Genomic DNA, 224,849 nt, shown 5'->3' with positions numbered 1-224,849 from the left:
CGGCGCACTTCATGTTATAACGCAGGTTATACAGATCGGGAGCAATGACATGCAGCAGTTGAAGATCACCGCCATCGGCAACAGCGCCGGCATCATCCTGCCCAAGGAACTGCTGGCCCGGCTGGGTGTGGAGAAGGGTGACAGTGTCGAGCTGCACGATGATGGCCAAGGCGGCCTGCGCATCGTCAAGTCCGACAATGAATATGCAGCGGCCATGGCAGCCGGGTTGGATTGTTTTGAGCGCTATCCGCAGACCATGGCCGATCTGGCGAAGTGACCGGTCATGACCAATATCGTCCTGCCACCCTTGCAGGCGCTGCTCGATCTGCAGCGCCAGTCGATCGATCGTTTCGGCGGCAGCCACGGCGTCCGGGATCCGGGCGGCGTTGAAGCTGCGCTGGCTCGCGCCGGGCAATTGATCGCCTATGGCGGCGATGCCGTGACCTTGTTCGACGTCGCCGCTGCAATTGGCCATTCGATCTGCAAGAATCGCCACCCGTTTGTGGACGGCAACAAGCGTGCTGCCTGGTTCACCATGTTCGTGACCTTGCGCCTGAATGAATTTTACCTCGACGCGCGCGAAGCGGATGCCACCGATATTGTGCGTGCCATCGCAGAAGGCTCGCGCAGCGAAGCTGATCTGGCGACATTTTTGGCAGTCAACGCCCGGCAACTGTGACTATGGCGCAGTATCATTGCGCCGCGTCGCTCATATCCGCACTTGAGCGCAGGGGCCGGGACGCTTAGGCTTGGCGACATGTTCATCCGCATCACCGACAGCGTCTCCGTCGCGCCGCAGATCTCGCCCGAAGCGGTTGCCGATGCGGCGGCGCAGGGCTTTCGCACCATCGTCAACAACCGTCCCGATGGCGAAAGCCATGATCAGCCGGCCGGTGCCGAAATTGCCGCGGCCTGTGCGGCGGCCGGCCTGGCCTATGTTGCCATCCCCATCGATCACACCGGGTTCAGCCTGGAACAGGTGACGGCCATGACCGACGCACTGCAGCATGGCCCGGTGTTGGCCTATTGCCGGTCGGGCACGCGCAGCTGCAATTTGTGGGCACTGGCGGCGGCTGCCCAGGGCGAGGCGCCGGATGCGATCATCGCCGCGGCGCAGGCTGGCGGCTATGATGTCGCCGGCCTGGCGCCGCTGTTCCGGCAGTTGGCGGGAAATCGGTGAACCAGATCGACATGCTGCTGTTCTCGGTGATCGGCGTCGCGCTGCTGATCGGGCTGGCGCGGCTGCTCGGCTTTGCCCGCCGCGCGGGCCTGGTCGATGCCGGGCTGGCCGAGCGGCTGGTGGCCGATGCGCTGCCGGGCTTTCGCGCCTGCGACGTGGCGGTCAGCCGCGATGGCGCCGGGGCGCTGGTGGCCGGGCATGATGGCCGCGTCGCGCTGGTGCGCCCGCTGGGCGATCGCTTTGTTGTCAGGCCGCTTTCCCACCCCCTGGTGGCGCGGGCGGGCACGGTGCTGCGCGTGCGGCCGGTTGAGCCGATGTTCCCCGAAACCGCGCTCGATCTGGGTGAAGGCGCGGCCAGCGCTTGGGCGGCGCGCCTGTGATCGAACAATGGGTGTCCGTCGATCCGGTGGCCTTCGCCATCCCGGTGTTCGTCGCGCTGATCATCATCGAACTGATCGGCGTGCGGCTGGGCTGGAACGGCGATTATGATTGGCGCGATACCGGCACCAGCCTGGCGATGGGGCTGGGCAGCACCATCGCCGGCGCGGTTCTGGGCGGCGCCGTGGCCGGCATCGCCATCTGGGTATGGCAGCATCGCCTGATCGACGTGCCGATTGCCTGGTGGAGCCTGGCGCTGTGTTTTGTGCTCGATGATCTGGGCTATTATGTCTTCCACCGTTCGGCGCACCGGGTGCGCTGGTTCTGGGCAAGCCACGTCATCCACCATTCGTCGCAGCATTATAATCTGTCCACGGCGCTGCGGCAGACCTGGACCGGGGTGTTCAGCCTGGGCTTCATCTTCCGGCTGCCGTTGCTGCTGATCGGCTTCCCGCCGGCGCTGGTGATCTTTTGCGGCGGGGTGAACCTGATCTATCAGTTCTGGATTCACACCGAACTGGTCGGCCGCATGCCGCGCTGGTTCGAAGCGGTGATGAACACGCCGTCCCACCACCGCGCCCACCATGGCACCAATCCGCGCTATCTCGATCGCAATTTTGCCGGGGTGTTCATCATCTGGGATCGGATGTTCGGCACGTTCGAAGCCGAACGCGCCGATGATCCGCCGCGTTATGGCATCATCCGCAATCTCGCCACCTTCAATCCGCTGTGGGTGGCGGTGCACGAATGGCTGGGCATTGCCCGCGATCTGGCCGGCGCACGCAGCCTGAAAACCGCGTGGACGGCGATCGCGGCACCGCCGGGCAGCTTGTCGGGTGAAACCGCCGACATGCTGCGGGCAAGCTGGCAGGCCGGCGGTGCAGCGGCAGCGCCGCAGGAACAGGCCGGCGCTGCCGTTCCGGCCGAATGATCAGCCGCCGCCAGATCGTCGCCGGCGCTGGCGCGCTCGCCGTGGCGGGCGTGACCGGCCGGGCCTGGCAGCAGGGGCTGCTCGGTGGCAGTCAACCGGCGCTGGCGGCATGGGATGATTGGCGCAGCCAGCGCCAGGCCGGCGCGCTGCGGCTGGTCGGCGGCGCCGTGCTCGCTGCCAGCCCGCACAATACGCAGCCCTGGGCATTCGCGGTCGGACGGCTGGGCGTCGATATCTTCGAAGTGCCGCGCCGCGCGCTCGGCACCATGGACCCGTTCGGGCGGGAACGCCTCGCCGGGCTGGGCGGGGCCATCCACAATATGGCGCTGGCCTCCACCGCCATTGGCCGCGCGGCACGGGTGCGGTTGTTGCCCGATCCGCAAAACCCGTTGCATGTGGCGCGGGTGCTGCTGGGGCCGGATAACAGCGGGCCGGCACCGCACCGGCTGGTGCCGTTCATCGGCCGCCGCCATACGCATCGCGGGGCCTGGCACGGCAGCGTGCTGGAAACGGCCAAGGTGCGGGCCTTGCTGGATTTCCCGGCCTTCCCGGATGTGCGGGTGCTGTTGTTCGAAGCCGGGTCCCCCCGCGGGCAACGCTTTGCGAAATTGACCATCGACGCCACCGGGGCGATTGCCGGCGATGCCGCGATGATGGCCGACAGCCACCGCTGGTTTCGCCATGAACGCAGCGTGGCGGATGAGGCGATGGATGGGCTGACGCTGGCGACATCGGGGGTGTCGCCGTGGCTGGCCGCCGCCGGGGCATTGCTGCCGGCGCAATCGGCGGAAAGCGAAGGGCGTTACTGGCTGGCCGCTACGCGCGACACGCATTTGCCCACCGCATCGCTGTTCGGCCTGATCCTCACGCCCGATCCACACGATCGCCGCGCCGCATTGCTGGTGGGCGGCGCGTGGCAGCGGCTGCATCTGAATGCAACCGCGGCCGGCCTGGTGGCGCAACCGCTCAACCAGTTGCCGGAAATGATCGACCGCCAGGTGCAATTGCGCCAGCCGCCAGCCTTTGCCCGCGCGGTCGATGCGCTGCTTGATGATCCGGCCTGGCGCCCCAGTTTCGCGTTTCGTATCGGCACCGCCGATGCCCCGGCCGGGCCAGCGCTGCGCCGTCCGGTCAGCGCTGTGCTTGGCCCGCCGGCACGGCTGGCTTGGGAAGTGGAGCAATGGCGGGCGGCCGGCGGCGCGTTCTGATCGCGCTGCGCCGGATCAACCGGCGGGGTTGGGCTTGATCGGGCGCGACAGGAAATCCGGTACGCCTTCGGGGCCGAAGCCGACGAAGCGCTCCCCACCATCATCATCGCGGTGCCGCGACTGGCCGGAACTGGCGATGGCGCGGTAATTGGCCAGGGGATCGCGCGCCGTCGGCCGCGGCGCATGGCGGGCCGGCGCTTCGGCGCGGGGCGGGCGCGGCGGCGCGGCGTCGCGGACGGGTGGAGGCTCGGCGCGGGTTGCAGCGGCCTGCGGGCGTTGCTCGCGGCGTGCGTCAGGGCGTTCATCCGGCCGGCGGTCACCGCGGCCCTTGCCACCGGCGCGGCGGCGGTCGCCACGGCCGGATTCGGCCTTCGGCTCGGGGGCTTCGGTTGCCGGCGCTTCGGGCGCGCGGTGCGGTTCGTCGGCCTGGCTGGCTTCGGCGGGTGGTGCCTTGCCCCGGCCACGACCACCGCGGCTGCGGCGTTCGCGCGCCGGCGCTGGTGTGTCGTCTGCGGGCGAATCGATCAGGGCCACCGGGGCGGCGATAGCGGCCACTGGCCCGTCACCCTGCCAGCGCGGGATCTTGAATTGGGTCAGCTTCTCAATCTCGATCAGATGCTCGGCATCATCCGGCGTCGCCAGCGAAAAGGCGATGCCGGTGCGCCCGGCGCGACCGGTGCGCCCGATGCGGTGCACATAATCATCCGGGTGCCACGGCACATCATAGTTGATGACATGGCTGACCCCTGGAATGTCGAGCCCTCGTGCGGCCACATCGCTGGCGACCAGGATGGTGACGGCGCCGGATTTGAAGCGTTCCAGTTCGCGGATGCGATCGGATTGTTCCATGTCGCCATGGATCTGCCCCACCGGCAGGCGCGCGCGCTTCAGGGTTTCGGCCAGTTCGCGCACCATCGTCTTCTTGTTGCAGAAGATGATCGCGGTCTTCAGGGCTTCGCTGTCGATGATGTCGCGCAGCACGTCGCGCTTGGCCCGCGATGTGGTTTCCACCACCCATTGGGTGATGTTGGTATTGGTGCTGGCGGCGCGCGCCACCGAAATGCTCTTTGGATGGTCAAGAAACTGGTCCGACAATTTCTTGATCGGCGGCGGCATCGTGGCCGAAAACAGCAGGGTCTGCCGGCCCTTGGGCAGTTTGGAGCAGATGGTTTCGATATCCGGGATGAAGCCCATGTCGAGCATGCGATCGGCTTCGTCGATCACCAGCAGCGCACACCCCGACAGCAAGATCTTGCCGCGGGCAAACAGGTCCATCAAGCGGCCCGGCGTGGCGATCAGCACATCGACGCCCTTTTCCAGCGCCGCCAGTTGATCGCCCATCGAAACGCCGCCAATCAGCAACGCCATCGAAAGCTTGTGATATTTGCCATATTTGTCGAAATTCTCGGCGACCTGCTGCGCCAGTTCGCGCGTCGGTTCCAGGATCAGGCTGCGCGGCATCAGGGCGCGGCTGCGGCCTTCGGCCAGGATGTCGATCATCGGCAGCACGAAGCTGGCGGTCTTGCCGGTGCCCGTCTGGGCGATGCCGATGATGTCCTTGCCCATCAATACCGACGGGATGGCCTGGGCCTGGATGGGCGTGGGCGTGTCGTAACCGCTGTCCGCAATGGCGCGCAGCAGGGCATCGGACAGGCCGAGATCGGCAAAACTCATTCAGGCGGGCTCATCAAAACGGGGGGTGGGCTGAAATACGGCCTGTACCGGCCATGGGCGGCAAGGCGGCAAAAGTCAATTGAATGTGCAAAGGGGCGGCTGTCGCCAGCCGCCCCCTCACGAACCGAAGCGAAGTCGATCAGAAGCGGAAGCCAGCCGCCACACCATAACGCCGGGGTTCCAGCGTGAAGATGTTGGTGAACAGGCCCGACGACTGGTCGGTGACATACAGGCCGGTCACGGCGCTGTTGTTGGTCAGGTTCTGCACGAAGCCGCGCAGATACCATTTGTCGTCCTTGCCGTTGAACTGCACCTGGGTGTTGATGACCGTGTAGGACGGCACGCGGTTGATGAAGCCATTGAAAATATTGCCATAGCTGGAACCAGTATGGGCAATGTCGACACGCGGCACCAGGCTGGCGCTGTCGCCGATCTCGATGGTGTATTGCGCACCAGCCGAGAATTTATACTGCGGCGCCTGCGGCAGTTCGTTGCCGCGCAGGTTGGACAGCACGCCTTCGGGCAACATCTGGAACGAGGTGTTGGTGCTGAGGGCCTGCAGCACGGCGCAGATACCGAACGCACCGCCCACACCGGTCGGCAGACCGCTGTCTGCCGGGAAATCGGTGGGGGCGCGCAGGCCGGCCCCGGCCTGCAGGCCCGGGATCAAACCAGCATTGATGGCACCGTTGGCGTTGGCCACGAAGGCGCGGGTGCCGGCTTGGCCGCCAGCGCCGTTGTTGACGACGGCGCAGTTGGAACCGTTGGTGATGTCCTTGACGATCACCGCATCGCTGCGGTTGCCGGCCGGATTGCGCGGGTTGGCGAGGAACTTGTCGGTCGACACCCGGGTCTTCAGGTAGGACGCATTCATGTTGACGACGAAATTGCGCGTCGGCTGGATGATGAATTCGCCTTCCAGACCATAGACGATCGCATCGACATTGTCGTTGACCGAGGTGCGGGCCGTGATGCGCGACAGCTGCAAGCCCTTGTATTTGTAGAAGAAGGCTGTGAGGTTGGCGCGCAGCGTGCCATCGAGGAAGCTGTTCTTCGAACCGATTTCAAACGCATCGACGAATTCCGGCGTGAACGTGTCCGGCACCGCGAAGATCGGCTGCAGCGGCGGGTTGACACCGCCGGATTTGTAGCCGCGCGAGTAGGAGGCATAGATCAGATTGTCTTCGCTGATCTTCCAATCGAGCACGGCGCGGCCGGTGACTTCCGAGAAGCTGACCGACCTGACGGAGAAGGGCTGCACCCCGGCGCGGCCGGGATCGCCGTCAAAACCCGCTGCGGCTGGCGAATTGAAGGCGCTGCCCGTCGTGCCGAACGGCACGAAGAAACTGGCCAGCGTCGAGCGGGCGCGGACATATTTCTCGTCGTTGTTGTACCGCAAGCCGACGGTCAGTTTCACGGTGTCGGTGAAGTTGAAATAGCCTTCGCCGAACACGCCATAGCTTCTCAGCGTGTAGCGCGCCGTGTTGTTGCGGAAGAACGGCGTGCCGAGGAAGCCGCGGTTGGCCGCGCCAAGCACACCGGTCACATAATCGATGCCCCAACTGTTCACATAATAGCTGTTTTCCGGCAGCACGGTATCCACATAGATGCCGCCGACCAGGAAGTTGAACTTGCCTTCGAATTGCGAGCTGATGATGCCTTCCAACGTCTTGGCGCGGACGATCTGGTTGGAACGGTCAAAATCCTGCGGCGTGGAGAAGCAATCCCGGAGCCCGCCATAGGCACCAAGGCCGGACTCTTCGGGCTGCGAGGTGCAGAACTGGCTGCCGGAGCTGATAGCGTTGCGGACGTTGGCCAAGCCGCCAAGGCCGGGTGCTGCCGACAACGCGCCGAGCGTTGCAATGGCCGAACTGGCCACTGCTGGGTTGAACACGCTCTGGTTGTAATCGACCGAGCTGTCCACCGCGTTGCGCTGGTACATGCCGGTCAGCTGCGCCTTGATGCCGCCGAAGTCATGCTGGATGCGCAGCATATATTGTTCTTCTTCGGCAAAATATTTCGGCGTGTAATCGGTGCGGATCTGGCGCACGTCGGTCGGCTGGGTGTGGCCGGCATAATTGTACGGATCGCGGTCATACAGGCTGCCCAGGGCGAGTGCACCGAAGCCGGCGCCGCCCTGCGTGGTCAGGAATTCACGGCTGGACAGCGTACCGACGAACGTCGAGTTGGCGTTGATGAAGCCGTTGTCCAGCCGGCCGGGCAAGCAGCCCAGCACGCCGGTCGGGTCCGTCTGGCACAGCTGCTTCTGGTTGCGGTTGCGATCGTCCTTTTCGCGGAAATAATAGGCCATGGCATCGACGGTGGTGTCGGGCGTCGGCTGCCAGCGGATGCTGCCGCGGATGGCATAAAGATCACGCCCGTCGATGCGGCTGTTGTTGAACACGTTGGTCGTAAAACCGTCGCGCTTCAGATAGGTGCCCGCCACGCGCACGGCCAGCGTATCGGTGACCGGCAGGTTGAACATGCCCTTCACACGCAGCGAATCGAAATTGCCATATTCGACTTCGCCAGCGGCATGGATGGCATCCATCTTGGGCTTGGCGTTGATGAAGTTGACCACACCGCCGGTGGCATTGCGGCCGAACAGCGTGCCCTGCGGGCCGCGCAGCACTTCCACGCGCTCCAGATCGAAGAATTCGGTTTCGAACAGGCGGGTAGCGAACAGCGGCATGCCTTCGGCGTGGATGGCGGTGGCGCTGTCGCAGGTCACGCCGACGCACAGATCGCCGATGCCGCGGATGGTGAAGCTGGCGCCGGTGAAATTGCCCTTGGTGAAGGTGACATTGGGCAGGGTCAGCTGGATATCCAGCGGGTTGTTGATCTGCTGGCGCTGCAGCGCTTCCGCGGAAAACGCCGTCACGGCAATCGGCACGTCTTGCAGGCTTTGTGCCGTGCGCTGCGCGGTGACGACGATTTCCTCGATCCCGTTGTCCTCGGCTTGGGCCGCGGCTTGCGCCCAGGCCGGCATGGCCCACAACCCGATGACAGATGCGCTGCCGACCAGCGCCAAACGGAATCCAGATACGCTCTTCATGTGCTTCCTCCCCACTAACCCAGATGGATAGACCCTTGTGATCGGCTCTGACGGCCGGGTCCTGTTCCATTGCATGAGGCCGCTTTCCGGCCCTTTGTTGCAACAATCAGTTTGGACAGGCATTCAATCGCTTGTCCAGAAGGGGAAAGCCGCAAGCGGGCGTAATGTCGTTGTAGAGCGGCGCTGTGGCCTTGCTGCAACAGTTTCGCCCAGCTCGCCCAGCCTCAGCGCCGGCGCGGCTTGCGCACCGGCCGCACCGGCACGATGGCCGCGATGCCGCATTCGCCGCCCGATCGTGCCCCGATGGCATCGCGCCCGGCACACAACAGGCCGGCCTGTTTCTGCTGGTAATAAAACCCCTGATAGAAGGACAGCGCCGGGCAGTCCTGAGCCAGGTGCATGCGCCAGCGCCGCCCGCCCTTCATGGTCAATTCGATGGCGCGATCGCCATAAAGTTGGGCGCCGGCAACCGTGCCGATGGCGATGCAGCGGTGATGGCCGGCGCGCGGCGGTGCGGGCCGTGGCGGCGCGGCCGGATCCAGCATGCCGCCCGGCCGCACCGGCACCCGCCGCCAGGCCTGGCCATCAAAGCTTTGCAGCGCTGTCCGTGAAGTCGCGGGCTGGGCCAGCAGCGGCGCCGGCAGCAGGGCCACAGCCAGCAGCGCCGCAGCGAGCCCGCCAAGTGCCCGCGCTGCCTGCTCCGTTCTGCTCATCCAAATCGCCAATCACGCCACCTGTGCCAGCTTGCGCTGCTGCTCAGCCGCAAGCTGTCGCGCTGTTGCCGCGCGGGCGTTGAACCATGACTGAATGATGGCACGCAAGCGACTTTGATGTGGTTTCAGCCGGCTGCTCCCGTCCGCGGTCATGCCTGCGGTTCTGCCGGGGGTTCTGCCAGGGCGTAAATCGGGTAAAAGGTTGCGATGACCAGCCCACCCACCTTGCACCCGCCGCCCCCAGCCGCCCTGGCCGCGCTGAAAGCCGCAGCCGGCCCGGATTGGACCGAAGATACCGCGCTGATCGCCCCCAGCCTGACCGATTGGCGCGGCAACTATACCGGGGCGACGGCGCTGCTGCTGCTGCCGCGTGATGTCGCCACCGTTGCGGCCATCGTGCGGGTGGCAGCCGAATACCGCGTGGCGCTGGTGCCGCAAGGCGGCAACACCGGACTGGTGGGGGGCGGCATCCCGGCGGCCGACGGCTCGGCCGTGCTGCTGTCCACCCGTCGCATGAACCGGATCAGGCGGGTCGATGCCGCCGGCCAGTTGCTGGTGGCCGAATCCGGCGCGATTCTCAGCGATGTCCATGCCGCCGCCGCCGCCGCTGGCCTGGCGTTTCCGCTGTCGTTGGGCGCCAAGGGCTCTGCCACCATCGGCGGGCTGGCGGCCACCAACGCCGGCGGCGTGCAGGTGCTGCGCCATGGCACGATGCGGGCGCTGGTCGCCGGGCTGGAAGCGGTGCTGCCAGATGGGTCCGTGCTCAATCAACTGCACGGTCTGGTGAAGGACAACAGCGGCCTTGATCTCAAACAGATGCTGATCGGCGCCGAAGGCACGCTGGGCATCATCACGGCGCTGGCTTTGAAACTGGTGCCGGCGCCCAAGTATCGCGCCATCGGTTGGGCCGGAGTCGATCGGCCGCAACGCGCACTGGCGCTGCTGGCCCGTCTGCGCCAGCTCAGCGGTGGGCAGGTCGAAAGCTTTGAACTGATGCCCGCCGAGGGCGTGGCGCTGCTGGAACAGCAATTCGGCCTGCGTCCGCCGCTGGCCGGGGCGCATCGCTGGCAATGCCTGGTGGAACTGGCCGGGCCGATGCCGATGGATGAAATATTGGCCGAAGGGCTGGCGGATGCCGACGATGCGGTGATCGCGCAAAACGAGGCGCAGGGCCAGGCGCTGTGGCGGCTGCGCGAGGAATTGCCGCTGGCCGAACGCCGCGATGGCCCGGCTGTGCACCATGATATCGCCGTGCCGGTGGCCGACATGCCGGATTTTGCCGAAGCCGCCACCGCCCGTGTCGAAGCCGCCTTTCCCGGCGCGCGCGTGATGGCCTTCGGGCACCTGGGCGACGGCAATCTGCATTTCAACGTGCGCGCGCCTGCGCCCGATGCGCTGGCTGACGAAGCGCCGGCCGCGTGGATTGCGGCCCGCCACGGGGCGATCACCGCGCTGGTGCATGATCTGGTCGCGGCGGCCGGCGGTTCGATTTCGGCCGAACATGGCATCGGCGTGCTCAAGCGCGATGATCTCGCCCGGCTCGGCGACCCGGCGCGATTGGCGGCGATGCGGGCGATCAAACGGGCGCTGGACCCGCACAACATCATGAATCCGGGCAAGATTTACTGATCTGATGCCGGATTGGTCCCGTCTGGCCGGGCTTTGCGACAGCGGGTCGCACCTTGGTCTTGCACTGGTTTCATCAGCGCACTAGGAAGGCGCGTCCGAATTTTTCCCCTCCAGTCACGAAAGATCGTGTGCCCTCATGGCCAGCCAGCCTCCTGCCAATCAGCTTCCGCTTTTCTACAACAGCCTGGCGCCATTGTCGTCGCAGCTGCACCCGAATCATGGCCTGAAGCCGCTGGGCAATCTGGCGTTCACGCGCGGCACACACGCCATCCCGGTGACCGTGGATGAATTTCCGCTGGTGCAGCGCAATTATCCGATCGTGTTCGGCGTGGGCGAAAATCCCGCACCGCTGGCGCTGGTCGGCCTGCAGGAAGGCCAGAATCTGTACATTGGTGCCGATGACCAGTGGGAAGCCAATCACTATATCCCGGCCTTCGTCCGCCGCTATCCGTTCATGCTGGCGCGGTTGACCCCGGATGCGCAGGAATTGTCGCTGTGCTTTGACGATGCCTCCGGTATCGTGGTCGATAACGACGGCGAGAAGCTGTTCAACGGCACCGAGCCGACCGACACCACCAAGAACATCCTGGCCTTCTGCGAGCAGTTCGAACAGGCCGTGGCCCGCACCCGCGGCTTCATGGAAGAGCTCACCAAGCTCGATCTGCTGATGGACGGCGAAGTCACCATCCAGCGCGAGGGCCTGGCCCAGCCGGCGGTCTATCGTGGCTTCCGCATGGTCGATGAACAGAAATTGCAGAATCTGCGCGGCGACCAGACCCGCAAGATGGTGCAGTCGGGCCTGCTTGGCCTGATCTATGCCCATCTGTTCAGCCTGTCGCTGATCAGCCCGCTGTTCGAGCGCCAGTTTGCAGCGGCGACAGCGCCGGCGGCCTGATCGCCCAAAGATCCAACCGGAAATCGGGGGGCGATGGCGGGGCCGTCGCCCCTTTTTCATGGGCCGATCCGGTGCCAGCCGACATTGGCCCTTGACGTGATATATAGTATCATCTTATCGCCGGGCCAGGCTGGCGAAGGGGCCGCCGGGTCCGAACCTAAGAGGCGAAATTGATGATGGTGCGCGTGTCCTTTGCTGCCCTGTTGCTGCTGTCGGCAGCGACCCCCGCGCTGGCGCAAGATGAGCAGCAGCAGGGCGGGCAGCAAAACGATACCCAGCATGGCACGGCCGATCCCGAAATCATCGTCAGCGCGCCCTATGCGCGGGATCGCAAGCTGGTCGCGACCGCCGTCACCGTGTTGCAGGGCGATGCCTTGCAGCTGCAGATGCGCTCCACCATCGGCGAAACCCTGGCGCGCCAGCCGGGGGTGAGCGCCAGCTTCTTTGGCCCCAACGCCTCGCGCCCGATCCTGCGCGGCCTCGACAATGAACGGGTTCGGGTGCTCACCGATGGCATCGGCAGCTTCGATGTGTCCAACACCTCGGTTGATCACGCGGTGGCGGCCAACCCGCTGCTGGCCGATCGCATCGAGATATTGCGCGGCCCGGCGGCGCTGCTGTTCGGCTCCGGCGCCATCGGCGGCGTGGTCAACATGCGCGACCTGCGCATCCCGCGTGAGGTGCCTGGCGGCGGCCCGCATGTCGATGCCAGTGCCGGCATCGGTTCGGCGGCGCGGGAGCGCAACATCGCGGCGGCGGTGAATGTGCCGCTGGGGGCGGGGTTTGTCGCCCACGTCGATGGCAGCTTCTTTGAATCCGGCGACTATCGCACCGGCGGCTTTGTGTTCAGCGATGGTTTGCGCAAGGAAGCTGCCAAGGAAGGCGGCGACGTGGCCGAAGACGCCCAGGCGCGCGGCCGGGTGGATAACAGCGGAGGCCGCACCTGGGATGTGGCCGGCAGCATCGCCTGGATCGGCGAGAGCGGCGCGAATTTCGGTGTGGCCGTCAGCCATTTGAAAAACCGCTATGGCATTCCCAATGGCCTGGAACTGGGCCATGCGGAGGAACATGACCACGACGAAGAAGGTCACGCCGACATAACGCTCGACATGCGCCAGACCCGTGTGGACGTGCGCGGCGCGGTGCCCATGCCGGGCCCGTTCAAGGAACTGCGGGTGCGCGCCGGCTGGGCCGATTATCGCCACGACGAGATCGAATCCGATGGCGCGATCGGCACCAGCTTCTTCAACCGCAGCTGGGAAGCGCGGGCCGAACTGGTGCAGGCCGAACGCGGCGGCTGGCAGGGCGCAACCGGCATGCAATTTTTCAGCCGCAATTTCAACGCGGTTGGCGAAGAGGCCTATATCCCGGCCAACGAAACCCGCCAGTTCGGCCTGTTCACCCTGCAGGAATTCGATCTGGGCAAGGTGCGGCTGGAAGGTGGCGCGCGCTATGAACATGCCCAGGTGTCATCCGCGGTGGTCGCCCGTGATCGCAGCTTTGATGCGCTGTCCGTGTCGGTCGGTGGCTCGGTCGATCTGGGGAGCGGGTTCCGCTTTGCGCTGAGCGGCGCGCGCACCGAACGGGCGCCGGCGGCAGAGGAATTGTTCGCCAATGGCGCCCATGCCGCCACCCGCGCTTTTGAAATCGGCAATCCGGATTTCAACAAGGAACGCCAGCTCGGTGCCGAAGCGGTGCTGCGTGGCCGCGGCGATGGCTGGCGGATGGAATTGTCGGCCTTCATCAACCGGTTCGACAATTATGTCTTCCTCGATCCGACCGGCCTGGAGGAAGCTGGCCTGCCGGTGTTCCAGTATCTCCAGACCGATGCGCGCTTCTGGGGCATGGAAGTTGAAGGCGCCGTGAAGGTCGCGCAACTGGGTGCCACCCGGGTCGAGGCCACGGGCCTGCTCGATTTCACCCGCGCCACCGTGCTGAACGGCGGCGGCGCCGTGCCGCGCATCCCGCCGCTGCGCATGATCGGCGGCATCGAAGCCACCGGCGGCGTGGTCGGTGGCCGCGTCGAAATCGAACATGCCACGGCCCAGGATCGGTTGGCGGCGTTTGAAACCCACACGGCGGCCTACACGCTGGTCAATGCCAGCCTGTCGTGGAAGCCGTTCGGCGTCGATTCGCCGTCCACGCTGATCGTGCAGGCCAACAACATCTTCGATGTCGAAGCGCGGCGGCACAGCAGCTTCCTGAAGGATGTGGCACCGCTGTTCGGCCGCGATATCAGGGTATCGCTGCGCGTGGCCTTCTGAGCTTGAATCAAATCTGCCAACGCAGGCCTTGAAATCGTCGCGCCGCTTCCCAGATCATGGGAACGGCGGCACCGTTCCCCCCTTGCGGTGGCTGCCCGTGGCACATGCCTGCCACATCTCCCCGGGCGCTCGACCGCCTGATGTCGCGCCCGACCTGGCCGCGCCGGTTCTCCCCCAGCCGGCGCGGCCTTTGGTATTTCAAGGGGCTGCTATTCGGCTGCGTCCAGCCAGCCCGTGCCCAGCAGGCGCGGCCAATCGGCCAGCAGGCGCTGCGCCAGCCCGGTAAAGGCGGCGCGCACCCGGCCGGCGCCGCTGTGCAGGGTCAGGCGATGCTGATCCAGATACAGGGCGCGATCAATCTCGATCTGCACGGCATGGATGCCGCTGGCCGGCTGGCCGTGGCGGCGTGTGGTGTGGCCGCCGGCATAGGGGCTGTTGCGCGCCACCCGCCAGCCAAGGCGGCGGAAATGATCCTCGATGGCCACCATGATCGCGGGGTGGCTGCTGCGGCCATGGCAATCGCCCAGCACGATCTGCGGTGGCCGCGGCCCCGCCGGGGATGGCATCGAATGGCAATCAATCAGCAGCGCGGCGCCATGCCGGCGCCGGGTGGCGGCAAGAATGGCGGCAATCTGATCATGCCACGGGCGATGCAGCGTCGCCAGGCGGTCGGCGGCTTGCGCAGCGGGCAGGCGCGCGGCGTTGATCTCCAGGCCATGGCCGGCGAGGCGGGGGATGACGCCCAGCCCGGCCTGCACCCGCTCGCTGAACGTCACCGGCACAGCGAGCGCGCCATCGAACATCGCCGGATCAAGTTCGTCGGGCGCGCGGTTCAGATCGATCCAGCAGCGCGCGTGCGTGGCGCTGATCACCGGCACGCCCGAAATGCCATCGAGCAACGCATCGACAAACGCATCTTCGGCCCGGCGCAACTGCATCAGGCTGAGCCGCGAGCCCGCCAGCAGCGCCGTCGGGTAATGGCGGCCACTGTGCGGCGAGGCCAGCAGCAGCGGCCAGCGGCCATCCGCTTCGCCCGTCAGGTGCCAGGGCGGCAAATCAGTCGGGTGCGCAGCAGTCATTTCCCCTGCTAGGCCAGCGCCGCGCCGCCGCAAAGCTGCCATTTGACGCGTGCATCGCCGCCGGAGTCATCAGCGGGGCTTGCCAAGGCAGGGTGTTCCCACTAACAGCCTTCAACCCGTGGACGCGTAGCTCAGTGGTAGAGCACTGTGTTGACATCGCAGGGGTCGCAGGTTCAATCCCTGCCGCGTCCACCATTTTCCCAACATCACCCCATGGCACAGTCTGCGCGTCGTCAGGCCGCGTGGCTTCGGTCCACCACATCGGCATAGCCGGCAAACAGTTGCGCGAAATGCGCGTCGATGGTGCGTGCCGTCGGGGCCGCGGCAATCGCGGCCGCCCGCAGCGCCGGCAGTTGCGGAATCGCCTCGGCCACCACCCCGGCCAGGCTGGCGGCATCCAGCGATTTGAACGCGAGGCCCAGGCCGGGTGACAACTGGTCATAGGCGGCGCCTTCGTCCGGCACGATCAGCGGCAGGCCGCTGGCGCGCGCTTCGGCGCAGGCGATGCCAAAGGTTTCGGCCGGCGCGCCGTGCACCATCATGTCGGCGCTGGCCAGGATGCGGGCGAATTCGGCGCGGTCTCGCACCGGGGCAATCAACTGGATATGGGGATTTTCGCCCACCGCCCGCGCCACCGACGCCCGGGCATGGCCATCGCCCAGGATGATCAGGCCCAGCGGCCGGCCATAGCTGGCGGCAGTGACGCCGGCGATCACCATCGGCCATTGCTTTTCCGGGCTGTGCCGCCCCACGCCCACCAGCAATGTGGCGTCGGCCGGCAGGCTGCATTGCGCCAGCAGCTGCGCACGCAGCGCCTCGTCGCGATTGGCCGGCGAAAATACCCCCGGATCGACGCCCAGGGCATTGTCGACGATCTTGGTCAGCCCGCCATCGCGCAGACGTTTCGACAGGCTGGGCGCCGCCGAAATCACCTGATCATAGCGCGCATCAAGCCGGCGCAGATAGCGCCAGAACCAATCGAAGCCGCGATCGATGGCATGGCGCGGCAACAACCCGTCGAGATAGCGATAGACCCAGGCCGAAAGCGGCTCGGCGTGCATGAACAGGCTGCGCGGCGCTGCGCCCGGCCAGGCCGCCACCGCTGCGGCGCTGCCCCACGGCGAGGAACATTCGATGAAATCCGGCTGTTGTTCGTCCAGCACATCATGGATGATGCGATCATTGGCGAAATAGAAATAGTTGCGATCGAGCGGGAAGCGGGGGGACCGCAGGCTGATCAGGCGGGCGCGCCCGACCTGGCGCACATGATCGTCGGCACCCGGCACCACCACGGTCAATTGCACGCCGTGCTGCTGCGCCACCTCCAGCTTGCGATGGGTATAGGTGCGGATGCCGCCGCCATCGGGCGAATACAGGGCTGAAATATCAACGACGTGCATGCGGTTGACCCATGCTGATCATGATGGCTGGCGATCGGCTGCGCAAAGCTTTCCGCGCCTGCGCCGTCCGGGTCAAGCCCGCAAGCGTCAAGTTTCCCGATCAGTTCTTGTCGCGCAGCGGGCCGAAGCTGAGCAGGCCCTTGCGATAATTCATCCGGATGGTGATGTAGGTGATGCCCGGACCCGTGACAAAGCGCACCGCGGCGGCCTTGGGCTTGCCAAATCCCAGCTTTGGATTGCCCGGAAAGCCGACGCCATCGGACGACAGCCCGAATTTGCGATTGCCATCGCGATCATGCAGCAGGGACATGGTGTACGCCCCCGGCCCCGGCGTGCGGATGCACAATTGCACCACGCCTGATGTCGGCACCGGAATTTCCACCCGGCGAAACGTCTTGCCGGCGTTCACCAGCAGATTGTCATCCTGCAGGAAATCCTGATCATTGTCGGGATAAAGCTCGGCGCGCAGCACACCCTGGCGATCCTTCAGGCCGGCCGCCGTGATGATCACCGCATGGCCGGTCTCGTTCGGGCGGCACTGGCCTTCGGCCTTGCCCAGATTGGGGCTGGATTCCACCTGTGCCGCCGCTGGCGCGGTCAGCCCCAGCAACACGGCCATCAACATGCCATGCTTCATTTGCGGCGCCATCCCACTGCTTCGCCGCCGACCAGCAACAGCCCGAGGCCAAGATGCGTCACCAGGAACAGGCTGGCCATCATCGTCATCAGCGCGCCAACTTCGGCATCATGGCCGATCATGAACACCGCCAGCCCGGCGAATACCACATCCTTGTTGGGCAGGAAGGGCAGGCGCGACAACAGCATGCGCATCGCCGACAGCAGCACCCACAATTGCAGCGATTCCGCCGGCAGGGCCAGATGCCAGCACCAGCCGGTCAGCACCAGTGTGGCGACCACGCGCGTCGTCTGCACGGCCGTCACATGCCACAGGTCGGGCGTCGGCAGGCTGAACAATTTCTTGCGGAAAAACAATATGCCACTCGAAATCACCAGCATCAGCGCGACGGACGCGAAAAAGGCGGTGCTGTCGATGCCCAGATGCAGCGTATCGAGCAGCGGATAGGCCAGCACCATCAACACCAGGGTGACGGCATTGGCCGCCATCGCCGACAGGATCGCCACATCCTTCACCGCCCCGAACGGCGCCGAGGTCATCGTGGTGCGCTGCCGCGCCCAGGTGTAGAAATAAAGATCGCCGACATAGCCGGTGATGAGTTCGTTGCCGATCAGCTTGCGCAGCAGCGCCAGAAAGCCATCGGCCGGAATCTGCCACAGCCGGCGGAAAATGATGAAATCCCCCAGCGGCCCGGCGAAGTACGACAGCGCATAGACCAGCCAGAAGGCCGGCGCGCTTGGCACCACGGCGGCAACGCGCGCCAGATCGACCTGCGCCAATTGCATCAGCGCCGCACCCAGCACCGCGAGCGTGATCAGCGTGCCCAGCCACCAGGTCCAGCCGCGCTCACTGCGCGGCAGCGCGGGCAATTGCGCTGGCAACTGCGCCGCCAACGGCGCAGCCGACGGAGTTGCTGCCAGGCTGGCTGGGGCAGGGCTGGCGTCACTTGGGTACATGTCTGGCGCCAAACTCATTGTTCCTTCGCGCCCCCTAGAGGGCCAATATGGCAATTTCAGGACGTTCACCAGTCAAGCGTGCGGATCAGCTACGCGGCGGCGCCGGGGCCGGCTGCACCCTCACCCCAATCGCGCGACCGCCGCCAACAACTCGGCCTGCACGCTGGGGTGGCAGATCAGCACATCGGGCGTGATCGGCCGCGCCTGGTTGAACCGCAACGGCCGGCCATCGAGATGGCTGACCGCCAACCCGGCCGCCTGCGCCACCGCCGCCGGTGCGCCGCTGTCCCATTCATACATGTCGCCCTGGTGCAGATAGACATCGGCTTCGCCGCGCAGCACCGCCAGGGTTTTCACCCCGGCGCTGCCCATCGGCACCAGCACCGCGCCCATGGCGTCGGCCAGCTGTGTGGCGATGCTGGCCGGGCGGCTGCGGCTGACGGCGATGCGCAAAGGAGCTTGGGGGGGGCGCTGCGGCGCCAGCAGCGCCGGCGGATGGGCGGTGCAGAAACACTGGCCCAGCGCCGGCTGCGCCACCGCGCCATCGGCGATGCGGCCATCGATGCTGAGGGCAACATGTACCGCCCAATCATGACGGCGTTCGCCATATTCGCGGGTGCCATCCAGCGGATCGACCAGCCACACGCGCCGCGCGCCCAAGCGGCTGCGATCGTCGGCTTCTTCTTCGGACAAGATGGCATCATCCGGCCGTTCGCGGCGCAGGGCGTCCATCAACAGCTCATTGCTGGCCTTGTCGGCCGCATCGCCCAGCGCCTTGGCATCGGCGGGGCCGCTGCGGTGCAGCTCCATCAGCAACTGGCCGGCCTCGATGGACAGGCGGCGGGCAAGATCGGCATCGGTCATGAACGATGCCCTGCCACCGGACCGGGACGCCGGCAAGCGCTGCCGATGCCGGCCTATTACATGCAAGTGGCTTGCCAGCCGGCGGCGCGGCGGGCAGGTTGCCGGAAATCCGACAAAACGGCTGATCTGGGGAGACACCATGGCGTCATCTGGGGCTGCAACGGGACCGTCTGTGCTTGTGAAGCCGCGCCTGCTGCTGTGGATATTGCTGATCGGTTACATCTTCAATTTCATCGATCGGCAGATCGTTGCCATCCTGGCCGAGCCGATCTCCCGCGATCTGGGCCTCAGCGACACCCAGATCGGGCTGCTGACCGGCTTTGCCTTTGCGGTGTTCTACGCCACGCTGGGCGTACCGATTGCCCGGTATGCCGACAATGGCCGTTCCAATCGCATCGGCATGATCGCCACCTGCCTGGTGATCTGGTCGGGCATGACCGCGCTGTGCGGCCTGGCACAGAATTTCTGGCAGATGCTGCTTGCCCGCATCGGTGTCGGCGTGGGCGAGGCGGGCTTCACCCCTACGGCCCATGCGCTGATTGCCGACACCTTGCCGCCGGAAAAGCGCGCGAGCGGTATCGCCTTTTTCGGATTGGGCGTGCCGATCGGCGGCTTGTTGGGCACGTTGATCGGCGGCACTATCGCCGATGCCTATGGCTGGCGGCCGGCCTTTCTGGTGGTCGGCGTGCCCGGCGTGCTGCTGGCGCTGATGATGTGGCTGACCTTGAAGGATCCCCGCGCCGCCCGGCCGGTGGCGGCGCGCGATCCAGACCGGTTGTCGATGCTGGCCAGCCTGAAATTGCTGGCAAGCTCTCCGGCCTATTGCCTGATCCTGTCCGGCGCGTCGCTGGTCGCGTTCCTGTCTTACGGCAAGGGCGTGTGGGTGCTCAGCTATTTTCAGCGCACCCACAAGCTCTCGTCGCTGCAGACGGCCCTGTATGTCGGCGTAATCCTGGGCATCGCCGGCATCGTCGGCACTTGGTTGGGCGGTTGGGCGGCGGATCGCTGGGGCAAGCATGACAAGCGCCACATGCTCACTCTGCCGGCCTGGGCCATGGTGCTCGCGGCGCCGATCCTGTTTGCCGGCTATTGGGTGGATGACTGGCGGGTGGCGATTGCCTTGTTGATCCTGCCGACGGCCGCCAATGCCGCCTACTACGGCCCAGCCTATGGCGCGGCGCAGGTGCTGGCGCGGCCAGACACGCGGGCGATGGCCGCCGCGTGGATCGTATTTGCGCAAAACTTCATCGGATTGGGCCTGGGGCCGCTATTGTTTGGCGCGCTGTCCGACATGCTGAAGCCTGAATATGGCGCGCAGTCGGTGCGCATCGTGCTGTTTTTTGCCGCCTGGGCCGGCCTGGTGCCGGCATTGCTGTTCTGGCTGGGCGCCCGCGCGCTGGGCCGCGAGACCAAGGAAAGGGAATTGCTCGATGCACGTGTTGCGCACGCCTGAGGACGCCTTTGCCGGCATCGCCGATTATGCGTTCGCGCCGCATTATGCGGACATCACCGATCGCGCCACCGGTACGGCCATGCGCTTGCACTATATCGACGAAGGCCCGCGCGATGCCGCGCCGATCCTGCTGCTGCATGGTGAGCCGAGCTGGAGCTATCTCTACCGCAAATTCGTGGGACCGCTGGTTGCCGCCGGCCACCGCGTGGTGGCGCCCGATCTGATCGGTTTCGGCAAATCTGACAAGCCGGCGGACCGTAACGATTACACCTATGAACGCCATGTCGAGTGGATGAGTGACTGGCTGACCGGGCTCGATCTGAACGGCATCACCTTGTTCTGCCAGGATTGGGGCGGGCTGATCGGGCTGCGGCTGGTCGCAGCCTTTCCGGATCGTTTTGCCCGGCTGGTGATTGCCAACACCGGGCTGCCGATCGGCACCGGCTGGTCGGAAGGTTTCGCCGCCTGGCTGGCGTTCAGCCAGAAAGTGGAAACCTTCCCGGTTGGCTTCATCGTCAACGGCGGCACCACCCGCGATCTGACGCCGGCCGAGGTCGCCGCCTATGATGCGCCCTTCCCCGACGAAACCTTCAAGGAAGGCGCGCGCCAGTTCCCGACATTGGTGCCGATCACGCCGGAACACGCCAGCGTGGCGGAAAACAAGGCGGCATGGGCGGTGCTGGAACGCTTCGACAAGCCGGTGGTCACCTGTTTTTCCGACAAGGATGCGGTGACGCACGGCGGCGAGAAGATCTTCATCGATCGTGTGCCCGGCGCGCGTGACCAGCCGCACACGATCGTGCAGGGCGGCGGACATTTCTTGCAGGAAGACGCGCCTGATGAAGTGGTGCAGATTATCCTCGATCATATCAACCGGGGGTAGAATATGCAGGTCATCAACGAAACCAGTCCGCGCCCGGAGGTGATCGGCACCTTCTTCGGCGATGCCGATCATGGCCCGATGGTCATGGTCAATCTGCTGAAATTCAAGGCCACGGCGACCTATCCCGATGGCCGGGACCCCGAACTGACCGGGCGCGAGGCTTATGACCGCTATGGCGAGGCCGTGCGTGGCTGCCTGGAAGCGGTTGGCGGCCATGTCGTCTATCACGGGCCGGTCAGCGGCATGCTGCTGGGCCAGGTGGAAGACCAATGGGATGCGGTGGCGCTGGCCTGGTATCCCAGCCCGCAGGCGATGCTGCAGATGGTGGCGCTGCCCGAATATCAGGCCATCGAGATCCACCGCTATGCCGGGCTGGCCGGGCAGCTCAACATCCGCACGAAACCGCAAGCATGAGCCTGAATTTCGATCTGTTCTGGTCGTTCCGCTCGCCCTATTCCTATCTGCTGCTGCCACGCGTGGTCGAACTGGTGGCGACGCACGACGTGAGCTGCAATGTGCGCATCGTTTATCCAATCGCGGTGCGGCAGACGGATTTCTTCCAGAAGGTCGATCCCTTGTGGATGTTCTACCTGATGAAGGACACATATCGGGAATCGCAGTATCTGGGCATGCCCTATCGCTGGCCGCAGCCGGATCCGGTCTATATGGACCCGGCAACGCGGCTCTATCCGGCCGAACAGCCCCATATCCACCGCCTGTCGATGCTGGGCGTGGCGGCGACCGAAGCCGGGCGCGGTTTGCCGTTCATCCGCGAAGTGTCGCACACGATCTGGAGCGGCACGGTCGATCAATGGCACGAAGGCGATCATCTGGCCGAGGCGGCGGCGCGCGCCGGGCTTGATCTGGCGACGCTCGATGCCGCCATCGCGGCTGACCCAGGCCATTTCCGCGCCGCCATCGAAACCAATCAGGATGCCCAGCGCGCATCGGGCCATTATGGCGTGCCGCTGATGGCGCTGGAGGGCGAGCCGTTCTTTGGCCAGGACCGGTTCGATCAACTGGTGTGGCGGTTGAAGCAGAAGGGGTTGCAGGGGCGCTGACGCGTTCCCCACCAGCATCAACCTCAAGCATCAATCACCAGCGCCAGCCCCGCCGCCGCCAGCGCTGCCACCGCCAGATTGGCCAGGCCCAGCCACGGCCAGGCCAGCGCGCCGGCCACGGCGCCGCCGATCATTGCCAGCCACAGCAACAGCCACGGCACGAAGGCAAAGGCCGGCCCGCCGGCCAGCGCCAGGCCCAGCCGCTGGCCGATCTTGACGAGATTGCCGGTCATGAAAGTCAGGCTGATCTTCACGTCGCCGCCGGTTTCGAACACGCAATTTTCGGCGCCCATCGCCATCGCCGCCAGCAGCAGCCCCGGCCAGGTCTGCCCGTTCAGCGCCAGCGCCGCGCCGGCCGCCAGCAGGCTGGCGACCAGCAGCAATTGCCCGCGCCGCCGCTTGTTGTGCAACCGCCGGCCCACCAGCGTCGCCAGCGTCACCCCGGCGACGAACGAAGCCAGCAGGCTGCCGGCGAGCATCGCGAAGCGGGTCGCCTCTGCGAGGCCGATGCCCAGCCGCGTGCTGTTGCCGCTCATGAAGCTGATGAACAGCCCGCCGCTGGCGATGAAACCGACCGCATCGACAAACCCGGCGAGTGCCGCCAGCGCGGCGGCCATGATCTGATCGCGTCGCGAGTGATCCTGCATCAGTTGGCCAAGGCGCCCTGATTCCAGCGCCGGCCGACCCACAGCCCCACCAGCAGCAGCCACAGCGCGGCGGCCAGCGGCGCCAGCCGCGGGGCCAGCAGATCGTGCAGGGCATTGGCCTGGATCTGGGCCGGCGCGCTGTACCCGGCCGGCATCGGCAGCACCTTGTTGGCCTTGGCCCAGCGCTGCCATTGCGCCTGCATGGCCGCAAGCCGTTCCGGCTGCGCCGCCGCCAGATCATCTGTCTCGCCGGGATCGCGGTTGATGTCGAACAAATGCCAGCCGCCATCGCCATAGGGCGGCAAATTCTTCACCAGCTTCATCGTGCCTTGATAGAGCACGGCATTGCCCGACAATTCATAGCCGATGGCCTCCGCCTCCGTGTGGATGACAGCGGCGGGATCGGTGAGCGCCGGCAACAGTGACTGCCCCTCCAGCCCGGCGCGATCACTGACGCCAGCCACATCAAGCAGGGTGGGCGCCAGATCGACGGCATGGGCCGGTGCGCCGGCCACGCGCCCGCGCGCCTGTTGCAGGGCCGGCGGCAGCGACAGAATGAACGGCACCCGCACGCCGCCTTCCCAGGCGCTGAACTTGTAACCGCGCAGCGGGCTGGCCGCGGCGCTGGCCCAGGAGGCGCCGATATAGGTGAGGGTGCCCGGCTGGCCCTGGCGCTCAGGGGCCATGTCATATTGCAGATGGGTGTTGAAGCGGGTGAAGTCGGTGGCTTCGGGATTGGTCGCCTCCGCGCCATTGTCGGAAACGAACACGAACACCGTGTTGTCATACAGGCCACGCGCCTTCAGATGCGCCACCAGCCGGCCCAGTTCACGGTCCATCGCCGTGGCCATGCCGCCATAAACGGCCATCGCGCCGGACCAGCGCGCGCGTTCCTCGGCGCTCAGGGCCTGCCAGTTGCGCGTGCTCGGCATGGTCACCGGCGCAACCGGTGGCAGCAGCCCAGCCTGCACGACGCTGGCCGCCCGCGCGGCGCGCAGCGTGGTCCAGCCAGCGTCATAACGGCCCTTGTAGAGCGCAATATCGGCGGCGCTGGCCTGCACCGGAATGTGATTGGCCAGCATGCCCAACGTCGCAAAGAAGGGTTTGCCCTTCACGCTGTCGATCTGGCCGATGGCTTCATCGACAATCAGCGTGGAGGAATAGAAGCGCCGCGGCAGCTTTGCCGTCTTGCCGTCGCGGGTCCAGTCGGCGCGTTCATACAGCAGGCGGTTGGGCTTGTTCTCCCAATTGTCCGCCCCCGATTGCGACAGCGCCAGCGCCCGATCCCATCCGCGCGCGGTGGGCAGATCGGCAGCATCATGCCCCAGATGCCATTTGCCGGCATAGAGCGTGGCATAGCCGGCGCGTTGCAACCGCTGCGCCAGCGTGGTGACGCCGGGGGCCAGCACCGCATTGTATCCCGGCTGGCCGCGATGCTGTGGCGGGATGGTTTCCGGCATGTTGCCCAGCCCGGCGCGGTGCGCGTTCACCCCGGTCAGCAGCATGGCGCGGGTGGGGGAGCAACTGGCGGCCACATGGAAATTGGCAAAGCGCGTGCCCGCCCGCGCCAGCGCATCGATGTTGGGCGTGGCAATTTCGCTGCCATAGCTGCCGGGATCGGAAAAGCCCCAATCGTCAGCGATGATCAGCACGATATTCGGGCGGGCAGGGGCTGCGGGCTGCGCGGCGGCGGACAGGGCGGTGCCGGCCAGCAGCAAGGCAGCAGCCATATGTTTCACAAGCTGCTGTCCTCAATCGCCTTGCTGCCCACGGGCAGGTGCAACACCAGGCCATCATGCGCGATGCGGATCGGCCCACTGAACCGTTCGGCCGCGTCCCCCAGAAACGCCGCGTGCAGCAGGCGGGATGGCAGCGGCGGCGCGATGTGGGTGAGCAGCAGCATGCCGACCTTGGCCTGAGAGGCGATATCGGCTGCCTGTTCCGGCGTGGTGTGATAATTCAAAATGTCCCGCGTGATCTGCGCGGTGCGCGGCTGGCCGGCGCGCTCCAGCCCGCGCGTTATGCCGGCCACCAACCGCGGTTGCAGCGCTTCGTGCACCAGCAGATCGGCGCCCTTGGCCGCCGCAGCCACGGCCGGGCTGGCCGCGGTATCGCCGCTGATCACCACCGTGCGGCCCTTGTAAGCCAGGCGATAGCCAAAGGCCGGCGCAATCGGCGCATGATCGACGGCAAAGGCCGTCACCACCAGGCCATCGGCCTTCCACACCATGCCCGGGCCGACATCACGCCCGGAAAACACGCCGCCGCCGGGGGGGGTGATCGCCTGGCCATGATGCGCCGTGCGATAACCGGCATCGGCGTGGAGCATTTCATTATATCCCGCAGCCAGCCGCGCCGTGCCGGCCGGGCCGATCAGCGGCAGCGGTGTGCGCGCCGCGCTGCCGGTCCAGCGCATCAGCAGCGCCGGGCCCAGCCCTTCGACATGATCGCTGTGCAGATGCGTGATCATCACCGCATCAAGCCCACCCAGCGGCACGCCCCAGCCCGCCAGCTTGCGCACCCCGCCATCACCGGCATCGATCAGCAACAGATTGGCCCCCGCCTGCACCAGCAAGCACGATTCGGCGCGATCGGGATCAGGCAGCGGTGTGCCGGTGCCGCAGAAGATCAGGGTGATGCCATCGGACCGGCCCGCCAGTGCATTGCGGCCGGCGCGCTGTTCGGCAACGCGGGCATAAAAGGCGTCGCCCACCGGCGCGCGGCCCCACCACAGGCTCGCCGCCAGCACCACCAGTGCAATCAGAACCCCCCATCTGCGCATGGCCGAACCCTAGGCGGCCATGGGGCCAGGTGCAATGGCGGGCCCCTGTCCTACGGCGCTGCTTGCCGCTATACTCGCGCAGCGCGGGTCACATGCTGGTGGGGCGAGCGCTGCGGGGGAACGAAAAAACATATCTTCAGGGGTTCAGAAATCGCAAAAAGCGGAACCTTTGTAACCTTGTACATTGCAATTCGCGGCGACTTGAGGTCGTCAGTAGAATATTTTTCGAGGGGATCGGCATGGCTGGGGTGTTGCGCGTGTTGGTGGGGGTGATTGCGCTGTTCAACATCGCCATCGGCCTGGGATTCCTGTTCAACCCGGCAGGCGCCGCGGCGAATTTCTTCCTGATCCCCGATGGCGGCCAGGGCATGGCCACGTTGCGCGCGGATTTTCCGGGCTTCTTCATCACCGGCGGCACCTTTGCGATGATCGGCGCGCTGCGCAAGGATACCAGCGCGCTGCTGGTGCCGATGCTGCTGCTGGCCATTGCCATCACCGGCCGCTGCGTGTCGCTGGTCGCCGATGGCATCGGGCCTGAAGCCATTCCGCCGATGGTGGCCGAGGCGGTGATGATCACGGTGCTGGCGCTGGCCCGCCGCGCGATGGAGGCCGGCAAATGAAGCGCGCGATCAAGATCCTGCTGGGCGGCGTCGCGGTGATCGGCGGCGGGCTGTATCTGTCCGCCGATTATATCAAGCTCAACATGAACCGCTGGATCAGCACCCCCACCGAGGCCAACCGGCCAGTGACGTGGAACCAGGGCCCGGCGCAGGCACCGGCAGGTGCGCGCCCGCCCAACATCGTGCTGATCGTCGCCGATGATCTGGGCTATAATGACGTGACGATCACCGGCGAGGGTGCAGGCGGGATGCCCACGCCCAACATCGATGCCATCGGCCGCGAAGGCGTGGTGTTTGCGCAAGGCTATGCCGGCAACGCCACTTGCGCGCCGAGCCGGGCCGCGCTGATGACGGGTCGTTATGCGACGCGCTTCGGGTATGAATTCACGCCCACCGATGTGAAATTGCCGGGCTGGTTTCCCACGGGCATCATCCGCCCCGATGCGATGTTCGCCCGCAACATCGCCAATTTCCCCAGCGACTGGGCCGTGAAGACGGTGTTCGATGAGGAGGCGGCCAAAAATCTGCCACCGGCGGGCAACAAGGGCGTGCCGGCCGGCGAGATCACCATTGCCGAACAATTGCGCGCCCAGGGCTATCACAACATCCATCTCGGCAAATGGCATCTGGGCGAAGCTGCGGGCATGCGCCCCGAGGATCAGGGCTTTGATGAAAGCCTGGGCTTCATCATCGGCGGCCAGAAATATCTGCCCGACGATGATCCGAACGTGGTGAACAGCAAACAGGATTTCGATCCGATCGACCGTTTCCTGTGGGCCAATCTGCCCTATTCGGTGCAGTATAACAGCGGGCCACGCTTTGCGCCCGACAAATACATGACCGATTATCTCACCGGCCAAGCGCTTTCGGCCATTCGCGCCAACCGCAACCGGCCATTCTTCCTGTATCTGGCTTATAACGCGCCGCACACGCCGCTGCAGGCGCTGAAAAGCGATTATGATGCGCTGTCCGGCATCAAGGATCACCGCCGCCGCGTCTATGCCGCGATGGTGCGCGCCGTCGATCGCGGCGTCGGCCAGGTGATGGCCGAGCTGAAGCAACAGGGCCTGGATGACAACACGCTGGTGATCTTCACCTCCGACAATGGCGGCGCGCATTATGTCGGCCTGCCCGAACTCAACCGGCCGTATCGCGGCTGGAAGGCGACCTTTTATGAAGGCGGCACCCATGTGCCCTATCTGATGCGCTGGCCCGCGCGGATCCCGGCTGGCAGCCGATTCGCCAGCCCGGTCAGCCATTTCGACATCTTCGCCACCGCCGCCGCCGCTGCGGGCGCAGCGCCGCCAGCGGACCGGCAAGTGGACGGCGTCGATCTGGCGCCGTTCGTGGCCGGCGAAGCGACTGGGGTGCCGCACCGCACCTTGTTCTGGCGGTCGGGCGGCTATCGGGTGGTGCTGCACGATGGCTGGAAACTGCACAGCCTGGGGCAGCAGCGCGAAGAGCGGCTGTATAATCTGGCGTCTGACCCGCAGGAGCGCATTGATCTGGCGGCACAGCAACCCGCGCGCGTCGCAGAACTGAAGGCGATGCTGACGGCGCATGATGCCACACAGATGGCGCCGGCGTGGCCCAGCCTGATTCGCTCACCAATCCCGATTGACCGGCCGCTGGGGGTTAAATCGTCGCCGAACGATGCCTATATCTATTGGTGGAACTAACCCTAACCACTGGTGTAGTGACGAATTGCCATGAAAATGCCGGACTTTGATGAAACCGATGGTCGCAAACTGCGTTCGCTCGCCAGTCGCGAACGCATCATCGAAGCGTTGATCGCACTGATCGACGAAGATGAAGACCCGCCGAGTGCCGAGAATATTGCCATTCGTGCTGGTGTTGGCTTGCGCAGCCTGTTTCGTCATTTCGGCGATATGGATTCGCTTTACACGGCGGTACTCGATCGCATCGGCCGGCGCTATCTGCATTTGCTGGAACCCTATCGCAGCACGGGGTGGCCGGATCAGGTGCAGGAACTGCTGGAGCGCCGCATGGAGATGTTTCAGGGCGCGCTGGGTTATCGCCGGGCCGCCGATCTTTATCGTTCGGGGTCGGCCTCGGTTCAGATCGGGCGGCGCACCTTCGAACAGATGCTGCGTGCCCGGCTGGAATCGGTGGTGCCCGAACCGCTGCGTGGGGACAGCCTGTGGTTTGAACAACTGGATCAATGGCTCAGCCTTGATTGCTATGCCAGTCTGCGGGACCGGCGCGGGATGAGCCACGAAGCGGCGGTGGCGGTGATTGCCGCTGCGGTCACGGCGCTGGTCGCCGGTATGGCCGGCCCTCCCGCCGCCTGAATTTCTTTGCGAGTTGCCCTGCCGGCAGGTAGAGAATCTCGCTTTCGCGTCGAGGGGACCCGGGGCCATGGCAAGCGAAGCCGCCACCACTGCTGCAACTGCCACTGCTGCAATCAAGGTGGGGATCATCATGGGCAGCCAATCGGATTGGCAAACCATGCTGCATGCCGCCGAAACGCTCGGGGTACTGGAGGTGGGCCATGAAACCCGCATCGTTTCGGCTCACCGCACGCCGGATCGGCTGGTGGATTATGCCCGAACGGCTACGGGGCGCGGTTTGCAGGTCATCATTGCTGGCGCCGGCGGGGCCGCGCATCTGCCGGGCATGACAGCGGCGCTTACCGCATTGCCGGTGTTGGGGGTGCCGGTGGAATCGCGGCAGTTGAAGGGCATCGACAGCCTGTTGTCGATCGTCCAGATGCCGGCGGGCGTGCCGGTCGGCACCTTCGCCATCGGCAAGGCTGGTGCGGTCAATGCAGCCCTGCAAGCCGCCGCCATATTGGCGCTGCACGATCCGGCGCTGGCCGGGCGGCTGGCGGCATGGCGGCAGCGGCAAACCGATGCGGTGGCCGAAGTGCCGTCGGACAGCCTGCCCTGATGCTGGCACCCGGTTCGACGATCGGCATCCTGGGCGGTGGCCAATTGGGCCGCATGCTGGCCATGGCTGCGGCAGAGCTCGGCTATCGCTGCCATGTGTTTGCCCCGGAAGCCGAATTGCCGGCTGCAGATGTGTCGGCGGCGGTGACGCGCGCCGATTATGCCGATCGCGGCGCGCTGTCGGCCTTTGCCGCGGCGGTGGACGTGGTGACGTTCGAATGGGAAAATGTCGATCCGGCCGCCGTGCGCCACCTGGCGCAGGCGGTGCCCGTCCACCCCGGTGCGCACAGCCTGGAAGTGGCGCAGGATCGCATGGCCGAAAAGCAGTTCGTTGAATGGCTGGGCGGCCGCACCGCGCCCTGGCTGCAATTGGACAGCCGTGCCGGCCTCGATGACGCCATCGCCCGCATCGGCGTGCCTTCCATCCTGAAAACCCGCCGTTTTGGCTATGATGGCAAAGGCCAGGCGCGGATCATGGCCGCCGGTGATGCCGATGCTGCCTGGGACGCGATCGGCGGGCAGCCGGCTATCCTGGAAGCCATGGTGAATTTCGCCCACGAATACAGCGTGATCCTGTGCCGGGGGCAGGATGGCGCGATGGTGCACTGGCCGGTTTCGGTCAATCTGCATCGCGGCGGGATCTTGGCCACCGCCAGCCTGCCGGCACCGGCGCTGGTGCGGGCGCAAACCGCCAACGCTGTCGCGCTGGCCCGCACCGTGGCGGAAAAGCTCGGCCATGTTGGTGTGCTGACAGCCGAGTTTTTCGCCTGCACCGATGGCCTGCGCTTCAACGAAATGGCACCACGCGTCCACAACAGCGGCCACTGGACCATTGAGGGTAGCGCCACCAGCCAGTTCGAAAACCATATCCGCGCGGTCTGCGGCCTGCCGCTGCGGCCGACCACCCAGCTGTCACCGCAGATCGAGATGACCAATCTGATCGGCGCCGATGCCGAAGATTGGCCGCGCCTGCTGTCTGACCCTGGCTTGCACGTGCATCTCTACGGCAAGGGCGAAGGCCGGCCGGGCCGCAAGATGGGGCATGTGACCCGGCTGGGGAACTGACCTGATGATCCGGTCAGGGCTTGCGGGCCTTGGCGGCGGTGGGGGCAAAGGCGGTGCCGAAATAATCGCCGGCATACCATTGCGGTGCCGCCTTGGCGTTGGCGATCAGACGGATGATGTTGGTGTTGAGGCGTGACCATTTCGCGGCGGCCGCCCAATCGAACGGCAGGGTCAGCTGGTCGGAGACTTCGTGATAGTTGTTGAGGCGGAAATTGCGCTCGGCATCCTTGCAGGTCATGCCGCCCTTGCTGTCGGTCCAACCGGTTTTCAGGAACACCGACGGCACGCCCTTGCGCACGAAGGGATAATGGTCCGACCGGGTGAACACGGCTTCTTCGGGCTGCGGATCGGGTGACAGGCCAAGTTTTTCAGCCTTGGCGGCGGCGGCCACCACGGTGCCGATGGTCGAACGATCGCCGCCAAACGCCACGACATCGCCGAAATCACAGGTCAGGATCGGCATGTCGATGTTCACGTCGGCCACGATGCGCGAGGCTGCCACCGTGGGTTGGCGGGAAAAATAATCAGCGCCGAGCAGGCCGGATTCCTCGGCCGTGGCGGACAGGAACAGCACGCTGCGCTTCGGCGGCGCCTTGGCCAGCGCAGTGGCGGCTTCCAGCAACGTGGCGCTGCCGGTGGCGTTGTCCATGGCGCCGTTGTAGATCGCGTCCTCGCCCGGCTTGGCGCCGGCCTTGATGCCGACATGATCGAGATGCGCGGAAATCACCACGATTTCAGCGGCAAGCCTGGGATCGGTGCCGGGCAGCAGACCCAGCACATTCGGGCTGGTGATGCGCTCCACGCCGGTGGCGCGGCGCACGGTGAGATTGCCATTCAGCGCGAAGCCCTTCACCGCGCCGGCCTTGGCGGCCACGCGGATCGCGGCGAAATCCTGGCCGGCGGCGGCGAACAGCGCGGCGGCGGCGGCATCCTCGATGGTGGCGCGCACCTTCAGGCCGGCGCCATCCCCCAGCGGCTGGCCATCGGCCGTCAGCAGGATGCGCCGCGGCAGACGGGCACTGCGAACCGATTTGTCCCACGGCAGGCGGTCCGCCTCTTTCTGGGTGCGCACATTGATCAGGCCGATGGCCCCAGCCGCCTGCGCGGCGATGGCCTTGGAGGTGCGGGCGAGGTGCGCGGCGACTTCGCTGTTGAGATTGTCGGGCGCGCCCGAAAGCACGACGACATATTTGCCGCGCACATCCAGTCCGGCGAAATCATTGATGCCCTGCGACGGATCGACCAGGCCATAGCCGGCAAACACCAGCCCGCCGCTGATCTCCTCGATGCCGGCCACCGGGCCGGGGGCGAGGATCATGCTGACGCCGTTTTCAAGGGCGAGGCGCTGGCTGCCGAGGTCAAGCACCGCCGTCTCGCGTTCGCTGGCGAAACGGCTTTCGGCGAAGTTGACGCGTTGGAACCAGGTGCCGGCATCCCCGGCCGGTTGCAGGCCCAACCGCGCGAAATGCTGTGCGACATAATTGGCGGCGATCTCGTGGCCCCGGCTGCCGAGGCCGCGGCCTTCCAGCAGATCGTCGGACAGAAAGGCAACATGGGCGCGGAACGAGGCTGCCAACGGATCGGCCGGCGCTTGCGCGTATGCGGGAAGGGCTGCGGCGACGAGCGGCAGGGCGGCGAGGGTGACGATGCGCTTGTTCATTGGCGATATCTATCAGGCACGCTAGACCGGTGCAAACCCTCGCAAATCGGCAAGGACCGGGCATGTTGCAGAAATTGATCACGGCGGTTGTGGCGGGGCTGATGCTGGCAGGGCCGGTTGTGGCCCAACCTGCAGTCGCGCCCACCAGCATTGCCCGCCTCGTCGATCAGGTCAGCCTGCCTTATGAGCAATTCACCCTGCCCAACGGTCTGCGGGTGATCGTCCACACCGATCGCAAGGCGCCGATCGTCGCGTTGAGCGTGTGGTATCATATCGGGTCGCGCGACGAGCCGGTCGGCAAATCCGGCTTTGCGCATCTGTTCGAACATCTGATGTTTTATGGCAGTGAGAACAACGACGGCGTGTTCTTCAAGAAACTGGAGGATGTCGGCGCCACCGATGCCAACGGCACCACCTGGTTCGATCGCACCAATTATTACGAGAATGTGCCGACCCAGGCGCTCGATCTGGCACTGTATCTCGAAAGCGACCGCATGGGCTGGCTGCTCGGCGCGGTGACGCAAGCCAAGCTCGATGCGCAGCGCGGGGTGGTGCAGAACGAGAAGCGCGAAGGCGACAACCGTCCGTTCGGGCTGACGCAATATGCCACGCTGAAGGCGCTGTTCCCGGCCAGCCACCCTTACGCCCACGACACGATCGGATCGATGAGCGATCTGAATGCGGCCAAGCTGGCGGACGTGCAGGATTGGTTCCGCGCCCATTATGGCCCCAACAACGCCGTGCTGGTGCTGGCCGGCGACATCGATGTCGCCACGGCGCGCACCCTCGTGACCAAATATTTCGACGCCATCCCGCGCGGGCCGGAGGTGAAGCGGCTGCCGGCGCCGGTGCCGGAGTGGACTCAGGAGCGCCGCGAAACGCTGCAAGACCGCATCCCGTCCCCGCGCCTCAGCTTCAATTGGACGGTGCCGGGCCGGCTCGACGAGGCGTCGGTGCAGACCGATATCGCGCTCACCGTGCTGGCGGGCGGTGCCTCCTCGCGGCTGTTCAACGCGCTGGTGCGCGAATCGCGGCTGGCGGTGGCGGTCAGCGGCGGCGTGCAGGCCTTTGAACAGGTCGGCATGGCCGAAATCGAGGTGACCCTGGCCCCTGGCGCCAAGCTGGCCGATGTCGAAGCCAAGGTGAAGGCAATGCTGGCCGACTTCATCGCCAAGGGGCCGACTGCCGACGAGGTGGCCCGCGTGGCCACCCGCAATGTCGCCAGCACCATCCGCGGCCTCGAAGCCGTCGGCGGCTCCGGCGGCAAGGCGGTCGCGCTGGCGGAAGGCGCGGTCTATGCCAATAATCCCGATCAATATCGCACCGAACTGGGCTGGTACGCCAATGCCACGCCGGTGGCGGTGCAGGCCGCCGCCAAACGCTGGCTGGGGCAGGGGGCCTATGTGCAGACCGTGCTGCCCGGTGAGCGCCCGGCCGCCGAAGAGGTGCCGCCGCCACCGAAGGTTGCCGCCGGCGCCGCGCCCGCAAAAGGCCCACCCCGCATGGCCGAACCCGCCGTTGGCACACCGCCGCTGCTGCAATGGCCGGCCATCGAACGCTTCACGCTGGCCAATGGCCTGAAGGTCGAACTCGCCCGCCGCACCACCGTGCCGCTGGTGCGCATGCTGCTCAGCCTGGAAGGCGGCATGGCCGCCGATGAACGCAGCCAATTGGGCATTCAGCAACTGGCGCTGGCGCTGCTCGATGAAGGCCATGACGGGCTGACCGGCCCGGCCATTGCCGAACTGCGCGAGCGGCTGGGGGCCGGCATCGGTGCCGGCGCCGGGCTCGATCGCACCAAGCTCAGTCTGGATGCGCTCAAATCCAATCTGCCGCAGTCGCTGGCGCTGTTCGCGGCCATCGTGCAGCGCCCGGATTTCCCGCCGGCTGAAATCGAACGCGTGCGCGGCCAGATGTTGAGCGCGCTGGCGCAGGAAGCCAGCACCCCGGCCAGCATCGCCCAGCGCCTGCTCACCCCGACGCTTTATGGCCCCGCCCACCCCTATGGCGCGCCACCGAGCGGGCTGGGCACCCCGGCCAGCGTGAAGGCGCTCAGCCGCGATGCGCTGATCGCTTGGCACAAGCGCTGGATCCGCCCGGACAATGGCACCCTGTTCGTGGCGGGCGACATCACCGCCGAGGAACTGAAGCCGCTGCTGGAATCCGCATTCGGCCGCTGGCAGGCCGACCCGGCGGTGCCACGCGGCACGGTGGCTGCCGCAGCGCCCGCGCCCGCCAAACCGGCCCGCATCCTGTTCGTCGATCGCCCGAACAGCCCGCAAAGCCTGATCCTCGCCGGCAGCCTGCTGCCGATCACGGGAACCCAGGATCTGATCGCCCAGCGCGCCGCCGCCGATGTGCTGGGCGGGCTTTCGACCAGCCGCATCAACACCGATATCCGCGAGGAGAAGAACTGGGCCTATGGTGCCTTTGCCGGTATTTCCGATGGCAAGGGCCAGCTCTACAGCATCATCTATGCCCCGGTGCAGACCGACCGCACTGCCGACAGCATCAAGGCGATTCAAGCCGATATCGCGGCGATCAAGACGACCCGGCCGATCAGCGCCGAAGAACGCGGCCGCACCATTGCCAACAGCGTGCTCGCCCTGCCCGGTGAATTCGAACGCGGCAGCAGCTTCCTGTCGGCGATGGAGCGCAACCAGTTGTTCGGCCGGCCGGATGATTATTACGTCACCGCCGCGCGCCGGCTGGGCGCACTGACCGTCGAGGATCTCAACAAGGCAGTGCAACTGTTCGATACGGGCCAGCTCCTGTGGATTGTGGTCGGTGACCGCGCCAAGGTGGAACCGCAACTGAAGACGCTCGGCCTGCCGGTGGAGGTGGTGAAACCGGAGTGACCATAGTCACCTCTCCCCTTTGGGGAGAGGTCGAGAGACGCCGCGGGCGGCCCGGGAGAGGGGCGGGGCAAGCACCCAATTGGTTGATTGGGCGAGGGGCACCACCCCTCACCCCGCTTGGCTGGCGCCGAGTCGCGCTCTCCCGCAAGGAGAGAGGGGTCAGACCTCCCCCGCGACAATCCGCCGGATCACCTTTTCGAACGTCGCCGCCGGCTGGCCGCCCATGATGGCGTATTTGCCATTGAAGATGATGGCCGGCACGGCATGAATGTCCTGCTCCTCGCGCCAGAAGGCCTGATCGGCGCGCACCTCGTCGGCATAGCGGCCGGAGCTGAGGACATCGCGGGCGGCATCGGCATCGAGGCCAATGGCGCTTGCCGCAGCGATCAGGGTTTCGGGGTCGTTCAGCGGTTCACCGCGGGTGAAATGCGCTTCGAACAGTGCGGTCTTCAGCGCATGGGCGCGCCCGGCCAGTTCGGCCCAATGCAGCAGCCGGTGGCAATCATGGGTGTTCCAGATCATCGAATCAGGCCCGCCCTTGAAGGTGAAGCCGATCTGTTCGCCCATGGCCTTGATGTGCTCGCGGGCACCACTGCTTTCACCTGCGGAACGGCCATATTTGCGCGCGATATGCTCGGCACTGTTCTCGCCTTCGGGGGCCATGCCGGGATTGAGCTCGAACGGGTGGAAATGCCAATCCGCCGCCACCTCGCCATCCAGATTGGCCAGCGCCTGTTCCAGCGCCTTCATGCCGATCACGCACCACGGGCAGACGATGTCTGAAACGAAATCGATGCGCAGGGGGGCAGCTTGGGTCATCATGGGCCTTTCAGAAATCATGCCCGGCGGGCGTGTGGTGCGGCGGCGTGCTGGCCGCATCGCCGAGCAGGCGGCCGGCAACCCGCGTGCCATAGCGGCTCCAGGGCCGGTTGTGATGCGCGCTGCGCGTGGCGGCCAGGTCACCGACAAAGCGCGGGTCTTGCGGGCGGACCTGGCCGTCGATGAACCAGGCGATGTCCCAGGCTTGGCTGATGCTCAACGTGCCGCCGTTGCCCAGTGGCATGTTGGCGCGAATGAACGCCGCCGCCTTGTCCACCTGCGCCATGCCGGCCCCCCAGTTGAAGCTGCCCGGCCCCCACAGCGGCGGATTGACCACGGTGGCGCCCTCGATCAGCCCCTGGCCGGTTTCGCCGTGGCACGACGCGCAATGTTCGGCAAACAATGCCCGGCCGCGCACATCGTCGGGCGGCGTGGCCGGCGCCGCAATCGCCGGAAAGCTGCGCCCCGGCGGCGACACGCCGATGCGCTGGCCCTGCGCCAGCCAGCCGGCATAGGCAGACACCGCCAGCAGCACCTCCCCGCCCATGGGCGGCGGCGCGCCGTTCATCGAATAGATGAAGCAATCCTGCACCCGCTTTTCAAAGCTGTTCATGCGGCCGTTTTTCTCGCGAAAGGCCGGGAAATTGCCATAGGCCGCCCAGAGCGGTGCGGCACCTGCGGTGCGGCCGGCATCGAGATGGCAATTGGCGCAACGCAACTGGTTGCCGGCATGCTGCGGCGCGGCGGCGCGCGTGTCGGTGAAGATGGCCAGCCCGCGCCTTATGGCGTCGCCGGCCGGGCCAGCCGGAATGGCGGCTTCGTCCGGGATGGTTGGCGCAGGCGCCTGTGCGGCCAGCATGATGCCGGCGGCAAGGGCGATGAACAGTCGGGCCTTCATGTCCCTACGCTAGCATGACCAGCATGCCGTAGGAAAACCCTCTCAATCGTTGGCCGCACCAAAGCGTTCGGCATAGCGGCTGGTGATGCGATCGACCGGCATCACCACGAACACATCCACCGTGTTGAACTGGTGATCGACAAAGCCGCCGTCACCCACCATCGCCCCGACGCGCAAATAGCCCTTCACCAGCGGCGGCAGCGCGCGGGCAGCGGCGCGGGTGTCGATGGCGGCAGCGGGCAGCCGGTTCATGTCCACCCGATGCGGCGGCAGCGCGGTGGCGCGCAGCTCCGGCGGCGCCAGATGATGGTGATAAAGATAGGACAATTCGGCGGCATGCAGGTGCGGATCGGCACCGTGCAGCGACGCGCAGCCGAACAGATGGCCGATGCGGTGCTGCGCCAGATAGGAGGCGATGCCGCGCCACAGCAGGGAAATGGTGGCGGCGGTGCGCCATTCCGGGGCGACGCAGCTGCGGCCCAGTTCCAGCAATTGCCGGCCCGGCGCACTTTGCGCGATCAAGCGCGACAGATCATATTCGCCGGCCGAATAAAACCCACCATTCGCCTGCGCCACATCCTGGCGCAGCAGGCGATAGGTGCCCACCACGCGCGGCCGGGCACTGTCAGCATGATCGATCACCAGCAGATGATCGCACACCGCATCATAGGCATCGATGTCGCGGCGCTGGCGCGCCATGGCGGCGGAGGGCTGGGCGCCCATCTCGTCATAGAAAATCTCGTAGCGCAGCGCCTGGGCGGCGGCGATTTCCGCCTCGCTGGCGGCCAGCCGCACATCGAGCAGGCCGGCGCGGTGGATGGCCGGCGCCCGGGCGATGATGGCCGGGGCAACTTCAGTGGCGCGAGAAAGGGCAAGCATGCGGCTGCTCCAAAGCGGCGGGTGACCTGCCATAGCCCTGTCATATGACAGGGATGTGCATGGTTCATGACACCGACGTTGCAGTTGCGTTGCCGTCGCTGGCGGCATTGTCATCCGCCATCACCAGCCCAGCCCGCCACAACCACGCGAAGATCAACACCCCGGGCAAGGCCAGGGCCGTGGTCAGCCAATAGAAATCGACATAGCCCAGGCTCTCGATCAGCGCACCGGCGGTGCCCGAGGAGAAGGCCCGGCCCAAGATGGCGGCGGCTGATGACAACAGCGCAAACTGCGTCGCGGTGAAACGCCGATCGCAGAGCAGCGACAGCCACGCCCCCACCGTCACCCCGCCGATGCCGCTGGCGAGATTTTCAAAGCCCTGCACCGCTGCCAGCGCCCATACATCATGGCCGATGATGGCAAGCCCCGCATAGGCGGCGTTGGAAATGCCCATCAGCAAAAGGGAGAGAAACACCGATCCGGCCAGCCCCAGCCGTTTGTAAAGGATGCCGCCCAGGAACACCCCGCCCAGATAGCCGAACAGGCCCAGCGAGACGTCGTAATAGGCGACTTCGGCCTTGGTGAAGCCCAGATCATTGTAGAACAGCCGGATTGAAAGCTGGCATACGGTATCGCCGACTTTGTGCACCAGCACGAAGCCCAGCACCATCCACGCCCCCTTGCGGGTGAGGAAATCCGCCAAGGGCGCGACAATGCTGTCCCGCACCATCGCGGCAAAGCCCTTGCCGGACGGCACCACCGGCGGGCGTTTGGGTTCGCCCAGCAAGGCGGCGGCGACCAGCGAGGGCAGGAACAGGATGATCGCCGCCAGATAGGCCAGGCCCCAATTGCTTTCGCCGCCGCCATTGCTGGCCAGCAGCAGCGCGCCGGCGCCGGCGATATAGCTGCCCATGCGCCAGCCATATTGCGTCATCCCGGAACCCGCCCCCATCTGATCGGCGCGCAGCCATTCGATGCGGATGGCATCGATCACGATATCCAGCGTCGCCCCGGCAAAGCCCACCGCCACCGCCGCCACCGCGAACAGGCCGATATCGGCCGCCGGATCGAGCGCACCCAGCCAGGCAATGGCGGCGCTGGCCATCAGGATCGCGACCACCAGCCACGCCCGCCGCTGCCCGATCAGGCCCGCCAAGACCGGGATCCGCGCCCGATCGATCAGCGGCGCCCACAACGGCTTGAAGCTGTAGACCAGCAGCGCCAGGCCGAATGCCGTCACCGATTTCTTCTCGATGCCGCTTTCGGCCAGCCGCGTGGTGAGCGTCGAGGCGATCATCGTGTAGGGCGTGCCCGACGCCATCCCCAGCGCCAGCGCGCCGAGCGGCCCGGCCTCGAAATAGGGTTTGATGGCGGCAAGGAATGAGCTGCTGGCAGGCTGGGTCATGGCGGCACCTTGGCGTCGGCGTGGGGGCTGTCAATGGCAGCGAAATTTTTTCGGCTGGGTGGGGAGGCAGCGTCTGATTGTTATTTACAAGGTTACAAAGGTTCCGCTTTTTCGGTGTTTTGGGGCTGAACAAGATATATCTTGAAGCGTTCAGTTACCCAGCCTGCAACCCGTCCGGGCGTATAGTCTAACGCAATCCGGGGCCTGTAGGACAGGCCTGTCGGCGACATCGGCAAGGTTATGATCGTGTATCCGACAGCCCGCTTTACGGCGGCGCGCCGGGCGGATAGCGTTTTCTAATATAGACGGGGGACTGGCATGATCCGCAATTTGTTCACCACCTGCTTATTCGCGCTTGGCGCGGCTTTGATGGTGGCCGGCCTGCCAGCGGCAGCGCAGGCCCCGGAGGCGGCGCAGGCGCTGGCGGCCAGTGAGGATGCGCGCCTGACGGCGTTTCTGGACAGCGAATTTGCCGAATGGCTGAAAATGCAGCCAGAGACCGCCACGCGATTGGGCCTGCAGACTGGCGGCGACCGGTGGAACGACATCAGCGATTCCGCCGACAGAGCCCAGGTGGCGTGGCGCGAGGCCAGTGTGGCGCGCATGAAGGCGATGTTTGACCGCGCCCGCCTTTCTGCCGAAGGCCAGACGAATTATGATATCTGGGCGCTGGAAGCCGAAAATGCCGTGCTGAATAGCAGCATACGCATCTATCGCCCGCCCTTGAATGTCCGCATATTGTCGGCGCCGCACATCCAGTTGCCGAATTTCCTGATCAACACCCACAGGGTGGCAAGTGCGACCGATCTGAAAAACTATATCGCCCGCCTGCGCGGCATCCCGGCGGTGCTGGATGTGGCCATCGCCCGCACCACGGCGAGCCAGGCTGCCGGCATTCCTGTACCGAAATTTCATCTTGAAACCGTCATCACCGGTTCGACCAGCATGATCAGCGGCGCGCCCTTTGGCGACGCCGCCGGCATGGCCCGGGATTCGGCGTTGTGGGCCGATGTGAAGGCCAAGACGGAAAGGCTGGTCGCGGCCGGCACGCTGCCGCAGGCCGATGCCGATGCGCTGCTCGCCGAGGCACGCGCCGCGATTCTGACCTTGCAGCCGGCCTATGGCCGGGTGATCGACTGGGCCAAGGGTTCGCTGGCCACCGCGCCGTCGGGTAAGGTGGGCGCCATCACCTTGCCAGGTGGTGCCGCCTATTATGCCAATGCGCTGAAGATCAACACGACCACCGATCTGACCGCCGATCAGATCCACGCCATCGGCCGCAAGGAAGTAGCGCGGATCGAGGCGGAGCAGGATGCGCTGGCGCAAAAGGCCGGCGTGAAGGACCGCCAAGCCTTTTATGCGCTGCGCGCGCAGCAATATCCGCTCAAGCCCTATGATGATGCGGCGCGTGAGGCCTATCTGAAGGAAGCCAATCGCTTCGTCGGCCATGTCCGCAGCCTGCTGGGGCCGTATTTCGGCACGTTGCCGGCCTATGGCATCGAAGTGGTGCGTGAACCGGCGTTCAGCGAACTGGCTGGTGGTGCTGCCCACGCCAGCGCGCCCAGCCCGGATGGCAAGCGCCCGTCGCGCACCTTCGTCCACCTGGTTGGCATGCAGGAGGACCCGGCCTCGCTCTACACGCTGATGTGTCATGAATCGGTGCCGGGCCATAACATGCAGCAGGATGTCCAGGTGCGGCAGAAGGGCGGGCCGAAGTTCCGCGCCGTCATTTTCTATGTCGCGTTCGGCGAAGGTTGGGGGCTGTATGCGGAGCGCATGTGCTCGGAAATGAACGCCTTCCCCGATATCGCTGCCGATTTCATGCGACTGGAATTCGAATTGTTCCGCGCGGCCCGGCTGGTGGTGGATACCGGTATCCACGCGCTGGGCTGGAGTGAGGACGAGGCGGTGAAGTATATGAACGAAACCGGCCGCGCCTCTCCGGAAATGGCGCGTTCGGAAGTGCGCCGCTATATCACCTACCCAGGTCAGGCCACCGGCTACAAGATCGGCATGCTGAAGATCATGGAAGTGCGTGCCAAAGCCGAAAAGGCGCTGGGGGCGAAGTTCGACATCAAGGGCTTCCACGATCTGTTGATCGCGTCGGGGTCACAGCCGCTGTCGGTTATGGAGCGGCGGGTGGATGACTGGATTGCGGCCCGCAAAGGCTGATCCTGTCAGCTTGGGGCGGCTTGTGCCGGGAGGGGAAAGGAGTCAGTCTTTGCCCTATGGATATTGCCTTCACGCACCGTCACCCCACCCCCGGCCAGCGCGCGCTGGCGGCCGGGATTCCAGCGGCGGCGGGACGGCCGGCCAGCGGTGTAATGCGGGAGATTCCGGCCAGCGCCTACACCTGCCCTGATCATTTCGCCGCGGAATGGGCCCGCGTGTTCAAACGGCTCCCCGTGGTGATTGCGCCATCCGCCCTGCTGCCGCAGCCGAACATGGCGGTGCCGCATGACGGGTTTGGTTTGCCGCTGCTGATATCGCGCGATGGCAAGGGCGTGGTTCGGGTGTTCATGAATGTCTGCCGGCATCGCGGCACGCGGCTGGTGGAGGGGTGTGATCTGGTCAAGTCGCCCGCGCTGGTCTGCCCCTATCACGCCTGGAGCTATGGCACAGACGGCCGGCTGAAGGGTCTGCCGCGCGCCGAAAGCTTCGCCGGGCTGGACAAGGCCGAGCGCGGCCTGATCGAAATGCCGAGCCTGGAGGCTGGCGGGCTGATCTGGGTGGGGCTGGACCGCGAGCGCGCGCCGGATTTCAGCCTGGCCGCCGGGCCATTGGCGGCAGATTTCGATGCCATCGGCTTCCCGCAACAGCATCTTTATGCGCGGCGCACCCACAAGGTGGCAGCGAACTGGAAGCTGATCATGGATGCCTTCCTGGAAAGCTACCATGTGCTCCGGCTGCACGCGAACACCATCGCGCCCTATTTTCAGGATGGCGTGACCACGGGCGACCGTATCGGGCCGCACCAGCGCTCGGCCGTGGCCCGGCTGTCGGCGCTGGACGGCATGGACCTTGATGACATGCGCGACCTGCGGCGCACCATGACCTTCACCTACACGCTGACGCCGGGCACGGTGATCGTCGCCAGCCCGGATTATATCAACATCATGGTGGTGATGCCGCGCGGGGTGGGCGAGACCTGGGTGGAGGATTTCATGCTGATCCCCGAACCGCCGCGCGATGAAAAGGCCGAGCGGCACTGGGCGAAAAGCTGGGCGTTGCTCGATGGCGCGGTGTTCGGTTCCGAAGATTTCCGCGCTGCGGCGCTGGGCCAGGAAGGGCTGATGTCGGGCGCGGTCGACCATATCCTCATTGGCGGGATGGAGCAGGGCATCGGCACGCTGCATGACACGCTGGCGGGGCTCATGGGGCAGGGCTGATGGCCGATTGAACCGGGTAGTCCGGGCGATTTGTGCATGTTCGCCTCTTGCAAAACCGTGTCGCAATCCTAACACAGGTGTAGGTGCGCCGCGCCCATGCTAGGGTGGCGCGGCAGGAGTGAGAACAATGTCGGACGAAGTTGCCATCAAGCTGGAAGCCCCTGTTGCGGTGAGCGCCATCGCGCCGACCCGCGCCGCCGGGCTGGTGCCGTTGAAGGATCAGGAGCGCGCGGCGCTCGATGCCAAGGTGGACAGTTTCATCGATGATCTGATCGCCACTGACGCTTCCAGCCCGGAATTCGGCAAGAAGGTCGATGCGCTGGCCAATCTGGGCGCCACCGAAATCGCCCGCGCCGCGGCGCAATCCAACCGCTTTCTGGAACGGCCGACCCGGGCGATCAACAAGGAGACGGGGATCGGCGCCGATCTGGTGCAGCTCAGGAAGATCGTCGAGGATCTCGATCCCGGCAAATCCGGCAAGATGACCGGCCGCAAGAAACTTTTTGGCCTGATCCCGTTCGGCGGTGACAAGCTGCGCAGCTATTTCGACAGCTACAAGAGCGCGCAGGGCAATATCAACGCCATCCTGGGCGCGCTGAAAAGCGGCAAGGACGAATTGCTGAAGGACAATATCGCCGTCGAGGATGAGCGCGCCAAGCTGTGGGACGCGATGGGCAAGCTGGAACAGATGGTCCACATGTCCAAGGTGCTCGACAGCCGGCTGGAGGAAAAGGCTGCCGAACTGGATGTGAGCGACCCGGCCAAGGCCAAGGCGCTGCGCGAGAGCGCGCTGTTTTATGTGCGCCAGCGCACGCAGGATCTGCTGACGCAGCTCGCCGTGTCGGTGCAAGGCTATCTGGCGCTCGATCTGGTGAAGAAGAACAATGTCGAGCTGATGAAGGGCGTGGATCGCGCCAGCACGACGACGGTGAGCGCGCTGCGCACCGCGGTGACGGTGGCCGAAGCGATGACCAACCAGAAACTGGTGCTGGAACAGATCACGTCGCTGAACGCCACCACGGCCGGCATCATCGATTCGACCGGCGAGCTGTTGAAGAACAACACCGCCAGCATCCACGAACAGGCGGCCAGCAGCACCATTCCGGTGGAAACGCTGCAACGCGCCTTCCAGAATGTCTATCAGACGATGGACGCCATCGACACGTTCAAGCTGAAATCATTGGAAGCGATGAAGACCACGGTCGATACGCTGAGCATCGAGGTGGAGAAGAGCCGCGCCTATGTGGCGCGCGCGCAAGGCCAGGCCGAAGCCCAGAACGCGGGCCCGCAAAGCAGCCTGACGGCGCTGAGCTGAGATGGCCAGTGGCGCTCCGCTGAACGAGGCTGACGTGCGCCGGCGCCGGCTGGCGCGCGCCGAAGCCCAACAGATGGCGCGCAACCGCCGCTGGGAAAAGCGCAAGGCCAACATGGCCAAGCGAGTGACGCGCGGCATGGCAGCGTTCCTGGCCTCGCTGGTGGCCTTCATCGTCTATGGCTGGATGGCGGGCGGCGCCGGCATCGGGCTGTTCCTGCTGGCGCTGGTGCTGCTGCCGATGGCGGGGATCGCCGGCATGCTGCTGCCGATCGGCGGCCCGGATGTGGACAAGATCGACAAGGCGACTCCGGCGGAACTGCCCGGCATCACCGAGGCCTTGCTGGACAAACAGCGCCGGCAATTGCCGCGGCTGGCGGCGCCGCAACTCGATGGCATCGCCGTGCAACTGGCGGCGCTGGAAACCCAATTGGCGCGCGTACCGGCCGATCATCCGGTGGCGCAGGATATCGGCCGGCTGCTCGGCAGCCATCTGCCCGAACTGGTGGATCGTTATACGCGCATCCCAACGATCCAGCGCGCCAATGTGGTGGAGCATGATGGCCGCACGCCGGAAGCCACGGTGGTCGATGGCCTGAAGACGGTGGAGGCCGAACTGGCGCGCGCCTCGGCGTTGCTGGCCGAATCCGATCGCGACGGTTTGCGCGTGCAGGGCCGCTTTCTGGAAGCGCGCTATGGCGAGGGGCAGGGCGGCTGACCCTGCCGGGCTGCGGCTGCAATCGCCTGTGACAGGTGCGGGGCCGCCACCGCGCCAATGCCAAGGCACCGGCGCGGCGGCTGGCCCCGCCTGTTTTCAGGCGGCGACCGCCAAACGGCGCCGGCGCATGACCGCACCGGTCAAACCGAAGGCTGCGACCAGCATGATCCAGGTGGCCGGTTCCGGCACGGCGTTGTTGCTGATCGTGATGCTGTCGTAAACGGTATTGCTGTAGACCCCGGCTACGTGAGACTCGATCTGGCCATTGCTGAAGCCGAAGCCCCCATCGCTGAGATTGGGTGAATAGGCCGACAGCAGATAGCTGGCGCAGCAGCCCTGATTGCCGCCGACGGTGCCCCCATAAAAGCTGTTCGACACCGTATTGTAGCCGAAGTGACGATAATTGTCCCACGCTGTGACAGTGGAAAAATTATAATTGGCCACATTGCCCTGGCTAAAGACCCGAAGCGAGAAATCGGACAGGTTGTTGTAGCCCTGCACATTGCCGACAATGCTGTCGTCATAGCTGAAGGAGCCCTTGGCCGTTGTGACACCCAAATTCTGTAACAGGAAATATTTGGTGACGGTGGCGGCCTGCGCCATGGTGTTGGCACCGAATGCAAGGATTGCACCCAGCAGAAGCTTTTTGATCATTGCTTGTCTCCCCGGTTGATGACCGACGAATAATTAATGATAGATCAATAATCCTGTAAAGAACTTTGGTCCCCAAAATGAACCAGGCATGGAACGCTGCGGCAAGCCCACTGCAGGTCAGACCCAGACGCCTGTTCCGACGCAATGTCGTGCCGCCATTTGGCAGCCGCTGCGCCATGCCGGTCTGTCATGGCTTTGGCATCTTCACCGGCCACAGCCTGTCCAGCAAAGCTGATGAAGTCTGCCGATTGGATGGATGTTTTCAGGCTTGTCTTGAGTTGCTCAGTTAGGCGACGGGTCCCCGATCGCCCCTTCGCCTGCCGATCGCGACGGCCTGCGCGTGCAGGGCCGCTGCCTGGAAGCGCGCTATGGCGAGGGGCAAGGTCAGGCGGCTTCTCTCAGCGCTTTCAAGGTTTCGACTTCTTGCGGATTGCGGGCGAGAATTTCGATCAGACCAATAGCCGCGTCGCTGGGTGCCATCACCCCGCTTTCATATTTCTGAAAGGCGCGCCGGCCGCCGCCGATCAAACGACCCGCCTCTTCCTGGGTGAGTCCCAGTTGCTTGCGCACCCGCCGGACATGAGCGGCATAGGCCGTTTTCAATTCCTGATAGATACGATCACTTTCAGCCAGATCGGTGCCGCTGAACAGGGCATCGCTGTCATCGTCAGGATACCAGCCGGGCACATCGACGCTGCGGGCGAAGGCCCCGAACCTTATGGCCTGTGCCCGCACGCCGCGCCGCAGCGACTTGCCGGTTTGCGGATGGATGCGTTCTTCCGTCATTGGCCGCGTTCCTTGAAGGAGGTCAGCACCACGTCGATCAACGTTTCGCCGGCGAACTTCAGATAGAGTTGCCGACCGTCCCAGGGCAGGCTGTAGCTGTCGTGCCAGATTTTTGGGTTGGGCGGGCTGTGTGCTGTTTCCGATTTGATGAAATCGCCCGGTTCGAGGGCTTGCACAACATCCACGACGTCAGCCAACCCGAAGCCCAGGCCGCGGGCGGCCGAGACGGCAGTGCGGGTGATTTCCAGTGTCTCCATCTTGGCGAACTTCGCTTGCACCGCCTGCAAATCATGGTGCGGGCGGCGTTTGATCATGCGACCTGATACACCTTGAGGGTTAAAAAAGCAACGCCCGCGCCAGCACCGCTGCATATATTGCGGTCAGTTTCTCCAAGTCCCCCACCGCCGCCTGTTCGTCCACCTTGTGCATGCTCAGACCCGGCAGGCCGAATTCCACCACCGGGCACAGGCGGCGGATGAAGCGGGCGTCGCTGGTGCCGCCGGTGGTGGACTGGTCGGGCGTTTCGCCGGTGATGTCGTGGATGGCAGTGGCGATCATGGTCGAAAATGGGCCGGGTTCGGTGAGGAAGGCTTCGCCGGAGATGGCGATATCGACATGGGCGGACGCCGCGTGGGCGGCGACAGTGCGGCGAATCCAGTCGGAGAGGGATGCGCCCGTGTGTTCGTTGTTGAAGCGGATGTTCACCCGCGCGCGGGCCTGGGCGGGGATGACGTTGGTGGCCGGGTTGCCGACATTGATATCGGTGATTTCGAGGTTCGACGCCTGGAACCAGCTATTGCCGTCGTCCAGCACCCGCGCCTTCAGTTCGGCCAAGATCGCCACCAGCGGGGTGATCGGATTCGACGCGCGCTGCGGATAGGCGACATGGCCTTGCGCGCCATTGACCGTGATCCAGGCGTTCAGGCTGCCGCGCCGGCCGATCTTCATCATGTCGCCCAGGTGGCTCTGCGAAGTGGGTTCGCCGACCAGGCACAGATCGGGCACAAGATCATTGGCCTCCAGCCAATCCAGCATCTTGTTGGTGCCAAAGGTGGCGGGGCCTTCTTCATCGCCGGTGATGATCAGGCTGAGGCGGCCTTGCAATGGGCCGCGTGACAGATGCTGCGCGCAGGCGGCAACCATGGCGGCCAATGCGCCCTTCATATCGGCGGCGCCGCGCCCGACGATGAAGCCATTGCGGATTTCGGCGGCGAACGGGTCCTCGCTCCAACCGGCCAGATCGCCGGCTGGCACCACATCGCTGTGGCCGGCGAAGGCGAAGTGTGGGCCTGGCGATCCGGATATGGTGGCGAACAGATTGTCGATCGGGCCATCGGGCGGATGGCCGAACGGCAGCCGCGTGCAGGCAAAGCCCAGGCCGGACAAAGCGGCTTCCAGCACATCCAGCGCGCCGGCATCCGCGGGCGTCACGCTGGGGCAACGGATCAGGGCCTGGGTGAGCAAAATCGGATCGATCATGGTCCGGCCTTGCGCATCAACACCGCCAGCCGGTCAAGATAGGCGGCGATGCGCCGCGCATTGACGCCGAGATCGCCTTCCCCGACGCGGGATTTCGATCGCACATCGATGCGGGTGCCGGCCCCGTTTGCGGTCAGCCGGATCACCACATCGTCGCGAAAGCCCCACCAGGCGACGCGCGCCACCGCTTCGATACGGCCGGCGGCGCGATCCGCTGCGATGATCTGCCAATCTTGCTCGCACGCCGCCAGCGCCAGATCATAGGCTTGGGGACGCGGCAGCGGCAGATCGAGCGGGCGGATATCGGGATAGGCGCGGGCCTGTTGCGGGGCGAAGGCCGGGTTGTACCCGATCGGCGTCACATCGGGCCCGCGCACATCGCCATTGATGGCCACGAAGGCCGGCGGTTCAGCCATGTCGGTGCTGATGTCGTTGATCGGCGGCTTGTCACTGCCGGCCACCGCCAACGCAAGGGCGGCCGCAACCGCCGCAAAGCCGACGGCCGCGGCCACCACCGTCACCGTGCCGCCGCGCCGGCGCAGCAGCTGCACCAGGCACCAGATGGCACCGATGCCGGACAGCAACGCCGCCATGGCGAACAGGCCCAGCGCCGCCTGCCAGCCCAGCACATCATAGCGGTGCAGCGGCCCGGCCAGCAGCACCAGCAGCGCGGCGGCCAGCGTGGCGCGGGCGATCTTGGCTGAAAAACCCGATCTGGCGCCGGCCGTATCGGCCATCAGCGCCGCATCCCGCCCGGAATGTCATAGCGGGTGAAGCTGTAATCCTCGGTCATCGCGGCATCGCGCCATTCGATCACGAACGGGTGTTGCAGCACGCGGTCCACATAGGCGCGCGCCACATCGCCCACTGGTAGATGATAGCTGTCGATGCGCGTGCAGGTGGGCGCGAACATGATGTCGGCGGCGCTGAAGCGGCCGAACAGCCAGGGTTCGCCGGTTTCGGCGCCAAACCGCCCCAGCGCTTCTTCCCACAAGGTCTCCAGCCGGCGCACATCGGCTTGCACCTCGGCCGGGGCAACGAAATTGGGGAAATGATGTTGCAAGTCCATCGGGCACTTGCTGCGCAACGGGGCAAACCCGCTGTGCATTTCGGCGCACATGGCATAGGCCAGCGCCCGCGCCTTGGGCTCGCGCGGCCAGAAGCGGTCATGCCCGGCCTTGTCAGCCAGATAGAGGATGATCGCCAGCGAATCCCACACGGCTTCGCCATGATCCCACAGCACCGGCACCTTGCCCGATGGCATGTCGTGCTTGGCCTCGCCGGATATCCAGGCGGGCGAATCCATCACCCTCAGTTCGGTTTCGAACGGCAGCAGCGATTGCCGGGCGGCAAGCCAGCCGCGCATCGACCAGCTGGAATAGGTGCGATTGCCGATGATGATCTTCATGGAATGCCGGCCCCGGTTCTGGATGGCCGCAATCATCGCGCAATCGGCGCATGCCGGCAACCCGCCGCTCGGTTGCGCACGCGCCTTTGCCGGCCCTGTTGCAACTGAGAATGCGCTGGCGCTGGACGCGGCGGCGGCTTTGCGGCAAGGAACAGGGGATTTTGGGGCAACAGACGGGATCAACATGCCTGACAATACGGGAATCGTCGTGGACACCGGCCTGGTGCGCGAACTGGCCGAGCTGCTCGACGCCAACAACCTGACCGAGATCGAAGTGCAGGATGGTGAGCGGGTGATCCGTGTGGTGCGCGCCGCGGCGCCGGTTTCGGTGACCGCCGCGCCGCACTATGCGCCGGCCTATGCGCCCGCGCCGCCGGCTGGCGGCTGGCCGGCACCGCCGCCGCCGTCGTCCGCCGCCTCCACCCCGGCCTCCACCGCCGGTGACGATGTGCGCAATCATCCCGGCGTGGTGAAATCGCCGATCGTCGGCACCGCCTATCTGACGCCGGAACCGGGCGCGGCCGCGTTCGTCTCCGAAGGGGCGACCGTGAAGGTGGGCGACACGCTGCTGATCATCGAAGCCATGAAGGTGATGAACCCGATCACCGCGCCGCGCGCCGGCACCGTGCGTTCGATCATGGTGAAATCCGAACAGCCGGTGGAGTATGACCAGCCCCTGCTGATCATCGAGTGATGCCGGTGTTCAAGAAGGTCCTGATCGCCAACCGGGGCGAAATCGCGCTGCGCGTGCACCGCGCTTGCCGGGAAATGGGTATCCGCACCGTCGCCGTGCACAGCACCGCCGATGCCGATGCCATGCATGTGCGGTTGGCCGATGAAGCCATCTGCATCGGGCCGCCATCGGCCACCGATTCCTATCTGAACATCCCGGCGATCATTTCGGCCGCCGAGATTGCCCAGGCCGATGCCATCCATCCCGGTTACGGTTTCCTCAGCGAAAATGCGCGCTTTGCCGAGATCGTGCAGGAACATCGCATCACCTGGATCGGGCCCGATCCCGAACATATCCGCAAGATGGGCGACAAGGTGGAGGCCAAGCGCACCGCCGCACTGCTCGGCCTGCCGCTGGTGCCGGGCTCAGACGGCCCGGTGGAGAGCATGGAAGAGGCGCTCGCCGTGGCCGAGATCATCGGTTACCCGGTGCTGGTGAAGGCCGCATCCGGCGGCGGTGGCCGCGGCATGAAGGTGATCCCCGATGCCGCCAGCCTGCCCGGCCTGATTTCCCAAGCCAAGTCCGAAGCCAAGGCGGCCTTTGGCGACGACACCGTCTATATCGAAAAATATCTGTCGGAACCGCGCCATATCGAATTCCAGATCTTCGGCGACGGCCATGGCGGTGCCATCCATCTGGGCGAGCGCGATTGTTCGTTGCAGCGCCGCCACCAGAAGGTGCTGGAGGAAGCCCCGTCGCCGGCCTTGGGTGCGGCCGAACGCGCGCGCATGGGCGAAGTGGTGCGCAGCGCCATTTCCAAGCTGAAATATCGCGGCGCCGGCACCATCGAATTCCTGTGGGAAAATGGCGAGTTCTTCTTCATCGAGATGAACACCCGCCTGCAGGTCGAACATCCGGTGACCGAAGCCATCACCGGCATCGATCTGGTGCGCGAACAGATCCGCGTTGCATCGGGCCTGCCGCTGTCGGTAACGCAAGATCAGATCAATTTCGAAGGCCATGCCATCGAATGCCGCATCAATGCCGAAGATCCGGCGACCTTTGCGCCGTCACCCGGCCGCGTCACCGATTTCCACCAGCCCGGCGGTCTGCATGTGCGGGTCGATTCGGCGCTCTATGATGGCTATCGCATCCCGCCTTATTATGATTCGCTGATCGCCAAGCTGATCGTGTACGGCGCGAATCGCGATGAATGCCTGATGCGGCTGCGGCGCGCGCTGGAGGAATTCGTCATCCACGGCCCGAAAACCACCATCCCGCTGCACCAGGCGTTGATCAAGGACCCGGATTTCCAGGCCGGCGAATATTCGATCAAGTGGCTGGAGCGCTGGCTGGCGGCCAAGGCCGCAGCGGCGGCAGGATCGCCTGACGCCTGATCACATTGGCTGTGGCGTTGGCCGCGTACCCAAGGCAAATAGTTCATCGTGAGCCGGCCGATCGTCAACCGCCTCGATCCCGACATGCTGCTGCGCGCCTATGCCAGCGGCATCTTCCCGATGGCCGAGCGCGCCGATTCGACCGAAGTGTTCTGGGTGGAACCGCGGCGGCGCGGGGTTCTGCCGCTGGATGGCTTCCATCTGCCGCGCAGCCTGGCCAAGACGCTCAAGCAGCAGAATTTCCGCTTCACCGTCGATCACGCCTTCGCCGATGTGCTCGCTGGCTGTGCGAAGGCAGCGCCAGGGCGCAGTGAGACCTGGATCAACCCGATGATTGCCGAGGCCTATCTGGCGCTGCACCAGCGCGGCGATGCGCATTCGGTGGAGGCGTGGACCCCAACCGGCGAACTGGCCGGCGGCCTGTATGGCGTGCGGCTGGGCGCGGCATTCTTCGGCGAATCGATGTTCACCAACGTGCGCGATGCCAGCAAATGCTGCCTGGCGGCGCTGGTGGCGCGGCTGCGGCTGGGCGGGTTCACGCTGCTCGACACGCAATTTTTGACCAGCCACCTCGCCGGCTTTGGCGCCACCGAGATTTCGGCGCGCGATTATCGCAGTCAATTGGCGGCGGCGGTGGCCGGTTCGGCGGATTTCTTCGCCGGCGATGATTCCGGCGCCGGAGAGCGCGGCTTTGGTCCGTCGGGAAAGCGCATCGTGCAGCTTTTGAGCCAGACGTCGTAGCGCGGATGCTCCATCACGTTCAGGCTGGGCGTTTCGGCATAGAGCCAGCCGGAAAACACCCGCCGCGCCGGCTGACCGCGCAGCGTTTCATTCACCTGCAGGAACGCGCCTGACAAAGTGGGCGATTCCCACGGCGGCGTGGTTTCGCAGGTGCGTGCGATGATGCGGATGCCGGTGAAATCGACATATTGGCCGGGCTTCAGCGTGAAAAACTGTGTCTTGCCGGTGCGCTTGGCGAGCGCGCCGATCACCAGCACGCGATCCTTCACCGGGGTTGGCGCGGTGACACGCGGCGCTGGTTGCGGGGCAGGGGTGGCTGCGGCAGGAGCGGATGCCGCAGGCGGGGCCGGCTGGGCGATCACCGGGCTGGCTGCCAGCGCCGCCAGCAACAGCAATTCAGGGCTTGGGCGCATCGGCGCTGCCTTGCGCGGCTGGCGGCTCCCCGCCGGAGCGGTTCACCACGCTGCCGATCAGGCCCATCAGATCAGGCGCGCCTGATGTTTCGACGATTTCCTCGCCATCCTTCAACAGCGCCGAATCGCCGCCGGGCGTCAGGGCGATGAAATTGCCGCCGAGCAGCCCTTCGGAACTCACCGCGGCCGACGAATCGATCGGCAGTTTCAGGCCGCGATCCACCGTCAGCTTCAGCACTGCCTGATAGCTGGTGGGATCCAGCTCCAGCCCGGCGACCTTGCCGACCCGCACGCCCGCGACCTTCACATCGGTGCCGAGCGTGACGCCGCCGATGTTGGGAAAGCGCGCCAGCAGGGTGACGCCATCCTGGCCGCCACCCGCACTGGTGCGTGCCCAGGCGAAGCCGACGAAACCCACCGCCATCACCACGACCAATAGGCCGACAATGGCTTCGATCAGATTGTCTTTCAGGGTGCTGGCCATGGCCGCTGTCAGGCGTCCGGCGTCCAGGCGCGGTAATCTCCGGTGGTGGCGGCGCGCTTGGTGCCAGCGATCAGCGCGCCGGCGGGGCGGTGCGCCAACCTGGTGCCGGTGGCGTTGGGCGTCCAGCCGCGTTCCCAGGTGCGGGTGATCAGCGGCTTGGTGCTGGGCGGATCATTGACCGTGCGGTGCATCCACAAATGCCATTCCGGCGGGATGCGGCTGGCTTCGGGTTCGCCGTTGTAGATCACCCAGCGTTTCTCGGTGGGGCCGCTGCCCTTGCGGTAATAGGTATTGCCCTGATCATCGCGGCCGACCTCCGTGCCATGGCGCGCGGTGAAGATTCGCGTGGTCAGGCCGGGGCCGTTCCACCAGGTAAAAAGCATCGAGAGCAGCGACACGGGCAGGTTCCTTCGCGGCACTCCAAGCATATTTTGCCGCAGCCGCGCAACCCCGGCGACGTTCGGATAGGCGCGGCCGGAAAAAGCCGCTAACCAGCGCTCCCATGATCCAGCACCCATTGGCGCCTGCGGCGTGAACCGCGCCCTGGCCTTCATCTTCGTGACCGTGCTGATCGATGCGATCGGCTTTGGCATTGTCATCCCGGTGTTTCCGGAATTGATCATGAAATTGACCGGGCGTGATCTGGGCAGCGCCGCGCAGGTGTCGGGCTGGATCGCCTTCATGTATGCCAGTGTGCAGTTCGTGATGGGGCCGGTGATCGGCGGACTGTCGGACCGTTTTGGCCGGCGGCCGGTGCTGCTGGCCAGCCTGGCAGCGTTCAGCCTCGATTATCTGGTGATGGCCTATGCGCCCACGCTCGCCTGGCTGGTGGCGGCGCGGGTGGTGGCCGGCATCACCGGCGCGACCTTCCCCACCGCCTATGCCTATATCGCCGACGTGACGCCGCCGGAAAAGCGCGGCGCGAATTTCGGCGTGATCGGCATGGCGTTTGGCTTCGGCTTCATCATCGGGCCGGCGCTGGGCGGGCTGGTGGCCAAATTTGGCTCTGAAGTGCCGTTCCTGCTGTCGGCAGTGCTGGCGATGAGCAATTTTGTCTATGGCCTGTTCGTGCTACCCGAATTGCTGCCGCGCGAGCGCCGGCGGCCGTTTGACTGGCGGCGCGCCAACCCGGTCGGCGCGCTGATTTGGCTGAAGTCGGCGCATCCGGTGGTGCTGATGCTCGCCGCCACCGTGCTGGTGTGGACGATTTCCTACCAGTCGCTCTACTCGATCTGGTCGTATCACGGCCAGCTGCGTTACGGCTGGACGCCGGAACAGGTCGGCTGGAGCCTGGCCGCGGTCGGGGTGTCGGGCGCGCTGGTGCAGGGTGTGCTCAGCCGGCGTTTGATCCCGCGGTTCGGCCAGCGCCGCATCATCATCTTCGGGCTGATTTCGGCGGTGGCCGGCTACAGCACCTATGCAATGGCCGATGTGGGCTGGATGGTTTACCTGGGCATTGCGGTGTCGTGCTGCCAGGGGCTGGTGTTCCCCTGCCTGCAAGGCTTGATGTCGGCCGAGATTGGGCCGACCGAACAGGGCGAACTGCAAGGCGCGGTGGCGTCGATCCAGAGCCTGTCGGCGATCATCGGGCCACCGTTGATGACCAACACGTTCGGCTGGTTTTCCGGCGGCGGCGCGCCGGTCTATGCGCCGGGGGCACCGTTCGTGCTGTCACTGGTGTTTGTCGGGCTGACGGCGGTGCTGTTCTTCCGCGCCCACGCCGGGCGGCGGGTGGTGGCCGCGGAGTAACCTCTCCCCTGAGCCGAAGGCGAGCGAAGCGCAACGGGAGGGGCGTTATTGGCGTGCCTGGAACCAAGGCGTGATGCGCGCGATGGCGTCCTCGACGAGCGGCGTCGAAACCGCGAAGCTGAAGCGCAGATAGCGATGCCCATCCACCGGATCGAAATCGAAACCCGGCGCGCAAGCCACGCCGGTATCGCGCAACAATTGTTCCGCCAGCACCATGGCATCGTCGGTCAGATGGCCGACATCGGCCCAGATATAGAAGGCGCCATCGGGCGGCGCGATCTTGGTCAGCCCCATGGCCGGCAGTGCCGCCAGCATCAGGGCCCGATTGGCGGTGTAGCGGGCGACATGGGCTTCCAGTTCGTCCGTGCAGTCCATCGCCACCAGCCCGGCATGCTGCGACAGCGTCGGCGCGGTGAGGAACAGATTGCCCATGCGTGCCCGCGCCGCGCCGAGCAGATCATCCGGCGCCACCAGCCAACCCAGCCGCCAGCCGACCATGGAGAAATATTTGGAGAAGCTGTTCACCACCAGCGCATCCGGCGCATATTCCAGCGCGCTCGCCACCGGGCCGACGAAGGACAAGCCGTGGTAGATTTCATCGGACACGATGCGGATGCCGCGCGCCTTGCACACCGCGGCGATGGCGGCCATTTCGTCGGCAGGAATGATGGTGCCCGTGGGGTTGGCCGGGCTGGCGATGATGACACCCGCCGGCGCGGGATCGAGCGCCGCCAGATGCGCGGCGGTGATCTGGTAGCGGCTGTCGGCCCCGCAGGCCACTTCCAGCGGGCTCAAGCCCAGCGCGTGGCAATTGTTGCGATAGGCGACATAGCCGGGGCGGGCGACGGCAATCACATCGCCTGGGCGAAAGGCTGAACTCAACGCCAGCACCAGCGCCGGCGACGCGCCGCAGGTGAGGATGATGCGCTCCGGCGCCACGCTGACGCCGTGGCGATCCGCATAAAGCTGCGCGATGCGGGCCTTGAGCGGTTCGGATTCCCAATAGCTGCCGGGATCGGTGGCCAGCACTTGGCTCGCCCGCGCGATGGCGGCGGCCGGCGCGCCGGTGGAGGGCTGGCCGAATTCCATGTGGATGATGCTGCGGCCTTCGCCCTCCAGTTGGCGGGCGAGCCGCGACAGGGCGATGGCGTGGAACGGTTCGACGGGATCGGGACGGAGCATGGCCGCTGCCTTAGCCGCAATGGGCCTGCGTTGCACAGGGGGCCCGGCGCTGGCATGACGCCGCGATGATGCTGCGCTGGTTGCTCTTGGTGATGCTTGTCTGGCCGCTGGCGGTGCAGGCTACAACGGTCGCCGCAGCGGCCGATCTGCGCACGACGCTGCCGGTGCTGGCGCAGATACATGAGGCCGCCACCGGCCAGCGCCTGACCCTGGTGTTCGGATCGTCGGGCAATCTGGCGCAGCAGGCGATGAACGGCGCGCCTTATGATCTGCTGTTGATGGCCGATGCCGCCACGGCGCAGCGCGTGGTGGCGGCGTCGCCCGGCGCCGTGGCCCGCCCCTATGCGCTGGCGCGGCTGGCGCTGGTGCTGCGGCCGGGTGCCGGCGTGCGCGATCTGGCCGGGTTGAAGGCCGCGCTGATCGATGGCCGCGTGCGCCATCTGGCGATCGCCAATCCGGCCCATGCGCCCTATGGCCTTGCCGCGCAGGGCGTGCTGGCGAGTCTGCGGGCGGCCGAAGTCGCAAAGTCCAAGCTGGTGCTGGGCGACAATGTTGCCCAGGCGCTCAGCTTCGTGACCAGTGGCGCGGCCGAGGCCGGTCTGGTGGCATTGCCGCTGGCGCGGGAAGTGGGTGACGGCCTGATCGTCGTGCCGGTGCCGCCGGCGCTGCATGCGCCGCTGGTGCAGACTTTGGTGGTGATGCCGGGCGCCGATGCGGCGGCGCGCGCGTTCGCCAACCGGCTTACCGGGCCGCAGGGGCGCGCGGCGCTGCGCCGGGCTGGTTTTGGCTTGCCATGATCGCTGCGGATCTGACGGCGCTGCGCTTGTCGCTGGCGCTGGCCGGCGCGACGTCGTTGTTGCTGTTGCCGGTGGCCGTGTTGCTCGGGCATTGGCTGGCCACCACGCGCTGGCCCGGCAAGCCGCTGCTGGAGGCGTTGTTGCTGCTGCCGCTGCTGCTGCCGCCCACCGTGGTCGGGCTGGCGCTGCTGATCGCCATGGGGCCGGAAACGCCGGTCGGCCGGGCTTGGGCGGCGATGACGGGCGGCCGGCTGGTGTTCAGCTTTGCCGGCATCCTGCTGGCTTCGGTGCTGATCAACCTGCCGCTCGCCGTGCAGCCCGCGGTGCAGGCGTTTCGCGGTGTTGGCGATGATCTGCGCCGGGCGGCGGCCAGTTGCGGCCTGTCCCCGCTGCAATCCTTTGGCCGCGTGGAACTGCCGCTGGCCTGGCCGGGGCTGGCCACCGGCGCCGTGCTGGCGTTTGCGCACACGCTGGGCGAATTCGGCGTGGTGCTGATGGTCGGCGGCGCGATCCCCGGCGAAACGGCGACGCTCAGCCTCGCCATCTATGATCGGGTGCAGGCGTTCGACATGGCCGGCGCCGTGCGGCTGGCGCTGCTGCTGGCCGGGGTGAGCGTGACGGCGACAGCGCTGCTGTTCCTGCTGGGCCGGCAAAGGCAGGCTGGGCGTGGTTGACGGGCTGCGCGTGGCGCTGACCCGGGCCGGCCCACTGGCTGTGGACGCGCGCCTGCACGTGCCGCCGGGGCAGACGCTGGCGCTGGTCGGGCCATCGGGGGCGGGCAAGACCAGCCTGTTGCAGGCCATTGCCGGGCTGGTGCCGGCCGCGGGCCATGTGCAGGTGGGCGGTGATGTGTGGCAGGATGACCGGCAAGGCCTGCCGGCCTGGCGGCGGCGTGTGGGGCTGGTGATGCAGGGTGGCGGGCTGTTCCCGCATCTCGATGCGCTGGGCAATGTGATGATCGCACAAACGCGCCGCGATGCCGGTGCGGCGCTGGCGCTGCTCGCGGCCGTGCAACTGGATGGGGCTGTGGCCCGGCGGCGGCCGGCGCAATTGTCGGGCGGGGAACAGATGCGCGTTGCGCTGGCGCGCGCCCTGGCGCGTGAACCGGCGCTGCTGCTGCTCGATGAACCGTTCGCGGCGGTGGATCGCCCGGTGCGCCGCGCGCTGGTCGCCCTGGTGGCGCAGATGCGCGCGCTTGCCACTGGCCTTGGGACCGCCGCGCCGATGATCATCGTCACCCACGATCTGGACGATGCCGCCGGCATTGCCGATACAGCGGCATTCATGGTGGATGGCCGCATCGTCGAACAGGGGCCTGACCTGCTTGGCAACCCGTTGAGCCAACTGGGCCGCTGGCTGAACGGTTAGAACAAGGCCGCCATCACGGCATAGCGGCCGCCCTTGGCCAATGTGACCAGCGCCAGGAACAGCCACGGCGGCGTGCGCGCGGCGCCGGCGATCAGGGTGAAGCCATCGCCGATGATCGGCAGCCAGCTGAGCAGCAGCGTGCCCACGCCGTAGCGATTGAACAGGCGCGTGCTGCGCTGCCAGCCCGCATCGGTGATCGGAAACCAGCGTCGATGCCGAAAGCGCGCCGCCGAACGGCCGAGCAGATAGTTGAGACACGCGCCGAGCACATTGCCAGCGGTCGCCACCGCCACCAGCAACCAGGGCGACAGGCTGCCGGCGTGCAGCATGGCGGCCAGCACCAGTTCCGATTGCGCCGGCAGGATCGATCCGGCCAGCAGCGCGCTGGTGAACAGGCCGGCCAGTGCGGTGGCATCGGTGATCATCGACGGCGGCATAGCCGACCAGTGGCGGCCGACCAAGCCCGGCCGGCGCGCCCCGCACCAAAACCTTCAAGCGAGGGTTGCGGGCGCATAATAATTTTCAGTGGCGGAGTCGGAGGGATTCGAACCCTCGGATCCAGTTACCCAGATCGGCAGTTTAGCAAACTACTGGTTTCAGCCACTCACCCACGACTCCGGACGAGACGGCGGCTATAGCCACTTGGCTGCGCGCTTGGCAACAGCTTTGCAAGGGCAGCCGCCGCTAATCAGCGCCCGACCGCCAGATAGGCAAAGCCGTGCCTGGCCATCTCGCTCGGGCGGTAGATGTTGCGCAGGTCGGCAATTGCCGGGGTCTTCATCACCGATTTGACCCGCGCCAGATCAAGCGCGCGGAACGCTTCCCATTCCGTCACGATGGCCGCGACGTCGGCGCCTTCCAGCGCTTCGTAGGGCGTGTTGAAATAGGCGACATTCTCCAGCACGAGTTGCGCCTGTTCGGTGCCTTCTGGATCATGCGCGCGGATGATGGCGCCGGCCTTTTGCAGTTCCTCGATGATGGCGATCGACGGCGCATCGCGCATGTCGTCGGTGTTGGGCTTGAAGGTCAGGCCGATGATCGCCACCGTCTTGCCGGCGACGCTGCCGCCCGCCAGGCGAATCACCTTTTGCGCCATGCGGCGCTTGCGATCCTCGTTCACCGCCGCCACGGTTTCGACAATGCGCACCGGCGAGTTGTAATCATGCGCGGTCTTGATCAGCGCCAGCGTATCCTTGGGGAAACAGCTGCCGCCATAGCCGGGGCCGGCGTGCAGGAATTTGCTGCCGATACGGCCATCCATGCCGATGCCGCGCGCCACATCCTGCACATTGCTGCCCACCGCTTCGCACAGATCGGCCATTTCGTTGATGAAGGTGATCTTGGTGGCGAGGAAGGCGTTGGCGGCATATTTGGTCACTTCCGCCGATCGGCGGCCCATGAACAACAGCGGCGACTGGTTGATAAACAAGGGCCGGTAAAGTTCGGTCATCACGGCGCGGGCGCGATCATCCTCGGTGCCGACGACGATGCGGTCCGGGTGCTTGAAATCGCCGATGGCGGCGCCTTCGCGCAGGAATTCCGGATTGGAGGCGACGGCGAAATCGGCATCGGGCCGTTCTTCGCGGATGATGCGGTCCACCTCGTCGCCGGTGCCGACGGGCACAGTGGATTTGTTCACCACGACCACATAGCCCTTGATGGCATGGGCGATTTCGCGGGCCGCGGCATAGACATAGGACAGATCGGCATGGCCATCGCCGCGCCGCGACGGGGTACCCACGGCGATGAACACCGCTTCGGCGCCTTCGATGCCGGCGGCCAGATCGGTGGTGAAGCTGAGCCGCCCGGCCTTGACATTGCTGGCGACCAGCGTGTCCAGCCCCGGCTCATAGATCGGCATGATATTGTTGTTCAGCCGCTCGATCTTGGAGGGATCCTTGTCCACACACACAACGGTGTGGCCGAAATCCGCAAAGCAGGCCCCCGATACCAATCCGACATAGCCTGAGCCGATCATGGCAATACGCATCGCAGAAATTCCCGGGCTGGCGTGAGGGATCGTGTGCTGCGGGTGCGGCTAGCACAGGGCAACCCTGCGCGCTACAATGGCAATCGCGATTTCGGCGGCCGGCTGGCTCAGCTTTGGTTCACATCGGGGCGGCCATGGCGGCAGAGGTTTTCCGGGAGCACGGCATGACAAGCAGGGCATTTTCCACCGCAGCGCCGCTGTTGTTGATGGCCATGATCGGCCGGCCGGCTTTCGCGCAAGTGGCGCCGACCGCGCCGGCCCAAACCCAGCCGCCCGCCCCGCCATCTGCCCAGCCGGCCACGCTGCCGCCCGCCACCGGGCCGGCCTATGCCGAGGATGATGTGCTCGGCGCGGCCGAAGATGTGTTCGGCAAGGGCGCCGAAGGCCTTGCCGAAATCGTGCGCAAGACATTCAAGGATCGCGGCCAGCCCAACGCCTATATCGTCGGCCGCGAGGTGGGCGGCGCCTTCGTCATCGGCTTGCGCTATGGCAGCGGCACGCTGTATCACAAGGTGGAAGGCCAGCGGAAAGTCCATTGGACCGGGCCATCGGTGGGCTTTGATTTCGGCGGCGACGGATCGAAGGTGTTCGCGCTGGTCTATCATCTCGATGATACCGAGGATTTGTTTCAACGCTTCCCGGCGGCCGAGGGCAAGGCCTATCTGATCGGCGGCTTCACCGCCAATTACATGCAGCGCGGCCGAATCGTGGTGGTGCCGATCAAACTGGGTGTGGGTGCGCGGCTTGGTTTGAACGGCGGCTATCTGCGGTTCAGCAAGAAGGGCCGGGTGCTGCCGTTCTGATGGGTTCGGCGGGGAAAAGCCGCTTTAACCCATATTGAAATTGCTCTGCTCCCGAAGCCGTTGCAACCGCGCCTCTGCCTTGATCGCCGCCATATCCATTGGAGCGGACGGCCCGCTGTCGAGGCCGTGCTGGATCTCACGACGCAGCGCAGCCAGTTTCTGCTCCTGCTTCATCCCGCAATCGCCCCCAGCAACGCCTCACCCGCACCCAAACGCCGGATATTCTCCATCAGCCGCTCCATGATGCGGCGGTTGATGTCGGGGTTGCTCCACGACACATGCGGGGTGATGCGGCAGCGGGCGTGGCTGAGCAGGGGATGGCTGGCCGGCAGCGGTTCGGGATCGGTGACATCCAGGCTGGCCCACAGCCGGCCCTTGTCCAGCTCGCTGAGCAACGCATCCTGATCGATCAGGCCGCCGCGCCCGACATTGATGATGTGCGCATCGGCCTTCATCCGGCCCAGTCGATCGGCGTTCAGCAGATGCAGCGTCGCCGGCGTGATCGGTGCAGCCAGCACCAGATGATCGGCGCGCGCCACCACCTCGTCCAGCGGCGCCACGTTGATCCACGGCTGCGGCGCCGGTGCGTTGCTGCCGCGCGAGGCGAGGATGTTCATGCCGAAGGCGTGGGCATAATGCGCGACCTGGGTGGCGATATTGCCCAGCCCAACCAGGCCCAGCGTGCGGCCGTGCAAGGTGCCGAGCGGCTTTTCGACGAACTGCTGGCGTTCCGGCCACGTGTCGTCCGGTTTCAGGGTGATGCTGGCCAGTTGCTTGGCGTGGGCCAGCATCACGGCCAGGGCATATTCGGCAATCGGAATGGCGGTGGTGCCCGATGCGCTGGCCGCGGTCGCTTCGAACAGCCAGGGCGGATAATCGTCGGCGCCGGCGCTGGCCAGTTGCACCAGTTTCACCGCGCCCGGCCAGCCGGCGGGGCGCGGCGCCGCCAGCGCCTGGGCGCGATCTTCGCCTTCGCCGTGTAGCACGAACAGCACATCGACATCGGTGGGCAGCGCCCATCGATCCGCCTGCGGCACATGGGTCGCCGATGTGACACCGGGCAAGCCGGCCAGCATCGCCGACATCGGCGGCGCGAATTGATGAGCGATGCGCATGTTCATTCCCCTTTTTCTGAACCCTAGCGGCAAGCGCGGCGGCTCGCTACAGGAGCATGTCTCTCACTTTGCCAAGGAAGGCTGCCATGGCCAGCATCACGATCACCACCCGCAGCGGCGAAGAGCGCGTGCTGCCCGCGCAAGTCGGCCTGAGCGTCATGGAAATCATCAAGGACGCCGGCATCGATGAGCTGCTGGCGCTGTGCGGCGGCTGCTGTTCGTGCGCCACTTGCCACGTGCATGTGGATGCCGCCGATATGGCGCGCACCGGCCCGGCCAATGCCGATGAAGCCGATCTGCTCGATTCGTCGGATCACAACCAGCCGAACAGCCGCCTGTCGTGCCAGATCCCGTTCACTGCCGCCCTGGACGGCCTGCGCGTCACCATCGCGCCGGAAGATTGAGCCGAGGCGTGACGGCGCACATCGCGGCGGCGTTTCGCCAGCAGGCGCAGTTTTGTGATGCCTTGCGGGCGCCGTTCACCGCCGCTGTGTGCCGGGCTGTGGCGGCGGGGATCGATCCCGCCAGCCTGACTGGCAAACGCCTGGCAGCCTGGCCGGGCGAACCGATGACCGATGCGCTGCCGATGCGGATGACCGGCGCGCTGAACTGGCTGGTGCGCGCCGGCCGGGTGCCCGCTTTGGCGGCCCAGTATCCGCCGGCACCGATGCCGGACGATGCGGCCCTGGTCGCGGCGTTGGCGGCTGTCGTTACCGATCCGGCCTGCGATGCCGCCATCGCGGATTTTCTGGGCAGCGCGCCGCAAACCAACGAAGTCGGCCGGGCCGGGGCGCTGTTGCCCGGCCTGTTGGTGGTTGCCGCGCACACCGGCCTGCCCTTGTCGCTGGTGGAACTGGGGGCCAGCGCCGGCCTCAATCTCAACATGGACCGGTTTTGCAGCGATCTGGGCGGTGTCGTGATGGGCGATCCGGGCAGCGCGGTGCGCATTGCGCCGGCATGGACCGGGCCGCCGCCGCCGGCCACCCGGATCGAGATTGCCGCGCGCCACGGCGTCGATCTGGCGCCGCTCGATGTCGCGGATGCGGCGGTGGCAGAGCGCTTGCTGGCCTTCATCTGGCCCGATCAACCGGAACGACTGGCGCGCACCGCCGCCGCCATCGCGCTGGCCCGGCAGTGGCCGCCATGTTTGGCGGCAGCAGATGCGGCAGACTGGCTGGAACAGCAGCTGGCGTTGACCGCCGGCGTCACCACGGTGGTTTATCACAGCATCGCCTTCCAATATTTCCCACCCGCCGGCCAGCAGCGCGTCATTGATCGGCTGGAAGCGCTTGGCCGTACCGCCACGCCAGATGCGCCCCTGGCCTGGCTGCGGCTGGAAATGGACGATCCGGCCCAGCCCGCCACCCCCACCATTCGCCTGCGCCTGTGGCGTGGTGGTGTGGCCGAAGAACAGTTGCTCGGCCACGCGCATGCCCATGGCGCCTTTGTGCGGTGGGGCGCTTGATGGCGATCGTGCTGGCATCGGCCAGTCCGCGCCGGCTCGATCTGCTCGCTCGCCTGGGGCTGGTACCGGCGGCGGTGGACCCGGCCGAGATCGACGAAACCCCGGGCAAAACCGAACGCCCCGGCGACCACGCCCGCCGGCTGGCGCGGGAAAAGGCACTGGCGGTGGCGCCGCGCCATGCCGGCAAGATCGTGCTGGCTGCGGACACGGTGGTGGCCGTGGGCCGGCGCATCCTGCCCAAGGCCGAAGACGAAGCCACGGCGCGCGCCTGCCTGGCGCTGCTGTCCGGCCGGCGGCACCTTGTGTTGACCGCGGTGGCTGTGGTGGATGCGGGCGGGTGCTTGCGCGAACGGTTGAGCGAGACGGTGGTGACCTTTCAACGGTTGACGGACGCCGATATCGATTGGCTGATCGCGCGCGGCGATTGGCAGGGCAAGGCTGGTGGCTATGCCATCCAGGGCGCGGCGGAGGCCTTCGTGCGCAATCTTTCGGGCAGTTTTTCCGGCGTGGTCGGGCTGCCGCTGAACGACACGCGCCTGTTGCTGGCGGCGAGCGGCTGGACCCTGTGACGGCGCTGATCGAGCCGGCCCCCGGCGCGGCGCGGGCGCTGCTGCTGGAGGGCGATCGCGTGGTGGAGGCCCATCTGCGCCGCAGCGACGTGGCGCTGCCATTCGGGCTGGTCGCGCCGGCGCAGTTGCTGCGCCGCGATGCCGGCCACGCGGTGGTGCGAATCGCCGGCGAAGAGGCGCTGCTCATCCCGCGCCCGGCCGATTGGCATGAAGGCCAGACCAGGCTCGCCCAGGTGGTGCGCGAAACCCGAAGTGACGGCGCGCGCGACAAGCAGGCGCGGGTGGTGGCCCATGATGGCCCGGCGAACCCTGCGCCGGCGCTGGCCGATTCGTTCGAACAGCCGACTCTGATATCGCCCTTCGGCCCGGACCACTTAAGCGAATCCGGCTGGGATGCGGTGGTGGAACAGGCGGTGACCGGTGTGATCGATTTTCCCGGCGGCCGCCTGTTGATGGCGCCGACACCGGGCATGCTGGTGATCGATGTCGATGGCCCCGGCGATCCCGGCCGGCTGGCCGAGGCCGCTGGCATCGCGGTTGCCGCCGCGATTCGCCGCCATGGGATCGGCGGCCCGGTGGTGGTGGATTTCCCCTCGCTCGGCGGCCGGGCTGCCCGCGCAGGCGTGGATGCGCTGCTGGCCGCCCATCTGCCGACCCCGTTTGAAAAGACCGCCATGAACGGCTTTGGCCTGGTGCAGATCATCCGGCCGCGCGGGCGCCTGTCCTTGCTGGAGGAGGCACGGCGGCCCGGCTTTGCCGCGCTGGAGCTGCTGCGCCGCGCCATGCGCTTGACGGGCGCCGTCACCATCAGCGGGCCACCAGCGCTGCATGATTGGCTGGGCGCGCGGCCGGCGCTGATCGCCGATCTGGCGCGGATCACCGGTGGCCGTGTGGCCTTGCAACAGGGAGAGATGGCGCATGTCCAGCAAGGTTGATCCGCCCAAGGCATCTGCTCCGCGCGCTTGCGTCTATTGCCGCAAGCAGCCCGCAGTGGCGGCGTTCAAGCCCTTTTGTTCGGAAGGCTGCCGCAGCCGCGACCTGAATGCCTGGCTGTCCGACGTCTATGTCATCCCCGGCAAGACAGGCGAGGACGAACTTTCTGACGTCTCGGCGCTGGACAACGGCGAACAGGCTGGCTAATTGCCATCCTCCCACGCCGGCCACCCCGCCGCGCGCACCGTGGGCCCGGGTAGCTCAGGGGTAGAGCAGGGGATTGAAAATCCCCGTGTCGGTGGTTCAAATCCGCCCCCGGGCACCATTCCAGCCAAACTCTTTCAACTGGCTGGTTTTCAATGACAACTAGACGTTCACTGCATCACATGCCGAATCTATCGTCTTCAGATTGTCACGGCGCTCTGGGTCCGCGAATTGGCAAGATCGCCAGCGATGGCCGCTGGATGTGCCGTTGATCCTGCTTGGAGAACTCGCGGCATCAACGGACGAGGGGGGAGATGCTGACAGCAAGCTCTGGGTCCTGCGAGAGCATCGGCGGCCAACTTACTTCTATCTCTGGTGAAAATCACACCTTTTGCGCGGGTCAAGCAGTTCTATTGCGAGATTGGAGCGTCAAGGAGCGACTGAAAGTGTCAGTACGCGAAAATGCAGTTGCCCGATGCCGTCCCACGCGGCTATCGTGCCCTGAACCGGCGTTCTCTTTAGGGCTTTCTGGGAACTGTTGGATAATAGATTTTCGAATGTTTGCTTGAGGAGTGCGATGATCAAACTGTTGTTCATGTTTGCTGTGATGGCTGCCAATGCCGCCCGCGCAGAAGATTTCCGCTCTAGATCGACCGCTGTCGGAATCGCTGCAAGCTGTCCCGATGCGCCGCTGACTGGTCCTTGTCCCTCGGTTCCTAATACCATTCCGGTGGAGATTATTGGTGATTACCCTCATAGTCAGATTTTCCGATCGAACGATTCAGGACTCTATGCGAAAGTAGCACTTTTCGAAGACTTTGCTGACGGCGGTGGGGAGGTTCTCGGTGCCAATATTGGCGGCGTGCTATTGCCGGTGCTGCGTACGTACGCATGGACGGCGGCAGGCGAGGCCGGACGTTTCAGTGTTGGCTTTGGGTCAGCAAGTGCCCTCTACGCCTACACATTTTACGGCCCTGAAGCCGTGGCGTTTCCCCTGGTCGGCAACCTCGATTTCAATATACACTTCTTGCCGATCAATTTCGCGGATCCGTTTGGTCCGGGGTCTTTCCCTTACAGCGCCGGTGCCGTGGAAGTTCGGCTCGCCGTCTTCACACCCGAATTTTATTCGGGCCAGTTTCTTTTTCCTGAAGCGATTGCCTGCGGCGTCGGTGGTGTGGTTGCCTCCAATATGACGTCGATTACCCGCGGCGGCTTTGCGAGCGGCGGTTTACCCCAATTCGTGTCAGCAACAGTCGACGCATCGACTCGATGCGACGGCAGCCCGCTTATGCTCAACCCCGGTGACAGATTCTATCTGCACGCCTTTGTAAGCGCCTATTCGCAGCGCGGTGCTATCGTCGACGCAACAAACACTTTCCGTGTCGACCTTGCCACCGGCACGCCGGATACGCTGCGACAACAAATTTTGGGTGGGTTGGAGATCTCCAATGTGCCGGAGCCAGCCAGCTGGGCCATGATGATTATTGGCTTTGGCTTCGTCGGCACTACCGCGCGCCTCCAAGCGCGGCGGCATGCTTTCCAAGCTTGAACAGAGACGTGGCTAGCTTTCTGGGAGTGGGCAACACATGGTGCCAAAAGGCATCCTACAGCCGCACCTTGGGAAACCCCGCCCACACCGAGTCACAATGCGGCTGGGCTGCATCCATACCCGCATTGCTGACCCAGCACAGCCAGCAGCTTTCGATCATCAATGACACGGTGTCGGCTATCTGGTGCGGCTTGAGGTCGGCGGCGCTCGTCGCCTGCCAGTTCGCGACGTCGGTGCCGTGTGCGCTCACAATGTTGAGCAGCGAGACGCTGCTGGGAGCAAAGCCGAACATCTCTCTGATTCGGAGCCGAGATAGCGTCTGCATGGCGCGCAGTGCTCCCATCGTGCCACACAACTGTCCGCAAGGCGTTTTGTAATTTTTTGAAAATATACGCGAATCCGGAGCGATGTTCTTGTCCGCCTCCGGGCACCATTTTCCTTCCCATTGCCCGCAGCTTGCGCCATTGCGCTGGCCATGAACCTCGCTCGCTTCCCTCGCCGCCGCTACACCCCCGGTTTCACGCCGCTCGAACCGCTGCCGCGCTTGTCTGCCGCGCTGGGCGGGGCGGAATTGTGGATCAAGCGGGATGACCTGCTCGGCCTGGCTGGCGGCGGCAACAAGACGCGCAAGCTGGAATTTCTGGTCGCCGATGCGCTGGCCAAGGGCGCCGACACGCTGATCACGGTGGGCGCGCCGCAGAGCAATCACTGCCGGCTCACCCTGGCCGCCGCTGCCAAGGAAGGCTTGAAGTGCCGGCTGGTGATCGAAGAGCGGGTGCCGGGCAGCTATGCCGAAGATGCGCTGGGCAACAATCTGCTGTTCGATCTGATGGGCGCCGCCAATGTGCGCATGGTCAAGGCCGGTGCCGATCTGGCGGCCGAGATGGCAGCGGATGCGGCGGCCGTCACCGCGGCGGGCGGGCGGCCCTATGTGATCGTTGGCGGCGGGTCGTCACCGCTGGGCGCGCTCGGCTATGCCGCCTGCGCGCAGGAAATCATGGACCAGAGCTTCGAGATGGGCGTGGCCTTCGATCGCATCGTGGTGGCATCGGGCAGCGCCGGCACTCATTCGGGGCTGGTCGCCGGGCTGGTGGCGCTGAACGCCGGCATTCCGGTGACCGGCATCAACGTGCGCCGGCAACGCGCCGAACAGGAAGCCAATGTGCTGCGCCTGGCGCAGGCCACCGCCGATCTGCTGGGCACCCCGCAGCCAGTGGCGGCCGATATTGTCTGCCTGGATGAATGGGTTGGCCCCGGCTATTCGCTGCCCACCCGCGACATGGTGGCGGCGGTGCGGCAGTTGGCGGCGCAGGAAGGCATTTTGCTCGATCCGGTCTACAGCGGCAAGGCCATGGCCGGGTTGATCGATCTGGTGCGCGATGGCCGCATCGCGGCGGGTGAACGCGTGCTGTTCCTGCACACCGGCGGCTCGCCCAGCCTGTCGGCCTTTGCCAATGTGTTGCGCGATCCCGCACTGAACTGATGCCCGGCTGGCGCACCATCGGCGTCATCGGCGGCATGGGGCCGGCGGCAACAGCCGATTTTCTGGCCCGGTTGGTGGCGGGCGTGGCCGCCACCCACGACACGGATCATCCCCGCGTGCTGATCGACAGCAATCCGCATGTGCCGGATCGCAATGCCGCGGTGCGCGGCGCTGTCCCGTCGCCCGGCCCGACGCTGGCCGCCATGGCGCAGGCGTTGGTGGCGCAGGGCGCCCAGATTTTGGCAATGCCGTGCAATGCTGCCCATGGCTGGGCCGATGCGATTGATGCCGGCGTGCCGTTCGTGTCGATGATCGATGCCGCGCTGGCCGAAGCGCTTGGCCATCGCCCGCGCCGCATCGGCGTGCTGGCGGTGGGTGCAACGCTGGCGCTCGATCTTTATGGCCGCGCCAGCCTCGTGCCGGTGATCGACGGCGATCTGGCCGTGGTGCAGCGGTGCGTGAACGCCATCAAGGCCGGGGACCGCAGCGATGCGGTGCGCGCCGCGCTGGCCGGCGAAGCGGCCCGGTTGGCGCTGACCTGCGATGTGATCATTGCGGCCTGTACCGAAGTGCCGCTGCTGTTGCGCCAGGCCGATGTGGCCGTGCCGCTGATCGATTTCGACCGCAGCACTGGCCCGCGCGACATTGGCGGCTGCGGCATTGCCCGATATGGAGAGGCCATGACCCAGACCATCGCCGCCGTGCTCGACACCATGGGCGCTGCCCGCCCCTATGCCACCTCGCGGCCGCTCCGGCTGGTGACGCTCGATCTGGCGCCGCCCGGCCCCGGCGAGCTGCTGGTTCGCATCGAGGCCGCCGGCCTGTGCCACAGCGATCTTTCGGTGGTGAACGCCGATCGCCCGCGGCCGATGCCGATGGCGCTGGGCCATGAAGCGGTCGCGCGGGTCGAGGCCGCCGGGCCCGGCACGCGCTTGCCGCCGGGGGCGCGCGTCGTCATGGCGTTCCTGCCGGCGTGCGGCCATTGCACAGCCTGCCACAGCGGCGAATCCTGGCTGTGCCCCAATGGCGCGGCAGCAAACGGCAAGGGCGAATTGCTCGGCGGCGGCTTTCGCCTGTCGGAATGCGGACATGCCGTGCACCATCATCTCGGCCTGTCGGCCTTTGCCAGCCATGCGGTGATCGATGAGCGCAGCTGCGTGGCTATCGATGATGACATTCCCGCCGAGATCGCCGCATTGTTCGGCTGCGCCGTGCTCACCGGGGTGGGCGCGGTGTTCAATTCGGCGGTGGTGCGCCCCGGCGAAAGCGTCGCCATCTGGGGCCTGGGCGGGGTTGGCCTGGCCGCGTTGATGGGTGCGATTGCCGCCGGCGCCGAACCGGTGATCGCCATCGATCCGGTCGCGGAAAAACGCGCGCTGGCGCTGGCGCTGGGCGCGCGCGCCGCCGTTGCCCCCGAAGACGCTGCCGCGGCCTTTGCCACCCACGGGAGCCCGCGCGTCGCCATCGAAAGCGTCGGCAGCGGCAAGGTGCTGGCCGAGGCCTTCCGCACCGCGGCGCGCGGCGGGCGCATTGTTACCGTCGGACTGCCCAACCCGGCTGACCCCTTCACCATCCCCGCCGTGCAGCCGGTGGCGGAGGCCAAGACGCTGATCGGCAGCTACATGGGGTCGGCGGTGCCGGCGCGCGACATTCCGCGCTATATCGCGCTGTGGCGTGCTGGGCGCCTGCCGGTGGAGCGGCTGCTGACCGGGGTGCGGCCCATGAGCGAGATCAACGACGCGCTCGATGCGTTGGCCAGTGGCCAAGCGGTGCGCCAGATCTTGATCCCCTGATGCTGGCCCCCATGCTGGCCTTCTGGGTGGCGGCCGGGGCGGTGCTGGGGTTGATTGCCGGCAGTTTCCTGGCGCTGCTCACCTGGCGCTGGCCGCAGGGGCTGGCCATCACCGGGCGGTCGCACTGCGATGCATGCGGCACGGGTTTGGGGCCGTTGCAACTGGTGCCGGTGCTGTCCTTTCTGGCCCAGCGCGGCCGCTGTGCGCGCTGCGGCGCGGCCATTGCCCCGCGCCATCTCGCCATTGAACTGGCGGCGGCCGCCATTGGTGCGGTGCTGCTGTGGCGCTGGCCGGGGCTGGACGGCCTCGCGCTGGCCGGTGCCGGCTGGTGGCTTTTGACGCTGATCATCCTTGATGCCGAGCATCAGTGGTTGCCGGACGTGCTGACCTTGCCGTTGATCCCGGTGGCCTTCTTGCTTCCCGGCCCGCCGTTGGGCGAGCGGCTGTGGGGGGCCGGGCTGGGCTTTGCCGGGCTGTGGCTGATCGGTGCGGCCTATCGTTGGTGGCGCGGGCATGATGGCCTGGGCGGCGGCGATCCCAAGCTGCTGGCCGGGCTGGGGGCCATGCTGGGGGTGTGGGCCTTGCCGCTGCTGATCAGCGCGGCGGCCGGGGTTGGCTTGGGGCTGGCCGGCTGGGATGCGCTGCGTGGCCGCAACGTGACGGGCATGACGCGGCTGCCCTTCGGCGCACTGCTTGCTGGGGTGGCGTTGATCGGCCTGTGGATCGGGCCAGGCTGGAAGGAGCTGCTGCGATGAGCCATTTTGCCGGTGCCCAGCGCTTGCCCGACAAGCGCGTGGAGCTGTTGCAGAAGAAGAAGTTCCTCACGGCGGATGAATGTGCCGGGCTGGTCGCGTTGATCGATGTGCATCGCCGGCCTTCGACCATCACCGATGCCTATGGCGCGTCGCCCGATTTCCGCACCAGCGAGACGGCCGATCTGCCGCCCGATGATGCGCTGGTCGGCAGCGTCTTTCGCCGGCTGGCGGATTATGCCGGCCTGCCGCTGGCCCATGCGGAAGCTTTGCAGGGCCAGCGCTATGCCCCCGGCCAGCAGTTCCAGATGCACACCGACTATTTCGAGCCGACCGGCCTCGATTTTTACCCGCACACCGAAGACGGCGGCCAGCGCACCTGGACGATGATGGTCTATCTGAACCAGCCCGATGCCGGCGGTGCGACGCGGTTCCAGCATCTGAACAAATTGTTCCAGCCGGAAACCGGCAAGTTGCTGGCCTGGAACAATTGCTTGCCCGATGGCACGCCGAATCCGGCCACGCTGCACGCCGGCCTGCCGGTGCGCGCCGGCACCAAATATATCATCACCGCCTGGTTTCGCGACCGGCCGCGCCGGACGCCGCCGGTGGTTTGAACACAAAACCGCCGGCGCTGTTGCCAGTGCCGGCGGCTTGTACGTCAAAAGGCTCAGAACTTGGCCGAAACACTCGCCTGGAAGGTGCGACCCAGCACATAGGTGTTGGTGTCGATCCGGCTGGCATTCAGGGTCTGATATTCCTGATAACGCGTATTGGTCAGGTTGCGGCCTTCCAGCTTGGCTTCGATCTCGTGGCCGAAGACCTTGAAGCCCTGGCGGATGACCAGATCGAGCCGGATGCCGGGCTTTTCGATCAGATCGGGCTGACCGGCCGGGCCGCGGAAGGCGGCGCGGGTGCTGGCATAGTTGAACAGCAACGTCTGTTCCGACAGGCCGTCTTCATCCTGGAAGCCCAGTTGCAGGTTCACCAGATGATCGGACTGGCCAGTGAGCGGGCGGCCATCGAGGAAGATGTCCGTGGCCGGCACGACCGCGCCCGAGAGCGGGAAACGGGTCGTATCGCCGGCCTTCACCTGGATCTTCGAATCGGTGTAGGTGTAGTTGGCCGAGATGAAGAAGCGGCGGCTGTCGAAGAAATCGCCCCAACCGGCCAGATCGAAATATTTCACCGCTTCGATTTCGGCGCCATACAGCTGGGCCTTCGGCGCGTTGGCGAAGGTCGTCTGGAACGTGCCGCCCTGCACGAAGGCAATGGCATCGATCGGGTTCTTGATGTCCTTGTAGAAGGCACCCACCGACAATTTCTCGTCGCGGCCGAAATACCATTCATAGCGCGCTTCGGCGTTGATCAGTTCCGAATTGGTCAGGAACTGGTTGCCAAAGCTGAGACGGTCGCTTTCGGTATCGAAATAGGGCTGCGGCGCCAGTTCACGGAACTGCGGCCGGGCGATGGTTTTGGACACCGCAAAGCGCAGTTGCATGTCGGCCATGAAATTCCAGGTCAGGGTCGCCGCCGGCAGCCAATAACCGCGGTTGATGTTGGTCGGCGTGTTGAAGGCCGAACCCGGATTGCTGTTGAACACGTCAACCGGCGTCACATTCTGGCGGCCGCTTTCATAACGGATGCCACCAACGATCTGCACACCATCGGTCGGTTCCATCTCCACCTGGGCATAGCCGGCCTGGGTGGTCAGCGCCGCCTCATAGCGCGGCGACACGGTGGAGACCGACTGGAGAGCGATGCCGTAGGTGTAGACGTTGAAGTCTGACAGCAGGAAATCCGGCCGCTGCTGGGTCACGCCACCGGGCAGCGCCGCGTTGGTTTGATAGCGATAATCAAAGCGTTCGGAACTGCGATCGGATTTCGTATAGGCATAGCCGCCGGTGAAACGCACCGGGAAGGCACCATCGCGCACCCGGTAACCAAGATCGATCCCGCCAGCGAGGACGTTTTCATTGAGGCGGCTGAACGCCACCGTGCTGGCCTGACCCGGCGAACGCAGATCGTTGACGAAATCGTTGAACTGCGCCGAGAAGGCATAGTTGTTGTTGCGTTCATAAGGCGACAAACGCTTGGTGTTGGCATAGGTGCCGCGCAGTTCCAGCGTGAGATTGTCCCACTTGAACTCGCCAACCAGCTGCGTGTCGATCAACTGGCGGCGGAACAGCGCGGTGGCGTTGCGCTGCAGCAGGCGATCGCCGCCGACGTTGATATCGTCGGTGCCGGCCTGGATGCGGGCTTCCTTGATGGTGTCGTTCACATACAGGTTCGAAAAGCGGACCTTGTGATCACCAAATTCGGCGCCAACGCTGAACAGGCCGTTCAAGACGCTGCGGAATTCGGTGGAGGCGAAGTTGAAATCCTGATCGGCGTTCAGCTGGCGCTGGCCACCGGTGCCAACCGCGACACCGCCCGACAATTGCTGCTTGCCGGCCTTGGTCTGCCAATCGTTGGAGAAACCGGCGGCAAACACGAACCCGATGCGACCATCGCCAATATCCCAGGCGCGGCCACCCGACATGTTGGCGCCCCAGTTCACCGGGATATTGTCGTTGCGGAAAATCACATTGGTTTCGGCATTGGTCAGCGACGCGGTGATCGTCTGCAGCTGACTCAGCGTGTAATTGCTGCCGACTGCCAGCGCCTTGCCGCTGTCCTGGCTGGCGCGCAGGCCGGCCGGCAGATTGCGGACGCCGCTGTCAAAGCCGGTCCAATCGGTGGTGCCGCCGGCATAGACATAGCCGAGCTGCCCGGTGGTGGCGGTGTTGGCGCCGATGCTGCCGCCCACGGTGAAGAAGGCTTCCTTGGGCACGGCACGAGTGGTCAGGTTGATGACACCGCCGCCGAATTCACCGGGGAAGTTCACCGAATAGCTTTTCTGGACGATCGAGGAGGCCAGCACCGAGGTCGGGAACAGATCGAGCGGCACCACGCGGCGCAGCGGGTCCGGCGACGGGATCGGCAGGCCGTTCAGCAGCGCCAGCGAATAGCGTTCGCCCAGGCCGCGGACATAGACATAGCGACCACCCACCACCGACAGGCCGGTGACGCGCTTGAGGGCACCAGCGATGTCGCCTTCGCCGGTCCGGGCAATATCGGCCTGGCTCAGCACCGACACCACTTCACGGCTGAGCCGCACGGTGTTGGGGATACGGCGACCGATGACAACGATCTCGCTGCCACCGCCGCCAGGAATGGAAACGTCAACCGGCTCTTCTTCGGGCACGGCGGCGTCGGCAGCAGCGGGCGGTGCCGGCGGCGCGGCAGGCGGTGCCGCCTGCGCAAACGCTGGCGCGGCGATGCCGGCCAGCATGGTGGTGGAAAGCAGGATGTGCAGCGGCTTTGGCATGTTCATGGTCTAGACCCCCTGGGAATGCCACGTTGCGTGGCTTGGCGAACGGCCGGGGCGGATTGCCGCCCCGACCGTCAGGGTGATCACTGGATCGGCGACGGGGCTGCGGTGCAGGCCGTGGCACCCGTGCCGACGCCGCAGGTCCAGCCGGTGTACCAGGTGTCGGTGGCGTTGCGGAACGCGCCCACATAGGTGGTTTCGTCGAAGAAGGTGCCGGTGCCCGTGAACGCGGTGCGCGGGTTGGTGGCCACGGCGGCGGTTTCGAAGGTGCCGGGCAGGAACACGTTGGTCAGCGTCAGCGTCACCGGCGGCAGCAGGTTGTTGTTCCCGGTGATCAGCGGTGTGATGCCCGCCACCGGCACGTCGGTTTCGTCACGGGCGGCGGCCGGGCAGCCGAAGATCACCGAACGGAAGATCGGCCCGCCGGCTTCGTCAGTGGCGGTATCGGCCGTGGTCACCGCCGTCTGGTTGCCATCGATATCGAGGCAGAAGCCGGCCGCGCTGTTGGAAATGATGCCGTTCACGAGGCCGTAATCGGTGCCGCCGCGCAGCAGCACGGCGTCCGGCGTGCGGCGACCGATGAAGGTGAAGTTGGCAATGCGCGGATTGGAGCGCGGGGTGCGGGTTTCGCCGCCGGCGGTGTCGGCTTCGATCGTGCGGTCACCGCCATCGCTGCGCTGCACGACCAGCACATATTGCATCAGGCCCTTGAAACCGAGATCGGTGTCGATCGAGTCATCGTCGGCGCCGGTGATGACCAGGAACTTGTGGTTCAGGCGGCCACCGAACCATTCGATGCCATCGTCGGAGCTGTTATGGACCTGGATGTTCTGGGCGAAGGTGCCGGAACCGACGCCGCCAAAGCTGATGCCGTTGAGTTCGTTGCCGGGGCTGACTTCGAAACCCGGATAGCGGACCTGGATATATTGCAGGCGGCCCGAATTGTCGGACGGCGAGCCGCCACCGTAGAAGGCGCCGGTCAGCCCTTCGATGGCGGATTGGCACGATGCGGTGCCCGGCGTGGCGCCAGCGCCGACGCAGGTGTGGATCGGCGCGCGGCCCAGGACGACGATGCCGCCCCACTGGCCGATCGAGCTGTCATTCACGGCGCCTTCCATGTTGGAACGGCTGGTGAAGATGATCGGGCGGGTGGCGGTGCCTTCGGCGAAGATCTGCGAGCCGCGGTTGATCACCAGCGCATCGGCGCCGGACGAACCGAACACGACCACGCCCGGTTCAACGGTCAGGATGCCCTGGCTGCCACCAGCGGCCGGTGCGCCCGGATCGGAGCCGAGATCGACACCGACGTTGACGCGGCCGTTGAGCGAATAGACCACGCCGCGGATGTTGCGCAGGGTCAGGGCGCCGGTGATGGTGCCAGACAGCGAGCAGTTGCGCAGGTTGTTGATAACGCCGACGTTCGCGGTGCCGGCGGGGCAATCGGTGGCAGGGCCGGTGGGGGTCGGCGTCGGTGTCGGCGTGGGTGTCGGCGTCGGGGTGGGCGTCGGGGCCGGAACAACCAGCGTGCCTTCACCAGGCGAGGCAATGTTGCTGGCGCCATCGCAGGCGGCGAGCGCAACAGCCGAACCGATCAGCAGCAAGGCACGAAGACGAAGATTCATGGGACACCCCTTTGGCCGTGGGTTGGCAATGTCCGGGGTGCGACGATGGCCGATTGAGTCTGCCCCCGAATTAAGGCCGCAGATAGGCGCGATTCGTGGCGGTGGGATTACGTCTGCGTTGCAATGGCGTGACGACCATGTTGCAATATGAAGACAGTGGCAGCGGGCGGGCACCAGCTTCGATCAGGGTTTCACCATGATTTCCATCACTTGACCGCCACGGCGCACCCGCAGGGCCAATTGTCCGTTGGCGGCCAGCTCCTGCGGCAACTCCATGATCTTTTCTTCAGACAGGAGATCAGCGCCATTGGCCGCCAGCAATACGTCACCCGGGCGCAGTCCGGCGCGGGCGAGCAGGGGCAAGCCGGCGAGGCTGGTCAGCCGCCAGCCATCCAGGCCCTGCGCACTGCGCAGTGGGGCGGTGGCCAGCAGCCACGGTGTCGGGTCGCCACCGGGCGGCAGCGAGGGGCCGGTGGCGGCTGTTTTGGGCGCATCGGGAAAGGCCAGCATCTGCTCGCCGCCTGGCCCGGCGAGGACGGCGCGGCCAGGCTCCACCCGCAACAGCCGCAAGCCGCCGGGCAGGCTGCGGCCGGGGCGCAGCAGATATTGCCGGCCGCCGGTGACAACAATGGCCATGCCGCCATCGGGCCCAGTCCGCAAACCGGCCAGCGCGAGATCGGTGGGGGCCGAAGCCGCCGAAACAGCAGGCAGCGGCGGCGCAATCGGCGGCGGGGCGACTGTCGCCACCACCGTTGATTCCGTCGCCGAATCCGAACCCGCCCCGCGCAACACAAACACCAGCGCCGCGGCCATCGCCAGCCCGCCGCCAATCGCGATGGCCCATTCCTGGCGGGTGTTGCGCCGCGCCGCCATCACGGACAGCCGGCCAGCCCCGCCACCGGCAGCACCAGTGCGCTGCCATCGGCTTCGGTGATGGTCAGGCTGCCATCGCGCACCACCGCGCCGCCGGCGGTTGCAGGCAGGATGGTCAGCCGCACTTCATAGCTGCGGGTGGCGGAACGATAGCGGCTGACCGGCGCAAAGCCGAGCACGGCGCTGCCTTCGGCGGCGGTGACCGGCAGATCGTTGATCTGGCCATCGATCACCAGCCGCAGCAGCGCCGGATTGCGGCCGAGCATGGCGAAGCGCTTCGTTGAAGCGCGGTCCCACAGGAACAGCGCGCATTCGCCAGCCGGCAGCGGTTGTGGCGGCAGTTCGGACAGGCCGGGCGGCAGGCTGGCGGCGGCCAGCTGCGCGGCGATGAGGGCGGCGATCACCATGATGCCGCGCGGTTTAGCACAATCTCGCCGCCCGCGCGCCCGAAGCCGGCGGCGGCCAGCGCCAGGGCTTCGGCCGGGGCGGCGCCGGCGATGGCCAGCCGCGCCTGCCAGCCTTGCGCCGTGATCCGTACATCCAGCCGCACGCGGCCATCCGGGCTGGCCAGCGGCAGCAGCAGCACCGCACCGTCGCAACGCGGTGCACCGGCCAGGCTGGTCTGCCCGGCCAGCGCGACGGCCAGCGTGGCGGTGACTTGCCCCGTCGCGCTGCGGCAGCGGCCATCGACATCCAGCGTGATGCCGGTTTCGGCCAAAGTGATGCCGGCCAGCGGCAGGCCGGGCAGGGCGGTGCCGGCGAGCGTGCCGGTCAGGCCCTCGCCGCCGCCACCCGACGCGCCCTGGAACAGCCGTCCGGTGACAGCGCCGGCCGCTTGCCATTGCAGCCGGCCTTGCAGCAGCGCGCCGGGTTGCAGGCTGAGATCGACCTGGCCGAGGCGGGCGCTGCCGATGGCAGCATCATTCATGGTCGCGCGCCAGATGCTCCCAGATACGCTGGCAGCGGACAGCGGCGGCGCGGGCAGCAGCAGCCGCGCCGGCAGCAAGGCGAGTGCGCCGATGGCGAGGCCGACAGCCAAGGGCCAGATACGCATCATTGCGCGCGCCGCACGGTCAGGCGCACGCGCACCGATTGGTCGGGATTGCGCGTCGCCTCCAGTTGATCGATCACCAGGCCATCGCGCGCTTCCAGCCCGCTGGCCCAGCCGAGCAGCAGCCGGCCATTGACCGCAGCGATTTCCACCACCGCCTGGCCCGACCCTTGCGCGTCCAGCCGTGCGGCTTGCAGGCCGGCTTCGGCGAGGCGGCGGCTGATGATGTCCTGCACCGGGGCACCGGTGGCGGCGGGGCGGGCGCGGATGGCGGCGACCAACGTCTGGGCTTGCGCGCGGCGGGCGGCGGCGGCGCTGGCGTCTGCCACGGCCTGTTCGCGCGCGACACCCAGCGGCCGCAGCACCATCAGCCAGACCAGCAGGCCGCCCAGCAGCGCCGCCATGATGGCCAGCAGCACGCGTTCACGAAGGCTGCGGTCGTTCCACCATGGGGTGAAGACGGTCATCATTTGCGCACACTCACATCGGTGATGCTGGCGTCCGCCGTGGCGCGGGTGGCGCCAACACTGACGGTCAGGCCCGATGGCGCGAGCGCTGCGGCCAGTGCCTGGGCTTCGGCCGGGCCGCCGGCGACGCCGGCGACCAGCCCGCCGGCTGGCGTGTAGCTGAGACTGCCAAGGCCTGCACCCGGCCGTGCGGCCAAAGCCTGCACCACCGGCGCCGCAAGGGTCCCCAAGCCGCCATCGGCGCCGCGTTGCTGCGCGACGGCCGCCAGGCCGGCCAGCGCCGCCGCGCCATCTTCGGCACCGGCGCTGAGCAGCGGCCGCGCCAGCGCCAGCGTCTGCGCATCGGCGGTGCTGGCCGCAGCGCGGGCGCGCAGCAGCGCCGCGACATCGCCGGCCAGCCACAGCCCGGCGATGGTCGCCGCCAGCAGCGCCCAGCGCCGCCACAGCCCGGCGGGCGGCTGCCAGCGGGTGACGGGGGCGAAATCACCGACCAGCAGGTTGAGCGCGTCCGCCGCCGGCGGCGCCAGCGCGGCTTCGGCCACGGCATCGCTGCCGATCAGGGCGGTGGCGAGGTCAGTCTCGGCCGCAAAGGCGGCATCGGCGCTGCGGGCCAGCACACGCCCGCCATCGCGCGCCACCGCCCAGCCAGCAACGGGCACCGGCAGCAACAGCGGATCGGGGATGATGCGGCTGGCGCTGAGGCCATTTCGCGCCAGTTCGGCCAGCCAGCCGGCAATCACGGTGCGGCTGACCACGGCGACCGCGCGCGGGCCAGAACCGGATGCCACGGCGATATGCGGGTCGCTTTCCGCCAGCCGATCGGCCAGCGCCAGCCGGGCGGCAGCGGCGGCCTGCGCCGGCGCCAGATCGGGCAGATCAATCCAGTGCAGCGCCACTGCCTCACCGGGCACGGCGAGCATCAGCGGCACGGCTGGATCAGCGGCAGCAGATTCGGGGGGCCAGCCGGCGGCGCTGGCGATCAGCCGGCCGTCGCCCCAGCGCTGCCAGCGCGCGGCTGGCGCAAGATAAACGACAATCATTCTTCTGGCCCCCAGCGCCGCACCACCAGCCGCGCCGGCGCGCGGCCGGCATCGATCAGGCCGGTGGCTGCAATCGGCTGCAATGGATCGAGGCCGGTCACCGTCAACGCCAGCCAGCGGTCGCGCAGCTCCGGCTGGCGCAGCGCATCGGCGGCGATGGCGCGTCCCGCCAGCAACGGCTGCGCCCAGAAATCGGCAAGGCTGGCCCAACCGGCAGCCGGCCGCGCCGCGATCGCATCGCGCGCCGTGGCCAGCGGCGCGCCGGTGATAGCCGACAGCACCGGCGCGTCGGCGGGCCGCATCGAATTGAGGTTGGGCCGTGACAATTCCGCTTCGGGCAGCGCGCAGACAAAGGGTCGGGCGCGCGCATAGATCGCCGGTGTGACGCCGGCCACCGCGCGCCATTCGGACACTTCGGCCAGCAGCGTCGAACCGGTGCGATAGGGCGTGGCGGCGCGGGCATAGGCCGGGTCTTCGGCGCCACCAGGGCCGGGCATCGCATCGATGTCGATCCAGTCGGCGGTGGCGGCGGCGATGCGGGCGGCTTCATCCTGCGGCACATCAAGCGTGGTGAGCAGGCGCGCCAGCTGATCGACGCCGAGCGGCCGGGCGACGCTGCGCCCTGGAGCCCCAAGCGCGACACTGTTCAGGTTGAAGCAATTGCCGCCGGGCGTCACCGCGGCGCGGGCACCGCCGGCTGCGATCTGCAGGCCGTTTCTGGGCAGCGGCACGGCAGGCGCGGCGCTGGCAAGCGCCATGGTCTCGGCGGCGAGGACGGCGGCTTCCTGCAGGGCGCGACCGTCGCGATTGGCCTCCAGCGCGCGGGCGAGGCGCAGGCGGTCGAACAGGCTGGTGGACAAGGTGGCCAGCACGCCGACCAGCACCAGCACGTTGATCAGCGCCGCGCCTTGTTCGCGCGGTGGAACGGGCCGCTTCATGGCGTCCCCCCCGGCCCGATCAGCAGCACATGGCGCAGATGGCCCAATTGCTTGCCGGTGAGCGTCAATTCGATGGCGCGCGGCAGGGCGGCGGGACTGGTGCCCACCCAGGCGTCCTGCCAGCCGTTGGTGCCGAGCAATCGCAGCCGGGCGCTGCCGATGCCGCTGGCCAGCACGGTCGCGTTGCCCGGTGCATCGCCATCCAGCATCGGCGCGGTACGGCGCACCAGATTGCCATCCTCGATCGCCCAACTCACCCGTTGCAGGCTGGCGCGCGCCGCCCCATCGGGGTTGCGCCAGCCGCGCCGCACCAGCGTGAACAATGTCCCATCATTGGCCGAGAACGCCGGCCGACTGCGGCCTTCGCCGTCCCGCCATGGCCGGGGGGCGGCCTGGCTGGCATCGGCGCTGAGCAACGCGCGCAGGCGAATCTGCGCTTGTGCGTCACCCAGCAACACGCGGCTGCTGTCGCCGGCCTGCACGGCGCTGCCGAGCAGCACGGTGCCGGCGGCGGCCATCACGCCGAACAGGAACAGGCCGACGAGCAGTTCAATGAGGGTGAAGCCGGATTGGGCTGTTGCGCGCTTCACTGCCCGCTCCACAGCAATTGGTCCGTTGCGATGATCTGATCGGCATCACCGCGCACCGTCACGATCACCAACTGCGTGCCCGGCACCGGCCCGGGCGCCACGCGGCGCTGCCACGGCCAATCGCGTTGGCCGGCGCGTTCACGGCCCTGATCGGCGGTGGGCGCGGTGGGGGAGAGCAGGGCTTCCAGCGCCTGATTGCGCGCCACCGTGGCGGCATATTGGCGATCGGCCAGATGCACCGCGCCCGTCAGGGACAGCCCGGACAGCCGCACCAGCGCGACCGCGGCCATGGCGAAGATGGCCAGTGCGACCATCACCTCGATGAGGCTGAAGCCGTTCGCGGGCTTATGCGGCACCGGCACGCACGCCTCCTGCGGCATCGATGGTCACGGCCGCTGCCCCGGCTTGCCCTTGACCGCCATCCGTGCTGATCAGCAGGCGCGCCGGGGTGGCAAGGCCGGTGGAATTGAAATCGACATTGCTCACCGGCAACGCCATGCCGGCGGGCAGGGCGGCGGGCTTCATCGTCGGATCGGGCAACCAGGCATTACCGCTGGCCAGCCGCAGCACCTGCCAGCCGGCCACGCCCGTCGCCAGCCGCACCGCGCAGCCGCAGCTGATCGCCAGATCGCGCGCCGCGGCGGCGTGGGCGGCGAGCCGGTCGGCCTGACGGCGCACATCGCCGCCCGGCGCCGGCAACGAGAGCAGCAGCGCCGCGCTGGCCATGCCGATGATCAGCATGGCCACGGTGAGTTCCACCAGGGTGAAGCCGGCTTCAGAGCCTGTTTGGGCATGCGGCGGCTGAGGGCTGGCGAGCGTTTTTTCGTCACCACAATGAGCGGGCGCAGCCGCTATGCCGGAGCGCATCGAGGCAAGGCCGCGACGCCGGGGTGGCGGAAAAGCGCCGCCAGACCGACCCGCGGCATGCCCAAACAGGCTCTTAAAGGTTCCAGTTGCCGATGTCATCGGCCTCCCCTCCTGGGGCGCTGGTGCCGTCCGGCCCCATCGACCACACATCGAAGGCACCGTGGTTGCCGGGGCTGGCATATTGATAGGGGTGGCCCCACGGGTCATCGGGCAGGCGCGTCAGGTAGCCGCCGGGGCGATAGCGATCGGGTTGCGCAAGATCGGTGGGTGCGGTTTTCAACGCGGCGAGGCCCTGCGCGCTGCTGGGAAACACCATCGTATCGGCCTTGTAGCTGGTGAGCGCGGTTTCCAGCGCGGCAATGTCGGCGCGGGCGCGGGTGATGGCGGCCTTGTCGACATTGGGCAGCACGTTGATCACCACCACCGTGGTGAGGATGCCGATGATGACGATCACCACCATCAGCTCGATCAGGGTGAAGCCATTGGGTGTTGGACGCTGATTCTTCATGCTCCGGCCAGGCTTTCCAGTTGCAATATGGGCAGCAGGATCGACAGCACGATGATCGCCACCGCACCGCCCATTACCAGGATGATCGCCGGTTCCAGCACGGCCAGGCCGGTGCGGGTGACGGCGTCGAATTCGCGCTCCAGCGCCTCGGCGCCGCGTTCCAGCATGGTGTCGAGCCGCCCGGCGCTTTCACCGCCAGCCACCATGGCGACCAGCAGCGGCGGCAGCACGGCGGCGCGCTTCATGGCGGTGGTCAGGCTGGCGCCCTCGCGGATGTCGCTGGCCATATCGGCCACACGCGCGCGGATGGCGTGGTTGCCGATGGTCGGCAGGGTGAGCATCAGGCCATCGACCAGCGGCAGCCGGCTGGCGACCATCATCGCCAACGTGCGCGCCAGCCGCGCGGCGGCCAGATCGCGGAGCAGCCGCCCGACGATCGGCTGGCGCAGCAGCCAGCCATCGAAGCGCAGCCGGAAATCCGCATCCTGCAGCGCCCGGCCGAACAGGGCCGCACCGCCGGCAATGAGGATCAGGATCAGCCACCAGAAATTGGCGAGGCCGGCACTGATTGCCATGACGATGCGGGTGAGCAAAGGCAGGCTCTGGCCGATATCGGCAAACTGGCGCGCGATGGTGGGCACCACGAACGCCATCAGCGCGGCGACCGACAGGGTGGCGACAATGGCCAGCGCCGCCGGATAGGCCAGCGCCGATTGCACCCGGCCCTTCAGTTCGGCCTGGCGCTCCAGCAGATTGGCGAGGCGTTCGAGCACGGCGGGCAGCGTCCCGGCGCCTTCGCCGGCGGCGACCATGGCGCGGTAGATCGGCGGGAAGCTGCCGGGGGCCAGGCTCATCGCGTCCGACAGGCGGCGGCCTTCGACAACCGCGCCGTGCACGCTGGCAAGCACAGCCTTGCTTCGCTCAGACTCGGTCTGGCGCACGATGGTGCGCAGGGCTTCTTCCAGCGGGGCAACGCTGGCCAGCGTGGCGAGCTGGCGGGTGAACAGCACCAGCGCCGCTGGTTTGAGCTTGCCGCTGATGCGGGTTTCGGCCGGCGTGGCGACGGCAGCGGCGGGTTCAAGCTTGGTAGCAAACAGCTTGCGTTCCAGCAGATCGGCGCGGGCGGCTTCCGGCGTCGGCGCGGCGAGCCGGCCGGCGCGCGGGCGGCCGGCGATATCGAGCGCTTCATAGCGCCAGTCAGCCATCTTCTGGCTCCAGTTCCGGCAGGCCCATCACGCGCAATGCTTCGGCCGGGGTGGTCAGGCCATCGGTCACTGCCTGGCGCGCGATGGCCGCAAGGCCGGGGCTGCCAGCGGCTTCGGCAAGTTCGACCGCGCTGGCGCCGGCGTGGATGCGGGTGGCGAGCGCGTCGGTCATGCGGATGATCTCGAACAGGCCGACGCGGCCCTGCCAGCCGCTGTGGTTGCAGGCGGTGCAGCCGCCTGCGTGCCAGATCGGATCGCCGCTGTTCAGGCCCAGGCTGCTGGCTTCGGACGTCGCGGCGGGGCGGCTGGTGCGGCACGACGGGCACAGGCGGCGTACCAGCCGTTGCGCCACCACGGCGCGCAGCGTGGCGGCGAGCAGGAACGGCTCCACGCCGAAATCGCGCAGGCGGGTGATGGCGCTGGCGGCATCATTGGTGTGCAACGACGACAGCACCAGATGCCCGGTGAGCGCGGCTTGCACGGCGATGCCGGCGGTTTCGCCATCACGGATTTCGCCGACCATCACCACGTCGGGGTCCTGGCGTAAAATGGCGCGCAGGCCGGCGGCGAAGCTCAAGCCCACGCGGGCATTGACCTGCGTCTGGCCGATGCCATCGACGGCATATTCCACCGGGTCTTCCACGGTCAGGATGTTGCGGCGGCCATCGTTCAGCAGCTTCAGGCCGGCATAGAGCGTGGTGGTCTTGCCGCTGCCGGTCGGGCCGGTCACCAGCACCAGGCCGTTGGGTTCCGCCAGCGCAGCGCGCAACGATGCATCGACGGCGACCGGCATGCCGAGGCCAACCAGATCGATGCCGGCATTGTCCTTGTCCAGCAGGCGCAGCACGACGCGCTCGCCGCCGCGGGCCGGCAGGGTGGACACGCGCACATCCAGCCGCTTGCCGCCCAGCGCCAATTCCATGCGGCCATCCTGCGGCAGGCGGCGTTCAGCGATGTCGAGGCGCGCCATCACCTTGATGCGGCTGGCGAGCAGCGGCGCGACGCCGGGCGGCAGGCGATGCAGCTCCCGCAGTTCGCCATCCAGCCGCATGCGCACGACAAGGCCGGATTCGAACGGCTCGATATGGATATCCGACGCTTTCAGCCGAGCGGCTTCGGCAATCAGGCCGTTGATCAGGCGGATGGCAGGGGCTTCGTCGTCGCTGGCCAGCAGATCCTCGGCCGACGGCAGATCATCGGACAGGGCGGCCAGATCATCGGCGCCGCCGGCATAGGCAGTGGCGGCATAATGATCCTGCAACAGCCGATCATATTCTGCCGCGCCAACCTCGCGGATGCGCAGCGGTCGGCCAGCGAGGCGGCGCACTTCGCTGAGCGCCGATAGGCTGCTGCCGGCGCGGCGGGCGACGTCGGCCACATCGCCGAGCGCCGTGACGATCACCCCTTGCGCGCGCGCGAAGCCGTAAGAGAGGGTTGGGGCGGTCATTGTGGCGGCGGCGGCGGGGCGGGCGGGTTTCCGGGCGGAGTGGCCTTCAGATAATCGCGCACCAGCGCATCCAGGCTGGTGGCGGCGCTGCCTTCGCGGCTGGCCTGTTCGGCGCGCACATATTGATAGCGGTCGCCGGCAATCCGCGCGGCGTCTTCGGCATTGCGGATGATGGTCGGGCGGATGAACACCATCAGATTGGTCTTGGTGCGATTGCGCGATTTCGATCGGAACAGATTGCCGAGGAACGGGATGTCGCCGAGCAGCGGCACTTTTTCGACCGCACGGCGCTCATTCTCGTCGATCAGGCCGCCCAACGCGATGATCTGGCCATCGTCCACCGTGACCGTGGTGCTGATCTCGCGCTTGTTGAGGATCAAATCGGGGATGTTGGCCGTCACCACCGCCGAGGCAATGCTGCTGACCTCCTGGCGCAGGCTCAGCTTGATGGTGTTGCCGGCGTTGATCTGGGGCCGCACGTCCAGCACGATGCCGACATCTTGGCGCTGCACGGTGCGAAACGCATTGTCGAAATTGTTCGAAAGCGCCTGGCCGGTGGCGATCGGCACATTCTGGCCGACCAATATATGCGCCTGCTGATTGTCCAGCGCCATCACCGACGGGGTGGAGAGCACGTTGGAAGCGGTGTCGGCCTTCACCGCATTGACCACGAAGCCGAACACCGCGCCGCTGCCGAGATTGCCGCCAAAGCCGAACTGGCCGCCGTTGGCATTCAGCAGGCTGTTCACCGCGGCGGTGCGCAGCGCCACCGATGTGGCATTGTCTTGCCCATAGCGCCGCTCCGACACGATGGCGCCGGCGACCGAGAGCAGATTGGGCGCGGCATTGCTGTAGTTGGTGACCGAGAACGGGATATTGCTGCCGCCGGTGCCGCTGAGCAGGAACTGCACGCCCAGGCGCTGTGCGGCGATGTCGCTGATCTCGACGATCACGGCCTCGACCAGCACCTGTTCGCGGCGCACATCGAGTTGGCGGATCACTTCGCCCAGCCGGCGCTGCACATCGGCGGGCGCGGCGATCACCAGCGCGTTGGCGCCTTCATAACGCGCGATCACCGCCTGGCCGCGGCCGATGCTGGCACCGGGCACGAAGCCGCTGGTGCCCAGTGATCCGCCGGTGGTGGGCGTCGGTTGTGGCGCGCTGCTCTGCTGCTGTGGCTGGCCGGTGGTTTGCGTGCTGTTGCCGCCAAGCTGGCTCTGCATCGGCAGCGCCAGCGGCGCGGCCTGGCTGGCCGGGCTGACCTGCTGGCCCACCAGTTGCTGCAACACCGGCACCAGCTTCTCGGCATCGGCATGATTGAGGAAAATCACCCGCACATCGGCGCCGGCGGCGGCGGCCTGATCCAGATCGCCGACGATGCGTGCCAGCTTGGCGAGGGTGGCGGGGTCACCGCGCAAGACGAGACTGTTGCTGGCATCGACCGGCGCCACTTGCCAGCCGCGGCCTTCGGCGCTGCCTTGCGCGACTTGCGACAGGCTGGTGGCGATCTCGCGCGCGCCGGCGTGTTTGAGCGCAATCACCCGTACCGCGGCGCGATCCTGATCGATCTGCCGGGCGATGGTGCGCACCCGGGCGACATTGTCGGCATAATCCGCAACGATCACCGCATTGCCGGCGCGGTTGGCCGTCACCTGGCCTTCGCGGCTGACCAGTGGTCGCAGCGTTTCGATGGCGCTGGCGGCATCGATGAAGCTGAGGTTGATGACGATGGTTTCAAACCGGTCGCGCCCGGTGCCGCCCGAAGGCTGGGTGGCCGCGCCATCGGCTGGCGCAACGCGAAAGGCGCCGCCGGCTGCCGGCGTGACCACCAGGCCATTGGCACGCAGCGTGGACAGGAACAGCTCGAAATAGCCGGCCTGATCGAGCGGGCGTTCGGACACCACCGTCACCTTGCCCTGCACACGCGGATCGATGATGAAGCTGCGCCCGGTGGCGCGGGCCACATCCTGGATATAGGCCCGCACATCGGCATCGCGCAGATTGACCGTCTGCTGCGCCAGCAACGGTGCCGCGATGAGCTGCGCGGCGAGCAGCAGCGGGATAATCCGGCGCATCATTTGGCGGGCGCTCCGGTCGGCGGGGCGGGCGGGGCCTGCAAAGGCGGCGCGACCTGCACCGCCGCTTGCGCTGTCGGCGCGGCGGCATCGCTGGGGGATTGATCGATATACAGGGTTTCGCGCGCGCCGCCGCGGTCCAGAACCACCGATTCGAATTCCACCGCCACCAATTTCACCCCCGGCATGATCTCGTCGCCTACCGCAAAGCTTTGCTGGCGGCCATCGGGCGTGGCAATGATCGCCGATCCGCGCGCACTGGCAGCATCCACCCGCGTGCCGACCAGCGCCAGATCGAGGCCCGACACCGCATCCGGCGCGGCAGCACCAGCCGGGAAAAACGGATCGCTGCCGGCCAACGCCAGCGGTGATGCCGTTGTGGCGGCGGCGACCAGCGGCGTGCCCAACGGCCCGGACGGAGTCACCACCAGCCACAGGGCGCGGGCCAGCACGATGCCCGCCACCCCCCAGCCGGTGGTTTCGGCGACGGCAAGGGCCGGCGGCATCCGGCTCTGGTTGGCGATCAGCTTCTGCACCCCCACACACTCCATCGGACGGGCCGGGAATCCAAGCCGGATTCGAAGCGAGACCTTGCCCTATCGGCTGCGTGTGACGGTCTGGTTACAGCATTGTGACGGGATGGGGGTCTCGGCCACGGCTTGCCCTCCCCAATTTGGCCAAGTCATGCTGGCGAAGGCCAGCATCCAGTGTGGGGCGGGGGTCTTGTGTTGCCACGTAGGGGACTGGCGGCACCGTGGATGCGGGCCGTCGCCAGCATGACTGGGTACTGCTGGATAGACCGCACTAGGGGCGGCGCTATTCCGCCTTGCTGCCAAAGCCACGCCGAGGTGACAGGGCGGCGGTGGTTTTGGGCTTCACCTCGCCCGGATACATCAGCCGCAGCGAGGCCGGCGCGCCGCAGGATTTGATGAGCTTTTCAACGATCAGCTTGCGGGTCTGGATCAGCGAGACGGAGGTGAAGGGGATGATGCGCTCCTTCGCCACTTCGTCGGCAGTGAACGGCTTGGCTGTGGCGGGCGCGGTGCCGCCGCCCAGGCCGAACACCATGAAGTTCATCAGATCGGCCAGCTGCTCATTGTCGGTGATGCGCGACCGGGCGATGTTGGGCAGGCGCGCCAGATAGGACCGGCCTTCGGGCAGGCACATGAACCAGCCGACGCGGCCGCCGATGGTCGGCAGATCGGCCGGCGCGGCATAGCCGTGGATGCCGTGGCAGCCGCCGCAATGTTCGACATAGTCGGATTGCGCCTGGGTCATTTCCGCCGGGTATTGGAACGGCGTGCCTTTGGGCGGGGGCGCGGCAAAGGCCGGAATCGTCGCGCCGGGCGGGACTTTTGCTGCTGCGCCGGGCGGGACTTTTGCGGCTGCGCCGGGCGGCGGCGGAGCCGCAGCAATGGCAAACAACGCCATTGCTGCCAGCGCCAGACACCGCCCTGATCGCATTACTGCGCCTTCCCGACCAGCACGGCGGTGGAGCAGTGATATTCCATGCTGCTCGTGCCGAAGCACCAGATGACGTTGTTGTTGAGCTGCGGCATGTACAGCTGGGTTTCGCGATCGGTGTTGTCGCAGCCGCACTGGCCGCAACCCGATTTGCCGCAGCAGTCGCGATAGGCGATCAGATAGGCATTGCCATCATCGGGATTGATGCAGGTGCCCACCCACGACACCGGTGAGGGCTCGGTGCCGGCCGGGCAGCTCGCCGCGGTGCCGCCGCAGCAGCTGCACAGCGAACCATCGATGGCGCAATAGCGCCAATAGGTGCACTTGGTATCGTCCTTGGTCTGCGCGTTGCGGGCAAAGGCTGTCTTGGCTTCCGGCGTGCGGTCCGGCTTGGCGGCGTTGGCGCGGCTCACGGGGAGCAGCGGAAACACCGGCGCGGCGACGATGGTGGCGCCCAGCTTGGTGATGAAGGAGCGGCGCGAAGTGTTGCCGGCGAACTTGCGCAGCCATTTTTCGCCCAGCGCATCCATGTTGAACTTGCTCATATCGTGTCCCCCTTGGCTAGCTGGTTGTCACGCTGTCGCCGCGGCGTGCGGTTTGGCGGCTGCCGGCTTCAGACCGGCAATATAGTCTTGCACACTCGCCACGCCCATTTCGTGGCTGACGATCAGGCTTTCGAGATGTTCGCGGCTGTTGACCAGCCCCTTGGCCAAGATCTTGCCAGCCGCGTCCATCAGCACGGCGTGCGGCAGCTTGTCGACTTCGAACAGGCGGCCGACCTCATCGCTGTTGATGAACGGATAGGCATCAAGGCCCTGCGCCGTCACCAGTGATTGCTGGATCGCCGGCGTGTCATCGCCCACGAACACCAGGCTGATGCGCTCGGCAGCGGCAAAATTCTTCGCGACCGGGATGAGCGATTTGCACATCGGGCATTGCGCCGAAACGAACATCAGCAAGCGCAGGCCAGCCCCGGACGCGCCACCAACTGTATAGGGCCGGCCATCCAGCGTGGTGACCGCCAGCGGCGGCGCGACATCGCCCACCGCCGGGCCACGATTGGCATCCAGCGCGCCGGCCGGGGCCACGCGCACATGCAGCACGCCAACCTGCCGGGCCAGCGCCAGGCCCGCGACGCCCAGCGCAATCAGCACCAGCCATTGCAGCGCTTCATTGATGATCAGCAGGGTGGACATGGAGTGCGAAACCTCTTGAATATCAACCGCGCGCCCGGCCGGGCGCCAGCCCGGCAACGGCGTTCAGCGTGGTAAACAACAACAACAGCAGATAGCCGGCAAAGCCGGTGACCAGCGCCACCGCCAGATCAGCGCCCGCCAATGGTGGTGCGATCCCCGTTGCAAATAAAGGCAACAGCCCGGCGGCGAGCACCACATTGCGCCCCACCTGGCCCCAGCCCAATTGCTGGCGCAAGGCGGCATGGCCACAGCCGCAATCGATGTGGCGGCGGCCGCGACGGATATTGATGGCCATGGCGGTCGCAAACACCAGCAGCAGCCAGGCCGCCGCGACCGCCGCATCATGCACGAACAGCGGCAGCGGCACGACCAGGCCGAGCACCAGCCCTGCACTGATCACCAATTCTGCCAGCGGCAACATGGCCGTGGCCGGTGCCACAAGCGCCAGCGGCAGCAGGCGATAATTGGCGATCACGCCCGGCAGCAGTGCAAAATGGCGCAGCTTGCCGATGCCCGCCACCAGGAACAGCAGCGCCACCACGACGCCAACCGCGCTTCCCGCGATCAAGAGGATGCTGCCGCCCAAGCGAGGCTCACTGCCCGTCGAAGGTATGGATCACGCCGCCGCCGGCGCGTTCCAGGGCATGTTTCTGTTCATAGGTGGCGGCATCCATCACGAACACCTTGCCGCCGTCGCCGCCCATGAACAACAGCGGTTTGTCATCCTGGGTGACATTGATGTTGGATACCGGATCCTTCAGCGGCACGCGCTTGGTGATCTTGCGGGCGGCCAGATCAACCACCCACAATTCCTCGCCGTCTTCCTTCTGTGTCCAATACTCGCCGCGGTGCATCAGCACATAAAGCGTGCCGGTTTTCTTGTGCAGCGCGGTCAACTGCCGGCCACCGGGAAACCAGTTGATGTCGAGCGGCTTGGTGTCACCGGGGCGCAGGCCGGCCGCAGCCTGCAGCGACCAGGCATCACCGACCACCGGGGCAGCGCCGAGCGTGGCGGTGCGCACCAGTCCGGTGTAGGTGACGAACACCGCGGTTTTCTTCGCGCGGTCAAACACATAACTGTCGAACACCGGATCTTCGGCCGCCTTGAAGAACGGCGCCGTGTGGGTGATCGCCGGCGTCTTGCCGGTCAGCGTGACGGTGGCGATGGTGCCATCGCTGCACAGCGCCGAAAAGCCGACGCCGGCCACTGGCATGAAGCTGGCGCAGCCGGGCAGTTCGACGACCTGGGCCATCTTCTTCTTTTCCAGATCGACAACGTTCACCGACGAAGCCGGGCTGAAATTATAGACGTAGGCCGTCTTGCCATCGTCGCTGATGTGGAAATTGTTGTTCATCGCGCCGATGATCAGCCGGCCCGGCATGGTGATTTCGGTAACCAGATTGAGCGTGGCCGGATCATAGACCGCGATGAAATCCTGGCGGGTGCCGCGGTTGATCTTGGTCCAGATGGTTTCCGACACATACCAGGCCTTGCGCGTCGGATCGAGCGCGACATCGGACCAGCGCGACGTGCTCAACTGCCCAACCATCTTGCCGGTGTCGCCGTCGAAAATCCGGGTGCCGCCGCCTTCCCAGCCGCCGCGGAAAATGCCCCAGTGCGGCGACGCGGCGGGCAATTTGTTGGTGTACGGCGTTTCCGGCTCCAGGCCGGGGGTTGAGGTGGTCGGGGTCGGCGGCGCGGCGCTTTGCGCCATGGCGCCGCTGGCGGCCAGTGCGCCGATCAGGACCGCCGTGGCCAAGCTTTTGGCCCGCAATGAAATTACTGTGGTTTTCATGATCGCACCTGTCCCCCAAAATCCGACTGAAAAACGCTACCCCAGCGCGACTCGCCCAGCTATCCGGTATCCGATCGCGATAACCTGTGGATGCTGGACGGCCGTCAAGTATTCGTCAAGCTGTCCTGCACTGCCCGAATTGCGTAGGAACGGACTCCAGCATGTCTGTGCGCGCCTGCTCATGCGAAGCACTGGATCTCGGCCGGAGTGACCGTCTTGGCCAGATGCACCAGCGACGTGACGGCCAGTGCCTTCAATTGCGGCATCTGGTGGGCCCAGGGCTTGCCATGGCCGGCGAAGATGGTGGTGCCCTCCAGGCTGGCGCTGATGAAACGGGCGACGAGATCGACCTCTTGCGCTGACAGCGCCGGATTGAGCGGCGCGATCGCAGCACCCAGGTTGCGGTGGGCGCGGGCATAGAAGGCCGCAACGCGATCGGCGACGAAGCTGTCGTGATTGGCCAGCGCCCATAATTCGGTGAAGACATGGGTGGTGCGCTTGGTGCCGATGTCGTCCAGCACGATCTCGATGGTGATGCGCAACTGGTCTTCCGGGCCGAAGCCGGGCTGCCGCGCGGTGTTGTCGAGCAATTGTTCATAATAATCGAGCAGATCATCGAGCAGCAACTGGATCAGCAGCTCCTTGCGGGCGAAGTGATAGGAGACATTGCCGACCTTCATGCCGCAGCGCGCGGCGATGCGGCGGAAGGTGAAGGCGCTGGCACCTTCGTCGATCAGCACGGCCAGCGCGGCATCGAGGATCAGTTCGACGGTTTCGGCGCCGCGCGTATAGACACCCGGGCGGATCGGCGGACGGCTCGTCGGGCGGATGGGAGCGGTCTGGAGGACGGCGTCGCCACTTTTGTCGTTCATGGCGCGAATCTACGCCGGGTGACGTAGGCCGTCCAGTGCAGCGCTTGACCAAAGCTTGATGACTGTCCAGTATTCCCCCGATTTTGCGCCGCAGCATGGCGGCCGAGGCAAGCGAGGATTGACTGTGGCGTCTGCAAAAATTCTGTTGTTGGCGTTGATGGCCGTGGTGGCGGCCCCGGCGGCTGCGGCTGATCCCAAGGCGGCTTTCGTGGCCCGCTGTGGCATGTGCCACCAGGCGACGGGCGACGGCCTGGCCGGGCAATTTCCCAAGCTTTCGGGGCGGACAGCAGCAATCGCGCAAACGGCGGCCGGGCGCCGTTACATGGCGCGGGTGGTGCTGGGCGGCATGGCCGGGCCGATCGAGATTGATGGCGTCAAATTGAATGGCGTGATGCCGGGCATGGCGTCGATGTCGGACGCGGAAATTGCCGAGATCCTCAGCCATGTCATCACCTTGGGCAAACCGGCCAAGCCGGCCAAGCCGTTCAAGGCCACCGAAATCGCCGCGGCCCGTGCCGAAGGCGGCGCCAACATGTCCAGCAACAAGGAGCTGCGCCTGCAAATGGTGGCCGACGGCGTCGTCAAATAGCGCGCAGGCTCTGCGGCACCGCCGGATAGGCGCTGCTCACATCGCCGAGCGTATCGGCCAGCGGCCCCAGCCAGTCGGCGAAGCGTTTCCAGTGATCGACACCATCGGTGAAGATCGGCTGCCGCACCTGTTCGCTGCTGGCCGTGCGCACGGCGCGGTCGGTCTGCCAGAAGGTCAGGCAAGCCGGTTCGAAATCCACGCCGACAGCGCCGAGCAGCTTCGTTACTTGAACTTCGGTATCGGCAACCATCTGTTCATAGATCACGCGATGGACCGCGCCCGGCAGCACCGCATCGATATGCGCCATGAAGCGCACATAATCGCGGTAATAGCGGCCGACATCGATCAGATCATAAGAGAAGCTCTGCCCGCGGGCGAAATGCTGTTTCCAAGCCGAGAAGCAACAGCCCATCGGATGGCGGCGTGCATCGATGATGGTGGCGTTCGGCAGGATCAGCTTGATCAGTCCGACATGTTGCCAATTGTTTGGCATCTTGTCGATGAACAGCGGCCGGTCGGTCTTGCGTTGGATGCGGGTGCGGTCGAGATATTCCTCGCCCAGCCGCGTGCGATCGGCCGGAGACAGGCTGGCGAGCATTGCGCCGAAATCGGCGAACTCACCGGCATCGATGCGGCTTTGCAGCCGGCTGCCGATCATCATCATGTCCGGCAACTCCATGGTGCCTTCGATGTGGCTGTGGCTGGCAAGGATCTGTTCAACCAGTGTCGATCCGGAGCGCGGCAGTCCGACGATGAAGATCGGATCTTGCGCCGGGCAACCACCTTCAGCGGCGTGCACAAAAAACGCCGGCGAAAAGCCTGTGATGGCCGCACTGATCTCGGCTGAAAAATCATCGGCGTCGTGCTGGATCAGCGTCCGGCGGCGGGCATTGCCTTCGCGGTAATGGCGGAAGGCGGCGGCCGCATCGCCGGCATCTTCGTATGCCTTGCCCAACGAGAAATGCAGGTGGAACATGTCCTCGGCGCGCGCTTCGTCCTGGCCGTTCAGGCTGGCCAGCGCCTTGTTCATGGTGGCAATGTCGGCACCTTGCAACTTCACCGTCTTCAGATTGGCCAGGCTCCACCAGGCCTCGCCCAATGTTGGCTGGTGGGTGACGGCTTGGCGATAGGCGTGCACGGCATCGGCCTGCACACCCAGGGTTTTCAGCACATGGCCAAGATTCTGCCACACCAGCGGCTGGGCCGGCGCACCATCCAGCAGCCCCTCGTAGAGCGCACGGGCGCGGGCATGATCGCCCAGCCGCACCAGCACCGACGCCAGAATGAGCCGATGGCCGGGTGCCTGCACCGGCGAGCCCTGCAGCGCTTCGGCTTGCACCAGCGCGTCGGTGAGGCGATTGCTTTGCATCAGCAGGCGGATCAGGAACTCGCGCGCCATATCGAACCCCGGTGCCAGCGCAACGGCCTGTTCAACATGGGGAATCGCGCCGATCATGTCGCCGCCGCGCCAGCAGATTTCCCCGCGCAGGCGGATGGCCGGCGGATCATTTGGCGCGTGCGCCAGCCGTGCGTCGATCAGCACGGCGGCGGCTTCGAGACGACCGTCGTTCATCGCCACAGCGGCCTCGATCAGTTCGGGATCGTTGGTCGCCGCACTCACACCAGTCAGATCAGCACGCCAGGCTTCGGTATCGCGGCCGACCGCGCGCAATTCGGATGCCAGAAGGAACCAGCCGCCTGGCACCGCCGGCAACTGCCCGGTCAGGCGGGTGAGCGCGGCAATCGCCAGGTCGTGGGCACCGGCCGCGCTGGCCGCCTGCGCCAATTCCCAGCTGACCGCAGGCACCTGCGGGTGGCGCGTTGCCAACGCCTCGAGTGCGGCCACCGCGTCGGCAAGGCGGCCGAGCTGGCGCAAGGCCTGGCCGCGCAACAGTTCGGCCTGTGGCAGGAAGGGCACATCGGCCAGAATAGCGTCAACCATTGCCAGTGCCCCGGCTGGATCGGCGGTCAGCATCTGCGTCGCATGCGCCAGTGCCGCCTGAGGCCCGGCGATATTATCTTGCTGTTTGGCCGGGTTGGCTGGAGTCATCGAGGTTTCCGAGTATGGGAATGGGCCGGATGGCATGCGCAAACAGGGTCTATGTCAACTGGCGTATAGTGGCAAATTGAGCATTGACTTGCCACGTGGCTGACGCATGTTTGTAACACGAGGCAAGGGGCCATCTGGCTGGTGATCATGATGGTGAAAGCGGGCTGCAAAAGGCCGGCCGCCACCAAGGGTGCAGCAGCCTAGTCGTGCTGCAGGACGTGAATTTGGTCGGGAGATGCCGGGAAACGGTGCCTCGACAGGGGTTCAGGGGTGAAGAACTGACGGATTGCCATATCACGGCGTTTCGCCGTGATCGGAAGACTGTGCTGTTTTGATATTGGGGGACCAGGGCGATGATGACGATAGTGGGCCGCAAATCGAATTTCCTGCGGATGTTGAGCGTGACCACGGTTTTGACCGGGATGGCGTCGCCGGCCTTTTCGGCCGTGGCGGCCCAGGATCAGGCCGCTGATCAGGCAACAGCGCAGGGCGCCGACAATGAAGGCCTCGAAGAAATCATCGTCACCGCCACCCGCAGTGCCCAGAGCATCCAGAAGGTGCCGATCTCCATCCAGGCGCTCACCGCCGACGCGCTGGCCCAGCGCCAAGTGAAGGGCCTTACCGATTTCGCCGTGCTGTTGCCGTCGGTGTCGTTCGTCGGCCTTGGCCCCGGCCGCACCGCCGTCTATTTCCGCGGCATCGTGCCGGCCGGCGGCGCCTATCCGGCGACTGGCTATTATCTCGATGACATCGCCATCAACGTCAACGGCGTGCCTGACATCCATGTTTACGATGTCGCCCGCGTCGAGGCGCTGTCGGGCCCGCAGGGCACGCTGTTCGGCGCCGGCTCCTTGGCGGGCACCATCCGCTTCATCACCAACAAGCCGACCACCGACAAGTTCGAAGGCGGCATCAATGTCGAAGGCAACAAGTTCGGCAAGGGCGATTTCGGCGGGCAGGTCGAAGGCTTCCTGAACGTGCCGATCACCGAAACGCTGGCAGTGCGCGCCATGGCCTATGTCCGCCAGGAAGGCGGCTATGTGGACAACACGCCCAACAATGGCAAGTTCGCCGATGGTTCGCCGGCCCGGCTCAATCTGGGTGACAACAACCCACTGACCAGCTTCACGCTGAACAATTCGGCGATTGCCAAGGATGATTACAACACGATCGATGAGTTCGGCGGCCGCTTGTCGCTGATGTGGGAACCGGCCGAAGGCTGGAAGTTCAACCCGCAGATCACCGCGCAGCGCCAGATTTCCCGCGGCTATTTCGGCTTCGATCCTGACGTTGGCGATCTCGAGGTGCATGATTACGGGCCGACCCGCAACGATGACAAATGGTACCAGGCGCAGATGACGGTCAATGGCCATATCGGCGATTTTGATCTGGTGTCGGCCACTGGTTATTTCCGGCGCAACATCAAGCTGCTGAACGATTACACCTACTACACCACGGCTTACGATGGCTTCGGCGGAGGTTATGAAAACTATCTGCAATTCTTTGATCCGGCCGGGTGCACCGGCACCGGCGCGTCCCTGCGCTGCACCACGTTGATCAACCCGACGCAGTTTTATCGCGGCAACCGCAACGATCGCATCTTCACGCAGGAATTGCGCCTGAAGACACCGTCCAGCTGGCCCTTCGATGTGACCGTGGGTGGATTCTACCAGATCCAGAAAAACGAGATCAACGACGACTACAGCACCGTCGGGCTTGACCGGGCAGCTGGTCGCACGGCCTCCTGCTCGTACAGCAGAACCTTCAACAGTGATGGCAGCCCGAACTGCGAAGGCAACATCACCACCCTGGCCGGGTTCGGCGTTCCCACCACACAGGGCGGAACGATGCTCGTGGGAACGCCGGCGGTGAAGCGCGATGCCTTCTACATCACCGAACAGAACCGGCGGGTGCGCGATGCGGCGATCTTTGCCGAAGGCCATTACAACATCACGCCCAATCTGAAGATCACCGGTGGCATCCGCTATTTCTGGACGGATTTGCAGGTGATCGGCTTTGCCGGTGTGGCCTCTTCGGCGCGCAGCACGGTGACGACGACGTTCGTGCCGACCGGCCAGCGCGGTTGCCCGACGCCGATCCCCAACGATGCGCGGCTGAACTGCCTGAACACCAATTTCCGCGCCGCCGATCAGGCGATCCGTTACAAGGAACAGGGCCAGACCCACAAGATCGCGCTCGACTGGCAGTTCGCCTCCGACAAGATGGTGTATTTCAACTATTCGACTGGCTTCCGCCCTGGCGGCGGCAACCGGCCGCTGCGCACCGGCGGTCTGGTTTATGAAGTCGCGCCGTTCCGCTCCGAAGATCTGACCAACTTCGAATTGGGCTTCAAGACGGAGTGGAACAACATGCTCCGCCTGAACGTCGCCTTCTACTTCGAAAAGTGGAACGATCTGCAATATTCGGTGGTCGTCGCCGGGGCCCAAGGCGCTGGCATCACCGGCAACGCCGGCAAGGCTGAAGTGCGCGGTGTGGAATATGATGCCGATCTGCGGCTCGGCAAGTTCACCCTGTCCACCAACGGCGCCTACAATGATGGCAAGCTGGCCGGCAACTTCTGCAACTTTGCCGCCAATTCCGCCAATCTGACCATCGCGCAGGTTGCGACCTGCGCGCCGGGCACGTTCCTGCCGGGCCAGCCGCCCACACCGTCGGTGGCCGCCCAGGATGGCACCCGCCTGCCGAACCAGCCCAAGTTCAAGGGCACCACCTCGATCCGCTATGACACTGATATCGGCGAATATGGGGCCTATGTGCAGGGCGCCGCGCTGTACCAGACCAGCGCCACCCAGGATCTGAACGTGGAGCTCAACAAGCTGCTGGGCAACTCGGCTGGCTTTGTCTCGTTCGATTTCGCTGCCGGGGTGAAGCGCAATAATTGGACTTTCGATGTGTTCCTGCAGAACGCCTTCGACAAGCGCGGCGAGGTGAGCCGCAACACCTTCTGCTCGATCTCGATCTGCTCGGATTCGTCGCGCACCTTCACCATCCGTCCGCAATTCTTCGGGATGCGGGCCGGCTATCGCTTCTGATCCGGCAACGGGCCTGAACAGCAGCGGGCGGTGGCAGCGATGCCGCCGCCCGCTCTTTTTTGCCCCCACCTGTTTTCCCGCGCCGCGTCAGTCGCATAGCTGGGCTTGCTGATGGTGCCGCTTTTGTTGCTTTGCAGCCGCCGCGCCCGACCTTAACAGAGCCTATGAATTCCGGTCCCGCCACGCCGCTGCCCGCTGCCCGCCTCAGCCATCTGCAGACGTTGGAAGCACAGGCCATCCACATCATGCGCGAAGTGGTGGCCGAAGCGCAGCGGCCGGTGTTTCTCTATTCGGTGGGCAAGGACAGCGCGGTGATGCTGCACCTGGCGCTGAAGGCTTTTTACCCGGCGCCGCCGCCGTTCCCGTTCCTGCACATCGCGTCTGGCTGGGATTTTGCCGATCTGCTCGCCCACCGCGACAAGATGGTGGCGCGGTACGGCCTCGATTTGATCGTGGCCGAAGCTGCGGAAGCGGACCGCGCGCGGGTGACGCCGTTCACGGCCGGCGCAGATGTCTATGCCGAAACCCTACTGACCGGGCCGCTCAAGGCTGCGCTGACGGCGCATGGCTTTGATGCAGCCTTTGGCGGTGGCCGCCGCGACGAGGAGAAGAGCAGGGCCAAGGAACGCATCATGTCGTTCCGCTCCACCTCCCACCACTGGGACCCGAAGAACCAGCGGCCGGAATTGTGGGACCTGTATAATCTGCGATTGAGCCCCGGCGAAAGCATTCGGGTGTTTCCGCTGTCCAATTGGACGGAAGCCGATATCTGGGCCTATATCGCCCAGGAAGCGATTGATATCGTGCCGCTCTATCTCGCCGCACCACGCCCCACCGTGGAACGCGGCGGCCAGATCATCGTGATCGATGATGAACGCATGGCGCTGGCGCCAGGCGAGGTGCCCACGTTGCGCAATGTGCGCTTCCGCACCCTGGGCTGCTGGCCGCTCACCGGAGCCGTCGAAAGCACCGCCGCCGATCTGCCGGCGGTGATCGCCGAAATGCAGGCCTCCACCATGTCCGAACGCCATGGCCGCATGATCGATGTCGGCGCGGCGGCGAGCATGGAGCAGAAGAAGCAGGCGGGTTATTTCTGATGACCGGGGCACGCGCGCTGTTGCGCTTCATCACCTGCGGCAGTGTCGATGATGGCAAATCCACCCTCATCGGGCGCTTGTTGCACGATACCGGCATGATCCCCGATGACCAGTTGGTCGCGCTCGCCGCGGACTCACGCCGGCTGGGCACGCAAGGCGCGGATCTCGATCTGGCGCTGCTCGTCGATGGCCTGGCCGCCGAGCGCGAGCAGGGCATCACCATCGATGTTGCCTATCGGTTTTTCCACACCGCGGCGCGCAGCTTCATCGTCGCCGATTGCCCGGGGCATGAGCAATATACGCGCAACATGATCACCGGTGCGTCGAGCGCCGATCTCGCCGTGCTGATTGTGGACGCACGCGGCGGGCTGACCGCGCAAACGCGGCGCCATGCCGTGCTGTGCAATCTGGTTGGCGTGCGCGCCATGGTGCTGGCGGTGAACAAGATGGATCTGGTCGGACACAGCGAGGCCGTGTTCGATGCCATCGTTGCGGATTTCACGGCGTTTGCGGCGCGCATCGGCGTGGCGCTGATCGGCGCGGTGCCGCTGTCGGGGCTGAAGGGCGACAATGTCTGCGCGCCATCGGCCAACATGGCCTGGTATGACGGCCCGACGCTGCTGGCGCTGCTGGAAACCGCCGATGCCGGCAGCACGGCCGCCGCCGGGCCGTTCCGGATGCCGGTGCAGTGGGTGAACCGGCCCAATCCGGATTTCCGCGGCTATGCCGGCACGGTCGCGGCGGGCACGGTGCGGGCCGGCGCTGCGGTGCGGCTGTTGCCATCGGGGCGCACGGCCCGCGTGGCGCGCATCGTGACGATGGATGGCGATCTGGATGCGGCGGTCGCCGGCCAGTCGGTGACGCTGTGTTTCGCCGATGACATCGATTGCTCGCGCGGCGACGTGATTGCCGCCGCCGATGCGCCGCCGCAAGCTGCAAACCAGTTCGAAGCCACCATCGTCTGGCTGGACGAAGCGCCAATGAAGGTCGGGCGTGGTTACTGGCTGAAACTGGCGACGCAGATGGTGTCGGCGACGGTGCAGCAACCCAAATATGTGCTGAATGTGGAATCGCTCGATCATCTGGCGGCGCGCACGCTGGACCTCAATGCCATCGGCGTCGCGGAAATTGCCACCGATCGGCCGCTGGTGTTCGAACCGTATCAGGACAATCGCACGCTGGGCGGCTTCGTGCTGATCGACAAGCTGAGCAACCACACGGTGGCGGCCGGCATGCTGAACTTCGGCCTGCGCCGGGCGCAGAATATCCACTGGCAGGCGCTGGAGGTGACGCGCGAGGCGCGCGCCGCGCAGAAACAGCAGCGCGCCGCCGTGCTGTGGTTCACCGGATTGTCCGGCTCCGGCAAATCGACCATCGCCAATCTGGTGGAAAAACGCCTGCTGGCGCTGGGCCAGCACAGTTTCCTGCTCGATGGCGACAATCTGCGCCACGGCCTGAACCGCGATCTGGGCTTTACCGAGGCGGATCGCATCGAGAATATCCGCCGCGTCGGTGAAGTGGCGAAGCTGATGACCGACGCCGGCCTGGTGGTGATCACCGCGCTGATCAGCCCGTTCATGGCCGATCGCGACACCGTGCGCGCCATGCTGCCGGCCGGCGAATTCATCGAAGTGCATATCGACACGCCCTTGGCTGAGGCCGAACGCCGCGACGTGAAGGGCCTCTATGCCAAGGCGCGCGCCGGGCTGATCGCCAACTTCACCGGCATCGACAGCCCCTATGAAGCGCCGGCTGCGCCCGAAATCCGCATCGATACGATGCGCGAGACGCCGGAGGCGGCAGCGGAGCGGATCGTGGCCTATCTGCTGGCGCGGCAGGCGGGGTGATCGCCTATTTCTTGGCCTCCACCAGCAGATTGTGGCGGCGCAGCACATCCTGCAACTGTTTGTGCGGCAGCGCTGAAACCGTCCAGTAATCGACGCCGGTCATCGTCCTGGCGGCAATCATCGCGTTGATCACCGCCTCCTCGACGCCCTGGATCGTCGCTTCGAACAACGGGTTGATCGCGGCGTTGGGCAGGCGCGCCATGGTGGCCGGCTTGTCGGCGGCTTCGTGCCAATTGCCATCGTCCACGCCCGGATTGGCGGTGGAAAAGGCGATGAAGATATCGCCCGACCCATCGGCGAGGATCGATCCCAGCCGGCCCAGGCCCGCGGTGCCGCGCCGCGCCAGCCGCTTCAGCTGCTCCGGCGTCAGCGGTGCATCGGTGGCGATGACGATGATGATCGATCCGCGATGCTCCTCCGTTGCTGGATCGGCGATGGCCAGCTTTTTCGGGTCGCACAGGGTGGGCGCTTGGCCAAAGAAGACCTGCGGCGGTGAAAGCAGCTTGGTCACGCAGCGCGGCTGCAGATCCATCTCGCGCGCTACGTTGATGCCGGCAACGCGCAGGCCATTGGCCGAGCCATAGTTGCACTGCACCAGCACGCCCACCGTGTAGCCACCGTCACGCGCGGCCAGCTTGCGCGATGCCGTACCGGTGCCGCCCTTGAAGCCATTGCACACCATGCCGGTGCCGCCGCCGACATTGCCTTCCGCCACCGGGCCGGGCTTGGCGGCCTCCATCGCGTCCATCGCGTCTTGCGCGGTCACATGCTGGCCCGGCATGTCGTGCAGCAGGAAATCGGCGGTTTCGGCCACCACCGGATACCAGAAACCGCCGCTGCGATGATCGGCCAGCCATTTGAACGCCGCATCGCGCACCACGCCCACACTGCCGGTGCCGGTGATCAGGATCGGCGTTTCCAGCACGCCGCCTTCCTCCACCCAATGCGTGCCGGTCATGTCACCATTGCCATTGCCGGCAAAGAAACCGGCAAACACGCCGCGCCCATCGGCCTTCCCACGCGGGAAAATCGCCGTCACGCCGCTGCGCACCGGGCCTTTCCCCGGCGCCCGCGCGCCTTCGCCAGAAATAAGCGTCTTGAACCCGACCTCGACGCCCGGAACATCGGTGATGGCATTCAGCGCGCCGGGGGTGCCATCGAACGGCACGCCCAGATCACGCGCGCGCGGCTCGGCCGCCTGCGCCGATACCGCCAGCCCCAGCGCGGCGACCACTGCCCATCCGATCGTCTTCATCCTGCATCCCCCAACATCAGGGCGGAATGCTATCAGAGCAGACCCGGAACGCCAGACCCGCCGATATTTGACTTTCCCCCCGCAATGCAGCATAGGCGCATTTCTCGACGGGCGCGTGATCGGAGCAAATGGCTCCAGGCCCCCCGCAGACGCTTGCTTCCCATATCACGCGGGTTGCTGGTCAACCCCCCTTCCCGGTGGGCCCAGAGTCAATCCCGACTCCGGCTGGCCGGGCCTTGATATGTTGGAATCCCACATGAATTTTTCTGATCTCGCCCTTGCCGAGCCGATTTCCCGCGCGCTCGCCGAAAAGGGTTACACCGAACCGAGCCCCATCCAGGCCGCCGCCATTCCGCCGGCGCTGGCTGGCAACGATGTGCTGGGCCTCGCCCAAACCGGCACCGGCAAGACCGCGGCCTTCGCGCTGCCGATCCTGCATCGCCTCGCCGCCAATCCCAAGCATCGCCTGAAAATCTCCACCCGCTGCCTGGTGCTGGCGCCGACGCGCGAACTGGCCAGCCAGATTGCCGCCAGTTTCCAGGCCTATGGCAAGTACATGAAGCTTTCCGTTTCTGTGGTGTTCGGCGGTGTGCCGATCGGCCGGCAGGAGCGCGCGCTGTTTCCGGGCGTCGATGTGCTGGTGGCCACGCCGGGCCGTCTGCTCGATCTGGTGATGAAGGGCGCGCTCGATCTCGGCCAGGTCGAGATGCTGGTGCTCGACGAATGCGATCAGATGCTCGATCTGGGCTTTGTCCATGATCTCAAGCGCATCACCGGCCTGCTGCCGAAAACGCGCCAGACGATGCTGTTCTCCGCCACGCTGCCGCCGGCGATTGAGGAACTGTCGCAGCGCTATCTGAAGAACCCGGTCAAGGTGGCCGTGCAGCCGCAGGCGACCACGGTGGACAAGGTGGTGCAATCGGTGGTGCACGTCTCCCAGCCCGAGAAGCTGGCGCTGCTGGCACATCTGCTGAAGCAGGATGATGTCGAGCGCAGCATCGTGTTCAGCCGCACCAAGCATGGCGCCGATCGCATCGTGCGCCAGCTGGCGGCCAACAAGATCGCTGCCGAAGCCATCCACGGCAACCGCAGCCAGGCGCAGCGCACCAAGGCGCTGAGCGCGTTCCGCTCCGGTGAACTGACCGTGCTGGTCGCCACCGACATCGCGGCGCGTGGCCTCGACATCCCGGAGGTCAGCCATGTGTTCAATTACGAGCTGCCCAACGTGCCCGAACAATATGTGCACCGCATCGGCCGCACCGCGCGTGCTGGTCGCAATGGCCAGGCCGTGGCGCTGTGCGCACCCGATGAGCGTGGCCTGCTGAAGGATATCGAGCGCACCATCAGAAAGCCGCTGGCGGTGCAGCCGTTGCCCGGCGACTTCCGCGACCTGGTTGGCCTCGCTGCCAAGAACATCAAGCTGGCACCGCCGGAACCGGTGCGCGAAGAGCGTGGTGATTTCGGCCGTCGCCCCGGTGGCAACAATGGCGGTCGCAATGGTGGCCGGACCGAAACCAGCTATGGCGCCCGCCCGGCCCGCGATCCGCGCGTGGCGGTGCGGCCCGATGGCCGCCCCGGTGGCCGCAACGAAGGTCCGCGCCCGGCGCAGGCCCGCGATGGCCAACAGCGCCGCCAGGGCAATCAGGGCCAGCGGCGCTCCCCCGCCGGCCGCTGAGGCTTTTGATTGAAGGGGAAACCCCGCCGGCATGAAGGTGCCGGCGGGGTTTTTCGTTGGGCTCTTCCTTTTCCCTTGAGGGGAAAGGGGGGCCTACAACACCATCTGCGTCTGCGTCGTCACGCTGGCCAGCCTGCCCTCTGCGCTTTCCACGCGCGTCACCCACACGCTCGTCCGGCGCCCAACATGCAGCGGCGTGGCGGTGGCGACCAAAGTGGTGCCGGCTGGAATCGCCGCCATCATGTTGGTTTTCGATTCGATGGTGGTGGTGCCCTTGGCGCCTTCCGGCAGCACCTGGAACGCGCCAACCGCTCCGGTGAAATCCGCCAGCGCCATCAGGAAACCACCGTGGGCGGTGCCGCCGCTGGTGCAATGTTCGGGCTGGATGACGGCGTGGACCACCACCTGATCCCTGGCCATCACCTTGATCTCAAAGCCGAGATGCGCCGAAAACGGCACCATCTCCACCACGGCGGCCAGGGCGTTTGCATCCATCGTTCAATTCACCAGGCGTGGTTCCAGTGCCGGATCGGCGGCGCCGACCAGCACGGGTTTCTGCCAGTCGCGTTTCGATACCAGCACGACATGGTGGCGATCGGGCAAGGTTTCGATGCGCCAGTCCATCACTTCAAACATGGCTTCATCCAGCCGCAATTGCAGCGGATCGCGCAGCCAGCCGATATCCTTGATGTGCCACGGCCGTCGCGCCCGCACCACCAGCACGGCAAGGCCAGCCGGTGCCAGCACGCGCCACAATTCGCGCAGCATCAACCGCGGCTGCACCAGTTCCGCCGAAAGCAACGCCTTGTCGAACAAGGCCTCGTGGAAGGGCAGGTGATGCGGATCGGCGCGCACGGTGCCGGGGCGCAACTCCTCATCGCTGGCCGCCACGCAGGCGACACGTTCCCAGCCTTCCAGATTGAGCGCCACCTTTTCCGGCGGCCGGCCGAGCACGAGCAGGCGGCCATTGGGATGTTCCGGCCGGTGGCCGGCAAACAGGCGCTCGATGGGCGTGGCGTCGCGGATCATGGGGCAAGGTTATGGCGCGGATTGCCGGGGGCGGGAAGGGGGGTGTTCCCACCCACCCCCAGCCCCTTCCGCAAGCGGGAGGGGAGCAGCGTGGTCATTGCTGCACGATTGCCCTGCCAGAACAAACGGCTCCCCTCCCGCTGCGGGAGGGGTCGGGGGTGGGCCTTCCCGCCTCAGCCGCGCTCCACCGCCAGCGCAATCCCCATGCCGCCACCGATGCACAACGTCGCCAGGCCCTTCTTGGCATCGCGACGGCCCATTTCGTGCAGCAACGTCACCAGCACGCGCGCGCCGGATGCGCCGATCGGGTGGCCGATGGCAATCGCGCCGCCGTTCACGTTCAGCGTGGCGGGATCGAGGCCGAGTTCCTGGCCCACGGCCAGCGCCTGCGCGGCAAAGGCTTCGTTGGCTTCCACCAGATCGAGATCGGCGACAGACCAGCCGGCCTTGGCCAGCGCCTTGCGGCTGGCCGGCACCGGGCCGATGCCCATCACCGCCGGATCGACACCAACGCTGGCAAAGCCGGCGATGCGGCCGAGCACGGCGGCACCGCGGCGGGCGGCTTCGGCTTCGCTCATCAGCACTAGCACGGCGGCGCCGTCATTCAGGCCGCTGGCGTTGGCGGCGGTGACCGAACCGTCCTTCTTGAAGGCGCCTTTCAGGCCCGACACGCTGTCCAGCGTGACACCGTCGCGGATATACTCGTCGGTATCGACGATGGTGTCGCCCTTGCGGCCCTTGATGGTCACCGGCGCGATTTCGGCGGCGAAACGCCCGGCGGCGCGGGCGGCGCTGGCCTTGTTCTGGCTGGCGACGGCAAATTCATCCTGGGCGCTGCGGCTGATCTGATACATTTCTGCGACATTTTCCGCCGTGATGCCCATGTGATAGCCGTTGAAGGCATCCCACAGCCCATCCTTGATCATCGTGTCGATGAATTCGACATGCCCCATCTTGGTGCCGCCGCGCATGGCGTGGGCATGGGTGGAAAGGCTCATCGATTCCTGGCCGCCGGCCACCACGATGCCGGCATCGCCATTGGCGATGGCCTGTGCGGCCATGGCGACGGCGCGCAGGCCCGATCCGCACACCTGGTTGACCCCGTAAGCCGGCGCTTCGCGGTTGATCCCGGCGGCCATGGCGGCCTGCCGCGCGGGATTCTGGCCCTGTGCTGCGGTCAACACCTGGCCCAGAATCACTTCATCCACCTCTTCGGGTGCCACGCCGGCGTCCAACAACGCCGCCTCGATCGCCGCCTTGCCAAGCAGATGCGCTGGCGTGCCGGCAAAACTGCCGAGGAAACTGCCCACAGCGGTGCGGCGGGCGGCGGTGATGACGATGTTGGTCATTGGCGTGTGTTCCCTTGGATATGCGAGTCGTTTGCGCGCAGACTAGGCGGACGCAATGAACCGGGCCAGCCGATTCAGCCAGCCAGAAACGTCGCCAGCGGCGCATGCAGCCGGGCCGGGGCGCTGCGGCCGACCACCATGCCGACATGGCCGCTGGCAATTTCCAACCGCGCGGCAGCGCCGGGGCTGGTGACCGCCGCCGCCGCCGGCACAATTCGGTCCGCGAGCGCCACGACATCAAGGATCTTTATGTCGGGCACGGCATCGCCGCCGATCCCGGTTGCACCGGCATCGAACAGCGCGGCCAGATCGGCGGCGGCGGCCAGGCTGAGCGGCGCGCCGCCGTTGGCCCAATCCTCCAGTCGCGCGAACGCCGCCACGGTCGGCTCGTCGGCGTCGGCGAGCTCTGCGAACTTGTTTGCCAACGCTTCGGGGTCGAGCGCCCAGAACGCCGGTTGCAACAGGTCCATCGGCACCAGCCCCAGCGATTGCGCAATCGGCTGCGCACCCGCCCACCAGTGGCCCAGTGTCTGGCGACCCGTACTGCCAGAATCGGGACCATAAGCGGCGAAGCGCCAGGGTGTGGCCAGCAGCGCCAGCCGGGTGATACCGCCGGCACGCGCCGCCGCCAGCGCCAATGTGCCGCCCAGGCAATAGCCCACGGCCGGCAGTGGTTGCCCCAGCGCGGCGATGAGCGGCACCAGCCGCTGTTCGACCAGGGCGGCCAGGCCCAACGAATCCGGCACATCGCCCCAATCCACCAGCAACGGCTGGAATCCGGCGTCCACCAGATGGCCGAGCAGGCTCTGCCCCGGTGCCAGATCAAGCACATCGGGCGGGTTGATCAGCGAGGGCACCACCAGCAGCGGCGTGCCTGCGGCGGCGCGCGCGCGCAGCGTCACGCCATCGACGCGGGCGATTTCGGGCAGGATCGGTCGCGGTGGCGGCCGGCGGGCGGTCTGATAACGGGTGAGGCCAGCGAGGACCTTGGCGACTCGCGCACGGTCTGACCCGCAGACGTGGCTGATGGTGGCGAGGAACAACGGAAGCGGGTGCGGGCCGCGGGGGCGGATTTTGCTCATGAAGGTGTCTCGAAGCCCACGGGCGACACCCCTCCGTCTCGCTTCGCTCGCCACCTCCCCTTTGAGGGGAGTAACTGATTGATCCTCCCCTCCGAGGGGAGGTGGCGCCCGCAGGGCGACGGAGGGGTGTCGGGAGCGGGCTGTGGGGTTCGTGCGTTGCGGGCGCGGCCGGCGGCGGAGCCGCCGAGTCCGCTTGGTTTGGCACAGAGAAAGGAAGCAAGGAAGAAAGTGCGTGGCGGAGCCACGCCGTCGAAGCTGTTCTGGCGGCAAGAGCGCCGCCAGCCAGCCCGGCCGGCCTTGCGCCTGTCGGCGCGTAGCGCTGCGCGCTGCGCGCGCGCGGCGCTGCGGCGCGGCATTGCACCGCAACATGCGATCATGCTACCGCTTGGGCCAATATCCTTATCGAGAGCGTCCATGGCCAGTGCCCCCAATTCCCCAGACGCCAAGTCCGGTTCGACCGGCCAGTCGCCGGTGATCATCAAGAAATACGCCAACCGGCGCCTCTACAACACCGAAACTTCCAGCTACATCACGCTCGACCATCTGGCGGTGATGACCCGCGAGGGCCGGGATTTCCAGGTGTTCGATGCACGTACCGGCGAGGATATCACCCGCGCCGTGCTTACCCAGATCGTCATGGAAGGCGAGGCCGGCGGCCAGACCATGCTGCCGATTTCCTTCCTGCGCCAGATCATCGCGCTGTATGGCGATTCGATGCAGTCGATGGTGCCGCATTATCTGGAAGCGTCGATGTCAGCCTTTGCCGAGAACCAGGCCAAGTTTCGCGATGCCGCGATGAAGCCGTTCGAACAACTGGCGCGGCAGAATCTGGCGATGTTTCACGCCGCCACCGAATTGATGACCGGTGCCCGGCTGCGCGAGTCCAAGACAACCGATTCGGCACCCAAGCCTGCGGCCACGGACGAGGTTGACCAGTTGCGTGATCAGCTGGCCGCCTTGCAGGCGCGCATCGACGGGTTGCAGCGCTGATCTGATCATCTGCTTCTGGCCAGTTTGCCAGACAATCTGACCGTCAACCGAAATGGACACTTGCCGCCCGCCCTCTACAATTATATGGGGTCGCCCTGGGAGGCCGGTTGTCTGGAGGGGTCTGGACAGCCGGATTTTCGGGAACGGATCCGTTGGCTTTTGTGGCCGCGCGCGCCGTCCGAAATGTGGGATACGCGGTCGATGAAAAACGAGTCGCACGGTGAATTTGATGGTCCCGGCAAACATGGCGATACCATGACCATGGCCGCCGCGGATGATCTGCCAGAGGGTTATCGTCCGACAGCAGATGAAGAATTCATGAATCGGCGTCAACAGGCGTATTTCCGGCGCAAATTGCTCGCCTGGAAAGAACAGATCCTCAAGGAATCGGAAAGCACGCTGGAAGCGCTGAAGGCCGAGCCGCTGCGCGAACCGGACCTGACCGATCGCGCCGCCAGCGAGACCGACTGGGGCATCGAACTGCGCACCCGCGATCGCCAGCGCAAGTTGATCTCCAAGATCGATTCGGCGCTGCGCCGCATCGATTCCGGCGATTATGGCTGGTGCGAAGTCAGCGGCGAGCCGATCAGCCTGGCGCGGTTGGAAGCCCGGCCGATCGCCACCATGACGATCGACGCCCAGGAACGCCACGAGCGCGACGAGAAGGTGAGTCGCGACGAATGAGTCGCGACTCTGGACCTGTCAGTGCAGTTGCGCGCTGATCTCGTCTTTCAATTTGAGTTTTTCGGTTTTCAGGCGGCGCACCACGGCGGTATCAGGCACCGGGCGTTTCAGTTCGGCAGCCAGATTGGCATCGATCCTGGCGTGGCGGTTGGCGAGTTGTTCCCGGTGGGCATTGGCCATCAGCATGTGCCTTTCCTGCGCGGCGCCGCCAGGGATTGGCCGGCGCCGGGATTCACAAGTCGATCATGGATTGCCCGGCGTGTCCATGGCCCCTGTATCCATTTGCCTGTCCATTTACTGACCGTTCGGGATGATTGGCCCCGGATCGGCCGCACCCTCTTGAGCCGGCGGCCCGGATTGGTTAACGCAAACCCAAGGGCCAGCGGCTGGCTCAGCAAATGGAGCGCCAGGGTGGACGAAGCCGAAATCCGCACCCGGATAGAATTGTTGCGCCAGGATCATCGTGACCTCGATGCCGCCATCGAGGCGCTGCGCACGCTGCCTAACCCTGACATGATCCAGTTGCAGCGCTTCAAGAAAAAGAAACTGCGCCTGAAGGACGAGATCATGCTGCTGGAGGATCAATTGATCCCCGATATCATCGCCTGAGTGCGCCGATGCGCGGGTTGCTGCTCCTGCTGTTGTGGCTGGCCGCGCCGGCTGTTGCGCAGCCGGCGCCACTAGCGTCAGAGCAGGACATCGCCCGGCCGTGCCGCGAAGCCGCCGAGGCCCGCCCGCCGCAGCGTCGCCAGATCGCGCGCTGTGATCGCACGCTGCGCGAATCCGCCACGCCGCCGCCGCTGCGTCTGGCGATGCTGATGAACCGCGGGATTGCGCTGCTCAATGCCGGCCGGCCGGACGCTGCCGCGGCCGATTTCGATCTGGCCATCAAGGCCGCCCCCGGTCTGCCCGAAGCCTGGATCAACAAGGGGGTGGCGCTCACCCGGCTGCCCGGCCGCAGCGCGGAGGCGGTGGCGCTGATCAGCCACGGGCTTGCCATCGGGCCGAAAGACCCGGCACGCGCCTATTTTGCCCGGGCCCAGGCCCATGAAGGGGCCGGCCAATTGCGCGAGGCGATGGAGGATTTTGCCGCCGCCGCCCGCGCCGATCCGGACTGGCCGGCGCCCGGTGAGGAACTGAAACGCTTCCGCATCGAGCGCCGGAAGGTGTTGCGGGGCTAGTTACTCCGCAGCAATGGCCAGCGAATCGCCCGCGCCCACCGCGGCGATATCCACCTTGCGCGGCTTCTTGTGCTCGGGGATTTCGCGGAGCAGATCGATGTTGAGCAAGCCGTTTTCAAAGCTCGCGCCGATCACCTTGATGGTGTCGGCCAATTGGAAGCGGCGTTCGAAGGCGCGCTTGGCGATGCCGCGGTGCAGGAACACGCGCTCCGGCGCGTCGCTGTCGTTCGCGGCCTGGCCGGTGACGAGCAAGGTGTTTTCCTGCACAGTCAGGTCAAGTTCCTGACGGGCAAAGCCGGCCACCGCCATCTGGATGCGGTAGCTGCCTTCGCCGGTCTTTTCGATATTGTATGGCGGGTAGGCATCACCGGCATCGATGCGACCGGCATATTCCACCAATCGGTTGAGATTTTCGAATCCGATGGACGAACGCAGCAACGGCGAAATATCAAATCCACGCATGGCAAGTTTCTCCTCTGGTAAGCCAGCTGGCCCCGCCCAAACCGGGCCGGGGATTGCCGGCGTGCCCCTTGGCCCCGCCGGCAACGCCAATCTGGGTTCGCTGCGGCCGCTTTCAAGAGGACCGGGCGCCCTGCGCGGCCAGCTGGACCTGCTGTATCGCGACACGCTGGCCTGCGGTGCGGCGGCGCGGACCTGGTTCGAAGGGCCGGGGCTGGCGTGGCGGGCGGGCCAGCCGCCGCCTGCGCAGGCCGCCGCCGCGCTGGAAAGCCTGGGCGTCACGGCCCGCCTGCTGGCGGTGATGACCTGGCTGCTGGATCCGGCGCATGTCGGCACGCCCACCCGGTTGCAGCCTCTGCGCCATCAGGAAGCCTTGTTGTTTTCGGACGATCACCCCTTGGCAGCAACGCCGGGCGGTGCCATCGCGCGGGTCAGCCGGCAGGTGCTGGCGCGGGCCGAAGCGCTGTCGGCCCTCTATGGGGAAACGCCATGAATCCGTTCCATCTCGCCATTCCGGTTGATGATCTGGCCGCCGCCCGGCATTTCTATGGCGAAGCCCTGGGGTGCCCGGAGGGCCGGTCGTCCGATACCTGGATCGATTTCGATTTCCACGGCCACCAGTTGGTCGTGCACCGCGCGCCCAAATCCGCCATCCACCGCAATCCCGTTGATGGCGACAGCGTGCCGGTGCCGCATTTCGGCCTGGTGCTGGATTGGCCGGCCTGGGAAGCGCTGGCCGCGCGCATCGCGGCGGCCGGGTTCACCTTCGAATTGCCGCCGCATATCCGCTTTGAAGGCAAGCCCGGCGAACAAGGCACCTTCTTCCTGTTCGATCCAGCCGGCAATGCGCTGGAGTTCAAGGCGATGCGCAACCCGGAAAATCTGTTCGCCAAACAGGCCTGAAGCGGCGCCGGCCGGGAGGGCATGGTGCCACACCCGGCTAACATCGGCGCTGGCCTGCGCTACACGGAGCGGATGCGCGCCGAAACGCCCTTTGCCCCCCCCTTTGCCCCCGCGGTCCAGCCCTTCATTGCCGGTCCGCTGCCGCTGGCCGATGCGGCGCCGATCCTGTGGGCGCGTGGGTTGGCCAAATCGGTGCCGGCGGCCGGGGGCCCGCGCCAGCTGTTCTCTGGCCTCGATCTGGCGGTCGCCGCCGGTGAAGTGGTGGCGATCACCGGCGAATCGGGGGTCGGCAAATCGACTTTGCTCAACATCATCGCCGGGCTGGACACGCCTGATGCCGGCGAAGTGCGCATCGCCGGCCAGGATGTGGCGCGGCTGAACGAGGCCGCCCGCGCGGCCTTGCGCTGCCGGCAACTGGGCTTTGTGTTCCAGGCCTTCCATGTGCTGCCGCACCTCGATCTGGCGCGCAATGTCGCGCTGCCGCTGGCGTTGGCCGGGGTGGCGCAGCGTGAGGCGCTGGCCCGCGCCGAAGCCATGCTGGCCAAGGTGGGCCTGGGCGGGCGCGGCGGTGATTGGCCGGCGGCGCTGTCGGGCGGCGAATTGCAGCGCATCGCCATCGCCCGCGCGCTGGTGCACGCACCGCCGCTGGTGCTGGCCGATGAACCCACTGGCAATCTCGATCCCGAAACCGCTCGGCGCGTGCTCGATCTGCTGATGCGCCAGGCCCGCGATGAAGGCGCCGCCGTGCTGATCGTCACCCACAGCGAGATGGTGGCCGCCGCCGCGACCCGCGCGGTGCGGCTGACCGCTGGCGGGCTGGCGGCTGGCACCACGCTTGCCGCCTGAACGCGCGCGCATGAACATCCTGCCTGCCCCGACGCGCTGGCTGCTGGTTGGCGAATGGCGCGCGCAGCCGCTGCGCATTGCGGTGGCGGTGCTGGCGATTGCCGTGGGCGTGGCGCTGGGCTTTGCCGTGCATCTGGTCAACAGCGCGGCGCTGGCCAGCTTTGGCCGGGCGGTCGCCAGCGTGCAGGGCCGCGCCGATCTGTCGGTGCGGGCGCGCAGCCCGACCGGCTTTGACGAGGCGCTGTATCCGCGCATCGCCCGATTGCCGGCGGTGGCCGCCGTCAGCCCGGTGGTGGAGCTTTCGGCCAGTTGGGGCGCGCTGGCGCGGCCGGGTGCGCCCAAGGTTGAGGGCGGCCGCTTCACCCTGCTTGGCATCGACATGCTGCGCGCGGCGCGGGTGACGCCGGGGCTGGCGGCGCCATTGGCGGCCAGCATCGGCGGTAGGCCCGTGTGGGGCGGCGATCCGCTGTGGCTGTCACCGGCGCTGGCCAAGGCGGCCGGCGTGAAGGTGGGCGACATGTTCGGCTTCACCGCCGCCGGCACGCAGGTACGCTGGAAAGTGGTGGGCCTGTTGCCGGGCAGCGAAGACGCGCGGCTGGCGGTGATCGACATCGCCGGCGCGCAGTGGCGCTTTGCGCAAATGTCCCGGCTGCAACGCCTCGATCTGAAACTGGCCGAAGGCGTCGATGCCGATGCCGCCCGTCGCGCCATCACGGCGGCGCTGCCGGCCGATGCGGTGCTGGCGACACCGGAGGATGAAGCCAGCCGCGCCGATGCGCTCAGCCGCGCCTATCGCGTCAATCTGGGCATGCTGGCGCTGGTCGCGCTGCTCACCGGCGGGTTTCTGGTATGGTCGGCGCAAGCCTTGTCGGTGGCGCGGCGGCAGCCGCAGTTCGCACTGCTCAGCGTGCTGGGCCTGCCCCGTAGCGGCCTGGTGCGGCAATTGCTGATCGAAGGCCTGGCGCTGGGCCTGGCCGGCGCGCTTTTGGGGGTCGGCCTCGGCTATGGCCTGGCCAGCCTGGTGGTGGCGCAGTTCGGCGGCGATCTGGGCGGCGGATATTTCTCCGGCGCCAATGCGAGCCTTGCGTTTCCGCCGTTGGCGGCGCTGGTGTTCGGCGGGCTGGGCATTGTCACCGCGCTGGCCGGCAGCCTGGCCCCGGCACTGAACGCCGCCCGGCAAAGCCCGGCCGCCGCGTTGAAGGGCATGGGTGAACGTCCCGATCCGGCGCGGCCACCGCGGGCCTGGCCGGGGCTGGCGCTGTTGGCGGCGGGCGGCGTCGCGGCGCTGGGCCCGCCTTTGTGGGGCCTGCCGATCCTGGGCTATGCGGCGATGGCGCTGCTGCTGGCGGGCGGGGTGGCGTTGATGCCGGCGCTGGTGCGCGCCCTGCTGGCGCCGCTGGCGCGGGCGGGCAGCGGGGTGCCGGCCGTCGATCTGGCGGTGCGGCGGCTGTGGGGTGTGCCACAGGCGGCGAGTCTGGCGCTGTCGGGCATTGTCGCCTCCACTGCGCTGATGGTGGCGATGGCGGTGATGGTGGCGAGTTTCCGGCAGAGCGTCGATGATTGGCTGGTCGCGGTGCTGCCGTCCGACCTCTATCTGCATCTGGAAGCCGCCGATGCTGGCGGGCTCTCGCTGGCCGATCAGGCGCGGCTGGCAGCGGTGCCCGGCGTGACCAATGTGCGGTTTCAACGCGTGCAGACGATCCGCCTTGATCCAGAGCGCCCGGCGGTGGCGTTGATGGCGCAAGGCGGGGCTGCATCGGTGCCATTGGTTGCCAGCACAACCGCGCCGCCGCCGCCGCGCAGCACGGCGGCGCTCATTTCCGAACCTCTGGCCTGGCTTTATGACTGGAAGCTGGGCGAGGTGCACGGCGTGGTGATCGGCGGCGTGCAACGGCGGCTCTATGTGGCGGGCATCTGGCGCGATTATGCCCGGCAATGGGGCGCGCTGATGCTGCCGATCGCGGATTATCGCCGCTTTACCGGCGATGCCAACGCCAGCGAAGCCGCGTTCGATCTGGCCGCCGGGCAGGATGCCGGCCGGGTGCAGACGGCGTTGCAGGCAGCGCTGCCAGCGGCGATGGTCGGCCAGGCGCAGTTCGGCCGGCCGGCCGAAATGCGCAAGGTGGCGCTGCAGATCTTCGACCGCAGCTTTGCCGTCACCTACGCGCTGGAGGCCATTGCGATCCTCATCGGCCTGGCTGGGGTCGCGACGAGCTTTTCGGCGCAGGTGCTGGCGCGGATGCGCGAGTTCGGCATGCTGCGCCACATCGGGGTGACGCAGCGGCAGATTCTGGCGATGCTGGCGTTGGAAGGTAGCGGGCTGGGGCTGCTCGGTGCGCTGGCCGGCTGCACGCTGGGGCTGGTGATGGCGCTGGTGCTGGTGCGGGTGATCAACCCGCAGAGCTTCCACTGGACGATGGACCTGGCGCTGCCGTGGCCGGTGCTGGGCGGCCTGGTGGTGGCGCTGTTGGCCTGCGCGGCCGGCACCGCCGTGGTGGCCGGGCGGCGGGCGCTGGGCCGGCAGGCGCTGCTGGCGGTGCGGGCGGATTGGTGATGCGCTTGCTTGCCTTGCTGCTGATGGTGCCGCTGTTGCTGGCGGCGACCTTCGCGCCGGTGCGGCCCGGAGTGCCGCTGCGCTTTCCGGCCGATCATGGCGCGCATCCGGATTTCCGCACCGAATGGTGGTACATCACCGGCTGGCTCGACACGCCGCAGGGCAGACGAGGCTTTCAGATCACCTTTTTCCGCACCAAACCCGATATCGACACGCCAAATCCATCGGCGTTCGTGCCGCGGCAGGTGATTTTTGCCCATGCCGCGCTGGCGGACCCCGGCCATGGCCGGCTGCGCCACGCCGCGCGCATTTCGCGGGCCGGATTCGGGCTGGCGCAGGCGCGGGTGGGCGACATGGATGTGGCCGTGGATGATTGGCGGCTGTTCCGGGGCCGCGATGGCCGCCTGCACGCGCATGTGGCGGGCGACGGCTATGCGCTCGATCTGGCCTTCACACCCACCCAGGGCGTGATCATGCAAGGCTTGGCCGGCTACAGCCAGAAAGGGCCGGACCCGAAGGAGGCGAGCCATTATTATAGCTGGCCGCATCTGAAGGTTGCGGGGCAGCTGGCCGATGGCGACGGCCGGCGCGCGGTGACCGGCCAGGCCTGGCTGGACCGGGAATGGTCCTCCACGCTGATGAACGCGCGCGCGGTCGGTTGGGACTGGCTGGGCCTCAACCTGGACGATGGCGGCGCGCTGACCTTGTTTCGCATGCGTGATGCCGGCGGGGCTGCGCTGTGGGCCGGCGGCAGCCTGCGCGATGCTGCCGGGCGCCTGACCGTGCTGGGCCGCGATGATGTGCGCTGGCAGGCGGCGGGCTGGTGGCAAAGCCCGCGCAGCAAGGCACGCTGGCCGGTGCGGCCGGTGGTGGAATATCGCATTGGTGGCGCGTGGCGGCGCATTGCCGTGCAGCCGCTGATGCCGGATCAGGAGCTCGACAGCCGCAGGGCCGGCGGCCCGCTCTATTGGGAAGGCGCGGTAACGGTATCGGGCGGGCGCGGCTATCTGGAATTGACCGGCTATGGCGCGCCGCTGAAGATGTGATATCGAGCCGAAGCGGGCAGGCGCAGTGGCAGCGTGGCGGGAATCAACACATTGAACGAACAGCATCCGGCGATCATCGCCCCCGAATTTGCGCCCGCCGCGGGCCCGCGTGGCCTGTGCACCGATTGCGGCGTGTCGCGCACCGCCACTCCGAATGATTGTGGCACCGCCTGCCAGTTCATCAAGCCCGATTATGCGGCGATGGAGGCCAAGGTGCATGGCCGCACGCGTGACGAGAGTCGGCCCGACGAACTGTTCTTCGGCCCGTTCCAGCGCATGGCGCGTGCCCGGCTGAAACAGCCATCGGCAGGCGCGCAATGGACCGGCATCACCAGCCGGCTGGGTGAGCGGCTGCTGGAAACTGGCGCGGTCGAAGCCGTGCTGACCATGGCGCCGGACCCGGACGACAAGTGGCGCCCGCGCCCGGTGATTGTGACGAAGCCCGAAGCCATGGCGCAGGTGCGCGGCATGCGCATGGGCTATGCGCCGCTGCTGGCGCTGCTGGAACCGGCGCGCGCCGCCGGCTTCAAGCGCATCGCCATCATCGGCATCCCCTGCCAGATTCATGCGCTGCGCCGGCTGGAGGCCAAGCTGGGCTTCGAGCGGATTTACGTGATCGGCACGCCCTGCAGCGACAATACCACGACCGAGAATTTCCACGAATTCCTGGCGCTGCTTTCTGACCAGCCGGACAGCATCACCTATCTGGAATTCAAGGCCAATTATCATGTCGAGCTGCGGTTCGACGATGGCCGCTCCAAGGAAATCCCGTTCCTGATGCTGCCGCTGTCCGATCTGCGGCCGGATTTCTTCCCGCTCACCTGCCGGACCTGCGTGGATTACACCAACAGCCTGGCCGATATCACAGTCGGCTATATGGGCGGCACCGGCGAACAATGGCTGCTGGTGCGCAATGATCGCGGCGCCGAACTGCTCGGCCTGCTCGGCGACGAGGTGGCGCTGTCGGAGCCGGAGGACAATGGCAAGCCGGATGGGAGCAAACGCGCCGGCCCGGTAAAGGGCTTCATGGCCAACACCGAACGCGCCGCCGGTGGCCTGCCGCTCAGGCGCATGCCGAAATGGGTGCGGCCGATCGTCGGCGCGCTGATGCCGATCGTCGGCCCCAAGGGCAAGGAATTCGGCCGCACCCGCGTGGAGATGAAGGCGATCGAAACCATCCTGCACCTGCGCCGCGAAGCGCCGGCGATGATGAAGAACATGATCCCGCCGCACGTGTGGAAATTGGTGGCGCGCTATGGCTTGACGCCGGACAAGGGCGAGACGCGCGACGGCTGAGGCGACGCGCGCGCACATGCGTCTTGCCTGCGGCTGGCGAGCCTGACATTGCGCTGACCTGTCAAAGAGCAGACGCCTGGAGCCTTGCCTGCGCCTTGCGGGCCACCCGGCAGCAGTTTTGACGCTATTGACGAATGGGTCGGGATTGCGCGTTGTTTTTACGGGCTGTTTTCATTTTGCACTGTCATGTCCGCGTCTGACCAGACAACAACAGCATGATGACAGGCTTTGCCCCTGTAGGACAGGCCGGCACTCGCTTGTCGGCCTTGCACAGGGCAGCACAAGGATGTCTGGCAGGGGGGTGGATTGCGGAACGGCAGGTGTTGGATCGGTAAATCCAATAGCCTCAGTCCATGTTCTTGCGATAGACTTACGTCATGGATGATCCCCTTGAAGCTGTTATCGAATTGCTGAGAGATCAGCACGGTATTCCAGAAAGAAGACTCCGGCCATCGGCCCGTCTGAGCCATGACCTGGGAGTGGATGGAGACGATGTGTCTGATCTGCTTTCAGAAATTCACGAGCGGTTCGAAACGGATTTTTCCGCGCTCGAAGGGCAGTGGAGCGAGTTTTTCGGGACCGAGGGGATTTCTCCCAAATCCATGCTCTTTGCTGTTCTGCTGATGATAGCTTCTGGCGCTGCCACACTCTGGATCGCGGCATTCTTCAATCTCTCCAGCGCGGTTACGGGGGCCATCACTATTGCCTTGTTCTTTGGAAGCTGGGTTATGTTCGGCGTGTTGTTGCCTGGAAAGCCGAAACGTCCAGTGACAATTGCCGGACTGGCCGAAGTGATAAGATCCGGCGCGTGGCCGGCTGATCCATCGAAAGTCCGCTGAATCAGCACAAGTGCGAGCCGTTAAAGGTCCGCAACTGTGGCGCAACCCGCCATTCCGGCTCACGTCACCCCGGACTTGATCCGGGCAGACGAAGCGGCAAGTGGCGGGCGGCGAGGCCTTGTTGCTGCAACCGCCGCCGGGTCAGGCCGGCCCGCTCAGTGTATCGAACCATTCGCGGATCTTTGGCACGGCCTGCAACACCGATGCGCCATGATCATAAGGGCCGAGCGGAGCCAGGCTGATATTGCCGCCCAGTGCTTTCGCTTGGGCGTGGAAATGGCGGGAATCCTGCGGCGACACATCAAGATCGCGGTCCCCATAATAGAGCCGCAGCGGCGCGGCCGGTCGCCATTGCCAGGCCTGATTTTCGGCGAGCGCTGTGGTGAACCAGTTCGGCCGCCCGGCCTTGATGTCGGCGAGGATTTCGGGGCGGAACAGGTCGGCCGGATCGGCGGGCAGGGCAGCGGCAATGGCATCGACGCTGTGATCGCCATCGAACAGGCCGGGCACCAGCGCCGCGTAGCGCGGCACGAACAGGCTGCCCAGCGGCCGGCGATATTGCACGGCGTATGAATGCGCCAGATAGCTCAGATACAGCGCATGCTTGTTGGCGAGGGCATAGGGCACGCTGATGCCGAGCAGATCAAACGCGCCGGCGATCGAAGCTGCCGCCTTGATGCGCACGCCCGCCATGGGCGCGGCTTCCAGCGCGCGCTGCACCACGGCCACGGAAAAGCCGCCCTGGGAGAAGCCGACCAGATAGAGATCGGGCGAAAAGCGCAGCTGCATGGCCGCCGTTGCCGCCTTTGCCGCGATGATCAGGTCGCGCGCGGCATTGGCGGTGGCCTGGCCGTGCACATAGGCCTGGCCGGCGCGGGATTGGCCGAGGCCGAAATAATCCGGCGCCAGCAACATATAGCCGCCGCCGGCAAACACCGCCGCCGGCAACAGGCCCTCCTGCGCGCCGGGCGATGAGGGCGAATCCGATCGGTCCGGGCTGGTGCCGTGCAGATACATCACCGTGCCGAGCGGCGCTGCCCCGCCCAGAACCGCATATGGCAGGCTGATCAGGCCCGAGGCTTCGACCGGCTGTCCGGCCAGTTCCGACCAGTAACGGATGCGGAACATCTCGGCGCCGTCCACGACGGGCGTCGGGCCGGGCAGATCGGCCCACCACAACAACGCCTTCCACACCAGCTGATTGTGCCCGCCGAGGCGTTCCACCGAGATGATCCTGCCCGGGTTGCGCCTGCCATCACCGATGCGGCTCACATCCGCGTACGGCGGCGGCAAGAACCACCACCAGAGCAAAGCGGCCGCCACTGCGGCACAAGTGATGGCCAGAAGCAGCTTTCGCATCGAGCTTTGCACCTGTTGCTGGAACGGACCGACTGTAACCTCGGTTCGGCCACCATGTCAGGGCAATATGTCGAACGCGCAAGCCGGCGGGGCGCGGGAACCTTCGTTTGGTTGCGGGCTTGTGAGGGACAGAGGCAATCGGCTTCGCGCCAATTGCTGCCAGAAACGAAAGCCAATCCCATCATGAAAACCACAACCCTCGCCCTCGGCGCAGCCCTTTTGCTCGCCGCCCCCGCTTCGGCGCAGCAGCCGCAATCCGGCAATTTTCTGGAACAATTGCTGGGCGGGATGTTCGGCAACAACAACCAGGCCGCCGAACAGACGCTGGAATCGGATTGGAACCAGGGCGAACGGCCGTTCGAACGGCGCCGGCCGCAGCTGGATGCGCGCATCGATGCCGCGGTGCGGGACGGTTCGATGAGCCGCACCGAAGCCGATTACATGCGCCGCGAATATGACGATATCGTCCGGTTGGAGGCGCAGTACGGCGCCGATGGCCAGATTTCACCGCAGCAGCGCAGCGACCTGCGCACGCGTTATCGCGCCTTGAGCCAGCGAATCGGCGGCCAGGGTGGTGCTCCGGGTGGCGGGCAGACCAGCTATCCGAATGATGGCAACTGGCAGCCGCTGTCGCAGCAGAACGGCCAGTTCGAACAGCGCCTGGCCACGGCGTTGCGCAACCGCAGCCTCAGCCAGGCCGAAGCCACGCGCCTGCGCGCCGATTGGCGGGCGCTGATGCAGGTGGAGGCGCGCTATCAGTATAACGGCATCGATGCCAACGAGCAGGCCGATCTGTGGGCGCGCTACAACGCGATCGACAATCGCATCGGCGGTCTGGCAACCGGTGGCTTCGGCAATGATCGCAATATGCAGCGCTGGACTCAGATGGCAACGCGGCTGGCGGCGGCGCAGCGGGCCGGCCGGATCAATACGGCCCAGGCGGCGCAAATCCGCGTGCAGATGAACGATCTCGAACGGCTGGATACCGCTTATGCCCGGGGTGGCTATGGCACGGAACAGCGCAATTACCTGATGCGGCGCTATGGCGAGCTGGATGCGGCGCTGGGCTATCGCCGGTAAGGCGCAGACCGGTTGGGCGGATCAGAGCCCCACCGCCTTGACCGTCAGATCCCACAGCCGTTCATTGCGCGCGTCATTCGTCCCGCGCACCGACAGTTTCTGCGCAAACGCCTGGCGGCCTTCCTGTTGGCGGTTGCCCCAGCTCCAATGCACGCCGGATTGCGTGGCAAAGGCCGGATCGGCGACCACTTGCGCGGTGCGCTCGCCAGCGAGCGGCTGGGAGACATAGCCCTTGGTGATGTTCTTCTGGAACCAGGGGAAAATCTTCTGAAAGGCCGGCGGCGTGTGGCGGAACAGCGGCGTGTCGGCCACGCAGCCGGGATAGAGCGTGTTGAAGATGATCCCGGTATCGCCCCAGCGCTTCTGGAATTCGCGGTTCATGATCATGCAGGCGAGCTTTGAGTCCTTGTAGGCCTTGCCGGGCTTGAACGGCTTGCCGTCGATCATGGCAATCGGCGCCCGGAAGCCGGCGGCGAGGCCCGCCAGATCGCCGAGATCGGCCGGCGCCGGAATTGGCACCTTGCCGCCGAATTCTTCGCTGTTGGCGGTCACCGTGCCCAGCGTGATCAGGCGCGCCGGGCCACCGTTTCGGCCATGCGCGGCCTTCAGATCATCCAGCAACAGGTGCGCGAGCAGGAAATGCCCGAAATAATTGGTGGCGACGCTGATTTCAAAGCCTTCGGGGCTGCGCTGCGGTTCGGTGGCGCGCGGCAGATAGACGGCAGCGTTGAGCAGCAGCGCATCCAATGGCAGGCCAAGCGCATGGAAATCATCGGCAAAGCGGCGCACGCTGGCCTGGCTGCCCAGATCGATGTGCAGGATGCGGCGCGAATCGGCGGGAATGCCGGCTTCAGCCGCGGCCGCTTCGGCCTTGGCGAGATCGCGGCAGGCCATGATCACCAGCCAGCCACGGGTTGCCAACGCCTTGGCGGCCCACAGGCCGACGCCGGAAGAGGCACCGGTGATGATGACCACGGATTGGGCGGACATGACAAACTCCATCGAATATCGGACAATTTTGGTCTTTTGACTTAAAGCAAGGGGCGCGGCAAGACTTTGCAAATGCAGCCGCTCGATGATGTTCTCGCCCGCGTCAACCCGCCGATCACACCGGCCCTGGTGATCCGCCGCGCCACACTGAAGGCCAATCTGGCCGCGATGCAGGCGGTGTGCGATGCGCACGGGGTGCGGCTGCGCGCCCATGGCAAGATGCACAAGTGCAGCACTTTGGCCGTATTGCAAGTGGCGGGCGGCGCGGTCGGCCTGTGCTGCCAGACGGTGGGTGAAGCCGAAACCTATGTGCGCGCCGGCATCAATGATGTGCTGGTGACAGCGCCGGTGCCGCCCTGGGGTTGGCCGCGGCTGGCGGCGCTGGCGCGGCTGGCGCGCGTCGGTGCGGTGCTCGACAGCGCAGCGCAGGCCCGCGAAGCCAGCGTGGCGGCGCTGGCAGCCGGCGCGGTGCTGGATGCCTATGTCGATATCGATCCCGGCATGGGCCGCGCCGGGGTGGCCCCCGATCAGGCCGGCGCGCTGGCCCAGGTGCTGACCACGCTGCCCGGCCTGCGTTACGCCGGGGTGCAGGCCTATTGCGGGCATCACCAGCATCTGTTGCCGGCCGAACGCGCCGCAGCGCATGTGGCGTGGACAGAAAAGCTGCGCTGCGTGGTCGAGGATTTGCGCAGCGCCGGCCTGGCGCCGGGGCAGGTGACCGGCGGCGGCACCGGCACCGCGGCGATGGATCTGGCGGCGGGGCTCTATACGGAAATCCAGCCCGGCAGCTATGCGCTGATGGACGTTGAATATGGCGATCTGGGCGATCTGCCGTTTGCCCCGGCGCTGTTCCTGGCCGCCAGCGTGGTATCGGCTCGCCATGCCAGCCATGTCACCTGCGATGCCGGGCACAAGGCGCTGCACCCCAACGGCCCGGCGCAACGCGTGGTGGTGCCGGCCGGCAGCCAGTATCGGCCGATGGGCGATGAACATGGCGCCATCATCCCGCCCGGCGGGGCGGTGGAGGGCGGCATCGTCTGGCTGCAACCCGGCCATGTCGATCCCAGCGTGGCCCTGCACGATGCATTTTTCGTGGCGGATGATGATGGCACACTGGAACGCTGGGCCATCGATGCGCGGCGTTCAAGTTTATAGGGGTCCAGCCTGTGACCTGGAAGCTCGGTATCATCGGCGGATCGGGCCTTTATGCCATCGACGGGCTGGTGGATGCGCGCTGGGTGTCGGTGGAATCGCCATGGGGTGCACCGTCTGACGCCATTCTCACCGGGCGGTTGAGCGGCATCGAGGTGGCATTCCTGCCGCGCCACGGCCGCGGGCATCGCGTCGCGCCCGGCGATTTGAACGTGCGCGCCAACATCGATGCGCTGAAACGCCTGGGCTGCACCGATGTGCTGGCGGTGTCGGCAGTGGGATCGTTGAATGCCGCCATGGCGCCCGGCGATTTCGTGCTGGTCGATCAGTTCATCGATCGAACGAAAGGCCGGCCGGGCAGTTTCTTCGGCACCGGGCTGGTGGCGCATGTGCCGATGGCCGATCCCACCTGCCCGCGCCTGTCAGGCCTGGTGGGTGATGCGGTGGCGGCGGTTGGCGGCACGTTGCATCGCGGTGCCACCTATCTGGCCATGGAAGGCCCGGCCTTTTCCACCCGCGCCGAAAGCCGGCTGCACCAGGGCTGGGGCTGCGACCTGATCGGCATGACCGCGATGCCCGAAGCCAAATTGGCGCGCGAGGCCGAGCTGCCCTATGCGCTGCTGGCGATGGTGACGGATTATGATTGCTGGCATGACGGTGCCGACGTCGATGTCACCGATATCATGGCGGTGATGCACGGCAATGCCGCGTTGGCCCGTGCCAGCCTCATCGCGCTGTGCGCCAGCCTGCCGGCCACGCGCGCGCCCAGCCCGATCGATACCGTGCTGGATGCCGCGATCATGACCGCGCCCGCAGCGCGCGATCCGGCGCTGCTGGCGAAGAACGAAGCCATATTGGCGCGCTGGCTGACAAAAGGGCGCACTGGCTGACGCAGCGCTGTCTGCTATCGCTGACACCTATGGATCGCATCACCATTTCCACCCCGGCCGGGCCGGTATCGGCGCTGCAGGCTGGCTCTGGCATGCGCCTGCATTTCGCGCACGCCACCGGCATGAATGCGCAGCTCTATGCGCGGATGCTGGCGCCGCTGGCGGGCGATTTTGCCATCACCATCAGCGATGCGCGCGGCCATGGCTTCACCGGCCTGCCCAAGGACCCGGCGGCGCTGACCAGCTGGGATGAATTTGCCGCCGATCTCGATATGCTGCTGGGCGTGATCGATGCCGGCGGACCATGGCAGTTGGCCGGCCATTCGATGGGGGCGGCGGTGTCGCTGCTCGCGGCCGCCATGCGCCCGGATCGGGTGGTGGGCCTGGTGCTGGTCGATCCGGCGATGCTGCCCTTCGAGGTCTCGGCGCTGGTGCGCGCCGGCCAGGCGATTCCCAATCCGATGGCCGATCAGGCCGCCAAGCGCCGCGGGCTATTTCCCAGCCGCGCTGCTGCCCGCGCCGCCTATCATGGCCGCGGCGTGTTCCGCACCTGGTCTGACGACGATCTCGATGCCTATCTGGCTGGCGGCATGGTGGAGACGGCCGAGGGTGCCGAACTGGCCTGTGCGCCGGCGTATGAATCGGCAACCTTCCGGGCGGTTTCGCCCCATATCGAGGCGGCGCTGCACGCCATCACCTGCCCGTTCATCCTGCTCGCCGGCGAAAATGGCTCGACCGTGCAGGCCGGCGAGCTCGCCGCCTTTGCGGCCCACCCCGCTTGCCTTGGCGCCAGCCGCATCGCCGGCACCACGCATTTCCTGCCGCTGGAACGCCCCGAACTGGTGCGCGACGCGATTCAGGCGGTCAGTTCGGCGGCTGCTTCGGCACAGTGAACCGGCCGGTGACGCGGCCACCGGGGTTGGCGGCGGAGCGATTGTCGAAGCTGCTGGTGCGGGTGTTCAAATTCCACACGACGCGCGCGCCTTCCAGGTGGTTGCCATCGCGGTCCATCTTGACGTTGCCCAGCAAGGTGACCAGCCGGCCCTTCACATCGTAAATACCGCTATTGGCGGTGGCGCGCATATTGTTCTGGCGCAATCGCACATTGCCCAGCGCGTCGAGCCGCTGCACCTGCGGGTTGCCGCTGCTGTCCTTGGCATAGCTGATGCGGACGCGATCGGCATTCAGCGTCAGGCTGCCCTGGCGTATCACCACGGCGCCGGTGAAGATGGCTTCATTCTGATTGTCGGCAATGTCGATCCGGGCGGCATCGACATCGATCGGCGCGCCGCTGTCGAACATTTGCGCCAGCGCCGGTGTGGCAGACATCAGCAACAGGCAGAAAAGAGCTCGCGTCATGTCTATCCTCTGGCGCTGCGCTGGTTGATGCGCAAGTGCACATTGCCTATCAGCGACACACTGTTGCCAGCCAGATCGCCGTTCATGCGATCGGCACGGAAATTGCCCATCGGCAGCTTGCCCGTCACCGGCGTCTGCGTGTTGACCCGGCGGCGCTTGAGATCGACGAACACGGTATCGGCATCAAGGCTGTAGCCGCCATCGGATCGCAGCGCGACCGGGCCGGTCACCTCCAGACGGTCTTCGCCCAGAAAATAGCGGCCGGAAGGCGCCGTCACCTGCGCCGGCCCATCACGGCCATCGAGTTCGGCGCGCAGCGTTGTAAGCTCGACGATGGGCACGGCGCTGGATTTCTGCACGGCGCTGCCGGCGGAAATGGCAAAGGCTTCGCCCGCTGTGGTCTTGCCGCGATATTCGGCGCGGTTCACCCGCAGCCGTTCGCGCGACACCGCCACCTTGTCCTTGTCGAGCAGGAAGGAAAATTCCTGTACGCTGAGCAACGGCCAGATCAATATGGCCATGCCGAGCACGAAGGCCGCCGCGGGCAGCAGCCATTTCAACACGGTCATGTGCCGATCATGGCTGCTGCCGGGCAGGGCGGCGCGCTGCCGCCGGGTCATCAGCGGCGCTCTGTCGGCCGGCAGGGCAAGTGGCGGTATGGTCACGCGGTCAAGCCTTCTGCGGCACCGTTACAAATGCGCGAAAATATCCTGTTCGGGCCAGCCCTTGAGATCAAGTTCGCAGCGGGTGGGCAGGAAATCGAAACAGGCGTTGGCGATGGCGGTGCGGCCTTCGCGCGCCAGCCGGTCCACCAGCACGGTGTGGGCGCGGTGCAGATAGCGCACATCGCTGGCGGCATATTCCTTCTGCGCTTCGCTGAGTTCGCCAGCGCCCCAATCCGATGATTGCTGCTGCTTGGAGATATCGACCCCCAGGGTTTCGCGCAGCAGATCCTTCAGGCCATGGCGATCGGTGTAGGTGCGCACCAGTTTCGATGCGATCTTGGTGCAGAACACCGGGGTCGCCCACACGCCCAGATATTGGTGGATCACCGCAACATCGAAGCGCGCGAAGTGCATCAGCTTCAACCGCGCCGGATCGGCGAGCACGGCCTTCAGATTGGGCGCGTCATAGTGGCCGGGGGTGAAGCGCACGAGATGTTCGTCGCCGTGGCCATCGCTGATCTGCAGCAGGCAGAGCCGGTCGCGGTGCGGGTTCAACCCCATGGTTTCGCTGTCAACGGCGACAGGGCCGGGGGCGAGCACGCCAGCGGGCAGGTCCCCTTCGTGAAGATACACAGTCATGGGGCCGCGTTAGCAGGGGTGGGGCGGCCTGTCACTCGATTGGCGGCCAGCGCGGACGGCAGGGGACAAGCTGCCGTTCGAGCGCGGCCGGGCCACGCTTCGCCGCGCACCCGGCAACCATCCGCCGCGCGGCTGGTTGGCAACAAGCCGGCGCTGACCTGGCCAATTTCCGGAGACAAGCGATGCCGCCGACGAACCGCATGGAGCCTGGCCAGACGGACGTGCCACAGCCGCCGATGCAGCCCGAAGTGCCGCAGCCCGCGCCCGCGCCGGAAATTCCGACCGCGCCGCTGCCCGAACCTCATCCGCCAATGCCGGCGCCCATCGCGCCGCAAGCGTGAGCGGTCGGCCAGCATGCCCTCCGGCCGCTGATTATTGTGTTCGCGTGCCCCTGAAACTGGCACAACCGCCCCATGGTGGCCGCTGCCGATCTGCCGGAGGTGAAGGCGTTGCTGATCGCCGCGGCGCGTGTCGAGCGTGACCTGTCCTATTCGGAAATGCTGCTGGCGCTGGGCTATCGCTTCAGCCGGCCGAAAATGCGCAGCCTGTGCCGGCTGCTCGATGCCATCGATGCCGAAGGCCGGTTGGCGGGTGAGCCGGAACTGGCCGTGCTGGTAGTGCGCGAATCGGATCGGTTGCCGGGGCAGGGCTGGTGGGTCGGCCGGCGCGATGCACCGGCGGACTGGACCGGGCCCGGCGCGCGCCAGTTTGTGGCGTCACTCCAGGCCCGGGCGTTTGCCTATTGGCGGGATCAATGAGGGTTGGGACGATTGTCTTCGCGATAGGTATCGCGCACCGGCTGTGAGGGCTCGGCCCGCTGCGGCGGCGGTTCGCGGCGCGGCGGCGGCGTGAAATCGCGCTGTGGGCGCGGTTCGGGCGCCGGCCGGGCCTGCATTGTCGGTGACGGCGCCATCGCGCCGCCCACCGCCCCTGACAGGCCGGCAGACGGACGGTCGCCCTGCACCGGACGGCCGCCGCCATTCCAGTTCCCGCGGCGCGGATCATTGCCCATGGCATTGCCGGGCTGGCCATCGCGGCGACCATAACCGTTCCAGCCCTGCGGCGGTCGTTGCGCTTGGCCGGTCAGATCGCGGCCGATGGCGCCACCCACATTGCCCGGCTGGCCCTGACGGGGGTTGCCGTTCCAGCCATCGCGGCGCGGATCATTGCCATTGTTGCCGTTCCAGCCTTGCGGCGGCCGCTGCGGCTGCCCGGTCAGGTCGCGGCCGATTCGATCGCCGACGCTGCCCGGCTGGCCCTGACGGGGATTGCCGTTCCAGCCATCACGGCGCGGATCGCGGCCCCAGCCGTTACGGCCATCGTTCCGATAGCCCCGTGGGTCATAGCCATAGCCCTGGCCATAACCGCGCCCAAAGCCAACGCCTGGTCCGCGCCAGCCCCAGCCGCGATTCCAAGGCTGGTTCCAGCCCCAATAGGGCGTGTGCTGCCAATGGGTGCGGCCCCAATAATTCACGCCATAATTCCATGGCAGGATGCCGCCGCCAAAGCGCGCGGCAAACAGGTTGCCGCGCGGCACCCACACCCACGACGGGCCATACCAGCTGCTCCAATTGTCATAGCCCCAGCCCGCGCCAAAGCCGACGCCGACATTCCAGGCGATCTGTGGCGGGATCGGCGCCCAGCCGACCACCTCGTCGGCTTCGCGCCACGCCACCCAGCTTGGGCCCCAATTGGTGCCGGGCACCCATACCCAGCCGATCGCCTGATCAAAGCCCCAGCGGCCATAATGATCGGTCGCCCAGCCCCACGGATCGGCCGACAGCCAGAAGCGATTGTCCAGCCACTGCCCGTTGACATAGGGCCGCCAGCCCTGCGGCGCCGCCGGCTGGAACGCCTGGCCCCAACGCGTCTGCACCCAGCGGCCATATTGCGCCAGCGGCTGGTAGAACACGTCCACGCCGGGCACGTCTTCCGGCCCCCACAGCGCGCCGGGCTGTGCGGGCCAACTGGTGGCGTATCCGCCCATCACCGGCTGATAGCCATCGTCATAGGATGGTGCCTGCCCGGTGACAGCGCCTGGATAGGCGCACGCCCCAAGGGAAAGGGCCAGCATCAAGGCAAGCGATCGCGGGAACATTGGCAGCACGGCCTTTCACCAGAGAATGGCCACGATGTCGCACAGGCCGGCTGTCGCCAGCATGAATGTTGCAGCGCTGCGCGGTCAGCCCAGCGCCCGCCAGCCGACATAGAGTGCAGTGGTGATCACCATCACCGCGAACAGCCGGCGAGCCAGCGCCGCGCGCTTTGCCAGCCGCGGGGCCAGGCTGTGTGCGGCGATCACGCCGATGATGCCGCCTGCCGCCATCGCGATCAGCGCCGGCCCATCGACGCGACCCGCCACGGCATAGGTGCCCGCCGTTGCCACCCCGAACACCAGCACCGACACCAGCGACGAGGCCGCGGCATTGGCCAGGGTCATGCCGGTGGCCGCCATCAGGCCGGGCACGATCAGAAAGCCGCCACCAATGCCGAAAAAGCCGGCGGCGAGGCCCACAACCAACCCGACTGGCAGCAATTTGCCGATCATGGCGGCATCGATGTGCACATCGGGATTGCCCGCGCTGCGCGCCGGGCGCAGCATGGCGAGGCCCACCGCCAGCATCGCCACGGCAAAGGCACCGAGCAACGCCTGGCCATCCATCTGCTGCGCCAGCGCAGCGCCGGCCAGCGATCCGGCCAGGCCCGCCCCGGCAAAGCTGAGCGCGCAGGGCCATTTTACCGTGCCGGCGCGCGCCTGCACCGCAAGATTGCCAGCCGCGTTCAGCGCCACGGCCGCTGCCCCCGTGCCGATCGCCACATGGGGATCGGCGATGCCGACCACATAAAGCAACAGGGGCGTCGCCAACACCGATCCGCCGCCGCCGAACAGGCCGAGCAACAGCGCAATCAGCGCGCCGCCAGCAACCGCGGCCGGCAAACCCAGAGCGAACGACGCCTCCACCGGATCAGGCCGCCACTTGGTTCCACGGCATCACGGCCAGCAATCGCGCCATGCCGCACCATCCCGACACCCCGGCAAAGGTAAGGCCCGCGCCGACAAAGGCTGACAAGCCGATCCACGCCGGCGCCACTGCCAGGCTGAGCCCCACGCCGGCCAGCACCAGCACGCCGGCCGCGATCTGCACCTGCCGCATCAGCGGCATGGCGCGGGCCGCATCCCGCCCGGCCACACCCAGCCCGGCCTTTGCCCAGGCATCGACTCCGCCGGCCAGCAGATGGACATGGCCGGGCCGCCCCAATGCCGCGAGACGCAAGTCATTTGCAGTGGTGCGCCGGCCGGTCTGGCAGGTGAACAGCAATTCGACATCGGTGCCACAGGCCAGCGGTCCGGCATCGGGCAGGGTGAGCGGGCGCGACAGCGATGCCGGGATATGCCGGGCGGCAAATTCGTCGGGCTCGCGCACATCAACGATCATCGCCTTGCCCCGTTCGAGCAGGATGGCGGCATCGGCGGGCGAGATTTGCGGCAACATGGGCTTCATCCTGTTGGTCAGGCGGGCAGAAAATGCCGGCCAGGGTGGTGATCACCGCCAGAACGGCGGGATCGGCAATGCGGTAATGAACAGCGAGCCCGTCGCGGCGGGTGGCCACCAGGCCTTCGGCGCGCAGCAGCGCCAGATGCTGGGACAGGGCGGATTGCGACAGGCGGCTGGCGATCTGCCCCACCTGCAGTTCACCGGCGGCCAGCTGGCACAGCACCAGCAGGCGTGAATCATGCGCCATCGCCTTCAACAGGCGCGCGGCCGCCGCGGCCGATGTTTCGAAGCGGGCAAGATCATCCGGGCTCATGCGATCAATATATGAGTTGATTCTAATTTAGCAAGGACTAATATAGTCAGGAAAGGAACGCCCCATGATCCCGACTCCAACCCGCCGCCCCGCCCCGGAGGTCACCCCGATCTTCGATGCGGCCACCAACACCTGGACCTATCTGGTTGCCGACCCCACCACGGGCGCCGCGGCGATCATCGATGCGGTGCTGGATTATGAACCGAAAGCCGCCACTGTCTCCCACGCCGGCCTTGAGCGCCTGCTGGATATGGTGGCGCAGCGCCGGCTCAGCCTGAAATGGGTGATGGAAACTCATGCCCATGCCGATCATCTGGCCGGCGGCCACTGGCTGCGGGATCGCAGCGGTGCGCCCCTGGTGATCGGTTCACACATCAAACAGGTGCAGCAGGTGTTTGCGCCGCGGTTCGGCCTGGATGACATGGCTACCGATGGCCGCCAGTTCGATGTGCTGGTGGAAGATGGGGCCACCCTGCCGCTCGGCAATCTGACCATCCGCGTGCTGCGCACGCCGGGCCATACCCCGGCGTGCGCCACCTATGTGATCGGCGATGCGGCGTTCGTGGGGGACACCCTGTTCATGCCGGATTATGGCACGGCGCGCTGCGATTTCCCCGGCGGCGATGCGGCGACCCTGCATGCCTCCATCACCCGGATCCTGGCCTTGCCGGCCGATACAAGGATCTTTGTCGGCCATGATTATCTGCCGGCCGGCCGTAGTGATTATCGCTGCGAAACCACGGTGGCGGCGCAGAAGGCCGGCAATATCCACGTGCATGATGGTATCGATGCCGCCAGCTTCGTTGCCATGCGCCAAGCGCGCGATGCGACGCTGGCGCCGCCGACGCTGATCCTGCCCAGCCTGCAAGTGAACATCGCCGCCGGTGAACTGCCGCCAGCCGACACACAGGGCCGCCGGTTTCTGCGGCTGCCGCTGACATTGCTGTAAATTGTCTGGAGAACGCCCACGCTGGCTCCCCGGGCAGGATTCGAACCTGCGACCAGTCGATTAACAGTCGACTGCTCTACCGCTGAGCTACCGAGGAACAGCGTGGGAGCGCTCCCTTAGCGGCGCCTGCCGGGCTTGCCAAGCGGATTTGCGGGCATTTGCCGCCGTGGCGGATCAACTGGCGAACTGTTCCAGGCTGATGCGGTCGTCCAGGGCATATTCCGGATCGAACATCAGAGTCAGGTTGATGTCGCGATCAATGCCCACCTTCACGTGGGCCACATCGCGCACTTCCATCTGATCGGCGACGGCCGATACCGGGCGCTTGCGGGATTCGCGCACTTCGAATTCGATTCCGCTGGCACCGGGCAGCAGCGCGCCGCGCCAGCGGCGGGGGCGGAACGGCGAAATCGGGGTGAGGGCCAGCAGATCGGATTCCAGCGGCAGGATCGGGCCATTGGCCGACAGATTATAGGCGGTGGAGCCGGCCGGCGTGGAGACCAGCACACCGTCGCAGATCAATTCTTCCATGCGGGTCTTGCCATCAATGGCGATGCCGATCTTGGCGGCCTGGCGGGTTTCGCGCAGCAGCGAGACTTCGTTGATCGCCGGGAAGGACACGCTGCGCCCCGATGCGGTCGTGGCGGTCATCATCAGCGGGTGCAGGGTGAAGCACTTGGCGGCCTCGACACGGGCCAGCAGATCCTTGGCGCGGAAATCATTCATCAGGAATCCCACCGTGCCACGGTTCATGCCGAACATCGGCTTGGGATCCTGCAATTGCAGGGCTTCGTGCAGGCAATGCAGCAGGAAGCCATCACCGCCCAGCGCCACCACCACATCGGCCTCGCGCACGGGCACGAATTCATGGCCGGCGCGCAAGGTTTCGGCGGCGGCGCGCGCGACATGGCTGTCGGATGCCAGCAGTGCGAGTTTCATTGATATCCCCCCGATTGCCCCAAATCGCCGGCGCTTACCCGCCGGTCATGCTCATGTGGCGGGCCACTGCTGGCCGCGCGCCGCGCCGATCGATGACGAAATCATGGCCCTTGGGCTTGCGCGAAATGGCTTCATCAAGCGCGGCATCGATGGTGGCTGCATCGTCGCCTGCCCAGATCCCTTCACGCCGCACCACGGCGCGCAGATCGGCCTGATCATCCTGGCCCAGGCACATGTACAATTGCCCGGTCGCGGTCAGCCGTACGCGGTTGCAGCTTTCGCAGAAATTGTGAGTCAGCGGGGTGATGAAACCCAGTTGCAGGCCGAGCTCCTCGACGTGGACATAGCGGGCCGGCCCACCGGTGCGGTGCGGCAGATCGGTGAGGGTATAGCGCTGCGCCAACTGCCGGCGCACGGTGGACAGCGGCAGATACTGGTCCACCCGGTCTTCGCCAATCTCCCCCAAGGGCATGGTTTCAATGAGGGTTAGATCATGGCCGCCCTGCGCCGCGAACTGCATCAGCGCTTCGATCTCATCGGCGTTTTCGTGCGCCAGCGCCACGGCGTTGAGCTTGACCTTCAGCCCGGCAGCGGTGGCGGCAGCGATGCCATCGAGCACTTGCGGCAGCCGGCCCCAGCGGGTGATGCGGGCGAATTTTTCCGGATCGAGCGTATCGAGGCTGATGTTCACCCGGCGCACCCCGGCGGCAAACAGGGCCTCGGCATGGCGCGTCATCTGGCTGCCGTTGCTGGTCAGCGTCAATTCCTCAAGCGCGCCGCTTTTCAGATGGCGGCTTAAGCTTTGCACCAGATCGATGATGCCGCGCCGCACCAGCGGTTCACCGCCGGTCAGCCGCAGCTTGCGCGTGCCGCGCCGGATGAAGGCCGAGGCGATGCGATCGATCTCCTCCAGGCTCAGAACCTCGGATTTGGGCAGAAACTGCATGTCTTCGGCCATGCAATAGACACAGCGGAAATCGCAGCGATCGGTGACGGAGACGCGCAGATAGGTGATGGCGCGGCCGAACGGATCAATCAGCGGCGGCGCGGCAAGCCGAGCCGTCGGCAGCGTCGCAGGCGCCATGGTCGCAGGCCGATCACCAAACATCGGCCAAGCCTGTGGCAGGCGTGGCCGGCTTGGCAAGTGATTCGGCAATTTTCTGGACAAGATATTTCGGTTCAGTTAATACCGAAGTGGTGACAATGGCGCGGCAACGCGCTATTCTGTTCCTCGTTTGCTAGGCAGGTTGACGCGCTTCATGGGTCTCACAACTTCCGAGCCGGTCTTGATCGTCTCGCCGCGCTATGCCGATGATCTGGCGGCGATGGCGACGGCGGCGGGCAAGGTGCCGCGGCTGGAACGCCGCCCGGACGCCGCGCCGGCGCGTTTCGCCGCCGAACCGGTGCGGGTCGTGGTGGTGGATGCGCGCGGTGCGCTGGCCGCCGGCCTGACCGTGGCGCGCGCCCTCGGGCCATCGGTGGAAAGCCGGCGCGGCGCCATGCTGGTGCTGCTGTCGCGCAGCGATGCCAATGCGTCGGGCGCCGCCAGTGAAGCCGGCGCAACATCGGTGCTGGTGTCGCCGTTTGGATCGGACAGTTTCACCAATGCGCTGGCGCTGGCCGGGCGCCATGCCGCGCGCCTGGCGGCGGCCGCAGCGGCGCCGTTGCCCAGCGATGTGCCGGGTGCCGATCGGTTGACCGGCCTGGCCAGCGGCGATCGCATCCAATGCTGGCTCGCCGATCAGCGCGCCGCCGGGCAACCGGCGGGGGTGATCGTGGTCGGGGTCGGCCGCTTTTCCCAGATCAACACCATTCACGGCCGTGATGTCGCTGATCGTCTGCTGGCGGCGATCGCGGCCCGGCTGGGCCCGATTGCCGATGCCGGCCTGCATGGCGGCGAAGTGCGGTTGCTCGGCCGGTTGACGGCGGCAGAATTCGCCCTGGGCGTGTCAGGCGCGGCCGCGGCGCGCGGCATCGATGCGCTGGCGCGCCGGCTGCTCGGCGGGTTCGAACGGCCGTTTGCGGTTGATGACCGGTTGATCCATGTGTCGGGCCGTGCCGGCATCGCCTGGGATGATGGCCGCATGGCCGGCGAGCCCGGCGCCGTCGCGGCCGGCCTGCTGCGGGAGGCGGCGATTGCGCTTGCCGACGCGCGCAGCCGGGAACCAGGCGCCGTGGCGCGGTTCATGCACGATGATGTCGGGGCGGCGCTGGCACTGCGCGTCGATCTGGAATCCGATCTGTTCCGGGCGCTGGCCGATGGCGACATCGCCGTGCTGTTCCAGCCGCTGGCCAGCCTGGCCGATGGCCATGTCGTTGGGGCCGAGGCGCTGGTGCGCTGGGACCATCCGGTACATGGCCGCCTGTCTGCCGCCACGCTGCTGGAAACGGCGGCATCGGCCGAACTGGCGATCACGCTGGGCCGTCACATCCGCGCCCGTGCCATTGCCGCCGCCGCGGCCTGGACCGGGCCGCTGGCTGATCTGAAACTGTCGCTGAACGTCACGGCCGCCGATCTGGCCGATCCGCAGTTCATCGACACGCTGGCCACCGATCTGATCCACGCCGGCCTGTCGCCGCACCGGCTGATCGTGGAGGTGACCGAAGAAGCCATCATCAACGACATGGACGCGGCCGCCGCCACCTTGTCGCTGCTGCGCCGCGACGGGGTGGGCATTTCGCTCGATGATTTCGGTGCCGGTTATTCGAGCCTGGCGCGGCTGGCGCGGCTGCCGGTGGACACGATCAAGCTGGATCGCAGCTTTGCCATCGGCCTGACCGGGTCGGAACGGGAGCGCATCGTGGTGGAAGGCATGATCGCCACGGCACGTCGGCTGGGCCTCGCCGTCGTGGCCGAAGGCATCGAGGATGATGTGCAGATGGCCGCCGCGCGCGCCGCCGGCTGCCAGTGGGTGCAAGGCTTCTGCGTGGCGCCGCCAATGGATCAGGCTGCATTGGCCGAATTTTGCGCTGGCCGGCCGAAGGTGAGCGTGGCTTAGGCTCGATTGCGCCCCTTGGTTCCCTCCCTTCAAGGGAGGGCGACTCGGCGCCAGCCGAGCGGGGTGGGTGATCCTGCCTGCGCCCACAGATGACACCCACCCCGGGCCTCGCCGGCGGCTCGTCTCTCGCCCTCCCTTGAAGGGAGGGAGCTTTCTCGCTTAGCCCAGAGGCAATCCAGCCTAACGCCGACCCAGCTTGGATTTGAAGATCGACGGCCGGATCGGCACTTTCGCCGCCGGCAATTTGGGCGGCAAGGGCTTGGCCGCCGGTTTCACAGACGGCTTGACGGTGGCGCCGCCCGCCAATTTGGCCAGCGCCGAGGCGATTTGCAGAGCGCCCTTCAGCCGGGTGCGATCATCGCCCCAATCGGCGGCAATAAACAATTTCTGATCCGGCCTTATCTTGGCGCGCGCGCCCAGCCGCTCGATATAGGCCATCAGGCCATCGGGATTGCCGAAACGATCGTCGCGGAAGCTGATCAGGCCGCCCTTGCGCCCAGCCTCCAGCTTGGCGACGCCGGCAGCCAGGCAGGCCAGCTTGATCTCGATGACGGACAGGAGATTTTCGGCTTCGGAGGGCAGCGGGCCGAAGCGGTCGATCATCTCGGCCGCCAGCCCATCAATCGCCGGGCGGCCATCCAGCTCGTTCAGGCGGCGATACAGCGCCATGCGCACATTCAAGTCGGGCACATAATGTTCGGGGATCAGGATCGGCACTTCGGCAGTGATCTGGGGGCTGAAGGCTTCGGCGGGCGGCTTCATGCCGGCGGCCTCGGCGCGCGCTTCCAGGATCGCTTCCTCCAGCATGGACTGGTACAGTTCGAAGCCGATCTCCTTGATATGGCCGGATTGTTCGTCGCCCAACAGATTGCCGGCGCCGCGCTGATCGAGATCATGGCTGGCCAGTTGGAAGCCGGCGCCCAGCGTGTCGAGCTGGCTGAGCACTTGCAGGCGTTTTTCGGCGCCTTCGGTGATCGCCGCGCCGTCAGCGGTGGTCAGATAGGCATAGGCGCGGGTCTTGCCGCGCCCCACGCGGCCGCGGATCTGATAGAGTTGCGCCAGGCCGAAGCGATCGGCGCGATAGACGATCAGGGTGTTGGCCGACGGGATATCAAGGCCCGATTCGATGATGGTGGTCGAAAGCAGCACATCATAGCGCTTGTCGTAGAAAGCACTCATCCGCTCTTCGACTTCGGATGGTGCCATCTGGCCATGGGCGGAGATCGGCTTCACCTCCGGCACGGTTTCGCGCAGGAATTCCTCCAGATCGGGCATGTCGGAAATGCGCGGCACCACGATGAAGCTCTGGCCGCCGCGATAATGTTCGCGCAGCAGCGCTTCGCGGATCACCACCGGATCGAACGGCATCACATAGGTGCGCACCGCCAGGCGATCGACCGGCGGCGTGGCGATCACGCTCATTTCGCGCAAGCCCGTCAGCGCCATCTGCAACGTGCGCGGGATCGGCGTAGCGGTGAGCGTGAGCACATGTACATCGGCCTTCAGCGACTTCAGCCGTTCCTTGTGAACGACCCCGAAGCGTTGTTCCTCATCGACAATCACCAGGCCGAGCCGCTTGAATTCAATGCTTTTCGCCAGCAGCGCGTGGGTGCCGACAACAATGTCGGCGGTGCCGGCCGCCAGTTCCTCGCGCGCCGCCTTGGCATCGCCGGCGGTGACCAGGCGCGACAGGTGGCGCACCTCCACCGGCAAGCCGGTGAAACGCTCGCGAAAATTCTGATGATGCTGGCGCGCCAGCAAGGTCGTCGGGCACACCACCGCCACCTGCATGCCCGACATGGCAGCCGCATAGGCGGCGCGCAGCGCCACCTCCGTCTTGCCGAAGCCGACATCGCCGCACACCAGCCGATCCATCGGCTTGCCGGAGGTGAGATCGTCGATCACATCGCCGATGGCCTTCAGCTGATCGTCTGTCTCGGCATAAGGGAAGCGATCGACAAACGCCGCCATGCCGTGCGCGTCGATGCTCACCGGCTCGCCTTCGCGCAGCATCCGCGCCGCCGCGGTTGCCAGCAGTTCGCCGGCAATCTCGCGGATGCGGTTCTTCATCCGCGCCTTGCGGGTGCTCCAGGCGACGCCGCCCAATTTGTCGAGGCCGACGCCATCGGAATCGCTGCCATAGCGGCTGAGCACGTCGATATTCTCGACCGGCACATACAGCTTGTCGCCGCCGTCATAGCTCAGCGCCACGCAATCATGCGGCTTGCCGCCGATCGCAATCGCCAGCAGGCCATCATAACGCCCGATGCCATGATCGCGGTGCACGATCAGATCGCCGGGACTGAGCATGGCGAGTTCCGCCATGAAGGCATCGGCGCGCCGCACCGATCGCGCCTTGCGCACCAGCCGGTCGCCCAGCATGTCCTGTTCGGTCAGCAGGTGCAGCCGCCCGCGCGGTTCTTCGAGCGTGAAGCCATGATCCAAAGGCAAAACGGTGAGCACAACCGCACCGGCCGCGGCCTGACCCAGCGCCTCCTGCCAATGATCGGCGAGGGCGAGACGCGTCATGCCTTCATCGACCAGCAGCCCGCGCAGGCGTTCGCGCGCGCCGGCGGAGTAGCTGGCGAGGATCACCCGGTCCCCGGCGGCCCGGCGCTGTTCGACATGCGCGAGGATGGCGGCATAGACCGGCGCGCCGCCATTGGCCTGCGCCACGCGTTCCGGGGCGAAATCGCGCGCGGCGTTGGCAGCGCAATCGATGGCAAACAGCGTGCCATCGGCAACATCGTGCGGCGATGTGGCATGCACCTTGTGCGCCGCCAGTTGCGCCGCCCACTCGGCTGGTGCCAGATACAGCGCGTCTGCCGGCAGCGGGCGATAGCTGCCCTTCTTCTGGCTGAGCGCCGCCACGCGGTTGTCGTGATAATCGGCAATGGCTTCGAACCGGTCGGACGCCGCCCCGTCGGCGCCATGATCCCGAACCAGCAGGTCATCTGCGCCGATCCAGTCGAACATCGTCACCAGGCCGGGTTCGAACAGCGGCAACCAGTGCTCCATGCCAGCCAGCCGCCGCCCGTCGCTGACCGCTTCATAGATCGGATCGCCGGTAGCGGTGGCGCCGAAGCGTTCGAGCCAGCCGGCGCGGAACGCCTTGATGCGCGCCTCATCCAGCAGCACTTCGGACACAGGGAGCAGATCAAAGCCGTCGGCCGGCCCCAGGCTGCGCTGGCTGGCCGGATCGAAGCGGCGGATGGTTTCAATCTCGTCGCCGAAGAAATCGAGGCGCAGGCCATGATCAGCGCCGGCCGCCATCACATCAACAAGGCCGCCGCGCAGCGCATATTCGCCGGCCTCCACCACCGTATCGACGCGCACATAACCGTTGGCGGCCAATTTCAGGGCGAGCGCATTGCGATCGATGCGGCTGCCGGGTTTCAGCCGTGCCGCGAGGGCGGCGATGCGCGATTTCGGCAGCACGCGCTGGGTGATGGCGTTGACCGTGGTGACCACCAGCTGCGCGCCGGTCGGCGCCTCGGTCAGCGCCGCCAGCGCCGCGACCCGGTCCGACGCGCTTTTCAGCGACGGCGAAGCGCGGTCATAGGGCAGGCAATCCCAGGCCGGCAGCACCAGCACGGCGATTTCGGGGGCGAAATAGCTGGCAGCTTCGGCAACGGCACGGGCCTGGGCTTCGTCGGCGGCAATGAACCAGGCGCGGCCTTTGGTGGCGCGCGCCGCATCGGCCATCAGCCACGGCAGATAACCGCCGGCACAACGCGCCAGCGTGACCGCGCGCGGCGCGGCGATGAAGCGGGGGAGATCGATCAATTCACCCCTCTCCCCTTCACATCACCCTCTCCCGCTTGCGGGAGAGGGATGCGAGCGCAGCGAGCGGGGAGAGGGAATGTGGCTGCGGCGTGCGCAACCCCTCTCCCTCCCACCGCTGCGCGGCGGGCCCCTCCCTCTCCCGCAAGGGGAGAGGGGTTATTTGGTAACTTCGACATAATCGAGCTTCTTCAGCGCCTGCATCCAGTCATTGTCCAGATGCGCCGGCACTGCCGCCGTGCCGAATGCCCAGGCGAGGATATCGACATCCTGTTCCTGCAAGATCACTTCGAACCAGGCCATCGCCGCCTCGTCGAAATCGGCGCCATGGCGCGCGAAGAAACCGCCGACGACCAGATCGGCCTCCTTGGTGCCGCGATGGTCGGCACGATAGCGCGCGCGGCGCAGGCGCAATTCCATCGAGTCCGGCTGGTTGTCGTTCATCGTGCCCAAGTCCTTTGCCGCGCCTTCAAAACAGGATTGCCCAAAGCACTTTTCCACGCGGCGTTTCAAACGGCCAGCGCGGTGCTATGAGGTTGGCATAGCCATGCGCCCGGACATCCTCAACCCATTGTTCGCCGAAGTCGCCGCGCTGAAAGGCGTCGGGCCGTCGCAGGTGCGGCAGCTTGGCCGGCTGAAGATCACGCGCGCCATCGATCTCGCCTTCCATCTGCCGGTGATGATGATCGACCGGCTGGCGGTGGACGCGCTCGATGAAAGCCTGGTCGGCCGGCCGGTGGTGGTGCCACTGACGGCAGCGCGGCACGATCGCGGCGGCCCGCGCAGTCCGCTGCGCGTCGCGGCGGTCGATCGCGGCGGGCAGTGGGTGGATCTGGTGTTCTTCGGCCAGAGCGCGAGTTGGGCGCAGACGCGGCTACCGATCGGCGTCGAGAAGCGCATCATCGGCAAGCTCGACCGTTATGGTCAGAAATTGCAGATCGCCCACCCCGATGTGCAAGCGATGGACGGCCAGGCGCCGCCGCCCGAACGCGAAGCCGTCTATCCGCTGACCGAAGGCCTGACCAACCGGCGCATGGCGCAACTGGTGGCAGAGGCTCTGGGCCGCGTGCCGGCGCTGGCCGAATGGATCGAGCCATCGGTGATCGCGCGGGCTGGTTGGGCCGGCTTTGCCGACAGTCTGGCCGCTGCGCATCAGATGAATGGGGGGCGTGACCGGCTGGCCTATGATGAACTGCTGGCCAATCAACTGGCGCTGCTGCTGGTGCGCGCCGATACGCGCAGCCGGCGCGGGCGGGCGCTGGCGGGCGACGGCCGGCTGACCGGGCCGCTGCTGGCAAGCCTGCCGTGGCAATTGACCGGCGCGCAGCGCCGCGTGCTCGGTGAAATCACCGGTGACATGGCGCAGGCGCAGCCCATGTTGCGCCTGCTGCAAGGCGATGTCGGATCGGGCAAGACGCTGGTCGGCCTGATGGCGATGTTGACCGCGGTGGAGGCCGGCACCCAGGCGGCGTTGCTGGCGCCCACCGAGACCCTGGCGCGGCAACATCATGCGACGCTGACCAGACAGGCCGCAAATCTGCCGGTGCGGATCGCGCTGCTCACCGGGCGCGACAAGGGCCGTGCGCGGGAGGCGTTGCTGAATGATCTGGCCGAAGGGCGCATCGACATCTTGATCGGCACCCACGCGATTTTCCAGGAGACAGTGGCCTATCAGGACCTGGGCTTGGTCGTGGTCGATGAACAGCATCGTTTTGGCGTGGCGCAGCGCCTGTTGCTGGCAGGCAAGGCCCGCGTGCCGCCGCATGTGCTGGCGATGACCGCCACGCCGATCCCGCGCAGCCTGGCGCTGACCCGCTTTGGCGAAATGGACCAGAGCATCATCGACGAACGCCCGCCCGGCCGGCAACCGATCGACACGCGGGTGATGGCGACGGCGCGGCTAGATGAGGTGACGGCGGCGCTGGCCCGGCATCTGGATGGCGGCGGCCAGGCCTATTGGGTGTGCCCGCTGGTTGATGGCAATGAAGACGCGGATGAAGCTGCCGCCACCACGCGCGCGGCCTTCCTGAAGGCGCGGCTGGGCGAGGACCGCGTCGGGCTGGTGCACGGCCGCATGAAGGGGCCGGACAAGGATGCAGTGATGGCGGAGTTCGCTGCCGGCCGCCTTGGCCTGCTGGTGGCGACGACGGTGATCGAGGTGGGGGTGGACGTGCCCAACGCCACGTTGATGATCATCGAAGCCGCCGAACGCTTTGGCCTGGCGCAATTGCACCAGTTGCGCGGCCGGGTCGGGCGCGGGGCGGGGCACAGCGTCTGCCTGCTGCTGCGCGGCGATGAGCTGTCGGAAACCGCGCGCCAACGGCTGAAACTGTTGCGCGAGACCAATGATGGCTTTCGCATTGCCGAGGCCGATCTGAAACTGCGCGGGCCGGGCGAGATATTGGGCACGCGCCAATCGGGCGAGGAGGTATTCCGCTTCGCCGATCCGGGGCGGGTGCAGCAGTTCGTCACCATGGCGCGCGATGATGCGCGGTTGCTGCTGGAGCGCGACGGCGGGCTGGCGGGGGTGCGCGGACAGGCGGCGCGGGTGTTGCTGTATCTGTTCGAGCGGGATGCGGGGGTGGCGTTGCTGCGGTCGGGCTAGTTCGACGGCGTCCACGCGTGCCACCCCTCCGTCAGCCTTCGGCTGCCACCTCCCCTTGCAGGGGAGGAGCAATGATCCTCCCCTGCAAGGGGAGGTGGCGAGCGCAGCGAGACGGAGGGGTGGCGCGTTTTGGGGCTTGGGGCGGCTCATGCCGCCGGGACTGGCACCTATGCCGCAGACCCACCCCCAACCCCTCCCGCAAGCGGGAGGGGAGCAAGAAGGGCCGCGATGCGATCACATCGTCTATAAGCCGGGTTCTGTCCCGGGGCCGAAACCCCATGGGCGACCATTCCTCTCGGACGGCGGTTGCCCGCCGCCTCCAGCAACCAACCCGGATGACTGGGCCGGTTCCTGCCCTGCATGTCGAAACATGCGCGCCATCCCTATTCGGTCTTGCTCCCGGTGGGGTTTGCCGTGCCGCTTTGGTTGCCCATCGCGCGGTGCGCTCTTGCCGCACCGTTTCACCCTTGCCTGTCCCCCGTTTCCGGGGCCATCGGCGGTCTCTTCTCTGTGGCACTGTCCCTGACTCCCGAAGGAGCCGCCGGGCGTTACCCGGCACCGCGTTCCGTGGAGCCCGGACTTTCCTCGGCAGAATAAATCCTGACGCGGCCGCCCGACGACGTGATCGCCGCCGCCCTATGGCCTTTTCCGATGATTCGCGCCACTGGCTGCCGCATGATCGAGATTGAAGCTAATATCGGCAGCGAAGGGCAAAGCTTCACCGTGCCGGCCGAAGTGATTGCGCAAGGGCTGAAGCTCGCCCCGGAAGCCGTGCAGCCGATGCTGGCCGGGCGGCAGATCAGCACCTGGGTGGAAGCCGGCGTCGATGAGGATTTCGGCACCTTCCGCCTGACCTTCGCCACCGACAAGCGCCGGCTGCGGGTGATCATCGATGCACTGGGCAGCATCGTTTCGCACAGCACGCTGGATTTCGGCGGGCATGACCTGCCGGTGGCGGCGCGGCGGCCGACACGCTGAGGCGCGGCAACATTACACAGTTGCAATGTAACCTTATTCGCACCACTTGCGTAACTGTCAGGTCAGCACCCCCCCTTGTTGCTGACTCTGCTGGCAGGCAGCCTTGCCGGCCACCGCGTCCTTGATGGCCTTTCCCCCTGTTGGGCCATCGGCGGGAAAACCTGGCGGCCAGCCCTCTCCCCCGTGGGCTGGCCGCCTTTTTCTTACAAGCCTTCCGCCACCAGCAGCCCGCGCAAAATTCGGCGGCATTCGGCATCGATCACGCCGTCCAGCACAGCCGGGCGGTGGCGGCGCTGAAAGGCGATCACCGCCTCGGCGGGCGCGGTCATATCATAGCCATAGCGGGCGAGTGCGGCGAGAAAGCCGGGGTCCGTCCAGCCGGGATCGAGGCTGGGGGCGGGTGCGGCGGCCAGGCCGAGTGCGGCCAGTCGCGGCCAATCGAACAGCTCGCCGGGGTCCTGCTTGCGGGTGGGGGCGATGTCGCTATGGCCGACGACATTGGCCGGCGCGATGCGGTGGCGCGCGATGATGTTGGTGGCCAGCGCCACCACCGCGTCCATCTGCGGGCGCGGGAAGGGCACATAGCCGAACTCGTGGCCGGGATTGACGATCTCGATGCCGATGCTGGCGCTGTTGATATCAGTGATGCCGCGCCACCAGCTGCGCCCGGCGTGCCAAGCGCGGTTCGCCTCATCCACCATCTGCAGCACGGTGCCGTCTTCGGCGACGACATAATGCGCCGAGACACTGGAGGCCGGATTGGCCAGCCAGTCGATGGCGGCGTCGCCGGTCTGCATGCCGGTATAGTGCATCACCAGCATGGCGATCGGCAGCTTGCGCACATCGAAATTCGGGCTTGGGCGGGTGATCGCGTTGGGCATTATAGGGGCTCCACCGGCACATCCGTGTCGCGCCGCTGCGCAGTGCGCAAGGTGATGATGGCAACGCCGACGAAGGTCAGCGCGCCGCCGACCAGCATCTGGCCGGTGATCGGCGTGTGATAGACGGCAATCGCCACGGCCACCGAAATCAGCGGGGTGGGCAGGGTGAGTGGCGAAACCACTGCCACCGGATAGCGCTGGAACAGCCAGGTCATGCCGCCATGGCCGATCACCGAGGATATGATCCCCGAATAGGCCAGCCAGCCCCAGGTGCTGATCGGCAATTGCGGGATGGCGGCCACATGTTCGGGTTCGACCACCAGCGCCGCCACCAGCATCACCGGCACGGAAATCAGCCCCAGCCAGGCGTGAATGGTCAGCACTGGCACGCCCGCCAAGGTTCGGAACAGCAGATTGCCGCCGGCCCAGCACATGGCGGCGCCCACGGTGAGGATCAGGCCGAGGCGTTCGTTGGCAATGGCCGGATCAAAGCCCATCACCACCGCGCCGGTGATGGCAATCGCGATGGCGGTGATGCGTGGCCAGCGGATGCGTTCGCCCATGAAGATCACTGCGAGGATCAGGCTGAACGGCACGCCCAATTGCCCGACGATCGAAAGCGCCGACAGATTGTCGGCCACCGCAAAGCTGAGCGCGCCCAGAGTCATGAAGCCGGCGCCGGCGACCAGCCCGGTGAGCAGGATGATATGCATCCGCCCTGGCAACCAGCGCAGGAACGGCAGGCAGACCAAGGTCACCACGGCATAGCGCAGCAGCACCGCCACCAGCGGCCCGGCCGAAACCACCGATTCCTTCAGCGCCACGATGTTGCAGGCCCAGATGCAATCGATGGCCAGGATCATGGCAAGATGGGCGGGTTTCATCGGCGGCGCCCTGTCAGTTGATCATAGGCCGCATTGATTGCGGCCATGCGCAGTTCCGATACGCGGATGAATTCCGATGGCACGCCTTCGGCGACGGCGCGATCGGGGTGATAGCGTTTCACCAGCGCATGGTATGCCGCCTTGATCGTGGCGGCATCCGCGCCGGGTTCCACGCCCAGCACCGCCCAAAGATCATCGGCGGCGGGCGCCAGATGGCGGCGCCGGATGCGCGCCTGCGCCGCCGCATCAAAGCCCAGCAGGTTGGCGACCTGTTCGAGATAGGCCAGTTCGGCCGCATCAAAGCCATCGACCGCAGCGATCATCCACAGCGCATCGAGCAGATCCTCCAGCGTCGGCGATCCCGGCCCCAGCAGCTCGGCGGCCTGCCGCGCATAGGCTTCAAAGCCGGCGGTGGACGCCTTGGCCAGATCATAGAAGCGCCGCGCGTTGACCAATTCGGCAGGATCGACGCGGAACAGCCGCTGGAAAGTGGCGAATTCGGCTGCGGTGGCCTCGCCATCGGCGCTGGCCATCTTGGCCGAAAGCGCGATGGCGGCGATGGTGAAGGCCACCTGGCGCTGGCCGGGTTTGGTGAAGCGGGCGCGCGCCAGATCGACGGCACTGCCGGCCGCCGCGCCGGCCAGCGCGCCGATCGGACCCCCGATCACCAACCCGATGGCGGTGCCGGCCAGCGTTGCCCAGATGCTCATGCCCAGCGGTCTAGGCGATTACGCCCAGCCGGGAAAGCGGGCGGCAATTAGGCCGTGAACTCATAAATTCCATGCCCCGGCACGGCCCGGAGCAGCCCGGCCCGAGTGAGTGAGCGCAGTGGCGGTGGCAGCACCGTCCAAGCGAAACGAGCGCCCCAGCCGCGTTTACGCGGCGTCCGCCGCTAGGGCCGGGCTGCTCCGGGCCGCCCTTCGGGTTGCCCGCAGAAGCGAAATGGCGTCGTCGACCGGCCTTGCCGGGGGGCGAAGCCCCGCCAGCGGCCGTTCTCCTCGCCATTTCGCTTCTGCGGGCAATGACGGGGTATGGAATTTATGAGTTCACGGCCTAGTGCGCGGCCGCGACTCCGTCCACACCCGACAAGGCCAGTTGCGCCTGCAGTTCGGCCTCCAGTCGCGCCAGGGCGGCGGCATTGCCGGCTTCGGCGCGGGCGACCAGCACATCCTGTGTGTTGGACGCGCGCAGCAGCCACCAGCCATCGGCGCGCATCACCCGGGCGCCATCGGTTTCGTTCACCGTCGCGCCCTCGGCCTTCAGCCGCGCCAGCACTTCGGCCACCACTTCGAACTTGCGGTCTTCGGATGATTGGAAGCGCATTTCCGGTGTATTGACCATGGCCGGCATGGCATCCTTCAGCGCGGTGAGCGAGCCGCCCAGCGCGGTGACTGCCTCGATCAGGCGCACGGCACCCAATATGCCGTCGTCCACGCCGTGCCAGCGATGCTTGAAAAAGATATGGCCGCTCATTTCGCCGGCGATGGGCGAATTCACTTCTTTCATCTTGGCCTTGATCAGGCTGTGGCCGGTTTTCCACATCAGCGGCGTGCCGCCCAATTCGGTGATGCGATCGAACAGCGCCTGGCTGGCCTTCACATCGGCGATCACCGTCGATCCGGGCAGTTCGGCGAGCACGGGCTCGGCCATGATCGCCAGCAATTGATCGCCCCACACCACGCGGCCCTGGCCATCGACCGCACCGATGCGATCGGCATCGCCATCGAAGGCCACGCCGAAATCGCAGCCCTTTTCGGCCACGACGCGCTTCAGATCGACCAGATTGGCCTCGACGGTGGGATCGGGGTGATGATTGGGAAAGGTGCCGTCCACCTCGGTGAACAGCAGATGATGGGTGCCGGGCAGGATGCGGGTGAGCTTTTCCACGACCGGGCCGGCGACGCCATTGCCGCAATCCCAGGCAATGGTGAACGCGCCATCACCGGTCTTGCCGCGAAAATCGGCAGCCAGCGCCTCGACATAGCGGTCCATGATGTAATGCGTCTGGCTGCTGCCTGCACCGCTTTCCCAATCGCCGGCGGCGGCGAGCTCGCCCAGGCCGCGAATGTCGGCACCGAAGAACGGCCGATCCCTCAGCATCATCTTGCAGCCGTTCCAGTTGGGCGGATTGTGGCTGCCAGTTACCATCAGGCCGGCATCGGCGCCAAGTTCGAACACACTGAAATACAGCATCGGCGTGGGCCCAAGGCCGACATCGATCACATCGCAGCCCGTCGCCATCAGGCCTTGCGCCACCGCATTGCTCAACGCCGGCGAGGATTCGCGGCCGTCGCGGCCAAGGGCCACCCGCTTGCCGCCGCCGCGCCGCACAGCAGTACCAAAGCTCAAGCCCACAGCACGGGCATCGGCTTCGGTCAGGCTTTCGCCAACAATGCCGCGGATGTCATATTCGCGCAGGGCGGTCGGATGGAAAATGTGAGACACGTGGTTCCTCTGGAAAATGCTGCAATGCAATAGCGGTGCCTTGATGCGCGCCGAATGTTACAATTGCAATTGTGGCTTTGGCAGTCCACCGCAAGTTACGGACGCGTCATCGCCCGGTTTCGCGGCGCTTGTCGGCCGCTGCAATCAACAGGTCGCGTGCCGCGGTCAGGGCTTGTGCGGCTTCGTCGCTGCCGCCGGCATCCGGATGCGCCGTCGTCATCGCCTGCCGCCACGCCTGCCAGATCACATCCGATCCCGCGTCGAGCGGCACCTTCAACAATATCGCGGCCGCCGCCAGCTGCCGGTTGTGGCCACCACCGGGCAGCGCCGCCGCCCGGCGCGACCATTGCCACCAGGCCAGGCCCGCACCGGCCGCCACCAGCGCCAGCACGGGCCGGCCGGTGCTGAGCAGCCGGAAAGTCAGCAAACCGGCCGCCGCCGCGCCCCCCAGCCGTAGCAGATTGGGCAACAGCACGCCTTCGCGGTGCAGCCACCAGGCCAATGCCGCCACCGCCAGGATTGCCAATAACATCAGGCGCCCAATTCGATGCCGCCGGGCAGGTTCAGCCCGTTCAGCAAGGCGCGCAATTCGCTGCGTGCCGCGACATGGCTCAAGGAAAAATCGCTGAGCGCGGCGCGATCGAGCAGGGTGAGCCCGCGCGGGAAAAATTCCCGGAAGATCACGCGTTCCGACAGGCCGGGCAGCACGCGAAAGCCGATGCGCTTCGACAGCGAATCGAGCGCGGCGCCCATGCGCTGCTTGTTGCGCGCATCCAGCGCCGACAGGCGGTTGCGCAGCACCACCCAATCCATCGGCCGTCCCTGTTCGCGAGCGCGGCGGGTGCGGGCTTGCCAGACCAGTTCGGCATAAAAGCTCGGTTTGGTCACTTCGAAGCTTTCGCCATCGACTTCGCCGATCAGATCGAAATCGACGAAACTGTCGTTGATCGGTGTCACCAGCGTGTCGGCGCGGGCCATGGCGGCGCGGGCCAGCGCCGAATCGCGGCCGGGCGAATCGATGACGATGAAATCCAGCGCGCTGGCTTGGTGCAGACGCTCCGCCAGCTCGGCCTCACCATTTTCGCCATCGGCCACCACCGCTACATCGGGCGCCGGCAGGGTCAGGCCATGGCGCTGCGCGTGCAGCCAGCGATTTTCCAGATAGCGGGTGGCGGTGCGCTGCCGGCTGTCGAGATCGATCAGCGCGGTGCGATGCCCGGCCAGCGCCAGGGCCACACCAACATGCACGGCCGTGGTCGATTTGCCGGTGCCGCCCTTTTCATTGGCCATCACGATCAGATGTGCGCTCACATGTCCCCTCACACTGCCAAGCTTGCAGGTTTCGCCCGTATCGCCCACAGCGCGCGCCACCTGTCAACGCAGATGAACGAAAGGCATGACACGCCGATGACTGACGCTTTGCCTATCGTGCGCACCCCGGTCGAATTGCGCAACCAGGTGCGCGCCTGGCAGCGCGAGGGCAAACGCGTTGCGCTGGTGCCGACCATGGGCGCGCTGCACGCCGGGCATCTGGCACTGGTGACCAAGGGCCTGGCCCAGGCCGACGTGGCGGTCGCGTCGATCTTCGTGAACCCCAAGCAGTTCGGGCCGAACGAGGATCTGGAACGCTATCCGCGCGACGAGGCCGGCGACGCGCTGAAGCTGGCCGGCGCCGGCTGCCGCCTGCTCTATGCCCCCGATGTCGCCACCATGTATCCGCCGGGCTTTGCCAGCTTCGTGCGGGTTGCGGGCCTGCCGGATCTCTTGTGTGGCCGGGTGCGCCCCGGCCATTTCGACGGGGTGGCCACGGTGGTCGCCAAGCTGCTGAGCGGGTGCCAAGCCGATGTCGCGGTGTTCGGGGAGAAGGATTGGCAACAGCTCGCGATCATCCGGCGAATGGCGGCAGATCTGGATATCGGCACGACGATCGTGGGCTGCGCCATCGTGCGCGATGCCGATGGCCTGGCGCTGTCCAGCCGCAATGCCTATCTGACGGCTGATGAACGCGCCCGGGCGTTGGCCCTGCCGCAAGCGCTGGAGGCCACGCGCGAGGCCATTCGGGCCGGCATGCCGGTGGCAGCGGCGCTGGCGGCCGGCGAGCGCCGCTTGAAGGGCGCTGGCTTCGGCCATATCGATTATTTCGAGCTTGCCGATGGCGAAACGCTGCACAGCCTGGGCACGCCGGCACCGGGCGCGCGTCTGTTGGCGGCGGCGATGATGGGCACGACAAGGCTGATCGATAACATCGCCCTCTATTGAAGGTCTGCACCATGCCGTTGATCACGCCTGACCAGATGCTGGCCGAGGATGAGGATGCGCCTGGCGGACGCATTCGATCGCAATGGATCAGTGCGCCGGGTGGGCTCAATCAATTTGGTGCGTTGATCCAGACCATAGCGCCGGGTGCCGTCACGTCGCGCGACCATTGGCATGAACATGAAGACGAGATGGTGTTGCTGCTGGACGGCAGCCTGGTGCTGCACGAAGGCGGTGTGGCAATCACCATGCAGCCAGGCGATGCCGCCACCTTTCCGGCCGGGGTTGCTGTTGGTCACCACCTCGAAAATGTGAGCGACCGACCGGCGCGATTGCTGGTGGTGGGCACGCGTGCGCCGACAGACATCATCACCTACACGGCCGATGGTCGTCGCTGCGTTCGGGTGCGGGCCTTGCCGGATGATCTGTGGATCGATGCAGCAGGCCAGCCGCCTTAACGCCGCCGGTGCGGCGGCGGGCCGGGATAGGGCGAAGCGCCCCAGGGCGTTGTCCACAAGCCATAGCCGCCGGCATAGCCCCCGATGCCACCATAACCGCCAAAGCCTCTGAACGAGCTGATATCGTTCGCCGCGCCGCCGCTGGCATAGCCCAGGCTGAAGCCCTGCAGGCCGCCGCGGTTGCTGGTGCCTTGCAGCACCGAAATCGCCGCCGTGCCGCTCTCGCCAACCGGCACGATGGCCGTGCCCGACATGCCGTAGGTGCCGCCGCTGCCGGCGAACACGGTCATCTCGCCGTGCACCTTGCGATCCCGCTTGGTGGGGCCTTCGCCATAGAATTCCGGATAAAGCGAGCGATCCAGCACGGAGGCGCGCGCGGCCTGTTCCGGCGTCAGCACCGCGGCGCGCTCCGGGCCATTGGCGGCGGCAGCGATCACCGCGTCGCGTTCGGCTGGCGTCAGCCGCACGACTTCAGCAGCAGCGGGAGCGGCGAGCACGAGCGCCAGGGCAAGGAAAATTCGCATGTGCGATGATAACATGGCTCAACCTTGATCGCGCCTGAACGGCGCGTGCTGATCAAGATACTCGATTTCCTCGATCACCGCGCGGGTTTCGCGCGCCAGATAATCGGCGATGGCGCGGTGGAAATTCGGATCGGGAATATGGTGCGCCGAAATCACCGGCGTCGGGCGATAGCCGCGCGCCAGTTTGTGGGCGCCCTGCGCGCCGGCCTCGACGCGCGCCCGGCCATTCAGGATCGCCCATTCGATCGCCTGATAATAGCAGAGCTCGAAATGCAGGAACGGCACGTCCTGGGTGGCGCCCCAATAGCGGCCATAAAGGCATTCATCGCCGATGAAGTTGAGCGCGCCGGCGATGGGCTTGCCGCCGCGCAGCGCCAGCATCAGCAGCACACGATCGCCCATGGCTTCGCCGACGAGGCTGAAGAACGGCCGCGTCAGATAGGGCCGGCCCCATTTCTTGGCGCCCGTGTCCTGATAGAAGGTCCAGAACGCATCCCAGTGCGCCTCGGTGATGGCGGCGCCGGTCAGGTGGATGATCTCCAGCCCGGCGACGGCCTTCTCGCGCTCCTTGCGGATCTGCTTGCGCTTGGCCGACGACAATGCGGCGAGGAAATCGCCGAAATTCTGATAGCCTTCGTTCTGCCAGTGGAATTGCTCGCCGATGCGCATCAGCCAGCCGGCCGCCTTGAACATTTCCTGCTGTTCCGGGCAGATGAAGGTGGCGTGCGCGCTGGAAAAGCCGTTGCCGGCGGTGATCTGCTCGGCGGCGGCGATCAGGGCCGGGCCCGCAGCGGGATCACGCAGCAACAAGCGGGGCCCGGTCGCGGGCGTGAACGGGAAGGCCGCCTGAATCTTGGGGTAGTAACGCCCGCCGGCGCGCTCATAAGCGTCTGACCAGCCATGATCGAAGACATATTCGCCCTGGCTGTGGGTTTTGAGGTACGCCGGCATGATCCCGGCCGGGCGGCCATCGGGGCCATCGGCGACCAGGTGCACCGGCTGCCAACCGGTGCGGCTGCACGCGCTGCCAGAATCCTCCAGCGCGCGGAAGAATTCGGCCTGCGCGAAGGGGTTCGATGGCCCGGCGCAGGCGTTCCAGTCGGCCAGCGAGACTTCGCTGGCCTTGCCGACCACCCGCACCTGCCAATGTTCGGCCATCAGCCGATCTCGACGACCGCGTCCACTTCCACCGCCACACCGCGCGGCAGCACCGCCACCCCCACCGCCGCACGGGCATGGCGGCCGGCATCGCCGAACACTTCGACCATCAGATCGGAGGCGCCGTTGCCGACTTCCGGCTGGCTGGTGAAATCGGGATGCGAGGCGACGAACACGCCGAGCTTCACGACGCGCTTCACACGGGCCAGGTCGCCCAGCGCCGTCTTCATCTGCGCGATCAGGCCAACCGCACAGCGCCGGGCCGCGGCCTGGCCGAAGGCGATATCCACCGTGTCGCCCAGCCGCCCCTTCATCAGGCTGCCATCCTCGGCGAACGGGATCTGCCCGCTGATGTGCATCAAGTTCCCCGACGTGACGGTCGGCACATAATTGGCGGCCGGCGGCGCAGCGGAGGGCAGGGTGATGCCGAGGGCGGCGAGCTTTTCTTCGGGCGTCATGTCGTCAGCCTTTCAGGATGGTTTCGATATGGGATAGCATCGCCGGCCAGTCATCATGGCGGGCATGGGCGTCGGGCGCGGCGGGGATCAGGTGGCGCACCTCGATTTCGGCGACCATGTGCAGGCGGTGGACATGGTCCGCGTGCGCCTTCACCGATGTATGGTTGGGCGGCAGATCATCGATGAAAATGGCGGTGCTCGGCTGAAATTCGTCGAGCAATTTCTTCAACGGCTCGCCCTTGCCGCCCCTGTTGCCGATGACGCGATACGGCATGCCCAGCCGCGCCAGTTCGTGGGTGCGGCGGGTGGCATGGTGATCGGCGATGTTGGTCAGCACCACGACATCGCAATCCTTTGTCAGCGTGTTCAGCGCATCCGCAGCCCCGGCAATCGGCTGTTGATGGTGCATCCAATCCGCGAAAAATCCATCGAGCAGCGGCGGAAACTCTTGCGGCGCCACCGCGCTTCCATCGGCGCGCTTGACGTTCCCGGTCAGCGCGAAACTGTCCATGCTGAGCGTCAGGCCATGGGCCTCGCGCAGATAATCGATGAACGGCGCGATGAAGTGCAGCAGCACGCCGTCGCAATCGGAAATGATCAGCGGCTTTGCCATTACCAGTCGCTTCCCAGCTTGCGCGCGGCCAGGGCCAGGGCCTGCGGCTCCACGCCGATCGCGTCGGCGGTGGCGACCAGATCCGCTTCATTGGCCATCAGATAATCCAGCAGCGCCATCAGCGTTGCCGGCTTGTCGGCATTGGCCCGCAGCGCCGCGCCGTCCATGCCGGTCAGCGCCAGGAAGCGCGGCCCCATATCCTCATCGCCTGCCACATGCGCCAGCGCCTGCAGCGCCAGCACGGCCGGATCGGTGGGAGAGGATTTGTCGCGCAGCACAGGCAAAGCCCTAATCGCCGGGGCAGAAGATGCCAAGCGCGCGCGTGCTGCTGCCACTGTCGCGGGGCTGCCTCGCAAAGTTGGGCGCTGGCAGCCTGCGGCAAGCCTGCCTAGCATCCGGAATCAGTGGTGGGGATGAACGGATGTACAAGCTGCACGGCGCACTGGGGTCACCCTATTCGATGAAGATGCGCGCCGTTATGCGGGCGCGGCATATTCCCCATGTCTGGGTGCACGGCCGCACCAGCCATGGCGATGCGACCGCCAAGGTGAAGGCGCCGGTGATCCCGGTGCTGGAAACTCCCGAAGGCCAGTTCGCCAATGATTCGACTCCGCTGATCTATGATCTGGAAGCGCGCCACCCGGCACGCAGCATCGTGCCGCCCGATCCCGGCCACGCCTTCCTGGCGCATCTGATCGAGGATTTTGCCGACGAATGGCTGACCAAGGCAATGTTTGGCTATCGCTGGCTGGAAGAGGTCGATCAGCTGCAGATGAGCCGCTGGCTGGCGTTCGATGCGTTCAAGGGCGGCGGCGCCGAACGCATCGAGCAATTTTCCACGATGTTCCGCGCCCGCCAGGTCGGGCGGATGGCGCTGGTCGGCTGCACGCGGGAAAATTTCGCGCTGATCGAAGCCTCGACCCGCCGGGTGCTGGCGGCGCTGGAGCGCCACGTGGTGAACGAACACTGGCTGTTCGGCAGCCGGCCATCGCTGGCGGAGTTCGGCCTCTATGGGCAATTGTCGCAGCTTGGCGTCGATCCGACGGCGCAGGCGATGATGCGCGCCGATTATCCCAGCACCTATCGCTGGCTGCTGCATGTGGATGATGCCTCCGGCGTCGACGGCGAATGGCAGGCTGGCGATGCGGCGCTGGCCCCGGTGGTGCCGTTGCTGCTGGCCGAAATCGGCCGTGTCTATGGCCCGTTCCTGCTGGCCAACGCTGCGGCGCTTGCCGCCGGTGAAACCCTGTTCCGCTTCGCCGTCGATGGCCTGCCTTACGAACAGGGCGTGTTCAAATATCAGGCCAAATGCCTCGACGATCTCCGCGCCCGCCATGCCGCGCTGGATTCCGCGACGCGGGCGCGAATCGATCCGCTACTGGACGCCGCCGGCTGCCTGGCCTTCCTGCAATGACCGTGCTGCAGCGCCTGCTGCCGGCCAGCGCCACTGCCGATTTCACCGGCCGGCCGCTCGCGCTGTGGGCGCTCTATCCGGTGACGGCCATCACGTTGTGGCGCAGCCAGCATCACATGTTCGCACCCGATGGCGGCGCCGAATCGATCGCGACCATCCCGCTCAGCCGCTACAGCGCGGACGCCAGCGCCAATATCATCGCCATCTTCGCGCTCTGGGGCCTGTCGCAATTGCTGATCGGCCTGGTGATGTTGCTGGTCGCCGTGCGCTATCGGGCGCTGGTGCCATTGGTGTGGCTGCTGCTGGTTCTCGAATATGCCGGGCGGCAGGGGCTGGGCCTGATCAAGCCCGTTCACACCGCTGGCACCGCGCCGGGCGCGACTGCCAATCCGCTGCTGCTGTTGCTGGCGCTGGTGATGCTGGCACTGGCGTTGTGGCCGGCGCGCACCCGCCCGCAGTGAGAATAAGGCGACGCGCCAGCGCCTAGGACACCGGCTACCAAGCCGGCTGAGAAAGCCGAGTATCGCGGGAAGTCGAGGAAATTCTGCATCTTGCAGCTGTGCAGTCATTGTGAGAAGTTTGCACTATGCTGTTACAAACACGCTTTTCAGTCATCATCATATTGATGATCACTGTCTCTTTTGGTTTCGTCTCAGACGTGGCCTATGGCCAAGGATTCGCTGTGAATGAGGAAGCCTATTCAGTTACACGGAAGAAAAACAATAAAATTTGGGCCATCTTTCCTGAAGTGAAGGACGCGCTGTCACGCTTCAAGGCACAGATGGGCCGCGATTTCGAACGCTCTATGGAGAAACGCGAGATTCAGGTCATGGTGCTGGCGGATCGGGTGTGTGTGCAGTTCCAACTGGAACTGGGGAATGTGGGTGGCACCCCTGTTTGGTGCTATGCGGGTGATGCGGCTGTCGCCTTGCGCCCGCGGCCGCTCAAGCTTGTGTATGACGGCAGCAGGGTGGAGTGACTGATGCTGCAACTTCACAAAGAAAAAGGCCCGGCGTTGCCGCCAGGCCCTTCATGCGGTCAGGCAAGCGCGAACGCGCTTACTTGATCTTGGCTTCCTTGAATTCGACATGCTTGCGCGCGACCGGATCGTACTTCTTGAACAGAAGCTTTTCCGTCTTGGTGCGCGGGTTTTTCTTGGTGACATAATAATAGCCGGTGTCGGCAGTGGACACGAGCTTGATCTTGATGGTGGTCGGCTTGGCCATGATTCCGTGTTCCGTAAAATATATGTGTCACGCATCGACCATGGCCGGCGCGGCGAAGACGTGCCCAATGGGGAAATGCGCCGCGAAAGTCAAGCGCTCTGGCCCTCAGTACGGGCGCCGGCATTGGCACGGCGGCCTTGGCCCCCTATCTGACACACATGACCTTTGTAACCCTTGAAAATCGCGCCGTGCTGGCGGTGGCTGGCACGGATGCACAGGCCTTTCTGCAAGGCCTCATCACCCATGATGTGGCGCTGCTGGCGCCGGGCCGCGCGCTGTTTGCCGGCTTGCTGTCACCACAAGGCAAGGCGCTGTTCGATTTTCACCTGCACGCAGCCGACGATGCCATCCTGATCGATGTCGTCGCCACCCGCGCCGATGCGCTGCTGAAGCGCCTGACGATGTACAAGATGCGCAAGGCCGTCACCCTTGCCCGCCGCAGTGATCTGGCGGTGCTGGCCGATTGGCCGGCGGCTGCGCCTGCCCCCGACTCTGCTGACGCCCGCACGCCGGCGCTGGGCGCGCGCTGGATCGCGCCGGCCGGCAGTGCGCCAGCTGGCGCCGACGCTTATGATGCGCATCGGCACAGCGTCGGTGTGCCCGACAGCGCCGATATCGGCGAAGACGAACTGCTATGGCTGGAAACGGGTGCCGATCTGCTGGACGGCGTCAGCTTCACCAAAGGCTGTTATGTCGGCCAGGAAAACACCGCGCGCATGCACCACCGGGACAAGGTGCGGCGCCGGCTGGTGCCGGTGACCATCACGGGCGAATCGGGTGATGTAGTCGAGGTGAAGGACAGTGACGGCCGCGCCGCGGGCAAGCTGCGCACCCGCCGCAGCGACCATGCCATCGTGCATCTGCGGCTGGAGGCCGCCGCCTGGCCGCTGTTTCTGGGCGAGGCGACCGTGACCGTGCGTCGCCCGGCTTGGCTGGGGCCGGCCTGGTGATGGCCGATCCCGTCGGCCGCGCCGGCGCCCGGATCGATGCCATCGCCGGTGAGACCTGGCGCTGGCTGAGCCAGGACAGCGGCGAGGCGCTGTTCGGGCTTGGCGTCGGTGCGGCGCTGTTTGTCGGTTTGCAACTGGTGCTGATCGGCGCGCGCCGCCTGTTTCCGGCCGGGTCGGAAAGCTGGCGCGGGCTGATGCGCGCGCTGGTCGATCGCACGTTGCAACTGTTCCTGGTTGCCGTCTCGCTGGATGCCGCCACCAATATCGCGGCGCCGCCGGGGCCGCTGCTGCGGCTGGTGGACAATCTCTTCATCGTGGCGCTCGCCGTGCAAGGCGCGCTGTGGCTGCGCGAGCTGGTGCTGGGCATGATCCGCCATCGCGCGGTGGCCGATGCCGAAGATCACAGCGCGTTGGGCAGCGCGATGGGCGTGATCACCGTGCTGGTCAATGTCGTGGTGTGGCTGCTGGCGGGCATCCTCATTCTCGACAATCTGGGCGTGAATGTCACCGCATTGATCGCCGGCCTGGGCGTCGGCGGCATCGCCATCGGTCTGGCGGCGCAAGGCATTTTTTCCGATCTGTTCGCGGCGCTGTCGATCCTGTTCGACCGGCCGTTCCGGGTGGGCGATGTCATCACTTATGGCACCTCCACCGGCACTGTGGAGAAGATTGGCATGAAGACCACGCGGATACGCTCGCTGTCGGGCGAGCAGCTGGTGATGGCCAACACCAAGCTGCTCGATCAGCAGGTGGCCAACCTGCGCCGCATCGAGGAACGGCGCGTGGTGATGAATTTCGGCATCATCTACCAGACGCCGCCCGATCTGCTGGAGTCGCTGCCCGGCCATTTGCAGGCGATCGTCGATGCGCAGCCGCAGTGCCGGTTTGACCGCGCGGCGTTTACTGGCTTCGGTGCGTCGAGCCTGGATTTCGAATTGATCTTCTTCGTCACCGTGCCGGAACTGGCAGCGATGGTGGCGGCGCGGCAGGCGGTGGGCTTTGCCATCGTGCGCCGCTTTGCCGAACTGCGCGTGGATTTTGCCTATCCGACACAAACCAGCTTCACCGCCGCGCCGGACGGGCGGCTGATCGATCCCACCGATTTGAAGGGCCGGCCACCGGCGGGTGGCTAAGCCGTCATTCCGGCGTTTTGGGAATCGCGCCCATCCGTGCGTGCGCCGGAATGCTGTCATACACATTCGGCGGGGCGAGGCCGAGGCCGGCGCGCACGGCCTCCAATGGTTGCGGCAACAGCGCGGCATAATCCAGTTGGCCCAGCCACAGCGCGGTTCGCCCGCGGCGATAGCCTTCCAGGATGGCGCGGGCATAGGGGTGGCGCTCCGGCGCGGTGCGGCTCTTGACGGCAGCGCCGGCAGCGATGAACGCCCAGCCCAGCCCGCCAGTCTGCGGCCAGGAAAAGGCAACCAGACAGGCTTCCCCCAGCCCATCGGTGCCGTATCCCGCCAGCACGTGCCACAGATCATGCACGTCGCGCGTGCGGCGGCCGAACCAGGCCACCGGGTGCTCCACGCCGCGCATCACGTGCGACGACACGGCGATCAGCCCTTCGGCCGAGATGTTGCTGCCCTCCACATGCGCCAGATAGGCGCGGCCCAGGCTGTCCGGCGGCAGCGTGCGCAGCCAGGCCCGATCCGACAACAGCGCCGCGATCTCGTCCCGCCGATAGGCGAGCTGCCCGCCTTCCACCGTGGTCAACAGCCGATGATAGCCGCGCCAAGTGGCGTCGCCGTTCAGCGCCTGCATGATGTTGAACACCTCTTCGGTGCTGTCCTTGTCGGCGAGCAGCCGGCGCAGCGCGGCAAAGGCCGCTGGCCAGTTGCGGCGCGGGCGCTCGATTACCTGCGGCTGCAGGGCAGAAATAGGCTGGATGATGCTCATTGCGGAGCGAGACTACGCAATTTGGCGGAAACTGCAACGGCGGTTCAGCCGATATCCTCGATGCTGAGCAGCGACGCATTGCCGCCCGCGCTGGTGGTGTCGGTGGAAACCGTGCGTTCGGTGAGGAAGCGGTAGAGATAATGCGGGCCGCCGGCCTTGAAGCCGGTGCCGGACAGGCCTTCGCCGCCGAACGGCTGGCTGCCCACCACCGCACCGATCATCGACCGGTTGACGTAGAGATTGCCGACCTCGGCCAGCGCCGTCACCTCGGCGGCGACACTGGCGATGCGGCTGTGCAGGCCCATGGTCAGGCCGAAGCCGCTGGCGTTCACCGCCGCCACCGTCTCGGCCAATTTGCCGGCCGGCCAGGTGGCGACGTGCAGGATCGGGCCGAACCATTCGGCGGTGAGATCAGCCGGCGAATCGAGCTGGATGATGGTTGGCACCACGATTTCGCCGGTGTTGCTGGCGGGCAGCGCATGCACCCAGCGCGTGCGCAGTGACTGACGATAGGATTCGAGGCGATCATAGGCGGAGGCATCGATCACCGGGCCAACATCGGTTGCTGGATCGGCGGGGTCACCCAGCACCAGGCCATCCATCGCGCCCTTCAGCATGGCCAATGTCCGGTCTGCGACATCTTCCTGCACCAGCAGCAGGCGCAACGCCGAACAACGCTGCCCGGCCGAGCGGAACGCCGAGGTGATGACATCGGCAACCACCTGCTCGGTGAGCGCCGTCGAATCGACGATCATCGCATTGATGCCGCCGGTTTCCGCAATCAACGGCACCAGCGGGCGGGTGTCGTCATCGAGCAGCGCGCGGGCGATGCGGCGCGCCGTGGCGGTGGAGCCGGTGAAGGCGACGCCCATGATGCTTGGGTTCCGCACCAGCGCATCACCGATGTCGCCGCCGCCGGTCACCAGGCCGAACACGCCGGCCGGCACGCCGGCCTCCAGCGCCAGTTTGCGCGCCATGGCAGCGATCACCGGCGTTTGCGGCGCCGGCTTGGCGACCACGGCATTGCCGGCCACCAGTGCGGCGGCGACCTGGCCCAGGAAGATCGCCAGCGGGAAATTCCACGGCGCGATGGCCGCAAACACGCCCCGTGGCGCAAGGATCAGCTCGTTCTTCTCGCCGGTCGGGCCGGGCAGCAGCATCGGTTGCATGACGCGGCGGGCTTCGGCGGCATAATAGCGGCAGAAATCCACCGCTTCGCGCACCTCGGCCAGCGCATCGGGGATGGTCTTGCGCGCTTCGATCACCAGCGCGGCGATCAGATCGAGCCGGTCGCGCTCCAGCAGATCGGCCAGCGCATCGAGCATGGCGGCGCGCGCCGCGACCGGCTGCCGGGACCAGGCCGGGAAGGCGGCGTGTGCGGCGCTCACCGTCGCGGCGACCTCAGCCAGCGCGCGCAGCGGCGCCGGCGGTGCGGGCAGGGTGAAGCTGGCGACGTGCGCGGCGGTGGCGGCCAGCACGTCGGCATCGGCCAGATCGAGGCCGGCACTGTTGCAGCGGCTGTCGCCATAGAGCTTGGCCGGCAACGGGATCGACGGGTGCGGAGCGCCGCCCACCGCCGCAATGCGCGCTGCCGGATCGGCGAGCAGATGCGCATCGGAGACATTTTCATCGGCCAGCTGGTGCACGAAGCTGGAATTGGCGCCGTTTTCCAGCAGGCGCCGCACCAGATAGGCGAGCAGATCGCGGTGCCCGCCCACCGGCGCATAGGTGCGGCAGCGCCAGCCGCCTTCCTGCACCAGCCGTTCGAACAGGCCTTCGCCCATGCCGTGCAGCCGCTGGAATTCAAAATCGCGCCGGCCCGACTGGCTGGCCCATTCCAATATGGTGGCGACCGTCAGCGCATTGTGGGTGGCAAAGGCCGGGTACAGCCGCGCGTCGGCCAGCATGTCGCGGGCGCAGGCCAGATAAGACACATCGGTGGCCGCCTTGCGGGTGAACAGCGGATAATCGGCCAAGCCATTTTCCTGGGTGCGCTTGATCTCGCTGTCCCAATAGGCGCCTTTCACCAGCCGCACCGTCAATTGCACGTCCGTCTCGCCGGCAAGTTCGCCGGCCCAGGCGATGACAGCGCGGGCGCGCTTGCCATAGGCCTGCACCGCCATGCCGAAACCGCCCCAACCGGGGCGCGGCCGGCGCGCCACCGCCGCGATGATGTCCAGGCTCATCGCCAGCCGTTCCTGTTCTTCGGCATCCACGGTCAGCCCGATGCCGGCGCTGGCGGCCGCATCGGCCAACTGGTGCAGCATGGCGGTGAGCGCCGGCACGCAGGTGGCGGCATGTGCCGTCTCATAGCGCGGGTGCAGCGCGGAAAGCTTCACCGAGATCGAATGGCGCTGCGTGATGGGATCATTCGTCTTCGCATCGCGGCCCACCGCCTGAATCGCGTTCAGATAACTGGCGAAATAGCGCTCGCCATCCTCGGCGGTGCGCGCCGCCTCGCCCAGCATGTCGAAGCTGGCGGTGAAGCCGCGATTGTCCTTGTCGGCGGCACGGCCCAGTGCCTCCTCGATGCTGCGGCCCATCACGAACACCTGGCCCATCAATCGCATGGCGGCGCCCACGCCCTGGCGCACGAACGGCTCCCCGGCGCGGGCAATCAATCGGCGCAGCACGCTGGCGCGGCCATCATCGCCCACCACGGCGCGGGTGATCACCAGGCCCCAGGTGGCGCTGTTGACCAGCGCCGAATCCGAATCGCCCAGATGCCCGGACCAATCGGGCGTGCCCAATTTGTCGCGAATCAGCAGATCGGCGGTGGCGGCATCGGGCACCCGCAGAAACGCCTCGGCCAGGCTGAGCAGGGCCACGCCTTCGGCCGTGTTCAGCCGATACTGGTGCAGGAAGCGGTTGACCCAGCCCGAGCCTTGCGCGGCGCGCAGATCGGCGAGCAGGCCAAGCGCGCGGCCCTCCACCGCAGCGCGGGTGGCCGCGTTCAGCGTGGCGGCCGGCAACAGGCCGGTGAGCACCTCGGCTTCGGGGGCGCGGTGAAGCGCACGCATCTGGGAGCGGGCGGCGGCGAGGGCGTGGTTCATCGCCGCCATTTACTGCGCCGGCGGCCCCGCGTCACCTGCCGTCACCCATGCATGTCAAACGGTGGCGGCCTTCGATATCTGTGCCTCACGCCGGCGCGCAGCGGCACCGACGAGGCCAAAGCCGGCGATCAGCATCGCCCAGCTGGACGGTTCCGGCACGGCATTGGCAGCGAAATCGTCGAATTCGAAGGCCACACCGCCGGCATCCAGCCTTATGCCATGAATCCATTCGCCCTTTCTTGCCAGAAAGCCGACGCGGCGGTTGGCGGCGGCGGTCCACCAGCTGCCGTTCTGCATCGGCAAGTTGTTGCCGGTGAATTGCCCGAGCAGCTGGTTGTTGCGGCCAAGGATGGTAACCTTGTTGTACGTGTCCACCGATCCCCAATAGAGGCTGATCGAGCGCAGCGCCGGGGTCAGCAAGGTGGCGCTGGCGGGCCGGCCCTGGGCGGTGGAGACAAAACCGAAGCGGCTGGAGACGCCGGCCGGCGCTGCGGCCGTGCCCGACAGGCTGGTGGCACGGGTGGCCGGCGCGCCGGCCCAGCTGTAGCCCGGCGCATTGGCGGCATCGAAGGTGACGACCAGCGCTTCACCGGCAAACGGACCAGGGTCGGGCGCGCCGGGCAGGCTGATCAGGCTGGCAGCGGCAGCCGGCAGTGCGGCGAAGGCAGCCAAGAGAATTGCGGCAGTGAGGGCAGAGCGCATCATGATATCCTTGGTGGCAGGGCAGCACATTGCCGCCGGGTTGATGGCCAGCCCGTTACGCCAAGGTAAAAAATCCGTGAATATCAACAAAAGGTTAACACCGATGCCTTAACCTCGATTCTGCCGGGTTGACGCGCGCGTCAAGCGGGGCCTAGGTTCGTGCCAAAGCAACCAAGGGGGAGGATCGGCCATGGCCGCAAAAAGCCTGACGCTGGATGAATTTCGCGCGCTGGCCGGCACCGAAGTGGGTGTGTCGGACTGGATCGAGGTGCCGCAGGACAAGATCAACGCCTTTGCCGAAGTGACCGGCGATCACCAGTTCATTCATGTGAACCCGGAACTGGCCGCGCAGACGCCGTTCGGCACCACCATCGCGCATGGCTATCTGACGCTCAGCCTGCTTTCGGTGATGGCCTATCAGGCGATGCCCGGCATCAAGGGCACGCGCATGGGCGTGAACTACGGCCTCAACAAGGTGCGGTTCATGGCGCCGGTGAAATCCGGCCGCAAGATCCGCGGGCGCTTCACCATTGCCGACGTGTCGCAGCGCCCGGATGGCGCCTGGCAGACCACGACCAATGTTGCCGTGGAAATCGACGGTGAAACCAAACCGGCATTGGCGGCGGAGTGGATCACGTTGCAGTACGTCGGATAAGCAAAAGCAACCCCTCACCCTCCCACGCCAGCGGCGTGGGCCCCTCCCTCTCCCGCCGAAAAGTCAATCGGGGCAGAGGGGTAAAGTAAAAGGACATGATCATGCGTGAAGCCGTTATCGTTTCTACCGCCCGCACCCCGATTGGTCGGGCCTATCGCGGTGCGTTCAATGCGACGCCGTCGCCCACCCTGGCGGGTCATGCCATCGCCCACGCCGTCAAGCGCGCCGGCATCGAAGGCGGCGAAGTGGATGATGTGGTGATGGGCTGCGCCCTGCAACAGGGTGTGCAGGGTGGCAATATCGCCCGCACCGCCTTGCTGCGTGCCGGCCTGCCGGTGACCGTGTCGGGCCAGTCGATGGATCGGCAATGTTCGTCGGGCGTGATGTCGATCGCGACGGCGGCCAAACAGATCATCGTTGACGGCATGCAGATCACCATCGGTGCCGGCGTCGATTCCATCTCGATGGTGCAGAACGACAAGATGCGCACCGGCGCCGATCCCAGCCTGGTGGCCATGCACCCCAGCATTTACATGCCGATGCTGCAAACCGCCGAAATCGTCGCCAAGCGCTACAATGTCAGCCGCGATCGCCAGGATGAATATGGCTATCAAAGCCAGATGCGCACCGCCGCTGCCCAGGCCGCCGGCAAGTTCGATGATGAAATCGTGCCGATGACCGCCAGCATGGCCATGGTCAACAAGGAGACCAAGGAGGTCACCACCCACGAAATCACCCTGACCAAGGATGAAGGCAACCGCCCGGAAACCACGCTGGAGGGTCTGAAGGGCCTGAAGCCGGTGATCGAAGGCGGCGTGATCACCGCCGGCAATGCCAGCCAGCTTTCCGATGGCGCTTCGGCCAGCGTGCTGATGGAAGCCAAAGAAGCGGCCCGCCGCGGCCTGACCCCGCTGGGCGCCTATCGCGGCATGGCGGTCGCCGGCCTGGAGCCTGACGAAATGGGTATCGGCCCGATCTATGCCATCCCGAAATTGCTGAAGGCCAACGGGCTGACGATGAACGACATCGGCCTGTGGGAATTGAACGAAGCCTTTGCCGTGCAGGTGCTGCATTGCGCTGACGTGCTCGGCATCGATCCTGATCTGCTCAACGTCAACGGCGGTTCGATCTCGATCGGCCACCCCTATGGCATGACCGGTGCGCGTTGCACCGGCCACGCCCTGATCGAAGGCAAGCGCCGCGGTGCCAAATATGTGGTCGTCACGATGTGCGTGGGCGGCGGCATGGGCGCCGCCGGCCTGTTCGAGGTGTATTGAGCTAGCATCTCCCCTCCCGTTGAGCCGCAGGCGAGCGCAGCTCAACGGGAGGGGAGCATTGATTCGCCTTTCGCCGGATTTTCGGCCATAGGCCCGCGATGATGATCGATACTCTGCCCCCGCCGCTGGCACAGGCCATTGCCGCGCGCGGTTACGAAGAACTCACCCCCGTGCAAGCCGCCGTGATCGCCGATGAGGCGCGCGGCCGTGATCTGCTGGTTTCAGCGCAAACCGGATCGGGCAAAACCGTGGCTTTCGGCCTCGCCATGGCCGCCGATCTGCTCGGCGATGCAGCAACGCTGCCTCCGCCCGGCCGGCCGCAGGCGCTGGTGATTGCCCCCACGCGCGAACTGGCCTTGCAGGTCGCCAAGGAGCTTTCCTGGCTCTATGCCCCGGCGCGTGGCCGCATCGCCACCTGCGTCGGCGGCATGAACCAGTCGGTGGAGCGGCGCACTCTGGCCGCCGGCGCGCATATTGTTGTCGGCACGCCGGGCCGCCTGCGCGATCACCTCGAACGCGGCGCGCTGCTGCTCGATCATTGCAAGGTCGTCGTGCTCGATGAAGCCGATGAAATGCTCGACATGGGCTTTCGCGAGGATCTGGAAGAAATTCTCGATGCCGCGCCACCGACCCGCCGCACGCTGCTGTTTTCGGCGACCATGCCGCGGGGCATCGCCGAACTCGCCCGCGATTATCAGAAGGATGCGCTGCGCCTGGCCACGGCGGGGCGCAGCACCGCCCACGCCGACATCGCCTATCAATGCGTCGCGGTCAGCCCGGCCGATATCGAATCGGCGGTCGTCAATTTGCTACGCTTCCACGAACCGCCCACCGCCTTGCTGTTCTGCGCGACGCGCGACAATGTCCGCCGCCTGCACGCCAGCCTGACCGAGCGTGGCTTTGCCGCCGTGGCACTTTCGGGTGAGCACAGCCAATCTGAACGCAACCAGGCATTGCAGGCCCTGCGCGATCGCCGCGCCCGGCTGTGCGTTGCCACCGATGTGGCGGCGCGCGGCATCGACCTGCCCGGCCTGAGCCTGGTGATCCATGTCGAAGTGCCGCGCGATGCCGAAACACTGCAACACCGATCGGGCCGCACCGGCCGCGCCGGCGCCAAGGGCACCGCCGTGCTGATCGTGCCCTATCAGGCGCGCCGCCGGGTGGAGCGCATGCTGGGCGGTGCCGGGGTGAAGGCCGATTGGGTCAAGGTGCCGACCGCCGAAGCCATCAATGCGCAGGATCGCGATCGCCTGCTGCTCAGCATTGGCGAAGGCATCGGTGCGCTCGATGACGACGACAAGCGCCTGGGCGAGGAATTGCTGACCCGCCACGGGGTCGATGAGATCGCGGCGGCACTGGTGCGCATGCACCGCGCCCGCCTGCCGCAGGTGGAAGAGTTGGTCGATGCCGGTGCGCCCCAGTCCCGCCCTGTTTCGCGCGAACGCCCGCAGGCCGGCGAACGCCGGGTGAGCAATGATCGGCGCGGTAATGATGAGGGTGGCCAGCACAGCCATGGCGGCAGCGAAGGCAGCGGCGGCGTGTGGTTCCGGCTCGATGTCGGCCGGCGCCAGAATGCCGATCCGCGCTGGATCATCCCGCTGCTGTGCCGGCGCGGCGGTGTCACCAAGCCCGACATTGGCAGCATCCGCATCCTGCCATCGGAAACGCTGGTGGAAATCGCGCCAGACATGGCCGAGCGTTTCATTGTTGCCTTGCAGCGCCACGCCACCCGCCAGGGCCGCAGCGCCGAAGATCAGATTGCCATTGTGCCGGCCGGCGGCCCGCCCGCAGCCCGGCCACCGCGCCCGCCGCTGCATGCGCGGCCGCACGCGCCGCGCAAGCCGCCTCACCGCGGCGCGGCGTAATCGATCCGGGCGGCGCCGCGCGCCTCCACCGGCATGTACAGCCCCTGGCCCAGCGCCAGCACCTTGCCATGGTGAACATCGCGCAAGGAGCCAGCCAGCTGGAAATCGCCGATCTTCACGGCGGTCAGCTTGCGGTCGATCTTGGCCATCAACTTTTTGTAATCGCGGCTGAAATCCTGGCCCAGCGCCTGTTCCAGCGCAAGGCGCACCGGATCGGCCATCGCGACCGCCAGCAACAATGGCAGCTGCACGCCATCGGCATGATCGGTCACCAGTTGCAGATCGCGGATCAGCACGCGCTCGCTGCCGGGGGTGGTTTCGGCGCGCGCGGTCAGCCATACACGCCCGCGCGAGTCGAGCAGCTGGTACGGCCCGCGCGCCGCGATATCCAGGCCGAGCGCGAGCCGGCCGCCCTTGGTGGCATAGAGCGTCGGCCGGCCAAAGCGCAGCTTCACGCGGCCGATCTGTGGCAGTGTGATGCCCTTGGCTGATACCTTGGCCAGGGCCTTGGCGATCACCGGTTCCAGCGTGGCATAATCCGACAGAACGGCGGTGTGCAGCACCAGCCCGCCGCCCGTGCTGGCGCGGGCGATGGCGGGCAATGGCGTCGGCACGGGCCGCGGCGGTGCAGCGCCCAGCGCCACTTCGGCAATCGCCTGCAGCACCGCATCAATGTGCAGCGTGTCGCCTTCCACATGAATGGCGCCGACACCCAGGCCCCTGGGCGTCAGCCGCAGCCAGGCCGCCGGATTGCGGCGGTTCAGCGATTCCACCGTGAAGCCCTGTCGCCAGAGCTCGTCGATCTGGCCCTTGATGGCGGAATCGGCCAGCTCGCGGGTCAGGGCGATTTCGGCCTTGGCCAGCACCGGCGCCAGCTTGCGATCGATCTTCTCAGTGAAGCGGATGCGCTGGCCCATCAGGGTGATGCCCGGTTCCTGCTGCCAATCATAGGCGAGTTCGATGCGCGCCGTCAGCCGGCCATCGGCGGTGAGGGCCGGGCGCAGTTCGGCGGTGACCAGCGCGGTGGCGGTGGCGGTTTCCTGTTTGATGATGCCACCGATATCGCGCGCGGCCACAACGGCTGAAAGCGGCATTTCGACGTTGATCAGGGGACCACGCCCGCTCAGCCGGATCGGCCCGCGCACCACATCGCCGACAATCCGGCATTTGATGTCGGGCGTGATTTTCAGCTTTGTCTTGAACAGCTTCAGCCGGGCAGCCGGCACACAGACGCGGCCGGGCTCGTCGATGGCCCACAGCTGGGCCGGCACCGCAGCATTGATGGCCTTTTCCAGCAATACGAGCGGCAGGTGCACCGGCAGCGCGATGCTGGACACCGGCGGCGCTGATACCGGCGTCGCCGCAGCTCGCGGCGGCGGTGCACCCAGATCGATGCGGCCGCTGTGCCAAACGGGTTGCAGCAGCCACAGCGCCAGGCCGATGATCAGTGCCGCTGCCGATCCCAACCATAGCCAGGCGGGCCGCCCCCGGCCTGCGCGCACGATCATGCCTCCAATGCCAGCAGCGCGAAGCTGGCCAGCCAATGTTCCCCGGCATAATCGCCTGCAATGTGCGGCAGCGCCGCGGCGAGATGCGCCTCGGCCGCGGCGCGCAGCACTGGCCCGGCACCGGCGCCCAGCGTGGCGGCCAGCCGGCGCATCGCCCAGGCGCGTGACAGGTTGAGGCCATCCAGGTGCGCGATCTTGCCGTCGCTGCGATCCGACACGCTGGCCGGGGTGAACAGGCTGGCCGGCCGGTGCTGCGCGATGTCGGGCAGAAAGGCGTGAAACCAGTCATGGAATTCGGCCGCAGGCAGCAGGCTGGCCATTGCCAGCGCTTCGGTGAGCGTCGGCGACAGGAAGGCGTCGCCATCGGGCTCCCAAGCCTGTGCGCCGCGATCCTGCCCGTACCAGGCGCGGGCCCGATCCGTCATCAGGGCCAGCAGGGCCGGATCATGATCGCGCGCCCATTCGCCGATCAGCACCAGCGCAAAGGCCGTGTTGGCATGGCTGCCGGTGCGGATCGGGTAGGTGAGGCGCGGCAGATGTGCCCGCCAGCGCGCGGCGAAATCTTCGGCCAGGGGCGCGAATGTGGGCGCGAAAACGCTGTTTTGCCGGGCCATTTGCGCATGCAGCATCAACAGCCAGGCCCAGCCATAGGGCCGTTCGAAGCCACCGGATTCGGGCCGGTCAAGATAGGCCCGTTCGGCCGCCACCTTTTCGGCGGTGAAGGTCATAGCCGCCAGCGCGCGCGTGTCGGCCGCGCGGGCGTGATCGGGGAACAGGTGCAACAGCCGCATCAGCAGCCACCAGCCATGCACGCAGCTGTGCCAATCAAAGCTGCCGAAGAAGATCGGATGCAGATCGCGTGGGGTGCTGGCGTCGCCATAAGCGCTCAGCACATGATCGAGCTTGTGCGGGTATTCGCGCGCGACATGGCCCAGCGCGATACCGGCCATGCGGGCCGCCTGATCGGCATCAAGGATCATCGAAACGCAAATCCCCAGATCATGCCAGTGTTGAACAGCCACAGCGCCACCGCGGTCGGCCACTGCGCCTTGATAACGGCATAACGGTCCGACAGTTCCAGCAAGGCCGCCGGCACGATGTTGAAATTGGCGGCCATCGGGCTGAGCAGGGTGCCGCAAAACCCCGCCAGCATGCCGACCGCGCCCACCACCACCGGATTGCCGCCCATGCCTGCCACCAGCACCGGCAGGCCGATGCCGCCCATCATCACCGGAAAGGCGGCAAAGGCATTGCCCATCAACATGGTGAACAGCGCCATGCCGCCGGTGAAGGCCAGCACGGCGGCGAGGCGGCTGCCTTCGGGAATGGCCAGCGGCGCCAGCGTGCCGACAATGTCGCCCACCCCGGCCACGGCAAACACCGCGCCCAGGCTGGCCAGCAATTGCGGCAGGATCATCGCCCAGCCCACGCCTTCGGCCAGCCGCCGGCCTTCCTGCACAGCGGCGCTGGCCGGCGGGCGGAACCAGATCAGCAGCGTGGTGGTGGCGACGAGGGCACCCAGCCCCAGGCTGATCAGCGTCACCTGCTTGGGATCAACCAGCCCGCCCAGGCGCGGCAGCAGGAAGGTGCCGCCCAGCGCCACGCCGGGCACGATCAGCGCGGGCAGGAACAGCCGGTTGCCCCAGCGCGCGGCTTGCGCCTGTCGATCGGATTGGGTGCTGGTGGCTGGCCGCCCCTTGCCCGGCGCGCCGGCCAACGCCAGCGTGACGAGCGCCAGCACGAGCAGACCATTGCCGAAGTCGCCAAACCAGTCGCCGGCCAGAAATTCGATGGCAATCAGGCCCCAGAAGGCCGCCGCTCGCCAGCGTCGCGGCTGCTGCGTATCCAGCAAGGTCGCTATCCCCCAGCCAGCAAACACCAGGCCGGTCAGCGTGTAGAGTTCGGGCAAACCGATCATTTCAGCCGCCACAGCCGGAACCCATGCACGATGAAGGCCGCGATCGCGGTGGGGATCGCCCATACCGACAGTTCGAGCGGCTGCACAATGATGCCGGCGCCTTCCAGAAAGCCCTTGATCAGCAGGATCGAGGCAATGGCGAGGAAGATGTCCTCACCGAAAAACAGCCCGACATTGTCGGTGGCCGCCGCCATCGCCTTGATCTTTTCGCGCGATGCCGGGGTGATGGCGGGATCATCCCGCATGGCGGCGGCTTCGACCATGGGGGCGATCAGCGGCCGGACCGTCTGCGGATGGCCGGCGACATGGGTGAGGCCCAGCGCCGCCGTGATCTGGCGAAGCGCCATATAAAACAACAGGATGCGCGAAGCCGTCGCTGCGCGGGTGCGGGCGATCAGTCTGCGCGCTTGTTCCTGCAGGCCGGCGCGCTCCATCAGGCCGATCACCGGCAGCACCAGCCAGGGCACCGAGACATAGCGGTTCTGGTGAAACGCCTTGCCGAGCGCGGCGATCACTTCGGTGACGCTCAATCCCGCGCCGAGCCCGGTGCCGAACGCTGCCGCCACCACCACGGCCAGCGGATTGGCGCGCACGGCAAAGCCGATGACGACGATGGCAATGCCGGCCAGTGGCCACAGGTTCAGCATGCGCCGAAGCCACCACCGCCTGGGGTTTCGATGACGATGCAATCGCCCGGCTGCAGGTCGGCGCGGGCGCAAGCCGCAAGGTCTTCGATACGGCCATCGCTGCGTTCCACGCGCGCCGTGCCGGGCAAGGCATCGCCGCCACCATCCAGGCCGAACGGACGCGTCAATCGGCGGCCCGACAGCAGGGAGGCGGTCATGGCCTCGCGGAAGCGGATGCGGCGCACCACGCCGTCGCCACCCGGCCAACGGCCAGTCCCGCCGGAACCGGGCCTGATGGTAAAATCTTCGACCAGCACCGGGAAGCGGGTTTCGAGCACTTCGGGGTCGGTCAGGCGGCTGTTGGTCATGTGGGTCTGCACCGCGCTGGCGCCGGCAAACCCGTCTCCGGCGCCGGCACCGCCGCAAATTGTCTCGTAATATTGGTGGTTTGCGTTGCCGAAGGTGAAATTGTTCATGGTGCCTTGGCTGGCCGCCAGCACGCCGAGCGCGCCGAACAGCGCATCGGTGATGATCTGGCTGGTTTCGACATTGCCCGCCACCACGGCGGCCGGCGCGGCGGGGCGCAACATGGTCGCTTCCGGCACGATCAGGGTGAGCGGGCGCATGCAGCCGTCGTTCATCGGCAAGTCGCTGCCCGCCAGACAGCGGAAGACATACAGCACCGCCGCCTGCGCCACCGAGAAGGGGGCATTGAAATTGTCCGGCAATTGCAGCGATGTGCCGGTGAAATCGATGGTCGCGCTGCGGGTGGTATGATCGATGCGCACCGCCAGGGCGATCTGCGCGCCATTGTCCATGGCCACCGTCATCGCGCCGTCGCGCAAAGCCGAAATGGCGTCGCGCACCGCGGCCTCGGCATTGTCCTGCACATGGTCCATGAAGGCGGCAACGGTCGCGCTGCCCTCCAGCCGGCACAGCGCGTCCAGCGCCTGACCGCCGCGCGCACAGGCGGCGGCCTGCGCCTTCAGATCGCCGATGCAGCGCGCCGGATCACGCGCCGGCCACGGGCCGCTGCCCAGCAGGGCGAGCATCTGATCTTCCAGGAAATTGCCCTGATCGATCAACAGGATATTGTCGATCAACACGCCTTCTTCATCAATCGTGCGGCTGTCGGGCGGCATCGATCCCGGCGTGATGCCGCCGATATCGGCCTGATGCCCGCGCGCTGCGACCCAGAAGCAGAGCGCGTTCTCAACGAACACGGGTGCTACCACCGTCACATCCGGCAAATGCGTGCCGCCCGCGAACGGATTGTTCAGCACGAACACATCGCCCGGCCGGATGCCGCGCGTGTGCCCGGCCCATTTTGCCATCACGGTGCGCACACTGTCGCCCATGGAACCCAGATGTACCGGCATGTGCGGCGCGTTGGCGACGAGATGGCCGTCACCGTCAAAGATGGCGCAGGAAAAATCCAGCCGTTCCTTGATGTTGACCGACCATGCGGTGGTTTTCAGCGCTTCGCCCATGTCTTCGGCGATGGCCATGAAGCGGTTGGCGAAGAGTTCGAGTTTGATGGGGTCTACTTGTGGCGGGGCTGGGGACCCCTCACCCCCCCGGATCAAGTCCGGGGCAGGCTGCTCGCTTCGCGAGTCGCCCTCTCCCCGCCCAGAAGCATTGGGGGGAGAGGGGAAGCGAGTCAACACCAGGTTCAGCGCTGCGTCCACCTCGGCCTGCCAGCCCTGTTCCACCAAGGTCGTGCCCGCATCATCGAGGATGCAGGCCGGGCCGGCAATACGCCAGCCGACGGGCAGATTCGCGCGCGCGTAAAATCCGGTCTTGCGCCATGCGCCGCCCAGAAACACCGGCCGCGTTGCCAGATGCGGGGCGCTCCTGGCTGCGGCTGCGGCCATGTTCGGCACCATGGGCGTTTCGCCCACCGCTTCGGCGATGAGCGCGTCCACCACCAGATCGGCGCCGGCCACGACAAAGCCGAAGCGCTGGGTCTGTGCGGCGGCAAATTCGCGCGCCAGCACCTCGGGTGCCGCCAGCGGCAGGGCGATGCCGCTGTCGCTGCCGGCATAGCGGATGCGCGCCTGCACCTGCACATCGGCCACCATTTCGCCCTGGTCGGCCAGGGCGGCGCGCGCCTGCTGCGCCAGTGCCGCCGCCGGGTCGGTAAGATCGAGACCCGGCGCCAGCGGCAGATTCAGCGTGCGTTCGCGCACCACCCGGCATTCGGCGAGGCCAATGCCGAACGCCGACAACAGGCCGGCCAGCGGATGGATCAGGATGCGCGTCATCCCCAGTTGATCGGCAATGGCGCAGGCATGTTGCCCGCCGGCCCCGCCGAAACAGGCCAGCGTGTAACGCGCCGCATCATGGCCGCGTGCGATGGAAATGCGCCTGATCGCTTGCGCCATCGTCTCCACCGCAATCGTCCGCGCGCCCGCCGCCAATTGTTCGGGCGCCCCCTGTTCACCTGATTGCCGCAGTTCGGCGACCAGTGCGCCGAATCCGGCCTGCACCGCATCCACATCCAACGGCTGCTGCCCATCATGGCCGAACAGCGCAGGGAACAGATCGGGCTGCAAGATGCCGATCAATACATTGGCATCGGTTATGGTCAGTGGCCCACCGCGGCGATAGGCGGCCGGGCCCGGCACCGCACCGGCGCTGTGCGGCCCCACCTTCAAACGGCCCGCTGCATGCGTGATGATCGATCCGCCGCCGGCTGCCACTGTGTCGATCTTCAACATCGGCACACGCAGCGGCACGCTGGCGATCGTCACCTCCTCGGCGCGTTCATATTGGCCATCCCACAACGACACGTCGGTGGAGGTGCCGCCCATGTCGAAGCCGATCAGGCGCAGTTCGCCGGCGCTGCGCCCGCTCGCCGCCATGCCGACAATGCCGCCGGCCGGGCCAGACAGGATCGCATCGCGGCCATGGAAATGCCCCGCGCGCGCCAGGCCGCCGTTGGATTGCATGAAATCGAGCCGAACACCCGGCAGCCCGGCGGCGACCCGGTTCACATAATCGCGCAAGGGGGGCGACAGATAGGCATCGACCACGGCCGTGTTGGCGCGCGGCACCAGCCGGATGACCGCGCCAACCTGGTGGCTGGCGGTGACTTGCGAGAAGCCGATCGTGCGCGCGATATCCGCCACACGTGCTTCGTGCGCCGGATGGGCATGGCCATGCAGGCAGGCAATGGCGATGCTGCGATAGCCCGCGTCATGGGCCGCTTGCAGCGCGGCGGCGGTGGCGGCCTCGTCCAGCGCGCGCAACACCGTGCCGTCGGCCGCCATGCGTTCGTCGATCTCGATCACGTCGCCATACAGCGGATCGGGCTTTTCGATCCGCAGCGCGAAAATCTGCGGCCGTGCCTGGTGGCCGATCCGCAGCGCATCGCGGTGGCCGCGGGTGATGGCCAGCACGGTGGCCGCGCCCTTGCGTTCGAGCAGGGCGTTGGTGGCGACCGTCGTGCCCATGCGCACGGCGGCAATCGGCGCCGGATCGTCCCCACGCAATCGCGCGATGCCGGCCAGCGCGGCGTCTTCATATTGTTCCGGCGCGTGGCTGAGCAGCTTGGCCGTGGCCAGCCTGCCATCGGACCGCAGCGCCACGATGTCGGTGAAGGTGCCGCCGCGATCGATCCAAAATTGCCAGCCCGCCATAAGGCCAGTGGTGGCGGGGTGGGGCAGGGCGGTCAAGGGGGCAAGCCATCCGCCGCCGACCGGCAGACGGGCTGGCGGTGCGGGCGCACAAGTTTTGCTGTCAGGTGATCGAAATCTTTGTCGCTTGCGGCGGTTCGGGCGATGGGGGAGGGTGATGGCGGCATGCCGGCCATTGGGGAGACATGGGTTGTTTGAATGGATCGCGGGTTTCGATTGGAATGCGATCCTGCCGTTCATCGCCATCGGCTTTGCGGCGCAGTTGGTCGATGGCGCGCTGGGCATGGCGTTTGGCATCATTTCCTCCACCCTGTTGATCAGCGTGATGGGGGTGCCGCCAGCGCGCGCGTCGGCCGGCGTGCATCTGGTGGAGATTTTCACCACCGGCGCTTCGGGGATCAGCCATATCGCCCTGCGCAATGTCGATTGGCGGCTGTTTGCGCGCCTGGCGGTGCCGGGTGTGGTCGGCGGGGTGACGGGGGCCTATCTGCTGGCCAGCATCGATGCAGCGGCGGCGCGGCCGTTCGTGATGGCCTATCTGGCCGGTGTCGGCATCTATCTGCTGGTGAAGGCGCTGCGTTATCCGCCGCAACAGGGCAGCCCGCGCTATGTCGCGCCGCTGGGGCTGATCGGCGGGTTCCTCGATGCAACGGGCGGCGGCGGCTGGGGGCCGGTGGTCACATCGAACCTGCTGGTGCAGGGCGCCGAAGTGCGGCGCACCGTCGGCACGGTGAACAGCGCAGAGTTTCTGGTGACGCTGGCGATTTCGGCCACCTTCGTATCCACCATCGGCCTGGAGGCGTTCACAACGGTCACCGCCGGTCTGCTGCTCGGCGGTCTGCTGGCGGCACCGCTGGGGGCGCTGGCGGTGCGGGTGATGCCGGTGCGCGGCCTGATGCTGATGGTCGGTGTAGTGTTGACCGCGACGAGTGTGTTCAGCCTGGTGCGCCTGATCAGCTGAGTTCAGGGCGCGGTATATTGCAGGCTGAGCCGGCGGAACAGCGAAGGCGTGACGCCAACGAATTCCTTGAACGCGGTGGCAAAATGCGCCTGGTTGGCAAAGCCGTGGCTTGAGGCGATATCGGCCATGGAACGCTCGCTGCTGGTGAGGACAGCGGCCGCCTGGCTGACCCGGCGGCGCAGGAAATAGCGCGCGGGCGTGAGGCCGGTTTTGCGCCGGAAGCCTGTGGCCAGTTCGTCGGCCTTCAGGTGAAACCGGTCGCCAATGTCCTTGATCGAGGGGATTTGGTCGCAGCACGAATCCACATAGGCGAGGATGGCGTCGAACTGCGCCGGATCGGCGAACGGTTCGTCGCCATGATCCAGATAATGTTCAAAAATATGGTGCAGCAGGAAGGTCTTGATCTGGCGGCCGGCGTCGTCGAGCGAATTGCCGGTGCGCTTGCAGGCCTGGCGCTCCCACAAATCGGCCCATTGCACGATGGTCTTGTCGATCAGGCCGCCAGTCACCGGCGGCAACGTCAATGGTGGCAGATCGAGAATGTCGGCAAAGGCTTCGATCCAGCGCGGATAGATCCACATGAAGGTCACATCGATCCGATGTTCCAGTGTCAGGGATGTCGGCTTGTTGGGGGCGAACAGTTCCACGACATTGATGCCAGCGGTGTGGGTGAGCGAGGCGCCGGCATGGCCCGGTTCAATGATCGGCAGCCGGCTGACGATGATGGTGAGCGGCGTGTCGGCATCGGCCGGAATATCGACCTTGATCGGCGGCCGTGCATCGAATCGCACCAGGCCGAAGCCATCGCCTTCATGCACACAGGTGATTTGCCCATGGCCTTCGCCATTGCTTGTGCTGGAATAGCCCAAAAGACGGCCAATGAAATCCTCGCGGCCACGCCCTGTTCCCGTCGTGCCAGGGACGAACTTGCTACCGATTGGGAAGATCATGAGCGCCCCGTAGGCCAGAGTGGGGCAAATTAAACGGCAAATCGTGTCAAGATGAAGGCGCCTGCGCGGCTTTTGCATCAGCCTGGGCTTGCAACGCCGCCAGCAGGTCCAGCGCTTCACGCGGAGTGATGCTGTCGATATCGATGGCGGCCAGTTGTTCGCGCAAAGGGTCGGCGGCGGCAGCGGTGGGGGCGGCGAAAAGGGGCAACGTGTCCACCCCGGCGGCGATCCCGCCGGTCTGGTCGCGGCGGGCTTCCAGCCGGGTGAGCACGGCGCGGGCACGGGCGAGGACGGGGGCGGGCACGCCGGCGAGGCGGGCCACCGACAGGCCATAGCTCTTGTCGGCGCTGCCCGGCACCACCTGGTGCAGGAACACCAGATCGCCGCGCCATTCGCGCACCTTCACGGTCACACTCGCCAGACCGGAGAGCTTGGCGGTGAGCGGCACCAGTTCATGATAATGGGTGGCGAACAGGCAGCGGCAATTGAGATCGTCGTGCACCGATTCCAGCACTGCCCAGGCGATGGCGAGGCCATCATAGGTGCTGGTGCCGCGGCCGACCTCGTCAAGGATGACCAGGCTGCGATTGGTCGCGCCGGTCAGGATGGCCGCGGTTTCGACCATCTCGACCATGAAGGTGGAGCGGCCCTCTGCCAGATCGTCGGCGGCGCCAACGCGGCTGTAAAGCCGATCGATGATGCCGATATGCGCCGATGCCGCCGGCACATGGGAACCGGCCTGCGCCAGCACGGCGATCAGCGCATTCTGGCGCAGAAAGGTGGATTTGCCGGCCATGTTCGGGCCCGTCACCAGCCACACCCGGGCGTCGAACGACAGATCGCAATCATTGGGCGTGAAGCGCGTGCCCGACGTGCGCACCGCCAGCTCGACGACCGGATGGCGGCCGGCAACGATGGCAAAGCCCGTGCTGTGATCGACGTGTGGCCGGCACCAGTTTTCAGAGGCCGCCAGTTCGGCGAGCGCGGCGCCGACATCGATGCGGGCGAGCGCAGCAGCGGTTTCCAATATGGCGGATTGCTGGCCGAGGATGGCGTCGCGCAGCTCTTCCAGATGCGCGGCTTCGGCAGCCAGCGCATGATCGGCGGCGCTGGCGATGCGGCTGGCCAGATCGCCGAGTTCGGGACTGCTGAACCGCACCGCGCCCGCCATTGTCTGGCGGTGGATGAAGCCGGAGCTGGGCAGCAGCAGCGGATCAGCGCGGGCGGCCGGCACTTCGATATGATAGCCCAGCACATTGTTGTGACGGATTTTCAGCGCCGTGATGCCGGTTTGCGCTTTCAATCTGGTTTCCATCGCAGCTACGGCGGAGCGGCCGTCGCGGGCGGTTTCGCGCAGCGTATCGAGCGCCGCATCAAAGCCGGGGCGGATGGCGCCGGGCAATTCCAGCGGCGGTTCATCGGCAAGCGTGCGCGCCAGTTGCTCGACCAGCGCGCCGATCCGGCTGCCGTCTGCGCCGATGCGCGCCAGCGTGTCGGCCAGCAGCACCGGCGGCCCGGCCAGCGATGCCGTCGCTGCAAGTGCGCGTTTCAGCGCCAGCGCGCCGGCCAGGCCCTTGTGCAACTGCCCCAGATCGCGCGGGGACCAGCGGCCGATGGCAATGCGGGCCAGCGCGCGGGCCACATCCGCCAGGCCCTTCAGCGTCTCACGCGTGGCGGCGCGGGTGATGGGATCGGCGATGAACCAGCCGACCAGATCGAGCCGGGCATTGATGGCGGCAGCGTCGGTGAGTGGCGCGGCAAGGTCTTCGCCCAATTGGCGTGCACCGCCGGCAGTCACGGTGCGATCGATGGCGGATTCGAGGCTGTGGCGCGTGTTCGCGCGCGCCAGTTCCAGGCTGGCGCGCGTGGCGGCATCGATGGCCATGGTGCTGCCGGGCAGCTCGCGGCGCGGTGGCAGGATCAGCGGCGCCGCGTCGCGGGCGGTTTCCTGCACATAGGCGAGCAAGGCGCCGGCGGCGGCCAGTTCGGCCTTTGTGAACTGGCCCCAGCCGTCGAGCGTGACGACGCCGAAACGGGATTTGAGCGCGGTTTCGGCGCGGGTGGCGCTGAATTCGGCCGAAGGGCGCGCGGTGCCGATTTGGCCGCTGCCTTCGGGCACCAATGTTTCGGCGGGGCTGAGGCGGGCCAATTCGGCGCGCAGATCGGCCAGGCTGCCAGCGCGGGTGTGGAAGGCGCCAGTGCTGAGGTCGAGCCAGGCGAGGCCGGCGGATATGTCTTGGTCAGACCCACCCCCAGCCCCTCCCGCGAGCGGGATGGGAGCAGATAGCGCCGCCAGCCAGTTGGCGCGCTTGGGTTCGAGCAGGCCGGCTTCGGTAACGGTGGCCGGCGTGACGATGCGGACGATGGCGCGGGCGACGACGCTTTTGCCGCCGCGCTTCTTTGCCTCGCGCGGGTCTTCGATCTGTTCGGCAATGGCAACATGGTGGCCGGCGCGGATCAGGCGGGCCAGGTAATTCTCATGGGCGTGCACCGGCACGCCGCACATCGGGATCGGCTGGCCGCCATGTTCGCCGCGCTTGGTCAGCGCGATATCGAGCGTGGCGGCAGCGCTGGCGGCATCGTCGAAGAAGAGTTCATAGAAATCGCCCATGCGGAAAAACAGCAGCGCATCAGGCACCTCGGCCTTGATGGTCAGATATTGCGCGATCATGGGCGAGGCAGCGGTCACGAGGCTGGGATAGCGCGGGGGGCCGATGTCGTGAAGGGGCGCCGTCCGCCGGGGCGGCATTTGCGCTTGCCCCTTTGCTGCCGCAATCCTATCGCTGGGGTGACGGGGTTTTGAGCGGGCGTGGGCGATGAGCAGCAAGAACGACACAGGCAGCGATCAGGATTTCGGTGACCGCGAGGCGCTGATCTATCACCGCACCGGCAAGGCCGGGAAGATCGACATCGTGGCGTCAAAGCCGATGGCGACGCAGCGTGACCTCAGCCTCGCCTATTCGCCTGGTGTGGCAGCGCCCGTGCGCGCCATCGCCGCCGATCCCGATGCGGCCTATGATTATACGATCAAGGGCAATCTGGTCGCGGTGATCTCCAACGGCACCGCCATCCTGGGCCTGGGCAATCTGGGTGCCCTCGCCTCGAAGCCGGTGATGGAAGGCAAGGCCGTGCTGTTCAAGCGCTTTGCCGATATTGACAGCATTGATCTGGAAGTTGCCACCGAGGATGTCGACAAGTTCATCGCCTGCGTCGAGCTGCTGGAGCCGTCGTTCGGCGGCATCAACCTTGAGGATATCAAGGCGCCGGAATGCTTCATCATCGAAACCACGCTGAAGGAACGGATGAACATCCCGGTCTTTCACGATGATCAGCACGGCACCGCGATTGTCGCCGCAGCTGGCATGATCAACGCCCTGCACCTGACCGGGCGGCGGCCGGAAGATGTGAAGATGGTGGTGAACGGCGCTGGCGCGGCCGCCATCGCCTGCACCGAATTGATCAAGGCCTATGGTGTCAAGAATGTCCTGATGTGTGACACCGAAGGCGTGATTTACGTTGGGCGCCAGAAGGGCATGAACCAGTGGAAATCCGCGCATGCGGCGGTAACGGAGGCGCGCAGCCTGGAAGAGGCGATGCAAGGCGCAGACGTGTTCCTGGGCCTGTCCAAAAAGGGCGCGGTGAGCGAGGCGATGGTGGCGGCGATGGCGCCCAATCCGATCATCTTTGCCATGGCCAACCCGGATCCGGAAATCACGCCGGAAGATGTGGCGAAGGTCCGCAGCGATGCCATCGTCGCGACCGGGCGCAGCGATTATCCCAACCAGGTCAACAATGTCCTGTGCTTCCCCTATCTGTTCCGCGGCGCACTGGATGTGCGGGCGACCGCGATCAACGAGGACATGAAGCTGGCAGCGGCCAACGCCATCGCCAGCCTGGCGCGCATGCCGGTGCCCGATGAAGTGGCGGCAGCCTATGGCGGCAAGGCGCGCAATTTCGGCCCGGAATATATCATACCGGCGCCGTTCGATCCGCGCCTGATCGAACATATCCCCACCGCAGTCGCCAAGGCAGCAATGGCATCGGGCGTGGCGCGCAAGCCGTTTTTCGATGAGGACGCCTATCGCCAGGAACTGCGCGGGCGGCTGAATCCCACCACGTCGATCCTGCAAGGCGCCATCGAAAACGCCCAAAGCCGGCCAAGGCGGGCGGTGTTTGCCGAAGCCGAACAGGATGTCGTGCTGCGCGCCGCCGTGAACTGGCGCAACAGCGGTTACGGCACGCCGGTGCTGGTTGGCCGCGAAGGCCCGGTGCGCGAAGGGCTGGTGCGGCTGGGGGTTGATGATCCCGACAGCTTCGAGATCCACAACAGCGCGATTTCGCCGCTGGTGCCGGCGATGGTCGATTATCTGTACGAACGTGTGCAGCGCCGCGGCATGCTGCACCGAGATGTGCAGCGCATGGTCAATCACGAGCGCAACGTGTTCGGCGCGCTGCTGGTGGCGATGGGCGAAGCCGATCTGATGCTGACCGGCGTGACGCGCAATTTTGCCACCACCTATCGCCAGGTGCGCCAGGTGATCGATCCGTTGCCCGGTTGCCGCCCGTTCGGCATCCACATGCTGGTCGGCAAGCAGCAGACGATCTTCATCGCCGATACCACCGTCACTGAACGGCCGACAGCACAGACGCTGGCGACCATCGCCATCGAAACCGCCGCCGTCGCCCGCCGGCTCGGCCAGGAACCGCGTGTCGCCTTCCTCAGCTACAGCAATTTCGGCAACCCGCGCGGCGAGTTTGTCGACAATCTGCGCGGTGCCATCGAGTTGCTCGATCAGCGCCAGGTCGGGTTCGAATATGAAGGCGAAATGTCGGCCGATGTGGCGCTCAATCCGGCGATGCGGGCGCAATATCCGTTCAGCCGCCTGTCCGGCCCGGCCAATGTGCTGATCATGCCCGGCCTGCACAGCGCCAACATCGCGGCGAAATTGATCAAGGAAGTCGCCAATCTGCGGGTGGTCGGGCCCATGTTGGTCAACATGTCGAAGCCGGTGCAGATCGTGCCGATGAACAGTTCGGCCGGCGATATCGTCACGCTGGGCGTGCTCGCCGCCACCGGCGTGGTGTGTTGAAGCCGCCGATCCTGCTCATCCACGGCATGTGGTCCACCCCGGCCACATTTTCGCGGCTGCGTCCGGTGCTGGAGGCAGCCGGGCACGCGACGCATGCGCCGGCGCTGCCTTGGCACGACCGCCCGGCCAGCCTGCCGCCGCCGCCTGAGCTCGGCACGCTGTCGATCACCTCTTACGTCGATTATCTCGCCACCGAAGCCGCCGCCCTTGGCCGCCCGCCGGTGATCCTCGGCCATTCGATGGGCAGCCTGCTGGCGCAGTTGCTGGCGCTGCGGGTGCCGCACGCCGGCCTGGTGCTGCTGTCGCCGGCCGCGGCGGCCAATGCCCAGGCGGCCAGCATCGATCCGCTGCGCACCATGAAGAATGTCGTGACAAAATGGGGCTGGTGGGAAAAGCCGACGCTGTTCGATGAAGCCGGCGCGCGCTGGGGTTGTTTCAACGGCGTGCCCGATGCGGTGACGGCGGCCGAAACCGCGGCCTTGGTGTGGGATTCAGGGCGCGTGCTGGCCGAAATCGCATTGCCGCCGCTGTTCGGCAACGTCACGCGGGTGGATTATGCCCGGCTTACGCAGCCGGCGCTGGTGGTCGTGGGCAGCCAGGATCGCACCACGCCGCCCGGCATTGCGCGCGCCACCGCGCGACAATTGCCCGGCCGGGTGGATTATCAGGAAATCCCGCAAGCGCCGCACTGGCTGTTCTGGGGCGAACTGGAACAACAGGTCGGCGCCATGGTGACGGGGTGGCTGAACACACTCGATTGATCGCGGCGTCCGCCGCGGGGGGATTGGTCTCTGCACTGCGCAGCGAAGCTGAGCGGCTGGGCTTTGCCGCGCTGGGCGTGTGCAGCGCTGACGCTGTGCCGCAGGCCGGGGCGCGATTGCGGCAATGGCTGGCCGATGGCTGCCACGGCGAGATGATCTGGATGGAAAGCCGCGCCGATGAACGCGCGTCGCCGCAGGGCCTGTGGCCGGCGGTGCGCAGCGTCATCATGCTGGGCACCAGCTATGCGCCGGCGCTCGATCCGCTGCGGCTGGCGGGGGTGGGCGATACCGGCGTGATCAGCGTCTATGCCTGGAACCGCGACTATCATGATCTGATCAAGAAACGGCTGAAGGCGCTGGCGCGCTGGCTGGTGGCGGCCGCGCCTTCGGAACTGAAGGTCTTCGTCGATACCGCGCCGGTGATGGAAAAGCCGCTGGCCGCCGCCGCCGGGCTGGGCTGGCAGGGCAAGCACACCAATCTGGTGAGCCGCGATCACGGCAGCTGGCTGTTTCTGGGCGCGATTTATACGACGCTCGATCTGCCATTGGATGCGCCGCATGCCGACCGCTGCGGCAGTTGCACCCGCTGCCAGACCGCCTGCCCGACCGATGCCTTCCCATCGCCCTACCGCCTCGATGCGCGGCGCTGTCTGGCCTATCTGACCATCGAACACGCCGGCCCGATCCCGCTGGAGTTTCGCGCGCCGATGGCCAACCGCATCTATGGCTGTGATGATTGCCTGAGTGTCTGCCCGTGGAACCGCTTTGCGAAAGCCACCGAGGAGCCGGCGTTCATGCCGCGCAGCGAACTGACCGCGCCGAAGCTGGCGGACTTGCTGGCGCTTGACGATGCAGCATTCCGCGCATTGTTTTCGGGCAGCGCCATCAAGCGCATCGGGGTCAATCGCTTCATCCGCAATTGCCTTTATGCGGCGGGCAACAGTGGCGATGCGACGTTGCGGCTGGCGGTGGCGGCGCATCTTTTCAGCGATGATGCTGTGGTGGCCGACGCGGCGGCCTGGGCAATGGCGCAATTGGAGGGCACGACATGAGCATCCCCACCGGCACGGCGCGGCTCGCGGCGCTGCAAATCGGCAGCCGGGCGACCACGGCGGAAACGCTGGACGCGCTGATGGCGCGGCGCAGCGAATTGGTCGACGCGCGGCCCGATCTGCTGGTGCTGCCCGAGGCGTTGTTGGGCGGCTATCCCAAGGGCCAGGATTTCGGCGTGCGGCTCGGCTATCGCACCAATCGTGGCCGCGATGCGTTCCGGCGCTATTGGGAGCAGGCGGTGGAACTGGATGGGCCGGAAGTGGCGGCGCTGGCGGACCTGGCCGGCAGCATCGGCACCACCCTGATCGCCGGCGCGATCGTGCGCGAAGGCGCGACATTGCAATGCGCGGCGCTGCATTTCACGCCCGATGGCCAATTCGCCGGCCATCGCCGCAAATTGATGCCGACCGCCGCCGAACGGCTGGTGTGGGGGCAGGGCGGCGCGGCAGACGTGCGCAGCTTTGACTCACCCATCGGGCGCATCGGCGCGCCGATCTGCTGGGAAAATTACATGCCGCTGCTGCGCACCGCGCTCTATGGCCAGGGCGTGACACTATGGGCCGCACCGACCGTCGATGAACGGCCGCAATGGGAAATCACCATGCGCCATATCGCACTGGAAAGCCGATGTTTCGTGGTGAGTGCCTGCCAGTGGGTGCCGCCGGGCCAGACAGCTCTGGACGAACCGATCACCCTGCGTGACCGGCCTGATTTTGCCCCGATGATTGCTGGCGGCAGCCTGATCGTCTCGCCGCTGGGCGACGTGCTGGCCGGGCCAGTGCGCGGCGGCGAAGGGTTGATCACAGCCGAGGTCGATCTGGCCGATGTGGTGCGCGCGCGTTTTGATTTCGACGCGGCCGGCCATTATGCCCGGCCTGATGTTTTTCGGCTGGACGTTTCGGGCGGCCCAAGCTGAAACTTCGCCGCAGGGGAGAGACGCGTGACGGATTCATTGTTCATCGGCCTGAGTGACGAAGATGTGCCACAGGTGCTGGTGCTGAAACGCGCCAATCGCCACGGCTTGATTGCGGGGGCCACCGGCACCGGCAAGACGGTGACCCTGCAGGGCCTGGCCGAAGGCTTCAGCCGCGCCGGCGTGCCGGTGTTCCTGGCCGATGTGAAGGGCGACATCGCCGGCATGGCCAAGGCCGGCAGCGAGGCCGCCGGGTGGACCGGCAAGCGCGCCGCCGAATTGAAGATGGACGATTATGATTATGCCGCCTGCCCGGTGGTGTTCTGGGATTTGTTCGGCCAACAGGGCCACCCGATCCGCACCACGATTTCCGAAATGGGGCCGCTGCTGCTGGCGCGGCTGATGGGCCTGAACGAGACGCAGGAAGGCGTGCTGACCATCGCCTTCAAATATGCCGATGAAAACGACATGCTGCTGCTCGATCTGGAAGATCTGCAGGCGATGCTGGCTTGGGTGTCTGACAATGCCGGCGCGCTTTCGAGCAAGTACGGCAATGTCACCAAGGCCAGCGTCGGTTCGATCCAGCGTCAGTTGCTGCAACTGGAAACCCAGGGCGGCGCGGCATTTTTCGGCGAACCGGCGCTGGATATCGCCGATTTCATCGCGCTGGATGGGCGCGGGCATGGCCGGGTTAACATCCTCGCCGCCGACAAGTTGATGCAGTCGCCCCGGCTCTATGCGACCTTCCTGCTCTGGCTGCTGTCCGAACTGTTCGAAACGCTCCCCGAGATCGGCGATCCCGACAAGCCCAAGCTGGTGTTCTTCTTTGACGAAGCCCACCTGCTGTTCGACGAGGCACCCGATGCGCTGCTCGACAAGGTGGAGCAGGTGGTGCGGCTGATCCGATCAAAAGGCGTTGGCGTCTATTTCATCAGCCAGAACCCCATCGATATTCCGGAGAAGGTGGCCGGGCAGCTGGGCAATCGCGTGCAGCACGCGCTCAGGGCCTTCACCCCGCGCGACCAAAGGGCGATCAAATCGGCGAGCGAGACGTTTCGGCCCAATCCGCGGCTGGATGTGGCGCGCGTCATCACCGAGATGAAGGTGGGCGAGGCGCTGGTTTCGACTTTGATGCCCGATGGCGCGCCGTCGCCGGTGGAGCGCACCCGCGTCGGCCCGCCGCGCAGCCGGGTCGGGCCGATCACGACGGGCGAGCGCATGGACGTGATCAATGCCTCACCGTTCGCCGGCAAATATGATGAGTTGATCGACCGCGAATCCGCCGCCGAGCTCCTGGTGATGAAGCGCGAGGACAGCGCGGCGCAGGCGCAAGCAGAGAAGCAGGCGGCGTTGCAGGCCAAGCTCGATGCGCAGGCCGCCAAGGAAGAGGCCAAGCTGGAGGCGCAGGCGGCCAAGGAAGCGGCGCGGCTGGCGGCGCAGCGGGAACGCGAGGCGGCCCGGCTGGAGGCAGCGCGGGCCCGCGCCGCCGCGCGGCCCAGCGCCACTGAAAAGGCCATCGCCGCGGCAACGACGTCGGCCGCGCGCAGCATTGGCCGGCAATTGGCCGGCAGTGTGGGCAAGAGCCTGGTGCGCGGGATTTTGGGGAGCCTGTTCAAATAGGCATTTTCCCACCCCCAGCCCCTCCCGCTTGCGGGAGGGGAGCCGTGTAGGCTGGTGGTGAACGCGCTCACGATTGCGCCAATCTGCTCCCCTCCCGCTTGCGGGAGGGGCTGGGGGTGGGCATGGTGTCGCAAAATCCAAGGGAGACACACATGACCACCACGCGCAAATGGCTGCTGAAATCCCGCCCGCATGGCGCCTTGCAGGACAGTGATTTCGATCTTGTCACCATGCCCCTGCCCGAAGTCGGCGACGGGCAGTTCCTTGTTCGCCTCACCCATTTCAGCTTCGACCCCACCCAGCGCGGCTGGCTGGGCGGCGATACCTATCTGCCGGCCGTGCCGATTGGTGGGGTGGTGCGGGCTGGCGGGATTGGGGAGGTGATCGAAAGCCGCCATCCCAAGTTTGCCGTGGGCGATATCGTACAGGGCACCTTCGGCTGGCAGGAACATGCGCTGAGCGATGGCATGACCGAAACCGGGCCGGTGACGAAATTGCGCGCTGGCATCACGCCGGAACAGGCGCTGGGCGTGTTCGGCGTGACGGGGCTGACCGCCTGGTTCGGCCTGACCGAGATCGGCAAGCCCAATGCTGGCGATACCGTTCTGGTCTCGGGTGCGGCTGGCGCCACCGGCAGTGTGGTGGTGCAGGTGGCCAAGGCGTTGGGTTGCAAGGTCATCGGCATCGCCGGCGGCGCGGAAAAATGCGCCTGGGTGGTGGAACAGGCCGGTGCTGATGCCTGCATCGATTATCGCGCCGGCGGCGTCGGCCGCCAGATCCGCGAACATGCGCCGAAAGGCGTCAATGTGGTGTTCGAAAATGTCGGCGGCGAAATCCTCGATGCGGCATTGGCCAATCTGGCGCTGAATGCGCGCGTCGTGCTGTGCGGCGGCATTTCCAGTTATAACGACACTGCCGAGGATCGCACCCCTGGCTTGCGCAATTACATGAACCTCACCGTGATGCGCGGGCGCATGGAAGGCTTCATCGTGCTGGATTTCGCCAAGCGCTATGGCGAGGGCGTGGCGGCCTTGTCCAAGCTGATGGCTGACGGCAAGCTGAAGACCGCCGAGGATGTGGCGCACGGTTTCGAAAATTGCCCGGCGACGCTGCGGCGCCTGTTCGAAGGCAAGAATTTCGGCAAGCAACTGTTGCGCGTTTAGAGTCGATTGCGTTTGGGTTGCAGCGACAAAGCTCCCTCCCTTCAAGGGAGGGCGAGAGACGAGCCGCAGGCGAGGCACGTGGGTGTTGTCCGTGGGCACGAGCGGGATCACCCACCCCCCCGGATCAAGTCCGGGGCAGGCTGCTCGGCTGGCGCCGAGTCGCCCTCCCTTGAAGGGAGGGAGCAAGGGCGTTTCCATCAATCTGCAATCGACTCTAGCGAATGGCGTTGTTGAATTCCGTTGCGGCCGGGCCGGTGAGTGCAGCGAGGAAGATGTGCCAATCCGGCACAAGGCCGGGCCGGCCATCCGGGTTCCAGATGTCGTGGTCGGCCTGGGATGTCGGGTCGGCCACGGCGGGATAGGCGGCGGGGTTGACCCGGCTCTTGCCGCCGCGTTCGTTCAGGCGGCGCAGGGCGCGCACCGCGTCCGCCGGGTCTTCCGGCGTGTTGCCGGCGGGCAGGCCGAGCGCCTGGCCAAGCAGCGTCAGCCGGGCAGCGCGCACCGCCGCGGGGCGGCCGTCTACGATCGCTTCATCGAACAGTGCAGCCGACAAGGCGCTGTCAAAGCTGAGACCGCGCCGCCAGCCATGGGCGCTGCCGGTGATCAATACGGCATCATCGACGATCAAGGTGGTGGTGCCCAGATGCAGGCTGCGGCCAGGGCCAGCGGTGGGGGAGAGCAGTACGACCCGCGCCGGCGCAGCGGCCTGCAATGCGGCCAGCGCCGCGCCGATGCCGGCCTTGCGAATGGCCTCCAGCTTGGCGGTCTGGCCGGGCAGGAAGCGCTGTGGCACCATCAGGATCACCACCAGGCCGGGCCGCACCGTCAGCCGGGCGGTGAGCGCCGTGATCAGCGCATTGGGGCCGCTTTGCGCATCGAGCGCCGGGGTTTCCAAGTAGATCAGATCTTCGGCGCGGGCGATGGCCGCCAGCGCGGCAGTGGCAAATTCCTGTGCACCGTCGCGGGTCTTCACGATCAGCCGGTCCAGCGCCGCCGCGGCCAGATCATCATCGAAATTGGCCGTATCGATCACGGCATCCAGATCCTGGCCCGATGCGGTTTCGAGATCGGTTTTCAGGCTGCTCCAGCTCGCGCCGGGGGTGAAAACGCGGCCGTTGTTGAGCAAGTCGCGGATGGCATCATCGCCGTGCATGCCGTGGGTGGTGGTTTCCAGGATGGCCGTCCACGCGCCCGCCGTGCCGGGATCGGCGGTGGCCGTGAAGGGCCGGCCAGCCAGCGGCACATAGCCAAGGATCGACGTTGCCTGCCGCTCGATCATCAGCAGGCGCAGGCGGTCGGCGGCGGGGCCGGCGATGGCGAGGCCGGTGCCATGAACGTCGCTGCCGGCCGGGATGCCGGGATGGCCAAGCTGCGCCGGCGGCGCCTGGTGCAGGCTGGACAGGCCGGGCGTGCCGCCGATGACGGCAGTGCCGGTGGCGTCGCGCACCGCAAGCTCCCGCCGTTCCTGGCTGGGCACGGGCTGGCCCCAGCCGTCGACGCGGGTAAGGGAATCGCGGGTGCGGCGCACCAGGGTGGCGCCCGCCGGGACGGTTGTGAGCGTGCCTTCCGGCGTCTGGCCAAAGGCCGGCTGGGTGATGATCAGCGTGTCCCCAGCGGCCACCGCCACTGGCAGCGTAGCGGCATCCATGTCGGCCGCGATAAGGGTGGCGGGATCGAGCAGCGCCAGCGTGCCGGCGGTATCGGCCAGCACGCGATCGCCGGAACGCCAGCCGCTGCCGCCGATCACGAACGGCTGGCCACGGCTGGTGTTGATGAAGCTGGCGCCGGCGGGCGCGGCGCGGGAGACGCGGGCGCCGGCCAGCAGCGCCGGCCGGTCAAAGCGCAGATCGGCGAAATAGCGCGAGCCTCCATCGATGACGACCAGCGCATCTGCCGACAGGGACGCGCTGGCCTGGCCGTCGGGCAACGGCAGGATGACGAAGGCTTCACCAAGATTGTCGGCGATGGCGCTGCCGCCGGTCTGGCGCACGCGGCGGCCGGTGGCGGTATCGATGCCGTGCGTCCACACCCGGATCCAGCTGTTCGGCGGCAGATCGCCCGCTTCGAAATGCAGCACGATGGTCTGGTCCGCGACCGAGCCGCCGCCACCGCTGGCGCTGCCTTCGCCGGCCAGCGCGCGGGGCGTGAAGACCAGGCTGGCGGGCAGCGGGCCAGCGCCGAAGCTGGCCGGCGGCGTGGTGGCACCCCAATCAGCATCGAGCACCGGGCTCATCAGGCTGGCGGCCCCGGCGGCGAGCGTGGCCATGGCGCGTGCCGCGACCGCGTCGGTGTTGGTCAAAACCGGATTTGGCGCGGTGTTGCGCGCCGCAGTGACGCGCAGGCGCGGGTTGGCTTGGGCAGCGTGGGCGCGGGTGCGGCCGACCAGGTGGCTTTCGATGTCGATCAGGGCGACTCGGGCGAAATCCCGATCGAAGGCGGCGGGCCAAGCAGCGTCCGTCCAGCCGGCAAAAGGCGTCGCGGTGGCGGGCGCGGCATAGGTGCCGCCGGGCAGCAGTGCGAGGCGCGGGATGGCGAGAATGTCGGTATCGGCAGACGCAGCGGCGGAGAGCGCGATAATGGGGGCCGCGCCAATGGTATAGAGCGCGGTCGAACCGCTGACCTGGGTGAGATCGCTGAGGTTCAGGCGGGCGCGGCTGGCGGAGTCGAGCGGGCCTTCATGGGCATTGACCAGCGCAACCACGCGCCCGGTGTTGACAGTCGCGGTGCGCTGATTGGCGGCGGTGCTGGACGCCCAGAGATTGCTCCAGGTGCCGGCGGCGGCCATCCGCGCCCACCAGGTGGCGACGGCGCCAGCATCGAGCGCGCGGCCGCGATGATCGAAACACCAGAGCCGCACCGACAAGGGCGCCCCGGTGCGGTTTTGCAGCGCTATGGCGGAGCCGGTTTCAGGGCGGCACAATTCGGTGACTGGCTGGGTGCCGTTGCTGGGCGGGGTGCCGGGGGACAGGCCCAGGAACCGCGCCGGATCAAAGCCCGGCGGCGTCGTATCGAAATTGGCCGCGCGCAATTGTTCGATGGCGGCCATGGTGCCGGCCTTGTTCGCCGGAATCTCCAGCGCGAAGTGGCGCACGCGCGGCCGCGCGCTGGCCCCGGCAGCCAGCGGCTGGCCATCCGGCGATGGCAGCGGCGCGGCCAGCGTTGCCAGCCTGGCCTCCACCTCCGGCAGCAGGGTGAGCAGCACGACCAAATTGCCATCGGCAAAGGCCGGGGTGCCGTTCTCGGCGCGCAGCGGTGCCAGCGCCGCCGGGCGCGGGCTGCTGGCAAACAGATAGCGGCGCAGGGCCCCGGCCGGCGCGCGCCATTCCATATCGACCGACAGGGTGAGCGGGATGGCGAGATCGCCGTCGGGCAGCGGCAGGGTGGGCGGCGTGTCGAATGCATGTCGAAACCACGGCCCCAGCGCTGGTGAGGCCAGGTGGAGATCGGATGGTGCGGGCACGAGATTGACCATGGCCTATACCAGTTCGAGCGTGGCCGACGCGACCGGGCTGGACCGGCCGATCGGATCGATGAGGATGATGCTGTATTCGGTGTTGTCCGGCGCGATCTCGCCGGTGCTGGTGCCGGCCAGCATGAAATTCCCGGCCACCGCTATGGGTTCTTCCAGGATGATGGTCGGCAGGCCGCCGGGCAGCCGGCGGATCAGCCGCACCGTGAAGCTGCCTATTTCGCCGCCTTGCAGCGGGCCGGGGTGGCTGATGCTCAAGCTGACATTGCTGAGGCCGCCAGCCGCTACGGTGCCGGTGATCGCCGTGATGGTGGCGGCCGGCGGCGCGGCGGGTGGCACGATGATCAGGCTGACGGCGTTGGACGCGGCACTCCACAGGCCGGGCACCGGCGTGCCGGCGGCCACCGATCCGCTTTCCGGTTGGCCCTGGGCCTCGGCCACCCAAGCATAGCGGAACCACGGCTTCAGCCGGGCGGTGTCGGCAATGACCAGCGGGCCATCGTCGCGCACGATCGCGATCTGTTCACCGCTGTTCGGATCAACCGGGCCGAAGGCGCCGGTGGTGACGATGGGCATGGCCAGCGGATTGCCGCCGGCCGTGGCCGTGCGCCGCAAGCGCCAGGTTTCGCCGGCCGTGGCGCCTGGTGCGAGACGGATGGTGACTTCGGCGACAATATCATGCTCGCCGGTCTGCGCGTGTGCGGGGCGCACCGACACCAGCGGCCGCGGCGGCGGATCGGCGTTGGGCACACCATAAAGGATGATCGGCAGGCTGCCGAGCGGCGGCTTGGCGCCCGACGCTGTTTCGGCGGCGATCTTGTAGACGCTCAGGAGGCGCAGGCTGCCCGACACGGCGTGGCGGAAGGCCTTGCCAGCGCTGGGGCCGGCGCCGGTATCGCGGATGACATTCTCCAGCTTTTCAAACAGATGGTCGGGCAGCAACGCCTGATGGGTGCGCCACACCGAAGCACGCGCGGCGGCATCGGCGGCATTGGCCAGCGCCGTGAGAATGTCATTGCGACCCAACGACCTGATATGCGCGGTCAGGCGGTTTTCATCGGAATAATAGACGCCGTAACGCGCCTGGCCGGGTTGCGGGACCCAGCGATGTTCGATCCAGGCGAGGCCGGTGACATCGGGGCGGGCGCTGTATTGCAACTGCGCCGGCACGCTGATCTGCGGCGGCGGGCGCAGATCACGCAGACGCAGCAGGAAGGGTTCGGACGGGGTGGAAAGCTGGCCGGCGCTGTCGATCCAGGTCGCCGTGATGCGCAGATAGCGTTCCTCCATGGCATCGAGGATCGGGCCGGTGTGGGTGACATCAATGCGGAACATGCCGGGCTGAGTGGGGATGGCGACCTTGCCGGCCACTGCCGGCTCGATGGTGGTGATGCTGCCAAAGCGCTGATCGCGGAGTTCCAGCCGCACGCGGTCGAGCGGAAAGCTGGCGGGGGCCAGGGTGGCGGCATCGGGCACCGGCACATGGATCAACACCGGGCCGCCGACGCTGGCGGCATTGGCGACCGGCACCGGGGTGTAATAAGCGGTCACATCGGGGCGCGGCGGCTTGGGGCGCGGTCCGGCGACGGCATTTTGCCCCGTCCAGTCTGAAAAGCGGCCGAACCGGTCCTGCTGCGCCACCAGATAGCGGATCGGCCCGGCATCGGCGCGATCATCGGTGATGGTGCCGGTGCCTGGCGGCGGCGCCGGGCTGCCCGACACATCGACACCTAGCCCCAAGATGATCGGCACGTGCCAACCGCTGGCGTTGCTTCGATTGATCGCGGCAAAGCTGCCGGCGCCGGCCGGCGGCGTGCGTTTCTGGGCGGCGACCAGCCCCGCGACCATGACACCACTGATGCCGACATCGATCGACCGGATCGGCGCGCCATTGGTCGGCAGCCAATCCTGATGGTCGGCCTTGAAGATGGCCGGCGGATCGACCGGATCGAGCGGGGCGCCGCGATCGGCGACTGCCATGCAGCTGATCGCGATATATTCACGGACATCATCCAGACGGTCGTTGCTGCCCGGCTCCAGCTTGAAACCGGCCTTGCCGACGCCCGTGCTGACGATTTCGTGCAGTTGATCCCGGCCGATGCTGCGGCCGTCCAGCGGGATGGCGAGGACCATCAGGTCGAACAGGATTTCCGAAAACGGCCGATCTTTGGCAGCCGGCACGGGAAAATCCCGGAAGAAGCCGTTGGTGCGGTAAAAGACGAGGCTGTCGTCGTGCGTCTCCCACCGGTCATCCAGCGCCTTGTACCCAAGATAGGTGGCGGCGCCGGGGTCGCTCTGATGCTGGAACACCCGCTGGATGCGCAGCTGCGCGGCGGTGCCGACGACCTTGCCGGTGGCATCGATGATCTTGTCCTGCGTCTGCTGCGCCAGTTGCGGCAGGCTGACATCGTTGATCAGCGGATCGAGATCGGCGGCGAGCTGGATGCAGAGCGAGGCGACGCGGCCCTGCTCTTCGCTGTCGGTGAACAGCGGCGCGCTGCCCGGTGCCGGCGCCCCCAGCGCATCCTGCAACGGCCGTCGCTTGGGAGCCTGCGCCCTGACTCGGGCTTGCGCGACATCCTCCGGATCGGTGATCCCCATGTAGCGCGCGCCGCCCTTGTGCGGCAGCGCCAACACGGTGAATGGCTCCCAGGGCAGGCGTTGATTGTCTTTGGCTTCGATCCATTCCAGCCCGCGCACCAGCCCTTCGCCTTCGATGCGCAGCTCGATCAGGCCGGGGCCGGAAAAGGCATAACGCGGCTGTGAGCGCCGGCCGATCAGCGCCGGGCCGCTGGCCGCGCTGATATAGGCCGACACCCGCAGGCCCGCCGGCGCGGCAGCGGGCTGCACGCCGCCGCGGGTGCGCCCGCCGAAAACCGGCAGATCGCCGCGCCGGATCGGCAGTTCGCGCCGCAATCGGGGCGACACGGCGAAACGGATGGGCAGATCATCGCGGATCACGCCCTGCGGCGGCTCGCGCGCCGGCGCGGCGTTCAACTGGGCCCAGATACAGGTTTCGCTGGGGCCAATCGCAATGCGCGCCTTCACGACCATGCCAGGCACCACATTGAACGGCGGGATCAGTTCGGTATCGCCAGCATAGAAAAAAGCGGTGTTGCGCCGCTTGAGCATCTTGGTGCCCTGCACCACCGCGCGTTCGATCACGAAAGGCGCCACCGGCAGGCCGAGCAGCGGATGATGGTGCAGGCGCAGATGGTTGCCGGCGCGGGCATGATGTTCGGCCAGCCCGGTGGGCAGGGCGTGCGCACCGAACAGCACAGGCGAGACGATGGGGTGCGACATGGTTCAAAGACCCTCCCGATCGAGCATGGCGGGGCGGCTGGACAGGCTGCGGCTGGCGACGATGTTGCCATCGCTGGCGATGAACGCCAGGCTGAGGCTGTGATCACCGGGCGGCAGCACGATCGGCGCAGCGGGCTTCAGGAACACCCGCGTCCAGTTTTCGGTGGCGCGGTGCACCGCCAGGCTGGTGCCGGCGATGCTGGCGCTGTCCAGCTTGAAGCGCGTGCCGATCTCTGCCCGTTCACCCGGCTGGCCGGCGTTGATCAGATAGGCCCCTGTGCGGTTCAGGCTTTCCAGGCTGTCCACCAGCACGCCTTCGATCTGCCAATTGGCCCCCGATTGCCGCCAGATGACATAGGTTTCCGGCCGGCGCGTCGGCAGTGGCAGCGTGTCGGCGCCAATGGCGGCCAGCAAGGCGCCGAGCTGCTGATCGGATACTTCCAGGCCGCCGCCGGGGATGCTGGCGGCCGGTTCGATCAGGATTTCGGCGGGCCGGAACGGCGCCGGCCCCGGCGTCGCCAGGCCGAGATCGGCAATCAGCGCCGCCGGGCCGCTGTAGCGCGAGGTGACGAAGCGCGTGGGCCACACGGTCATCGGATCACTGCCGTTGGTGCGCGGCGCGGTGACAGCCAGATCATACATGGCCAGCGGTTCCAGCGCGAAGCGGGTGGCCAGCGAAACCCCTTCGCCGAACGGCACATCGGGGATGCAGGGCGCCTGCGCCAGCGCGGCGTCGATCAATGAAAAGGCCGGGGGTGACAATTGCGCCGGGAAGGCAGTGGCTTGGCTGCTCAGCGGGATCAGCGGCAACAACTGGGTGATCAGCGCGGCCGGCGTGGCCTGCGGGGCCGGATCGGTGCGTGCGATGCGGATATCCACCTTGCGGCCATAGGTGCGCAACAACGCCTCGACGTGGCCGGCGTTGAAATGCACCCAGATCGGATCATCGGTGAACTGCGCGGCGCGACCATTGGCGGGTTCGACCAACGCGATATAGCGGGCAATGTCGCGCGGATCGAAGACATGTTCATTCAGGCCATCCTGGGTGAGACCGGTGCTGGTTTGCTCATCCGCCACTGCGAAGTGGAAGCGTTGCGGCGCGCCGGGTTTGAACGCGCCAGGATCAAGATCGCTGATCGCATCGGGCCGATCGGTGGCGTCCTTGTTGGATTGCCACACCGCCCACGACCAATGCGCTTCGATTTCATAGGCTTGGCCGGGCTGCAACAGCAGTTCGCGGCGACTTTGCGCTGGCGTGGTCAGCACGTTGGTCAACAGGCCCTGCAGATCGTCGCGGTGCGCCTGATCGGCGGCGGCACGCTGGACCTGCACGACATCGGTGCCGCATGCGCTGAGCAGGATAACGCGCTTGCCGGCTGGCGCGATGATCTGCGCGCCCTGCCAATGGTCGCTGCCCGGCGCCGGGCGATATTCGATCACCTGGCAGTTGCCGGTGCGGCGCAGCACGCGGCCGGGCCAGACGGCATTGATGGCACCGGCCTTGATGCCACGCACGACCAAATCGGTGGTTGTCGTGCCTTGCGTGGCCTGCGCCAGCCGGCCCAGCAACTGGTCGAACGCCATTGGCGCTTTGCCATCCTGATCCGGCGCGCCTTGCCGGCCGCCGTTCAGGCAGATTTCGATGATGGCCGCCTTGCCGTCGCCGCCGGCCAGTTCGATGCGGGTGATGTCGTCGCCAGTGAAGCTGAGCGTCTGCACGACATTCCGGTCCGCCGTGGTGATGGCGGCGCTGACCCTGGTGCCGGCGGCATCAAAGGCGCTGCCCTTCACCTGGCCGGCGAACAGCATGATCTGCACATCCACCTGCGCGACCGGGCCAGGCAGGCTGATATCCAGCACGTCGGCGCCGAAATACAGCTCCGGCGTGCCGTCGTTGCCGGGCGCGGTTCCGGCCACATTGTCCATCAGCATCAGCGCGCCGCGCCCCGACGGATCGACGAAGATGAGTTCGCGGTGGGCGAACTTGCCAATGCCGCGCGGCAGATCGAGGCCGCCGAAGTTGATGCAATTCGTCCCGGCCGGCGTGTCACCGCCGCTGCGGCAGACGCGGAAAAGCACGGCTTCGCCGTTGCCGCCTGTGATGGCGATGCGCACGATCGGCGTGCCGGCGCTGAGGGTGAGGATTTGCGGCACCCTTTGCTGGTTCGTCGATGTCGTACTGGCGACGGACGCGCCGCCCGCATCAAAGCCGGTGGCCTTGACCGCGCCGCCAAACAGCATCAGCGCCAGCTCAACCGAAAGGCTGCCCGTATCGAGCGCGATCAGCACGCCGCCGGCCGGCACCAATATCTCGGCGCCATTGTCGCTGCCCGGCTGCGCCGGGTCCTGCGCTTGATCGACGGCATCGACCAGCTTGATCCGGTCATTCGCTTCGATGGGGGTGATCTCGACGCCGCCAAGCACGACGCTGCCCACATCGCGATCCGGTTTCAGGCGGGTGAAATCGATGCAGCGGCGGTCATCGCCTTGCGGCGGCTGTTCGGGCGTGCGGTCGCCGATGCGGCAGATGCGGTACAGCCACACACTGTCCTGCCCGCCGCGCACATCCAGCCTGGCGATACCGTCGATACCGGTCAGGCGCGCGACGATCGGCCGGCCGGCCTGGCCGGACAGGCGGACATTGTCCACCACGCTGCCGGCGGCATTGAAGGCCCGCACCTCGAACGCGTGGCCGCGTCCGCTGATGAAATGCAGCTCGAACTGGGTGGCCGGGGTATCGGGAACAACCAGGATGCCGGCATCCGGGATGCTGATGTCGGCGCGGCCATCGCTGCCGAAGCGCGCCGGTTCGACGCTCGCATCGACCTGATCGACCATGGCGAACGGCCGATGACCATCAATGGCATTGATGGCAAAGCCGCCGGTCTGCACCTTCGTCTCTTTGCCGATGGGGCGCAGATCATCGAACTGGTGGCAGCGTTTGCTGGCGCCGCCGGGCCGGCCGGGGGCATCGCAGACCAGCAGGGTGATGCCGGGGCTGACAAGCGCGCGATCGTAGCGCACTTCATAAGGCAGCGCGGTTTCCTCGATGCCGGTCGGCACGCTGTGCCACAGCCAGGGCAATTGCACCCCGGCGGTCACGCTGCGGCCGGGCAGGGGAATGGGGGCGGGGGTGGGGACAACGCCGCCGCCGTCCAGGGTGCGGCCGGCGAGCATGGCCAGGCTTTGCAGATCGCGGCCGGCGATGTCGCCCATCTGGGTGCGGATGCGCGGTTCGCCGAAAGCGACGAAGCTGCTGGGGTAAGGCGGCTGGGGCGGGCCATCGGGCGCCATGCGGGCGCCGTAGAGGCCGTGCGCGGTGGCGCGCTCACCGAACACGCAGGCGCGGCGCGGAGTCGGCACGGTTTCACATAGCGTGCCGGCGGTGCCCGCCGGGGCGCCGTCGCTGCCGGCGCCGCCATTGTCCAGATTGACCGCCCAGTTCCACGGATTCCACGCGAGCAGCTTCAGATTGGGGCCTTCATGTTCGGATGGCAGCGGGTTGCCGCCGACGCCCGACGCATCGGGCTGGCGATAAGGTGTGCCCGTCCAAACGGCCTGCAACGGCGCGGCGGATGCCGACGCGACAATCGCGCCGCCGGCTTCGCGCAGGATCAGCCGATCGAGCCGATACGCATATTTCAGCCGGTTGCCGCCGAACCATTCGGCAGCGGCGGGCAGCGCCGGGATGGCGAATTGGTTCTGCGCGTCATTTTCGCTGATCGAATGGCGGAAATGCAACACCGGGGCGGTATCGGCCCACACCGTGTTGTTGTCTTTGGGCGGCACGCCGGCGTTGGCCCCGCCGGCCAGATCGAACAGCGGCCGGGCGGCAATCGGCGAAGCGATTGGCGCGGCTTCGCCCATCACCCGGTCGCGCCGGTCGGTGAGCGAGATGCTGACGATCGGCGGTTCCGGCGGCGGCGGTTCTGGCACGCTGGCCGAGCCGATCTCGATGCCGACGCAGCCCTTCAGCGAGAAGAAGAACAGATCAACCTCGCCGCAGAATTCGCCGGTGAGATACACGTCCTCCTGGAAATAGGTGAGGATCAGCTCGCCGCGGGCGGCGATCGACACCACCACCAGATCGAGCTTGCCGGACACGAACACGCCGCCCTTGATCAGCAGCGGGTTGGTGCCAAAGCCGACCAGCACCTTGGCGCTGGCGGTGAGCGAGATCGGGCCGGCCGACCAATTGATGCCCCAGCCGGCGCCGAAGCCGACCGAAAAACCTTCGAAGCTGAAACGCGGATCGCCGCCCAGGGAGGGCAGGCCATCCTGTTCGACCATCAGATAGGCCCAGACCTCGGCATTGAGCGATCCCGGCAGCAGCTTCAGCGTGACCGGTTCGCCATGGCGGCCGTGCGCGGTCTGGCCATCAGAACCGAGGCGGACATAGGCGCCGCGCAGCGAGGCCGGGAAATAGGCCGAGAAGGGGATCTTCAGTTCGAGCAGCTTGGGGATGTTGTATTGCGCCGCGACCGCGACTTTCACGCCATCATCGTTGATCACCACCAGCCCGGTGATAGTGCCCGATGGGCCGCTCTGATCTTTTGCGGTCTTGTCGGGCACCTTGATGATATTGACATCGACGCCCAGTATGACTTCGAGATCGGGGAAGCCGACCACCAGCATGCCGCCGGCCGAGAACGAGAAGCTGACATCCGGCATGGTGCCGACGACGACGCCGACGCCGATGGCATATTGATCCTTGCGCGGCTGATATTTGTTGCCCGGCGGTGCCCGCCACCAATCGAGTTCGCGGCCGACGGGATCGGGATTGCTGCCCAACCGGCGTTCGCCATTGGCGACGAACATTCCCTTGAACCCATAAAGGGCGGCCCCCGATTGGGCGAGCGGCAGCGGCGTGGCAAATTGCACACCCAGGAACAGTTCCAGGAAGATCGACGGCGCGATGGCCGGCGGACGGCCCATGGCCAGCCCGGCCTGCACGCCGATGCCGAGCGGCGCGACCTTGGCGTCCACTCCGGCGCGGATGACCCCGCCATCCTCGATGCGCAGCCGGCCTTCCCCGGAGACGACCTCCGCCACATCAAGCTTGACGGTGAAGCCGCGCAGTTCGAACGTCGGCACCGGATTGCCGTTTTCCCAGGTCAGGCGGAAGATCGCCTCACTGACTTCGACCACGCCCAGATCGAGCGCGGCCGCGACCCGCATTTCGACCCACATCGATCCGCGACCCATCGAAACCTCGACGATGCGCAGCAATTCCCCCAGCGCGCCGGAAATCTGCCATTTGCCGGGATCCTCGATCTCCATGCTGTCGGTGGCATAGGCAAAGCCGATCTTGTCCCAGCCGGCCTTCGTGTTGTCGTAACTGATGCCGACATTCTTGTAGCGGATCTTCACCGGATGCGCGGCGGCCGTTTTGATGCCCAGCACGCCGCCATCGATGTGGAGGGTGCAGACATAATCGGTGGTGAGCTTGAGCTGATAATCCGCGCGGATATCGGACAGCGCCCGCGTCTGTGCCTCGGCCTCCAGCGCCATGACGGTCGTTCTTGATCCGGCCCCGACCAGCGGCCCGCCGCCGGCGCCGCCAAAGCTGATCCCCGCCACCGCCGTTGCCGCCACCAGCGCGGCGACGCGCCCGCCGGAACCGACCATGTCATTATCGGCATCGAGGCCGGACAGCAGCATTGGGCCGATCGCGGCGGCCATGGTCAGATTGGGCTGCGGAGTGCTGAACAGGCCTTCGGGATCACCTTCGGATTTGATGCCCAGCGTCGCCCGGGTGAAGCCGGTGCGGCTGTCGTGTACCCATTTGGCATAGACGGTGAGCACTTCGCGATCGATGGCCGCCGGGCCGCCGCCGATCGGCGGCAGTGGCGCCGTGGCCGGGCTCCAGGCGAATTCGGCCTCGATGATCGACGGCACGGCATCCTGAAAGCCCACGGCGGTCGGGCTGTCCCAGCCGACGACCAGCTTGACGCGATAATCGATCTTCGGTTCGCCCACCGGGGCGGGCAACGGCGTGCGATCACTGTTGGGCACATAGGATCGGCGCAGCGTGGCATCGACCTCGGCAGAAAGGGTGCGGCGCTGCGCGCCCGGCAACGGCACGGCATCGGTGACGGCGTAGATGTCCACGCGGCGATATTTGCGGCGGATGCCCTCGCTGGTCGGATCGGCATTCTCGCGGTTGGCCCAGCCTTGATGCTGCCCGGCAAAAAGATGCTTGATCAGCCAGCCGTTGGCGAGGCTGGCGTCGCTGCGGCTTTCGGACTTTTCCGCTCCCTCCAGCGCAAGTTCGGCGCGTTCTTCCTTCGTGTCGCCGCTGGCTGAGCCGCTGTCCCACGCCGAGGTTTCGCCGCGGGTGAGGATGCGGGCGCTTGGGATGAGCGTACCGGCGCTGGCGCCGGGCTGGCGCGCGGTGAACAGGCTGCGGCCGCGCGCGGCGCGATCCTTGGCGAGCTGGAGATTGAAGGCGTCGGGCGTTTCGTTCACCGGGTTCTGGTTGCCGCCGGCGCCGATATCGTCGCAGCGCCCAATCACCAGAAATTCGGCGTTCGGGTAATTCGCTGCCCAGGCCAGCAATTGTTCCTGCACGGCTGCTGCGTCTGACGGCGTGGTGGCGGCTGCGGCCGGGCGCAGATCGCCCCAGCCCAGCACCGTATCCTGCTCGAACGCCATCAGGATCTGCACATGCCGATCATGTTCGAACACCGGCGGCGCGCCCCCTTCCGGTACGACAACCCGGACGAACTGATCCGGCTGCACATCGACCCCGCTGGGCGAGGCCGGATCGAGGATGCCCAGCTCGGTCAATGGCGTGAACTGGCCGCGAGCGTGAAAATCGGACAGTGCAAACGTGGCTTCGGTGGCCGACAGCGGCAAAGGCCTGCCGGGGTCCGCCCCTTCCGATACGCCGCCGACACTGCCAATCAGCAGGCGACCCTGTTCCACCAAAGTGATGGCCAGATGCGCCGTGCGGGCGGTGGTTTCGCCGGCCGCCCGTTCGGACAGCCGGATGGTCCAGCCATTCACCATGCCGGCAAAATCCGGCTGATAGCTGCTGCCGCTGCCGGCGCGGTCGGAGCCGAGGATTTCCCAGGTGAAGATGCTGGTGCCCGGCGCCGTCGATACTGCGGTCAGCGTGACGGCGCCGATGTCGGCCGGCGTGCCGGCCAAGTGGATGACATCATCGACATCGGTGCCGCCGACCGTGGCCCTGATGCTGGGGATGGCACCCAGCGCGACGAAGCGGAAGACGATTTCGGGGTGCGTGAATTCGGTCGCCTGGTCATTCACGGTGACCACTTCGATGGGTTGCACCCGCAGCACCTGGCCGTGGAGGATCAGCCCTTCGGCACTGTCGCCTTCCTGCACGCCGACATCCGGGAAGCGCCATTTCGCCTTCCATTCGATCAGCGTGCCGGGGGCAGGAGGGCCCGGCGGGGCCGGCAACGTGAAGCCGCAGCGGATCAGCGTCAGCGCATCCGGATTGCCGCTGAGCTGCACGAGGCGGGACTGGCCGGACCCGGTGATGGCGAGTGGGGTGGCGCCCGGCTCCTGAAAGAACTGGAAAGTCGCAGGATCGAGCGCGTTGCGGCCGAACTGCAACTCGAATTCGCCCTGAATGCCCATGGGCTGGCCGAACAGCACATTCTTGATGCCACCCGACAGATCACCGATGATCGGCAGGTTGCGCGGCGCATAGACTGTCGCTTCCTCGATCATCATGCCGACCCAGCCGGGGCCCTGGCCGCGCTCGAGTACCTGCGGCGGCGAATAGGTTTCGGAGGCATCGAACAGCAGGCGGCCGACGGTCAGTCCGACTTCGGAACTGCCCAGGAAGAAATGCGGCGGGCTGAACACCAGTTCGGCCACCGCGCCGTTGAGGGCCGAAGGGTCGATCGGGTCCGGGTTGTCCACGAACAGCAGTTGCACATCGGCCGCGGCATTCAGTTTCTGCAGGCGCAAGGTCGCCGATCCGATTATGCGCACCGGTACCGGCACCGGATCACGCAGCAGATGGCGGGCAGTGGTGCCGGTTTCCTTGACGAACGTGGCCGATTCGAGCCCGTAAAGCGTGAAGATGAATTCGGAGAGGCTGAGATCGAGCCGCCAGCCGCTGGCCGCCGGCTCCAGATTGTCGCCGGCGCCCGGCGCGCTGCGGATCAGCGCCAGCTGGAACGGCACCCCGCCGTGGACCAATGGCAGGCTGAGCGACCCGATGCCGAGATCAATTTCGGTAACATCCGAGCCAAAAACCGGCGCAAGCGGCTGCAAGCGGCCATTATGGATGATGCTGGCCGGCGCACTGAGCGATTCAAGGCCGGTTACCGAGAAACGGTCGATGAAGTCCTGAATTTTTTTCGGTAGGACATTGCTGATACGATCAGTAATGTCGAACAGATCGACCAGCGGAATGCCAGCAGTATTGGCCACGACTGTCCTTCCTGAAGAGCAGGTTACAGGGTCAGCTTTATATCAATTTAATTCATGGACATGTATTTTTGTTCATGATTGATCTTGAGAAAGGCTAACATGTCCATTGTGGACCCGCAATGTCGTGGCACGGGAAAAATCTGTGACACCGGATTTTACAGTTATTTAGCAATATTTAGGTTGCAGTTACTATGATTATGCTGAGGGTGCGCGCCGCTCTGGCTTGATCCGCCGGTTCCTAAAAGATTCCCGGCAGTTCGCGCTGGGCCGCGCTTGGCGCAGTGGCCAACAGGGGCAGGCGGCCCAAGGATTGTTCGCGCAAATCGGTGCCGCTGCTGGCGATGGTGGAGCAGGCGCCGCCGCGCAGGGCGCTGATCGCGGTGCTGATCGAGGATTCGGTGCGGCCGAAGGGTTCGTTGTAACGGTCTGGCGCGGCGCAGGTGCGGCCGCCGCGGGTCGGCAGCAAGGGTGCCAGGCCGTTGAAATAATCGCCCTGGCGGTCGGCATTTTCCAAGGCGAAGGCGACGATGCGCAATCGATCATCGCAGGCGGCGCGATCAACAGCGATCTGGCCGACCGGTTTGCCGGCGGTGTTGCTGCCAACGAGGATCAGATTTTCCCGCAGATAAGGCAGCATCGAATTGGGCACCGATTCACTGGCGGAGGCGGACGTCGACGAGGTGACGAACGCCAGCCCGGTCGGCGAAACAGCATCAGCGTTGGCCCGGAACAGGCGGGTGGTATTGTTGGCCGATTTCGATGGCCGGAAGGTGGTGTAGGCATAAACGTCGCTGGCCAGGCGATTGCCGCCAAGCAAATCGCCCATCAATTCGGCCGTGCGCACCAGGCCACCGCTGTTATAACGCAAGTCGATCACGACGCGGGTGATGCCTTCCGCGCGGAAACGCGCGAATGCGCTGCGCAGCGGGGTTTCAGCGCTGCTGATGAAGGTGCGCAGGTTGATGTAACCGGTCTTGCCGGCAGCGCCATCGTCGAACACCAGGCTACCAAAGCGCGGCGACAGCGGCGGGATATCGAACACGGCGCGGGTGATGGTGACGGTGCGCAAGGCGCCGTCACCGCGATTGCGCAGTTGCAGCGTGCGGGTGACGCCGGCGTTGGAAGGTCCCAGCGCGTCCGAAACGGCAGCGCTGCCGCCGCGCGCGAACAGATCGGTCACGGTTTCCAGCGTGGTGGGGTTGGTGCCAACGGCGATGATCTCGTCGCCGCGATCAATGCCGGCGGCAAAGGCCGGCCCGGTTTCGAAGGTGTCGATGATGTAGGTGCGCCGTGCCGCGCTGTCATATTCCAGGCGGATGCCGAAGGCGGCGGTCTGCCCGGTGGCGTTGAAGGCATTTTCGTCGGCGATGGAGGTGATGTAGGTAAAGCCGCGATCCTTGCCCGCCGCGCGCGCCGTGGCGGTGAGCGCATCGATATAGGCCTGCACGCTGGCATAGCTGTCGGGCGACAGGCTGGCCGGCAGATCGGCAGGAAAAAGATAATTCTCGCGGATCTGCGCTTCGGCCCACAATTGCCGTTCGCGCAATGAGCATTGCGATGAGGTTGGGGTTGGCGTTGGTGTCGGCGTCGGGGCCGGGGTGGCGGAGCCGCCGCCGCCACAGGCCTGCAGCAACAGGCTGGCGGTGATCAGCGCCGAAACGCCGGACACGCGAGACAGGAATTTCATGCTGTTGTTGTGACGGCGAAGCGGCCGGCTTGTCCAGCGCGCTGCCCGACAATTTTGCCGCAGCCTGGCGCGACATTGGCCGGCGAGGTCTTGACGGGGGCAGGGCTGCCCACCATATCGCCTCCAGCTGCTGGCACTCACTTGAAGAGAGTGCCAGCAGCACCCGGATTTGGGCATCAAGCCCGCAAACGAAAAGAGGGAATTATGGCATTTCGTCCGCTCCATGACCGTGTGCTCGTCCGCCGCGTCGAAGCCGAAGCCAAGACCGCTGGCGGCATCATCATCCCCGACAGTGCCAAGGAAAAGCCGCAGGAAGGCGAAGTCGTCTCTGTCGGCACCGGCACCCGCGCCGATGACGGCACCATCACCGCGCTGGAAGTCAAGGCCGGCGATCGCATCCTGTTCGGCAAGTGGTCGGGCACCGAGGTCAAGCTGAATGGCGAAGACCTGCTGATCATGAAGGAAAGCGATATCCTGGGGATCATGGGCTGATCGCCTGACCCGATTTTCGCTACCGAAACCAATTTCAAAGGAAAAAGAACATGGCTGCCAAGGACGTGAAATTTGGCCGTGATGCGCGTGAACGCATCCTGCGCGGCGTTGATATCCTCGCCGATGCGGTGAAGGTGACCCTCGGCCCCAAGGGCCGCAACGTGCTGATCGAAAAGAGCTTCGGCGCGCCGCGCATCACCAAGGATGGTGTGACCGTCGCCAAGGAAATCGAACTGAAGGACAAGTTCGAGAACCTGGGCGCCCAGCTGGTGCGTGAAGTCGCCAGCAAGACCAACGACACCGCCGGCGATGGCACCACCACCGCCACCGTGCTGGCCCAGGCCATCGTGCGTGAAGGCCTGAAGTCGGTTGCTGCCGGCATGAACCCGATGGACCTGAAGCGCGGCATCGATCTGGCCGTCGGCAAGGTGGTCGAAGATCTGAAGGCGCGCTCCAAGCCGGTCGCCGGTTCGAGCGAGATCGCCCAGGTCGGCACCATCTCGGCCAATGGCGAGCGCGAAATCGGTGACATGATCGCCAAGGCCATGGAAAAGGTCGGCAAGGAAGGCGTGATCACCGTCGAAGAAGCCAAGGGCATGGACAGCGAGCTGGACGTGGTCGAAGGCATGCAGTTCGACCGTGGCTATCTGAGCCCGTACTTCATCACCAACGCCGAAAAGATGCAGGTGGAACTTGAGAACCCCTACATCCTGATCCACGAAAAGAAGCTGTCGAACCTGCAGGCGCTGCTGCCGGTGCTCGAAGCCGTGGTGCAGTCGGGTCGCCCGCTGCTGATCATCGCTGAAGACGTCGAAGGCGAAGCGCTGGCCACCCTGGTGGTCAACAAGCTGCGTGGTGGCCTGAAGGTTGCCGCCGTCAAGGCGCCGGGCTTCGGTGATCGCCGCAAGGCCATGCTGGAAGACATCGCCACCCTGACCGCCGGCGAAATGATCAGCGAAGACCTGGGCATCAAGCTGGAAAATGTCACGCTGCCGATGCTGGGCAAGGCCAAGCGCGTCACCATCGACAAGGACAACACGACGATCGTCGATGGCGAAGGTGCGGCCGAGACCATCAAGGCGCGTGTGGAACAGATCCGCGCCCAGATCGAAGTCACCACCAGCGATTACGACCGTGAAAAGCTGCAAGAGCGTCTGGCCAAGCTGGCTGGCGGCGTTGCGGTGATCAAGGTCGGTGGCAGCACCGAAGTGGAAGTGAAGGAGCGCAAGGACCGTGTGGACGATGCGCTGCACGCCACCCGCGCCGCCGTCGAAGAAGGCATCGTGCCCGGCGGTGGTACGGCGCTGCTCTATGCCACCAAGGTGCTGGAAGGCCTGAAGGGCGCCAACGACGACCAGACCCGGGGCATCGATATCATCCGCAAGGCGCTCTATGCGCCGGTGCGGCAGATCGCGGCCAATGCCGGCCATGATGGCGCCGTGGTCTCCGGCCGTCTGCTGGATGGCAACGACACCACCATCGGCTTCAACGCCCAGAGCGAAGTCTATGAAAACCTGGTTGCGGCCGGCGTGATCGACCCGACCAAGGTCGTGCGCACTGCGCTGCAGGATGCCGCTTCGGTGGCGTCGCTGCTGATCACCACGGAAGCGGCGATCAGCGACCTGCCGGCCGATGACAAGCCTTCGCCTGGCGGCGGCGGCGGCATGGGCGGCATGGGCGGCATGGACTTCTGAGATTGAGGCGGCCGTGGGTAGTGCGCAGCGCTATCCACGGACTCGCCGAAATCCGTCCAGCGAACAGAAAAAGGGCGGCCCCCACAGGCCGCCCTTTTTTCTATTCGTCTGACAGCGTGGCTCCGCCACGCTCTTTCGTCATTCTTCCTTCCTTGATGCCACCCTCAGCGGATTCGGCGGCTCCGCCGACCGGCCGCGCTCATCAGGACCGGCCTTTCTTTCCATCACCCCGGACAAGCGGCACGATGGATGCTGGCCTTCGCCAGCATGACTGAGTGCTTTTGGGGAAGGGCGGCCCCTACTGCCCCGCCACCGCCTCAGCCGCCGCCACGTCTGCATTCGCCTTTTCGATCACTGCCTGCTCATTGCCCTGCGGCGCGGCGCTTTCCTTGCTGCACGCGGCAAGCAGGACGAGGGCGAAGAAGGTGATCATGAAACGCATGGCTGCACGATAGCCCGCACCACACACGACGCAACCCCAACCCATGCCCAGTCATGGCTTGACCATATCGATTATCAATATATCATGTATTGATAATCAATAAGGAAGCCGCCATGTCCCTGCAACGCGCGACCGAAACCATCCTGCGCCTGTTTGCGCTGGCCAATATCATCGCCGGCGCTGTGGCGTTCGTCGCGCTGATCGCCTCGTTCCCGTTCGAAACGCAGGTGCTGGCGCGGCTGGCGGCCAAATATGGCGATGCGGTGGACGGCGCAGCGGTGCTGTGGCCGCTGCGGCTGGTGGCGGTGCTCGCCATGGTCGGCACCGTGCTGCTGCACCTGTTCCTGTCAGCCCTGCGCAGCGTGATGGCCACGGTGCGTGCCGGCGATCCGTTCATCGCCGCCAATGCCGATTGCCTGGTGCGGATGGGCTGGGCGCTGGCCGGCGTGCAGGGACTGCAATTGTTGTCGGGCGGCCTGACCGCCTGGTTTGTGCGGCTGGGGGTGGAGGTGCCGTTGTGGTCCCCATCGTTCCTGGGCTGGCTTGGCGTACTGCTGGCCTTCGTGCTGGCGCGGGTGTTCCGCCAGGGCGCGGCGATGCGCGATGATCTGGCGATGACGGTTTGATCGCGTGGCGCTGATCATCCAGCTCGATGCGCTGCTGCACGCGCGCCGCATGACGCTCACCGAATTGTCGGTCGCGGTCGATCTCACGCTGGCCAATCTGTCCATCCTGAAAACCGGCAAGGCCCGCGCCATCCGCTTTTCGACGCTGGAGGCGATTTGCGCCGCGCTCGATTGCCAACCCGGCGATCTGTTCCGCTACGAGGCCGATGGGGGGCAGGATGATCACTGACATCAGATCGGCCTATGCGAATGCGCTGCGGTTTGTGCTGGCCCTGCCGTGGCTGGTGGCGCTGGTGGTGGCGGTGGAGTTCGCGCAGCATATCGGCGAGATCAGCCTGGGCATGTATGACAGCATGGCGCAGGCCAAGGCGATGGAGCAGGCGCCGCTGCGAATGGGGCTTGGCCATGCCAAGGTGCTGGTGCTGGCGCTTCTCGGTTATGCGGTGGCGCGCTTCATCGGCTTGGGCCGGGATGCGGCGGTGCGGCTTGATGGCCTGGCGGTGCGGCTGTTTGCCCGGGTGTTGGCGTTCGGTGCGATGTGGACGGTTATCGGCCTGGATGGCAGCGCACTGCTGGGTGCCGTGGGCATTGATGCCGGCAGCGCCGGGCGGGTGGTGGCCGGGCTGGCGATTGCCGGCTTTGTGTTGCAGATCCCGTTGGTGCCGTGGAAGATCGCCGCGCCGCTGGGCAATGCGCAGATCGGCTTTGTGCGGTCGATCGGATTGGCGTGGCGGCATATACCATGGGGGCTTGGGCTGGTGCTGCTGGCGATCCTGCCGGTGATGGCGCTACATTATGGGCTGTTTCTGGGTGCCATCGGCCACGGCCGGGCGCTGGCGTGGGTGGCGGCGGCGCTGGATGCCGTGGTGGTCGGCTATCTGGGCGTGTTGTTGATCGCGGTGGAGTTCGCGCTGGCCCAGCGTATCGCGGCTGCGAACGGGGTCGCGCTGTTGCGGGCCTAGGCCGGCCGTGCCCGCCACACCGCGGCGGCATTTATCAAGCCGAACATGACCATGCCCACCGCGGCCGCCAGATAGACGCGATCGAGCGCCGCGGCCTGGCTGGCAAACCAGGCGGCGCCGCCGGCGGTGATGCTCAGCCGCACGACGCCGGCGATCAGCGGCCCCTGCATGCGGCCGAAGCCTTGCGACGCGAAATACAGCATCAGGCCCAGCCCGAAAAACCCATAAGCGCCGCCGACCATGCGGAACCACAGGCTGCCGGCCGCATGCACCGCTGGGTCGCGGGTGAACCAGTCCATCCACAGGCCGGGCGCCAGCATCAGCGTAACGCCGACCAGCGCACTGCCGGCAAAGCCGAGGCCGGCCGCCAGCCAGGTGACGCGCCAGGCGCGGCGGTGCTGCCCGGCACCCGACGCGGCGCCAACCATGGTGACGACACCGGTGCCCAGCCCGAACAACAGCGGTGTCAGCAATGTATCGACGCGCGAGGCCAGGCCATAGCCGGCCAATGGCTGCGCGCCATATTGGCCGACCGATCCGGTGATGGCGACAATCGTCAGGCTGGCCAGCAAGGTGCCGACTGCCGAGACCAGCCCGACGCGCAGGATGGCGGCGAACAGCTTGCCATCGATGGGGTGCGGCGCGAGCGTGATCGGCCCGGTGCCGCGCCGCAGCCAGATCAGCAGCGCGGCCAGCGCGCCGGCATAGAAGATCAGTGTGGCCACCCCGGCGCCGGCCACACCCAAGGCCGGCACCGGCCCCCAGCCGAAGATCAGCAGCGGCGACAAGGGCACCAGCACGGCCGCGCCGGCGAGGTTGATCAGCGCCGGCAATTTGACTTCGCCGGCCCCGCGCAGCGCCGCGCCGATCAGATTGACCAGCCAGACGATGGTGGCCCCGCCGAACACCCAGGCCGAAAAATCCAGCGCGTTGGTGAGCGTCGCGTCGCGGCCGCCCAGTGCGGCATAAAGCGCCGGCCCGGCCAGCTCCGCGCCGAGGGTGAAAAGCAGGCCGAAGCCGACAGCGATCAGAATCGCGTGCCAGAGCAGCGCATTGGCCTGGGCCTGGTTGCCGCCGCCCTTGGCCCGCGCAACCGCCGCCGCGACGCCGCCGCCGATGCCGCCATTGCTCATCGTGCCCATCAGCACGAACAGCGGCAGCACCAGCGCGACGCCGGCCACGGCTTCGGTGCCGAGCCGACTGACCCAATAGGCTTCGAGAATGGACACGAACAGTTGCGCGGCAATGACCAGCAGCACCGGCGTGGTCAGCCTGGCCAGAGTCGGCAGGATCGGGCCGTTCAGGATGGCCGCGAATCGCGCATCGGGGCGCGGCGCGGCAGGCGGTTGGGTACGGTCGATCGAGGCGGCATCGGCCATGGCAGGCAACTCCAAGCGTGGGCTTCTGCCAACAGACTATGCCGGCCCCGGTCAACGTAGCGAATGTTGCAGCCGGCAAAGCAGCAGCTTGGCGTGTCGGTCAATGCGGCATGCAGGGCGGCGCGTCCGGCAGCAAGGGCGGCGTCGGCCCCCGCTTGGCGCGGCCCGGCCGGCGTGCAACGATGGCGGCATGGGCCTTTACTCCGAAACAATCTTCCCTTGGCTGCTCGATCGCGCGCTGGGCCACCCCAATATCATGGCGAGGCGGCGCGCGCTGGTGGCCGGCGCCACCGGCGACGTGCTGGAAATCGGCTTTGGTTCGGGCGCGACTTTGCCCTTCTATGATCCGGCGCACGTCGCCAGCCTGACCGTGGTGGAGCCATCGGAGGGCATGAACCGCCGCGCGGCGGCGCATTTGGCCGGATCGCCGGTGCCCATCACATCCGTGCCGGGCGCGGGCGAACGGTTGCCCTTTGCCGACGCCAGTTTCGACACGGTGGTCTGCTGCCTGACACTGTGTTCGGTCAGCGATGTCGGCCAGGTGCTGGCCGAGGTGCGGCGGGTGCTGAAGCCGGGCGGGCGGTTCCTGTTTCTGGAACATGTGCTGTCGGACGATCCGGAACGGCAACGCTGGCAGCATCGGCTGAACCCCATTCAAAAGGTGGTCGGCGTGGGCTGCAACCTCAATCGCCCTTCGGCCCAGATGGTGCGTGATGGCGGCTTCACCCTCGATCCGATGCCGTTGCAGGAGGAAGAATATGCCTTCGGCGCGTTGAAGAGGCTGACCCCGCTGGTGATGGGGGCCGCGATCAGAGTTTAGGCGGCGCGGCCTGCGGCGGTGTTTCCGTCACCGGTTCCGGCGCCGGCTCGGGGGGCGTGTCCGTCTCCGGTTCGGCAAACGGGTCTTCATCGGCCGGCAATTGACCATCGAACAATTGTAGCCGCCGGCGTTGCAGGAAGGCTGATCTGGCCAGCGCATAATCATCGAGGCTGTCGGCCAGCAACTTGTCCACGCCGGTATCGACCAGGCTGTTGCGGAAATTGATCACCCGCCCGGCGGCCATGCCGATGCGCACGCTCCAGGCCGGGCTCAACGCGGCGTTGCGGGCAAAATCGGCGGGATCGACGAAGAAATCCACCGGCGTGGCGATGCCGTCGCGCAAGGTGGACGGGCCGAACAACGGCAGTACCATGTAAGGCCCGGATTTCACGCCCCAGCGCGCCAGTGTCTGGCCGAAATCCTCCGGCTCGCGCGGGCGGCCCAGATCCGTGGCGACATCGGCAATGCCCGCCAGGCCGAGCATGCTGTTGAGGATGAAGCGATCGAGCGTGCGGAACGCTTGCGCCAATTTGCCTTGCAGCACGGCATTGGCGAAATTCGCCGGCTCGCCATAATTGCCATAGGCGTTGGTGACGGCGGTGCGCACCGGCGGCGGCACCACGGCACGATAGACATTGGTGGTCGGCCGCAGCACGAAGCGATCGAGGCCCTTGTTGAAATTGTGGACCCGGCGATTGCTGCGTTCCCAGGGATCGGCCTCGGCGTGCGAAAGATCGGTGCTGCCCGTGCTGGCGCAACCGGCCAAAGCCAGGCAAAGCGCAAGAAGGGTCGCGCGCGACATGGGATTCGTGTCGCACGAAGCGGCTGCGGCGGCAATCTGCTTGACGGACATAAAGATTGCTTTATGTCCCATTTTCATGGAACAGCTGCTCATCATTCTCCGGGCCGTGGGCGATCCCAGCCGGCTGCGCATCCTGCTGCTGGTGCAGGGGATGGAACTGGCCGTGGGCGAAATCGCCCAAGTGTTGCAGCAGAGCCAGCCGCGCGTGTCGCGCCATTTGCGCATCCTAGAAGAAGCCGGCTTGATCGAGCGGGTCCGCGAAGGTGCCTGGGTGTTCGTGCGGCTGGGTGCGGCGGCCACCGTCACGCCGGTGTTGGCGCTGATCGACACGCTGACCGTGCATGAGGATGTTGGCGCCGCCGATCGCGCCCGGCTGGGGCAGGTGCGGGCCGACCGCGCGGCGGCAGTGGATGCCTGGTTTGCCGCCCATGCCGGCGAATGGGAACAGGAACGATCGCTGCACACGCGCGAGGCCGGGGTGGAACAGGCGATCATGGCGGCGGTTGCGGGCGAATTGGGCGATCTGGTCGATGTCGGCACCGGTACCGGCCGCATGATCGAGCTGCTGGGCCGCCAGGCGCGCTCGGCCCTGGGGCTGGATCGCAATCCGGAAATGCTGCGGCTGGCGCGCAACCGCATCGATGCCAGCGGGCTGGCCCATGCCCGCGTGCAGGCCGGGGACATGTACGCACTGCCGTTGCCGGCGGCCGCGTGTGACACGCTGCTGCTGCACCAGGTTCTGCATTATGCCGACAATCCAGGCGCCGTGATCACCGAGGCAGCACGCGTGCTGCGCCCGGGCGGCCGGCTGCTGATCGTCGATCTGCTGCCGCATGCGCGTGAAGAGTTGCGCCAGGAGCGCCGGCATGTGCGGCTGGGCTTTGCCGACGATGCGGTGCGGGGCTGGATGCAGGAGGCCGGGTTGGCGGGCGCGGTGGCAGCCCAGCTGCCAGGCGAGGACGTCGATCAGCTTGGTGTGGCGTTGTGGTTGGGTGAAAAGGCGAAATCATGACTCTCAGTCTCAATCAGATGGCGGAAGCCTCGCGGGCGCTGAGTGGGCCGTTGTTTGCCGATTTGCCGGGCGATCTGGCCGTCAGCTTTGAATTCTTCCCGCCGAAGACGCCTGCGATGCACGAAGCGCTGTGGCAAGCGGTCGAAACCTTGGTGCCGCTGGGCCCGCGGTTTTTCTCGGTTACCTATGGTGCCGGTGGCACGACGCGGGAACGCACCCATGCCACGGTGGCGCGCATTGCCGCCGAAACGCCGGTGCCGGCCGCTGCGCATCTGACCTGCGTGAATGCCACGGCCGATGAACTCGATGGCATTGCCGATGAATATTGGCACGCGGGCGTTCGCCATATCGTGGCGCTGCGCGGCGATCCGGCGGGTGGGGAGGCACGCTTCACGCCGGTGCCGGGCGGCTATGCCAGCGCTGCAGAGCTGGTGAAGGCGCTGCGCCGACGCCACCCGTTCGAGATATCGGTGAGCTGCTATCCCGAAACCCACCCGGAAGCGCCGAGCCCGAGCGCCGATCTGGATGCGTTGAAAGCCAAGCATGATGCCGGCGCCAGCCGCGCCATCAGCCAATTCTTCTTTGAACCCGATACGTTTTTCCGCTTCCGCGACCAGGTGGCCGCAGCGGGCCTGAATGTCGAACTGGTGCCGGGCATCCTGCCGGTGACCAACTTTGCCAATCTGAAACGCATGGCGGCCAGCTGCAACACCAACGTGCCGGACTGGATGGCGCATCTGTTCGAGGCGCTGGATGACAAGCCGGCGGCGCGGCAACTGGTGGCGGCGACCGTGGCGGCGGAGCTGGCACGGCGGCTCTATGCCGGCGGGGTGCGGCACTTCCATTTCTATACGCTCAACCGCGCCGAGCTGAGCTACGCCATCTGCCATTTGCTGGGCGTGCGGCCGGCGCAGGAGACCGCGTGATGATACCGGCACAATCGGCTCCCCTCCCGCTTGCGGGAGGGGCCGGGGGTGGGTTTGCGCCTCTGGCCCACGTTCGGTTTGGCCGGCGATTTCGTTCCCACCCCCAGCCCCTCCCGCAAGCGGGAGGGGAGCCACGAGTGCTGTGTGATGATTGAGCGTTCCCATGCGTCCGAAACCCTGCGCGCTGCCGCCTCCACCCGTATCCTGGTGAAGGATGGCCCCTATGGCACCGCCATCCAGGCGCTTGGCCTGAAGGCCGGCGATTATGCCGGAACCATGGCCAGCAACCATGATCAGAAGGGCAATAATGATCTGTTGAACCTGACGCGGCCGGACGATATCGTCGGCATCTGCAATCGGTATATCACCGCCGGGGCCGACTTGTTGGCCACCAACACGTTCAACGCCAATCGCATCAGCCAGGCCGATTATGGCCTGGAAGGGCGGGTGCGCGAGATCAATATGGCGGCCGCGCGCATCATCCGTGGGTGTGTGGATGCCGCCATTGCCGCAGATGGCAAACCGCGCTGGGTGGCTGGCAGCCTGGGGCCGACCAACAAGACGCTGTCGCTGTCCCCGCGTGTGTCCGATCCCGGCTATCGCGAGGTGGATTTCGATGGCGTCAAATCCGTGTACCGTGAACAGATTGATGCGCTGATCGAAGGCGGAGTGGATTTCATCCTCATCGAAACCGTGTTCGACACGCTGAATGCCAAGGCCGCTGCCTTTGCCGCCGCCGAAGCCGCCGACGATCTCGGCCGCGACGTGCCGGTGATGCTGTCGATGACGCTGACCGATCTCGCCGGGCGCAATCTTTCCGGGCAAACGGTGGAGGCCTTCTGGCATTCCATCCGCCATGTGAAACCGGTGGCGGTCGGGCTGAACTGCTCGTTCGGGGCCACTGAATTGCGCGCGCATGTGCAGGCGCTGGCGAAAGTGGCGAACACGCTGATCCTCACCTACCCCAACGCCGGCCTGCCCAACGACATGGGCGCCTATGACGAACAGCCGGAAACCACTGCGGGCCTGATCCGCGGCTGGGCCGAAGAAGGTCTGGTGAACATCGTTGGCGGCTGCTGCGGCAACACGCCGGCGCATATCGCGGCGATGGCGCGGCAGGTGGCCGGCCTGCCGGCGCGGGTGGTGCCAGTGGAACGCCCGGCGCTGCGGCTTTCGGGGTTGGAGTCGCATGTCTATGCAGCCTGAGCTAAATTCACCTCTTCCCGCTGGGGAGGGGTTGAGACACGGCGAGCCGCAGGCGACCGAAGGTCTACCCGGCCCGGGAGAGGGGTCGCGCAGCGCCAGCTTCATCAACATCGGTGAGCGCACCAACGTCACCGGTTCCGCCGCGTTCAAGAAACTGATCCTGAACGGCGATTACACCGCCGCGGTCGAAGTCGCGCGCCAACAGGTCGAAAACGGCGCGCAGATCATCGATATCAACATGGACGAAGGCCTGCTCGACAGCCAGGCGGCGATGGTCACCTTTCTCAACCTGATCGCCGCCGAGCCGGACATCGCACGCGTGCCGGTGATGGTCGATAGCTCGAAATGGAGCGTGATCGAAGCCGGCCTGAAGTGCCTCGCTGGCAAGGGCATCGTCAATTCGATCAGCATGAAGGAAGGCGAAGCGATATTCCTCGAACAGGCGCGGCTGTGCCTGCGTTATGGCGCGGCCGTGGTGGTGATGGCCTTCGATGAACAGGGCCAGGCCGATACCGCCGCGCGCAAGGTGGAAATCTGCGAGCGCGCCTATAAATTGCTGACCGGCATCGGCTTTCCGCCCGAGGATATCATCTTCGATCCCAACATCTTCGCTGTCGCCACCGGCATCGAGGAGCATAATAATTACGGCAATGATTTCATCGAAGCCTGCGCTGAAATCCGCCGCCGTTGCCCGCACGCCCATATTTCCGGCGGGGTTTCCAACCTGTCGTTCAGCTTCCGCGGCAACGAACCGGTGCGCCGGGCCATGCACAGCGTGTTCCTGTATCACGCCATCCAGGCCGGCATGGACATGGGCATCGTCAACGCCGGGCAACTCGATGTCTATGACGCGATCGATCCGGAACTGCGCGAGCTGTGCGAGGATGTGGTGCTCAACCGCCGCGCCGACAGCACCGATCGCCTTCTGGCCGTCGCCGACAAGTTCAAGGGCGGCCCCGCCCGGGCTGCCGATCCGGCCGCAGACTTGTGGCGGCAATGGCCAGTGGAAAAGCGCCTCGAACATGCGCTGGTCAAGGGCATCGATGCTTTTGTGGAGGCCGATACCGAGGAAGCCAGGCTGGTGGCGGCCCGCCCCATCGATGTGATCGAAGGCCCGTTGATGGCCGGCATGAACGTGGTTGGCGATCTGTTCGGCGCCGGCAAGATGTTCCTGCCGCAGGTGGTGAAATCGGCGCGCGTCATGAAGAAGGCCGTCGCCATCCTGCTGCCCTATATCGAGGCGGAAAAGCAGGTTGGCACCTCATCGAAGGGCCGCATCATCATGGCCACGGTGAAGGGCGATGTGCACGATATCGGCAAGAACATTGTCGGCGTCGTTCTGCAGTGCAACAATTTCGAAGTGGTCGATCTGGGCGTGATGGTACCGGCGCAGACCATCCTGGCTGCGGCGCGCGAGCATCAGGCCGACATGATCGGGCTTTCGGGGCTGATCACGCCCAGCCTTGACGAAATGGTGCACGTCGCCGCCGAAATGCAGCGCGTCGGCATGACGATGCCGCTGCTGATCGGCGGCGCCACCACCAGCCGCGTGCACACCGCGCTTCGCATCGCGCCGGCTTATGCTGGCCCGGTGGTGCATGTGCTCGATGCCAGCCGCGCCGTGGGTGTGGCGGGGACGTTGGTGTCTGACACGCTGAAGGACGGCTTCGTTGACGAGACGGCGGCCGAGTATGAGCGCATCCGCGTGCAGCGCGCCGGCTCCGGCCAATCGGCGCTGGTGCCGCTGGAACAGGCACGCGCCAATGGCTTTGCCACCGATTTCGCTGCGCATCCGCCGGTCAAACCGAATTTCACCGGTGTGACCACCATCGACGATGTCACGGTCGAGATGCTGATCCCCTATATCGACTGGACGCCGTTTTTCCGCGCCTGGGAACTGCACGGCAATTATCCGGCGATCCTCACCGATGCGGTGGTCGGCGAAAGCGCGTCCGGGCTGTTCGCCGATGCGCAGGTGATGCTGGCGAAGATCGCGTCCGAACGCTGGCTGCACCCCAAGGGCGTTGTCGCCATCTGGCCAGCGCGGCGCGATGGTGATGATGTGCTGCTGTTCGGGGATGAAGGCCGCGCTGAGGTGATGGCCCGCCTGCCGTTCCTGCGCCAGCAGATCGCCAAGCGCGATGGCCGCGCCAACATGTGCCTCGCGGATTTCATCCACCCGGAGGCCGACTGGCTCGGCTGTTTCGCGGTGCAGGCCGGCGAGGGCATCGATGTGCAACTGGCGCGCTTCCAGAGCGGCCATGATGATTACAACGATATCCTGCTGAAGGCTCTGGCCGATCGGCTGGCCGAAGCCTTTGCCGAATATCTGCATGAACGCGTGCGCCGCGAGCTGTGGGGGCATGAACTGGGCAACCGCATGTCGTGCGAGGAACTGATCCGCGAACGCTATACCGGCATCCGCCCGGCGCCTGGCTATCCGGCCTGCCCGGAACACAGCCTGAAGCGCCATATCTTCGATCTGATGGACGTGGAGGCGCGCGCCGGCATCACGTTGACCGATAGTTTCGCCATGTGGCCGACGGCGGCGGTGTCCGGATTCTATTTCGCCCACCCGCAAAGCGCCTATTTCGGCGTGGCGCGGATCGGGCCGGACCAGTTGGCGGATTATGCCGAGCGGCTGGGGGTGAGCCAGGAACGCGCCGAACAGTTGCTGCGGCCAAATCTCGACTAGCGGTGAGGGGTTGGCCCGGCCTATTGACGGCATCTTCCCCCGCTGTCTGTTGCCGGATTGAACGCACCCACCGCCTCCTTCCTCGCACCCGAAACCGGCCTGCTGCCGCAGCGTCGGCGCGTGCCGGTGCTCGCCGTGGTCATCGCGCTGCATGTGCTGCTGATCGTGCTGCTGTTGCTGCTCGCGCCGCCACAGCCCAAGGGCAAGCCCGGCGTCGGCAGCATGGTGGCTGTGAACATCGCCGCGCCGACACCCGAACGCGCCAAGCCGACGCCGCAGCGCCAGGCCGTGCGCCCGCCCACCCCCCGTTCAGCGCCGCAGCCCAAGCCGATGGTGACCGCGCCCGATGCCGCGCCGGCAAAATGGAGCTTCGGCGATCCCGAACTGCGCGGGTTCGATATTTCCAAGGTGCCGCAAGCCGAAAGCCCGCCGGCGCAGATGGCCGCCGGTGGCCCGCCGGACAGCGCCGTGGTCGGCATCGCGCCGGATGGCAGCAAGCTTTATGCCGCCGAATGGCAACGCGAGCCGACCGATGCCGAGCTGGCCTTCTACATCCGCGGCAAGGGCCGCCCCGGCGCCTGGGGCCTGATCGCCTGCCGCACCGTGGCCCGTTTCAAGGTGGAGGATTGCAAGGCCATCGGCGAATCCCCCGGTTCCGGCCTGGGCTATGCCATTCAGGAAGCCGCCTGGCAGTTCCGTGTGAAACCGCCGCGCGTTGATGGGCAATATCAGGTGGGAACGTGGGTGAGCATCCGGATCGATATCACGCCGGCACCGTGACCGGCGTTCAATCGACCAATTCCACCTTAAGCCGCTTGCCCACGCCCTGCGCTGCCTTGGCCAGCGACAGCAGGGTGACATTGTGCTCATTGGGGTCGAGCAGACGGTCAAGCTGCTTGCGGCTGGTGTCCATGCTGGCGGCGAGGGCTGATTTGGTGATGCTGGCCGCCTTCATTGCGTCTTCCAGCTGCAGCGCAATCACCCGTTTGGTGGCGGCCAAGGTAACTTCTTCGAGAATGCCCTCTTCGGCCAGCCAATCATCAAGGCTGGTGAAACCGGAAATGTCGCGAGGGGCAGTTGGATTGGTCATGGCGGAGGCCTTGCGGAAAACTCCTGCTGGCGATCACGGGCAATGCGCATCTCCTTGTCCGGCGTGCGCTGGCTTTTCTTGATGAAGCCATGCAGCACGATGAGGTGGGATGTCTCGCGATCAAAGCAGTAGAACAGGCGAAATTCGCGACCAGAAGGCAGGCTGCTGCGCAGTTCAGACAGGCCTTTGCCCAATGGCCGGCTCAGCGGCAGGCCGAGCGGATGGCGGAATTGAAGCGTTTTCAGATCCTCGCCGATGACACGCCGATCGGCGGGATCAAGCGTGCGGATCAGATCGAGGACGACATCATTGCCGGATGGGGTACTGTAGAAGACGAGGGGGAACATTGGAAACTCCCAAACAAAATCAATTGATTGTTCATCTCACTACTCCTCCTTGGCCACTCAATTCACGCAAGGTTGGTCGGCCAATCCAATGGCAAGAAATGTACCATATTTGGTACGAATGTCAACCCCTCACACCATCTTCGCCGCCACCTTCGCCGCATCGATCAGGCTGATCGTGCTCGATGCCTTGGCCAGCACCTTGCCGTCCAAGGTGGTCAGCCGGCCTTCGGCGAACACCGTGCGGCCGCCGGCCTTCTCGATCCAGGCTTCGGCCAGCACGCGGCCGGGATTGGCCGGCGCGAAGTAGCTGACCTTCAGTTCCAGGCTGATCGGCACACGTTCAAAACCATATTTGGCCATCACGGCATGGGCCATGGCGGCATCGATCCAGCCGGCGACGAAACCACCCTGGGCGACGCCGCCGCTATGGCAGATGGCCGGCAGCACTTCATATTCGATCACCGCATGGCCGGGATCGAAGCGCACGATGCGGCGCTGGGCCAGGCTGTGGCCCAACGTGCCTTCGGGGGGCGTGTCGGGCGGTTGGCGAAACCCCTCTCCCGGGCCGGCTGCGCCGTCTCTCGACCTCTCCCCCGTGGGGAGAGGTGATGTTTCGCCGCTCATGCGCCCTTGCCGATCTTGTCTTGCGTTTTCGTATCGAAATCGCTGGCGTCGTGGCGCTCGAGCAACTGGCTGGACGGTTCGCCATAGGGGCGGTTGACCATGCGGCCACGCTTCACCGCCGGGCGCTCGCCGATCTGCTTGGTCCAGCGGATGACATTGGCATAGCCTGCCACTTCGAGGAATTCGCCGGCTTCGTACAACAGGCCCAGGCTCATCGCGCCATACCAGGGCCAGATCGCCATGTCAGCAATGCTGTATTCGCTGCCGGCCATATATTCGTTTGCCGCCAGATGCCGGTCGAGCACATCCATCTGCCGCTTCACTTCCATGGCAAATCGGTTGATCGGATATTCCTGCTTGGTGGGGGCATAGGCATAAAAATGCCCGAAGCCGCCGCCCAGGATCGGCGCAGACCCCATCTGCCAGAACAGCCAGCACAGCGCCTCGGTGCGGGCATGATGCTCGGTCGGCAGGAACGCCCCGAATTTTTCCGCCAGATACAGCAGCATGGCGCCGGATTCGAACAATCGCGTGGGCGTTTCGGTCGAATGATCGACCAGCGCCGGAATCTTGCTGTTGGGGTTCACCTCGACAAAGCCGCTGCCGAACTGATCACCCGTGCCGATGTTGATCAGCCAGGCATCATATTCCGCGCCCGTGTGGCCAGCAGCGAGCAATTCCTCCAGCATCACCGTCACCTTCACCCCGTTCGGCGTACCGAGCGAATAAAGCTGGAACGGGTGCTTGCCGACCGGCAGCACCTTTTCTTGCGTCGGCCCGGCGATCGGCCGGTTGATGTTGGCGAAACGCCCGCCAAAGCCCTTGTCCCAGGTCCAGACTTTGGGCGGCACATAATCGGTCATGGTGGCTCTCCTGATCGCTTGTTCCCTGATGTGGCGCATCAGGGCAGGGTTTGCCAAGCTGTCAGAGCGGGGAGAAATTTTTGGCCATTGGCAAGGCGGGCATCGTCACCAGTTTTGACGGATTTTCCAGACTGGCCGGGCTTCAGCATTGTTTTTGCAGGGATAATAGATTTTCGTGGATTTTTCCTCCATGGTGCCGCTCCACCCCAGCCGTCACCAGCCACAATGACAGGCTTTGGCCGTGTAGGACAGGGAAGGGCCTCCGGCGGCAAGGGTCGCAGACCCTTGACCCGTCAGTTTTCGGGCGGCCCTCACCCCCCGCGCGCGGCCCCAACCCCCAACCCGTCACGGACTTGATGCGGGGTCCCGCTCCGCCGCCTTCATCGCTTCGGTGATCGCCACCGTGTCCACGCTCACCCGCACCACCTTGGCGAGCAGGGCAATCATGCTCTCCTTGTAATCGGCAAAGCGATAGGTGTTGAACTTGGCAGCAATCGTCGGGTCGCGCGGCTTCTTTTCCTTGTGCTGGTCCAGCACCCAATCGATGGCGGACCGATTGCCCAGCCGATAATCCCACGCTTCGCGCGGGATGCCGATGATCTGGGTATCACCATCCACGATCACGCTGCCAGCGCCGGGGTCGGACCGCAGGACCGGCTTGGGCGCGGTGCCGGCGGCGCGCTTGGCCGGCACTTCCACGCGCTCCACCGGCCATGGCTCCACCGTTTCATAACCGATGTGCATGGCCATCAACGCCTCCCCCCACGCCGCCCAGCGGGCAAAATCGGGATAGAAGGGGATGCGCGGAAACTCGCGCTTCAGATTGAGCGCATAGGTTTCGCGATAGATGGGATCATGCAGCACGGCGTAGACATAGTGGAAGATGGCATCCTTGGTGATCTGCCTGGTGTGCAGTCCTGCGTCTTGACTTGCTTGGTAGTGCTTTCGAAACTGAGTGAGCGCCCAGTCGGTGATGTTGTCGATGCGGTCGCCGGACCATTTCGGAAGGTAAATGGCCGGATCAGCCGAATACAGATTCAAGTTTGGCAATAGGTTGGAAGCCAGTACAGAAAAAGGTTGACGGTCTCCATAAAGGAGGATCATGGAGGAATTTCCGCCACTCTTTCGATAGAATCTTTCTGCACCGCCCCGACGGTCAACGAATAGATTCGAATCATAATATTTTCGGATCGTGAATGGCCTATAAATCATATCTATAAAATTGTGCTTTGAAAAAGACTCTTTGCGGCCAGATGCTAGCTTCTGTTTCAGCGAGCTAGACCATTTTATAGAATTATCATCGGTCCGTCCGCTAATATACGCCTTCCTATAAAGCCTGATGAGCCCAACGATTTTTCGAACTAAGGAAGACTTATCTGCGTCTAGAACCCAATCATCACGGTTCGTAGATGTACCTAACGAATAATCTGCGAATATTGTAGCTTTTTGGCCTTCGATGTTCGAATCGCGGGCGACACGTTCAACGGTTGGCAAGAATTCCGAAAATGAATTAAGCCCTTGGTTAATCCATGTTGAGGCTGCCGTAGGCTTTATCGTTGAAAATTGAATCGTGCGCAGATCGTTTCGACCCAACCAGCTAAGTTTTTCTTCGGCCGTTTCGGCCTCAGGGCGCCGAGCATATTTTATCATTGAACCGCTAGAATCTTGGCGACGAACCAGAAACGCAATTGCAACACCTGTCTGAATGCCAAATACGTTGTGTTTGGTGCCAGACAAACTTGGATTTGCCCGAACGTCCCCGCCGAGGTCCACAACCCATATTTCCGCGAACTCTTTCGAAACAATCTTCCGAAATCCATCAAAGGTTTTGCCATCAATAAAACTACGATTTGTGATAAACGCAATAATGCCGTCGCTTTTCAAGCGGTCACTAGCCCATCTATAGAAGCGAGTATACATGTCATAGAGTTTGGTCTTTTGAGCATTGCTTTCTTTGATATATGTGCTTTTGATATTTGCATCAACAAATCCATATGTTCGGTTTTGATTATTGTCATTCTCGCTTTGCTGATTAGCATTATAGGGAGGATTTCCAATTATAACGCTAATTGGACGTTCATTCTGGCGATTGATGCGTTCCATATTCTCGGTGCTTACCGATCCAAACAGATCACCAAAATGTGTTGCGCCCTTTACTGCTTGCAGTGCCCTAACATTGTCTAATGTGTCGACAAAACACAGGTTAACAAATTCGGCAAACTGGCCGGTGACCGCCTGATAGGTCGCCTCGATGTTCAGATTGGCGACGTAATAGGGCAGGATGGCGATTTCGTTGGCGTGCAGTTCTTCCTTGTATTTGTGGCGCAGCTTGGCGTGATCGCCGCGGAAATGTTCCAGCAGTTCGACGATGAAGGTGCCGGTGCCGGTGGCGGGATCGAGGATTTCGACGCCGGGATCGATCAGGTTCTTGCCGAAGTGTTTTTCACACAGCCAGTCGGCGGAGCGGATCATGAAGCGGACGATTTCGCCGGGCGTATAGACCACGCCCAGCCGGTCTGCCGCCTTGGCGTTGTAAACCTTGTAGAAATTTTCATACAGGCCCTTGAGGAAGCCCTGTTTTTCGCTGTGGCTCTGGATGACGGCGGCGGTCGCGCTGATGCCGGAATAATAGGGGGCCAGCGCCTTCAGCAGCTTCTGCTTTTCGCCATAGCCGAACAGCACGCCTTCCAGCTTGTAGAGTTCGCTGGCGACGTTGTTTTGCCGGTGGAAATCCGGGTTGTCGAACACCTTGGCGAAAATGTCTTCGGTCAGGATATGCTGGATCAGCATTTCCTGCACATCATCCTGGCTGACGGCCGGGTTGATGGCTTTCTTGGCGTGGGCCAGAAACGCGGCTTCGGCGGCGGCGAAGCTGGCGCTGCTGCTGCGCTTGTCGGCGATGATGCTGCGCAGCGATTCCAGCACGGCGGGCAGATCGGCGGCGAACTGCTTCACCGCCTTGTTGAAATCGGCAATCTCCGTGCGCTGGTGGGCGAAAAACAGGCTGAGCAGATCGTGCAGCTTGTCTATATCGTCCATGGCGACGCGGCGGCACTCATGGCCATCCTGCCAGAGCACGGCGGTATGATCGTCGGAAAAGATGATGTTGTCGCGTGGGTAGCCTTTGCGGAACTTGTCGGCGATTTCATCATCGAGATTGTCGTCGGCGTCCTTGGCTTCCCAATAGCCGAACGGCACCCGCAGCGCGTGCAACAGCGCGCCATCGACATAGATGCGGGTTTTCATCGGGGTGAGAATGTCGTGTTCAGGAACGAAGTGCAGATCCTGCGATTTGCCCCAGCGTTTCAGCAGATCCTTGAAGGCTTCGCGCAAGACGCTTTCGCGGCGGCTGCCCGATACACTGCGCAACCGATCAAGATCGGCGCGATATTCATTGATCAATTGCCGGCTCAAGCGATTTCCCCGATTGGCGAACGGGATGCACGCTAGCAGGCGGGGATTGAACTGTCAGCCATTGGAAGCCAAGCCCCGGATCAAGTCCGGGGTGACGGGTGAGCCTGTGGGGCAGGCGCGCCTGAAAACGAAAGTGGGTGCAGGGCCTCAGGCCCTGCCCGCCGGAGGCAATTTTCTCTCTGTCGAGACGAGCGCCCTACAGGCTCCGAGGTCAGCGGCGGACCGCTACGCGATGGGCGGTCAGCAGGTGCGCCCGGCTCCCGCGTGTCGCCCCCTCAATCATCCATCGCGGCATAGACCATGGTGCGCATCTGCTTGCGCACCGGCCAGGTCGACGACGGGATCAATTGCGTCATGAAGATGCCGATCAGATCTTCCTCCGGGTCCACCCAGAAGAAGGTGCTGGCGGCGCCGCCCCAGAAATAATCGCGGTTGCTGCCGGGCATCAGCGTCTTGTGCTTGGCCAGCGTGGTGGCAAAGCCCAAACCAAAACCAACGCCATCATAGGCGGCTTCGGAAAACAGGCTGCGGCTCATGGCGGAAATGGCGGCATCGCCGGGCAGATGGTTGGCGGTCATCAGATCGAGTGTCTTGCGGCTGATCAGGCGATGGCCGCCCAATGTGCCGCCATTCAGCAGCATCCGGCAGAATTGCAGATAATCCTGCGCCGTCGAAACCAGCCCGCCGCCGCCGGACATGAACGAGGGCGGCTTGAGAAAGGCGGAGGTGGTCGGATCATCCTGCAGCTCGATGGTGCCATCACGCTTCGGCTGATAGCAGGCGGCAAAGCGGTGCTGCTGCCCGTCGCGCACGTGGAAACCGGTATCGACCATGCCTAGGGGTGCAAAAATCTCTTCGGCCAGGAACTGCTCGAACGGGCGGCCGGACACCACCTGCACCAGCCAGCCGAGCACATCGGTGGCCACCGAATAATTCCACGCGTCGCCGGGCGAGAATTCCAGCGGCAATTTCGCCAGCGCCTGGATCATGCCTTCCAGCGTGCCGGCCTTTTCGATCTCGCCGATCTTTTCGGCGCGATAGGCGGCATCGATATTGGTGCGCAATTGAAAGCCATAGGTGAGTCCGGCGGTGTGACGGAACAGATCGACGACCTGCATCGGCCGTGCGGCTGGCTGCGTCTGGAACCCGGTGCGGTGGGTGCCGGCGACGAACACGCCGAGATTCTTCCATTCCGGGATATATTTGTGCACCGGATCATCCAGCGCGATCAGGCCGCGTTCGACCAGCATCATCAGCGCGACGGACGTGATCGGCTTGGTCATCGAATAGATGCGGAAGATCGTGTCTTCGCGGGCCGGAATCCCGCGTTCCACATCGGCCAGGCCCTGCACGCCGATATGGGCGATCTCACCGTGGCGGGCGACCAGGCTGAGCGTGCACGGCAGCCGGCGGGTTTCGAGATATTGCGCGGCGAGCAGGGCATCGAGCCGCGCCAGCCGGTCAGGGCACAGGCCCAGTTCGCCAGCGGTGTTTGGGGCGTTATCGGTCATGGCATGTTCCCCGGTTGCCGCCATCAGAAGGTCGGCTGATCGAATTTGCGCGGTGCGATATCGTTGTACAGCGCCACGATCGCGTCGGACCCTGCGGTCTTGTAGAGGCCGGGCACCAGGCCATGCACGAAGCATTTGAAGCTGGCGACCAGCAGGCGCCCACCCACCCCGCAGGCTGCGCCCATATGTTCTGTATAGGTCTCGTTCACGCAGCGCGGGTGTTCGAGGAAAAGCCGGGAAAACATCGTGGGCAGCTCCTGATCTTGATCGCCCCGACATTGGCAGCGCCGGCGTGAGCGTGCAACCTTGCATCGTTGCTGCTGTCCCGCTAGGCGGCTGCTGGCGGGCGGTTAGCTCAGCGGTAGAGCGTCTCCTTTACACGGAGAGGGTCGGGGGTTCGAAACCCTCACCGCCCACCAGTATTTCGCAATTGCAGGCAACATGTTGGCGGAATGTCGCCGCTCGATTACCATGCCGCCGAACTTGTCGGTGGTCCGCAAATGGTCCGCACGCCAGGATCGCACAGCGCATCGGACCAAACCCGGATTCTTTCTTGCGTGTTTCGCACTATGGCCATCGCCTCTGGGCGAATGGCAATGTAGCGGCCGGTCGAACCGATCACGGCATGACCAAGTGACTGTTCCATCTCCCGTTCCGGCACGCCGGTTTCACGCAGCCAGGTCGCCATGCTGCGGCGAATGCATTTCGGTTCCACGTTGCTGCTCAGCCCCAAAGCCCGGCGCATGCTATTCCAGCGGAGTCGCATCTGCACCGGCCGTGATTTCCCGGAGGCTATCCACTCTGCAAGCCAGGGGTGCCACCAGCGCAGGATCATCAGGATCGGATTGCGCTTCTTGGTGTGCGCCAGCCAGGTGGATGCGTGTCGATGACGCCGCGCATCAGATCAGCTTGCTCCGATGGTCGCCATGCCCGCACGGCCACCGGTCGCGTCAATGTCGCCACCTGCGCCAGCACGAAGCGAAGCAGCAGCCGATCCTCCAATGTGTAGCCGGTGATACTGGCCATCTCCGCACCAGTTGCGGCACCGCGGCGGCGCAGGCAGGCCCAAATGAGTGCTGTTGAGCCCTCACGGCTTGTGATTCGCTATCTGAACGCGACTGCAGGGCACTGCTCATCGGGATGATTCAGGATTAAGTCGCTTTAATTCAAGCGTATAGGTCTATCGCTGATATAATCGGGAATTCGTGGATTGACATAAATAAGCGAACACTTATGTAAAGTGGCATCATGGTTCAGCTGCCGCATCATTCGACCCTTGGTCGCCCGGTCAACGAGGAAGCCCGCGCGCTGCGGCGGGAACAGATACTGGCGGGTGCCCGCACCTGTTTCGCGCGGAAGGGCTTTCATGCGGCCAGCACGGCGGAGATCAGCGCCGAGGCCAGGGTCAGCGTCGCCAACCTCTATCAATATTTTGCGACAAAGGATGATCTCGTCAGGGCGCTGATCGAAGAGGATCTCGCCGGCGATCTTGAGCTCGTCGAGGCGGTCGAGGCGGCCGGCAGCTTTCGCGAAGGGTTGGAAATGGCGAACCGCCTGCTGATCTCGGATTTCGATGTTGTCCAGGACAGCCGCCTGCGGCTGGAAATCCTGGCCGAGGCATCCCGCAATCCCGACATCGCCGCGGTGGTCAAGGCCGCCGATGACCATCTGGTGCACGTCCTCGGTGCATTGATCGAACGATATCAGGCCAAGGGTGAACTCAGCAGCGACTTCGCACCGGCGACAGCCGCAAGGCTGATCGTTTCGCTGTATGACGGCATGATTGGCCGCTTCGCCTTCGGCCTCGCCGAGACCGAGCAGTTGATCGCCGCCGCTGACAATTTTGTTTTCCAGGCGCTGGCAGCCGTAAAGGCACCCCTCCTCCCCATCGCTTGAACCCTGACGTCACGATCCTTGCGGGCGCGCTGCGGCGTGGCCCGTCGCTTCAACAGGAGTATAATGTGAGCAAGGCCTCCCTTATTTTTATTCTATGTGGCGCGCTGGCGCTGCCGGCCTGCTCGCCCGCGGTTGTGGAGACCGCCACGGCCACGCCGCGCACCGTTCTCGTCAGCCGGGCAGGGGCGCCGACAAACCCTGCCGATCTGGTGATCGGCACCGTGCGCGCGGCACGGATGCACGTCGTTGCGTCCGAACAGGGCGGTCGTGTCGTTGCGCTGCTCGTCGATGTTGGCGATCGCGTCACGGCGGGGCAGGTGGTGGCGCGGCTTGATGCAGCGCCGCTTGACCTTCGTGTCAGCGCAGCAGCCGCAGAAGCGGCGCGCGTCGCGGCCACTGCTGCCGAACGCGGCCGCCACGCCGAACGCATGCAGCAACTGGTTGCCGACGGCACAGCCTCTCCGGCCGAGCTTGACGCGGCACTCGCCGAAGCGGCGACGGCGCGCGCTGCGCTGCGGCTGGCCGACGTGCAGGCCAGCCAGGCACGGCGCGACAGGATGCTGGCCTTGGTACGGGCACCCGCCAGTGGCGTTGTCGCGGCACGCCCCGCCATGCTTTCGGCGATGCTTGCACCGGGCGCGCCGGTGTTCGAGATCGAGGCGCACGGCGATCGCCTGGTCAGCGCGGCACTACCCGCGGCTGCCGCAGCCCGGCTGCAACCTGGAACAGCCGTCACCTTTCGCGGCGCCGGCACGATGGGCCAGGCGCGACTGATCGGGATCAGCGCCCGCGACAATGGCGCGGGCGGCCGTGACGCCCGCTTTGCGGTTGTGGCCGGGGCGCCG

General features: G+C 66.1%; 208 protein-coding genes, 5 tRNA genes, 1 other RNA gene and 1 pseudogene (1 of these 215 cut by a window edge). 100 read left to right on the top strand and 115 right to left on the bottom strand.

Annotated features, from left to right (window positions below):
- The first annotated feature begins 49 nt into the window (after positions 1-49).
- From AC6UUM_RS14020 to AC6UUM_RS13995, 6 genes are all read left to right on the top strand, one after another.
- Positions 50-277: an AbrB/MazE/SpoVT family DNA-binding domain-containing protein gene (locus AC6UUM_RS14020; protein ID WP_500802882.1), complete on the top strand. Its 228-nt coding sequence runs from the start codon at positions 50-52 to the stop codon at positions 275-277.
- Between the two features lie 6 nt (positions 278-283).
- Entirely contained in the window at positions 284-679 is a 396-nt protein-coding gene (locus AC6UUM_RS14015; RefSeq protein WP_500802881.1) for a type II toxin-antitoxin system death-on-curing family toxin, read from the top strand.
- Positions 680-757: 78 nt separating this feature from the next.
- The gene (locus AC6UUM_RS14010; RefSeq protein ID WP_500802880.1) at positions 758-1,180 is read left to right on the top strand and encodes a protein tyrosine phosphatase family protein; all 423 of its coding nucleotides are present in this window, start codon (positions 758-760) and stop codon (positions 1,178-1,180) included.
- A complete protein-coding gene (locus AC6UUM_RS14005; RefSeq protein ID WP_500802879.1) occupies positions 1,177-1,560 on the top strand; it encodes a hypothetical protein in 384 nt (127 codons plus the stop codon). Before AC6UUM_RS14010 ends, AC6UUM_RS14005 begins: the two co-directional genes overlap by 4 nt.
- Positions 1,542-2,489: a sterol desaturase family protein gene (locus AC6UUM_RS14000; RefSeq protein WP_500802878.1), complete on the top strand. Its 948-nt coding sequence runs from the start codon at positions 1,542-1,544 to the stop codon at positions 2,487-2,489. Before AC6UUM_RS14005 ends, AC6UUM_RS14000 begins: the two co-directional genes overlap by 19 nt.
- Complete coding sequence (locus AC6UUM_RS13995) at positions 2,486-3,697, top strand: nitroreductase family protein (RefSeq protein WP_500802877.1); 1,212 nt, start codon at positions 2,486-2,488, stop codon at positions 3,695-3,697. Before AC6UUM_RS14000 ends, AC6UUM_RS13995 begins: the two co-directional genes overlap by 4 nt.
- A 15-nt stretch (positions 3,698-3,712) precedes the next feature.
- Here the strand turns inward: AC6UUM_RS13995 and AC6UUM_RS13990 are convergent, their stop codons facing one another.
- From AC6UUM_RS13990 to AC6UUM_RS13980, 3 genes are all read right to left on the bottom strand, one after another.
- Positions 3,713-5,371 carry a DEAD/DEAH box helicase gene (locus tag AC6UUM_RS13990; protein ID WP_500802876.1) on the bottom strand — a complete coding sequence of 553 codons (1,659 nt, stop codon included), beginning with the start codon at positions 5,369-5,371 and terminating at the stop codon, positions 3,713-3,715.
- 139 nt (positions 5,372-5,510) lie between these two features.
- Positions 5,511-8,426, bottom strand: coding sequence for a TonB-dependent receptor (locus tag AC6UUM_RS13985; RefSeq protein WP_500802875.1), 2,916 nt, complete (start codon positions 8,424-8,426; stop codon positions 5,511-5,513).
- Positions 8,427-8,650: 224 nt separating this feature from the next.
- Entirely contained in the window at positions 8,651-9,139 is a 489-nt protein-coding gene (locus tag AC6UUM_RS13980) for a hypothetical protein (protein WP_500802874.1), read from the bottom strand.
- A gap of 207 nt (positions 9,140-9,346) precedes the next feature.
- On the opposite strand from AC6UUM_RS13980, the gene AC6UUM_RS13975 reads away from it, so the two are divergent.
- From AC6UUM_RS13975 to AC6UUM_RS13965, 3 genes are all read left to right on the top strand, one after another.
- Positions 9,347-10,768, top strand: coding sequence for an FAD-binding oxidoreductase (locus AC6UUM_RS13975; RefSeq protein WP_500802873.1), 1,422 nt, complete (start codon positions 9,347-9,349; stop codon positions 10,766-10,768).
- Positions 10,769-10,904: 136 nt separating this feature from the next.
- The gene (locus tag AC6UUM_RS13970; protein WP_500802872.1) at positions 10,905-11,663 is read left to right on the top strand and encodes a SapC family protein; all 759 of its coding nucleotides are present in this window, start codon (positions 10,905-10,907) and stop codon (positions 11,661-11,663) included.
- A gap of 173 nt (positions 11,664-11,836) precedes the next feature.
- The gene (locus tag AC6UUM_RS13965; protein ID WP_500802871.1) at positions 11,837-13,927 is read left to right on the top strand and encodes a TonB-dependent receptor; all 2,091 of its coding nucleotides are present in this window, start codon (positions 11,837-11,839) and stop codon (positions 13,925-13,927) included.
- A gap of 209 nt (positions 13,928-14,136) precedes the next feature.
- On the opposite strand, the gene AC6UUM_RS13960 is transcribed toward AC6UUM_RS13965, so the two are convergent.
- The gene (locus tag AC6UUM_RS13960) at positions 14,137-15,006 is read right to left on the bottom strand and encodes an N-formylglutamate amidohydrolase (RefSeq protein ID WP_500802870.1); all 870 of its coding nucleotides are present in this window, start codon (positions 15,004-15,006) and stop codon (positions 14,137-14,139) included.
- Positions 15,007-15,126: 120 nt separating this feature from the next.
- On the opposite strand from AC6UUM_RS13960, the gene AC6UUM_RS13955 reads away from it, so the two are divergent.
- Positions 15,127-15,201, top strand: a tRNA-Val gene (locus AC6UUM_RS13955).
- Positions 15,202-15,239: 38 nt separating this feature from the next.
- Here AC6UUM_RS13955 and AC6UUM_RS13950 read toward each other — a convergent pair.
- The 4 genes from AC6UUM_RS13950 to AC6UUM_RS13935 all read right to left on the bottom strand — a co-directional run bounded on the left by AC6UUM_RS13950 (position 15,240) and on the right by AC6UUM_RS13935 (position 18,863).
- The gene (locus AC6UUM_RS13950; protein WP_500802869.1) at positions 15,240-16,406 is read right to left on the bottom strand and encodes a glycosyltransferase; all 1,167 of its coding nucleotides are present in this window, start codon (positions 16,404-16,406) and stop codon (positions 15,240-15,242) included.
- Between the two features lie 100 nt (positions 16,407-16,506).
- The gene (locus AC6UUM_RS13945) at positions 16,507-17,043 is read right to left on the bottom strand and encodes a DUF2141 domain-containing protein (RefSeq protein WP_500802868.1); all 537 of its coding nucleotides are present in this window, start codon (positions 17,041-17,043) and stop codon (positions 16,507-16,509) included.
- A complete protein-coding gene (locus tag AC6UUM_RS13940; protein ID WP_500802867.1) occupies positions 17,040-18,017 on the bottom strand; it encodes a hypothetical protein in 978 nt (325 codons plus the stop codon). Before AC6UUM_RS13940 ends, AC6UUM_RS13945 begins: the two co-directional genes overlap by 4 nt.
- Before the next feature lie 102 nt (positions 18,018-18,119).
- Entirely contained in the window at positions 18,120-18,863 is a 744-nt protein-coding gene (locus AC6UUM_RS13935; RefSeq protein WP_500802866.1) for a 3'(2'),5'-bisphosphate nucleotidase CysQ, read from the bottom strand.
- A 172-nt stretch (positions 18,864-19,035) separates the two neighbouring features.
- Here AC6UUM_RS13935 and AC6UUM_RS13930 point away from each other — a divergent pair, with 172 nt between their 5' ends.
- From AC6UUM_RS13930 to AC6UUM_RS13915, 4 genes are read left to right on the top strand one after another with little or no spacing between them, the layout of a single operon-like run.
- A complete protein-coding gene (locus AC6UUM_RS13930; protein WP_500802865.1) occupies positions 19,036-20,316 on the top strand; it encodes a spinster family MFS transporter in 1,281 nt (426 codons plus the stop codon).
- Positions 20,294-21,199: a haloalkane dehalogenase gene (locus AC6UUM_RS13925; protein ID WP_500802864.1), complete on the top strand. Its 906-nt coding sequence runs from the start codon at positions 20,294-20,296 to the stop codon at positions 21,197-21,199. Before AC6UUM_RS13930 ends, AC6UUM_RS13925 begins: the two co-directional genes overlap by 23 nt.
- A gap of 3 nt (positions 21,200-21,202) precedes the next feature.
- Positions 21,203-21,613, top strand: coding sequence for a DUF1330 domain-containing protein (locus AC6UUM_RS13920; protein ID WP_500802863.1), 411 nt, complete (start codon positions 21,203-21,205; stop codon positions 21,611-21,613).
- Positions 21,610-22,260, top strand: coding sequence for a 2-hydroxychromene-2-carboxylate isomerase (locus AC6UUM_RS13915; protein ID WP_500802862.1), 651 nt, complete (start codon positions 21,610-21,612; stop codon positions 22,258-22,260). The genes AC6UUM_RS13920 and AC6UUM_RS13915 overlap by 4 nt, the downstream gene beginning before the upstream one ends.
- 23 nt (positions 22,261-22,283) lie before the next feature.
- On the opposite strand, the gene AC6UUM_RS13910 is transcribed toward AC6UUM_RS13915, so the two are convergent.
- From AC6UUM_RS13910 to AC6UUM_RS13900, 3 genes are read right to left on the bottom strand one after another with little or no spacing between them, the layout of a single operon-like run.
- Entirely contained in the window at positions 22,284-22,907 is a 624-nt protein-coding gene (locus AC6UUM_RS13910; protein WP_500802861.1) for a YoaK family protein, read from the bottom strand.
- On the bottom strand, positions 22,907-24,637 hold the full coding sequence (locus AC6UUM_RS13905) for an arylsulfatase (protein ID WP_500802860.1): 1,731 nt from the start codon (positions 24,635-24,637) through the stop codon (positions 22,907-22,909). Before AC6UUM_RS13905 ends, AC6UUM_RS13910 begins: the two co-directional genes overlap by 1 nt.
- Before the next feature lie 5 nt (positions 24,638-24,642).
- Positions 24,643-25,689 (bottom strand): MBL fold metallo-hydrolase, encoded by a 1,047-nt coding sequence (locus tag AC6UUM_RS13900; RefSeq protein WP_500802859.1) that lies wholly within the window; start codon positions 25,687-25,689, stop codon positions 24,643-24,645.
- Positions 25,690-25,928: 239 nt separating this feature from the next.
- Between AC6UUM_RS13900 and AC6UUM_RS13895 the strand changes: the two genes are divergently transcribed.
- The 5 genes from AC6UUM_RS13895 (at position 25,929) to AC6UUM_RS13875 (ending at position 30,283) form a co-directional block, all read left to right on the top strand.
- The gene (locus AC6UUM_RS13895; protein WP_500802858.1) at positions 25,929-26,309 is read left to right on the top strand and encodes a hypothetical protein; all 381 of its coding nucleotides are present in this window, start codon (positions 25,929-25,931) and stop codon (positions 26,307-26,309) included.
- Entirely contained in the window at positions 26,306-27,988 is a 1,683-nt protein-coding gene (locus tag AC6UUM_RS13890) for a sulfatase-like hydrolase/transferase (protein ID WP_500802857.1), read from the top strand. Before AC6UUM_RS13895 ends, AC6UUM_RS13890 begins: the two co-directional genes overlap by 4 nt.
- A gap of 36 nt (positions 27,989-28,024) precedes the next feature.
- Complete coding sequence (locus AC6UUM_RS13885) at positions 28,025-28,621, top strand: TetR/AcrR family transcriptional regulator (RefSeq protein ID WP_500802856.1); 597 nt, start codon at positions 28,025-28,027, stop codon at positions 28,619-28,621.
- 67 nt (positions 28,622-28,688) lie between these two features.
- Complete coding sequence (gene purE, locus AC6UUM_RS13880; RefSeq protein ID WP_500802855.1) at positions 28,689-29,219, top strand: 5-(carboxyamino)imidazole ribonucleotide mutase; 531 nt, start codon at positions 28,689-28,691, stop codon at positions 29,217-29,219.
- Positions 29,219-30,283: a 5-(carboxyamino)imidazole ribonucleotide synthase gene (locus tag AC6UUM_RS13875; RefSeq protein WP_500802854.1), complete on the top strand. Its 1,065-nt coding sequence runs from the start codon at positions 29,219-29,221 to the stop codon at positions 30,281-30,283. Before purE ends, AC6UUM_RS13875 begins: the two co-directional genes overlap by 1 nt.
- A 13-nt stretch (positions 30,284-30,296) precedes the next feature.
- Here AC6UUM_RS13875 and AC6UUM_RS13870 read toward each other — a convergent pair whose 3' ends face one another.
- Positions 30,297-31,943: a M28 family peptidase gene (locus AC6UUM_RS13870; protein WP_500802853.1), complete on the bottom strand. Its 1,647-nt coding sequence runs from the start codon at positions 31,941-31,943 to the stop codon at positions 30,297-30,299.
- Between the two features lie 62 nt (positions 31,944-32,005).
- Here AC6UUM_RS13870 and AC6UUM_RS13865 point away from each other — a divergent pair, with 62 nt between their 5' ends.
- Positions 32,006-34,801: a M16 family metallopeptidase gene (locus AC6UUM_RS13865; RefSeq protein WP_500802852.1), complete on the top strand. Its 2,796-nt coding sequence runs from the start codon at positions 32,006-32,008 to the stop codon at positions 34,799-34,801.
- A 159-nt stretch (positions 34,802-34,960) separates the two neighbouring features.
- Here AC6UUM_RS13865 and AC6UUM_RS13860 read toward each other — a convergent pair whose 3' ends face one another.
- The 4 genes from AC6UUM_RS13860 to AC6UUM_RS13845 all read right to left on the bottom strand — a co-directional run bounded on the left by AC6UUM_RS13860 (position 34,961) and on the right by AC6UUM_RS13845 (position 38,802).
- On the bottom strand, positions 34,961-35,623 hold the full coding sequence (locus AC6UUM_RS13860; RefSeq protein WP_500802851.1) for a DsbA family oxidoreductase: 663 nt from the start codon (positions 35,621-35,623) through the stop codon (positions 34,961-34,963).
- 7 nt (positions 35,624-35,630) lie between these two features.
- The gene (locus tag AC6UUM_RS13855) at positions 35,631-36,518 is read right to left on the bottom strand and encodes a c-type cytochrome (protein WP_500802850.1); all 888 of its coding nucleotides are present in this window, start codon (positions 36,516-36,518) and stop codon (positions 35,631-35,633) included.
- A 42-nt stretch (positions 36,519-36,560) separates the two neighbouring features.
- The gene (olsB, locus tag AC6UUM_RS13850) at positions 36,561-37,397 is read right to left on the bottom strand and encodes a l-ornithine N(alpha)-acyltransferase (RefSeq protein ID WP_500802849.1); all 837 of its coding nucleotides are present in this window, start codon (positions 37,395-37,397) and stop codon (positions 36,561-36,563) included.
- Between the two features lie 64 nt (positions 37,398-37,461).
- On the bottom strand, positions 37,462-38,802 hold the full coding sequence (locus AC6UUM_RS13845) for an MFS transporter (RefSeq protein ID WP_500802848.1): 1,341 nt from the start codon (positions 38,800-38,802) through the stop codon (positions 37,462-37,464).
- 318 nt (positions 38,803-39,120) lie between these two features.
- On the opposite strand from AC6UUM_RS13845, the gene AC6UUM_RS13840 reads away from it, so the two are divergent.
- The 4 genes from AC6UUM_RS13840 to AC6UUM_RS13825 all read left to right on the top strand — a co-directional run bounded on the left by AC6UUM_RS13840 (position 39,121) and on the right by AC6UUM_RS13825 (position 44,221).
- Positions 39,121-40,974 (top strand): DUF885 domain-containing protein, encoded by a 1,854-nt coding sequence (locus AC6UUM_RS13840; RefSeq protein ID WP_500802847.1) that lies wholly within the window; start codon positions 39,121-39,123, stop codon positions 40,972-40,974.
- Between the two features lie 56 nt (positions 40,975-41,030).
- Positions 41,031-42,191, top strand: coding sequence for an aromatic ring-hydroxylating oxygenase subunit alpha (locus tag AC6UUM_RS13835; protein WP_500802846.1), 1,161 nt, complete (start codon positions 41,031-41,033; stop codon positions 42,189-42,191).
- 127 nt (positions 42,192-42,318) lie between these two features.
- Positions 42,319-43,506, top strand: coding sequence for a toxic anion resistance protein (locus AC6UUM_RS13830; RefSeq protein ID WP_500802845.1), 1,188 nt, complete (start codon positions 42,319-42,321; stop codon positions 43,504-43,506).
- Between the two features lies 1 nt (position 43,507).
- Complete coding sequence (locus tag AC6UUM_RS13825; RefSeq protein WP_500802844.1) at positions 43,508-44,221, top strand: hypothetical protein; 714 nt, start codon at positions 43,508-43,510, stop codon at positions 44,219-44,221.
- Positions 44,222-44,317: 96 nt separating this feature from the next.
- Here AC6UUM_RS13825 and AC6UUM_RS13820 read toward each other — a convergent pair whose 3' ends face one another.
- The 6 genes from AC6UUM_RS13820 to AC6UUM_RS13795 form a co-directional block, all read right to left on the bottom strand.
- The gene (locus AC6UUM_RS13820; RefSeq protein WP_500802843.1) at positions 44,318-44,824 is read right to left on the bottom strand and encodes a PEPxxWA-CTERM sorting domain-containing protein; all 507 of its coding nucleotides are present in this window, start codon (positions 44,822-44,824) and stop codon (positions 44,318-44,320) included.
- Between the two features lie 435 nt (positions 44,825-45,259).
- The gene (locus AC6UUM_RS13815; RefSeq protein WP_500802842.1) at positions 45,260-45,661 is read right to left on the bottom strand and encodes a type II TA system antitoxin MqsA family protein; all 402 of its coding nucleotides are present in this window, start codon (positions 45,659-45,661) and stop codon (positions 45,260-45,262) included.
- Entirely contained in the window at positions 45,658-45,975 is a 318-nt protein-coding gene (locus AC6UUM_RS13810) for a type II toxin-antitoxin system MqsR family toxin (protein WP_500802841.1), read from the bottom strand. Before AC6UUM_RS13810 ends, AC6UUM_RS13815 begins: the two co-directional genes overlap by 4 nt.
- A 22-nt stretch (positions 45,976-45,997) precedes the next feature.
- Positions 45,998-47,140 carry a succinyl-diaminopimelate desuccinylase gene (dapE, locus tag AC6UUM_RS13805; protein ID WP_500802840.1) on the bottom strand — a complete coding sequence of 381 codons (1,143 nt, stop codon included), beginning with the start codon at positions 47,138-47,140 and terminating at the stop codon, positions 45,998-46,000.
- Positions 47,137-47,877, bottom strand: coding sequence for a DUF1499 domain-containing protein (locus AC6UUM_RS13800; RefSeq protein ID WP_500802839.1), 741 nt, complete (start codon positions 47,875-47,877; stop codon positions 47,137-47,139). Before AC6UUM_RS13800 ends, dapE begins: the two co-directional genes overlap by 4 nt.
- Positions 47,877-48,548 carry a glutathione S-transferase gene (locus AC6UUM_RS13795; RefSeq protein WP_500802838.1) on the bottom strand — a complete coding sequence of 224 codons (672 nt, stop codon included), beginning with the start codon at positions 48,546-48,548 and terminating at the stop codon, positions 47,877-47,879. Before AC6UUM_RS13795 ends, AC6UUM_RS13800 begins: the two co-directional genes overlap by 1 nt.
- Before the next feature lie 184 nt (positions 48,549-48,732).
- Between AC6UUM_RS13795 and accB the strand changes: the two genes are divergently transcribed.
- Genes accB through aat form a run of 3 tightly spaced genes read left to right on the top strand, consistent with a single transcriptional unit; the run spans position 48,733 to position 51,359 of the window.
- Entirely contained in the window at positions 48,733-49,242 is a 510-nt protein-coding gene (gene accB, locus AC6UUM_RS13790) for an acetyl-CoA carboxylase biotin carboxyl carrier protein (RefSeq protein ID WP_500802837.1), read from the top strand.
- Positions 49,242-50,618, top strand: coding sequence for an acetyl-CoA carboxylase biotin carboxylase subunit (gene accC / locus AC6UUM_RS13785; protein ID WP_500802836.1), 1,377 nt, complete (start codon positions 49,242-49,244; stop codon positions 50,616-50,618). Before accB ends, accC begins: the two co-directional genes overlap by 1 nt.
- A 48-nt stretch (positions 50,619-50,666) precedes the next feature.
- Entirely contained in the window at positions 50,667-51,359 is a 693-nt protein-coding gene (aat, locus tag AC6UUM_RS13780) for a leucyl/phenylalanyl-tRNA--protein transferase (RefSeq protein ID WP_500802835.1), read from the top strand.
- Positions 51,360-51,394: 35 nt separating this feature from the next.
- On the opposite strand, the pseudogene AC6UUM_RS13775 reads toward aat, so the two are convergent.
- The 3 genes and pseudogenes from AC6UUM_RS13775 to AC6UUM_RS13765 all read right to left on the bottom strand — a co-directional run.
- Positions 51,395-51,772: pseudogene (locus AC6UUM_RS13775) on the bottom strand (DUF2155 domain-containing protein); the annotation flags it as partial.
- Positions 51,756-52,256, bottom strand: a complete 501-nt coding sequence (gene mlaD / locus AC6UUM_RS13770) for an outer membrane lipid asymmetry maintenance protein MlaD (protein ID WP_500802834.1) — start codon at positions 52,254-52,256, stop codon at positions 51,756-51,758. The pseudogene AC6UUM_RS13775 and the gene mlaD, both read right to left, overlap by 17 nt.
- A gap of 8 nt (positions 52,257-52,264) precedes the next feature.
- Entirely contained in the window at positions 52,265-52,654 is a 390-nt protein-coding gene (locus AC6UUM_RS13765) for an NADH:ubiquinone oxidoreductase subunit NDUFA12 (protein WP_500802833.1), read from the bottom strand.
- A 133-nt stretch (positions 52,655-52,787) separates the two neighbouring features.
- Here AC6UUM_RS13765 and AC6UUM_RS13760 point away from each other — a divergent pair, with 133 nt between their 5' ends.
- On the top strand, positions 52,788-54,005 hold the full coding sequence (locus AC6UUM_RS13760) for a TCR/Tet family MFS transporter (protein ID WP_500802832.1): 1,218 nt from the start codon (positions 52,788-52,790) through the stop codon (positions 54,003-54,005).
- Positions 54,006-54,050: 45 nt separating this feature from the next.
- On the opposite strand, the gene AC6UUM_RS13755 is transcribed toward AC6UUM_RS13760, so the two are convergent.
- Positions 54,051-55,187, bottom strand: a complete 1,137-nt coding sequence (locus AC6UUM_RS13755; RefSeq protein ID WP_500802831.1) for a pyridoxal phosphate-dependent aminotransferase — start codon at positions 55,185-55,187, stop codon at positions 54,051-54,053.
- A 92-nt stretch (positions 55,188-55,279) separates the two neighbouring features.
- Between AC6UUM_RS13755 and modA the strand changes: the two genes are divergently transcribed.
- The 3 genes from modA to AC6UUM_RS13740 are packed head-to-tail and all read left to right on the top strand — an operon-like array spanning position 55,280 to position 57,352.
- Positions 55,280-55,984 carry a molybdate ABC transporter substrate-binding protein gene (gene modA / locus AC6UUM_RS13750; protein WP_500804981.1) on the top strand — a complete coding sequence of 235 codons (705 nt, stop codon included), beginning with the start codon at positions 55,280-55,282 and terminating at the stop codon, positions 55,982-55,984.
- Positions 55,981-56,658, top strand: coding sequence for a molybdate ABC transporter permease subunit (modB, locus tag AC6UUM_RS13745; RefSeq protein WP_500802830.1), 678 nt, complete (start codon positions 55,981-55,983; stop codon positions 56,656-56,658). The genes modA and modB overlap by 4 nt, the downstream gene beginning before the upstream one ends.
- The gene (locus AC6UUM_RS13740) at positions 56,651-57,352 is read left to right on the top strand and encodes an ATP-binding cassette domain-containing protein (protein WP_500802829.1); all 702 of its coding nucleotides are present in this window, start codon (positions 56,651-56,653) and stop codon (positions 57,350-57,352) included. Before modB ends, AC6UUM_RS13740 begins: the two co-directional genes overlap by 8 nt.
- Here AC6UUM_RS13740 and AC6UUM_RS13735 read toward each other — a convergent pair.
- The 3 genes from AC6UUM_RS13735 to AC6UUM_RS13725 all read right to left on the bottom strand — a co-directional run bounded on the left by AC6UUM_RS13735 (position 57,349) and on the right by AC6UUM_RS13725 (position 59,342).
- Positions 57,349-57,777 (bottom strand): YqaA family protein, encoded by a 429-nt coding sequence (locus tag AC6UUM_RS13735; RefSeq protein WP_500802828.1) that lies wholly within the window; start codon positions 57,775-57,777, stop codon positions 57,349-57,351. The two genes, AC6UUM_RS13740 and AC6UUM_RS13735, sit on opposite strands and share 4 nt — an antisense overlap.
- 101 nt (positions 57,778-57,878) lie before the next feature.
- Positions 57,879-57,970: transfer RNA gene (locus tag AC6UUM_RS13730), tRNA-Ser, on the bottom strand.
- Between the two features lie 70 nt (positions 57,971-58,040).
- Positions 58,041-59,342, bottom strand: coding sequence for a UDP-glucose dehydrogenase family protein (locus AC6UUM_RS13725; protein ID WP_500802827.1), 1,302 nt, complete (start codon positions 59,340-59,342; stop codon positions 58,041-58,043).
- Between the two features lie 164 nt (positions 59,343-59,506).
- Here AC6UUM_RS13725 and AC6UUM_RS13720 point away from each other — a divergent pair, with 164 nt between their 5' ends.
- Positions 59,507-60,145 carry a DUF1134 domain-containing protein gene (locus AC6UUM_RS13720; RefSeq protein WP_500802826.1) on the top strand — a complete coding sequence of 213 codons (639 nt, stop codon included), beginning with the start codon at positions 59,507-59,509 and terminating at the stop codon, positions 60,143-60,145.
- A gap of 24 nt (positions 60,146-60,169) precedes the next feature.
- On the opposite strand, the gene AC6UUM_RS13715 is transcribed toward AC6UUM_RS13720, so the two are convergent.
- On the bottom strand, positions 60,170-60,319 hold the full coding sequence (locus tag AC6UUM_RS13715; protein WP_500802825.1) for a hypothetical protein: 150 nt from the start codon (positions 60,317-60,319) through the stop codon (positions 60,170-60,172).
- Complete coding sequence (locus AC6UUM_RS13710) at positions 60,316-61,260, bottom strand: NAD(P)-dependent oxidoreductase (protein ID WP_500802824.1); 945 nt, start codon at positions 61,258-61,260, stop codon at positions 60,316-60,318. Before AC6UUM_RS13710 ends, AC6UUM_RS13715 begins: the two co-directional genes overlap by 4 nt.
- A gap of 86 nt (positions 61,261-61,346) precedes the next feature.
- On the opposite strand from AC6UUM_RS13710, the gene AC6UUM_RS13705 reads away from it, so the two are divergent.
- From AC6UUM_RS13705 to AC6UUM_RS13675, 7 genes are all read left to right on the top strand, one after another.
- A complete protein-coding gene (locus tag AC6UUM_RS13705; protein ID WP_500802823.1) occupies positions 61,347-61,664 on the top strand; it encodes a 2Fe-2S iron-sulfur cluster-binding protein in 318 nt (105 codons plus the stop codon).
- Between the two features lie 8 nt (positions 61,665-61,672).
- Entirely contained in the window at positions 61,673-62,725 is a 1,053-nt protein-coding gene (locus AC6UUM_RS13700) for a DUF2332 domain-containing protein (RefSeq protein WP_500802822.1), read from the top strand.
- Positions 62,725-63,294: a Maf family protein gene (locus AC6UUM_RS13695; RefSeq protein WP_500802821.1), complete on the top strand. Its 570-nt coding sequence runs from the start codon at positions 62,725-62,727 to the stop codon at positions 63,292-63,294. Before AC6UUM_RS13700 ends, AC6UUM_RS13695 begins: the two co-directional genes overlap by 1 nt.
- Positions 63,291-64,229: a ribonuclease gene (locus AC6UUM_RS13690; protein WP_500802820.1), complete on the top strand. Its 939-nt coding sequence runs from the start codon at positions 63,291-63,293 to the stop codon at positions 64,227-64,229. The genes AC6UUM_RS13695 and AC6UUM_RS13690 overlap by 4 nt, the downstream gene beginning before the upstream one ends.
- Positions 64,213-64,434: a DNA gyrase inhibitor YacG gene (gene yacG, locus AC6UUM_RS13685; protein WP_500802819.1), complete on the top strand. Its 222-nt coding sequence runs from the start codon at positions 64,213-64,215 to the stop codon at positions 64,432-64,434. The genes AC6UUM_RS13690 and yacG overlap by 17 nt, the downstream gene beginning before the upstream one ends.
- A gap of 43 nt (positions 64,435-64,477) precedes the next feature.
- A tRNA-Phe gene (locus tag AC6UUM_RS13680) sits at positions 64,478-64,552 on the top strand.
- A 456-nt stretch (positions 64,553-65,008) separates the two neighbouring features.
- Positions 65,009-65,980 (top strand): PEPxxWA-CTERM sorting domain-containing protein, encoded by a 972-nt coding sequence (locus tag AC6UUM_RS13675; protein WP_500802818.1) that lies wholly within the window; start codon positions 65,009-65,011, stop codon positions 65,978-65,980.
- 55 nt (positions 65,981-66,035) lie between these two features.
- Here AC6UUM_RS13675 and AC6UUM_RS13670 read toward each other — a convergent pair whose 3' ends face one another.
- Positions 66,036-66,323 carry a homogentisate 1,2-dioxygenase domain-containing protein gene (locus AC6UUM_RS13670; RefSeq protein WP_500802817.1) on the bottom strand — a complete coding sequence of 96 codons (288 nt, stop codon included), beginning with the start codon at positions 66,321-66,323 and terminating at the stop codon, positions 66,036-66,038.
- A 132-nt stretch (positions 66,324-66,455) separates the two neighbouring features.
- On the opposite strand from AC6UUM_RS13670, the gene cuyA reads away from it, so the two are divergent.
- Genes cuyA through AC6UUM_RS13650 form a run of 4 tightly spaced genes read left to right on the top strand, consistent with a single transcriptional unit; the run spans position 66,456 to position 70,625 of the window.
- The gene (gene cuyA / locus AC6UUM_RS13665) at positions 66,456-67,463 is read left to right on the top strand and encodes a D-cysteate sulfo-lyase (RefSeq protein ID WP_500802816.1); all 1,008 of its coding nucleotides are present in this window, start codon (positions 66,456-66,458) and stop codon (positions 67,461-67,463) included.
- On the top strand, positions 67,463-69,256 hold the full coding sequence (cuyB, locus tag AC6UUM_RS13660) for a cysteate racemase (RefSeq protein WP_500802815.1): 1,794 nt from the start codon (positions 67,463-67,465) through the stop codon (positions 69,254-69,256). The genes cuyA and cuyB overlap by 1 nt, the downstream gene beginning before the upstream one ends.
- Positions 69,256-70,011 carry a prepilin peptidase gene (locus AC6UUM_RS13655; protein WP_500802814.1) on the top strand — a complete coding sequence of 252 codons (756 nt, stop codon included), beginning with the start codon at positions 69,256-69,258 and terminating at the stop codon, positions 70,009-70,011. The genes cuyB and AC6UUM_RS13655 overlap by 1 nt, the downstream gene beginning before the upstream one ends.
- A complete protein-coding gene (locus AC6UUM_RS13650) occupies positions 70,008-70,625 on the top strand; it encodes a prolyl hydroxylase family protein (RefSeq protein ID WP_500802813.1) in 618 nt (205 codons plus the stop codon). Before AC6UUM_RS13655 ends, AC6UUM_RS13650 begins: the two co-directional genes overlap by 4 nt.
- A gap of 53 nt (positions 70,626-70,678) precedes the next feature.
- Here AC6UUM_RS13650 and AC6UUM_RS13645 read toward each other — a convergent pair whose 3' ends face one another.
- The 22 genes from AC6UUM_RS13645 to AC6UUM_RS13540 form a co-directional block, all read right to left on the bottom strand.
- Positions 70,679-73,384, bottom strand: coding sequence for a TonB-dependent receptor domain-containing protein (locus tag AC6UUM_RS13645; protein ID WP_500802812.1), 2,706 nt, complete (start codon positions 73,382-73,384; stop codon positions 70,679-70,681).
- A gap of 80 nt (positions 73,385-73,464) precedes the next feature.
- Entirely contained in the window at positions 73,465-75,003 is a 1,539-nt protein-coding gene (locus AC6UUM_RS13640) for a beta-helix domain-containing protein (protein WP_500802811.1), read from the bottom strand.
- Between the two features lie 183 nt (positions 75,004-75,186).
- Complete coding sequence (locus AC6UUM_RS13635) at positions 75,187-75,876, bottom strand: hypothetical protein (protein ID WP_500802810.1); 690 nt, start codon at positions 75,874-75,876, stop codon at positions 75,187-75,189.
- Positions 75,876-76,283: a hypothetical protein gene (locus tag AC6UUM_RS13630; RefSeq protein ID WP_500802809.1), complete on the bottom strand. Its 408-nt coding sequence runs from the start codon at positions 76,281-76,283 to the stop codon at positions 75,876-75,878. Before AC6UUM_RS13630 ends, AC6UUM_RS13635 begins: the two co-directional genes overlap by 1 nt.
- Positions 76,277-76,933 carry a type II secretion system protein N gene (gene gspN, locus AC6UUM_RS13625; protein ID WP_500802808.1) on the bottom strand — a complete coding sequence of 219 codons (657 nt, stop codon included), beginning with the start codon at positions 76,931-76,933 and terminating at the stop codon, positions 76,277-76,279. Before gspN ends, AC6UUM_RS13630 begins: the two co-directional genes overlap by 7 nt.
- Positions 76,930-77,397 (bottom strand): type II secretion system protein GspM, encoded by a 468-nt coding sequence (gspM, locus tag AC6UUM_RS13620; RefSeq protein WP_500802807.1) that lies wholly within the window; start codon positions 77,395-77,397, stop codon positions 76,930-76,932. Before gspM ends, gspN begins: the two co-directional genes overlap by 4 nt.
- On the bottom strand, positions 77,394-78,434 hold the full coding sequence (gspL, locus tag AC6UUM_RS13615; RefSeq protein WP_500802806.1) for a type II secretion system protein GspL: 1,041 nt from the start codon (positions 78,432-78,434) through the stop codon (positions 77,394-77,396). The genes gspM and gspL overlap by 4 nt, the downstream gene beginning before the upstream one ends.
- Positions 78,431-79,372 (bottom strand): type II secretion system minor pseudopilin GspK, encoded by a 942-nt coding sequence (gspK, locus tag AC6UUM_RS13610; RefSeq protein WP_500802805.1) that lies wholly within the window; start codon positions 79,370-79,372, stop codon positions 78,431-78,433. The genes gspL and gspK overlap by 4 nt, the downstream gene beginning before the upstream one ends.
- The gene (gspJ, locus tag AC6UUM_RS13605) at positions 79,369-79,962 is read right to left on the bottom strand and encodes a type II secretion system minor pseudopilin GspJ (protein ID WP_500802804.1); all 594 of its coding nucleotides are present in this window, start codon (positions 79,960-79,962) and stop codon (positions 79,369-79,371) included. Before gspJ ends, gspK begins: the two co-directional genes overlap by 4 nt.
- On the bottom strand, positions 79,959-80,324 hold the full coding sequence (gene gspI, locus AC6UUM_RS13600; RefSeq protein WP_500802803.1) for a type II secretion system minor pseudopilin GspI: 366 nt from the start codon (positions 80,322-80,324) through the stop codon (positions 79,959-79,961). Before gspI ends, gspJ begins: the two co-directional genes overlap by 4 nt.
- The gene (locus tag AC6UUM_RS13595; protein ID WP_500802802.1) at positions 80,308-80,829 is read right to left on the bottom strand and encodes a type II secretion system protein; all 522 of its coding nucleotides are present in this window, start codon (positions 80,827-80,829) and stop codon (positions 80,308-80,310) included. The genes gspI and AC6UUM_RS13595 overlap by 17 nt, the downstream gene beginning before the upstream one ends.
- Before the next feature lie 73 nt (positions 80,830-80,902).
- Positions 80,903-81,337: a type II secretion system major pseudopilin GspG gene (gene gspG, locus AC6UUM_RS13590; protein ID WP_500802801.1), complete on the bottom strand. Its 435-nt coding sequence runs from the start codon at positions 81,335-81,337 to the stop codon at positions 80,903-80,905.
- Complete coding sequence (gspF, locus tag AC6UUM_RS13585) at positions 81,334-82,542, bottom strand: type II secretion system inner membrane protein GspF (RefSeq protein ID WP_500802800.1); 1,209 nt, start codon at positions 82,540-82,542, stop codon at positions 81,334-81,336. Before gspF ends, gspG begins: the two co-directional genes overlap by 4 nt.
- Entirely contained in the window at positions 82,535-83,989 is a 1,455-nt protein-coding gene (locus AC6UUM_RS13580; RefSeq protein WP_500802799.1) for a GspE/PulE family protein, read from the bottom strand. The genes gspF and AC6UUM_RS13580 overlap by 8 nt, the downstream gene beginning before the upstream one ends.
- Complete coding sequence (gene gspD / locus AC6UUM_RS13575) at positions 83,986-86,067, bottom strand: type II secretion system secretin GspD (RefSeq protein ID WP_500802798.1); 2,082 nt, start codon at positions 86,065-86,067, stop codon at positions 83,986-83,988. Before gspD ends, AC6UUM_RS13580 begins: the two co-directional genes overlap by 4 nt.
- Entirely contained in the window at positions 86,064-86,600 is a 537-nt protein-coding gene (locus AC6UUM_RS13570; protein WP_500802797.1) for a type II secretion system protein N, read from the bottom strand. Before AC6UUM_RS13570 ends, gspD begins: the two co-directional genes overlap by 4 nt.
- A gap of 280 nt (positions 86,601-86,880) precedes the next feature.
- Entirely contained in the window at positions 86,881-87,495 is a 615-nt protein-coding gene (locus AC6UUM_RS13565; RefSeq protein WP_500802796.1) for a c-type cytochrome, read from the bottom strand.
- A gap of 32 nt (positions 87,496-87,527) precedes the next feature.
- Positions 87,528-88,073: a methylamine dehydrogenase light chain gene (locus AC6UUM_RS13560; RefSeq protein ID WP_500802795.1), complete on the bottom strand. Its 546-nt coding sequence runs from the start codon at positions 88,071-88,073 to the stop codon at positions 87,528-87,530.
- A gap of 27 nt (positions 88,074-88,100) precedes the next feature.
- Entirely contained in the window at positions 88,101-88,724 is a 624-nt protein-coding gene (locus tag AC6UUM_RS13555) for a thioredoxin-like domain-containing protein (protein WP_500802794.1), read from the bottom strand.
- Between the two features lie 22 nt (positions 88,725-88,746).
- The gene (locus AC6UUM_RS13550) at positions 88,747-89,310 is read right to left on the bottom strand and encodes a MauE/DoxX family redox-associated membrane protein (RefSeq protein WP_500802793.1); all 564 of its coding nucleotides are present in this window, start codon (positions 89,308-89,310) and stop codon (positions 88,747-88,749) included.
- A gap of 7 nt (positions 89,311-89,317) precedes the next feature.
- Positions 89,318-90,484, bottom strand: coding sequence for an amine dehydrogenase large subunit (locus AC6UUM_RS13545; RefSeq protein ID WP_500802792.1), 1,167 nt, complete (start codon positions 90,482-90,484; stop codon positions 89,318-89,320).
- A 215-nt stretch (positions 90,485-90,699) separates the two neighbouring features.
- On the bottom strand, positions 90,700-91,392 hold the full coding sequence (locus tag AC6UUM_RS13540; protein WP_500802791.1) for a TetR/AcrR family transcriptional regulator: 693 nt from the start codon (positions 91,390-91,392) through the stop codon (positions 90,700-90,702).
- Positions 91,393-91,549: 157 nt separating this feature from the next.
- Between AC6UUM_RS13540 and AC6UUM_RS13535 the strand changes: the two genes are divergently transcribed.
- Complete coding sequence (locus tag AC6UUM_RS13535) at positions 91,550-91,981, top strand: c-type cytochrome (RefSeq protein ID WP_500804980.1); 432 nt, start codon at positions 91,550-91,552, stop codon at positions 91,979-91,981.
- On the opposite strand, the gene AC6UUM_RS13530 is transcribed toward AC6UUM_RS13535, so the two are convergent.
- The gene (locus AC6UUM_RS13530; protein ID WP_500802790.1) at positions 91,974-94,031 is read right to left on the bottom strand and encodes a tetratricopeptide repeat-containing sulfotransferase family protein; all 2,058 of its coding nucleotides are present in this window, start codon (positions 94,029-94,031) and stop codon (positions 91,974-91,976) included. The two genes, AC6UUM_RS13535 and AC6UUM_RS13530, sit on opposite strands and share 8 nt — an antisense overlap.
- Positions 94,032-94,384: 353 nt before the next feature.
- Here AC6UUM_RS13530 and AC6UUM_RS13525 point away from each other — a divergent pair, with 353 nt between their 5' ends.
- From AC6UUM_RS13525 to cysN, 3 genes are all read left to right on the top strand, one after another.
- Positions 94,385-97,084 carry a TonB-dependent receptor gene (locus AC6UUM_RS13525; protein WP_500802789.1) on the top strand — a complete coding sequence of 900 codons (2,700 nt, stop codon included), beginning with the start codon at positions 94,385-94,387 and terminating at the stop codon, positions 97,082-97,084.
- A 164-nt stretch (positions 97,085-97,248) separates the two neighbouring features.
- Positions 97,249-98,181, top strand: a complete 933-nt coding sequence (cysD, locus tag AC6UUM_RS13520) for a sulfate adenylyltransferase subunit CysD (RefSeq protein ID WP_500802788.1) — start codon at positions 97,249-97,251, stop codon at positions 98,179-98,181.
- Positions 98,181-100,028 carry a sulfate adenylyltransferase subunit CysN gene (gene cysN / locus AC6UUM_RS13515; protein WP_500802787.1) on the top strand — a complete coding sequence of 616 codons (1,848 nt, stop codon included), beginning with the start codon at positions 98,181-98,183 and terminating at the stop codon, positions 100,026-100,028. Before cysD ends, cysN begins: the two co-directional genes overlap by 1 nt.
- A 4-nt stretch (positions 100,029-100,032) precedes the next feature.
- Here the strand turns inward: cysN and AC6UUM_RS13510 are convergent, their stop codons facing one another.
- Positions 100,033-101,283, bottom strand: a complete 1,251-nt coding sequence (locus tag AC6UUM_RS13510) for a DmpA family aminopeptidase (protein WP_500802786.1) — start codon at positions 101,281-101,283, stop codon at positions 100,033-100,035.
- 256 nt (positions 101,284-101,539) lie between these two features.
- Between AC6UUM_RS13510 and AC6UUM_RS13505 the strand changes: the two genes are divergently transcribed.
- On the top strand, positions 101,540-102,958 hold the full coding sequence (locus AC6UUM_RS13505; RefSeq protein ID WP_500802785.1) for a DEAD/DEAH box helicase: 1,419 nt from the start codon (positions 101,540-101,542) through the stop codon (positions 102,956-102,958).
- Between the two features lie 93 nt (positions 102,959-103,051).
- Here AC6UUM_RS13505 and AC6UUM_RS13500 read toward each other — a convergent pair whose 3' ends face one another.
- From AC6UUM_RS13500 to AC6UUM_RS13485, 4 genes are all read right to left on the bottom strand, one after another.
- Positions 103,052-103,453, bottom strand: coding sequence for a PaaI family thioesterase (locus AC6UUM_RS13500; RefSeq protein WP_500802784.1), 402 nt, complete (start codon positions 103,451-103,453; stop codon positions 103,052-103,054).
- Between the two features lie 3 nt (positions 103,454-103,456).
- On the bottom strand, positions 103,457-103,987 hold the full coding sequence (locus AC6UUM_RS13495) for a class I SAM-dependent methyltransferase (protein ID WP_500802783.1): 531 nt from the start codon (positions 103,985-103,987) through the stop codon (positions 103,457-103,459).
- Positions 103,988-104,160: 173 nt separating this feature from the next.
- Complete coding sequence (locus AC6UUM_RS13490; RefSeq protein ID WP_500802782.1) at positions 104,161-105,336, bottom strand: acetyl-CoA C-acetyltransferase; 1,176 nt, start codon at positions 105,334-105,336, stop codon at positions 104,161-104,163.
- Between the two features lie 74 nt (positions 105,337-105,410).
- Complete coding sequence (locus AC6UUM_RS13485; protein ID WP_500802781.1) at positions 105,411-106,418, bottom strand: alpha/beta hydrolase; 1,008 nt, start codon at positions 106,416-106,418, stop codon at positions 105,411-105,413.
- A gap of 414 nt (positions 106,419-106,832) precedes the next feature.
- Here AC6UUM_RS13485 and phaR point away from each other — a divergent pair, with 414 nt between their 5' ends.
- Positions 106,833-107,408, top strand: a complete 576-nt coding sequence (phaR, locus tag AC6UUM_RS13480) for a polyhydroxyalkanoate synthesis repressor PhaR (protein ID WP_500802780.1) — start codon at positions 106,833-106,835, stop codon at positions 107,406-107,408.
- Positions 107,409-107,663: 255 nt separating this feature from the next.
- Positions 107,664-108,092, top strand: coding sequence for an RNA polymerase-binding protein DksA (gene dksA, locus AC6UUM_RS13475; RefSeq protein WP_500804979.1), 429 nt, complete (start codon positions 107,664-107,666; stop codon positions 108,090-108,092).
- A gap of 18 nt (positions 108,093-108,110) precedes the next feature.
- Here dksA and AC6UUM_RS13470 read toward each other — a convergent pair whose 3' ends face one another.
- The gene (locus AC6UUM_RS13470; protein ID WP_500802779.1) at positions 108,111-108,272 is read right to left on the bottom strand and encodes a YdcH family protein; all 162 of its coding nucleotides are present in this window, start codon (positions 108,270-108,272) and stop codon (positions 108,111-108,113) included.
- Between the two features lie 231 nt (positions 108,273-108,503).
- On the opposite strand from AC6UUM_RS13470, the gene AC6UUM_RS13465 reads away from it, so the two are divergent.
- On the top strand, positions 108,504-108,701 hold the full coding sequence (locus tag AC6UUM_RS13465; RefSeq protein WP_500802778.1) for a YdcH family protein: 198 nt from the start codon (positions 108,504-108,506) through the stop codon (positions 108,699-108,701).
- An 8-nt stretch (positions 108,702-108,709) separates the two neighbouring features.
- A complete protein-coding gene (locus AC6UUM_RS13460) occupies positions 108,710-109,273 on the top strand; it encodes a tetratricopeptide repeat protein (protein WP_500802777.1) in 564 nt (187 codons plus the stop codon).
- Here the strand turns inward: AC6UUM_RS13460 and AC6UUM_RS13455 are convergent, their stop codons facing one another.
- Positions 109,274-109,735, bottom strand: a complete 462-nt coding sequence (locus tag AC6UUM_RS13455) for an Hsp20 family protein (RefSeq protein ID WP_500802776.1) — start codon at positions 109,733-109,735, stop codon at positions 109,274-109,276. It abuts the gene before it with no gap.
- A 61-nt stretch (positions 109,736-109,796) separates the two neighbouring features.
- Between AC6UUM_RS13455 and AC6UUM_RS13450 the strand changes: the two genes are divergently transcribed.
- The 7 genes from AC6UUM_RS13450 (at position 109,797) to AC6UUM_RS13420 (ending at position 117,216) form a co-directional block, all read left to right on the top strand.
- A complete protein-coding gene (locus AC6UUM_RS13450) occupies positions 109,797-110,225 on the top strand; it encodes a DUF1465 family protein (protein ID WP_500802775.1) in 429 nt (142 codons plus the stop codon).
- Entirely contained in the window at positions 110,222-110,635 is a 414-nt protein-coding gene (locus AC6UUM_RS13445) for a VOC family protein (RefSeq protein ID WP_500802774.1), read from the top strand. Before AC6UUM_RS13450 ends, AC6UUM_RS13445 begins: the two co-directional genes overlap by 4 nt.
- Positions 110,636-110,656: 21 nt before the next feature.
- A complete protein-coding gene (locus AC6UUM_RS13440) occupies positions 110,657-111,481 on the top strand; it encodes an ABC transporter ATP-binding protein (protein ID WP_500802773.1) in 825 nt (274 codons plus the stop codon).
- Positions 111,482-111,491: 10 nt separating this feature from the next.
- A complete protein-coding gene (locus AC6UUM_RS13435; protein ID WP_500802772.1) occupies positions 111,492-114,035 on the top strand; it encodes an FtsX-like permease family protein in 2,544 nt (847 codons plus the stop codon).
- On the top strand, positions 114,035-115,081 hold the full coding sequence (locus tag AC6UUM_RS13430; protein ID WP_500804978.1) for a lipocalin-like domain-containing protein: 1,047 nt from the start codon (positions 114,035-114,037) through the stop codon (positions 115,079-115,081). Before AC6UUM_RS13435 ends, AC6UUM_RS13430 begins: the two co-directional genes overlap by 1 nt.
- Positions 115,082-115,114: 33 nt before the next feature.
- Entirely contained in the window at positions 115,115-116,377 is a 1,263-nt protein-coding gene (locus tag AC6UUM_RS13425; RefSeq protein WP_500802771.1) for a Coenzyme F420 hydrogenase/dehydrogenase, beta subunit C-terminal domain, read from the top strand.
- A gap of 377 nt (positions 116,378-116,754) precedes the next feature.
- The gene (locus AC6UUM_RS13420) at positions 116,755-117,216 is read left to right on the top strand and encodes a hypothetical protein (RefSeq protein WP_500802770.1); all 462 of its coding nucleotides are present in this window, start codon (positions 116,755-116,757) and stop codon (positions 117,214-117,216) included.
- Positions 117,217-117,357: 141 nt separating this feature from the next.
- Here the strand turns inward: AC6UUM_RS13420 and AC6UUM_RS13415 are convergent, their stop codons facing one another.
- Positions 117,358-118,575, bottom strand: coding sequence for an alpha/beta hydrolase family protein (locus tag AC6UUM_RS13415; RefSeq protein ID WP_500802769.1), 1,218 nt, complete (start codon positions 118,573-118,575; stop codon positions 117,358-117,360).
- A gap of 183 nt (positions 118,576-118,758) precedes the next feature.
- Between AC6UUM_RS13415 and AC6UUM_RS13410 the strand changes: the two genes are divergently transcribed.
- Positions 118,759-119,655 (top strand): hypothetical protein, encoded by an 897-nt coding sequence (locus AC6UUM_RS13410; protein WP_500802768.1) that lies wholly within the window; start codon positions 118,759-118,761, stop codon positions 119,653-119,655.
- 21 nt (positions 119,656-119,676) lie between these two features.
- Here AC6UUM_RS13410 and AC6UUM_RS13405 read toward each other — a convergent pair whose 3' ends face one another.
- Entirely contained in the window at positions 119,677-120,645 is a 969-nt protein-coding gene (locus tag AC6UUM_RS13405; RefSeq protein ID WP_500802767.1) for a protochlorophyllide reductase, read from the bottom strand.
- Positions 120,646-120,717: 72 nt separating this feature from the next.
- Here AC6UUM_RS13405 and AC6UUM_RS13400 point away from each other — a divergent pair, with 72 nt between their 5' ends.
- The 3 genes from AC6UUM_RS13400 to AC6UUM_RS13390 are packed head-to-tail and all read left to right on the top strand — an operon-like array spanning position 120,718 to position 123,580.
- Complete coding sequence (locus tag AC6UUM_RS13400) at positions 120,718-121,800, top strand: alanine racemase (protein ID WP_500802766.1); 1,083 nt, start codon at positions 120,718-120,720, stop codon at positions 121,798-121,800.
- A gap of 11 nt (positions 121,801-121,811) precedes the next feature.
- Positions 121,812-122,687: an S-methyl-5'-thioadenosine phosphorylase gene (gene mtnP / locus AC6UUM_RS13395; RefSeq protein ID WP_500802765.1), complete on the top strand. Its 876-nt coding sequence runs from the start codon at positions 121,812-121,814 to the stop codon at positions 122,685-122,687.
- Positions 122,688-122,716: 29 nt separating this feature from the next.
- Complete coding sequence (locus tag AC6UUM_RS13390; RefSeq protein WP_500802764.1) at positions 122,717-123,580, top strand: alpha/beta fold hydrolase; 864 nt, start codon at positions 122,717-122,719, stop codon at positions 123,578-123,580.
- On the opposite strand, the gene lptA is transcribed toward AC6UUM_RS13390, so the two are convergent.
- The 3 genes from lptA to AC6UUM_RS13375 all read right to left on the bottom strand — a co-directional run bounded on the left by lptA (position 123,552) and on the right by AC6UUM_RS13375 (position 125,350).
- Positions 123,552-124,046: a lipopolysaccharide transport periplasmic protein LptA gene (lptA, locus tag AC6UUM_RS13385; RefSeq protein ID WP_500802763.1), complete on the bottom strand. Its 495-nt coding sequence runs from the start codon at positions 124,044-124,046 to the stop codon at positions 123,552-123,554. The two genes, AC6UUM_RS13390 and lptA, sit on opposite strands and share 29 nt — an antisense overlap.
- Before the next feature lie 2 nt (positions 124,047-124,048).
- Entirely contained in the window at positions 124,049-124,666 is a 618-nt protein-coding gene (lptC, locus tag AC6UUM_RS13380) for an LPS export ABC transporter periplasmic protein LptC (RefSeq protein WP_500802762.1), read from the bottom strand.
- Between the two features lie 69 nt (positions 124,667-124,735).
- Positions 124,736-125,350 (bottom strand): ribonuclease D, encoded by a 615-nt coding sequence (locus tag AC6UUM_RS13375; protein ID WP_500802761.1) that lies wholly within the window; start codon positions 125,348-125,350, stop codon positions 124,736-124,738.
- A gap of 182 nt (positions 125,351-125,532) precedes the next feature.
- Between AC6UUM_RS13375 and AC6UUM_RS13370 the strand changes: the two genes are divergently transcribed.
- Both AC6UUM_RS13370 and AC6UUM_RS13365 read left to right on the top strand, forming a co-directional pair.
- Positions 125,533-125,691 carry a hypothetical protein gene (locus AC6UUM_RS13370; protein ID WP_500802760.1) on the top strand — a complete coding sequence of 53 codons (159 nt, stop codon included), beginning with the start codon at positions 125,533-125,535 and terminating at the stop codon, positions 125,689-125,691.
- Positions 125,692-125,763: 72 nt separating this feature from the next.
- A complete protein-coding gene (locus AC6UUM_RS13365; protein ID WP_500802759.1) occupies positions 125,764-126,108 on the top strand; it encodes a ribose-phosphate pyrophosphokinase in 345 nt (114 codons plus the stop codon).
- Here AC6UUM_RS13365 and AC6UUM_RS13360 read toward each other — a convergent pair.
- The 4 genes from AC6UUM_RS13360 to AC6UUM_RS13345 all read right to left on the bottom strand — a co-directional run bounded on the left by AC6UUM_RS13360 (position 126,102) and on the right by AC6UUM_RS13345 (position 129,160).
- Entirely contained in the window at positions 126,102-127,424 is a 1,323-nt protein-coding gene (locus AC6UUM_RS13360; RefSeq protein WP_500802758.1) for a DUF6600 domain-containing protein, read from the bottom strand. The genes AC6UUM_RS13365 and AC6UUM_RS13360 overlap by 7 nt on opposite strands.
- A gap of 108 nt (positions 127,425-127,532) precedes the next feature.
- Complete coding sequence (locus AC6UUM_RS13355; protein WP_500802757.1) at positions 127,533-128,312, bottom strand: sulfite exporter TauE/SafE family protein; 780 nt, start codon at positions 128,310-128,312, stop codon at positions 127,533-127,535.
- 4 nt (positions 128,313-128,316) lie between these two features.
- Positions 128,317-128,844, bottom strand: coding sequence for a rhodanese family protein (locus AC6UUM_RS13350; protein WP_500802756.1), 528 nt, complete (start codon positions 128,842-128,844; stop codon positions 128,317-128,319).
- Positions 128,777-129,160, bottom strand: a complete 384-nt coding sequence (locus AC6UUM_RS13345) for an ArsR/SmtB family transcription factor (protein WP_500802755.1) — start codon at positions 129,158-129,160, stop codon at positions 128,777-128,779. Before AC6UUM_RS13345 ends, AC6UUM_RS13350 begins: the two co-directional genes overlap by 68 nt.
- A 64-nt stretch (positions 129,161-129,224) precedes the next feature.
- Here AC6UUM_RS13345 and AC6UUM_RS13340 point away from each other — a divergent pair, with 64 nt between their 5' ends.
- Positions 129,225-130,109, top strand: coding sequence for an MBL fold metallo-hydrolase (locus AC6UUM_RS13340; RefSeq protein WP_500802754.1), 885 nt, complete (start codon positions 129,225-129,227; stop codon positions 130,107-130,109).
- Positions 130,110-130,131: 22 nt separating this feature from the next.
- On the opposite strand, the gene AC6UUM_RS13335 is transcribed toward AC6UUM_RS13340, so the two are convergent.
- The 3 genes from AC6UUM_RS13335 to moaA form a co-directional block, all read right to left on the bottom strand.
- Positions 130,132-130,206: transfer RNA gene (locus tag AC6UUM_RS13335), tRNA-Asn, on the bottom strand.
- Positions 130,207-130,283: 77 nt separating this feature from the next.
- Positions 130,284-131,048 carry an NAD kinase gene (locus AC6UUM_RS13330; protein ID WP_500802753.1) on the bottom strand — a complete coding sequence of 255 codons (765 nt, stop codon included), beginning with the start codon at positions 131,046-131,048 and terminating at the stop codon, positions 130,284-130,286.
- A gap of 34 nt (positions 131,049-131,082) precedes the next feature.
- Positions 131,083-132,132, bottom strand: a complete 1,050-nt coding sequence (gene moaA / locus AC6UUM_RS13325) for a GTP 3',8-cyclase MoaA (RefSeq protein ID WP_500804977.1) — start codon at positions 132,130-132,132, stop codon at positions 131,083-131,085.
- 175 nt (positions 132,133-132,307) lie between these two features.
- On the opposite strand from moaA, the gene AC6UUM_RS13320 reads away from it, so the two are divergent.
- Positions 132,308-134,047, top strand: coding sequence for an EAL domain-containing protein (locus tag AC6UUM_RS13320; protein ID WP_500802752.1), 1,740 nt, complete (start codon positions 132,308-132,310; stop codon positions 134,045-134,047).
- Between the two features lie 180 nt (positions 134,048-134,227).
- Here AC6UUM_RS13320 and mfd read toward each other — a convergent pair whose 3' ends face one another.
- Both mfd and AC6UUM_RS13310 read right to left on the bottom strand, forming a co-directional pair.
- Positions 134,228-137,833, bottom strand: coding sequence for a transcription-repair coupling factor (mfd, locus tag AC6UUM_RS13315; RefSeq protein WP_500802751.1), 3,606 nt, complete (start codon positions 137,831-137,833; stop codon positions 134,228-134,230).
- A 156-nt stretch (positions 137,834-137,989) separates the two neighbouring features.
- Entirely contained in the window at positions 137,990-138,274 is a 285-nt protein-coding gene (locus AC6UUM_RS13310) for an FAD assembly factor SdhE (RefSeq protein ID WP_500802750.1), read from the bottom strand.
- 103 nt (positions 138,275-138,377) lie between these two features.
- Here AC6UUM_RS13310 and recG point away from each other — a divergent pair, with 103 nt between their 5' ends.
- Positions 138,378-140,435 (top strand): ATP-dependent DNA helicase RecG, encoded by a 2,058-nt coding sequence (gene recG, locus AC6UUM_RS13305; RefSeq protein ID WP_500802749.1) that lies wholly within the window; start codon positions 138,378-138,380, stop codon positions 140,433-140,435.
- Between the two features lie 230 nt (positions 140,436-140,665).
- Here the strand turns inward: recG and rnpB are convergent.
- Positions 140,666-141,060: RNase P RNA component class A (gene rnpB / locus AC6UUM_RS13300), an RNA gene on the bottom strand.
- Between the two features lie 50 nt (positions 141,061-141,110).
- On the opposite strand from rnpB, the gene AC6UUM_RS13295 reads away from it, so the two are divergent.
- A complete protein-coding gene (locus AC6UUM_RS13295) occupies positions 141,111-141,413 on the top strand; it encodes a DUF6522 family protein (protein ID WP_500802748.1) in 303 nt (100 codons plus the stop codon).
- 203 nt (positions 141,414-141,616) lie between these two features.
- Here the strand turns inward: AC6UUM_RS13295 and AC6UUM_RS13290 are convergent, their stop codons facing one another.
- From AC6UUM_RS13290 to AC6UUM_RS13265, 6 genes are all read right to left on the bottom strand, one after another.
- A complete protein-coding gene (locus tag AC6UUM_RS13290) occupies positions 141,617-142,294 on the bottom strand; it encodes an N-acetylmuramoyl-L-alanine amidase (RefSeq protein ID WP_500802747.1) in 678 nt (225 codons plus the stop codon).
- Positions 142,294-143,178 carry a DMT family transporter gene (locus tag AC6UUM_RS13285; RefSeq protein ID WP_500802746.1) on the bottom strand — a complete coding sequence of 295 codons (885 nt, stop codon included), beginning with the start codon at positions 143,176-143,178 and terminating at the stop codon, positions 142,294-142,296. Before AC6UUM_RS13285 ends, AC6UUM_RS13290 begins: the two co-directional genes overlap by 1 nt.
- Complete coding sequence (locus AC6UUM_RS13280) at positions 143,175-143,888, bottom strand: TerB family tellurite resistance protein (RefSeq protein WP_500802745.1); 714 nt, start codon at positions 143,886-143,888, stop codon at positions 143,175-143,177. The genes AC6UUM_RS13285 and AC6UUM_RS13280 overlap by 4 nt, the downstream gene beginning before the upstream one ends.
- 343 nt (positions 143,889-144,231) lie before the next feature.
- On the bottom strand, positions 144,232-145,623 hold the full coding sequence (gene pgmG, locus AC6UUM_RS13275) for a phosphoglucomutase/phosphomannomutase PgmG (RefSeq protein WP_500802744.1): 1,392 nt from the start codon (positions 145,621-145,623) through the stop codon (positions 144,232-144,234).
- 106 nt (positions 145,624-145,729) lie between these two features.
- Positions 145,730-146,155 (bottom strand): J domain-containing protein, encoded by a 426-nt coding sequence (locus AC6UUM_RS13270; RefSeq protein ID WP_500802743.1) that lies wholly within the window; start codon positions 146,153-146,155, stop codon positions 145,730-145,732.
- Positions 146,155-146,913, bottom strand: a complete 759-nt coding sequence (locus AC6UUM_RS13265; RefSeq protein ID WP_500804976.1) for a division plane positioning ATPase MipZ — start codon at positions 146,911-146,913, stop codon at positions 146,155-146,157. The genes AC6UUM_RS13270 and AC6UUM_RS13265 overlap by 1 nt, the downstream gene beginning before the upstream one ends.
- A 117-nt stretch (positions 146,914-147,030) precedes the next feature.
- Here AC6UUM_RS13265 and panC point away from each other — a divergent pair, with 117 nt between their 5' ends.
- Entirely contained in the window at positions 147,031-147,882 is an 852-nt protein-coding gene (panC, locus tag AC6UUM_RS13260) for a pantoate--beta-alanine ligase (protein WP_500802742.1), read from the top strand.
- 11 nt (positions 147,883-147,893) lie between these two features.
- Positions 147,894-148,337 (top strand): cupin domain-containing protein, encoded by a 444-nt coding sequence (locus tag AC6UUM_RS13255; RefSeq protein WP_500802741.1) that lies wholly within the window; start codon positions 147,894-147,896, stop codon positions 148,335-148,337.
- Here the strand turns inward: AC6UUM_RS13255 and AC6UUM_RS13250 are convergent.
- The 5 genes from AC6UUM_RS13250 to AC6UUM_RS13230 are packed head-to-tail and all read right to left on the bottom strand — an operon-like array spanning position 148,334 to position 151,368.
- Entirely contained in the window at positions 148,334-148,861 is a 528-nt protein-coding gene (locus AC6UUM_RS13250) for a hypothetical protein (protein WP_500802740.1), read from the bottom strand. The genes AC6UUM_RS13255 and AC6UUM_RS13250 overlap by 4 nt on opposite strands.
- 18 nt (positions 148,862-148,879) lie before the next feature.
- Positions 148,880-150,019 (bottom strand): GNAT family N-acetyltransferase, encoded by a 1,140-nt coding sequence (locus AC6UUM_RS13245; protein ID WP_500802739.1) that lies wholly within the window; start codon positions 150,017-150,019, stop codon positions 148,880-148,882.
- A complete protein-coding gene (locus tag AC6UUM_RS13240; RefSeq protein WP_500802738.1) occupies positions 150,019-150,477 on the bottom strand; it encodes a RidA family protein in 459 nt (152 codons plus the stop codon). The genes AC6UUM_RS13245 and AC6UUM_RS13240 overlap by 1 nt, the downstream gene beginning before the upstream one ends.
- Positions 150,478-150,481: 4 nt before the next feature.
- Positions 150,482-151,090 (bottom strand): HAD family hydrolase, encoded by a 609-nt coding sequence (locus AC6UUM_RS13235; RefSeq protein WP_500802737.1) that lies wholly within the window; start codon positions 151,088-151,090, stop codon positions 150,482-150,484.
- Positions 151,090-151,368 (bottom strand): DUF3572 domain-containing protein, encoded by a 279-nt coding sequence (locus tag AC6UUM_RS13230; protein ID WP_500802736.1) that lies wholly within the window; start codon positions 151,366-151,368, stop codon positions 151,090-151,092. The genes AC6UUM_RS13235 and AC6UUM_RS13230 overlap by 1 nt, the downstream gene beginning before the upstream one ends.
- A gap of 143 nt (positions 151,369-151,511) precedes the next feature.
- Here AC6UUM_RS13230 and AC6UUM_RS13225 point away from each other — a divergent pair, with 143 nt between their 5' ends.
- The 3 genes from AC6UUM_RS13225 (at position 151,512) to AC6UUM_RS13215 (ending at position 153,483) form a co-directional block, all read left to right on the top strand.
- Positions 151,512-152,504 carry a glutathione S-transferase family protein gene (locus AC6UUM_RS13225; RefSeq protein ID WP_500802735.1) on the top strand — a complete coding sequence of 331 codons (993 nt, stop codon included), beginning with the start codon at positions 151,512-151,514 and terminating at the stop codon, positions 152,502-152,504.
- The gene (locus tag AC6UUM_RS13220; RefSeq protein WP_500802734.1) at positions 152,501-152,965 is read left to right on the top strand and encodes a hypothetical protein; all 465 of its coding nucleotides are present in this window, start codon (positions 152,501-152,503) and stop codon (positions 152,963-152,965) included. Before AC6UUM_RS13225 ends, AC6UUM_RS13220 begins: the two co-directional genes overlap by 4 nt.
- Positions 152,966-153,090: 125 nt before the next feature.
- On the top strand, positions 153,091-153,483 hold the full coding sequence (locus AC6UUM_RS13215; RefSeq protein WP_500802733.1) for a hypothetical protein: 393 nt from the start codon (positions 153,091-153,093) through the stop codon (positions 153,481-153,483).
- A 79-nt stretch (positions 153,484-153,562) separates the two neighbouring features.
- Here the strand turns inward: AC6UUM_RS13215 and rpmG are convergent, their stop codons facing one another.
- Positions 153,563-153,730: a 50S ribosomal protein L33 gene (gene rpmG / locus AC6UUM_RS13210; RefSeq protein WP_353199207.1), complete on the bottom strand. Its 168-nt coding sequence runs from the start codon at positions 153,728-153,730 to the stop codon at positions 153,563-153,565.
- 158 nt (positions 153,731-153,888) lie between these two features.
- Between rpmG and ygfZ the strand changes: the two genes are divergently transcribed.
- A complete protein-coding gene (gene ygfZ, locus AC6UUM_RS13205) occupies positions 153,889-154,680 on the top strand; it encodes a CAF17-like 4Fe-4S cluster assembly/insertion protein YgfZ (RefSeq protein ID WP_500802732.1) in 792 nt (263 codons plus the stop codon).
- On the top strand, positions 154,680-155,813 hold the full coding sequence (locus AC6UUM_RS13200) for a mechanosensitive ion channel family protein (protein ID WP_500802731.1): 1,134 nt from the start codon (positions 154,680-154,682) through the stop codon (positions 155,811-155,813). The genes ygfZ and AC6UUM_RS13200 overlap by 1 nt, the downstream gene beginning before the upstream one ends.
- Before the next feature lie 4 nt (positions 155,814-155,817).
- Here the strand turns inward: AC6UUM_RS13200 and AC6UUM_RS13195 are convergent, their stop codons facing one another.
- From AC6UUM_RS13195 to AC6UUM_RS13185, 3 genes are read right to left on the bottom strand one after another with little or no spacing between them, the layout of a single operon-like run.
- A complete protein-coding gene (locus tag AC6UUM_RS13195) occupies positions 155,818-156,579 on the bottom strand; it encodes a Coq4 family protein (protein WP_500802730.1) in 762 nt (253 codons plus the stop codon).
- A 44-nt stretch (positions 156,580-156,623) separates the two neighbouring features.
- A complete protein-coding gene (locus tag AC6UUM_RS13190; RefSeq protein WP_500802729.1) occupies positions 156,624-159,632 on the bottom strand; it encodes an L-glutamate gamma-semialdehyde dehydrogenase in 3,009 nt (1,002 codons plus the stop codon).
- A 54-nt stretch (positions 159,633-159,686) separates the two neighbouring features.
- Positions 159,687-160,337, bottom strand: coding sequence for an Npun_F0296 family exosortase-dependent surface protein (locus tag AC6UUM_RS13185; protein WP_500802728.1), 651 nt, complete (start codon positions 160,335-160,337; stop codon positions 159,687-159,689).
- Positions 160,338-160,524: 187 nt separating this feature from the next.
- Here AC6UUM_RS13185 and AC6UUM_RS13180 point away from each other — a divergent pair, with 187 nt between their 5' ends.
- The 3 genes from AC6UUM_RS13180 to AC6UUM_RS13170 all read left to right on the top strand — a co-directional run bounded on the left by AC6UUM_RS13180 (position 160,525) and on the right by AC6UUM_RS13170 (position 164,131).
- On the top strand, positions 160,525-160,989 hold the full coding sequence (locus tag AC6UUM_RS13180; protein ID WP_500802727.1) for a MaoC family dehydratase: 465 nt from the start codon (positions 160,525-160,527) through the stop codon (positions 160,987-160,989).
- Positions 160,990-161,090: 101 nt separating this feature from the next.
- Positions 161,091-162,266 carry an acetyl-CoA C-acyltransferase gene (locus AC6UUM_RS13175; RefSeq protein ID WP_500802726.1) on the top strand — a complete coding sequence of 392 codons (1,176 nt, stop codon included), beginning with the start codon at positions 161,091-161,093 and terminating at the stop codon, positions 162,264-162,266.
- A 98-nt stretch (positions 162,267-162,364) separates the two neighbouring features.
- Entirely contained in the window at positions 162,365-164,131 is a 1,767-nt protein-coding gene (locus AC6UUM_RS13170) for a DEAD/DEAH box helicase (protein WP_500802725.1), read from the top strand.
- Here AC6UUM_RS13170 and AC6UUM_RS13165 read toward each other — a convergent pair.
- From AC6UUM_RS13165 to AC6UUM_RS13145, 5 genes are read right to left on the bottom strand one after another with little or no spacing between them, the layout of a single operon-like run.
- Positions 164,113-165,639 carry a DUF4403 family protein gene (locus AC6UUM_RS13165; RefSeq protein ID WP_500802724.1) on the bottom strand — a complete coding sequence of 509 codons (1,527 nt, stop codon included), beginning with the start codon at positions 165,637-165,639 and terminating at the stop codon, positions 164,113-164,115. The genes AC6UUM_RS13170 and AC6UUM_RS13165 overlap by 19 nt on opposite strands.
- Positions 165,636-166,619: a DUF2891 domain-containing protein gene (locus tag AC6UUM_RS13160; RefSeq protein WP_500802723.1), complete on the bottom strand. Its 984-nt coding sequence runs from the start codon at positions 166,617-166,619 to the stop codon at positions 165,636-165,638. Before AC6UUM_RS13160 ends, AC6UUM_RS13165 begins: the two co-directional genes overlap by 4 nt.
- Positions 166,616-167,557 carry a DUF979 domain-containing protein gene (locus AC6UUM_RS13155; RefSeq protein WP_500802722.1) on the bottom strand — a complete coding sequence of 314 codons (942 nt, stop codon included), beginning with the start codon at positions 167,555-167,557 and terminating at the stop codon, positions 166,616-166,618. The genes AC6UUM_RS13160 and AC6UUM_RS13155 overlap by 4 nt, the downstream gene beginning before the upstream one ends.
- Positions 167,554-168,195, bottom strand: a complete 642-nt coding sequence (locus AC6UUM_RS13150; RefSeq protein ID WP_500804975.1) for a DUF969 domain-containing protein — start codon at positions 168,193-168,195, stop codon at positions 167,554-167,556. The genes AC6UUM_RS13155 and AC6UUM_RS13150 overlap by 4 nt, the downstream gene beginning before the upstream one ends.
- A 2-nt stretch (positions 168,196-168,197) precedes the next feature.
- Positions 168,198-171,824, bottom strand: coding sequence for a hydantoinase B/oxoprolinase family protein (locus AC6UUM_RS13145; protein ID WP_500804974.1), 3,627 nt, complete (start codon positions 171,822-171,824; stop codon positions 168,198-168,200).
- Between the two features lie 187 nt (positions 171,825-172,011).
- Between AC6UUM_RS13145 and AC6UUM_RS13140 the strand changes: the two genes are divergently transcribed.
- Entirely contained in the window at positions 172,012-172,782 is a 771-nt protein-coding gene (locus tag AC6UUM_RS13140) for a sulfite exporter TauE/SafE family protein (RefSeq protein WP_500802721.1), read from the top strand.
- 2 nt (positions 172,783-172,784) lie between these two features.
- Here the strand turns inward: AC6UUM_RS13140 and AC6UUM_RS13135 are convergent, their stop codons facing one another.
- The gene (locus AC6UUM_RS13135; protein WP_500802720.1) at positions 172,785-173,810 is read right to left on the bottom strand and encodes a helix-turn-helix transcriptional regulator; all 1,026 of its coding nucleotides are present in this window, start codon (positions 173,808-173,810) and stop codon (positions 172,785-172,787) included.
- Entirely contained in the window at positions 173,779-176,403 is a 2,625-nt protein-coding gene (gene mutS / locus AC6UUM_RS13130) for a DNA mismatch repair protein MutS (RefSeq protein WP_500804973.1), read from the bottom strand. The genes AC6UUM_RS13135 and mutS overlap by 32 nt, the downstream gene beginning before the upstream one ends.
- Positions 176,404-176,548: 145 nt before the next feature.
- Here mutS and AC6UUM_RS13125 point away from each other — a divergent pair, with 145 nt between their 5' ends.
- From AC6UUM_RS13125 to AC6UUM_RS13100, 6 genes are all read left to right on the top strand, one after another.
- Positions 176,549-178,822: an NADP-dependent malic enzyme gene (locus AC6UUM_RS13125; protein WP_500802719.1), complete on the top strand. Its 2,274-nt coding sequence runs from the start codon at positions 176,549-176,551 to the stop codon at positions 178,820-178,822.
- Positions 178,819-179,583, top strand: coding sequence for an alpha/beta hydrolase (locus AC6UUM_RS13120; protein ID WP_500802718.1), 765 nt, complete (start codon positions 178,819-178,821; stop codon positions 179,581-179,583). The genes AC6UUM_RS13125 and AC6UUM_RS13120 overlap by 4 nt, the downstream gene beginning before the upstream one ends.
- Positions 179,583-180,635, top strand: a complete 1,053-nt coding sequence (gene queG / locus AC6UUM_RS13115; RefSeq protein ID WP_500804972.1) for a tRNA epoxyqueuosine(34) reductase QueG — start codon at positions 179,583-179,585, stop codon at positions 180,633-180,635. The genes AC6UUM_RS13120 and queG overlap by 1 nt, the downstream gene beginning before the upstream one ends.
- Positions 180,632-181,552, top strand: a complete 921-nt coding sequence (locus AC6UUM_RS13110; protein ID WP_500802717.1) for a carbon-nitrogen hydrolase family protein — start codon at positions 180,632-180,634, stop codon at positions 181,550-181,552. Before queG ends, AC6UUM_RS13110 begins: the two co-directional genes overlap by 4 nt.
- Positions 181,553-181,576: 24 nt before the next feature.
- Entirely contained in the window at positions 181,577-183,169 is a 1,593-nt protein-coding gene (locus AC6UUM_RS13105; RefSeq protein WP_500802716.1) for a helicase HerA-like domain-containing protein, read from the top strand.
- A 152-nt stretch (positions 183,170-183,321) separates the two neighbouring features.
- Positions 183,322-184,332: an NADP-dependent oxidoreductase gene (locus AC6UUM_RS13100; protein WP_500802715.1), complete on the top strand. Its 1,011-nt coding sequence runs from the start codon at positions 183,322-183,324 to the stop codon at positions 184,330-184,332.
- Between the two features lie 214 nt (positions 184,333-184,546).
- Here the strand turns inward: AC6UUM_RS13100 and AC6UUM_RS13095 are convergent, their stop codons facing one another.
- The 4 genes from AC6UUM_RS13095 to AC6UUM_RS13080 all read right to left on the bottom strand — a co-directional run bounded on the left by AC6UUM_RS13095 (position 184,547) and on the right by AC6UUM_RS13080 (position 201,203).
- Complete coding sequence (locus tag AC6UUM_RS13095; protein ID WP_500802714.1) at positions 184,547-187,804, bottom strand: hypothetical protein; 3,258 nt, start codon at positions 187,802-187,804, stop codon at positions 184,547-184,549.
- Positions 187,805-187,807: 3 nt separating this feature from the next.
- Complete coding sequence (locus AC6UUM_RS13090) at positions 187,808-191,104, bottom strand: hypothetical protein (RefSeq protein WP_500802713.1); 3,297 nt, start codon at positions 191,102-191,104, stop codon at positions 187,808-187,810.
- 3 nt (positions 191,105-191,107) lie between these two features.
- The gene (locus AC6UUM_RS13085) at positions 191,108-199,516 is read right to left on the bottom strand and encodes a hypothetical protein (protein ID WP_500802712.1); all 8,409 of its coding nucleotides are present in this window, start codon (positions 199,514-199,516) and stop codon (positions 191,108-191,110) included.
- A gap of 238 nt (positions 199,517-199,754) precedes the next feature.
- Positions 199,755-201,203 (bottom strand): S41 family peptidase, encoded by a 1,449-nt coding sequence (locus AC6UUM_RS13080; protein WP_500802711.1) that lies wholly within the window; start codon positions 201,201-201,203, stop codon positions 199,755-199,757.
- Positions 201,204-201,407: 204 nt separating this feature from the next.
- Here AC6UUM_RS13080 and groES point away from each other — a divergent pair, with 204 nt between their 5' ends.
- Together groES and groL are read left to right on the top strand one after the other, a co-directional pair.
- Positions 201,408-201,695 (top strand): co-chaperone GroES, encoded by a 288-nt coding sequence (gene groES, locus AC6UUM_RS13075; RefSeq protein WP_353199185.1) that lies wholly within the window; start codon positions 201,408-201,410, stop codon positions 201,693-201,695.
- Between the two features lie 50 nt (positions 201,696-201,745).
- Positions 201,746-203,389: a chaperonin GroEL gene (groL, locus tag AC6UUM_RS13070; protein ID WP_500802710.1), complete on the top strand. Its 1,644-nt coding sequence runs from the start codon at positions 201,746-201,748 to the stop codon at positions 203,387-203,389.
- A 298-nt stretch (positions 203,390-203,687) separates the two neighbouring features.
- On the opposite strand, the gene AC6UUM_RS13065 is transcribed toward groL, so the two are convergent.
- Positions 203,688-203,831, bottom strand: coding sequence for a hypothetical protein (locus tag AC6UUM_RS13065; RefSeq protein ID WP_500802709.1), 144 nt, complete (start codon positions 203,829-203,831; stop codon positions 203,688-203,690).
- 113 nt (positions 203,832-203,944) lie between these two features.
- Between AC6UUM_RS13065 and AC6UUM_RS13060 the strand changes: the two genes are divergently transcribed.
- From AC6UUM_RS13060 to AC6UUM_RS13050, 3 genes are read left to right on the top strand one after another with little or no spacing between them, the layout of a single operon-like run.
- Complete coding sequence (locus AC6UUM_RS13060; protein WP_500802708.1) at positions 203,945-204,457, top strand: DUF2975 domain-containing protein; 513 nt, start codon at positions 203,945-203,947, stop codon at positions 204,455-204,457.
- A gap of 4 nt (positions 204,458-204,461) precedes the next feature.
- The gene (locus tag AC6UUM_RS13055) at positions 204,462-204,686 is read left to right on the top strand and encodes a helix-turn-helix domain-containing protein (RefSeq protein WP_500802707.1); all 225 of its coding nucleotides are present in this window, start codon (positions 204,462-204,464) and stop codon (positions 204,684-204,686) included.
- On the top strand, positions 204,676-205,419 hold the full coding sequence (locus AC6UUM_RS13050) for a hypothetical protein (protein ID WP_500802706.1): 744 nt from the start codon (positions 204,676-204,678) through the stop codon (positions 205,417-205,419). Before AC6UUM_RS13055 ends, AC6UUM_RS13050 begins: the two co-directional genes overlap by 11 nt.
- Here the strand turns inward: AC6UUM_RS13050 and AC6UUM_RS13045 are convergent.
- Complete coding sequence (locus tag AC6UUM_RS13045) at positions 205,416-206,798, bottom strand: MATE family efflux transporter (RefSeq protein WP_500802705.1); 1,383 nt, start codon at positions 206,796-206,798, stop codon at positions 205,416-205,418. The genes AC6UUM_RS13050 and AC6UUM_RS13045 overlap by 4 nt on opposite strands.
- Before the next feature lie 190 nt (positions 206,799-206,988).
- On the opposite strand from AC6UUM_RS13045, the gene AC6UUM_RS13040 reads away from it, so the two are divergent.
- Entirely contained in the window at positions 206,989-207,618 is a 630-nt protein-coding gene (locus tag AC6UUM_RS13040; RefSeq protein WP_500802704.1) for a class I SAM-dependent methyltransferase, read from the top strand.
- On the opposite strand, the gene AC6UUM_RS13035 is transcribed toward AC6UUM_RS13040, so the two are convergent.
- Entirely contained in the window at positions 207,608-208,420 is an 813-nt protein-coding gene (locus tag AC6UUM_RS13035) for an MlaA family lipoprotein (protein ID WP_500802703.1), read from the bottom strand. The two genes, AC6UUM_RS13040 and AC6UUM_RS13035, sit on opposite strands and share 11 nt — an antisense overlap.
- 76 nt (positions 208,421-208,496) lie before the next feature.
- Here AC6UUM_RS13035 and AC6UUM_RS13030 point away from each other — a divergent pair, with 76 nt between their 5' ends.
- The 5 genes from AC6UUM_RS13030 to AC6UUM_RS13010 all read left to right on the top strand — a co-directional run bounded on the left by AC6UUM_RS13030 (position 208,497) and on the right by AC6UUM_RS13010 (position 215,039).
- Complete coding sequence (locus tag AC6UUM_RS13030) at positions 208,497-209,432, top strand: ArsR/SmtB family transcription factor (protein WP_500802702.1); 936 nt, start codon at positions 208,497-208,499, stop codon at positions 209,430-209,432.
- Entirely contained in the window at positions 209,429-210,358 is a 930-nt protein-coding gene (metF, locus tag AC6UUM_RS13025) for a methylenetetrahydrofolate reductase [NAD(P)H] (RefSeq protein ID WP_500802701.1), read from the top strand. The genes AC6UUM_RS13030 and metF overlap by 4 nt, the downstream gene beginning before the upstream one ends.
- Positions 210,359-210,505: 147 nt before the next feature.
- Complete coding sequence (locus AC6UUM_RS13020) at positions 210,506-211,564, top strand: homocysteine S-methyltransferase family protein (protein WP_500802700.1); 1,059 nt, start codon at positions 210,506-210,508, stop codon at positions 211,562-211,564.
- A gap of 31 nt (positions 211,565-211,595) precedes the next feature.
- Positions 211,596-214,259: a methionine synthase gene (gene metH / locus AC6UUM_RS13015; RefSeq protein WP_500802699.1), complete on the top strand. Its 2,664-nt coding sequence runs from the start codon at positions 211,596-211,598 to the stop codon at positions 214,257-214,259.
- 57 nt (positions 214,260-214,316) lie between these two features.
- On the top strand, positions 214,317-215,039 hold the full coding sequence (locus AC6UUM_RS13010) for a hypothetical protein (protein WP_500802698.1): 723 nt from the start codon (positions 214,317-214,319) through the stop codon (positions 215,037-215,039).
- A 7-nt stretch (positions 215,040-215,046) separates the two neighbouring features.
- On the opposite strand, the gene AC6UUM_RS13005 is transcribed toward AC6UUM_RS13010, so the two are convergent.
- From AC6UUM_RS13005 to AC6UUM_RS12975, 7 genes are all read right to left on the bottom strand, one after another.
- Complete coding sequence (locus tag AC6UUM_RS13005) at positions 215,047-215,349, bottom strand: hypothetical protein (protein ID WP_500802697.1); 303 nt, start codon at positions 215,347-215,349, stop codon at positions 215,047-215,049.
- Positions 215,346-215,696 (bottom strand): type II toxin-antitoxin system RelE/ParE family toxin, encoded by a 351-nt coding sequence (locus tag AC6UUM_RS13000; protein ID WP_500802696.1) that lies wholly within the window; start codon positions 215,694-215,696, stop codon positions 215,346-215,348. Before AC6UUM_RS13000 ends, AC6UUM_RS13005 begins: the two co-directional genes overlap by 4 nt.
- A 129-nt stretch (positions 215,697-215,825) precedes the next feature.
- Positions 215,826-216,320, bottom strand: a complete 495-nt coding sequence (locus AC6UUM_RS12995; RefSeq protein ID WP_500802695.1) for a PaaI family thioesterase — start codon at positions 216,318-216,320, stop codon at positions 215,826-215,828.
- The gene (yghU, locus tag AC6UUM_RS12990; protein WP_500802694.1) at positions 216,317-217,183 is read right to left on the bottom strand and encodes a glutathione-dependent disulfide-bond oxidoreductase; all 867 of its coding nucleotides are present in this window, start codon (positions 217,181-217,183) and stop codon (positions 216,317-216,319) included. The genes AC6UUM_RS12995 and yghU overlap by 4 nt, the downstream gene beginning before the upstream one ends.
- A gap of 345 nt (positions 217,184-217,528) precedes the next feature.
- On the bottom strand, positions 217,529-220,585 hold the full coding sequence (locus tag AC6UUM_RS12985) for a type ISP restriction/modification enzyme (RefSeq protein ID WP_500802693.1): 3,057 nt from the start codon (positions 220,583-220,585) through the stop codon (positions 217,529-217,531).
- 287 nt (positions 220,586-220,872) lie between these two features.
- Positions 220,873-222,108, bottom strand: coding sequence for a serine hydrolase domain-containing protein (locus tag AC6UUM_RS12980; protein WP_500802692.1), 1,236 nt, complete (start codon positions 222,106-222,108; stop codon positions 220,873-220,875).
- Between the two features lie 23 nt (positions 222,109-222,131).
- The gene (locus AC6UUM_RS12975; RefSeq protein WP_500802691.1) at positions 222,132-222,353 is read right to left on the bottom strand and encodes a DUF6356 family protein; all 222 of its coding nucleotides are present in this window, start codon (positions 222,351-222,353) and stop codon (positions 222,132-222,134) included.
- Positions 222,354-222,452: 99 nt separating this feature from the next.
- On the opposite strand from AC6UUM_RS12975, the gene AC6UUM_RS12970 reads away from it, so the two are divergent.
- Positions 222,453-222,527: transfer RNA gene (locus AC6UUM_RS12970), tRNA-Val, on the top strand.
- A 47-nt stretch (positions 222,528-222,574) separates the two neighbouring features.
- Here the strand turns inward: AC6UUM_RS12970 and AC6UUM_RS12965 are convergent.
- Together AC6UUM_RS12965 and AC6UUM_RS12960 are read right to left on the bottom strand one after the other, a co-directional pair.
- Positions 222,575-222,943 carry a tyrosine-type recombinase/integrase gene (locus AC6UUM_RS12965; RefSeq protein ID WP_500802690.1) on the bottom strand — a complete coding sequence of 123 codons (369 nt, stop codon included), beginning with the start codon at positions 222,941-222,943 and terminating at the stop codon, positions 222,575-222,577.
- The gene (locus AC6UUM_RS12960; protein WP_500802689.1) at positions 222,943-223,134 is read right to left on the bottom strand and encodes a hypothetical protein; all 192 of its coding nucleotides are present in this window, start codon (positions 223,132-223,134) and stop codon (positions 222,943-222,945) included. Before AC6UUM_RS12960 ends, AC6UUM_RS12965 begins: the two co-directional genes overlap by 1 nt.
- A 222-nt stretch (positions 223,135-223,356) precedes the next feature.
- Between AC6UUM_RS12960 and AC6UUM_RS12955 the strand changes: the two genes are divergently transcribed.
- Positions 223,357-224,004, top strand: a complete 648-nt coding sequence (locus AC6UUM_RS12955) for a TetR/AcrR family transcriptional regulator (RefSeq protein ID WP_500802688.1) — start codon at positions 223,357-223,359, stop codon at positions 224,002-224,004.
- A 65-nt stretch (positions 224,005-224,069) separates the two neighbouring features.
- Positions 224,070-224,849, top strand: partial view of an efflux RND transporter periplasmic adaptor subunit gene (locus AC6UUM_RS12950; protein WP_500802687.1) — the 5' portion only. Its footprint extends 282 nt past the window's final position; the window shows 780 of its 1,062 coding nt (coding positions 1-780); the start codon lies at positions 224,070-224,072; its stop codon lies off the right edge, out of view.

Source organism: Sandarakinorhabdus sp., from assembly GCF_987265915.1.
The sequence above is the reverse complement of the archived record's forward strand: the minus strand, read 5'-3'. Positions and strand labels throughout refer to the sequence as shown.

Excerpts from the sequence above, each read along its gene's own strand:
- AC6UUM_RS14020 (WP_500802882.1), top strand. The coding sequence starts at position 50 with ATGCAGCAGTTGAAGATCACCGCCATCGGCAACAGCGCCGGCATCATC.
- AC6UUM_RS14015 (WP_500802881.1), top strand. The coding sequence starts at position 284 with ATGACCAATATCGTCCTGCCACCCTTGCAGGCGCTGCTCGATCTGCAG.
- AC6UUM_RS14010 (WP_500802880.1), top strand. The coding sequence starts at position 758 with ATGTTCATCCGCATCACCGACAGCGTCTCCGTCGCGCCGCAGATCTCG.
- AC6UUM_RS13995 (WP_500802877.1), top strand. The coding sequence starts at position 2,486 with ATGATCAGCCGCCGCCAGATCGTCGCCGGCGCTGGCGCGCTCGCCGTG.
- AC6UUM_RS13990 (WP_500802876.1), bottom strand. The coding sequence starts at position 5,371 with ATGAGTTTTGCCGATCTCGGCCTGTCCGATGCCCTGCTGCGCGCCATT.
- AC6UUM_RS13985 (WP_500802875.1), bottom strand. The coding sequence starts at position 8,426 with ATGAAGAGCGTATCTGGATTCCGTTTGGCGCTGGTCGGCAGCGCATCT.
- AC6UUM_RS13980 (WP_500802874.1), bottom strand. The coding sequence starts at position 9,139 with ATGAGCAGAACGGAGCAGGCAGCGCGGGCACTTGGCGGGCTCGCTGCG.
- AC6UUM_RS13975 (WP_500802873.1), top strand. The coding sequence starts at position 9,347 with ATGACCAGCCCACCCACCTTGCACCCGCCGCCCCCAGCCGCCCTGGCC.
- AC6UUM_RS13970 (WP_500802872.1), top strand. The coding sequence starts at position 10,905 with ATGGCCAGCCAGCCTCCTGCCAATCAGCTTCCGCTTTTCTACAACAGC.
- AC6UUM_RS13965 (WP_500802871.1), top strand. The coding sequence starts at position 11,837 with ATGATGGTGCGCGTGTCCTTTGCTGCCCTGTTGCTGCTGTCGGCAGCG.
- AC6UUM_RS13960 (WP_500802870.1), bottom strand. The coding sequence starts at position 15,006 with ATGACTGCTGCGCACCCGACTGATTTGCCGCCCTGGCACCTGACGGGC.
- AC6UUM_RS13950 (WP_500802869.1), bottom strand. The coding sequence starts at position 16,406 with ATGCACGTCGTTGATATTTCAGCCCTGTATTCGCCCGATGGCGGCGGC.
- AC6UUM_RS13945 (WP_500802868.1), bottom strand. The coding sequence starts at position 17,043 with ATGAAGCATGGCATGTTGATGGCCGTGTTGCTGGGGCTGACCGCGCCA.
- AC6UUM_RS13940 (WP_500802867.1), bottom strand. The coding sequence starts at position 18,017 with ATGAGTTTGGCGCCAGACATGTACCCAAGTGACGCCAGCCCTGCCCCA.
- AC6UUM_RS13935 (WP_500802866.1), bottom strand. The coding sequence starts at position 18,863 with ATGACCGATGCCGATCTTGCCCGCCGCCTGTCCATCGAGGCCGGCCAG.
- AC6UUM_RS13925 (WP_500802864.1), top strand. The coding sequence starts at position 20,294 with ATGCACGTGTTGCGCACGCCTGAGGACGCCTTTGCCGGCATCGCCGAT.
- AC6UUM_RS13920 (WP_500802863.1), top strand. The coding sequence starts at position 21,203 with ATGCAGGTCATCAACGAAACCAGTCCGCGCCCGGAGGTGATCGGCACC.
- AC6UUM_RS13915 (WP_500802862.1), top strand. The coding sequence starts at position 21,610 with ATGAGCCTGAATTTCGATCTGTTCTGGTCGTTCCGCTCGCCCTATTCC.
- AC6UUM_RS13910 (WP_500802861.1), bottom strand. The coding sequence starts at position 22,907 with ATGCAGGATCACTCGCGACGCGATCAGATCATGGCCGCCGCGCTGGCG.
- AC6UUM_RS13905 (WP_500802860.1), bottom strand. The coding sequence starts at position 24,637 with ATGGCTGCTGCCTTGCTGCTGGCCGGCACCGCCCTGTCCGCCGCCGCG.
- AC6UUM_RS13900 (WP_500802859.1), bottom strand. The coding sequence starts at position 25,689 with ATGCGCAGATGGGGGGTTCTGATTGCACTGGTGGTGCTGGCGGCGAGC.
- AC6UUM_RS13895 (WP_500802858.1), top strand. The coding sequence starts at position 25,929 with ATGGCTGGGGTGTTGCGCGTGTTGGTGGGGGTGATTGCGCTGTTCAAC.
- AC6UUM_RS13890 (WP_500802857.1), top strand. The coding sequence starts at position 26,306 with ATGAAGCGCGCGATCAAGATCCTGCTGGGCGGCGTCGCGGTGATCGGC.
- AC6UUM_RS13885 (WP_500802856.1), top strand. The coding sequence starts at position 28,025 with ATGCCGGACTTTGATGAAACCGATGGTCGCAAACTGCGTTCGCTCGCC.
- purE (WP_500802855.1), top strand. The coding sequence starts at position 28,689 with ATGGCAAGCGAAGCCGCCACCACTGCTGCAACTGCCACTGCTGCAATC.
- AC6UUM_RS13875 (WP_500802854.1), top strand. The coding sequence starts at position 29,219 with ATGCTGGCACCCGGTTCGACGATCGGCATCCTGGGCGGTGGCCAATTG.
- AC6UUM_RS13870 (WP_500802853.1), bottom strand. The coding sequence starts at position 31,943 with ATGAACAAGCGCATCGTCACCCTCGCCGCCCTGCCGCTCGTCGCCGCA.
- AC6UUM_RS13865 (WP_500802852.1), top strand. The coding sequence starts at position 32,006 with ATGTTGCAGAAATTGATCACGGCGGTTGTGGCGGGGCTGATGCTGGCA.
- AC6UUM_RS13860 (WP_500802851.1), bottom strand. The coding sequence starts at position 35,623 with ATGATGACCCAAGCTGCCCCCCTGCGCATCGATTTCGTTTCAGACATC.
- AC6UUM_RS13855 (WP_500802850.1), bottom strand. The coding sequence starts at position 36,518 with ATGAAGGCCCGACTGTTCATCGCCCTTGCCGCCGGCATCATGCTGGCC.
- olsB (WP_500802849.1), bottom strand. The coding sequence starts at position 37,397 with ATGCTTGCCCTTTCTCGCGCCACTGAAGTTGCCCCGGCCATCATCGCC.
- AC6UUM_RS13845 (WP_500802848.1), bottom strand. The coding sequence starts at position 38,802 with ATGACCCAGCCTGCCAGCAGCTCATTCCTTGCCGCCATCAAACCCTAT.
- AC6UUM_RS13840 (WP_500802847.1), top strand. The coding sequence starts at position 39,121 with ATGATCCGCAATTTGTTCACCACCTGCTTATTCGCGCTTGGCGCGGCT.
- AC6UUM_RS13835 (WP_500802846.1), top strand. The coding sequence starts at position 41,031 with ATGGATATTGCCTTCACGCACCGTCACCCCACCCCCGGCCAGCGCGCG.
- AC6UUM_RS13830 (WP_500802845.1), top strand. The coding sequence starts at position 42,319 with ATGTCGGACGAAGTTGCCATCAAGCTGGAAGCCCCTGTTGCGGTGAGC.
- AC6UUM_RS13825 (WP_500802844.1), top strand. The coding sequence starts at position 43,508 with ATGGCCAGTGGCGCTCCGCTGAACGAGGCTGACGTGCGCCGGCGCCGG.
- AC6UUM_RS13820 (WP_500802843.1), bottom strand. The coding sequence starts at position 44,824 with ATGGCGCAGGCCGCCACCGTCACCAAATATTTCCTGTTACAGAATTTG.
- AC6UUM_RS13815 (WP_500802842.1), bottom strand. The coding sequence starts at position 45,661 with ATGACGGAAGAACGCATCCATCCGCAAACCGGCAAGTCGCTGCGGCGC.
- AC6UUM_RS13810 (WP_500802841.1), bottom strand. The coding sequence starts at position 45,975 with ATGATCAAACGCCGCCCGCACCATGATTTGCAGGCGGTGCAAGCGAAG.
- dapE (WP_500802840.1), bottom strand. The coding sequence starts at position 47,140 with ATGATCGATCCGATTTTGCTCACCCAGGCCCTGATCCGTTGCCCCAGC.
- AC6UUM_RS13800 (WP_500802839.1), bottom strand. The coding sequence starts at position 47,877 with ATGGCCGATACGGCCGGCGCCAGATCGGGTTTTTCAGCCAAGATCGCC.
- AC6UUM_RS13795 (WP_500802838.1), bottom strand. The coding sequence starts at position 48,548 with ATGAAGATCATCATCGGCAATCGCACCTATTCCAGCTGGTCGATGCGC.
- accB (WP_500802837.1), top strand. The coding sequence starts at position 48,733 with ATGCCTGACAATACGGGAATCGTCGTGGACACCGGCCTGGTGCGCGAA.
- accC (WP_500802836.1), top strand. The coding sequence starts at position 49,242 with ATGCCGGTGTTCAAGAAGGTCCTGATCGCCAACCGGGGCGAAATCGCG.
- mlaD (WP_500802834.1), bottom strand. The coding sequence starts at position 52,256 with ATGGCCAGCACCCTGAAAGACAATCTGATCGAAGCCATTGTCGGCCTA.
- AC6UUM_RS13755 (WP_500802831.1), bottom strand. The coding sequence starts at position 55,187 with ATGCTCCGTCCCGATCCCGTCGAACCGTTCCACGCCATCGCCCTGTCG.
- modA (WP_500804981.1), top strand. The coding sequence starts at position 55,280 with ATGCTTGTCTGGCCGCTGGCGGTGCAGGCTACAACGGTCGCCGCAGCG.
- modB (WP_500802830.1), top strand. The coding sequence starts at position 55,981 with ATGATCGCTGCGGATCTGACGGCGCTGCGCTTGTCGCTGGCGCTGGCC.
- AC6UUM_RS13735 (WP_500802828.1), bottom strand. The coding sequence starts at position 57,777 with ATGATCACCGATGCCACCGCACTGGCCGGCCTGTTCACCAGCGCGCTG.
- AC6UUM_RS13725 (WP_500802827.1), bottom strand. The coding sequence starts at position 59,342 with ATGCGTATTGCCATGATCGGCTCAGGCTATGTCGGATTGGTATCGGGG.
- AC6UUM_RS13720 (WP_500802826.1), top strand. The coding sequence starts at position 59,507 with ATGACAAGCAGGGCATTTTCCACCGCAGCGCCGCTGTTGTTGATGGCC.
- AC6UUM_RS13715 (WP_500802825.1), bottom strand. The coding sequence starts at position 60,319 with ATGAAGCAGGAGCAGAAACTGGCTGCGCTGCGTCGTGAGATCCAGCAC.
- AC6UUM_RS13710 (WP_500802824.1), bottom strand. The coding sequence starts at position 61,260 with ATGCGCATCGCTCATCAATTCGCGCCGCCGATGTCGGCGATGCTGGCC.
- AC6UUM_RS13705 (WP_500802823.1), top strand. The coding sequence starts at position 61,347 with ATGGCCAGCATCACGATCACCACCCGCAGCGGCGAAGAGCGCGTGCTG.
- AC6UUM_RS13695 (WP_500802821.1), top strand. The coding sequence starts at position 62,725 with ATGGCGATCGTGCTGGCATCGGCCAGTCCGCGCCGGCTCGATCTGCTC.
- yacG (WP_500802819.1), top strand. The coding sequence starts at position 64,213 with ATGTCCAGCAAGGTTGATCCGCCCAAGGCATCTGCTCCGCGCGCTTGC.
- AC6UUM_RS13675 (WP_500802818.1), top strand. The coding sequence starts at position 65,009 with ATGATCAAACTGTTGTTCATGTTTGCTGTGATGGCTGCCAATGCCGCC.
- AC6UUM_RS13670 (WP_500802817.1), bottom strand. The coding sequence starts at position 66,323 with ATGGGAGCACTGCGCGCCATGCAGACGCTATCTCGGCTCCGAATCAGA.
- cuyA (WP_500802816.1), top strand. The coding sequence starts at position 66,456 with ATGAACCTCGCTCGCTTCCCTCGCCGCCGCTACACCCCCGGTTTCACG.
- cuyB (WP_500802815.1), top strand. The coding sequence starts at position 67,463 with ATGCCCGGCTGGCGCACCATCGGCGTCATCGGCGGCATGGGGCCGGCG.
- AC6UUM_RS13655 (WP_500802814.1), top strand. The coding sequence starts at position 69,256 with ATGCTGGCCCCCATGCTGGCCTTCTGGGTGGCGGCCGGGGCGGTGCTG.
- AC6UUM_RS13650 (WP_500802813.1), top strand. The coding sequence starts at position 70,008 with ATGAGCCATTTTGCCGGTGCCCAGCGCTTGCCCGACAAGCGCGTGGAG.
- AC6UUM_RS13645 (WP_500802812.1), bottom strand. The coding sequence starts at position 73,384 with ATGAACATGCCAAAGCCGCTGCACATCCTGCTTTCCACCACCATGCTG.
- AC6UUM_RS13640 (WP_500802811.1), bottom strand. The coding sequence starts at position 75,003 with ATGAATCTTCGTCTTCGTGCCTTGCTGCTGATCGGTTCGGCTGTTGCG.
- AC6UUM_RS13635 (WP_500802810.1), bottom strand. The coding sequence starts at position 75,876 with ATGGCGGCGCGGCGCAACACCCGCCAGGAATGGGCCATCGCGATTGGC.
- AC6UUM_RS13630 (WP_500802809.1), bottom strand. The coding sequence starts at position 76,283 with ATGGTGATCGCCGCCCTCATCGCCGCGCAGCTGGCCGCCGCCAGCCTG.
- gspN (WP_500802808.1), bottom strand. The coding sequence starts at position 76,933 with ATGATGCGTATCTGGCCCTTGGCTGTCGGCCTCGCCATCGGCGCACTC.
- gspM (WP_500802807.1), bottom strand. The coding sequence starts at position 77,397 with ATGATGACCGTCTTCACCCCATGGTGGAACGACCGCAGCCTTCGTGAA.
- gspL (WP_500802806.1), bottom strand. The coding sequence starts at position 78,434 with ATGATTGTCGTTTATCTTGCGCCAGCCGCGCGCTGGCAGCGCTGGGGC.
- gspK (WP_500802805.1), bottom strand. The coding sequence starts at position 79,372 with ATGAAGCGGCCCGTTCCACCGCGCGAACAAGGCGCGGCGCTGATCAAC.
- AC6UUM_RS13595 (WP_500802802.1), bottom strand. The coding sequence starts at position 80,829 with ATGCGCTCCGGCATAGCGGCTGCGCCCGCTCATTGTGGTGACGAAAAA.
- gspG (WP_500802801.1), bottom strand. The coding sequence starts at position 81,337 with ATGAAGAATCAGCGTCCAACACCCAATGGCTTCACCCTGATCGAGCTG.
- gspF (WP_500802800.1), bottom strand. The coding sequence starts at position 82,542 with ATGGCTGACTGGCGCTATGAAGCGCTCGATATCGCCGGCCGCCCGCGC.
- AC6UUM_RS13580 (WP_500802799.1), bottom strand. The coding sequence starts at position 83,989 with ATGACCGCCCCAACCCTCTCTTACGGCTTCGCGCGCGCGCAAGGGGTG.
- gspD (WP_500802798.1), bottom strand. The coding sequence starts at position 86,067 with ATGATGCGCCGGATTATCCCGCTGCTGCTCGCCGCGCAGCTCATCGCG.
- AC6UUM_RS13565 (WP_500802796.1), bottom strand. The coding sequence starts at position 87,495 with ATGGCGTTGTTTGCCATTGCTGCGGCTCCGCCGCCGCCCGGCGCAGCC.
- AC6UUM_RS13560 (WP_500802795.1), bottom strand. The coding sequence starts at position 88,073 with ATGAGCAAGTTCAACATGGATGCGCTGGGCGAAAAATGGCTGCGCAAG.
- AC6UUM_RS13555 (WP_500802794.1), bottom strand. The coding sequence starts at position 88,724 with ATGTCCACCCTGCTGATCATCAATGAAGCGCTGCAATGGCTGGTGCTG.
- AC6UUM_RS13540 (WP_500802791.1), bottom strand. The coding sequence starts at position 91,392 with ATGAACGACAAAAGTGGCGACGCCGTCCTCCAGACCGCTCCCATCCGC.
- AC6UUM_RS13535 (WP_500804980.1), top strand. The coding sequence starts at position 91,550 with ATGGCCGTGGTGGCGGCCCCGGCGGCTGCGGCTGATCCCAAGGCGGCT.
- AC6UUM_RS13530 (WP_500802790.1), bottom strand. The coding sequence starts at position 94,031 with ATGACTCCAGCCAACCCGGCCAAACAGCAAGATAATATCGCCGGGCCT.
- AC6UUM_RS13525 (WP_500802789.1), top strand. The coding sequence starts at position 94,385 with ATGATGACGATAGTGGGCCGCAAATCGAATTTCCTGCGGATGTTGAGC.
- cysD (WP_500802788.1), top strand. The coding sequence starts at position 97,249 with ATGAATTCCGGTCCCGCCACGCCGCTGCCCGCTGCCCGCCTCAGCCAT.
- cysN (WP_500802787.1), top strand. The coding sequence starts at position 98,181 with ATGACCGGGGCACGCGCGCTGTTGCGCTTCATCACCTGCGGCAGTGTC.
- AC6UUM_RS13510 (WP_500802786.1), bottom strand. The coding sequence starts at position 101,283 with ATGAAGACGATCGGATGGGCAGTGGTCGCCGCGCTGGGGCTGGCGGTA.
- AC6UUM_RS13505 (WP_500802785.1), top strand. The coding sequence starts at position 101,540 with ATGAATTTTTCTGATCTCGCCCTTGCCGAGCCGATTTCCCGCGCGCTC.
- AC6UUM_RS13500 (WP_500802784.1), bottom strand. The coding sequence starts at position 103,453 with ATGGATGCAAACGCCCTGGCCGCCGTGGTGGAGATGGTGCCGTTTTCG.
- AC6UUM_RS13495 (WP_500802783.1), bottom strand. The coding sequence starts at position 103,987 with ATGATCCGCGACGCCACGCCCATCGAGCGCCTGTTTGCCGGCCACCGG.
- AC6UUM_RS13490 (WP_500802782.1), bottom strand. The coding sequence starts at position 105,336 with ATGACCAACATCGTCATCACCGCCGCCCGCCGCACCGCTGTGGGCAGT.
- AC6UUM_RS13485 (WP_500802781.1), bottom strand. The coding sequence starts at position 106,418 with ATGAGCAAAATCCGCCCCCGCGGCCCGCACCCGCTTCCGTTGTTCCTC.
- phaR (WP_500802780.1), top strand. The coding sequence starts at position 106,833 with ATGGCCAGTGCCCCCAATTCCCCAGACGCCAAGTCCGGTTCGACCGGC.
- dksA (WP_500804979.1), top strand. The coding sequence starts at position 107,664 with ATGACCATGGCCGCCGCGGATGATCTGCCAGAGGGTTATCGTCCGACA.
- AC6UUM_RS13470 (WP_500802779.1), bottom strand. The coding sequence starts at position 108,272 with ATGGCCAATGCCCACCGGGAACAACTCGCCAACCGCCACGCCAGGATC.
- AC6UUM_RS13460 (WP_500802777.1), top strand. The coding sequence starts at position 108,710 with ATGCGCGGGTTGCTGCTCCTGCTGTTGTGGCTGGCCGCGCCGGCTGTT.
- AC6UUM_RS13455 (WP_500802776.1), bottom strand. The coding sequence starts at position 109,735 with ATGCGTGGATTTGATATTTCGCCGTTGCTGCGTTCGTCCATCGGATTC.
- AC6UUM_RS13445 (WP_500802774.1), top strand. The coding sequence starts at position 110,222 with ATGAATCCGTTCCATCTCGCCATTCCGGTTGATGATCTGGCCGCCGCC.
- AC6UUM_RS13440 (WP_500802773.1), top strand. The coding sequence starts at position 110,657 with ATGGTGCCACACCCGGCTAACATCGGCGCTGGCCTGCGCTACACGGAG.
- AC6UUM_RS13435 (WP_500802772.1), top strand. The coding sequence starts at position 111,492 with ATGAACATCCTGCCTGCCCCGACGCGCTGGCTGCTGGTTGGCGAATGG.
- AC6UUM_RS13430 (WP_500804978.1), top strand. The coding sequence starts at position 114,035 with ATGCGCTTGCTTGCCTTGCTGCTGATGGTGCCGCTGTTGCTGGCGGCG.
- AC6UUM_RS13420 (WP_500802770.1), top strand. The coding sequence starts at position 116,755 with ATGGATGATCCCCTTGAAGCTGTTATCGAATTGCTGAGAGATCAGCAC.
- AC6UUM_RS13415 (WP_500802769.1), bottom strand. The coding sequence starts at position 118,575 with ATGCGAAAGCTGCTTCTGGCCATCACTTGTGCCGCAGTGGCGGCCGCT.
- AC6UUM_RS13410 (WP_500802768.1), top strand. The coding sequence starts at position 118,759 with ATGAAAACCACAACCCTCGCCCTCGGCGCAGCCCTTTTGCTCGCCGCC.
- AC6UUM_RS13405 (WP_500802767.1), bottom strand. The coding sequence starts at position 120,645 with ATGTCCGCCCAATCCGTGGTCATCATCACCGGTGCCTCTTCCGGCGTC.
- AC6UUM_RS13400 (WP_500802766.1), top strand. The coding sequence starts at position 120,718 with ATGCAGCCGCTCGATGATGTTCTCGCCCGCGTCAACCCGCCGATCACA.
- AC6UUM_RS13390 (WP_500802764.1), top strand. The coding sequence starts at position 122,717 with ATGGATCGCATCACCATTTCCACCCCGGCCGGGCCGGTATCGGCGCTG.
- lptA (WP_500802763.1), bottom strand. The coding sequence starts at position 124,046 with ATGACGCGAGCTCTTTTCTGCCTGTTGCTGATGTCTGCCACACCGGCG.
- lptC (WP_500802762.1), bottom strand. The coding sequence starts at position 124,666 with ATGACCCGGCGGCAGCGCGCCGCCCTGCCCGGCAGCAGCCATGATCGG.
- AC6UUM_RS13375 (WP_500802761.1), bottom strand. The coding sequence starts at position 125,350 with ATGACTGTGTATCTTCACGAAGGGGACCTGCCCGCTGGCGTGCTCGCC.
- AC6UUM_RS13370 (WP_500802760.1), top strand. The coding sequence starts at position 125,533 with ATGCCGCCGACGAACCGCATGGAGCCTGGCCAGACGGACGTGCCACAG.
- AC6UUM_RS13365 (WP_500802759.1), top strand. The coding sequence starts at position 125,764 with ATGGTGGCCGCTGCCGATCTGCCGGAGGTGAAGGCGTTGCTGATCGCC.
- AC6UUM_RS13360 (WP_500802758.1), bottom strand. The coding sequence starts at position 127,424 with ATGCTGGCCCTTTCCCTTGGGGCGTGCGCCTATCCAGGCGCTGTCACC.
- AC6UUM_RS13350 (WP_500802756.1), bottom strand. The coding sequence starts at position 128,844 with ATGTTGCCGCAAATCTCGCCCGCCGATGCCGCCATCCTGCTCGAACGG.
- AC6UUM_RS13345 (WP_500802755.1), bottom strand. The coding sequence starts at position 129,160 with ATGAGCCCGGATGATCTTGCCCGCTTCGAAACATCGGCCGCGGCGGCC.
- AC6UUM_RS13340 (WP_500802754.1), top strand. The coding sequence starts at position 129,225 with ATGATCCCGACTCCAACCCGCCGCCCCGCCCCGGAGGTCACCCCGATC.
- AC6UUM_RS13330 (WP_500802753.1), bottom strand. The coding sequence starts at position 131,048 with ATGAAACTCGCACTGCTGGCATCCGACAGCCATGTCGCGCGCGCCGCC.
- moaA (WP_500804977.1), bottom strand. The coding sequence starts at position 132,132 with ATGGCGCCTGCGACGCTGCCGACGGCTCGGCTTGCCGCGCCGCCGCTG.
- AC6UUM_RS13320 (WP_500802752.1), top strand. The coding sequence starts at position 132,308 with ATGGGTCTCACAACTTCCGAGCCGGTCTTGATCGTCTCGCCGCGCTAT.
- AC6UUM_RS13310 (WP_500802750.1), bottom strand. The coding sequence starts at position 138,274 with ATGAACGACAACCAGCCGGACTCGATGGAATTGCGCCTGCGCCGCGCG.
- recG (WP_500802749.1), top strand. The coding sequence starts at position 138,378 with ATGCGCCCGGACATCCTCAACCCATTGTTCGCCGAAGTCGCCGCGCTG.
- AC6UUM_RS13295 (WP_500802748.1), top strand. The coding sequence starts at position 141,111 with ATGATCGAGATTGAAGCTAATATCGGCAGCGAAGGGCAAAGCTTCACC.
- AC6UUM_RS13290 (WP_500802747.1), bottom strand. The coding sequence starts at position 142,294 with ATGCCCAACGCGATCACCCGCCCAAGCCCGAATTTCGATGTGCGCAAG.
- AC6UUM_RS13285 (WP_500802746.1), bottom strand. The coding sequence starts at position 143,178 with ATGAAACCCGCCCATCTTGCCATGATCCTGGCCATCGATTGCATCTGG.
- AC6UUM_RS13280 (WP_500802745.1), bottom strand. The coding sequence starts at position 143,888 with ATGAGCATCTGGGCAACGCTGGCCGGCACCGCCATCGGGTTGGTGATC.
- AC6UUM_RS13270 (WP_500802743.1), bottom strand. The coding sequence starts at position 146,155 with ATGTTATTGGCAATCCTGGCGGTGGCGGCATTGGCCTGGTGGCTGCAC.
- AC6UUM_RS13265 (WP_500804976.1), bottom strand. The coding sequence starts at position 146,913 with ATGGCCAATGAAAAGGGCGGCACCGGCAAATCGACCACGGCCGTGCAT.
- panC (WP_500802742.1), top strand. The coding sequence starts at position 147,031 with ATGACTGACGCTTTGCCTATCGTGCGCACCCCGGTCGAATTGCGCAAC.
- AC6UUM_RS13255 (WP_500802741.1), top strand. The coding sequence starts at position 147,894 with ATGCCGTTGATCACGCCTGACCAGATGCTGGCCGAGGATGAGGATGCG.
- AC6UUM_RS13250 (WP_500802740.1), bottom strand. The coding sequence starts at position 148,861 with ATGCGAATTTTCCTTGCCCTGGCGCTCGTGCTCGCCGCTCCCGCTGCT.
- AC6UUM_RS13245 (WP_500802739.1), bottom strand. The coding sequence starts at position 150,019 with ATGGCCGAACATTGGCAGGTGCGGGTGGTCGGCAAGGCCAGCGAAGTC.
- AC6UUM_RS13240 (WP_500802738.1), bottom strand. The coding sequence starts at position 150,477 with ATGACGCCCGAAGAAAAGCTCGCCGCCCTCGGCATCACCCTGCCCTCC.
- AC6UUM_RS13235 (WP_500802737.1), bottom strand. The coding sequence starts at position 151,090 with ATGGCAAAGCCGCTGATCATTTCCGATTGCGACGGCGTGCTGCTGCAC.
- AC6UUM_RS13225 (WP_500802735.1), top strand. The coding sequence starts at position 151,512 with ATGTACAAGCTGCACGGCGCACTGGGGTCACCCTATTCGATGAAGATG.
- AC6UUM_RS13220 (WP_500802734.1), top strand. The coding sequence starts at position 152,501 with ATGACCGTGCTGCAGCGCCTGCTGCCGGCCAGCGCCACTGCCGATTTC.
- AC6UUM_RS13215 (WP_500802733.1), top strand. The coding sequence starts at position 153,091 with ATGCTGTTACAAACACGCTTTTCAGTCATCATCATATTGATGATCACT.
- rpmG (WP_353199207.1), bottom strand. The coding sequence starts at position 153,730 with ATGGCCAAGCCGACCACCATCAAGATCAAGCTCGTGTCCACTGCCGAC.
- ygfZ (WP_500802732.1), top strand. The coding sequence starts at position 153,889 with ATGACCTTTGTAACCCTTGAAAATCGCGCCGTGCTGGCGGTGGCTGGC.
- AC6UUM_RS13200 (WP_500802731.1), top strand. The coding sequence starts at position 154,680 with ATGGCCGATCCCGTCGGCCGCGCCGGCGCCCGGATCGATGCCATCGCC.
- AC6UUM_RS13195 (WP_500802730.1), bottom strand. The coding sequence starts at position 156,579 with ATGAGCATCATCCAGCCTATTTCTGCCCTGCAGCCGCAGGTAATCGAG.
- AC6UUM_RS13190 (WP_500802729.1), bottom strand. The coding sequence starts at position 159,632 with ATGAACCACGCCCTCGCCGCCGCCCGCTCCCAGATGCGTGCGCTTCAC.
- AC6UUM_RS13185 (WP_500802728.1), bottom strand. The coding sequence starts at position 160,337 with ATGATGCGCTCTGCCCTCACTGCCGCAATTCTCTTGGCTGCCTTCGCC.
- AC6UUM_RS13180 (WP_500802727.1), top strand. The coding sequence starts at position 160,525 with ATGGCCGCAAAAAGCCTGACGCTGGATGAATTTCGCGCGCTGGCCGGC.
- AC6UUM_RS13175 (WP_500802726.1), top strand. The coding sequence starts at position 161,091 with ATGCGTGAAGCCGTTATCGTTTCTACCGCCCGCACCCCGATTGGTCGG.
- AC6UUM_RS13170 (WP_500802725.1), top strand. The coding sequence starts at position 162,365 with ATGATGATCGATACTCTGCCCCCGCCGCTGGCACAGGCCATTGCCGCG.
- AC6UUM_RS13165 (WP_500802724.1), bottom strand. The coding sequence starts at position 165,639 with ATGATCGTGCGCGCAGGCCGGGGGCGGCCCGCCTGGCTATGGTTGGGA.
- AC6UUM_RS13160 (WP_500802723.1), bottom strand. The coding sequence starts at position 166,619 with ATGATCCTTGATGCCGATCAGGCGGCCCGCATGGCCGGTATCGCGCTG.
- AC6UUM_RS13155 (WP_500802722.1), bottom strand. The coding sequence starts at position 167,557 with ATGATCGGTTTGCCCGAACTCTACACGCTGACCGGCCTGGTGTTTGCT.
- AC6UUM_RS13145 (WP_500804974.1), bottom strand. The coding sequence starts at position 171,824 with ATGGCGGGCTGGCAATTTTGGATCGATCGCGGCGGCACCTTCACCGAC.
- AC6UUM_RS13135 (WP_500802720.1), bottom strand. The coding sequence starts at position 173,810 with ATGCAAAAGCCGCGCAGGCGCCTTCATCTTGACACGATTTGCCGTTTA.
- mutS (WP_500804973.1), bottom strand. The coding sequence starts at position 176,403 with ATGATCGCGCAATATCTGACCATCAAGGCCGAGGTGCCTGATGCGCTG.
- AC6UUM_RS13125 (WP_500802719.1), top strand. The coding sequence starts at position 176,549 with ATGAGCAGCAAGAACGACACAGGCAGCGATCAGGATTTCGGTGACCGC.
- AC6UUM_RS13110 (WP_500802717.1), top strand. The coding sequence starts at position 180,632 with ATGAGCATCCCCACCGGCACGGCGCGGCTCGCGGCGCTGCAAATCGGC.
- AC6UUM_RS13100 (WP_500802715.1), top strand. The coding sequence starts at position 183,322 with ATGACCACCACGCGCAAATGGCTGCTGAAATCCCGCCCGCATGGCGCC.
- AC6UUM_RS13095 (WP_500802714.1), bottom strand. The coding sequence starts at position 187,804 with ATGGTCAATCTCGTGCCCGCACCATCCGATCTCCACCTGGCCTCACCA.
- AC6UUM_RS13090 (WP_500802713.1), bottom strand. The coding sequence starts at position 191,104 with ATGTCGCACCCCATCGTCTCGCCTGTGCTGTTCGGTGCGCACGCCCTG.
- AC6UUM_RS13080 (WP_500802711.1), bottom strand. The coding sequence starts at position 201,203 with ATGAAATTCCTGTCTCGCGTGTCCGGCGTTTCGGCGCTGATCACCGCC.
- groES (WP_353199185.1), top strand. The coding sequence starts at position 201,408 with ATGGCATTTCGTCCGCTCCATGACCGTGTGCTCGTCCGCCGCGTCGAA.
- groL (WP_500802710.1), top strand. The coding sequence starts at position 201,746 with ATGGCTGCCAAGGACGTGAAATTTGGCCGTGATGCGCGTGAACGCATC.
- AC6UUM_RS13065 (WP_500802709.1), bottom strand. The coding sequence starts at position 203,831 with ATGCGTTTCATGATCACCTTCTTCGCCCTCGTCCTGCTTGCCGCGTGC.
- AC6UUM_RS13060 (WP_500802708.1), top strand. The coding sequence starts at position 203,945 with ATGTCCCTGCAACGCGCGACCGAAACCATCCTGCGCCTGTTTGCGCTG.
- AC6UUM_RS13050 (WP_500802706.1), top strand. The coding sequence starts at position 204,676 with ATGATCACTGACATCAGATCGGCCTATGCGAATGCGCTGCGGTTTGTG.
- AC6UUM_RS13045 (WP_500802705.1), bottom strand. The coding sequence starts at position 206,798 with ATGGCCGATGCCGCCTCGATCGACCGTACCCAACCGCCTGCCGCGCCG.
- AC6UUM_RS13040 (WP_500802704.1), top strand. The coding sequence starts at position 206,989 with ATGGGCCTTTACTCCGAAACAATCTTCCCTTGGCTGCTCGATCGCGCG.
- AC6UUM_RS13035 (WP_500802703.1), bottom strand. The coding sequence starts at position 208,420 with ATGTCGCGCGCGACCCTTCTTGCGCTTTGCCTGGCTTTGGCCGGTTGC.
- AC6UUM_RS13030 (WP_500802702.1), top strand. The coding sequence starts at position 208,497 with ATGGAACAGCTGCTCATCATTCTCCGGGCCGTGGGCGATCCCAGCCGG.
- metF (WP_500802701.1), top strand. The coding sequence starts at position 209,429 with ATGACTCTCAGTCTCAATCAGATGGCGGAAGCCTCGCGGGCGCTGAGT.
- AC6UUM_RS13020 (WP_500802700.1), top strand. The coding sequence starts at position 210,506 with ATGATTGAGCGTTCCCATGCGTCCGAAACCCTGCGCGCTGCCGCCTCC.
- AC6UUM_RS13005 (WP_500802697.1), bottom strand. The coding sequence starts at position 215,349 with ATGACCAATCCAACTGCCCCTCGCGACATTTCCGGTTTCACCAGCCTT.
- AC6UUM_RS13000 (WP_500802696.1), bottom strand. The coding sequence starts at position 215,696 with ATGTTCCCCCTCGTCTTCTACAGTACCCCATCCGGCAATGATGTCGTC.
- AC6UUM_RS12995 (WP_500802695.1), bottom strand. The coding sequence starts at position 216,320 with ATGAGCGGCGAAACATCACCTCTCCCCACGGGGGAGAGGTCGAGAGAC.
- yghU (WP_500802694.1), bottom strand. The coding sequence starts at position 217,183 with ATGACCGATTATGTGCCGCCCAAAGTCTGGACCTGGGACAAGGGCTTT.
- AC6UUM_RS12980 (WP_500802692.1), bottom strand. The coding sequence starts at position 222,108 with ATGACCGATAACGCCCCAAACACCGCTGGCGAACTGGGCCTGTGCCCT.
- AC6UUM_RS12975 (WP_500802691.1), bottom strand. The coding sequence starts at position 222,353 with ATGTTTTCCCGGCTTTTCCTCGAACACCCGCGCTGCGTGAACGAGACC.
- AC6UUM_RS12965 (WP_500802690.1), bottom strand. The coding sequence starts at position 222,943 with ATGATCCTGCGCTGGTGGCACCCCTGGCTTGCAGAGTGGATAGCCTCC.
- AC6UUM_RS12960 (WP_500802689.1), bottom strand. The coding sequence starts at position 223,134 with ATGGCCAGTATCACCGGCTACACATTGGAGGATCGGCTGCTGCTTCGC.
- AC6UUM_RS12955 (WP_500802688.1), top strand. The coding sequence starts at position 223,357 with ATGGTTCAGCTGCCGCATCATTCGACCCTTGGTCGCCCGGTCAACGAG.